The organism is Buttiauxella gaviniae ATCC 51604 (assembly GCF_001654835.1).
Lineage (GTDB): Bacteria > Pseudomonadota > Gammaproteobacteria > Enterobacterales > Enterobacteriaceae > Buttiauxella > Buttiauxella gaviniae.
Map to the genome: position 1 here is coordinate 1 of NZ_LXEP01000003.1, position 230686 is coordinate 230686.

General features: G+C 48.4%; 222 protein-coding genes, 3 tRNA genes, 8 pseudogenes and 1 other annotated feature (1 of these 234 cut by a window edge). Of the genes and pseudogenes, 105 read left to right on the forward strand and 128 right to left on the reverse strand.

Annotated features, from left to right (window positions below):
• Positions 1–123: 123 nt before the first annotated feature.
• A pseudogene (locus tag M977_RS24100) lies at positions 124–379 on the reverse strand (IS3 family transposase); the annotation flags it as partial.
• 234 nt (positions 380–613) lie between these two features.
• Between M977_RS24100 and M977_RS00405 the strand changes: the two are divergent.
• Positions 614–1465, forward strand: coding sequence for an aldo/keto reductase (locus tag M977_RS00405; protein ID WP_064511585.1), 852 nt, complete (start codon positions 614–616; stop codon positions 1463–1465).
• A gap of 26 nt (positions 1466–1491) precedes the next feature.
• Positions 1492–2481 (forward strand): aldo/keto reductase, encoded by a 990-nt coding sequence (locus M977_RS00410; protein WP_064511586.1) that lies wholly within the window; start codon positions 1492–1494, stop codon positions 2479–2481.
• Positions 2482–2515: 34 nt separating this feature from the next.
• Here M977_RS00410 and M977_RS00415 read toward each other — a convergent pair whose 3' ends face one another.
• A complete protein-coding gene (locus tag M977_RS00415) occupies positions 2516–3409 on the reverse strand; it encodes a LysR family transcriptional regulator (protein WP_064511587.1) in 894 nt (297 codons plus the stop codon).
• A 148-nt stretch (positions 3410–3557) separates the two neighbouring features.
• On the opposite strand from M977_RS00415, the gene M977_RS00420 reads away from it, so the two are divergent.
• Entirely contained in the window at positions 3558–4331 is a 774-nt protein-coding gene (locus M977_RS00420; RefSeq protein ID WP_064511588.1) for an SDR family oxidoreductase, read from the forward strand.
• A gap of 140 nt (positions 4332–4471) precedes the next feature.
• Positions 4472–4723 (forward strand): YdgH/BhsA/McbA family protein, encoded by a 252-nt coding sequence (locus tag M977_RS00425; protein ID WP_064511589.1) that lies wholly within the window; start codon positions 4472–4474, stop codon positions 4721–4723.
• Positions 4724–5112: 389 nt separating this feature from the next.
• Here M977_RS00425 and M977_RS00430 read toward each other — a convergent pair whose 3' ends face one another.
• Together M977_RS00430 and M977_RS00435 are read right to left on the reverse strand one after the other, a co-directional pair.
• The gene (locus tag M977_RS00430) at positions 5113–6306 is read right to left on the reverse strand and encodes a tyrosine-type recombinase/integrase (RefSeq protein ID WP_064511590.1); all 1194 of its coding nucleotides are present in this window, start codon (positions 6304–6306) and stop codon (positions 5113–5115) included.
• Positions 6307–6469: 163 nt separating this feature from the next.
• Positions 6470–6544, reverse strand: a tRNA-Gly gene (locus M977_RS00435).
• A gap of 302 nt (positions 6545–6846) precedes the next feature.
• Here M977_RS00435 and M977_RS26060 point away from each other — a divergent pair.
• A pseudogene (locus M977_RS26060) lies at positions 6847–7151 on the forward strand (site-specific integrase); the annotation flags it as partial.
• Between the two features lie 45 nt (positions 7152–7196).
• Positions 7197–8132, forward strand: coding sequence for a tRNA 2-thiocytidine(32) synthetase TtcA (gene ttcA / locus M977_RS00440; protein WP_064511591.1), 936 nt, complete (start codon positions 7197–7199; stop codon positions 8130–8132).
• Positions 8133–8176: 44 nt separating this feature from the next.
• Here ttcA and ynaL read toward each other — a convergent pair whose 3' ends face one another.
• Complete coding sequence (gene ynaL / locus M977_RS26200) at positions 8177–8329, reverse strand: proline-rich small protein YnaL (protein ID WP_461336306.1); 153 nt, start codon at positions 8327–8329, stop codon at positions 8177–8179.
• A 264-nt stretch (positions 8330–8593) separates the two neighbouring features.
• On the reverse strand, positions 8594–9577 hold the full coding sequence (zntB, locus tag M977_RS00445; RefSeq protein ID WP_064511592.1) for a zinc transporter ZntB: 984 nt from the start codon (positions 9575–9577) through the stop codon (positions 8594–8596).
• Between the two features lie 217 nt (positions 9578–9794).
• Between zntB and M977_RS00450 the strand changes: the two are divergent.
• Together M977_RS00450 and M977_RS25115 are read left to right on the forward strand one after the other, a co-directional pair.
• A pseudogene (locus tag M977_RS00450) lies at positions 9795–10883 on the forward strand (GGDEF domain-containing protein).
• Positions 10849–10995: a YoaK family small membrane protein gene (locus tag M977_RS25115; RefSeq protein ID WP_425339031.1), complete on the forward strand. Its 147-nt coding sequence runs from the start codon at positions 10849–10851 to the stop codon at positions 10993–10995. Before M977_RS00450 ends, M977_RS25115 begins: the two are co-directional and overlap by 35 nt.
• An 89-nt stretch (positions 10996–11084) precedes the next feature.
• On the opposite strand, the gene M977_RS00455 is transcribed toward M977_RS25115, so the two are convergent.
• Positions 11085–12704 (reverse strand): peptide ABC transporter substrate-binding protein, encoded by a 1620-nt coding sequence (locus tag M977_RS00455; RefSeq protein WP_064511593.1) that lies wholly within the window; start codon positions 12702–12704, stop codon positions 11085–11087.
• A 245-nt stretch (positions 12705–12949) separates the two neighbouring features.
• On the opposite strand from M977_RS00455, the gene M977_RS00460 reads away from it, so the two are divergent.
• Positions 12950–13420, forward strand: coding sequence for a hypothetical protein (locus M977_RS00460; RefSeq protein ID WP_064511594.1), 471 nt, complete (start codon positions 12950–12952; stop codon positions 13418–13420).
• A gap of 97 nt (positions 13421–13517) precedes the next feature.
• On the forward strand, positions 13518–14225 hold the full coding sequence (gene mpaA, locus M977_RS00465) for a murein tripeptide amidase MpaA (RefSeq protein ID WP_064511595.1): 708 nt from the start codon (positions 13518–13520) through the stop codon (positions 14223–14225).
• 7 nt (positions 14226–14232) lie between these two features.
• Here the strand turns inward: mpaA and ycjG are convergent, their stop codons facing one another.
• A complete protein-coding gene (gene ycjG, locus M977_RS00470; RefSeq protein WP_064511596.1) occupies positions 14233–15198 on the reverse strand; it encodes an L-Ala-D/L-Glu epimerase in 966 nt (321 codons plus the stop codon).
• Positions 15199–15473: 275 nt separating this feature from the next.
• Between ycjG and tpx the strand changes: the two genes are divergently transcribed.
• Complete coding sequence (gene tpx / locus M977_RS00475; protein ID WP_064511597.1) at positions 15474–15980, forward strand: thiol peroxidase; 507 nt, start codon at positions 15474–15476, stop codon at positions 15978–15980.
• 34 nt (positions 15981–16014) lie between these two features.
• Here tpx and tyrR read toward each other — a convergent pair whose 3' ends face one another.
• The 7 genes from tyrR to pspA form a co-directional block, all read right to left on the reverse strand.
• Positions 16015–17577, reverse strand: coding sequence for a transcriptional regulator TyrR (tyrR, locus tag M977_RS00480; protein WP_064511598.1), 1563 nt, complete (start codon positions 17575–17577; stop codon positions 16015–16017).
• 158 nt (positions 17578–17735) lie between these two features.
• The gene (locus tag M977_RS00485; RefSeq protein WP_064511599.1) at positions 17736–18800 is read right to left on the reverse strand and encodes a YcjF family protein; all 1065 of its coding nucleotides are present in this window, start codon (positions 18798–18800) and stop codon (positions 17736–17738) included.
• Positions 18797–20194 carry a YcjX family GTP-binding protein gene (locus tag M977_RS00490; RefSeq protein WP_064511600.1) on the reverse strand — a complete coding sequence of 466 codons (1398 nt, stop codon included), beginning with the start codon at positions 20192–20194 and terminating at the stop codon, positions 18797–18799. The genes M977_RS00485 and M977_RS00490 overlap by 4 nt, the downstream gene beginning before the upstream one ends.
• Before the next feature lie 123 nt (positions 20195–20317).
• Positions 20318–20548 (reverse strand): phage shock protein PspD, encoded by a 231-nt coding sequence (gene pspD, locus M977_RS00495; RefSeq protein WP_064511601.1) that lies wholly within the window; start codon positions 20546–20548, stop codon positions 20318–20320.
• 45 nt (positions 20549–20593) lie between these two features.
• A complete protein-coding gene (pspC, locus tag M977_RS00500) occupies positions 20594–20953 on the reverse strand; it encodes an envelope stress response membrane protein PspC (protein ID WP_064511602.1) in 360 nt (119 codons plus the stop codon).
• Positions 20953–21180: an envelope stress response membrane protein PspB gene (gene pspB, locus M977_RS00505; RefSeq protein WP_064511603.1), complete on the reverse strand. Its 228-nt coding sequence runs from the start codon at positions 21178–21180 to the stop codon at positions 20953–20955. Before pspB ends, pspC begins: the two co-directional genes overlap by 1 nt.
• Before the next feature lie 62 nt (positions 21181–21242).
• The gene (gene pspA / locus M977_RS00510; RefSeq protein ID WP_034455458.1) at positions 21243–21914 is read right to left on the reverse strand and encodes a phage shock protein PspA; all 672 of its coding nucleotides are present in this window, start codon (positions 21912–21914) and stop codon (positions 21243–21245) included.
• Between the two features lie 158 nt (positions 21915–22072).
• Between pspA and pspF the strand changes: the two genes are divergently transcribed.
• From pspF to sapF, 6 genes are all read left to right on the forward strand, one after another.
• Positions 22073–23068, forward strand: a complete 996-nt coding sequence (pspF, locus tag M977_RS00515; RefSeq protein WP_074391958.1) for a phage shock protein operon transcriptional activator — start codon at positions 22073–22075, stop codon at positions 23066–23068.
• Between the two features lie 176 nt (positions 23069–23244).
• Positions 23245–24885 carry an ABC transporter substrate-binding protein SapA gene (gene sapA, locus M977_RS00520; RefSeq protein WP_064511605.1) on the forward strand — a complete coding sequence of 547 codons (1641 nt, stop codon included), beginning with the start codon at positions 23245–23247 and terminating at the stop codon, positions 24883–24885.
• The gene (gene sapB / locus M977_RS00525) at positions 24882–25847 is read left to right on the forward strand and encodes a putrescine export ABC transporter permease SapB (RefSeq protein WP_064511606.1); all 966 of its coding nucleotides are present in this window, start codon (positions 24882–24884) and stop codon (positions 25845–25847) included. The genes sapA and sapB overlap by 4 nt, the downstream gene beginning before the upstream one ends.
• Positions 25834–26724, forward strand: coding sequence for a putrescine export ABC transporter permease SapC (gene sapC / locus M977_RS00530; protein ID WP_064511607.1), 891 nt, complete (start codon positions 25834–25836; stop codon positions 26722–26724). Before sapB ends, sapC begins: the two co-directional genes overlap by 14 nt.
• Positions 26724–27716, forward strand: coding sequence for a putrescine export ABC transporter ATP-binding protein SapD (sapD, locus tag M977_RS00535; protein WP_064511608.1), 993 nt, complete (start codon positions 26724–26726; stop codon positions 27714–27716). Before sapC ends, sapD begins: the two co-directional genes overlap by 1 nt.
• Positions 27716–28522: a putrescine export ABC transporter ATP-binding protein SapF gene (gene sapF, locus M977_RS00540; RefSeq protein WP_064511609.1), complete on the forward strand. Its 807-nt coding sequence runs from the start codon at positions 27716–27718 to the stop codon at positions 28520–28522. Before sapD ends, sapF begins: the two co-directional genes overlap by 1 nt.
• A gap of 51 nt (positions 28523–28573) precedes the next feature.
• Here the strand turns inward: sapF and M977_RS00545 are convergent, their stop codons facing one another.
• Positions 28574–28984, reverse strand: coding sequence for an SRPBCC family protein (locus M977_RS00545; RefSeq protein WP_064511610.1), 411 nt, complete (start codon positions 28982–28984; stop codon positions 28574–28576).
• Between the two features lie 283 nt (positions 28985–29267).
• Here M977_RS00545 and fabI point away from each other — a divergent pair, with 283 nt between their 5' ends.
• The 4 genes from fabI to pdeR all read left to right on the forward strand — a co-directional run bounded on the left by fabI (position 29268) and on the right by pdeR (position 35773).
• The gene (gene fabI, locus M977_RS00550) at positions 29268–30059 is read left to right on the forward strand and encodes an enoyl-ACP reductase FabI (protein WP_064511611.1); all 792 of its coding nucleotides are present in this window, start codon (positions 29268–29270) and stop codon (positions 30057–30059) included.
• Positions 30060–30286: 227 nt separating this feature from the next.
• Positions 30287–31447, forward strand: a complete 1161-nt coding sequence (locus M977_RS00555) for a CMD domain-containing protein (RefSeq protein WP_064511612.1) — start codon at positions 30287–30289, stop codon at positions 31445–31447.
• A 100-nt stretch (positions 31448–31547) separates the two neighbouring features.
• Positions 31548–33482 (forward strand): exoribonuclease II, encoded by a 1935-nt coding sequence (locus M977_RS00560; RefSeq protein WP_064511613.1) that lies wholly within the window; start codon positions 31548–31550, stop codon positions 33480–33482.
• 299 nt (positions 33483–33781) lie between these two features.
• Positions 33782–35773 carry a cyclic di-GMP phosphodiesterase gene (pdeR, locus tag M977_RS00565; RefSeq protein WP_064511614.1) on the forward strand — a complete coding sequence of 664 codons (1992 nt, stop codon included), beginning with the start codon at positions 33782–33784 and terminating at the stop codon, positions 35771–35773.
• Between the two features lie 32 nt (positions 35774–35805).
• On the opposite strand, the gene M977_RS00570 is transcribed toward pdeR, so the two are convergent.
• Complete coding sequence (locus M977_RS00570; RefSeq protein WP_064511615.1) at positions 35806–36180, reverse strand: carboxymuconolactone decarboxylase family protein; 375 nt, start codon at positions 36178–36180, stop codon at positions 35806–35808.
• An 88-nt stretch (positions 36181–36268) separates the two neighbouring features.
• Here M977_RS00570 and M977_RS00575 point away from each other — a divergent pair, with 88 nt between their 5' ends.
• Complete coding sequence (locus tag M977_RS00575; protein WP_064511616.1) at positions 36269–37159, forward strand: LysR family transcriptional regulator; 891 nt, start codon at positions 36269–36271, stop codon at positions 37157–37159.
• Positions 37160–37256: 97 nt separating this feature from the next.
• Here M977_RS00575 and M977_RS00580 read toward each other — a convergent pair whose 3' ends face one another.
• The gene (locus M977_RS00580) at positions 37257–38126 is read right to left on the reverse strand and encodes a crotonase/enoyl-CoA hydratase family protein (protein ID WP_064511617.1); all 870 of its coding nucleotides are present in this window, start codon (positions 38124–38126) and stop codon (positions 37257–37259) included.
• Between the two features lie 220 nt (positions 38127–38346).
• Here M977_RS00580 and yciZ point away from each other — a divergent pair, with 220 nt between their 5' ends.
• Positions 38347–38529, forward strand: a complete 183-nt coding sequence (yciZ, locus tag M977_RS00585) for a protein YciZ/DeoL (RefSeq protein ID WP_034455445.1) — start codon at positions 38347–38349, stop codon at positions 38527–38529.
• Positions 38530–38556: 27 nt separating this feature from the next.
• Here the strand turns inward: yciZ and fsa are convergent, their stop codons facing one another.
• On the reverse strand, positions 38557–39219 hold the full coding sequence (gene fsa, locus M977_RS00590; RefSeq protein ID WP_064511618.1) for a fructose-6-phosphate aldolase: 663 nt from the start codon (positions 39217–39219) through the stop codon (positions 38557–38559).
• 131 nt (positions 39220–39350) lie between these two features.
• Here fsa and M977_RS00595 point away from each other — a divergent pair, with 131 nt between their 5' ends.
• The 4 genes from M977_RS00595 to osmB all read left to right on the forward strand — a co-directional run bounded on the left by M977_RS00595 (position 39351) and on the right by osmB (position 43971).
• Positions 39351–40250 (forward strand): glycyl-radical enzyme activating protein, encoded by a 900-nt coding sequence (locus M977_RS00595; protein WP_064511619.1) that lies wholly within the window; start codon positions 39351–39353, stop codon positions 40248–40250.
• A gap of 4 nt (positions 40251–40254) precedes the next feature.
• Positions 40255–42687: a formate C-acetyltransferase/glycerol dehydratase family glycyl radical enzyme gene (locus M977_RS00600; protein WP_064511620.1), complete on the forward strand. Its 2433-nt coding sequence runs from the start codon at positions 40255–40257 to the stop codon at positions 42685–42687.
• A 42-nt stretch (positions 42688–42729) separates the two neighbouring features.
• The gene (yciT, locus tag M977_RS00605) at positions 42730–43488 is read left to right on the forward strand and encodes a DNA-binding transcriptional regulator YciT (protein ID WP_064511621.1); all 759 of its coding nucleotides are present in this window, start codon (positions 42730–42732) and stop codon (positions 43486–43488) included.
• 264 nt (positions 43489–43752) lie between these two features.
• Positions 43753–43971, forward strand: a complete 219-nt coding sequence (osmB, locus tag M977_RS00610) for an osmotically-inducible lipoprotein OsmB (RefSeq protein ID WP_064511622.1) — start codon at positions 43753–43755, stop codon at positions 43969–43971.
• A gap of 138 nt (positions 43972–44109) precedes the next feature.
• On the opposite strand, the gene yciH is transcribed toward osmB, so the two are convergent.
• The 5 genes from yciH to pgpB all read right to left on the reverse strand — a co-directional run bounded on the left by yciH (position 44110) and on the right by pgpB (position 47756).
• A complete protein-coding gene (yciH, locus tag M977_RS00615; RefSeq protein ID WP_064511623.1) occupies positions 44110–44436 on the reverse strand; it encodes a stress response translation initiation inhibitor YciH in 327 nt (108 codons plus the stop codon).
• Entirely contained in the window at positions 44436–45173 is a 738-nt protein-coding gene (pyrF, locus tag M977_RS00620) for an orotidine-5'-phosphate decarboxylase (RefSeq protein WP_064511624.1), read from the reverse strand. The genes yciH and pyrF overlap by 1 nt, the downstream gene beginning before the upstream one ends.
• 194 nt (positions 45174–45367) lie before the next feature.
• On the reverse strand, positions 45368–46537 hold the full coding sequence (lapB, locus tag M977_RS00625; RefSeq protein ID WP_064511625.1) for a lipopolysaccharide assembly protein LapB: 1170 nt from the start codon (positions 46535–46537) through the stop codon (positions 45368–45370).
• A 6-nt stretch (positions 46538–46543) separates the two neighbouring features.
• Positions 46544–46849 (reverse strand): LapA family protein, encoded by a 306-nt coding sequence (locus tag M977_RS00630; protein ID WP_034455436.1) that lies wholly within the window; start codon positions 46847–46849, stop codon positions 46544–46546.
• Positions 46850–46991: 142 nt separating this feature from the next.
• Positions 46992–47756, reverse strand: coding sequence for a phosphatidylglycerophosphatase B (gene pgpB / locus M977_RS00635; RefSeq protein WP_064511626.1), 765 nt, complete (start codon positions 47754–47756; stop codon positions 46992–46994).
• 208 nt (positions 47757–47964) lie between these two features.
• Here pgpB and ribA point away from each other — a divergent pair, with 208 nt between their 5' ends.
• On the forward strand, positions 47965–48558 hold the full coding sequence (gene ribA, locus M977_RS00640) for a GTP cyclohydrolase II (RefSeq protein WP_034455434.1): 594 nt from the start codon (positions 47965–47967) through the stop codon (positions 48556–48558).
• Between the two features lie 35 nt (positions 48559–48593).
• On the opposite strand, the gene acnA is transcribed toward ribA, so the two are convergent.
• The 6 genes from acnA to topA all read right to left on the reverse strand — a co-directional run bounded on the left by acnA (position 48594) and on the right by topA (position 56124).
• Positions 48594–51269, reverse strand: coding sequence for an aconitate hydratase AcnA (acnA, locus tag M977_RS00645; RefSeq protein WP_064511627.1), 2676 nt, complete (start codon positions 51267–51269; stop codon positions 48594–48596).
• 178 nt (positions 51270–51447) lie between these two features.
• Positions 51448–51546, reverse strand: a complete 99-nt coding sequence (ymiC, locus tag M977_RS25995; RefSeq protein ID WP_279586320.1) for a small membrane protein YmiC — start codon at positions 51544–51546, stop codon at positions 51448–51450.
• 162 nt (positions 51547–51708) lie between these two features.
• Positions 51709–51879, reverse strand: coding sequence for a hypothetical protein (locus M977_RS25120; RefSeq protein ID WP_157092015.1), 171 nt, complete (start codon positions 51877–51879; stop codon positions 51709–51711).
• A gap of 2 nt (positions 51880–51881) precedes the next feature.
• Positions 51882–52043, reverse strand: coding sequence for a YmiA family putative membrane protein (locus M977_RS24125; RefSeq protein WP_074388631.1), 162 nt, complete (start codon positions 52041–52043; stop codon positions 51882–51884).
• Positions 52044–52361: 318 nt separating this feature from the next.
• Positions 52362–53336 (reverse strand): HTH-type transcriptional regulator CysB, encoded by a 975-nt coding sequence (gene cysB, locus M977_RS00650; RefSeq protein WP_064511628.1) that lies wholly within the window; start codon positions 53334–53336, stop codon positions 52362–52364.
• A gap of 190 nt (positions 53337–53526) precedes the next feature.
• Positions 53527–56124, reverse strand: a complete 2598-nt coding sequence (gene topA / locus M977_RS00655) for a type I DNA topoisomerase (RefSeq protein ID WP_064511629.1) — start codon at positions 56122–56124, stop codon at positions 53527–53529.
• Between the two features lie 403 nt (positions 56125–56527).
• Between topA and M977_RS00660 the strand changes: the two genes are divergently transcribed.
• Positions 56528–56779: a YciN family protein gene (locus M977_RS00660; RefSeq protein ID WP_034455430.1), complete on the forward strand. Its 252-nt coding sequence runs from the start codon at positions 56528–56530 to the stop codon at positions 56777–56779.
• A gap of 51 nt (positions 56780–56830) precedes the next feature.
• Here the strand turns inward: M977_RS00660 and sohB are convergent, their stop codons facing one another.
• Positions 56831–57880 (reverse strand): protease SohB, encoded by a 1050-nt coding sequence (sohB, locus tag M977_RS00665; RefSeq protein WP_064511630.1) that lies wholly within the window; start codon positions 57878–57880, stop codon positions 56831–56833.
• A 260-nt stretch (positions 57881–58140) separates the two neighbouring features.
• On the opposite strand from sohB, the gene M977_RS00670 reads away from it, so the two are divergent.
• Complete coding sequence (locus M977_RS00670; protein WP_064511631.1) at positions 58141–58902, forward strand: YciK family oxidoreductase; 762 nt, start codon at positions 58141–58143, stop codon at positions 58900–58902.
• A complete protein-coding gene (gene cobO / locus M977_RS00675) occupies positions 58899–59489 on the forward strand; it encodes a cob(I)yrinic acid a,c-diamide adenosyltransferase (RefSeq protein ID WP_064511632.1) in 591 nt (196 codons plus the stop codon). The genes M977_RS00670 and cobO overlap by 4 nt, the downstream gene beginning before the upstream one ends.
• Positions 59490–59523: 34 nt before the next feature.
• Here cobO and rluB read toward each other — a convergent pair whose 3' ends face one another.
• The 3 genes from rluB to rnm form a co-directional block, all read right to left on the reverse strand.
• Positions 59524–60408 (reverse strand): 23S rRNA pseudouridine(2605) synthase RluB, encoded by an 885-nt coding sequence (gene rluB, locus M977_RS00680; protein ID WP_064511633.1) that lies wholly within the window; start codon positions 60406–60408, stop codon positions 59524–59526.
• 95 nt (positions 60409–60503) lie between these two features.
• Positions 60504–61124, reverse strand: coding sequence for an L-threonylcarbamoyladenylate synthase (locus tag M977_RS00685; protein WP_034455425.1), 621 nt, complete (start codon positions 61122–61124; stop codon positions 60504–60506).
• 11 nt (positions 61125–61135) lie between these two features.
• Complete coding sequence (gene rnm / locus M977_RS00690; protein ID WP_064511634.1) at positions 61136–62047, reverse strand: RNase RNM; 912 nt, start codon at positions 62045–62047, stop codon at positions 61136–61138.
• A 118-nt stretch (positions 62048–62165) separates the two neighbouring features.
• Positions 62166–62263, forward strand: a sequence feature (Trp leader region).
• A 22-nt stretch (positions 62264–62285) separates the two neighbouring features.
• Here rnm and M977_RS00695 point away from each other — a divergent pair.
• The 5 genes from M977_RS00695 to trpA are packed head-to-tail and all read left to right on the forward strand — an operon-like array spanning position 62286 to position 68815.
• Positions 62286–63848, forward strand: a complete 1563-nt coding sequence (locus M977_RS00695; protein WP_064511635.1) for an anthranilate synthase component 1 — start codon at positions 62286–62288, stop codon at positions 63846–63848.
• A complete protein-coding gene (trpD, locus tag M977_RS00700) occupies positions 63848–65443 on the forward strand; it encodes a bifunctional anthranilate synthase glutamate amidotransferase component TrpG/anthranilate phosphoribosyltransferase TrpD (RefSeq protein WP_064511636.1) in 1596 nt (531 codons plus the stop codon). The genes M977_RS00695 and trpD overlap by 1 nt, the downstream gene beginning before the upstream one ends.
• 3 nt (positions 65444–65446) lie before the next feature.
• Positions 65447–66808, forward strand: a complete 1362-nt coding sequence (gene trpCF / locus M977_RS00705) for a bifunctional indole-3-glycerol-phosphate synthase TrpC/phosphoribosylanthranilate isomerase TrpF (protein WP_064511637.1) — start codon at positions 65447–65449, stop codon at positions 66806–66808.
• Between the two features lie 7 nt (positions 66809–66815).
• The gene (gene trpB / locus M977_RS00710) at positions 66816–68009 is read left to right on the forward strand and encodes a tryptophan synthase subunit beta (RefSeq protein WP_034457050.1); all 1194 of its coding nucleotides are present in this window, start codon (positions 66816–66818) and stop codon (positions 68007–68009) included.
• The gene (gene trpA / locus M977_RS00715) at positions 68009–68815 is read left to right on the forward strand and encodes a tryptophan synthase subunit alpha (protein ID WP_064511638.1); all 807 of its coding nucleotides are present in this window, start codon (positions 68009–68011) and stop codon (positions 68813–68815) included. Before trpB ends, trpA begins: the two co-directional genes overlap by 1 nt.
• A gap of 94 nt (positions 68816–68909) precedes the next feature.
• Here the strand turns inward: trpA and ompW are convergent, their stop codons facing one another.
• The 3 genes from ompW to M977_RS00730 form a co-directional block, all read right to left on the reverse strand.
• Positions 68910–69542 (reverse strand): outer membrane protein OmpW, encoded by a 633-nt coding sequence (ompW, locus tag M977_RS00720; protein WP_064511639.1) that lies wholly within the window; start codon positions 69540–69542, stop codon positions 68910–68912.
• A 341-nt stretch (positions 69543–69883) separates the two neighbouring features.
• A complete protein-coding gene (locus tag M977_RS00725; protein ID WP_064511640.1) occupies positions 69884–70159 on the reverse strand; it encodes a YciI family protein in 276 nt (91 codons plus the stop codon).
• 14 nt (positions 70160–70173) lie between these two features.
• Entirely contained in the window at positions 70174–70749 is a 576-nt protein-coding gene (locus tag M977_RS00730) for an NAD(P)H-dependent oxidoreductase (protein ID WP_064511641.1), read from the reverse strand.
• A gap of 141 nt (positions 70750–70890) precedes the next feature.
• On the opposite strand from M977_RS00730, the gene M977_RS00735 reads away from it, so the two are divergent.
• Positions 70891–71790: a LysR family transcriptional regulator gene (locus M977_RS00735; protein WP_064511642.1), complete on the forward strand. Its 900-nt coding sequence runs from the start codon at positions 70891–70893 to the stop codon at positions 71788–71790.
• Positions 71791–71888: 98 nt separating this feature from the next.
• Here the strand turns inward: M977_RS00735 and M977_RS00740 are convergent, their stop codons facing one another.
• A complete protein-coding gene (locus M977_RS00740) occupies positions 71889–73298 on the reverse strand; it encodes an MFS transporter (RefSeq protein WP_064511643.1) in 1410 nt (469 codons plus the stop codon).
• A gap of 112 nt (positions 73299–73410) precedes the next feature.
• Here M977_RS00740 and M977_RS00745 point away from each other — a divergent pair, with 112 nt between their 5' ends.
• The gene (locus tag M977_RS00745) at positions 73411–74289 is read left to right on the forward strand and encodes a helix-turn-helix transcriptional regulator (RefSeq protein WP_245163467.1); all 879 of its coding nucleotides are present in this window, start codon (positions 73411–73413) and stop codon (positions 74287–74289) included.
• Between the two features lie 209 nt (positions 74290–74498).
• Here the strand turns inward: M977_RS00745 and M977_RS00750 are convergent, their stop codons facing one another.
• Together M977_RS00750 and asd are read right to left on the reverse strand one after the other, a co-directional pair.
• Positions 74499–75752, reverse strand: a complete 1254-nt coding sequence (locus M977_RS00750; protein WP_064511644.1) for an MFS transporter — start codon at positions 75750–75752, stop codon at positions 74499–74501.
• 98 nt (positions 75753–75850) lie between these two features.
• Positions 75851–76969, reverse strand: a complete 1119-nt coding sequence (gene asd, locus M977_RS00755; protein WP_064511645.1) for an aspartate-semialdehyde dehydrogenase — start codon at positions 76967–76969, stop codon at positions 75851–75853.
• Between the two features lie 415 nt (positions 76970–77384).
• Between asd and M977_RS00760 the strand changes: the two genes are divergently transcribed.
• Positions 77385–77933, forward strand: a complete 549-nt coding sequence (locus tag M977_RS00760) for an AAA family ATPase (protein ID WP_064511646.1) — start codon at positions 77385–77387, stop codon at positions 77931–77933.
• 274 nt (positions 77934–78207) lie between these two features.
• Here the strand turns inward: M977_RS00760 and M977_RS00765 are convergent, their stop codons facing one another.
• The 4 genes from M977_RS00765 to M977_RS00780 all read right to left on the reverse strand — a co-directional run bounded on the left by M977_RS00765 (position 78208) and on the right by M977_RS00780 (position 80963).
• The gene (locus tag M977_RS00765) at positions 78208–78678 is read right to left on the reverse strand and encodes a GNAT family N-acetyltransferase (RefSeq protein ID WP_064511647.1); all 471 of its coding nucleotides are present in this window, start codon (positions 78676–78678) and stop codon (positions 78208–78210) included.
• A 174-nt stretch (positions 78679–78852) separates the two neighbouring features.
• Positions 78853–79305, reverse strand: coding sequence for a GNAT family N-acetyltransferase (locus M977_RS00770; RefSeq protein WP_209438592.1), 453 nt, complete (start codon positions 79303–79305; stop codon positions 78853–78855).
• Positions 79306–79398: 93 nt separating this feature from the next.
• On the reverse strand, positions 79399–79989 hold the full coding sequence (locus M977_RS00775) for a GrpB family protein (RefSeq protein WP_167351077.1): 591 nt from the start codon (positions 79987–79989) through the stop codon (positions 79399–79401).
• A 146-nt stretch (positions 79990–80135) separates the two neighbouring features.
• The gene (locus M977_RS00780; protein ID WP_064511650.1) at positions 80136–80963 is read right to left on the reverse strand and encodes an aminoglycoside phosphotransferase family protein; all 828 of its coding nucleotides are present in this window, start codon (positions 80961–80963) and stop codon (positions 80136–80138) included.
• Between the two features lie 361 nt (positions 80964–81324).
• Here M977_RS00780 and ydfZ point away from each other — a divergent pair, with 361 nt between their 5' ends.
• A complete protein-coding gene (ydfZ, locus tag M977_RS00785) occupies positions 81325–81528 on the forward strand; it encodes a putative selenium delivery protein YdfZ (RefSeq protein ID WP_064511879.1) in 204 nt (67 codons plus the stop codon).
• Between the two features lie 354 nt (positions 81529–81882).
• A complete protein-coding gene (locus M977_RS00790) occupies positions 81883–82338 on the forward strand; it encodes a GNAT family N-acetyltransferase (protein WP_064511651.1) in 456 nt (151 codons plus the stop codon).
• Between the two features lie 242 nt (positions 82339–82580).
• Here the strand turns inward: M977_RS00790 and M977_RS00795 are convergent, their stop codons facing one another.
• Positions 82581–83105, reverse strand: coding sequence for a lipocalin family protein (locus M977_RS00795; RefSeq protein WP_064511652.1), 525 nt, complete (start codon positions 83103–83105; stop codon positions 82581–82583).
• 118 nt (positions 83106–83223) lie between these two features.
• Here M977_RS00795 and M977_RS00800 point away from each other — a divergent pair, with 118 nt between their 5' ends.
• The 10 genes and pseudogenes from M977_RS00800 to M977_RS00840 all read left to right on the forward strand — a co-directional run bounded on the left by M977_RS00800 (position 83224) and on the right by M977_RS00840 (position 90731).
• Complete coding sequence (locus tag M977_RS00800; RefSeq protein ID WP_064511653.1) at positions 83224–83952, forward strand: MerR family transcriptional regulator; 729 nt, start codon at positions 83224–83226, stop codon at positions 83950–83952.
• 230 nt (positions 83953–84182) lie between these two features.
• The gene (locus M977_RS00805) at positions 84183–84617 is read left to right on the forward strand and encodes a nuclear transport factor 2 family protein (protein ID WP_064511654.1); all 435 of its coding nucleotides are present in this window, start codon (positions 84183–84185) and stop codon (positions 84615–84617) included.
• Entirely contained in the window at positions 84614–85333 is a 720-nt protein-coding gene (locus tag M977_RS00810) for an SDR family NAD(P)-dependent oxidoreductase (protein WP_064511655.1), read from the forward strand. Before M977_RS00805 ends, M977_RS00810 begins: the two co-directional genes overlap by 4 nt.
• Positions 85330–86589: an NAD(P)/FAD-dependent oxidoreductase gene (locus M977_RS00815; RefSeq protein ID WP_064511656.1), complete on the forward strand. Its 1260-nt coding sequence runs from the start codon at positions 85330–85332 to the stop codon at positions 86587–86589. The genes M977_RS00810 and M977_RS00815 overlap by 4 nt, the downstream gene beginning before the upstream one ends.
• Before the next feature lies 1 nt (position 86590).
• Entirely contained in the window at positions 86591–87313 is a 723-nt protein-coding gene (locus tag M977_RS00820; RefSeq protein ID WP_064511657.1) for a DUF1365 domain-containing protein, read from the forward strand.
• Positions 87310–88530, forward strand: a complete 1221-nt coding sequence (locus M977_RS00825; protein ID WP_064511658.1) for an SAM-dependent methyltransferase — start codon at positions 87310–87312, stop codon at positions 88528–88530. Before M977_RS00820 ends, M977_RS00825 begins: the two co-directional genes overlap by 4 nt.
• Positions 88527–89012: a DUF2878 domain-containing protein gene (locus tag M977_RS00830; protein ID WP_064511659.1), complete on the forward strand. Its 486-nt coding sequence runs from the start codon at positions 88527–88529 to the stop codon at positions 89010–89012. Before M977_RS00825 ends, M977_RS00830 begins: the two co-directional genes overlap by 4 nt.
• Positions 89009–89128, forward strand: a pseudogene (locus tag M977_RS25760) (hypothetical protein); the annotation flags it as partial. The gene M977_RS00830 and the pseudogene M977_RS25760, both read left to right, overlap by 4 nt.
• 93 nt (positions 89129–89221) lie before the next feature.
• A pseudogene (locus tag M977_RS00835) lies at positions 89222–89759 on the forward strand (DUF3833 domain-containing protein).
• Positions 89760–89771: 12 nt separating this feature from the next.
• The gene (locus M977_RS00840; RefSeq protein WP_064511660.1) at positions 89772–90731 is read left to right on the forward strand and encodes a YbgA family protein; all 960 of its coding nucleotides are present in this window, start codon (positions 89772–89774) and stop codon (positions 90729–90731) included.
• 155 nt (positions 90732–90886) lie between these two features.
• Here the strand turns inward: M977_RS00840 and M977_RS00845 are convergent, their stop codons facing one another.
• Positions 90887–91771, reverse strand: coding sequence for a LysR family transcriptional regulator (locus M977_RS00845; protein ID WP_064511661.1), 885 nt, complete (start codon positions 91769–91771; stop codon positions 90887–90889).
• A gap of 204 nt (positions 91772–91975) precedes the next feature.
• Here M977_RS00845 and M977_RS00850 point away from each other — a divergent pair, with 204 nt between their 5' ends.
• Both M977_RS00850 and M977_RS00855 read left to right on the forward strand, forming a co-directional pair.
• Positions 91976–93112 (forward strand): alpha/beta hydrolase, encoded by a 1137-nt coding sequence (locus tag M977_RS00850; RefSeq protein WP_074391960.1) that lies wholly within the window; start codon positions 91976–91978, stop codon positions 93110–93112.
• 162 nt (positions 93113–93274) lie between these two features.
• Complete coding sequence (locus tag M977_RS00855; RefSeq protein ID WP_064511663.1) at positions 93275–94465, forward strand: MFS transporter; 1191 nt, start codon at positions 93275–93277, stop codon at positions 94463–94465.
• Positions 94466–94868: 403 nt separating this feature from the next.
• Here M977_RS00855 and M977_RS00860 read toward each other — a convergent pair whose 3' ends face one another.
• The 5 genes from M977_RS00860 to M977_RS00880 all read right to left on the reverse strand — a co-directional run bounded on the left by M977_RS00860 (position 94869) and on the right by M977_RS00880 (position 101240).
• Entirely contained in the window at positions 94869–96032 is a 1164-nt protein-coding gene (locus M977_RS00860; protein ID WP_167351078.1) for a DUF1120 domain-containing protein, read from the reverse strand.
• Positions 96033–96063: 31 nt separating this feature from the next.
• Positions 96064–98532 carry a fimbria/pilus outer membrane usher protein gene (locus tag M977_RS00865; protein WP_064511665.1) on the reverse strand — a complete coding sequence of 823 codons (2469 nt, stop codon included), beginning with the start codon at positions 98530–98532 and terminating at the stop codon, positions 96064–96066.
• A gap of 27 nt (positions 98533–98559) precedes the next feature.
• The gene (locus M977_RS00870; RefSeq protein WP_209438593.1) at positions 98560–99303 is read right to left on the reverse strand and encodes a fimbria/pilus chaperone family protein; all 744 of its coding nucleotides are present in this window, start codon (positions 99301–99303) and stop codon (positions 98560–98562) included.
• 531 nt (positions 99304–99834) lie between these two features.
• Positions 99835–100509: a fimbrial protein gene (locus M977_RS00875; RefSeq protein ID WP_064511666.1), complete on the reverse strand. Its 675-nt coding sequence runs from the start codon at positions 100507–100509 to the stop codon at positions 99835–99837.
• Positions 100510–100583: 74 nt separating this feature from the next.
• Complete coding sequence (locus M977_RS00880) at positions 100584–101240, reverse strand: DUF1120 domain-containing protein (protein WP_064511667.1); 657 nt, start codon at positions 101238–101240, stop codon at positions 100584–100586.
• A gap of 286 nt (positions 101241–101526) precedes the next feature.
• Between M977_RS00880 and M977_RS24830 the strand changes: the two are divergent.
• Positions 101527–101796 (forward strand): annotated as a pseudogene (locus M977_RS24830) (transposase); the annotation flags it as partial.
• 417 nt (positions 101797–102213) lie between these two features.
• Here M977_RS24830 and M977_RS00885 read toward each other — a convergent pair.
• From M977_RS00885 to M977_RS01020, 27 genes are all read right to left on the reverse strand, one after another.
• Positions 102214–103257: a YopJ family acetyltransferase gene (locus M977_RS00885; protein WP_064511668.1), complete on the reverse strand. Its 1044-nt coding sequence runs from the start codon at positions 103255–103257 to the stop codon at positions 102214–102216.
• A 77-nt stretch (positions 103258–103334) separates the two neighbouring features.
• On the reverse strand, positions 103335–103940 hold the full coding sequence (locus tag M977_RS00890) for a YopT-type cysteine protease domain-containing protein (RefSeq protein WP_064511669.1): 606 nt from the start codon (positions 103938–103940) through the stop codon (positions 103335–103337).
• A gap of 21 nt (positions 103941–103961) precedes the next feature.
• Positions 103962–104291, reverse strand: coding sequence for a VasL domain-containing protein (locus tag M977_RS00895; RefSeq protein ID WP_064511670.1), 330 nt, complete (start codon positions 104289–104291; stop codon positions 103962–103964).
• Between the two features lie 36 nt (positions 104292–104327).
• Positions 104328–104900, reverse strand: a complete 573-nt coding sequence (locus M977_RS00900) for a hypothetical protein (RefSeq protein ID WP_064511671.1) — start codon at positions 104898–104900, stop codon at positions 104328–104330.
• 108 nt (positions 104901–105008) lie between these two features.
• Positions 105009–105665 carry a hypothetical protein gene (locus tag M977_RS00905; protein WP_064511672.1) on the reverse strand — a complete coding sequence of 219 codons (657 nt, stop codon included), beginning with the start codon at positions 105663–105665 and terminating at the stop codon, positions 105009–105011.
• A gap of 193 nt (positions 105666–105858) precedes the next feature.
• Positions 105859–107178, reverse strand: a complete 1320-nt coding sequence (locus tag M977_RS00910) for a VasL domain-containing protein (protein WP_064511673.1) — start codon at positions 107176–107178, stop codon at positions 105859–105861.
• Entirely contained in the window at positions 107175–109724 is a 2550-nt protein-coding gene (gene tssH / locus M977_RS00915; protein WP_064511674.1) for a type VI secretion system ATPase TssH, read from the reverse strand. The genes M977_RS00910 and tssH overlap by 4 nt, the downstream gene beginning before the upstream one ends.
• A gap of 15 nt (positions 109725–109739) precedes the next feature.
• Complete coding sequence (locus M977_RS00920; RefSeq protein WP_167351079.1) at positions 109740–113042, reverse strand: type VI secretion protein IcmF/TssM N-terminal domain-containing protein; 3303 nt, start codon at positions 113040–113042, stop codon at positions 109740–109742.
• A gap of 139 nt (positions 113043–113181) precedes the next feature.
• Positions 113182–113805, reverse strand: coding sequence for a DotU family type IV/VI secretion system protein (locus M977_RS00930; protein ID WP_064511677.1), 624 nt, complete (start codon positions 113803–113805; stop codon positions 113182–113184).
• Positions 113802–115193, reverse strand: a complete 1392-nt coding sequence (tssK, locus tag M977_RS00935; RefSeq protein WP_064511678.1) for a type VI secretion system baseplate subunit TssK — start codon at positions 115191–115193, stop codon at positions 113802–113804. Before tssK ends, M977_RS00930 begins: the two co-directional genes overlap by 4 nt.
• 1 nt (position 115194) lies before the next feature.
• On the reverse strand, positions 115195–115788 hold the full coding sequence (gene tssJ, locus M977_RS00940; RefSeq protein ID WP_064511679.1) for a type VI secretion system lipoprotein TssJ: 594 nt from the start codon (positions 115786–115788) through the stop codon (positions 115195–115197).
• Positions 115785–116843, reverse strand: coding sequence for a type VI secretion system protein TssA (gene tssA, locus M977_RS00945; protein WP_064511680.1), 1059 nt, complete (start codon positions 116841–116843; stop codon positions 115785–115787). Before tssA ends, tssJ begins: the two co-directional genes overlap by 4 nt.
• Positions 116844–116851: 8 nt before the next feature.
• A complete protein-coding gene (locus tag M977_RS00950; RefSeq protein WP_064511681.1) occupies positions 116852–117151 on the reverse strand; it encodes a PAAR domain-containing protein in 300 nt (99 codons plus the stop codon).
• Between the two features lie 14 nt (positions 117152–117165).
• Positions 117166–119085 (reverse strand): type VI secretion system Vgr family protein, encoded by a 1920-nt coding sequence (locus M977_RS00955; RefSeq protein ID WP_064511682.1) that lies wholly within the window; start codon positions 119083–119085, stop codon positions 117166–117168.
• Positions 119073–120026 carry a type VI secretion system baseplate subunit TssG gene (tssG, locus tag M977_RS00960; protein ID WP_064511683.1) on the reverse strand — a complete coding sequence of 318 codons (954 nt, stop codon included), beginning with the start codon at positions 120024–120026 and terminating at the stop codon, positions 119073–119075. The genes M977_RS00955 and tssG overlap by 13 nt, the downstream gene beginning before the upstream one ends.
• Positions 120017–121816 (reverse strand): type VI secretion system baseplate subunit TssF, encoded by a 1800-nt coding sequence (tssF, locus tag M977_RS00965; RefSeq protein ID WP_245163468.1) that lies wholly within the window; start codon positions 121814–121816, stop codon positions 120017–120019. Before tssF ends, tssG begins: the two co-directional genes overlap by 10 nt.
• 8 nt (positions 121817–121824) lie before the next feature.
• Entirely contained in the window at positions 121825–122244 is a 420-nt protein-coding gene (locus M977_RS00970) for a GPW/gp25 family protein (protein ID WP_064511684.1), read from the reverse strand.
• A 50-nt stretch (positions 122245–122294) separates the two neighbouring features.
• Complete coding sequence (locus M977_RS00975; protein ID WP_064511685.1) at positions 122295–122786, reverse strand: type VI secretion system tube protein Hcp; 492 nt, start codon at positions 122784–122786, stop codon at positions 122295–122297.
• 27 nt (positions 122787–122813) lie between these two features.
• Positions 122814–124295 (reverse strand): type VI secretion system contractile sheath large subunit, encoded by a 1482-nt coding sequence (tssC, locus tag M977_RS00980; protein ID WP_064511686.1) that lies wholly within the window; start codon positions 124293–124295, stop codon positions 122814–122816.
• Positions 124292–124756, reverse strand: a complete 465-nt coding sequence (gene tssB, locus M977_RS00985; RefSeq protein WP_064511687.1) for a type VI secretion system contractile sheath small subunit — start codon at positions 124754–124756, stop codon at positions 124292–124294. The genes tssC and tssB overlap by 4 nt, the downstream gene beginning before the upstream one ends.
• A 296-nt stretch (positions 124757–125052) precedes the next feature.
• Entirely contained in the window at positions 125053–125544 is a 492-nt protein-coding gene (locus M977_RS00990) for a hypothetical protein (RefSeq protein ID WP_064511688.1), read from the reverse strand.
• Entirely contained in the window at positions 125545–126315 is a 771-nt protein-coding gene (locus tag M977_RS00995) for a winged helix-turn-helix domain-containing protein (protein WP_064511689.1), read from the reverse strand.
• Between the two features lie 102 nt (positions 126316–126417).
• The gene (locus M977_RS01000; RefSeq protein WP_064511690.1) at positions 126418–127518 is read right to left on the reverse strand and encodes a hypothetical protein; all 1101 of its coding nucleotides are present in this window, start codon (positions 127516–127518) and stop codon (positions 126418–126420) included.
• 42 nt (positions 127519–127560) lie between these two features.
• Positions 127561–130017 carry a TcfC E-set like domain-containing protein gene (locus M977_RS01005; RefSeq protein ID WP_064511691.1) on the reverse strand — a complete coding sequence of 819 codons (2457 nt, stop codon included), beginning with the start codon at positions 130015–130017 and terminating at the stop codon, positions 127561–127563.
• A gap of 81 nt (positions 130018–130098) precedes the next feature.
• Positions 130099–130587, reverse strand: coding sequence for a CS1 type fimbrial major subunit (locus M977_RS01010; RefSeq protein ID WP_064511692.1), 489 nt, complete (start codon positions 130585–130587; stop codon positions 130099–130101).
• Between the two features lie 40 nt (positions 130588–130627).
• Complete coding sequence (locus M977_RS01015) at positions 130628–131362, reverse strand: fimbrial biogenesis chaperone (RefSeq protein WP_064511693.1); 735 nt, start codon at positions 131360–131362, stop codon at positions 130628–130630.
• A 283-nt stretch (positions 131363–131645) separates the two neighbouring features.
• Positions 131646–132242 (reverse strand): helix-turn-helix transcriptional regulator, encoded by a 597-nt coding sequence (locus tag M977_RS01020; protein WP_064511694.1) that lies wholly within the window; start codon positions 132240–132242, stop codon positions 131646–131648.
• 332 nt (positions 132243–132574) lie between these two features.
• On the opposite strand from M977_RS01020, the gene M977_RS01025 reads away from it, so the two are divergent.
• Both M977_RS01025 and M977_RS01030 read left to right on the forward strand, forming a co-directional pair.
• On the forward strand, positions 132575–133456 hold the full coding sequence (locus M977_RS01025; protein WP_064511695.1) for a winged helix-turn-helix domain-containing protein: 882 nt from the start codon (positions 132575–132577) through the stop codon (positions 133454–133456).
• On the forward strand, positions 133453–133947 hold the full coding sequence (locus tag M977_RS01030; protein WP_064511696.1) for a hypothetical protein: 495 nt from the start codon (positions 133453–133455) through the stop codon (positions 133945–133947). The genes M977_RS01025 and M977_RS01030 overlap by 4 nt, the downstream gene beginning before the upstream one ends.
• A gap of 133 nt (positions 133948–134080) precedes the next feature.
• Here M977_RS01030 and M977_RS01035 read toward each other — a convergent pair whose 3' ends face one another.
• Positions 134081–134530: an autotransporter outer membrane beta-barrel domain-containing protein gene (locus tag M977_RS01035; protein WP_074391961.1), complete on the reverse strand. Its 450-nt coding sequence runs from the start codon at positions 134528–134530 to the stop codon at positions 134081–134083.
• 5 nt (positions 134531–134535) lie between these two features.
• Positions 134536–135647 (reverse strand): IS3 family transposase gene (locus M977_RS01040; RefSeq protein ID WP_157092016.1). Its coding sequence is split into 2 segments (ribosomal slippage): positions 134536–135386 and positions 135386–135647, totalling 1113 coding nucleotides; the frame shifts between segments, so codons are not numbered across the junction.
• A gap of 604 nt (positions 135648–136251) precedes the next feature.
• On the opposite strand from M977_RS01040, the gene M977_RS01055 reads away from it, so the two are divergent.
• A complete protein-coding gene (locus tag M977_RS01055; protein ID WP_064511701.1) occupies positions 136252–136995 on the forward strand; it encodes a YciC family protein in 744 nt (247 codons plus the stop codon).
• 59 nt (positions 136996–137054) lie between these two features.
• Positions 137055–137591, forward strand: a complete 537-nt coding sequence (locus tag M977_RS01060; RefSeq protein WP_064511702.1) for a septation protein A — start codon at positions 137055–137057, stop codon at positions 137589–137591.
• Between the two features lie 231 nt (positions 137592–137822).
• Here M977_RS01060 and M977_RS25765 read toward each other — a convergent pair whose 3' ends face one another.
• The 5 genes from M977_RS25765 to M977_RS01085 all read right to left on the reverse strand — a co-directional run bounded on the left by M977_RS25765 (position 137823) and on the right by M977_RS01085 (position 143605).
• Complete coding sequence (locus M977_RS25765; protein WP_064511703.1) at positions 137823–139721, reverse strand: tail fiber/spike domain-containing protein; 1899 nt, start codon at positions 139719–139721, stop codon at positions 137823–137825.
• Positions 139722–139782: 61 nt separating this feature from the next.
• The gene (locus M977_RS01070; protein ID WP_425339032.1) at positions 139783–142218 is read right to left on the reverse strand and encodes a host specificity factor TipJ family phage tail protein; all 2436 of its coding nucleotides are present in this window, start codon (positions 142216–142218) and stop codon (positions 139783–139785) included.
• Positions 142178–142696 (reverse strand): NlpC/P60 family protein, encoded by a 519-nt coding sequence (locus tag M977_RS01075; protein WP_342446872.1) that lies wholly within the window; start codon positions 142694–142696, stop codon positions 142178–142180. The genes M977_RS01070 and M977_RS01075 overlap by 41 nt, the downstream gene beginning before the upstream one ends.
• Positions 142638–143108, reverse strand: a complete 471-nt coding sequence (locus M977_RS01080) for a hypothetical protein (protein WP_064511706.1) — start codon at positions 143106–143108, stop codon at positions 142638–142640. The genes M977_RS01075 and M977_RS01080 overlap by 59 nt, the downstream gene beginning before the upstream one ends.
• Positions 143108–143605, reverse strand: a complete 498-nt coding sequence (locus M977_RS01085) for a hypothetical protein (RefSeq protein WP_064511707.1) — start codon at positions 143603–143605, stop codon at positions 143108–143110. Before M977_RS01085 ends, M977_RS01080 begins: the two co-directional genes overlap by 1 nt.
• Before the next feature lie 133 nt (positions 143606–143738).
• Between M977_RS01085 and M977_RS01090 the strand changes: the two genes are divergently transcribed.
• The gene (locus M977_RS01090; RefSeq protein ID WP_064511708.1) at positions 143739–143984 is read left to right on the forward strand and encodes an Arc family DNA-binding protein; all 246 of its coding nucleotides are present in this window, start codon (positions 143739–143741) and stop codon (positions 143982–143984) included.
• Positions 143985–144018: 34 nt separating this feature from the next.
• Here M977_RS01090 and M977_RS01095 read toward each other — a convergent pair whose 3' ends face one another.
• The 3 genes from M977_RS01095 to M977_RS25125 all read right to left on the reverse strand — a co-directional run bounded on the left by M977_RS01095 (position 144019) and on the right by M977_RS25125 (position 145683).
• Positions 144019–144765: a PH domain-containing protein gene (locus M977_RS01095; RefSeq protein WP_064511709.1), complete on the reverse strand. Its 747-nt coding sequence runs from the start codon at positions 144763–144765 to the stop codon at positions 144019–144021.
• An 83-nt stretch (positions 144766–144848) separates the two neighbouring features.
• Positions 144849–145433: a BRO-N domain-containing protein gene (locus M977_RS25770; RefSeq protein WP_245163469.1), complete on the reverse strand. Its 585-nt coding sequence runs from the start codon at positions 145431–145433 to the stop codon at positions 144849–144851.
• 73 nt (positions 145434–145506) lie between these two features.
• Positions 145507–145683: a hypothetical protein gene (locus tag M977_RS25125; RefSeq protein WP_157092017.1), complete on the reverse strand. Its 177-nt coding sequence runs from the start codon at positions 145681–145683 to the stop codon at positions 145507–145509.
• 97 nt (positions 145684–145780) lie between these two features.
• Between M977_RS25125 and M977_RS01105 the strand changes: the two genes are divergently transcribed.
• On the forward strand, positions 145781–146482 hold the full coding sequence (locus tag M977_RS01105; protein ID WP_064511710.1) for an XRE family transcriptional regulator: 702 nt from the start codon (positions 145781–145783) through the stop codon (positions 146480–146482).
• Positions 146483–146500: 18 nt separating this feature from the next.
• Here the strand turns inward: M977_RS01105 and M977_RS24835 are convergent, their stop codons facing one another.
• The 6 genes from M977_RS24835 to M977_RS01135 form a co-directional block, all read right to left on the reverse strand.
• Positions 146501–146752 carry a hypothetical protein gene (locus M977_RS24835; RefSeq protein WP_245163470.1) on the reverse strand — a complete coding sequence of 84 codons (252 nt, stop codon included), beginning with the start codon at positions 146750–146752 and terminating at the stop codon, positions 146501–146503.
• A gap of 73 nt (positions 146753–146825) precedes the next feature.
• Positions 146826–147185, reverse strand: a complete 360-nt coding sequence (locus M977_RS01115; protein ID WP_064511711.1) for a hypothetical protein — start codon at positions 147183–147185, stop codon at positions 146826–146828.
• 138 nt (positions 147186–147323) lie between these two features.
• Complete coding sequence (locus M977_RS01120) at positions 147324–147689, reverse strand: hypothetical protein (RefSeq protein ID WP_064511712.1); 366 nt, start codon at positions 147687–147689, stop codon at positions 147324–147326.
• Between the two features lie 67 nt (positions 147690–147756).
• Complete coding sequence (locus M977_RS01125) at positions 147757–148290, reverse strand: hypothetical protein (protein ID WP_064511713.1); 534 nt, start codon at positions 148288–148290, stop codon at positions 147757–147759.
• Positions 148291–148865: 575 nt separating this feature from the next.
• Positions 148866–150047, reverse strand: a complete 1182-nt coding sequence (locus tag M977_RS01130) for a tyrosine-type recombinase/integrase (protein WP_064511714.1) — start codon at positions 150045–150047, stop codon at positions 148866–148868.
• Positions 150048–150393: 346 nt separating this feature from the next.
• On the reverse strand, positions 150394–150678 hold the full coding sequence (locus M977_RS01135) for a hypothetical protein (RefSeq protein WP_064511715.1): 285 nt from the start codon (positions 150676–150678) through the stop codon (positions 150394–150396).
• 267 nt (positions 150679–150945) lie between these two features.
• Here M977_RS01135 and yciA point away from each other — a divergent pair, with 267 nt between their 5' ends.
• Positions 150946–151338, forward strand: coding sequence for an acyl-CoA thioester hydrolase YciA (gene yciA / locus M977_RS01140; RefSeq protein WP_064511883.1), 393 nt, complete (start codon positions 150946–150948; stop codon positions 151336–151338).
• Between the two features lie 36 nt (positions 151339–151374).
• On the opposite strand, the gene M977_RS01145 is transcribed toward yciA, so the two are convergent.
• The 6 genes from M977_RS01145 to M977_RS01170 all read right to left on the reverse strand — a co-directional run bounded on the left by M977_RS01145 (position 151375) and on the right by M977_RS01170 (position 157422).
• Complete coding sequence (locus tag M977_RS01145) at positions 151375–152013, reverse strand: helix-turn-helix transcriptional regulator (RefSeq protein ID WP_064511716.1); 639 nt, start codon at positions 152011–152013, stop codon at positions 151375–151377.
• A 35-nt stretch (positions 152014–152048) separates the two neighbouring features.
• Complete coding sequence (locus tag M977_RS01150) at positions 152049–152570, reverse strand: fimbrial protein (RefSeq protein WP_064511717.1); 522 nt, start codon at positions 152568–152570, stop codon at positions 152049–152051.
• A gap of 14 nt (positions 152571–152584) precedes the next feature.
• On the reverse strand, positions 152585–153529 hold the full coding sequence (locus M977_RS01155; protein ID WP_064511718.1) for a fimbrial protein: 945 nt from the start codon (positions 153527–153529) through the stop codon (positions 152585–152587).
• Positions 153530–153539: 10 nt separating this feature from the next.
• Positions 153540–156074, reverse strand: a complete 2535-nt coding sequence (locus M977_RS01160) for a fimbria/pilus outer membrane usher protein (RefSeq protein WP_064511719.1) — start codon at positions 156072–156074, stop codon at positions 153540–153542.
• An 81-nt stretch (positions 156075–156155) separates the two neighbouring features.
• Entirely contained in the window at positions 156156–156833 is a 678-nt protein-coding gene (locus M977_RS01165) for a fimbrial biogenesis chaperone (protein WP_064511720.1), read from the reverse strand.
• Positions 156834–156894: 61 nt separating this feature from the next.
• A complete protein-coding gene (locus M977_RS01170; protein ID WP_064511721.1) occupies positions 156895–157422 on the reverse strand; it encodes a fimbrial protein in 528 nt (175 codons plus the stop codon).
• Positions 157423–157826: 404 nt separating this feature from the next.
• Between M977_RS01170 and M977_RS01175 the strand changes: the two genes are divergently transcribed.
• Positions 157827–158492 (forward strand): winged helix-turn-helix transcriptional regulator, encoded by a 666-nt coding sequence (locus tag M977_RS01175; RefSeq protein WP_064511722.1) that lies wholly within the window; start codon positions 157827–157829, stop codon positions 158490–158492.
• A gap of 132 nt (positions 158493–158624) precedes the next feature.
• Positions 158625–159266, forward strand: a complete 642-nt coding sequence (locus M977_RS01180; protein ID WP_064511723.1) for a helix-turn-helix domain-containing protein — start codon at positions 158625–158627, stop codon at positions 159264–159266.
• 9 nt (positions 159267–159275) lie between these two features.
• Here the strand turns inward: M977_RS01180 and dcp are convergent, their stop codons facing one another.
• The 5 genes from dcp to guaD all read right to left on the reverse strand — a co-directional run bounded on the left by dcp (position 159276) and on the right by guaD (position 167302).
• Positions 159276–161321: a peptidyl-dipeptidase Dcp gene (gene dcp, locus M977_RS01185; RefSeq protein ID WP_064511724.1), complete on the reverse strand. Its 2046-nt coding sequence runs from the start codon at positions 161319–161321 to the stop codon at positions 159276–159278.
• A gap of 114 nt (positions 161322–161435) precedes the next feature.
• The gene (gene xdhC, locus M977_RS01190) at positions 161436–162206 is read right to left on the reverse strand and encodes a xanthine dehydrogenase accessory protein XdhC (RefSeq protein ID WP_064511725.1); all 771 of its coding nucleotides are present in this window, start codon (positions 162204–162206) and stop codon (positions 161436–161438) included.
• Entirely contained in the window at positions 162203–164548 is a 2346-nt protein-coding gene (gene xdhB / locus M977_RS01195) for a xanthine dehydrogenase molybdopterin binding subunit (protein WP_064511726.1), read from the reverse strand. Before xdhB ends, xdhC begins: the two co-directional genes overlap by 4 nt.
• The gene (gene xdhA, locus M977_RS01200) at positions 164538–165974 is read right to left on the reverse strand and encodes a xanthine dehydrogenase small subunit (protein WP_064511727.1); all 1437 of its coding nucleotides are present in this window, start codon (positions 165972–165974) and stop codon (positions 164538–164540) included. The genes xdhB and xdhA overlap by 11 nt, the downstream gene beginning before the upstream one ends.
• Entirely contained in the window at positions 165971–167302 is a 1332-nt protein-coding gene (gene guaD / locus M977_RS01205) for a guanine deaminase (RefSeq protein WP_064511728.1), read from the reverse strand. The genes xdhA and guaD overlap by 4 nt, the downstream gene beginning before the upstream one ends.
• Before the next feature lie 356 nt (positions 167303–167658).
• On the opposite strand from guaD, the gene ydfG reads away from it, so the two are divergent.
• On the forward strand, positions 167659–168408 hold the full coding sequence (gene ydfG, locus M977_RS01210) for a bifunctional NADP-dependent 3-hydroxy acid dehydrogenase/3-hydroxypropionate dehydrogenase YdfG (RefSeq protein ID WP_064511729.1): 750 nt from the start codon (positions 167659–167661) through the stop codon (positions 168406–168408).
• A 95-nt stretch (positions 168409–168503) separates the two neighbouring features.
• On the forward strand, positions 168504–169190 hold the full coding sequence (locus tag M977_RS01215) for a GntR family transcriptional regulator (protein ID WP_064511730.1): 687 nt from the start codon (positions 168504–168506) through the stop codon (positions 169188–169190).
• 38 nt (positions 169191–169228) lie between these two features.
• Here M977_RS01215 and M977_RS01220 read toward each other — a convergent pair whose 3' ends face one another.
• From M977_RS01220 to M977_RS01235, 4 genes and pseudogenes are all read right to left on the reverse strand, one after another.
• Positions 169229–170680: a mannitol dehydrogenase family protein gene (locus M977_RS01220; RefSeq protein ID WP_064511731.1), complete on the reverse strand. Its 1452-nt coding sequence runs from the start codon at positions 170678–170680 to the stop codon at positions 169229–169231.
• Between the two features lie 139 nt (positions 170681–170819).
• A pseudogene (locus M977_RS01225) lies at positions 170820–172133 on the reverse strand (MFS transporter); the annotation flags it as partial.
• 210 nt (positions 172134–172343) lie between these two features.
• Positions 172344–172721: a S24/S26 family peptidase gene (locus tag M977_RS01230; protein ID WP_064511733.1), complete on the reverse strand. Its 378-nt coding sequence runs from the start codon at positions 172719–172721 to the stop codon at positions 172344–172346.
• Positions 172721–172960, reverse strand: coding sequence for a hypothetical protein (locus M977_RS01235; protein ID WP_064511734.1), 240 nt, complete (start codon positions 172958–172960; stop codon positions 172721–172723). Before M977_RS01235 ends, M977_RS01230 begins: the two co-directional genes overlap by 1 nt.
• A gap of 110 nt (positions 172961–173070) precedes the next feature.
• On the opposite strand from M977_RS01235, the gene M977_RS01240 reads away from it, so the two are divergent.
• Positions 173071–174174 (forward strand): acyltransferase family protein, encoded by a 1104-nt coding sequence (locus tag M977_RS01240; protein ID WP_064511735.1) that lies wholly within the window; start codon positions 173071–173073, stop codon positions 174172–174174.
• Here the strand turns inward: M977_RS01240 and M977_RS01245 are convergent.
• From M977_RS01245 to M977_RS01255, 3 genes and pseudogenes are all read right to left on the reverse strand, one after another.
• On the reverse strand, positions 174163–175986 hold the full coding sequence (locus M977_RS01245) for a tail fiber/spike domain-containing protein (RefSeq protein ID WP_157092018.1): 1824 nt from the start codon (positions 175984–175986) through the stop codon (positions 174163–174165). The two genes, M977_RS01240 and M977_RS01245, sit on opposite strands and share 12 nt — an antisense overlap.
• Positions 175976–176974, reverse strand: a pseudogene (gene manD / locus M977_RS01250) (D-mannonate dehydratase ManD); the annotation flags it as partial. The gene M977_RS01245 and the pseudogene manD, both read right to left, overlap by 11 nt.
• 190 nt (positions 176975–177164) lie before the next feature.
• Positions 177165–177491 (reverse strand): YnfA family protein, encoded by a 327-nt coding sequence (locus M977_RS01255; RefSeq protein WP_064511737.1) that lies wholly within the window; start codon positions 177489–177491, stop codon positions 177165–177167.
• Between the two features lie 110 nt (positions 177492–177601).
• On the opposite strand from M977_RS01255, the gene M977_RS01260 reads away from it, so the two are divergent.
• Both M977_RS01260 and speG read left to right on the forward strand, forming a co-directional pair.
• Entirely contained in the window at positions 177602–177952 is a 351-nt protein-coding gene (locus M977_RS01260) for a DUF1283 family protein (protein WP_064511738.1), read from the forward strand.
• A 63-nt stretch (positions 177953–178015) separates the two neighbouring features.
• The gene (gene speG / locus M977_RS01265) at positions 178016–178573 is read left to right on the forward strand and encodes a spermidine N1-acetyltransferase (RefSeq protein ID WP_064511739.1); all 558 of its coding nucleotides are present in this window, start codon (positions 178016–178018) and stop codon (positions 178571–178573) included.
• A 47-nt stretch (positions 178574–178620) separates the two neighbouring features.
• Here the strand turns inward: speG and M977_RS01270 are convergent, their stop codons facing one another.
• Complete coding sequence (locus tag M977_RS01270) at positions 178621–179661, reverse strand: oxidoreductase (protein ID WP_064511740.1); 1041 nt, start codon at positions 179659–179661, stop codon at positions 178621–178623.
• 279 nt (positions 179662–179940) lie between these two features.
• On the opposite strand from M977_RS01270, the gene ydgT reads away from it, so the two are divergent.
• The 11 genes from ydgT (at position 179941) to gstA (ending at position 190078) form a co-directional block, all read left to right on the forward strand.
• Positions 179941–180156 carry a transcription modulator YdgT gene (gene ydgT, locus M977_RS01275; RefSeq protein ID WP_064511741.1) on the forward strand — a complete coding sequence of 72 codons (216 nt, stop codon included), beginning with the start codon at positions 179941–179943 and terminating at the stop codon, positions 180154–180156.
• A 93-nt stretch (positions 180157–180249) separates the two neighbouring features.
• Positions 180250–180702 carry a DUF2569 domain-containing protein gene (locus M977_RS01280; protein WP_064511742.1) on the forward strand — a complete coding sequence of 151 codons (453 nt, stop codon included), beginning with the start codon at positions 180250–180252 and terminating at the stop codon, positions 180700–180702.
• An 89-nt stretch (positions 180703–180791) separates the two neighbouring features.
• Positions 180792–181373 carry an electron transport complex subunit RsxA gene (gene rsxA / locus M977_RS01285; protein ID WP_034455395.1) on the forward strand — a complete coding sequence of 194 codons (582 nt, stop codon included), beginning with the start codon at positions 180792–180794 and terminating at the stop codon, positions 181371–181373.
• Entirely contained in the window at positions 181373–181951 is a 579-nt protein-coding gene (gene rsxB / locus M977_RS01290; protein WP_064511743.1) for an electron transport complex subunit RsxB, read from the forward strand. Before rsxA ends, rsxB begins: the two co-directional genes overlap by 1 nt.
• Entirely contained in the window at positions 181944–184235 is a 2292-nt protein-coding gene (rsxC, locus tag M977_RS01295) for an electron transport complex subunit RsxC (RefSeq protein WP_064511744.1), read from the forward strand. The genes rsxB and rsxC overlap by 8 nt, the downstream gene beginning before the upstream one ends.
• On the forward strand, positions 184236–185285 hold the full coding sequence (gene rsxD / locus M977_RS01300; RefSeq protein ID WP_064511745.1) for an electron transport complex subunit RsxD: 1050 nt from the start codon (positions 184236–184238) through the stop codon (positions 185283–185285). It abuts the gene before it with no gap.
• 9 nt (positions 185286–185294) lie between these two features.
• On the forward strand, positions 185295–185921 hold the full coding sequence (gene rsxG / locus M977_RS01305) for an electron transport complex subunit RsxG (protein ID WP_064511746.1): 627 nt from the start codon (positions 185295–185297) through the stop codon (positions 185919–185921).
• Entirely contained in the window at positions 185918–186607 is a 690-nt protein-coding gene (locus M977_RS01310) for an electron transport complex subunit E (RefSeq protein WP_064511747.1), read from the forward strand. Before rsxG ends, M977_RS01310 begins: the two co-directional genes overlap by 4 nt.
• The gene (nth, locus tag M977_RS01315; RefSeq protein WP_064511748.1) at positions 186604–187239 is read left to right on the forward strand and encodes an endonuclease III; all 636 of its coding nucleotides are present in this window, start codon (positions 186604–186606) and stop codon (positions 187237–187239) included. The genes M977_RS01310 and nth overlap by 4 nt, the downstream gene beginning before the upstream one ends.
• Before the next feature lie 616 nt (positions 187240–187855).
• A complete protein-coding gene (gene dtpA / locus M977_RS01320) occupies positions 187856–189364 on the forward strand; it encodes a dipeptide/tripeptide permease DtpA (RefSeq protein ID WP_064511884.1) in 1509 nt (502 codons plus the stop codon).
• Between the two features lie 111 nt (positions 189365–189475).
• A complete protein-coding gene (gene gstA / locus M977_RS01325) occupies positions 189476–190078 on the forward strand; it encodes a glutathione transferase GstA (RefSeq protein WP_064511749.1) in 603 nt (200 codons plus the stop codon).
• A 44-nt stretch (positions 190079–190122) separates the two neighbouring features.
• Here gstA and pdxY read toward each other — a convergent pair whose 3' ends face one another.
• From pdxY to anmK, 5 genes are all read right to left on the reverse strand, one after another.
• Positions 190123–190983, reverse strand: a complete 861-nt coding sequence (gene pdxY / locus M977_RS01330; RefSeq protein WP_064511750.1) for a pyridoxal kinase PdxY — start codon at positions 190981–190983, stop codon at positions 190123–190125.
• Positions 190984–191082: 99 nt separating this feature from the next.
• On the reverse strand, positions 191083–192357 hold the full coding sequence (tyrS, locus tag M977_RS01335; protein ID WP_064511751.1) for a tyrosine--tRNA ligase: 1275 nt from the start codon (positions 192355–192357) through the stop codon (positions 191083–191085).
• A gap of 142 nt (positions 192358–192499) precedes the next feature.
• Positions 192500–193156 (reverse strand): pyridoxamine 5'-phosphate oxidase, encoded by a 657-nt coding sequence (pdxH, locus tag M977_RS01340; RefSeq protein WP_064511752.1) that lies wholly within the window; start codon positions 193154–193156, stop codon positions 192500–192502.
• A 182-nt stretch (positions 193157–193338) separates the two neighbouring features.
• Positions 193339–193662, reverse strand: a complete 324-nt coding sequence (gene mliC, locus M977_RS01345; protein WP_064511753.1) for a C-type lysozyme inhibitor — start codon at positions 193660–193662, stop codon at positions 193339–193341.
• 162 nt (positions 193663–193824) lie between these two features.
• The gene (anmK, locus tag M977_RS01350; RefSeq protein ID WP_064511754.1) at positions 193825–194946 is read right to left on the reverse strand and encodes an anhydro-N-acetylmuramic acid kinase; all 1122 of its coding nucleotides are present in this window, start codon (positions 194944–194946) and stop codon (positions 193825–193827) included.
• Positions 194947–195228: 282 nt separating this feature from the next.
• Here anmK and slyB point away from each other — a divergent pair, with 282 nt between their 5' ends.
• A complete protein-coding gene (gene slyB / locus M977_RS01355) occupies positions 195229–195696 on the forward strand; it encodes an outer membrane lipoprotein SlyB (RefSeq protein ID WP_064511755.1) in 468 nt (155 codons plus the stop codon).
• Positions 195697–195800: 104 nt separating this feature from the next.
• Here the strand turns inward: slyB and slyA are convergent, their stop codons facing one another.
• Positions 195801–196241, reverse strand: coding sequence for a transcriptional regulator SlyA (slyA, locus tag M977_RS01360; RefSeq protein ID WP_034455381.1), 441 nt, complete (start codon positions 196239–196241; stop codon positions 195801–195803).
• Positions 196242–196415: 174 nt separating this feature from the next.
• On the opposite strand from slyA, the gene M977_RS01365 reads away from it, so the two are divergent.
• The 3 genes from M977_RS01365 to M977_RS01375 are packed head-to-tail and all read left to right on the forward strand — an operon-like array spanning position 196416 to position 199543.
• Positions 196416–196652 carry a DUF1656 domain-containing protein gene (locus M977_RS01365; RefSeq protein ID WP_064511756.1) on the forward strand — a complete coding sequence of 79 codons (237 nt, stop codon included), beginning with the start codon at positions 196416–196418 and terminating at the stop codon, positions 196650–196652.
• 3 nt (positions 196653–196655) lie between these two features.
• Positions 196656–197513, forward strand: coding sequence for an efflux RND transporter periplasmic adaptor subunit (locus tag M977_RS01370; RefSeq protein WP_064511757.1), 858 nt, complete (start codon positions 196656–196658; stop codon positions 197511–197513).
• An 8-nt stretch (positions 197514–197521) separates the two neighbouring features.
• Positions 197522–199543, forward strand: a complete 2022-nt coding sequence (locus M977_RS01375) for an FUSC family protein (protein WP_064511758.1) — start codon at positions 197522–197524, stop codon at positions 199541–199543.
• A 2-nt stretch (positions 199544–199545) separates the two neighbouring features.
• Here M977_RS01375 and sodC read toward each other — a convergent pair whose 3' ends face one another.
• The 3 genes from sodC to M977_RS01390 all read right to left on the reverse strand — a co-directional run bounded on the left by sodC (position 199546) and on the right by M977_RS01390 (position 201342).
• A complete protein-coding gene (gene sodC, locus M977_RS01380) occupies positions 199546–200067 on the reverse strand; it encodes a superoxide dismutase [Cu-Zn] SodC (RefSeq protein ID WP_064511759.1) in 522 nt (173 codons plus the stop codon).
• Between the two features lie 81 nt (positions 200068–200148).
• On the reverse strand, positions 200149–201045 hold the full coding sequence (locus M977_RS01385) for an aldo/keto reductase (protein ID WP_034455376.1): 897 nt from the start codon (positions 201043–201045) through the stop codon (positions 200149–200151).
• A 57-nt stretch (positions 201046–201102) separates the two neighbouring features.
• Positions 201103–201342 carry a DUF1289 domain-containing protein gene (locus M977_RS01390; RefSeq protein ID WP_064511760.1) on the reverse strand — a complete coding sequence of 80 codons (240 nt, stop codon included), beginning with the start codon at positions 201340–201342 and terminating at the stop codon, positions 201103–201105.
• Positions 201343–201526: 184 nt separating this feature from the next.
• On the opposite strand from M977_RS01390, the gene eptA reads away from it, so the two are divergent.
• The 5 genes from eptA (at position 201527) to rnt (ending at position 206295) form a co-directional block, all read left to right on the forward strand.
• The gene (gene eptA, locus M977_RS01395) at positions 201527–203155 is read left to right on the forward strand and encodes a phosphoethanolamine transferase EptA (RefSeq protein WP_064511885.1); all 1629 of its coding nucleotides are present in this window, start codon (positions 201527–201529) and stop codon (positions 203153–203155) included.
• 71 nt (positions 203156–203226) lie between these two features.
• Entirely contained in the window at positions 203227–203826 is a 600-nt protein-coding gene (locus M977_RS01400; protein WP_064511761.1) for a TetR/AcrR family transcriptional regulator, read from the forward strand.
• A 72-nt stretch (positions 203827–203898) separates the two neighbouring features.
• Entirely contained in the window at positions 203899–204996 is a 1098-nt protein-coding gene (gene nemA, locus M977_RS01405; protein ID WP_064511762.1) for an alkene reductase, read from the forward strand.
• Between the two features lie 138 nt (positions 204997–205134).
• Complete coding sequence (gene gloA / locus M977_RS01410) at positions 205135–205542, forward strand: lactoylglutathione lyase (RefSeq protein ID WP_064511763.1); 408 nt, start codon at positions 205135–205137, stop codon at positions 205540–205542.
• 93 nt (positions 205543–205635) lie between these two features.
• Positions 205636–206295, forward strand: a complete 660-nt coding sequence (gene rnt / locus M977_RS01415; RefSeq protein WP_064511764.1) for a ribonuclease T — start codon at positions 205636–205638, stop codon at positions 206293–206295.
• Between the two features lie 59 nt (positions 206296–206354).
• On the opposite strand, the gene M977_RS01420 is transcribed toward rnt, so the two are convergent.
• Entirely contained in the window at positions 206355–206699 is a 345-nt protein-coding gene (locus M977_RS01420) for a Grx4 family monothiol glutaredoxin (RefSeq protein WP_064511765.1), read from the reverse strand.
• Between the two features lie 362 nt (positions 206700–207061).
• On the opposite strand from M977_RS01420, the gene M977_RS01425 reads away from it, so the two are divergent.
• The gene (locus M977_RS01425) at positions 207062–207910 is read left to right on the forward strand and encodes a C40 family peptidase (RefSeq protein WP_064511766.1); all 849 of its coding nucleotides are present in this window, start codon (positions 207062–207064) and stop codon (positions 207908–207910) included.
• Positions 207911–208102: 192 nt separating this feature from the next.
• Positions 208103–208684 (forward strand): superoxide dismutase [Fe], encoded by a 582-nt coding sequence (gene sodB, locus M977_RS01430; RefSeq protein WP_064511767.1) that lies wholly within the window; start codon positions 208103–208105, stop codon positions 208682–208684.
• A 52-nt stretch (positions 208685–208736) separates the two neighbouring features.
• Here sodB and cydH read toward each other — a convergent pair whose 3' ends face one another.
• The gene (gene cydH, locus M977_RS25130; RefSeq protein ID WP_034455366.1) at positions 208737–208826 is read right to left on the reverse strand and encodes a cytochrome bd-I oxidase subunit CydH; all 90 of its coding nucleotides are present in this window, start codon (positions 208824–208826) and stop codon (positions 208737–208739) included.
• Between the two features lie 295 nt (positions 208827–209121).
• On the opposite strand from cydH, the gene purR reads away from it, so the two are divergent.
• Entirely contained in the window at positions 209122–210147 is a 1026-nt protein-coding gene (purR, locus tag M977_RS01435; protein WP_064511768.1) for an HTH-type transcriptional repressor PurR, read from the forward strand.
• A 20-nt stretch (positions 210148–210167) separates the two neighbouring features.
• Here the strand turns inward: purR and punR are convergent, their stop codons facing one another.
• Complete coding sequence (gene punR / locus M977_RS01440) at positions 210168–211079, reverse strand: DNA-binding transcriptional activator PunR (RefSeq protein WP_064511769.1); 912 nt, start codon at positions 211077–211079, stop codon at positions 210168–210170.
• A gap of 115 nt (positions 211080–211194) precedes the next feature.
• Between punR and punC the strand changes: the two genes are divergently transcribed.
• From punC to M977_RS01465, 5 genes are all read left to right on the forward strand, one after another.
• The gene (punC, locus tag M977_RS01445) at positions 211195–212388 is read left to right on the forward strand and encodes a purine nucleoside transporter PunC (RefSeq protein WP_064511770.1); all 1194 of its coding nucleotides are present in this window, start codon (positions 211195–211197) and stop codon (positions 212386–212388) included.
• A gap of 298 nt (positions 212389–212686) precedes the next feature.
• Entirely contained in the window at positions 212687–213835 is a 1149-nt protein-coding gene (cfa, locus tag M977_RS01450; RefSeq protein ID WP_064511771.1) for a cyclopropane fatty acyl phospholipid synthase, read from the forward strand.
• A gap of 207 nt (positions 213836–214042) precedes the next feature.
• Entirely contained in the window at positions 214043–215362 is a 1320-nt protein-coding gene (locus tag M977_RS01455) for a PTS sugar transporter subunit IIC (protein WP_064511772.1), read from the forward strand.
• 50 nt (positions 215363–215412) lie between these two features.
• Positions 215413–216804 (forward strand): glycoside hydrolase family 1 protein, encoded by a 1392-nt coding sequence (locus M977_RS01460; protein WP_064511773.1) that lies wholly within the window; start codon positions 215413–215415, stop codon positions 216802–216804.
• Positions 216805–216860: 56 nt separating this feature from the next.
• A complete protein-coding gene (locus M977_RS01465) occupies positions 216861–217784 on the forward strand; it encodes a LacI family DNA-binding transcriptional regulator (RefSeq protein ID WP_064511774.1) in 924 nt (307 codons plus the stop codon).
• Between the two features lie 87 nt (positions 217785–217871).
• On the opposite strand, the gene M977_RS01470 is transcribed toward M977_RS01465, so the two are convergent.
• The gene (locus M977_RS01470) at positions 217872–218513 is read right to left on the reverse strand and encodes a riboflavin synthase (RefSeq protein WP_064511775.1); all 642 of its coding nucleotides are present in this window, start codon (positions 218511–218513) and stop codon (positions 217872–217874) included.
• A 226-nt stretch (positions 218514–218739) separates the two neighbouring features.
• Between M977_RS01470 and mdtK the strand changes: the two genes are divergently transcribed.
• From mdtK to M977_RS01490, 4 genes are all read left to right on the forward strand, one after another.
• Positions 218740–220113 (forward strand): MdtK family multidrug efflux MATE transporter, encoded by a 1374-nt coding sequence (gene mdtK, locus M977_RS01475; protein WP_064511776.1) that lies wholly within the window; start codon positions 218740–218742, stop codon positions 220111–220113.
• A 153-nt stretch (positions 220114–220266) separates the two neighbouring features.
• A tRNA-Val gene (locus tag M977_RS01480) sits at positions 220267–220343 on the forward strand.
• 26 nt (positions 220344–220369) lie between these two features.
• Positions 220370–220446: transfer RNA gene (locus M977_RS01485), tRNA-Val, on the forward strand.
• Between the two features lie 300 nt (positions 220447–220746).
• Positions 220747–221076, forward strand: a complete 330-nt coding sequence (locus M977_RS01490; RefSeq protein ID WP_157092019.1) for a type 2 periplasmic-binding domain-containing protein — start codon at positions 220747–220749, stop codon at positions 221074–221076.
• A 254-nt stretch (positions 221077–221330) separates the two neighbouring features.
• Here M977_RS01490 and M977_RS01495 read toward each other — a convergent pair whose 3' ends face one another.
• Positions 221331–223295, reverse strand: coding sequence for a PhoX family protein (locus M977_RS01495; RefSeq protein WP_064511778.1), 1965 nt, complete (start codon positions 223293–223295; stop codon positions 221331–221333).
• 673 nt (positions 223296–223968) lie between these two features.
• Here M977_RS01495 and M977_RS01500 point away from each other — a divergent pair.
• From M977_RS01500 to M977_RS01515, 4 genes are read left to right on the forward strand one after another with little or no spacing between them, the layout of a single operon-like run.
• Positions 223969–224499 (forward strand): Csu type fimbrial protein, encoded by a 531-nt coding sequence (locus M977_RS01500; RefSeq protein WP_064511779.1) that lies wholly within the window; start codon positions 223969–223971, stop codon positions 224497–224499.
• A gap of 21 nt (positions 224500–224520) precedes the next feature.
• Positions 224521–225240: a fimbrial biogenesis chaperone gene (locus tag M977_RS01505; protein WP_064511780.1), complete on the forward strand. Its 720-nt coding sequence runs from the start codon at positions 224521–224523 to the stop codon at positions 225238–225240.
• Between the two features lie 16 nt (positions 225241–225256).
• Positions 225257–227578, forward strand: coding sequence for a fimbria/pilus outer membrane usher protein (locus tag M977_RS01510; RefSeq protein ID WP_064511781.1), 2322 nt, complete (start codon positions 225257–225259; stop codon positions 227576–227578).
• A gap of 41 nt (positions 227579–227619) precedes the next feature.
• The gene (locus M977_RS01515; protein ID WP_064511782.1) at positions 227620–228591 is read left to right on the forward strand and encodes a Csu type fimbrial protein; all 972 of its coding nucleotides are present in this window, start codon (positions 227620–227622) and stop codon (positions 228589–228591) included.
• A 25-nt stretch (positions 228592–228616) separates the two neighbouring features.
• Here M977_RS01515 and M977_RS01520 read toward each other — a convergent pair whose 3' ends face one another.
• Complete coding sequence (locus tag M977_RS01520; protein ID WP_064511783.1) at positions 228617–229552, reverse strand: LysR family transcriptional regulator; 936 nt, start codon at positions 229550–229552, stop codon at positions 228617–228619.
• A gap of 94 nt (positions 229553–229646) precedes the next feature.
• Here M977_RS01520 and M977_RS01525 point away from each other — a divergent pair, with 94 nt between their 5' ends.
• A protein-coding gene (locus tag M977_RS01525) for an MFS transporter (protein ID WP_064511784.1) crosses the window boundary here: on the forward strand, positions 229647–230686 show its 5' portion. The gene runs 169 nt beyond the window's last position; the window shows 1040 of its 1209 coding nt (coding positions 1–1040); its start codon is at positions 229647–229649; its stop codon lies beyond the right edge, outside the window.

A 230686-nucleotide genomic window follows, 5' to 3' on the forward strand; every position in this document is an offset into this window, starting at 1 on the left:
TTCTCATATCCGCTATAGATGAAGTGGCACCAAAGAGTGCAAGATTAAAATAAAAATTAGACATCATTCCTCTTCTTTAAAATCACAGGTTAGTGATCCTACCCACGTAATGTGTACACCGCTCTAAGCGCGATTCTGGTTTTCAAATTGTTCAGGGCTGAGACCACCACAAGCGCTGTGACGACGCCAGCGATTGTAATCACACGCGATATAATTAAACACCGATGTCCGCATTATTTCCCGATTGATAAAGCGCTCACCGTGGATACATTCGACTTTCAGTGAGTGGAGGAAGCTTTCCACACAAGCATTGTCATAACAGCAGCCATTCGCACTCATATTTGCCACGCGGGTTGTGTCGCTTCAATTTGGGTTTGAATTAACGAAAGAGTGGGAAGGCGATCAGCGGGGCAGTACCATCACTGAGCAGCAGTTCACCCGCAACATCATATAATTGGTGAGTTTTCAGCACTGTCCGCTTTTGGCACTAAGCCGACCTTCAGCCCCTCTAAATTAATGAACAAATCTAATAAACCCTAGCTAATTACCCCATCTAATCGAATAAATCAGTTTGCGTTATGCTTTTCCTACACAACAGCTGAAGGACAACGTCATGCAAACTGTAAAACTGAACAACGGTATTGAAATGCCCCTGCTGGGCTTTGGTGTCTTCCAGATGACGGATGCCGGAGAATGCGAAAGAGCCGTTATTGATGCCATAGATACAGGATACCGCCTGATCGATACCGCTGCGTCTTACCAGAATGAAACCCAGGTCGGGAACGCACTGAAACAGACCAGTATTGCCCGTAACGAACTCTTTGTAACGACCAAACTTTGGCTACAGGATACCAATTACGAAGGCGCTAAAGCACAGTTCGAACGCTCCCTGAATCGGCTGCAACTTGATTACGTCGACCTGTATCTGATTCACCAGCCTTATGGCGATGTCCATGGGGCATGGCGTGCTATGGAAGAACTGCAGCAGGCAGGCAAAATTCGCGCCATTGGTGTCAGCAATTTCCATCCTGACAGACTGGCCGACCTTATCGCCTTCAACAAAGTTGCCCCTGCGGTAAACCAGATTGAAGTTAACCCCTTCAACCAGCAGCTGCATGCTGTTCCATGGAATCAAAGCCGTGGCATTCAGCCGGAAGCCTGGGCACCGTTTGCTGAGGGTAAAAATGGCCTGTTCCAGCATCCCGTGTTAACGGCAATTGGTCAGAAGTACGGCAAAAGCGTGGGCCAGGTTGTACTGCGTGGGATCTTCCAGCGAGGCATCGTTTCACTGGCCAAATCGGTGCGAAAAGAACGAATGGAAGAGAATATTAACATCCTCGATTTTGAACTCAGCTCTGAAGATATGCTGCAAATTGCCGCCCTCGACACCGCAACCAGTGCCTTCTTCTCTCACCGCGACCCGGCGATGGTGGAATGGCTGACTGGCCGCAAACTTGATGTTTAAGACGCGATAAAAGAGGTATTTATTCAATGCAAAAACGTTATCTGGGTCAATCCGGGCTCGAAGTCTCAGCGCTTGGACTCGGCTGCATGGGCTTAAGCCACGGCTACGGCCCGGCGACCGATACCCGTCAGGCTATCGAGCTCATTCGCGCTGCGGTTGAACGTGGCGTCACCTTCTTCGATACCGCCGAAGTATATGGCCCCTTCCTTAATGAAGAGGTTGTCGGCGAAGCCTTAAAACCGTTTCGTGACCGCGTGGTCATCGCCACCAAGTTTGGTTTTACTTTTGGCGACGACAACAAGCAGCAGATTTTAAACAGCCGTCCGGAGCATATCCGTGAAGCTGTTGAAGGATCATTACGCCGCCTTAAGACTGATGTCATTGATCTGCTGTATCAACACCGTGTCGACCCGGATGTCCCCATTGAAGATGTTGCGGGTGCAGTGAAAGACCTGATCGCGGAAGGCAAAGTCAAACATTTCGGTCTGTCCGAAGCAGGTGCACAAACCATTCGTCGGGCGCATGCTGTACAACCAGTCACTGCACTGCAAAGCGAATATTCCATGTGGTGGCGCGAGCCTGAGCAGGAGATCCTGCCATTGCTGGAGGAACTGGGTATTGGTTTTGTGCCTTTCAGCCCATTAGGCAAGGGCTTCCTGACGGGTTCGATTATACCAGGAACGACGTTTGGCAAGGATGATTACAGAAGCCAAGTGCCGCGTTTCGCCGAGCAGGCGATTGAAGCCAATGAAAAGCTGGTCTCATTGCTGGGTGAACTGGCTGCAGAGAAAGGCGTGACGTCTGCGCAAATTGCGCTGGCATGGCTGCTGGCACAAAAGCCTTGGATTGCTCCTATTCCTGGCACCACCAAACTGCACCGGCTTGAGGAAAACCTGGGGGCTGCCGACATCATGCTTTCCCAGGATGACTCACGTCAGATAACCCAGGCGCTTGAAACAATTAAAGTCGTCGGCGAACGTTACTCTCCTGAGCACCAGGCCCGCGTAGGCCGTTAATATCCGGACGGGTCCGCTGAGATTGGCGGACCCGTTATTCCTGGTAGCGAAGCGCATCGATCATCAGCGCAAAAGCGGGCGGATGCTGCTTACGGCTCGGGTAGTAAAGATAATATCCGGGGAAAGACGGACACCAGTCCTGCAGAACCTGAATCAGCTCTCCTGACTTTATATAATCCTGCACCCTGTCTTCAGGTATACAGGCGATGCCAAAACCGGATAAAGCCGCATCAATTCTTTCCGCCTGCAGATTAAACGTTACCTGCCCTTCTACTCTGACCCGTAACGGTTTCCCATCCTTCTCAAACTCCCAGTGGTAAAGTCCGCCGGCTGTCGGCAGGCGCATATTGATGCACCGGTGATTTTGTAGCTCGTGCGGCGTTTCAGGTACAGGGTTTGCAGCGAAATAAGACGGTGCTCCCACTACAGCCATTCTCATGTCCGGCCCAATTCTTACCGCAATCATGTCCTTATCCACGCTTTCGCCCAAGCGAATCCCGGCATCAAAACGCCCTTCAACAATATCGACAAAACCGTTATCAACCACCAGTTCGAGATTGATTTCCGGATATTCCCTGAGGAAGGGTTTTAACTTCGGCCATACCAGACTTCGCGCGGAATGCTCCCCGGCAGATAAACGGATATTGCCGGAGGCAGTGCCGTTCAGTTGAACAAGCGATTCCAGCTCCTGCTCAAGATCGGCAATACGGGGTTCAAGGCAGGCGATAATTCTCTCACCGGCTTCTGTAGGGGCAACGCTTCGGGTCGTGCGGGTCAGAAGGCGGATATTCAGCCTTTCCTCCAGTGCCTTCATCGCGTGGCTGAGTGCAGATTGAGAAACGCCCAGTTTACCCGCTGCTTTGGTAAAACTTCGCTCCCTTGCTACCACAAGAAAGATTTGCAGTTCGTTGAAGTTTTCTTTGAGCATCGGCAATTTCCTTGTGGAGACATTCCCTTCAACGCGCACTCATGAAGGGTGTTCATAGACACAATCATTTTAGCCCTATTACTGACAATAATGATAATTGATATTCTGACCGTATCGAAAATAAGTCTGAATTATCAGAAGGTTTATCATGAAAATACTCGTTGCAGGAGCGACAGGAAGTATTGGTCTTCATGTCGTGAATACCGCTATTGAAATGGGCCATCAGCCCGTAGCGCTGGTCAGAAATAAACGTAAAGTAAAATTGCTTCCTCGTGGAACGGATGTTTTTTACGGCGATGTTTCAATGCCTGAAACACTCACCGATTTGCCGAAAAATATTGATGCCATCATCTTCACTCTCGGTTCCGATGGCCAGGGTCGTATTGGTGCCAGAGCGATAGATTACGGCGGTGTGCGTAACATTTTAAGGATATTCAAGGATACGCCTGTTCGCATCGGCTTAATGACTACGATTGGCGTGACTGAACGGCTCAGCACCTGGAATCAACGCACTGAGGTTCATGACTGGAAAAGACGTGCCGAGCGTCTGGTCAGGGCGAGTGGTCATCCCTATACCATAGTCAGGCCCGGCTGGTTTGATTACAACAATGATGATGAACATAGAATCGTTATGCTCCAAGGGGATCGACGTCATGCAGGAACACCGGATGATGGTGTGATATCCCGGGAGCAAGTAGCCCAAGTTCTGGTCAGTGCCCTGACCAACGATGCGGCAAAAAATAAAACGTTCGAGCTGGTGGCTAAACCAGGAGAAGCGCAGCAGGATCTTACCCCACTGTTTGCAGACCTGCAGACTGATGATCCACAAAAAAATGATGGAGTTTTAGACATAGACAATATGCCTCTACGTGAAGAACCTGAGTACATTATTAACGAGCTGAACCTGTATTCAAAAAATTAACCAATCTACAACCCTGACAATGTTGTCATATAGCGGTCAGCCTCATGACAGCTTAGAACTGTATATTTGAATATACAGACGGATGAAGTTACTCCTGATAAAACCCAGTTTCAAACATATTGTTAAATGAGGTGCTAGATATGAAAACACTACTTATTACTACTTTGGTCATGGGATTTATTTCAGTGAATACCGCCTCTGTTGCTCAGGAAATTAATCATGCAGATGGGAAACAAAAGATTGGTGTAGTCTCAGCCAGCAATGCCTATACGCTTGATGAGTTATCGGATGTCCTTTCTCGTAAGGCTGATGGGGAAGGAGCAACGTCGTTCAAAATTCTGTCAACCACTGGGAATAATCGGTTGCACGGGGTTGCTGAAATATATAAGTAAATCATTAGTAAATAGAAAAGGATGTGTAAGTATCTCACAATATCTCTCTGGAACAGAACAGTGTAAATATATATTTGAATTCTCATATATGAATGAAGATAGCGTCGGGAAAAAGTCAGCTGAAGCGCCTAAGCCAATCAGTATGTTGATGTTCTTGTTGTATATATCCAGTGGCTGAATCGCCCCAAACATACTTACCTCCCTTATTTTCTGTGTTGAAAATAACATCAGTGTATAGGCAGACCAAGTTTTGACTTAGGCAAAAATTTGTAGCAATAGTCACTACTACTCTGGTTTTTCAACTATTGCAGTTAGCAGCATATATTGAATTAAACCCGTCCAGACGTCTGGACGGGTTTAATTACTTTTCGAGACTGCATTTCAACATATCAGCTTGTAATAATCCCTTTTTTTCCTAAATTACTAGTAAAATCCCCGTACCACTGCATCATATCCCTTCTCCCTTCCAGATACTGAGCGTGGTTATATGTCCCACGAATAGAGTTCTTATCGACGTGAGCCAGTTGTAGCTCAATCCAGGCCGAGTTGAATCCCTGCTCATGCAAAATGGTACTCATCGTGTGACGGAATCCATGCCCCGTAACGAGTCCGGCATAGCCGATGCGCTTGACCAACACAGTCAATGCCATATCACTCATCGGTTTCTTGGGATTATTACGTCCAGGGAACAACAACGCTCCTGCTCCCGTCATGAGTTTAAGCTGATTAAGTAGGTCAATTGCCTGGCTTGACAATGGAACTAAATGGGGACGGCGCATTTTCATGCGTTCTGCGGGTACGTTCCAAACCTTTCGCTCAAAATCAAATTCCCGCCACTCTGCTTGTCTCAGTTCTCCGGGCCTTACTCCGGTCAAAATAAGCAGCTGCATGGATAACTTAACAAGCACACTACCAGTATAGGTGTGCAGGATACGAAGAAACTCTGGCAATTCGTCCTGGGTTAAAAAAGCATAATGCTTTTTCTCATGAGGAGTTACGGCACTGGCTAAATCAGGCGCTGGGTTGTACTCAGCCCTGCCAGTGACTATTGCATACTTCCAGACCTCTCCACACCTTTGACGAACTTTACGGACCTTCTCTGTTGCACCTCGAGCCTCGATCTTAGACAGAACGGCAAGCAACTCCATCGGCTTGATATCTTTGATTGGTCGGTGACCGATATATGGAAACACATCCGTCTCAAAGGTTCTCATCATCTCTTCACGATAGGAGACAGACCAGCGATCATAGCGACGCTGATACCACTCCCGAGTGATAGCTTCAAACGAGTTTTCTGCGTCCTGTTGACGACTAAGTTTCTCAATTTTGCGCTCAAGAGAAGGATCGTTGCCAGCCGCTAATGTCCTTTTAGCATCCTCACGCTTACTTCTGGCTTCAGCTAAAGAAACATCGGGGTAAACGCCAATCGCAAGCAGCTTCTCTTTGCGTAGCGAACGGTATTTGAGACGCCAGTATCTCTTACCGTTGGGATTAACCAGCAAGTAAAGACCACCATCATCGGCCAGTTTGTAGGGCTTCTCTTTGGGTTTTGCAGTTTCAACCTGACGAGCAGTTAACTTCATTGGGGGTACCTCTCAGCAGGGGTACAATTATACCCCCATCCATACCCCCACATTAGGGTTGACCCTGAGGGAGTACTATTGAGTTCAATTGACTAATAGAATGCTATAGCTGCTGATTTATCAAGGGAAAATTGAGTTAGGTAGACTTCAGGAGAGTTTAGTTTGGAGCGGTCAGCGGGAATCGAACCCGCATCATCAGCTTGGAAGGCTGAGGTAATAGCCATTATACGATGACCGCTTTGGTCCGCCACCGGAGCCTCGAACCCCGTACTACAACCTATGATTGCCGCTCTTCCCGATGAGCTAGTGGCGGTTTGGTAATTCTACCGACACATTCGATTTAATAATCACACACTCTGGAGAGGGTTAACGGCCGGCGCGGCATAATACATAAGTGAAATTACCCATGCAATCTATATGTATTTATTTAGGTGGTATTTTCACGCTACTGATTATTATAACAACAATTGCGCAAAAATAAGCCAACTAAGCAAGAGAGTCCGCATATTTCATCATTGTGAATACAGGAAGAGATAACCGCAGCAAATACGCTTCATTTTTGTTCCCGAAATCTGGCTGGATGAGCAAAAACTTTACTATTCACTATCGTCAATGGAGCCCGAATGGAACGCAGCTGTAAAACGTGCTGGCATTCGCGGTGGCAATCCGTACCATACACGCCACACTTACGCATGCTGGATACTTACAACGGGAAGAAACCCGTCATTTATCGCCTGCCAGATGGGCCATGAAATACCCAAATGGTTTATGACATTGATTCAACCTGGATACAGGATATGAACGGCGATCGATTCGGCATGCTAAACCAAAAACTCGCGCTATAGGCTGTGCCCCTGTGGTGCCCCTGAAACAACCGGCAAATCAATAAAATGCAAGATAAACAAGAAATTACAAAGAAAGATCAATACAACCTGAACAAATTACAGAAGCGCCTGCGTCGTAACGTGGGTGAAGCGATCGCCGATTACAATATGATTGAAGAAGGCGACCGTATTATGGTCTGCCTGTCAGGCGGCAAAGACAGCTACACCATGCTGGAAATTCTACGCAACTTACAGCAAAGCGCGCCGATTAATTTCAGCCTGGTGGCCGTTAACCTCGATCAAAAACAACCTGGCTTCCCTGAACATATCCTGCCTGCCTATCTGGAAAGCATCGGTGTTGAGTACAAAATTGTTGAAGAGAACACTTACGGCATCGTTAAAGATAAGATCCCGGAAGGCAAAACTACCTGTTCTCTGTGCTCTCGTTTACGCCGTGGCATCCTTTACCGTACAGCGACTGAGCTGGGTGCGACGAAAATCGCTCTTGGTCATCATCGTGACGACATCCTTCAGACGCTGTTCCTGAATATGTTCTACGGCGGGAAGATGAAGGGTATGCCACCAAAATTGATGAGTGATGACGGGAAACATATCGTCATTCGTCCGTTGGCTTATTGCCGTGAGAAAGACATTGAGCGTTTTGCAATTGCTCGTGAATATCCGATAATTCCTTGCAATCTGTGTGGTTCGCAGCCGAATCTACAGCGCCAGGTCATTGGTGAAATGCTGCGTGACTGGGATAGACGTTATCCAGGCCGTATCGAAACCATGTTCAGTGCCATGCAAAACGTTGTGCCTTCGCACATGTGTGACACGGAACTGTTCGATTTTAAAGGGCTGCAACACGGTGCTGAAGTCGTTAATGGCGGAGATTTAGCATTCGACCGCGAAGAGTTGCCGATGCAACCTGCTGGCTGGCAGCCAGAAGAAGATGACAGTGAAACGCCAATTCAACGCCTCGATATCCTCGAAATCAAATAGTTATACCTTCCCTCTCTCGCCTGAGAGAGAGGGAAACCTCAACGCTAACTATGCGGTGGTGGTTCGATAATCGGTCTTTGGTCGGGATCTAGTGGTGGGTCTGGTATCGGCTGAGGTCTGGGGATCGGATCAGGTACTGGGGTAGGTTCACTCGGAAACGACGGGTCACTCATCTCTAATCTTCGATAAACAGTCATCATTGCCTCCTTTAAATACTCCTTTTAAGCATAGACCACATATTGCAGACAAAAAAAAGCCGACTAATAGTCGGCTCGTACGAATCAATTGTGCTATGCAGTAATTCTAAAAAAGGAAGTAAGACAATATGGAGCGCAACGCCCATCGCTTGACGTTGCATTCACCTGCGAGAGAGATATTGCCTTGAACCGGCGTTCCATTTATTGACCTTGCTCAACTAACGCAGCCTTTTTTAACCTGCAGCATGTTAAAAATGTTAAATTTTACAGCCATTTACTACGATGTAACCACCAGGCAACACCGCCTATAAGAACCACCAACATGATACAAAATAGGCTGAAGCCAAAATGCCAGCCACCGCCAGGAATACCGCCCAAATTCACACCAAATAGCCCTGTCAAAAAAGTGCTGGGTAAAAAAACCATCGCCATTAGTGACATGGTGTAGGTTCTTCTTCCCATTGCTTCCTGCATAACCTGGGCAATTTCGTCAGTCATAACCGCAGTGCGCGCGATACAAGCATCAATTTCATCAAGCCCGCGCCCTAACCTGTCGGAAATATCCTGCATACGACGACGATGATCATCAGTCATCCAGGGTAAACGCTCACTCGAAAGGCGCGCATAAACATCTCGCTGAGGTGCCATGTAACGGCGCATGACGATTAACTGTTTACGCAGTAGAGCAAGGAAACCACGCGGCGGAATTTGCTGATCTAGCAAGTTATCTTCAAGGTCGATGATTTTGTCATGTAGTTGTTCAATAAACTCACTTGCGTGATCGGTCAGCGCATCACAAACATCCACCAGCCAGCTTCCACAATCGAGTGGGCCGGCGCCTTCCTTAAGATCATTCACTACATCGTCGAGCGCCAAAACTTGACGCTGACGCGTTGACACAATAAGCCGCTCATCAATATATAAACGCATGGCAACAAGTTGGTCCGGGCGTTCATCGGTACTGCCATTAATACAGCGCAACGTAATCAAAGTCCCCTCGCCTATGCGCGTAACTCGCGGACGAACGCTCACTCCCGCCAGGGCATCACGAGCATAATTTGGCAGCAACGGCGTCGTTGCCAGCCAATTTGCACTGGCACTATTGGTATAGTTCAAATGCAACCAACCAGGATGTTCGGCATCAATGGTATCGTTATCCTCGATGGTATCGACACCGCCTTTACCATCCAATTGCCAGGCAAACACGGCATCCGGCACATTTAACTGGTATCCCTTAATGGTTTCCACTGCATTATCTCCACGTGTTACCACAATATTGTTGTCAGTCTAGCTGTCTTCATTTGTTATGTAACTCGGAAAAATATGCAAACACGCTGAATTTGCTGAATAAAAAATGTTACATTTCCGCAGTTTTTTAGACCCAATCATGCCTCGCGGCATTCGGAGATGATGTTTGTCAGAAAGACGTAGGGCTTCACCCAATTTAGACCTTCGCCTAAAGACCATGCGCCAACGGGCAATCACTGTCAGTGGCCCGTGGTTTCTATGGATTAATTTGTTGTTCTGCTTATTTATTTTAGGCAGGCATTACTTCTCACCCTCGCTGCAAATCGCCAGCGTTACGGCATCAGTACCCATACTGGAAATTCTTATGGGGCTAATTCTCGCAGTCTCATCATCAGCCATTTTCATTTTGCGCATGGCGCACGATCAACATGCTGAGTGGTTAAGCAAATTTCTGTACGGAGCATTGCTTTGTATCAGCGCGTTATGGGTAGGATGTTTTTATGTATTTCTGGCGAGCGGCGATTCGCGGATTGTTTTCCCGTTCGCTGCCTTGCTGATTTTCACTGCGCTAATTTCACTTTATTTTGATGGCCGAGTGCTACTGAGTTTCACCCTGCCAATCTGGATCTCGATTCTGGTCTGTAATTTTATTTATCCATCTGATCTGACCGTACTGAACGCGCTGCTCTATCTACTTCTGGCGGGTCTATTTGAGTCGGGACGTCGAATCTTGCGCGGTTGGTTTGTGTTGGCGATTAGTCGTGAACAAGAAAATAGAGAATTGATTAAACGGCTACAAGACCTGGCGAATAACGATCCACTTACCGGTATTGCCAATCGTCGTTCTTTTCATCTGCTTCTAGAAAAAGCTATGCAGCGCCAACAACAGTGCGGTACGCCACTTTCATTGGTCATGCTGGATGTCGATTACTTCAAGAAGTACAACGATCATTATGGCCATCAGGCTGGTGATGAGTGTCTGGTGAAAATCGCTCAATGTCTGGTGGAGGCTACTCGTTCAACACATGACGCTGTTGCTCGCTTTGGCGGAGAGGAGTTTATTATTTTGCTGCCAGATGCAGTGGAGAAGCAGGCAATTGAAGTCGCTTAACGAATCAGGCTGAACCTACAGGCCCTCTCTATCCCACACGCAGCCTCACCCATAATGCCTTATGTTACTATCAGTCTCGGTATTGCCACTCTGATACCCGGAACCACCGCGACACGCCTTATCGCACAAGCAGATGCCGCGTTGTATAAAGCAAAAGAAAATGGCCGCAACCGGTGGCAAACGTACCAACACTAGCAAAGAGAGAAAAATGAAAATTGGCGTACTGTTTCCAATAGCAATCATTGTTGCAGCGATTGTATTCATCACCTGGTTTATTGCTGGTGGCTACGCGACATCCGCTTCTTGATAAAGCAAACCACAGAGATGGTAAAGAATATATGTTCAAAGAGCCGGTCAGTTGCGTAACTGGCCGGCATCACGAAGGATGGGCTAAATCTAGTGAGCCACGATATACATCGTGCGGCTATATGCGACATCTTCAGGGTTATTAATTGGATAACCTTTCAACCATGGCTTGATTAAACGGCCATTAGTGTACTGATAGATAGGCGCTATTGGCGCTTTTTCCTGGATGATTTTCTCAGCCTGGTTGTAGTCTTTATTACGCGCTTCATCCGTAGTTTCCTGGCTCGCTTGCTGCAGGATTTTGTCATATTCCGGCGAGTTGAAGCGTGAGATATTGCCGCTGTGGGATGAAGTTAACAATGACAGGAAGGTAGACGGTTCGTTGTAGTCACCTACCCATGAAGCGCGGATAACATCGAAGTTACCGGTGTTACGGCTATCGATATATGTCTTCCACTCTTGGTTTTGCAGCTTCACATCCACACCCAGATTTTTCTTCCACATTGAAGCCACTGCTATAGCAATCTTCTGGTGGTTTTCCGAGGTGTTGTACAAGAGGGTGAGTTTAAGCGGATTGGTCGGTCCGTAGCCTGCGGCCTGCAATAAAGTTTTCGCCTGTGCATTGGCCTCTTCCTGGCTCATTTGCTCAAATGGCGAAGTTTCCGGTTTAAATCCAGCGGTTACATCCGGAGTAAAACGCCATGCAGGTTTTTCGCCTGTCCCCAGCACTTTTTCAGCCATTATATGACGATCAATGGTCATACTCAGGGCAAGACGCACTCGTTGATCGGCAGTCGGGCCTTTTTGAGTATTGAAAGCGTAATAATACGTACCCAACTGCGGTGGGGTGTAAACCTGACCTGGAATATCTTTTAGCAATTTCTGGTAGAGGTTTTTCGGGAAAGATTCAGTAATATCAATATCCCCCGCCAGATAACGTTTTGTTGCCGAAGATTCTTGGTTGATCGGAATAAACGTCACTTGGGTAATAACTGTTTTACTATTATCCCAGTAATGAGGGTTCTGTACCGCCACCAGCTTTTCGTTAACGATGCGATCTTTAAGTGCGTATGCGCCGTTACCCACCAGGTTACCAGGCTTAGTCCAGTCGTTACCGAATTTCTCAACTACAGCTTTAGGAACCGGGTAGAGCGAGAAATTGGCCGTAAGATTTGGGAAATACGGTACTGGTTTATCCAACTGAATTCGTAGCGTTCTGGCATCAACTGCCGTCACCCCCAACTTATCCGCAGGCATTTTTCCATCAATGATGGCTTGCGCGTTGTTAATACCTGCAAGAGCTGCGAACCATGCAAATGGTGAGGTGTTTTTAGGGTCAACCAGACGCTGCCAGCTATATACAAAATCTTGCGCGGTTACAGGTGTTCCATCAGACCAACGCGCGTTATCACGCAGAGTAAAGGTCCAGGTGCGGTTATCATTACTTTGCCATTTCGTCGCAACACCAGGTTCGAGTTGCCCTTTCTCGTTTTGATTCACTAGCCCTTCAAAAAGATCACGGATTACCTGAATTTCCGGTAACCCTACTGCTTTGGCTGGATCAAGAGACGCAGGCTCATCTTTGATATGGCGCACCAGACTCTGGTCGGCGGCAAGTTTAGTACCTGCGGGAACATCCGCAGCCCAGGCTTGAGAAAACAGGCACGTAAGCGTTAATGCACAACTCGTTATACGAAAAGGTATTCTCATGAGTGACCCTGTAGTTGTTAATTTTTAGAGAGGGACGTATCACGCCCAGAACAGACCAGTAATGTATCGCAATTACTTGTATTGCCAATAAGAAAAATAGCATCCCTACATAAGCGAATAGATGAAAATAGCAATTGTCTGAATTTGTCATTTCAACTGTCTAAACGCATTTTTTATATCATCTTTTGTTTTGCCTTTCTCGTATGATTCGCACCAAAAACCACAATCAATAACAGGGAAAGAAAATGACACACAAACATCTCCTTTTTACAGTACTCATCAGTTGTATTACCACAGCATGGGCAGCAGAACCAACACCAGCAATGCTGGGTAATCTGAAAGCCTCTTTGCATCAGACATGTGGTAAAGAGATTGTTGTTCAGATTGCTGAAATGGAAGGTTACGACGAAGGGCGAATCATTCTTGGATTGAAAAACAATCAGACTGGCAATATCGATCTCTTCACTTCTCACAACACCAGTAACAAGCAATATGATAAATATCAGCTGGTTAATTATGATAGTTTGTCCAAAACTCTGGTCATTCTGGAAAATGATCGCCCAGCGGTTGTATGGGGCGGAGCCGTGGCCAACTTGAAAGGAATGGAATATAGCCTGGCACTAGGTTCACATGTCTATCCGTGCACTCAGCTTGTTCCGTTTGAGAATGAGATTGCCAATGACCTTTATGGTGAAAAAGACCTCCCTGCTCATTGATTAAGCACTATGGCCTGGCGGCTATTTGTTTCAGATGAGATTTTTGCTAAACACTGATATTAATAACGTATTGCAACTCATCACAGTAAGGACATTTATGTCAGGCCACCGCCCTCGTTCGCAACGAGGCCATTTGCCTCCGGGCAGCGAACGTTATGGTAAATCTGTTTTCGGCGCACCGCTTATTTGGTTCCCCGCAGCACCCAGCGAGCAGCGCAGTGGGTTAATTATTGCCGGTACACATGGCGATGAAAATGCAGCGATGGTTACGCTGTCTTGCGCATTACGCACTCTTGAGCCCGAATATCGTCGTCATCATGTGGTGCTGGCCGTCAATCCAGATGGTTGCCAACTTGGCTTACGCGCCAACGCCAATGGTGTAGACCTGAATCGTAATTTCCCCGCAGCCAACTGGAAATCAGGTGAAACGGTTTATCGCTGGAACAGTAGCGCGGATGAACGTGATGTGGTGCTCTCTACAGGCAAAAAACCGGGTTCTGAGCCAGAAACCGCAGCCTTATGCCAACTGATTCATACTTTACAACCTGCATGGGTTGTCTCTTTCCACGACCCTTTAGGTTGCATTGAAGATCCTGATAACTCAGTGTTCGGGGCTTGGCTTGCGAAGGAATTCAAACTGCCGTTGGTTACAAGTGTCGGTTATGAAACGCCCGGCTCTTTTGGTAGTTGGTGCGCAGATTTAGATTTGCCTTGTATTACCGCAGAGTTCCCGCCCATCTCGGCTGACGATGCGAGTGAGCGGTATCTGGATGCCATGATGGGCTTATTGCACTGGCAAAAATAATTATCCGTTACGGATAAAGCTTACCGGTTTCAAAATGCAAGCCAGGCTCAACATCCACAGCCAGCCAGGTTGGGCCATCGAGGTCGGCAAAGCGGACTTTAGCTGCCAGCGGTAACGCTGCGGCTATTGCTCGCGAGGTACACAACATACAGCCTAACATCACATCAAAACCGTGTTCGCGCGCGGCCTGAGTTAACGCCAGAGCTTCGGTTAAGCCGCCAGTTTTATCCAGCTTCACATTTACCATCTCGTAACGACCTTTCAGCTCTCGCAAACTTTCGCGGGTATGGCAACTTTCGTCAGCGCAAATAGGTAACGGATGAATGAAGTTAGACAGCGCACTGTCTTGTCCGGCCGGTAAAGGCTGCTCAAGCATCGCAACATTGAGATCGGCCAGTAGCTGGCAACGCGCCGCCAACCCATCGCTGTGCCATGCTTCGTTGGCATCAACAATTAAAACGGCTTCGGGAACCGCGGCACGAATCGCCACCATACGTTCAGTGATTAGTCGGTCATCAATTTTGACCTTCAAAAGACGCGCGCCCTTATCCCACAATAGTTTTGCCGCCGCCGCCATTTGCTCTGGTTCGGCAATGCTGACCGTCTGTGCTGTAGTAATTAATTCAGGAAGCTCAACGCCTGCAGTATATGACAGCGTACGCTTGTTCTTTCTGGCTTCTAAATCCCACAAAGCGCTATCGACAGCATTTCTCGCGGCACCAGCCGGCAAACCATCTTGCAGCTGCGCGCGCGTCATCCCTTTTTCCAGTTGAGGTATAACCGTGGTGATTTGCGCCAGCACCGATTCCACGCTTTCGCCATAACGCGGATACGGCGTGCACTCGCCCACTGCCTTGATACCGTCTTCTTCCAGCTCAACCACCACAACTACCGCTTCGCTGCGAGTTCCGCGTGAAATCACAAACGGTGTATGGAGAGGCCATGCTTCCTGGTAAACCTTGACTGTTCTCATTATTGTTTTGCCTGTGGTCGTTGTTTGTATCCTTCGCAGAGTATACCCAAAATAATTCAAGGTGCATCGAGGCGGCAAGGGAACGAATCCCGATGAGCTTACATAAGTAAGTGATTCGGGTGAGAGAGCGCAGCCAACAAAGAGGCAGCATGAAGTATGAAGGGTATATAGCCAGCGAACACTTTTACTTGCACTATCAGTTTTTTATATTCAGACGAGGAATACTGACATACACTGTTAGCGGCGTTAATTATATGTAAACAGGAAAATCAAACATGTCACAAATCGTTCATTTCCAGGGCAACCCTGTAGCGGTTGCAGGTCAGATCCCACAAGCTGGCAACAAAGCTGAAGCTTTCACTCTGGTAGCAAAAGATCTTTCTGATGTTGCACTGAGCCAGTTCGCCGGAAAACGTAAAGTACTGAACATTTTCCCAAGTATCGATACCGGCGTTTGCGCGGCATCTGTGCGTAAATTCAACCAACTGGCAACTGAGATGGATAACACTGTTGTACTGTGTGTTTCTGCCGATCTGCCATTTGCACAGTCTCGCTTCTGCGGTGCAGAAGGTCTGAGCAATGTGGTAACGCTGTCTACTCTGCGTAACCCTGAATTCCAGCAAGCTTATGGCGTTGGTATTTCTGAAGGCGCACTGAAAGGCCTGACTGCCCGTGCGGTTGTGGTTATCAATGAGAAAGATGAAGTGGTATTCAGCCAGTTAGTGAATGAAATCACTAACGAGCCAGATTATGCTGCGGCGCTGGAAGCTCTCCAGGCTTAAGTGTTAATGCCCCCGATAACCGGGGGCATTCTTACTACTCTTCTGTTTTACGCTGGCTCAAACCATATTCACGTAATTTGTTCGCAATCGCCGTATGTGAAACACCCAGGCGTTTTGCCAGCTTACGCGTACTTGGGTAAGTACGATAAAGCTGTGTCAGTACCGAGCGCTCAAAGCGGCTGGTAATATCATCCAACGACCCTTCCATCGCCTCTTCGCCAACAGCCAAACTGACGGTGTCAAAATCAGGCAGCAAAATATCTTGTGGACGCAATTCGTACCCTTCCAACTGCGTTAACGCGCGATAAATTGCATTTTTCAACTGACGCACATTACCCGGCCATCCGTAACGCGTAAGCACATTACTCAGGTCATTTGCCAATTTCGGGCGCGGAACCCCTTGTTCATCGGCAAATCGTGCCACAAACAATTCAGTCAGAGGCATGATGTCTTGCGGGCGATCACGCAAAGGCGGCAGATTCAGCGTCAGTACATTCAAGCGGTAATAGAGGTCCTCACGGAACTCCCCTTTTTGTACCATTTCAACCAGGTTCTTCTGAGTGGCGCAAATCACACGAACATCAACATGTACTTCGTGTTCTTCACCCACGCGGCGGAAAGTCCCATCGTTGAGGAAGCGCAGCAGTTTAGTTTGCATACGCGGCGACATCTCACCAATCTCATCCAACAGAACCGAGCCACCGTTAGCCTGCTCAAAGAAGCCTTTCTTACCTTCAACAGCGTTAGCGTATGCCCCTGGTGCGTGGCCAAACAGTTCGCTTTCAACGACGTCATCAGGCATTGAGCCACAATTGAGTGCCAGATAGGGTTTCTGCGCTCGCGGGCTACCAAGATGGCAAGCATGTGCAAGTAAATCTTTGCCCGTACCTGTATCACCAACTATCAGCAAAGGTGCATTCAGCAATGCCAGTTTATGTGCCTGATCAACGACATGGCGCATTTTCGGGCTGACAGCGACAATCTGACTAAAAGCGCTGACATCAGTGTTAGAGAGATTTTGTAGCTGGCGACCCATACGCACAGTGGAGCGCAGCATAACAACCGCCCCCACCAGTGAAGACTCTTCGTTTTCACTATCCAGATGAACCGGCGTAATCTCCATCAGGAAGTTCTGCCCGTTGATGACCACATGTTCGGTATGCGACTCAGCCGGAGAACTTTCAAGCCAACGCATAAAATTGAAACCATTCACCAGACTTGCGGCATTGTGGTTACGCAGCTTGTCTTCATTCTGTCCGAATAGCGCACAGCTCGCTGGGTTCGCCAGCTCTACTTTGCTTTTCATATCCAGCGAAAGTACAGGCTCAGGTAGCGCTTCAAGCAATGCACTAAGTGCACGATGCTCACGTTCGGAAGGCATCCACGGCACAGTACGAACATCCGTAACGCCTGGAATACGGCGAATTTCAGCCATCAGACTGCTGAACGAGTCAAATTCAAGTGTCGAGAAATTCAGGTAAATTCGCCCAATTGGATCAATTTCGATTCCTCGCAAATCGATACTACGCAGCACAAGTAAATCAAGTAATTCTCGAGTCAGACCAAGGCGGTCCTGGCAAAAAACTTCCAGACGCATGGAGGTGTCCTTCAATTGCAAAAAGCTGAGTCATTGGGTGGAGTGATGATACTCCAGATAAGTTACGGTCAGAAGAGATGTGTTAAGAAAAGTTGACAGATAAGTCTATGAATGGAGGTGATGCCGTAAACCTTAAGGCTCACGGCATCATTAAAGTGTCACTCGACAGGTTTATTTTTGCTCTTACTCATCGTCTCTTTGAGCTGAACCAACAACTGCTTACGGAAGTCACCCAGACGAGGCTTGTCACCATCAATCCATGGCAACGGACGGCAAAGCTCCATTGCTTTAATCCCAAGGCGAGCCGTCAGTAAACCTGCGCCAATCCCCTGCGCTGCACGAGTAGACAGTCGCGCTGCGAGATCCTGACCTAGCCAGTCCATCCCCACCTCACGCACAAGTTCACTCGCTCCAGCAAAGGCGATGTTCAGTAGCACCAGACGGAACAAACGAATACGGCTGTAGTATCCAAGTTCGATGCCGTAAAGCGTGGCGATTCGGTTAATCAGTCGTAAATTGCGCCATGCAATAAACGCCATATCCACCAACGCAAGCGGACTTACAGCAATCATCAATGTTGATTCAGCAGCGGAGCGACTTATTTCCCGACGCGCTTGATTATCAAGCACTGGCTGAACCAGACGTGCATACAACTCGACCACTTCCCGGTCATTTTGCGTTTCGTGAATTGCCGCATACCAGCGTTGCAGCGCAGGATGTCCGTGATCAAGCCCAGCCTGACGTGCCAGTTTTTCACAAAATGCCCGGCCTTTGCCCATGCCGTGACTGTTCATCAAATCACGTGCTTCATCGCGTTCTTCGGCTCGTTGGCGTAAACGCCATAAACGTCGCCATTCGGTAGCGACTGAACCAATCCCTGCGGCAATAATTAACCCACCGGCAATACCGCCGCCGAGCGCAATCCAGTCCTGGGTTATAAATGCGTTATGCGTCCATTGGATACCTTGCGCCACAACGCTGACACCGAATAACCCAAGCCCAACCTGAACCATGCGTCGCCAGAGGCTACGTTTAGGATGTAGCGCCGCTTCAATCACCGCTTCCGCCTGCCCATCGTCTTCCATTTCATCGAGTTGAGTTAGTGCTGGTGTGAATTTTTCTGCTTCAGGCTCGCTAAATGCGTGTGGTGCTTTATAAATGGGTTCTTGTTCCACTTCCAGTGGTTGCGCGAAATCTATACGCGGTTTTAATGGTTCATTCATCGCAATTTATCCCCGATTAAAAACTCCAGTGCCGCATCCATCCGAATATGTGGCATCGGTCTGTCTACATCCATGACTTGCGGGCGGAACTGTTCAAACTGAAAACCTTGTTTCTCCCAGAATGCACTGCCTGGCAAACGCGCCGGGACTTCGCCTGGGTAGACAGTCAGCGGTGCACCATCACCTAAACGGTTACCACGCAGTGCCGGGATTTGCTCGCCTTTCACGTCAACCAGTCCACTTTGTGTTGCCTGTACTGACGCAAGCCCCATGCAGTCCATGTCGATACCTTCAAATGCCGCATTCTGCCAGGCGTCCTGCACCAGTTGCTGAAGTAGTGCGACCATGTTGGCGTGTTGGTCTACCGTAACGTGATCGGCCTTAGTGGCGGCAAACAAAAGTTTGTCGATAACCGGCGAAAACAGGCGGCGGAATAGCGTGCGCTGGCCGTAATGGAAACTTTGCATCAGTTGCGTCAGCGCGAGGCGCATATCGTTGAATGCTTGCGGGCCACTGTTGAGCGGCTGAAGACAATCCACCAGTACAATTTGACGGTCAAATTTGAGGAAGTGGTTCTTGTAGAACCCTTTGACCACTTTTTCACAGTAGTATTCAAAACGTGTACGCAAGGTGCCGATATTGGTGGTTTTGTCTGCCTGAGCGAGTTTCGATTCGCCAATGCTATCCACATCTGGCCACGGGAAGAATTGCAACGCCGGAGCGCCAGCCATATCGCCAGGTAAAACAAAACGACCTGGTTGAATAAAATGCAGACCTTCTCGTTTGCAGTGCAGCAGATATTCAGTCCATGCCTCTGAAATGGCTGCAAGGCGGTTTTCATCGGCAGGAGCCAGCGGATCCAAACCTTCACATAATTTGCGCCACTGCGCAGACCATACGGCTCGATCGCCGGTAAGCAGACTGGTCATCTGGCGCGACCAGCTCAGGTAATTTTGCGCCAGCATCGGCAAGTCCAACAGCCACTCACCAGGATAATCGACAATTTCCAGATACAGCGTTGATGTGTCTTTGAAATGGCGCAGCAGTGAATCGTTAGAACGATAACGCAGCGCAAGGCGCATCTCGCTAACACCGCGAGTCGGAGTCGGCCAGTTCGGTGGCGAACCGTATAACTGCGACAGGCCTTCGTCATAGGTAAAACGTTGAATACCTAAATCACGCTGCGGCACACGTTTCACGCCAAGCAGGCGTTCTTCACGTACCGCATTAAGCAACGGCAAACGCGCGCCGTTATGCACGCTCAATAATTGGTTCACCATCGCGGTGATAAAAGCCGTCTTACCGCTGCGGCTTAAACCGGTTACGGCAAGACGTAAATGTCGGTCCACACCCCGGTTCATCAGGGCATTCAGTTCATTCTTGATTCTGTTCATATGCGTCCTGGTTGCGCCCGTTGTCTCTCAACTGAGGAGAATCTTCACTGATTGTAATAAATATGGATTGTTAATACCGAATCAATGGCAAATGAATTGAAAATCAAAAGTGTGGAGAAAAGATTACTTTGCGGTGCCGCCTTGAGTGCGAGCAGAAATTTTGCGCAGCACTCGTGCCAGCAGTGGCTCAAGGGTTAGCGCCAGTAGCATTTTCAATGGACGGCGCGCGACAGATTTAACCGCCCAACCCGCGACGCCTGCAGGGCCGTAGCGCAGGGCAGTCAGCAATACTAACTTACCGACAATTTTCAGGCCCGGCTTAGCCTTGTTCGCAGCCGTCTGGAATTTAGACATGGTTTCTCCCGATTACAACGGGGGCAATCGCCCCCATAGAGAACATTAAAGCTGACGGAAACGGCTACGTAACGTGAAGGTATCAGAGGTTATATAGCGTTCCATAGAACGTAAACGCTGCTCCCCTGCCGCAAGTTCAGCATCAACTTCGTCGAGCAAATCGCGCGTGGTCGGTTGAGGCGTTGCCTGGTCGGCACCCGCGGGCATTGGGTCAAGAATAAAAGTCAGTGCGATGTAGGCCACCATCACAAAGAAAAATAGGCCAAAAATCATCGCTAACACGGTAATCAGGCGTACCAATTTGACAGGCACATCAAGGTATTGCGCGATACCTGCACAAACCCCCTTCACCATCCCTTTTTCAGGGATACGCCACAATTTACGACCGGAAATTGAGTTCACCATTATTTGTCTCTCCAGTTCGGATGTTCTGCGTCAAGGATCTGCTCCAGCGTCTGAATTCGTTCACGCATACGGCGTGATTCTTCAGTTAGCTGAGCCAGCCGCTGTTGCTCGCCTTGAGAAAGCTGCCCGCCATTCGCGGCACGGTTGTTGTAGTGCAACCACAGCCAGATGGGGGCGACAAACAACACAAATATGGTTAACGGAATGGCAAGAAAAAGCGCGCTCATGTGTACTCCTTTTACAAGTCAGGCCAGCTGCGGCGCGCCATGCACGCCGCAGTTAAAGTGAATTACCCACGTTCCTGGTTATTCATTTTAGCTTTCAGCGCAGCCAGCTGTTCGCTGATCTCGTCGTCGGCTTTCAGTTCAGCAAACTGTGAGTCGAGATTTTTCTGTTTGCCAAAGCTGTGGCTTTCCGCTTCTGATTCCATCTGGTCAATACGGCGCTCAAAAGATTCAAAACGAGCCATTGCTTCATCGATTTTGCCACTATCCAACTGGCGACGAACATCGCGTGAAGAAGAGGCTGCTTGATGGCGTAGCGTTAACGCCTGCTGGCGCGCGCGGGTTTCGCTGAGTTTATTCTCAAGCTCACCAATCTCTTTTTTCATACGCGCCAGGGTTTCATCGACGTGCACCACTTCATCTTCCAGGGTGGCGATCAGGTCGGTCATTTTTTGTTTTTCGATCAATGCCGCACGTGCCAGATCTTCTTTATCTTTACGCAGTGCCAGTTCGGCTTTTTCCTGCCATTCGGCTTGCTGGGCGGTCGCTTGCTCTACACGACGGGAAAGCTGTTTCTTTTCAGCCAGCGCACGAGCCGAGGTGGAACGCACTTCAACGAGTGTGTCTTCCATTTCCTGAATCATCAGGCGCACCAACTTCTGTGGGTCTTCCGCTTTCTCAAGCAGTGAGTTGATGTTGGCATTCACGATGTCGGCAAAACGAGAAAAAATACCCATAATTCAATCCTCTTTAGTCATTATTTCAGGTGCCCGGCACCCAGCACGACAAGAATATTGCAAGCGGTGTGCCAACTTTTTATCGCATTGATTTTTAACTAAATTATTAAATTTGACTCATTATGCATAACGTTTATAGTGGTTATATTCACTAACTATTGGTTAATTTAATCATGGCAGACAGCAAAGATAACCTGATTGGCGAAGCAAACAGCTTTCTTGAAGTGCTGGAACAAGTCTCCCGCCTGGCACCGTTAGAGAAACCCGTATTAGTGATTGGAGAGCGCGGAACAGGTAAAGAGTTGATTGCCAATCGCCTACACTTCCTTTCGCGCCGTTGGCAAGGACCGTTTATTTCCCTTAACTGCGCGGCACTCAACGACAACTTGCTGGACTCAGAACTATTCGGGCATGAGGCTGGGGCTTTTACCGGCGCTCAGAAGCGCCATCCAGGCCGCTTTGAACGCGCCGACGGCGGTACGTTGTTTCTTGATGAACTGGCAACTGCACCCATGATGGTGCAGGAAAAACTTTTACGTGTCGTGGAATACGGTGAGCTTGAGCGTGTTGGCGGCAGCCAGCCGTTGCAGGTCAATGTGCGATTGGTTTGTGCGACCAACGCCGATCTGCCAAAACTTGCTGAAGAAGGGAAATTCCGCGCTGATTTGCTCGACCGTCTTGCTTTTGATGTAGTGAAACTGCCACCGCTGCGTGAGCGTCAAACCGATATCATGTTGATGGCTGAACATTTCGCGATCACCATGTGTCGCGAGTTGGGCTTGTCCTTCTTCCCGGGTTTTACCGAGCTAGCACAGTTAACACTGTTGAATTATGCCTGGCCGGGAAATATCCGCGAGCTAAAAAACGTGGTTGAGCGCTCTGTTTACCGCCATGGCAACAGCGAGGAGCAGGTCGATGAAGTGATCCTCGATCCCTTTGCGCGTAAGCCCGCGCCTGGTGTGAAACACGAAGCGTCACAACTCTCGTTGCCGATGGATCTGCGCAAATGGCAAAACGAGCAGGAAAAAACGCTGGTGGAACAGAGTCTGGTGCAGGCGAAGTATAACCAACGAAAGGCCGCCGATTTGCTCGGTCTCACCTACCATCAGCTACGGGCATTGCTTAAAAAGCATGATGTGGTTCAGCCCGATTGACTCTCTGTTTACGGTTTTCGCCATGCTACAAAAGCCGTAACTGACGCAAAAAACAGCATCCCCCTGCCTTTTTTGCAGGCTTTGTTTAATAAAAAAGCAAAATAGCCTGACATATTTTGGGAAGCCCTACAGAGTGCGATACACTTTGGCTATCACCCGAGAAAACTCAAAAACTTATGCGCGGAATTGTCTCCTCCCTGTTACTGGCGGTTAGCTGCCTGAGTGGCGCGGCATTTGCTGCAACACCTGTTGAAAAGCCAGCTGATATCCGTAGCAGCGGATTTGTTTATTGTGTCAACGGTCAGGTCAATACCTTTAACCCGCAGATGGCTAGCGGTGGTTTGACTGTGGACACCCTTGCCGCACAGCTATACGACCGGTTGCTGGATGTTGATCCTTACACTTATCGCCTGATGCCAGAATTGGCCGAGAGCTGGGAAGTATTGGATAACGGTGCGACTTATCGTTTCCATTTACGCCCGAACGTTCAGTTCCAGACCACACCATGGTTTAAACCCACTCGCGCACTGAATGCCGATGATGTGGTATTCAGCTTCCAACGAGTGTTTGATCGCAAACACCCATGGCATAACGTTAACGGCGGCAACTACCCTTACTTCGATAGCCTTCAGTTCCCTGATTCGGTAAAAAGCGTTCGCAAGCTTGATAGCAACACTGTTGAGTTCCGACTGGAAAAACCAGATGCCTCTTTCTTGTGGCATATGGCTACACATTACGCATCCGTGATGTCTGCAGAATATGCAGATCAACTGACTAAGGCCGACCGTCAGGAATTAATGGACCGTCAGCCGGTTGGCACAGGGCCATTCCAGATAAGTGAATATCGCGCGGGGCAATATATTCGCCTCGCACGCCATCCGAAATTCTGGCGCGGTGTTCCATTAATGCCACAAGTTGTTCTGGATTTGGGTTCAGGTGGTACAGGACGTTTATCGAAACTGATTACCGGCGAATGCGATGTGCTGGCCTATCCTGCAGCCAGTCAGCTGACAATTTTACGTGATGATCCGCGACTGCGTCTTACTTTGCGTCCGGGAATGAACATCGCTTATCTGGCGTTTAATACCAACAAAGCACCATTAAATAACCCAGCAGTACGTCATGCTCTGGCGCTGGCCATTAACAACCAACGCCTGATGCAGTCGATTTACTACGGTACAGCCGAAACAGCCGCTTCTATTTTGCCTCGTGCTTCCTGGGCTTATGACAGTGACTCCAAAATTACCGAATACAACCCGCAGAAAGCTCGCCAGCAATTAAAAGCGCTTGGACTTAACAACCTGGAGTTGCGTCTATGGGTACCGACTAGTTCTCAGGCATGGAACCCAAGCCCTCTGAAAACGGCAGAGCTTATCCAGGCTGACATGGCGCAAATTGGGGTGAAGGTGATTATTGTTCCTGTCGAAGGCCGCTTCCAGGAAGCTCGCTTAATGGATATGAACCACGACTTAACGCTTGCAGGTTGGGCAACAGACAGTAACGACCCTGATAGTTTCTTCCGCCCCATGCTTAGTTGCGCCGCTATCCGATCGCAGACCAACTATGCTCGTTGGTGTGACCCTAAATTTGATGAAGTGCTGCAAAAAGCGTTGTCGTCACAGCAACTGGCCTCACGCATCGAAGCTTACCGCGAGGCTCAGGACATTCTGGCCGAACAATTGCCCGTGCTACCACTGGCGTCATCACTGCGCTTGCAAGCCTATCGCTACGACATTAAAGGGCTGGTGCTAAGTCCGTTTGGTAATGCATCGTTTGCGGGTGTTTCCCGCGAGAATGTTGAGGTGAAAAAACCATGATTATTTACACTCTTCGCCGCATATTATTGCTGCTGGTGACGCTGTTTTTTCTGACCTTTATCGGCTTTAGCCTCAACTATTTTACCCCTCATGCCCCGCTGCAAGGTGCATCACTGTGGAATGCGTGGGTTTTCTGGTTTGAAAGTATTATGCACTGGGATTTCGGCGTATCGAGCATTAACGGTCAGTCGATTAATGAACAGCTGCGTATTGTTTTCCCTGCCACCATGGAACTATGTATCCTGGCATTTGGCCTGGCATTACTGATAGGTATTCCGGTAGGAATGCTGGCCGGTATTATGCGCAATAAGTGGCAAGACCGGCTGATAAGCGCTCTGGCACTGGTTGGTTTTTCTATTCCTGTATTCTGGTTAGCCCTGCTGCTAACAATGTTTTTCTCGCTCACATTAGGCTGGTTGCCAGTTTCCGGGCGCTTTGATTTGCTTTATGAAGTGAAATCAGTGACTGGCTTTGCGCTGGTTGATGCCTGGCTATCGGACTCCCCTTATCGTGAAGAGATGATCGTCAGCGCCATACGTCACATGGTGCTGCCAGTGGTGGCATTAGCCGTGGCGCCGACCACTGAAGTGGTGCGTCTGATGCGTATAAGCACCATTGAAGTGTTTGACCAAAACTACATTAAAGCAGCAGCAACCCGTGGTTTATCACGCCTGACAATTCTTCATCGTCATGTGCTACACAACGCGTTGCCTCCGGTCATTCCACGCCTCGGCCTGCAATTCTCAACCATGTTAACTCTGGCGATGATCACTGAAGTTGTGTTCAGTTGGCCGGGCCTTGGGCGCTGGCTTATCAACGCAATTCGCCAACAAGACTACACGGCCATTTCTGCTGGCGTGATGGTCATTGGCTCATTGGTAATCATCGTGAACGTTATCTCCGATATTTTGGGTGCCATGGCAAACCCTCTGACACATAAGGAATGGTATGCCTTACGATAGCGTCTATCGCGAGAAGCGCCCGCCGAGCACTCTGCGCCTGACATGGCGAAAATTTTACGGCGATACTACGGCAATGATCGGCCTATATGGTTGTGGCGCTTTGGTACTGCTGTGCATTTTTGGCGGTGTTTTTGCGCCCTACGGCATCGACCAACAGTTCCTGGGTTATCAACTGTTACCGCCTTCATGGTCACGCTATGGCGATGTCTCTTTCTTCCTGGGTACAGATGACCTGGGGCGTGATGTATTAAGCCGTCTGTTAAGCGGTGCCGCACCAACAGTTGGCGGAGCGTTTGTCGTTACGCTTGCGGCAGCAGTATTTGGCATTATTCTGGGCGTGTTTGCCGGTTCAACACATGGCCTTCGCTCTGCTGTGCTCAATCATATTCTCGATACGCTGCTGTCTATTCCGTCGCTGCTGCTGGCAATTATTGTCGTGGCATTTGTTGGGCCACATTTGTTGCACGCTATGTTTGCCGTGTGGCTCGCCCTGCTGCCGCGTATGGTGCGTTCTGTTTATAGCGCCGTACACGACGAACTGGAAAAAGATTACGTGGTTGCCGCACGCCTTGATGGTGCATCAACACTGAATATTCTGTGGTTTGCGGTAATGCCTAATACGGCGGCGATTCTGGTTACTGAGATTACCCGCGCACTCTCGATGGCGATTCTAGATATTGCTGCACTAGGGTTTTTGGACCTTGGGGCGCAACTCCCATCACCGGAATGGGGCTCGATGCTGGGTGACGCACTGGAGTTGATTTATGTCGCTCCGTGGACAGTAATGTTGCCCGGAGTGGCTATCATGATCAGTGTGTTGCTGGTCAACCTGCTGGGCGACGGTTTACGCCGCGCAATCAATGCGGGGGTGCAATAATGCCATTACTTGATATTCGTAACCTGACCATCGAGTTTATGACTTCCGAGGGTTGGGTAAAAGCCGTCGACCGCGTCAGTATGACTCTGAATGAAGGTGAAATTCGCGGTTTAGTGGGCGAGTCCGGTTCAGGAAAGAGTCTGATTGCAAAAGCGATTTGCGGCGTCACCAAAGACAACTGGCGCATCACCGCCGACCGTATGCGGTTTGATGATATCGATCTACTACGTCTGAGTTCACGCGAGCGTCGTCGCCTGGTCGGCCACAACGTTTCGATGATTTTCCAGGAACCGCAGTCGTGTCTGGACCCATCAGAACGAGTCGGTCGTCAGTTGATGCAAAATATTCCCAGCTGGACCTATAAAGGCCGCTGGTGGAAACGATTTGGCTGGCGCAAACGCCGGGCCATTGAGTTGTTACATCGCGTGGGGATTAAAGATCATAAAGATGCGATGCGTAGCTATCCCTACGAGCTAACTGACGGTGAATGTCAAAAGGTGATGATAGCCATTGCTTTGGCAAACCAACCGCGTTTGTTGATTGCGGATGAACCAACCAACGCGATGGAACCAACCACGCAACTGCAAATTTTCAAACTACTGACGCGGTTAAATCAGTACAACAACACCACCATTTTGCTTATTAGCCATGACTTGCAGATGCTGAGCAAATGGGCCGATAAAATTAACGTCATGTATTGTGGGCAAACCGTGGAAAGCGCAACCAGTGAAGAGCTGATTGCCACCCCGCACCACCCTTATACACAGGCGCTTATCCGCGCAATCCCTGATTTTGGCAGTCCGATGCCGCATAAAAGCCGACTCAATACCATGCCTGGTGCGATTCCTTTACTGGAACAGTTGCCGATGGGGTGCCGACTGGGGCCTCGCTGCCCTTACGCACAGCGTGAATGTATTGAAACACCTCGCTTGATGGGGGCAAAGACACATCTTTATGCCTGTCACTTCCCGCTGAATATGGAGAGTCAGTAATGGCTGAAACGCTGCTCGAAGTTCGTAATTTAAGTAAAACGTTTCGCTATCGAACTGGCTTGTTCCAGCGTCAGCATGTTGACGCCGTTAAACCACTGAGTTTCACTCTGCGTGAAAAACAGACACTGGCGGTTATCGGTGAGAATGGGTCAGGAAAGTCGACACTTGCAAAAATGCTTGCCGGGATGGTTGAGCCAACCACTGGCGAAGTGCTAATTAATGATCATTTGCTGCGGTACGGTGACTATACCTACCGAAGCCAGCATATCCGCATGATTTTCCAGGACCCGAGCACCTCGTTGAACCCGCGCCAGCGTATTTCGCAGATCCTCGATTTCCCGCTGCGCCTGAATACCGACCTTGAGCCGGAAGCACGTCACAAGCAAATTATTGAAACGCTGAGAATGGTCGGTTTGCTTCCCGATCACGCCAGCTACTACCCGCATATGCTGGCTCCAGGGCAGAAACAGCGTCTGGGTTTGGCGCGCGCGTTAATCCTGCGCCCGAAAGTGATTATTGCCGACGAAGCGCTGGCATCTCTTGATATGTCGATGCGTTCGCAATTGATTAACCTGATGCTTGAATTGCAGGAGAAACAGGGCATTGCCTATATCTATGTGACTCAGCATATCGGCATGATGAAACACATCAGCGATAAAGTGATTGTGATGCATCAGGGCGAAGTCGTTGAGCGTGGCAGCACCGCTGAAGTTCTTGCCTCCCCGCTTCATGACCTAACCAAACGCCTGATCGCCAGCCATTTCGGTGAAGCGTTAACAGCAGATGCGTGGCGAAAAGATCGATAAAGCCAACATATTAAGGGTGGATGCCGTTCGCGAAGAGCCACCCTTAACACGTTATTTTTTCGCTTCAACATAGCGAGCAAAATTATCCAGGATAGCCTGCCAGCCATTCTTCTGATGCTCGATGGGGTATTGAGTATCAGGGTCAAACTCTAGATATACCTTCACACCGCCCTCCTGCTCCGTAAATTCGACTTTCGCTTCGCGGTCACCAAAAGTGTATTCAATCAATTTATTCGGAATGATGTTCGTATAAACACCTGCAAAATCAAACCCCATACTGCCGTCCTTCGCTTCCATTCGTGACGAAAACTTACCTCCGGGCTTTAAATCCACCTCCGCATTGACGGTATGCCAGTCTGCCGAAGCAGTATTCCATTTTTCAATATCTTGGGGGTGATTGTAGGTATTCCAGACTTGCTCAATGGGTGCATGAACCTGTGTTTCAATAGTGATTTTCATCATTTATCTCCGGTGATTATGTTTCCAGGCAAGTGCGAATTAACACCCTAAAACATAGTATCCATCAGGCATGTCGGCAATGCGTCTACCACGACCGCCACACAACCATCTGTTCAGACCTCTGGTGACACGATAACCAGTCGTCCGGCGTAAGAAAAATAACCTGACACAACAGGCGTTGAGTGGGATATAATTTCACTTTCGTGTTGAAAAATTGTGACTAGTCATCGTCAACTTGATGATTATAAAGTCATAAAATTAGCAGAAACTATAAGGATTCAAAGCTATGGGTTTTCTTACCGGTAAACGCATTCTGATCACTGGCGTCGCCAGTAAACTCTCCATTGCCTACGGTATCGCACAGGCTATGCACCGCGAAGGTGCTGAACTGGCTTTCACTTACCAGAATGAAAAACTGAAAGGCCGTGTGGAAGGGTTTGCTGCAGATCTGGGTTCAAGCCTGGTTCTGCCGTGCGACGTTGCAGAAGATGCGAGCATCGAAGCGATGTTTGCTGAGCTTGCGAAAAGCTGGCCGAAATTTGACGGTTTTGTTCACTCTATCGGTTTCGCACCTGGCGACCAGTTAGATGGCGACTACGTGAATGCGGTTACCCGTGAAGGCTTCAAAATTGCTCACGACATCAGCTCCTACAGCTTTGTTGCGATGGCAAAAGTTTGCCGTGAAATGCTCAATTCAGGTTCAGCACTGCTGACTCTGTCTTACCTGGGTGCAGAACGCGCTATCCCTAACTACAACGTTATGGGTCTGGCTAAAGCATCTCTGGAAGCTAACGTGCGCTATATGGCAAACGCGATGGGTCCAGAAGGTGTGCGTGTGAACGGTATCTCTGCTGGCCCAATCCGTACTCTGGCGGCATCCGGCATCAAAGATTTCCGTAAAATGCTGGCACATTGCGAAGCGGTTACCCCGATTCGCCGCACTGTGACCATCGAAGATGTGGGTAACTCCGCAGCGTTCCTGTGTTCTGACCTCTCTGCTGGTATCTCTGGCGAAGTGGTACACGTTGACGGCGGTTTCAGCATCGCAGCAATGAACGAACTGGAACTGAAAGACTAATTCGGTTCATCACGTGGGCAGGCGTCTGTCTGCCCCGTTAACACCCTCGCCTCACCCACAATCTTGCCTGTTAATTCTGAAATTCCTCTCGTAGTTATACTTTTCCGATATTTATTATCACCGATCATTCTTTTGTCACCTCCCGCGCTTACGCCAGGATAAAGCAGCAAACCAGGCCGTCAGGTGTTTTCCCCCGGGCTTGTAAACTCTTTGACCAAGGAATGACCATGGAACAACGCCGAATCTCAGGCAAAGGCCACTGGTACCATGAAACCCAGTCCAGCCGTAACGATGCCGCCGTGCTTCCGTTAGTTCCCGAAGCCGCGTTTCTCGAAGATCGTTTTTTACTTGATTTGAACCTTAGCGCTGACCAGCTCACCTCTGAGTACGCATGGCTTTCGGCTGCACGTGATATCAGTGAATGTTTGTTGCCTGAAAACAGCCCTGTGACCCGCTTACATACGCTGAGTTGCTATGACCGCCTGAGTACAGCGCTCACTGTCGCACAGGTCTACGGTGTTCAGCGTCTTTGCAATCATTATGCGGCCCGACTGGCCCCCCAACCTGGGCCTGACTCATCGCGCGAAAGCAACCGTCGTCTGACGCAAATCACCCAATACGCCCGCCAGTTGGCCAGTCAACCGACGCTGATTGATGATGTCTCGCGTCAGCAACTTGATGAGGTTGCTCTTTCAGTAAATGACATGGTGACATTTAACCAATTGATTGGCTTTATCGGGTTTCAGGCTCGCGTAATTGCAATTTTCCAGGCACTACAAAGTTTACCTGTGCGCTGGCTACCCGGGCTTGATACGCAGCAGGATGCCCCTACCGAGTTATTCCTTGATGGCGACAAGCAGTGGCAACCGGGTTTACCTGAAGTTGAGCCACGCTACGCAAACACACTGCAATTGGATGTACACAACGACTGCCTACCGCAAAATATCTTGCAAGGGATGAGTTGGCTGCTGCTTCACGATGCCACGGCATTTTCCCTATTCGGCCAGATAACTCATTTAATGCTCCCTCCGAGTGCTCAAGCCTGTGATGATCAGATTTTGGTTGGTCTGTTGACCGCACGTATTAACGGAAGCGTCAGTTGCTTTACGGATTTTGCAAAAGCATGGCGTGGTGAAAGTGGTTTACCTGAAGCAATGCGCAACGGTGAAAGAGCGATACAAGCCTGGAGCCATAACCGTCCACGTGAACGCGCGATAATCCATGCTGTCCGCGTATTAACTCGCGCACCTGGAAGTTTTAGCGCAGCCCAGCTTCAACTTTTATTCGAACAGGGTTTTAGCGAAGGTGAAGCTTTGCAATTACTGGTGAGTTCAGGGTTGTACGGCTGGCTAAACCGATTGAAAATTGGACTTGGCAATAATCGCTAGACATTGATAGCACGTGCCTTTGCGGCAAACAGCGCTTGCCGCAAAGGGTGGTTTCGCGTAAAACTGTCAGCCGCTCTTTTGGCCACGAAAACTAAAAAATATGTTCCAGGATAACCCGCTGCTCGCGCAGCTTAAACAGCAACTGCATTCCCAAACTCCACGCGTTGAAGGCGTGGTAAAAGGCACGGAAAAAGGCTTTGGCTTCCTCGAAGTGGACTCCCAAAAAAGTTACTTTATTCCGCCACCGCAGATGAAAAAAGTGATGCACGGCGACCGCGTGAGCGCGGTGATTCATACCGACAAGGACCGCGAAACCGCTGAGCCAGAAGAGCTTATCGAACCGTTCCTCAGCCGGTTTGTTGGTCGTGTACAACGTAAAGACGACCGCCTGTCTATCGTTCCGGATCACCCATTATTGCGTGATGCGATTCAGTGTCGTGCCGACCGCAACGTCACGCATGATTTCCAGAATGGTGACTGGGCAGTCGCGGAGATGAAACGCCATCCGCTTAAAGGCGACCGCGCTTTCTACGCTGACCTAACACAATTCATTACCTGCGGTGACGATCATCTCGCACCATGGTGGGTGACACTGTCACGTCACAATCTTGAACGTGAAGCGCCAGATGGTGTAGCGACTGAGATGTTGGATGAAGGCCTGGTGCGTGAAGATTTGACCGCCCTTGATTTCGTCACCATCGATAGCGCCAGCACCGAAGACATGGATGATGCACTGTACGTTGAAGAGTTAGCTGACGGTAAATTGCAGCTGACCGTAGCCATTGCTGATCCAACCGCCTGGATTGCTGAAGGCAGTAAACTCGACAATATTGCTAAAGTCCGCGCCTTCACCAACTATCTGCCGGGCTTTAACATCCCGATGTTGCCTCGCGAGTTGTCTGACGATTTATGTTCACTGCGCCCTAATGTTACTCGTCCGGTTGTCGCGTGCCGCATGGTTATCGCTCAGGATGGCAGCATCGAAAAAGACATTAACTTCTTTGTTGCGACCATCGAATCCAAAGCCAAATTGGCCTATGACGCTGTCTCCGACTGGTTAGAAGAAAAAGGCGACTGGCAGCCACCGAGCGACGCTATCGCTAAGCAAATTCGTCTGCTGGAACGCGTCTGCCTGAGCCGTGCCGACTGGCGCCGTACCCACGCGCTGGTATTCAAAGACCGCCCTGATTACCGTTTCGTATTAGGTGAGAGAGGCGAAGTGCTGGATATCATTGCGGAATCACGTCGCATCGCTAACCGCATCGTTGAAGAATCAATGATTGCGGCAAACGTCTGTGCGGCCATTGTGTTGCGCGAGAAATTGGGATTCGGCGTTTATAACGTCCACACTGGTTTCGACCCGGCAAACATTGAACAGTTGGCGACTATGCTGCAAGGTCACGGCCTTGAAGTTGACGCGCAAGAAGTGCTGACACTAAACGGTTTCTGCAAATTACGCCGTGAACTTGATGCGCAGCCAACCTCCTTCCTTGACACTCGTATCCGTCGCTACCAGTCGTTTGCTGAAATCAGCATTGAGCCAGGCCCGCATTACGGTCTGGGTCTGGAGGCTTATGCGACCTGGACTTCACCGATTCGTAAATACGGCGATATGATCAACCATCGTCTGTTGAAAGCGATCATCAAAGGTGAAACCGCATCCCGTCCGCAAGACGAAATCACAGTACAGATGGCTGAGCGCCGTCGCCTGAACCGCATGGCTGAACGCGATGTCGGTGACTGGCTGTATGCTCGATTCTTGAGTGACAAAGCTGGAACGGATACTCGTTTTAGTGCTGAAATCATTGATGTGAGCCGTGGTGGTATGCGCGTACGTCTGATTGAAAATGGTGCTGTTGCCTTTATCCCTGCCCCGTTCATCCATACTGTCCGCGATGAGATGGTATGCAGCCAAGAGCTAGGAACCGTACAGATTAAAGGCGAAGTGGCTTACAAAGTGACAGACGTCATTGATGTGACAATCGCAGAGGTTCGTATGGAAACTCGTAGTGTGATCGCACGTCCAGCAATCTGACGGTTAGTTTGTCATTTAGATTTAAATGCTGAGCCTGGTGCTCAGCTTTTTTTTGATCTTTTTTTGTGGTGAATACTCTTAGGATCATAATCACAACGAGGTAATGATTAGCACCATAACTCGTTTTCTTCTTGTTATAAGGTAGGAAAAACTATCAACAAGGTGCCGAAGATTCAGATTTTTCACATCTTCAGCAAAAACAATGTCTTTAACTCACTGTTGTCGCTTTAAGATCGGTTTATATTGCTAATATGAATAACAGACTGACACGCTATGTCGGGCACTGTTCAGGAGAGAGCATGAAAGACGATTTGGAGCAAAATCTGCTCTACCGTTATTTAGGGACAACCAGCCCATACTGGCGTTTACCAAACGATAGCAACGCTCTGCAATTAGCAGCCAGCGAAAGCTCTGATATCAGCCAGGTGGTGGCTCTTGAGCCCGAGCAGGCGGAACAAATCCGCCAAATGACGGTAATAACATCAAGCGTCACTATGTCGATTTCATTATTTGGTAATGAAGTTTCCGTACATTTAGTGGGCCGTAAGGTATCCAAAAAAGAGTGGGCGGGTTCGGCATCGGCCTGGAATGACACCCCTTCTGTCGCCCGCGATTTGGTGCAAGGACTCTCATTCGCCGAACAAGTCGTCTCGGAGGCAAACTCTGTCATCGTTATTCTCGACAAATTAGGCAATATTCAACGCTTCAACCGTTTGAGCGAAGAGTATACCGGTCTTAAAGAACAAGAAGTTATTGGCCAAAACGTTTTTAAATTGTTTATGAGCCGTAGTGAGGCCGCCGCTTCCAAGCGCAATATTAGCGGGTTCTTTCGTAACGGAAATTCTTACGAAGTTGAACGTTGGATAAAAACACGAAAAGGCCAGCGGCTGTTTTTGTTTCGCAACAAATTCGTCCATAGCGGTAGCGGTAAGAATGAAATCTATTTGATTTGTTCTGGTACTGATATCACCGAAGAGCGCCGTGCGCAGGAGCGCCTGCGTGTATTGGCGAACACCGACACCATTACCGGCCTACCAAATCGTAACGCCATCAACGATTTAATCTCCTCCGCGATTGAAAACCGTGGTGAAACCCAGGTAGGGATCGTTTATCTCGACCTTGATAACTTTAAAAAAGTGAATGACGCTTACGGGCACATGTTCGGTGACCAGTTATTGCAGGCCGTGTCATTAGCGATTCTAAGTTGCCTTGATGAAGGGCAGATACTCGCGCGTTTGGGTGGAGATGAGTTTATTGTTCTCGCCACTGACACCTCTCAGGCTACACTCGAAGCCATGTCGTCGCGTATTCTTGCGCGACTAAAACAGCCCTTCCGCATTGGTTTGATTGAAGTCTACTCCGGCTGCTCGTTAGGTATATCGCTGGCTCCGCAACATGGTGAAGACCGTGAAAGTCTAATTCGAAATGCTGATACCGCGATGTATACCGCCAAAGAGAGTGGTCGTGGCAAGTTCTGCGTATTTGCTCCAGAAATGAATCAACGCGTGTTTGAGTACTTGTGGCTCGACACCAACTTACGTAAAGCGCTCGATAATGACCAACTTGTTATTCACTATCAGCCTAAAATGACCTGGAGAGGTGAAGTCAGAAGCCTGGAAGCACTGGTGCGTTGGCAATCGCCGGAGCGCGGGCTGATTCCGCCGTTGGATTTTATCTCTTATGCAGAAGAGTCCGGGTTAATTGTGCCTCTTGGGCGATGGGTAATGTTAAGTGTGGTTCAGCAGGTGGCGAAATGGCGTGATAAAGGCATTAATTTACGCGTTGCGGTCAACGTTTCTGCCCGCCAGTTAGCCGATCAAACAATCTTCACCGATCTGAAGCAAGCTCTGAAAGATCTTAATTTTGAATACTGCCCGATTGATGTTGAGCTTACAGAAAGCTGCCTGATTGAAAATGAAGACCTTGCGCTTTCGGTTATTCAGCAATTCAGCCGCTTGGGTGCCCAGGTGCATTTAGATGATTTTGGGACGGGCTATTCCTCACTTTCTCAGCTTGCCCGCTTCCCGATCGATGCGATAAAACTCGACCAAAGTTTTGTGCGCGATATTCATAAGCAGTCGGTTTCCCAATCCCTGGTGCGTGCAATCGTTGCAGTCGCCCAGGCGCTTAATTTACAGGTCATCGCTGAAGGGGTTGAGAACCAAAAGGAAGACGCCTTCCTGACTAAGAATGGCGTCAACGAACGGCAGGGGTATTTATTTGCGAAGCCCATGCCCGCAGCCGTATTCGAACGTTGGTTAAAGCGCTATCAGGCCAGAACGGCGCGATAAGCTCTGCGACCAAATTAGCCAGGGAAACCTGGCTATTTTATTTGCGCAAAAACTTCTTTCGCCGCAAATAGACCATTCAACGCGCAAGGAAACCCTGCATACACCGCCATTTGCATGATCACTTCAATAATTTCCTGTTCCGAACAGCCAACATTCAGCGCGCCCTGGATATGGACTTTGAGCTGTGGCGTCGCATTTCCAAGTGCGGTCAGTGCTGCAACAACAGCAATTTCTCTGGCCTTTAAATCGAGACCTGTTCTTGAGTAGATATCACCAAATGGAAATTCAATCAGCAGACGCGCAAAATCCGGTGCTATATCACTCAGACTCTTAATGACATTTTCACCAGCATGCCCGTCAACCTCTTTTAATTTTTCCAGACCTCGTAGATAACGTTCACTTTCCATTTTCGAATCCCCTTCTGTTATGTAGTGAACGAACTCTAAATTTTACTAAGCAACGCATCCAATACCCTTTTTGTGATACCTTTTTGGTATGAATGAATCCATCGATTTACGACAGTTTCGTTATTTTCTGGCTGTGAGTGAAGAGCTCAACTTCAGCCGTGCCGCGTTGCGTCTGCATATTTCTCAACCTCCTCTGAGCAGGCAAATTCGGCAATTAGAAGACCAACTCGGAGTGCAGTTATTTCTTCGTAGCAAGACGGGTGTCACCCTCACAGATGCGGGGGCCGCATTCTTACCAGAAGTGAAACGCACACTCCTTCAGGCAGAAAAAGCGATTGCCGTCGTAAAAGAGATGCAAAGTAACATTGGAGGGAAATTTGTTGTTGGTTACACAACAGTGTTCGAACGAAGTGCAATCCCTGATGTGACTGAGGTCTTGCACCAACGGTTTCCTGCCTGGCAAATCCACACACCAGGAGATCATTCAATAAATCTCATTCGTGAAGTGAAAAGAGGGACGATGGATGCGGCATTTATCGGCCTGCACACGGACGTTCAAGGTCTTGCTGTTGAACAACTTTTAGAAGATCCACTGGTGGTGGCTTTGCCCGCAGGACATAAACTTGCGCACAAACGCTTCATCAGTTTTGACTCACTACGTGACGAGCCGATGTTCTGGTTTGAGCGGAAGTTAAATCCCGGCTTTTATGATTACTGCCAGGCGTTTTTCCACAAGATTGATTTCAAGCCTCATATCATTCCGGAACCGCAAGATCATCACATCATGCTGGGGCTTATTGCGGAAGGAAAAGGTATTGCTCTGGTCCCTTCATCGTTGCAGTGCATCAAACGACAAGGGGTTATTTTCCGTAAACTGAAGGAAGAGACTTATCCTCTGACGATGGGTATTGGCGTTGCCTGGGATAAACAAAATCCTTCACCTGTTCTGCAGGCATTTCTTGAGTTGCTGAGGCGTTAACACCTGAAAGAAGACGCCTTTCTTTAGAAGAATGGCGTCAACAAACGGCAGGATTTAGACCAATGCCCACAGCCGTATTCGAGCGTTGGCTCACGTGTTAACTGGCTTTACGCAAAGCTGTGGCGCTGTGACGATTTTGCATTTGCACTAACCTTTCCATATAAGCGATATCCTTAGCTTCGAGGCAAAATGCTGCGTCAACCCAGTCTTCGGTGATATCCATCAACTCCGATCGAGGGAGTTGAAGTACACGCTGACGGGCACGCAACATAGCCCGTACACCATTCAGTTTAGGCTGCAATGTATCAATGAAAGTACGAGTAGCAAGATAACCCTGACCGGGTTCAAACAGTTCATCAACCAGTCCAAACTGCTGATGCCACTCAGCGGTGTGAGACTCTCCTTTATAAATCAGCTCTTCAGCAAGTTTCATGCCTGAGCGGCGTGCAACCAATGAATAGGCCCCCATTCCCGGGAAGAGGTTAAAAGCAATCTCCGGGAAACCAAGACGGGCATCTCGTTGTGCCAGCACAAAATGATGTGCTAGTGCTGCTTCAAATCCCCCGCCTAATGCACTGCCCTCAACCATCGCAAGGCTAATTGCACCGCTATCAAACCCTCGTGAGGCTGCATGGACACAGTCGACACAAGCCCTGGCATATGCGCGCAATGCCTCACGACGCCCCTGCTGTATTGATTCAACAAAAAAGCCCAAATCGCCGCCAGTGTTATACATTCCCTGCACCAGAGAGCCTGTCACCCAAAAATCAACCACAAAACCCTCCTGTTGAACCAGATACCGCAGGTTCATAATTTCTTCGATTAGCTTGTGGTTGAAGCAAGGACGGGGCTGTGCTCTTAACATCATCCACACAGTGCGACGTTCCGCCTCGTAGTAACCCGACAACTGGGTGAATCGAGTAGTGTCCGTGAACAATTTGCAGGTTGGCTGGTTAATTACTGTCATTATCTTATCCTCATGTTATGAAAGCGTGTTACACGCAGGATCAGACTAATCCACTACCGCACCAGGATGAATGTATCGGAGTGTTTAATAATTATTACTTATATGTTGTTCAATAATTGATTGATGTGTAAGGGTAAAAATTCGCAATTGAGCCTTCTCTTTCCAGACCTTTTTTTGCATTATGAAGGCAACACTTTTCCGCAACTGACCAGGACGCACTATGCCTTCAGTGGACCCTCTGCAACTCGCAAAACGTATTGATACCGTGCTGGATATTCTGGTGGGGGGCGATCATGCGTCTGCTATTAACAATCTTGAAATCCTGAAAACGGAATTGCTGAACATCGCTAATGGTGAAGAGATAAAAGAAGGCGACTTGAAAAAGTCGCCCTGGGAGATTTGAATCTAACGCCGGTGAAAACCGGCGTTTTTATAGGCTCAATGAGCCGAATGCACCTTGCCAGTCTTTCTCGAAAGTTGCAATCGCAGCATTCACGGCCGGTGTCGTTAACAGTTGTTCAGTGACATCAACAGGTAGCGTAATTGCTTCACATCCTGCCAGTAAACATGACATGGCCTGATGTGGTGTACGGAAACTAGCGGCCAGCACTTTAGATTGTGGGGCGTGCAGAGTCAGCAACTGCTGTAAATCCTGCACCATTTGAATACCATCACCACCCTGCGCATCCAGGCGGTTGACGTACGGCGCAACATACTCAGCCCCAGCTAATGCGGCAAGTAATCCTTGAGCTGCACCATATACCGCAGTGCCCAACGTCGGAATGCCTATTACCTTCAACTGCTTCATCGCCGCCAGGCCTTCTACCGTGGTAGGGACTTTCACAACAAGACCCGGGACACGCTTCACTAGTAATTCAGCCTCTTTCACCATTTCGTCAGCCTGCGCGGCAATGACCTGAGCAAATAGTTTGCCTTCACCACCTAATGCATCCTGCAAGGCCGGTAGTACTTCCCACAAAGAAATCCCCGCTTTGGCAACGATGGAGGGATTGGTTGTTACGCCCTGCAACGGCAAAACACGCGCCAGGCGCTTCACTGCGGCAACGTCAGCAGTATCTAAATACAGTTCCATAAACTCTCCGGATTGGTCATCTATCTGATTCCCGACATCATAACGCCACTGTCTGTTCTTTATCTGATCAAAATCAATAAAACTTTCATTCGAAAGTAATCTAATTTACGAAAGAAGATTAAGGTGGGCTTATGCTATTTAATATCCAACGTTACTCAACACATGATGGTCCAGGGATTCGCACAGTCGTATTCCTTAAAGGCTGCTCTCTGGGCTGCCGCTGGTGCCAGAACCCTGAAAGCCGTGCTCGTGGGCAGGATGTGCTGTTTGACGAGCGTCTATGCCTTGCTGGTTGCGATCTTTGTCCACAGACAGCACCACATGCAATCAGCCGTATTGATGACGTTTTGATTATCGCCCGTGAAAAGCTTACGACTGACGACATGACTACGTTGACGGATTGCTGCCCTACCCAAGCATTAAGCGTATGCGGTGAGACACAAAGTATTGATGCAATCATGCAGAAAGTGCTTCGCGACAGACCATTTTACGACCGCAGCGGTGGAGGAATTACACTTTCTGGCGGCGAACCATTCATGCAGCCTGAAATGGCTGAGCAACTGCTGCGTAAAAGCAAAGAGGCAGGAATTCATACCGCCGTTGAGTCTTGCCTCCATGTGCCGTGGAAATACATAGAACCGTCGATTAACCATCTGGATCTCCTGCTCGCCGACCTTAAGCATGTTGATGCGCAGCGCTTCAAACAATGGACCGACGGCAACGTCGAACGTGTAATGGACAACTTTCGCAAATTGGCTGCACGCAACGTAGAAATGACGATTCGCGTGCCGTTGATCCCAGATTTTAATGCCGACGAGCAATCAATTCGCGCAATCGCTGATTTTGCTGCCGATGAAATCGGTGCGAAAGCGATTCATTTTTTGCCTTACCACACCTTAGGTATCAACAAATACAAGCTCCTGAGTATCCCTTATCTGGCCGCGCACCAACCCCTTGATGCGCCAGAACTGCTGCAGTTTGCTGAGCAGTACGCAAGCCAAAAAGGGATGACCGCCTGGATAAGAGGATAAACCGATGACCCAACTGAACCTGAACACCTTAAGCCAACGTATCAAAGATCATAAAGAAGCATTGATTCATATTGTTAAGCCACCAGTTTGTACCGAGCGTGCGCAACATTACACAGCGATTTATCAACAGCACCAGGATAAACCATTACCCGTGCGCCGTGCTCTCGCACTCGCCCACCACCTTGCTGAGCGCACTATCTGGATTAAGCATGATGAATTGATCATTGGTAACCAGGCAAGCCACGTTCGCGGGGCACCATTCTTCCCTGAGTACACCGTGGGATGGATTGAAACTGAAATTGATGAGTTGGGCGACCGCCCTGGTGCTGGTTTCTCAATTTCAGATGCTGATAAAGCGGTGATGCATGAAATTTGCCCATGGTGGCGTGGGCAAACCGTGCAGGATCGCTGCTACGGAATGTTCACCGACGAGCAAAAGGAGTTACTGGCAAGTGGCATTATTAAAGCCGAAGGAAATATGACTTCAGGCGATGCGCATCTGGCGGTCAACTTCCCACTGTTGCTGGAATTAGGCATTGATGGTTTACGTGCAAAAGTAGCCGAACGTCGTTCACGTCTACACCTGACCGACTGGGAAGATCTGCACAAAGAGCAATTCCTGAAAGCGATTGATATTACTTTCGTTGCATTAAGCGAGCATATTCTACGCTACTCGGCGCTTGCCAAAGAAATGGCGAGCACAGAATCACGTGTTACACGCCGTGATGAACTGCTCGCCATTGCCGAAAACTGCCAACTCATTGCTCATCATAAACCAACCTCATTCTGGCAAGCTTTGCAGTTGAGCTACTTCATACAGCTGGTATTGCAGATAGAATCTAATGGCCACTCCGTATCTTTTGGCCGCCTCGATCAGTTCCTCTATCCGTGGTATCGCCGTGATGTCGAACTTGAGCAAAGTTTAGGTCGCGACCAGGCTATCGAACTCCTGCAAAGCTGTTGGTTGAAATTATTGGAAGTGAACAAAATCCGCTCTGGTTCTCACTCCAAAGCCTCTGCCGGCAGCCCGCTTTATCAAAACGTCACCATTGGTGGCCAGACACTGGTTAATGGTGAAGCTGTAGATGCGGTGAATCCACTTTCATACGCCATCCTTGAATCATGTGGGCAGTTACGCTCAACACAGCCGAACTTGAGTGTGCGTTACCATGCTGGAATGAGTAATGACTTCCTTGATGCTTGCGTTCAGGTGATTCGCTGTGGTTTCGGGATGCCTGCATTTAACAACGATGAAATCGTGATTGAGGAGTTTATTAAACTCGGTGTCAGTCGTGAAGATGCATACGACTACGCAGCGATTGGTTGTATTGAAACAGCTGTCGGCGGCAAATGGGGATACCGTTGCACAGGCATGAGTTTCATTAACTTTGCTCGTGTCATGCTGGCTGCACTCGAACATGGTCGTGATGCTACCAGCGGTAAAGTTTTCCTTGCGCAAGAACATGCGCTCTCAGCCGGAAACTTCACCCAGTTTGATCAGGTGATGAATGCGTGGGATGCTCAAATCCGCTATTACACCCAGAAATCCATAGAGATTGAGTGTGTTGTGGATACGGTTCTGGAAGAAAATGCTCACGACATTCTGTGCTCAGCCCTAGTGGATGACTGCATTGAGCGTGGTAAAAGTATTAAACAAGGCGGCGCAAAATATGACTGGGTTTCTGGCCTGCAAGTTGGTATTGCCAACCTTGGAAACAGCCTTGCAGCAGTGAAAAAATTGGTGTTCGAGCAAGGAGTGATTGGTCAACAACAGCTTGCTGAAGCACTGGCCAATGACTTTGAGGGTTTGACTGGTGAACAGCTACGCCAGCGCCTGATTAATGGCGCCCCAAAATATGGCAACGATGAAGATGAAGTCGATTTACTGTTAGCTCGAGCTTACCAAACCTATATTGACGAGCTGAAGCAGTATCACAATACTCGTTTTGGCCGTGGCCCTATCGGCGGAACTTACTACGCGGGTACTTCATCTATATCTGCGAACGTACCATTCGGTGCCGCAACAATGGCAACCCCGGATGGACGTAAAGCAACGACGCCACTGGCAGAAGGTGCAAGCCCGGCCTCAGGCACCGACCGTCTTGGCCCAACCGCAGTTATCAGCTCCGTTGGCAAATTGCCAACCAGTAAGATTTTGGGTGGCGTGTTGCTTAACCAGAAGCTGAATCCGGCAACATTAGATAACCCACGCGACCGTGAAAAATTGATGCTTATGTTGCGTACTTTCTTTGAAGCGCATAAAGGCTGGCATGTTCAATACAACATTGTTTCCCGTGAAACACTTATTGATGCCAAACAACATCCTGATAAGTATCGTGACCTGGTGGTGCGCGTAGCAGGTTATTCTGCTTTCTTTACTGCCTTATCTCCAGACGCGCAGGATGATATTATAGCCCGCACAGAACATACACTTTGATAATCCGGCGGTGCATTAAGCACCGCCTCAAAATTGGCTGACATGAACTCCAGACAACAAATTATTTTACAAATGGTGATAGATCAAGGCCGCATGAGTGTGGCGGATCTCGCTAAAAAAACCGGTGTCTCAGAAGTCACTATTCGCCAGGATCTCAATCTTCTGGAGAAGAAAAGTTATCTGAAACGTGCTCACGGTTATGCCGTTCCGCTAGATAGTGAAGATGTCGAAACCCGAATGATGAACAATTATTCGTTGAAGCGTCATCTTGCTGATTTTGCCGCAACATTGGTAAACGACGGTGAAACGATTTTTATCGAAAATGGCAGTTGCAATGCACTGCTGGCTCGCGCGTTAGCCGAGCAGAAAAAAATCACTCTGATTACCGTCAGTAGCTACATTGCGCATCTTTTGAAAGATACCGATTGTGAAGTTGTGTTGCTTGGTGGCATTTACCAGAAGAAGAGTGAAAGCATGGTTGGCCCTCTGACGCGCCAATTTATCCAGCAAGTCCATTTCAGCAAAGCATTTATCGGTATTGACGGTTTTTTACCAGAAACCGGATTTACCAGCCGCGACATGATGCGCGCTGATGTGGTTAATACTGTGCTGGAAAAAGGTAGTGAAACCATTGTACTGACTGACAGTTCTAAGTTTGGTGCGATACATCCCTACACTCTCGGCCCGCTCTCACACATTAACCGCGTCATTACAGACGATGCGCTTAGCGGAGTTGCTAGCCAACAATTGCAGGACACGGGGATACAGGTCAATATTGTTAAACAATTTCCGATCGCCTGAGAACCTTTTTAGCTGCCTGCGGCCCAGTAGGCAGCTCTCTTATCAGAATTATCCTGCCTATCCTTTAAGATTATTTACCTATTGTTATTTCCAATACAAATTAGAATATTTATCAGCGATATAACAGGAAGTGATAATCACCGTAGTTATCTTTTAGGTCTTATATCGTTATGCAGTTTCGCGGAACGCTCTATAAGTTGGTTTATTGCCACTATACTTAACTAGAGACTATTTCCGTGAATCAATAATTCAGGAGAAAGTATTATGACCTTAAATAACAAAAAAATTGCTGCCGTTGTGCTGGCTTTAACTGTTGCTACCTCTCTGAGCGCCTGCTCAAACTGGTCCAAACGTGACCGTAACACCGCGATTGGTGCAGGTGCCGGTGCTGTTGGTGGTGCTGTCTTAACTGACGGTAGTGCACTTGGCACATTAGGTGGTGCAGCTGTAGGTGGTATTATCGGTCATCAAGTAAGTAAATAAAGCTTGATACCAGCAAAAGCGTAAATGCTTTTACACATTATAAAGTTTTTAATATTCAGGTCTGACTTTCAGCAGTCATAATAAAAGGCCACGGTATATTTACCGTGGCCTGATTGTTTCTATTATATCTTAAACGAATCAACCACCTGCTAATTTTACTTTCATACCTTTTGCTTCAAGCAGAGATTTAATCAGGTCACGTTTATCACCCTGAATCTCAATAACGCCATCTTTTAGTGAACCACCACAACCACATTTTTTCTTCAATTCGGCGGCGAGCGTTGCTAATTGCGCGTCATCCGCATCGATACCGGTAATCAAACAAACACCTTTGCCTTTACGGCCACTGGTTTGTCGTTGAATCCGCACCACACCATCACCTTTTGGGCGAACGGGTGCCGACGCAGGCTCATCAATGCGACCTGTTTCAGTTGAGTAAACTAAACGGCTGTTATCGTCTTTCATCATTCACCTTGCAGCAATGAAGCGCGGATATCACGCAGCGTCTGAGAAGGATTTGCAGATTGGGTGATCGGACGCCCAATTACCATGAAGTCTACACCCGCCGTTTGTGCTTGCTGCGGAGTCATGATGCGGCGCTGATCGCCTGCATCGCTTCCAACCGGGCGAATGCCAGGTGTAACGAGCTTAAATGATTGGCCCAATTCGCTCTTGAAACGCACAGCTTCCTGAGCAGAACAAACTACACCATCTAAACCACAATTTTGTGTCAAACGAGCCAGGCGCTCAGCGTGTTCAGCTGGAGTGGCAGCAATGCCGAGATCGACCAGATCGCTTGCTTCCATGCTGGTAAGGACAGTAACGGCAATCAGTAATGGTGCATCGTTGCCAAATGGCAGCAAAGCTTCACGTGCAGCCGTCATCATACGAGCCCCACCGCTGGCATGAACGTTCACCATCCAGACACCAAGTTCTGCCGCAGCGGCAACTGCATGTGCCGTCGTATTCGGAATATCGTGAAATTTCAGATCAAGGAATACGTCAAAGCCACGTACCTGAATATCTCGCACCAATTGCGGTCCAAACAAAGTAAACATCTCTTTGCCCACTTTTAGACGGCAATCACGCGGGTCGATGCGATCGATGAATGCTAAGGCTTTATCACGATTATCGTAATCAAGTGCGACAACAATAGGAGAATCGGTGGCAACAAGGGAGGAGGATGATGCAGTTGAATTCATGACTAAACCTTCTGATGTTGGACAGCACTGCGCCGCATAGAGATAAACGGCAAGCATTCTACTCGTGGCACACGCAAAATTACAGTTGCCATTATACCCTGCCAGGCATAATTGACTCGATGCCGAGGTGTGTTTTACAGAAAAGATCATTAGTATGTTGTAACTAAAATATCTCTTTTTTTTATAAATATCTGTTATTGCCCATCCAGGCCTCGGATAGGTTTAATCGTCGACCATGCCCGGCAAGAAGGACAATGCCAATAGAGCGTAAAAGCCGTGAAGCCACATTTCTGACAACGATAGCGCGGTTTAGTGCGAACCTGTTCACCAACCATGTCACGAAGCACCATCAGGCTCTCTTTTGCACGCCCTTCTTCTGCTTCCTGCAAGTGGTAATCCATCAGACGATGGAACACACGCATAGTAGGATGACGCTGGAGCTGTCGGTTGATATAAACTTGCGCGACTTCAGACCCCTCTTTATGTTCGAGAATCTCAGCCAGCATCAACTCTGCACCTGCTCCGGTGTTTTCTTCAACACAGCGTTTTAAGAACGCTTCCCACTCTTGCGGTTTATTTAATTGCTGATAGCAGGTCTGTAGCATTTCCAGCGTTTCGCTGACTAATTCGCTATCTTGATCAATAACGCGCTGCAATGTCTCAACGGCTTTTGCATATTCGTTACGAGCCATGAAGATGCGACCCATCATGATAGATATGCGCGCGCAATTTTTATCGGCAGCAGCCCCTTTCTTAAGCAGAGACATGGCTCGATCAAGATCATCGCTCCCCATCAATTGCACCGCTTGCTCACAATAGAAGTGGGCAATTTCTGTACGCTGCTTATCTTTTCCGAGCTTGACCAAACGTTCTGCTACTTCAATGGCTTTTTGCCAGTCGCTGGTTGCCTGGTGAATCAGCAACAATTGTTGCAACGCGCCGATTCGGAAATCAGTTTCATCGATCAACTGGGCAAACATATCTTCAGCGCGGTCGTACAATCCCGCAGCCATATAATCACGGCCCAACTGCTGCACGGCCAGCAAGCGCTGTTCGTAGGTTAGTGAAGCACTTTCCATTAAAGACTGGTGGATACGGATAGCGCGGTCGACCTCACCACGAGAGCGGAACAGGTTACCAAGCGTGAGATGGGCTTCAACTGTATTCGTATCTTCCTTGAGCATATCGAGGAAAAGATCCACAGCTTTATCTTGCTGGTTTGACAGCAAAAAGTTAACCCCCGCCACGTAGTCACGCGACAGGCGATTAGCCTCTTGTTGTTTATCTTGTTGTGCGCTTCTTCGCCCCATATACCAGCCGTAGGCGGCAGCGATAGGGAGTAGCAGAAACAACAATTCCAGCATGGCAGGTTATTCCTTCACAGCCGGTACAACAGCCGCAGTAACATCAGAATCTGTAGTAATTTGCTGCTCCAGGCGTTTAATTTTACGATCGGCGCGCGCAAGTGATACCCGCAGGCGCAACCAGAACAGGCCACAAATCAGCCAGCCCAGTAAAAAACCAGCAGCAAAAAGAGTCGCCAACAAAGTGGAGACGCGGTATTCGCCTTGTGCCAACAGATAGTTGAAATTGACTACCTGATCGTTTTGCGCGCCCAGAGTGACAGAAATCACAAAAATCGCTAGCACCAGTAAGAAAATGAATAAGTATTTCACATTACTTCCCGTCATGTGGTCTTACGCGACTAAATTATGCCCGAATGCTTTTACCCAACGGTATAAACTACCATTTCCCGGGTGTTCGGGGAATCCATAGAGAGCGTCCAATTCATAAGAAATGGGGATTAAATCAATAATCTCAAGGCTCATCATCCCGTTCGGCTATTTCATCAGCTTCTTGCGGCGGCGGTGAAAGCGGGCCGCATAATTTTTGTGCAAGCCAGGTTGCCAATGTTATCAACGCCCAGGAGATGATTGTGGCTACCACTAAATCCCGTGGCCAATGCATCCCGAGAAGCAACCGGCTGCCCATTACACCTGTTGCCCAAACTAACAGCAAAGCAATTGTCAAAGTTCGCCTGCGAGGCCACAGCAGTCCAACACCCAATAAGGCCCAACTTGCCGCAAACATCGTGTGCCCTGACGGAAATGCAAAACCGGTCTCTTTTTGCCAGTGTTTACGTAACCAACCTGGTACTTCCTGTTGCGTTTCCAGCTGGCTTTTTACCAGTTCGCTACGCTGCTTACGCTTTAAATTGTAGAACTCATCAGTTGGAATATGTTGCGTCTTTTCCAGCCATACAACAAACGGACGCGGTTCCTGCACTTTATCTTTGATGACAGATTTTACGCCCTGCCCAATAAGGATAGCCGCACCGAGTATGGCAAATAGCATTAGAGCTGCTTTTAAGCGAAACCTCAGGCACCACAAAAACCAACCGCACAACACAACATGAGTAATAATGCCCCAGGGCTGGGTTACAGTTTCGGTCACCCAATACATCATTTTAAGCCAGACACTATTTCCTCCGGGAACCCACTGCCACCCCGAAATCCATACGGCTAAAGGCATGATTAACAGTATTCCAGCACCAATTGTCGTTCGCTTTGCTATTGCCCGCATCACTTATCCTTATGCAATTTGAACATTAAGAATACCTGAAAAAGCGCACCGATGGGAAAACGTAGCGTAACGCAAAGCGTAAAAATAGGAGCCGTGGCAGTCAATTAGGTGAAGTACCCGCCGTTGTGGCAAAATAGCCAGAAGTAATTAAACAAGCCAGACAGCTGGCAGGCACGATGAGTGCCAACATAAGTACCTGGAGAATCACATGCAGCTTAAACGTGTGGCAGAAGCCAAACTGCCAACCCCATGGGGCGATTTCCTGATGGTGGGCTTTGAAGAACTGGCAACTGGACAAGACCACGTTGCTCTGGTTTTTGGTGATATTAGCGGGAATGATTCTGTTCTGGCGCGAGTGCATTCTGAGTGTCTGACGGGGGATGCCCTATTCAGCCTGCGCTGTGATTGCGGTTTCCAGCTTGAAGCAGCTCTTTCCCAGATTGCAGAAGAAGGCCGCGGTATTTTGTTATATCACCGTCAAGAAGGTCGTAACATTGGTCTGCTTAATAAAATCCGCGCCTATGCATTGCAGGATAAAGGCTACGATACGGTCGAAGCCAACCACCAACTCGGCTTTGCCGCCGATGAACGTGACTTCACGCTGTGTGCTGACATGTTTAAGCTATTAAGTGTCGACGCGGTACGCTTGTTGACCAACAACCCACGTAAGGTAGAAATTCTCAGTGAAGCGGGGATTAATATCGTTGAACGTGTGCCACTGATCGTGGGCCGTAATCCGAAAAACGCGCATTACCTGGATACTAAGGCCGCTAAAATGGGCCATTTGCTGTCCGAAGATTAAGAGATTTCTCCCCCATCGCTGGGGGAGATTTTTGTCTAATTTAGCATGTTGCGAATAACGTAATGCAGGATGCCATCATTTTTGAAGTATGTCAGTTCATTGCCGGTATCAATACGGCAGCGGCACTCCACCACCTCTTGTCTACCATCGGCGAAGGTTAATTTCACCGGAACCGTAGCGCCTGGCGTCAGATCATTGAGCCCACTGATATCAATAAACTCCTCCCCCGTCAGACCTAACGTTTTACGCGTCACTCCCTGCGGGAACTCCAGTGGTAAAATACCCATGCCAATCAAGTTTGAACGGTGGATACGCTCAAATGACTCAGAGATAACCACTCGTACCCCAAGCAGACGCGGGCCTTTTGCCGCCCAGTCACGGCTGGAACCGGAGCCATACTCTTTACCGGCAAATACCGCGAGCGGAATGCCTTTGTCGCGATATTTCATTGCAGCGTCATAAATTGAGATGACTTCGTCGCCAGGTAGCAAACGCGTCATCCCCCCTTCAACACCCGGCACCATTTCGTTACGGATGCGAATGTTGGCGAAAGTCCCACGCATCATCACTTCGTGGTTACCCCTACGCGATCCATAGGAGTTAAAATCTTTGCGCTCAACACCATGGTTTTGTAGGTAACGCCCTGCCGGACTATCAGGCTTAATACTTCCGGCCGGTGAGATGTGATCAGTAGTTACTGAATCCCCCAGCATGGCCAGCACGCGGGCACCATGAATGTCCTGCAATGGTTTCGGCGTAGCTTCCATTTCATCAAAGAATGGCGACAGACGAATATAAGTAGAATCACTCTGCCAGCCATAGGTATCTGAATGGTCTACCTCGATACTTTGCCACTCAGGCGTTCCCTCAAAGACTTCAGCGTACTCTTTGTGGAACATTTCCGTTGATACCTGCGCGACTGCACGGGCGATTTCCTGGCTGCTCGGCCAAATATCTTTGAGGTAAACAGGATCACCTTTGCGGTCATGCCCAAGTGGATCGGTGGTCAAATTAACGTTCATATTCCCGGCAAGTGCATAAGCCACCACTAACGGTGGCGATGCCAGCCAGTTAGTTTTCACCAGCGGGTGAATACGCCCTTCGAAGTTACGGTTTCCTGACAACACGGCACCAACGGTCAGATCACCCTTCTTAATTGCCTGTTCGATGGGATCTGGCAACGGCCCGGAGTTACCAATACAGGTGGTGCAGCCATAACCTACCAGGTTAAAACCTAGCTCATCGAGATAAGGAGTAAGTTTTGCCTTCGCAAGATAATCCGAAACAACTTTAGAGCCTGGTGCCAGTGAAGCTTTTACCCACGGCTGGCGTTTTAAACCTAAAGTCACGGCTTTTTTAGCCAGCAAGCCCGCCGCCATCAGGACACTTGGGTTTGAAGTGTTAGTACAAGACGTAATGGCCGAAATAACCACCGCCCCATCTGGCAACTGATAGCTCTTCCCGCCCATGGTGTAATCCACGGGTGCGCGATCTTTATGGCTGCTATTTACTTCAAGCTCATTACTAGCGCTAAAGGCTTTTGGCACATCACCCAACGCTACACGATCCTGTGGGCGTTTCGGCCCGGCAAGGCTTGCTTCAACCTCATTCATATCCAGTGACAGTGTACTGGTAAATACAGGCTCATCACCCGTATTACGCCACATCCCCTGAACCTTCGCATAGGCTTCCACCAGTGCGATTTGTTCTTCGCTACGCCCGCTCAGGCGCATGTAATCCAGCGTGACGGTATCAATCGGGAAGAATCCGCAGGTTGCACCATATTCTGGTGCCATATTGGCGATGGTTGCGCGGTCGGCCAGTGGCAATGAGTCCAGGCCATCGCCATAGAATTCAACGAATTTACCAACCACACCGTGTTTACGTAGCATTTGCGTGACGGTAAGTACGAGGTCGGTCGCAGTAATGCCCTCCCGCAATTTGCCGTTAAGTTTAAAGCCTACAACATCCGGGATCAGCATCGAAACAGGTTGTCCAAGCATGGCCGCTTCGGCTTCTATACCGCCAACCCCCCAGCCCAGAACACCAAGGCCGTTGATCATCGTGGTGTGCGAATCGGTGCCCACCAGCGTGTCTGGATAAGCTACCAGCTCATCACCCTGCATTTCGCTCCATACTGCTTTGCCAAGATATTCCAGGTTGACCTGGTGGCAGATTCCAGTACCCGGCGGTACCACACTAAACCGACTAAATGCTTGTTGGCCCCAGCGCAGGAAAACATATCGCTCATGGTTACGTTCCATTTCCAGGCTAACGTTTTCTTCAAAAGCATCGTCATTACCGAAATGATCGACAGTCACGGAGTGGTCAATAACAAGGTCAACAGGGGAAAGTGGATTAACTTTGGCAACATCTCCGCCCAGACGTTTTACGGCTTCACGCATGGCGGCTAAATCAACCACTGCCGGTACGCCAGTAAAATCCTGCATCAAAACACGCGCCGGGCGATAAGCAATTTCACGATCGGCATGAGCATTCTTCAGCCAGGCGGCCAGGGCATGAATATCATCTTGAGTGACGGAGTTTCCATCCTGCCAGCGCAGCAGGTTTTCAAGCAGAACTTTCAATGACTTGGGTAAACGAGTGATATCCCCAAGTTCCTTTGCGGCCAGCGGCAGACTGTAATAGTGATAGGTTTTATTCAGCGCCTGTAAAGTATCCTTACTGGCCTCTCGTAGGGTTAACGACATAGCTCCTCCGTAAATTTCTTAGGATAGCGGTATCCCTGACTAAGATCAGGGACAGTATTAAAGATAACACAAAGATATCGTAACGATTTGATAACAACCCAAATTGATAAATCGGATTGTGTAAAGACAGAGGGGGAGATTTGATTACACCCCGGAGGTGACCGGGGTGCTGGAATAATTAGTGAGTCAGCATCCAGACCATGTGGGCCCAAAATGCAAACGAAACGGAAAATACGCTAAGCCATGACCAGTATTTGGCACTACAGTGAGTATCCATAATCCACTCTCTTTATTTTTGGTAAACACTATGACTGAATAATTAATCAGTCTGTTTGAATATTGCTGTGTGTAGTGATTACTTAAAGAGTGAGGTGTTAATCACATATAATAAAAAAGTGTGATTGACCGCAAGTTAAATAAAGGTAAATAAAAATAACTCTTATTGTTCTATATGTTCGTCTGTTGAAAACAGATCGATAAATTCTTTTTGTTCTTGAGTCAACTGCCACGACTCAGGAACCTGTACTTCTCCAGATTTTGCTTCTTGCTGAGGCTTGTCATCTTGCTGAAGTACACTTTTTTGCACTTGTGTTTGAGCAAGGGCTGTCATAATTACCCCCAAAAATGCCAGGCTGCCAACGCTACCACAAGCCAGAACAGACCTGATACGAGAAACACCGCCATCCAGGCTTTACGTTTAAGCCCTGTTTCCTTTTGCGGTTCTTCACTTCCTGAAGGCATTGCTAACCTCATACAATCGGCACCACTTATCATAAATCATTAAACAATCGGTATAATTAATCGCCAGCTGGGATTAATCCTAAAGAAACTCTAGTACAAAAGCCAGCGAAATTGCTTTCCAGATACAGGAAAATATTTAATCTTTTGACCTGAAATAAATAATTGAAACAGTAAATTTGCGCAGAGGTTATTTATTATCTACGTTTGTCTCTTAATTGAGACACATTAACCATTCATATGGTGTGGGAAATTAGCGATTTAAGAAGGGAATAAATACGGAGAGAGGTAAATCATATTCTTTATGCAAATGAGAAGAGGTATCTTTCGCGCATGGAAAGATACCTCGCGATATTATTTTGCTGGTAGTTTAATATCTTTAAACATCGCTTCAATATCTTCGTTAGATTTTAATGCTACAGCGGTATCAACCACATCACGAGTCAGATGCGGGGCAAAACGCTGAATGAAATCATACATGTAACTGCGCAAGAACGTGCTGCGGCGGAAACCAATTTTCGTCGTGCTGTGGCTGAACACGCCTTGTGCTTCAATACGCACCAAATCAGGGTCTGACACCGGGTCCACCGCCATGCTGGCAATAACCCCTACCCCTAATCCCAGGCGCACGTACGTTTTAATCACATCAGCATCAGTTGCTGTGAACACGATACGTGGTGTTAGTCCTGCACGATTAAATGCCGTATCTAATTCAGAACGCCCGGTGAAGCCAAAGGTGTAGGTAACCAGCGGATATTGCGCCAGCTCTTCGATAGAGACGGACTCTTTTGATGCTAGCGGGTGATCCGGCGTGACAACAATCGAACGGTTCCAGTGATAGCACGGAAGCATCACGAGATCGTCGTAAAGGTGCAGTGCTTCAGTCGCTATCGCAAAATCGGCATTGCCTTTAGAAACTGCTTCAGCAATTTGTGTTGGTGAACCCTGGTGCATATGCAGCGAGACACGAGGGTAGCGCTCAATAAACCCTTTAATCACATTTGGCAACGCGTAGCGAGCCTGTGTATGGGTTGTAGCGACATAGAGCGAACCTTTGTCCGGCCAGGTGTGCTCACCGGCGACGGACTTAATAGCATCCACTTTTGAGAGCACTTCGCGGGCAATTCGAATAATCTCTTGTCCAGCAGGAGTCACCTGAGTCAGGTGCTTGCCGCTACGTGCAAAGATCTGAATCCCCAGTTCGTCTTCCAACATACGAACTTGTTTACTGATCCCCGGCTGAGAAGTGTAAAGCCCTTCTGCCGTCGACGAGACGTTGAGGTTGTGATTTACCACCTCTACGATATAACGAAGTTGCTGTAGTTTCATGGCGTTCCATCCGCAGTAAAAGCAGCCCCGGTATGAACAACGGCGGGGATCAGACGAGGTGAAAATCTCTGAAACCACTATATCAGTTATACCATCTATGTATAGTTAGAAAGAAAAAATAATAATCAGGTTATATAAGAGGATATAAAAAAGCCGGAGCAATAGCCCCGGCTTTTCACATTAAAGGCGGTTACTTCTTGCCTTCAACCCATTTACCATCCACAAAGAATGCTGACCAACCCGTCGCTTTACCTTCTTTCTCGGAAGAGACGTACTGCTGTTTAGTCTTACGGCTAAAGCGAACAACCGCTTTGTTACCATCCGCATCTTGTTGCGGAGCATCAGCCAGATAACGCAGTTTTTCTGGCAGACGGTCACGGAAGCGATACAGTTCTTCCACTAATGGCGCACGTGTTTCACGCGATTTAGGGAAAGTGTTTGCCGCAAGGAAAACACCCGCCGCGCCATCACGCAGGACGAAATACGCATCTGACTTCTCGCAAGGAAGCTCAGGCAACGGAACAGGATCTTCCTTCGGAGGAGCCACTTCGCCGTTACGCAGGATCTTGCGGGTATTTTTACAATCGTCGTTAGTACAAGCCATGTACTTACCGAAACGGCCCATTTTCAGGTGCATTTCAGAACCACATTTCTCACACTCAACGATTGGGCCGTCATAACCCTTAATGCGGAACTCGCCCTCTTCGATTTCGTAACCATCACACGTTGGGTTATTACCACAAACGTGCAGTTTACGTTTTGGATCGATGAGGTAGCTGTCCATCGCCGTGCCACATTTGGTACAACGACGTTTCGCACGCAGTGCGTTAGTTTCCGCGTCATCGCCTTCGAGCACATTGAGGACTTCGTTTTCCGGCACCAGGTTAATGGTGGTTTTGCAGCGCTCTTTAACAGGCAAAGCGTAACCAGAACAACCGAGGAATACACCAGTACTTGCAGTACGAATTCCCATTTCACGGCCACAAGTTGGGCAATCGATGCTGGTCAGTACCATCTGGTTTGGACGCATACCGCCTTCTTCCGGATCCAGCTCAGCTTTACCAAGCTGCTCACTGAAATCGCTAAAGAAGTTGTCCAGCACCCCTTTCCACTCGGCCTGATTATTGGCCACCTGGTCAAGGCTGCTTTCCATTTGCGCGGTGAAATCGTAGTTCATCAGCTCACGGAAGTTTTCTTCCAGGCGATCAGTAACAATTTCGCCCATTTTTTCAGCATAGAAACGGCGGTTTTCTACACGCACATAACCACGATCCTGGATGGTGGAAATGATCGATGCGTACGTAGACGGGCGACCAATCCCACGTTTCTCCAACTCTTTAACCAACGAGGCTTCACTAAAGCGAGCCGGTGGTTTAGTAAAGTGCTGACCTGGAATGATTTCAACCAGAGCGAGTTCATCACCCTGCTCTACAGCTGGCAATGTACGGTCTTCATCACCCTTACGCAGCGCAGGCATCACTTTCGTCCAGCCATCAAAACGCAGCGTACGGCCACGCGTTTTCAGACGGAAATCACCGGCTTGTACCGTTAAGGTGGTGGAATCGTACTGCGCAGGTGTCATCTGACACGCGACAAACTGGCGCCAGATCAACTGGTAAAGTTTCTGCGCATCAGCTTCCATGTCTTTGAGCGACTCGGCAACAACACTCACATCAGAAGGACGAATCGCTTCGTGCGCTTCTTGAGAGTTTTCTTTGCTGGAGTAATGATTCGCGGCTTCTGGAAGATATTTCTTACCGAAACTCTCTTCGATATAACCACGTACCATGCTCACCGCATCCTGGCTCAAGTTAGTTGAGTCAGTACGCATGTAAGTAATATGGCCCGCTTCATAAAGACGCTGTGCCATCATCATGGTTTTCTTCACGCCAAAACCAAGACGGGTACTTGCAGCTTGCTGCAAAGTGGAGGTGATGAAAGGCGCACCAGGCTTGCTGCTGGTTGGCTTATCTTCACGCTCAAGCACCGAATAACTGGCTTTTTCCAGCTCGCTAACCGCAGACATGGTCTGCTCACGGTTAACCGGGCGGAATGGCTTGTCTTTATGGTGGCTGACCTGAACAGGTAGACTATCGCCTTTCGGCGTCGTCAGGTTCGCGTCAACTTCCCAATATTCTTCCGGCACAAACGCTTTAATTTCGCGTTCGCGGTCAACAACCAGACGCACAGCAACAGACTGTACACGACCGGCAGACAAACCACGGGCAATCTTCTTCCACAGCAGCGGAGACACCATGTAGCCCACAACGCGGTCCATAAAGCGACGCGCTTGCTGTGCGTTAACACGGTCAATATTCAATTCGCCCGGCTTTTCGAAGGCCTGTTGAATTGCATTTTTTGTGATCTCGTTAAATACAACGCGGCTGTAACGCGTTTCATCACCACCGATAACTTCCCGCAGGTGCCATGCAATGGCTTCCCCTTCGCGGTCAAGGTCGGTTGCGAGATAGATATGGTCTGCTTTCTCAGCCAGTGATTTCAGTTCCGAAACCACTTTTTCCTTACCAGGCAGCACTTCGTACTGTGCTTCCCAGTTGTGCCATGGATCGACACCCATACGATTTACGAGCGCGCCGCGTTCATCCTTTTTGACCTTTTTGGTCCCTTTGGTGGAGGCGGAGTCAGCGCTCTTCTTGGTGGTTGATCCACTGGTCGGCAAATCACGGATATGACCGACGCTGGACTTAACCACGTAGTCATTCCCGAGATATTTGTTGATCGTTTTGGCTTTTGCCGGGGACTCAACGATGACGAGAGCTTTACCCATATTCACCTTTACCTAATGTAATTCTTCCAGGAGACGTCGCACGCTAGTTGCACCTTCCACTGGCGACGCGCTTTTCTATATTGCGACAGCGTCAATGGATATCAACTCTTTTTTCATCACCGGCCAGATTAAGCGAACATTCGCAGGTGATTGAGATAACGAGTCTTTCGCATCGGTGACATAGCACGACGGAACTTTGGTTGAATGTCAAGCAATTCCGTTGCCAGATTTGCGAAAGCGTCACACTCTACCTGATAAAATGAGTTACGCAACTTTATTAGCATGCAGCTCCGATTCCTGCCAGCACACCAAACTGATTAAATCACCTTAGGTTTACTCAGGAGATATTGCCCTTTGCAGTATAGCGGAAGTACACTACTGCCAGTTTTTAAAGGAGGAAATCATGAAACCGACCACTCAACCTATCGATAAACAGTCGCTAATTATTGAAGCCAACAAAGTTATCCGTGCCCATGAAGATTTCATGCATGGAATGGAAGCAACTGACGTCGAACAAAAAAACGGGGTGCTGGTATTCAAAGGTGAATACTTCCTTGATGAGCAAGGCTTACCTACCGGCAAAAGCACCGCCGTATTTAATATGTTTAAACATCTTGCGCATGTATTTGCTGAAAAATATCACCTGCAAGACTAAACAAAAAAACGAGGCCAAAAGGCCTCGTTTTTAATTACGCGCTGAATTTAATTACAACAGCGGTTTTTCACCACGTTGCCACCAGCGCAGCAACAGATTATCAAGGCTGTTTGCCGCACTACCGGTAAAACGGTCCATCATTTTTTTACGGCGCGTATAGTGAACGTTGATCACTTCGCGGTCTTTCATCAGATTAATCAGCAAATCATCGCTGGTGCTCACTGCATCGACCAAACCTTTTTCTAAAGCTTGAGTGCCGTACCAATGTTCACCTGTCGCGACGGAATCAATATCTAATGATGGGCGCATATCATGGACAAACTGCTTAAACAGCTGATGGGTTTCGTTGAGGTCTTCACGGAATTTCTCACGCCCTTGCTCAGTGTTTTCACCAAACAGTGTCAACGTACGTTTGTACTGCCCGGCAGTATGCAACTCAACATCTATATCATTGCGTTTCAGTAAGCGATGGAAGTTTGGAACCTGAGCAACGACACCAATCGAGCCAATAATAGAAAACGGTGCAGCGACGATTTTGTCGGCCACACACGCCATCATATAACCACCGCTGGCAGCTACTTTGTCCACAGCAACCGTCAGACGTACTTTGCTGTCGCGCAGACGCTGTAATTGTGACGCAGCAAGCCCATAACCATGAACAACACCGCCAGGACTCTCCAGACGCAGCAGAACCTCATCTTCAGGCTTCACTACGGCCAATACTGCGGTTATCTCTTCGCGCAGGGAAGTAACCTCGTGAGCATCCATACTTCCTTTAAAATCCAACACATAAAGTGTTGGCTTGCCAGAAATAACCGTTTCACCTCGTTTAGCGCGAGCTTTTGCTTGTTTCGCTTCGAGTTTGTGTTTTTTCTTTTGAGCTTTATGCCAGAGTTTTTGCTGATGGTCATCAAGCCTTGCCACCTGCATTTCTTCCTGCATTTCCTGGTATTGTTCACTTAAATTGGTGAGACGCAGCTCACCTCGTTGATGTCTTTTGCGACCGGCAACATTCACAATAATCGTGACAAGAATGCCAATAGCCGCAACGACCGTGACAATTTTCGCCAAAAACAGCCCATAGTTTGCAATCAGATCCACGCTTTCCGCCTTCCATTCAGAGCATTAAATATCTATCGCCCAGTGTAACCGAGCCGTGATTCTACGTCTGTAAGCAACTATAAATGCTGCGAGCCCTCTTCCTGAATGCCTTTAGCAAAATGAAACTTTTGCAAAATGTTAATCAAAGGTATTGTCTCCTGTTGCCTGATTGAAATAAGCAGTCCTTTCAGGCATAAAGCCTAAAGGTTATAAATCCGAGAAATAAGACGTGAGCAAAAGCATCGCGCGAGGAGTTGAGAGTGCACTATCAACCGAAAACAGATTTACTGCAAAATCGCATCATTTTAGTCACAGGCGCCAGTGATGGTATCGGACGGGAAGCCGCCTTAACTTATGCACGTTATGGTGCAAACGTCATTCTGCTTGGCCGCAATGAAGATAAGCTCCGTAGAGTCGCCGATGAAATCAACACCCGTTATGGCAGCTTACCGCACTGGTTTACGTTGGATTTTTCCAACGCAACACCTGAAGACTGTCATGACCTAGCGCATAAACTTTCAGGGCTAATTCCGCGTTTAGATGGTGTACTGCACAATGCCGGCATCCTCGGCGATATTTGCCCAATGGATGAACAAGATCCGCAAATATGGCAGAACGTGATGCAGGTAAATGTTAACGTCACCTTCTTCCTGACTCAGGCATTGCTTCCTTTATTACTCAAATCTGATGCCGGTTCGCTAGTCTTCACAAGCTCAAGCGTAGGCCGCCAGGGTCGTGCGGGTTGGGGTGCCTATGCGGTATCAAAATTCGCCACCGAAGGTATGATGCAAGTGCTGGCGGAAGAATATAAACAACATAATTTGCGCGTCAATTGTATAAACCCCGGTGGCACACGTACTGCAATGCGCGCTAGTGCATTCCCCACAGAGGATCCTGATAAGCTGAAAACGCCACGGGACCTCATGCCGCTCTATTTATGGCTGATGGGCGATGATAGCCGTCGTAAAACAGGCATGAGCTTTGATGCTCAACCCAACCGTAAACCAGGAATTTCGGAATGAGTGAAGATCGTTACCAGCAGCGCCAACAGCGCCAAAAAGAGAAAGTCGATGCCCGCGTCGCCGCAGCACAAGATGAACGCGGTATTTTGATAGTCTTTACCGGAAACGGTAAGGGGAAAACAACAGCGGCTTTTGGCACTGCAACCCGTGCCGTTGGCCACGGTAAAAAAGTAGGTGTAATCCAGTTTATCAAAGGTCAGTGGCCAAACGGTGAACGTAATCTACTTGAACCACTGGGGGTTGAGTTTCAGGTTATGGCTACTGGTTTTACCTGGGATACTCAAAACCGTGAAACTGATACCGCAGCGTGCCTTGAAGTGTGGGAGCATGCAAAGCGAATGCTTGCAGATGAGTCACTGGATATGGTTCTCCTCGACGAAATCACCTATATGGTCGCCTACGATTACCTGGCCCTTGAAGAGGTGCTGAAGACGCTTACACAGCGTCCTGCAAACCAGACGGTTATCGTGACCGGGCGCGGATGTCATCGGGATATTCTTGAAGTGGCGGATACGGTGAGTGAGTTAAGACCGGTCAAACATGCCTTTGATGCAGGCATTAAGGCGCAAATCGGTATCGATTATTAATAAAAAAACCCCTCAATTTGAGGGGTTTAATGTTTTAGCTACTGCGCCCACCGCGACGGCCGCCGCCGCTACCAGTAGTTTGCGTATGGCGTTTCACCGCACGACGAATCTGGTTCGCTTTCATGCGGCGACGGTCTTTCTCTACCGCCACTTTGCTTTCTGTCTCTTCCTGCAACTCTACCAATTTACGCAGGTAGTTAGTTTGACCCAGGTCGAGCTCAGTGTAACCACCACGTGGCAGGCCTTTCGGCAACTGGATGTCACCGTAACGCACACGAATCAGACGGCTAACCTGCACACCTACTGCTTCCCAGAGGCGGCGCACTTCACGGTTGCGGCCTTCAGTAAGAGTAACGTTGTACCATTGGTTAATGCCTTCACCACCGGTAAATTTGATGGTTTTAAACGCGGCCGGGCCATCTTCAAGCTGCACACCACGACCCAGTTGTTTCACTTTGTCGTCGTCAACTTCGCCGAACACACGTACTGCGTATTCACGTTCTACTTCACGACTTGGGTGCATCAGGCGGTTTGCCAGCTCACCGTCAGTTGTGAAAAGTAATAAACCACAGGTATTCACATCCAGACGACCGACAGCAATCCAGCGCGCACCGCGCAGTTTTGGTAAACGGTCAAATACGGTTGGACGCCCTTCTGGGTCATTACGCGTACACAATTCGCCTTCTGGCTTGTAGTAAGCCAACACACGGCAAATCTGTTCTGCAGATTCTTTAATGGAAATCAGGTGACCATCAATACGGATTTTCAGGGCCTGTGTTACTTCAACACGATCACCTAATTTGGCAACTTTGCCATCCACACTGACACGGCCGGCAGAGATAATGGTTTCAATCTCACGACGGGAACCATGGCCTGCACGGGCCAAAACTTTTTGTAACTTTTCGCTCTTATCGCTCATTGAGCTTCCTCGGGTGTCGCCTTCACAGGCGTCGAATTGGGATAATGAAGCATGTCAGCCCCATTTTAGGCCGCACAGTATAGCCGCAGACGCACTTATAAGAAAGGCTTAGCGTCACCGGCACCTTCACGGATAACAACAGGTGCATCCTCAGTTAAATCAACAACCGTTGTTGGCTGCTGCCCAAGGTAACCACCATGGATAACTAAATCGACAACCTTTTCGAGACGGTCTTTAATTTCTTCTGGATCTGACTCGGTAAACTCACTGCCTGGAAGCATCAGCGATGTCGATAACATCGGTTGATCCAGCACTTCGAGCAACGCCAATGCTATCGGGTTGGATGGAACGCGTAAGCCAATCGTCTTACGCTTTTCCTGCAACAAACGGCGCGGAACTTCTTTGGTGCCTTTGAGAATAAAGGTGTAATTACCTGGCGTGTTATTTTTGATTAAGCGAAACGCCACGTTATCAACAAATGCATACGTTGAAAGCTCGGATAAATCCCGGCACATCAATGTAAAATTGTGCCCATCAGGCAAATGACGGATGCGGCAAATGCGCTCCATTGCCGTTTTATCTTCAAGTTTACAGCCCAATGCATAACCCGAGTCGGTTGGGTAAACAATAACGCCGCCCTTACGAACAATTTCAACTGCCTGGTTAATCAGACGCTGTTGTGGGTTATCCGGGTGAATATAGAAAAATTGACTCATACAACTGCCCTCTATTTTGCGATGTGGCCGACATCCCAATTCTGCCAAACAGGTACTACGCCTGCAGGCAGCCAGAGCTTGCGCCCAAGCTCGATCCACGCGCAAGGCATGTGGAAATCTGAGCCTTGCGACGCCAGCAAATTAAATTGCTGTGCGTAACTCGCAAGTTGGGTGCGCTCATTGGGAGCTTGCTGGCACTGCGCGACTTCCATGGCATCGCCACCATTTTCGGCAAACTGCGCCAGTAACCTTTTCAGCCATTTAGCACTAAGGTCATAACGGCCGGGATGCGCCAGAACCGCCTGCCCGCCAGAATGATGAATTACATCAATAGCTTGTTCTATTGTACACCACTGTGGCGGAACGTAACCGGTTTTCCCCTTTGCGAGATATTTCTTAAACACATCTGCCATTGTATTGGCCTTTCCACACTCCATCAAAAAGCGCGCGAAATGGCCACGAGTGACTTCGCCACCGTTGGCATGGCGCATCGCACCTTCCAGTGCACCGGGGATATGTGCTTTTTCCAGACGTTCAGCGATTAATGTTGCTCGCTGAACACGGCGCTCACTTTGCTGGGCAAGGAACTCAGCTAATTGCGGATTGTGCTCATCAACACCTAATCCAACAATATGTATTTCATGGTTTTCCCAGATGGTTGAGATCTCAACGCCGCTAATTAAACGCAATGGCAATTGCAGGCGTGATACCGCTTCCCTTGCTGCAGCAATTCCGGCTACTGTGTCATGGTCTGTTATTGCCAGAATGCCAACACGCATTTCAACGGCTCGTTGTACTAACGCCTCTGGCGTTAGTAGGCCATCAGACGCGGTGGTATGGCTATGTAAGTCGTGAATCACCGCTAGTGTTGGTTGGCTCAAAATAACTCCGGGTGTGTTAATAAAATGAAAAACGCCGCTCATGATAGCGATTTTCCTTCATAACTAAAAATCGCTATTGACTTTGATTCATCGAACTAGTTAACTAGTACGCAAGTTCACACGAGAAAGGTATCTGATAATGAAAGCGATAATCCGCATGCACAGCTGGTGGCGTACTTCCTGATAACGGGCAGTGTAATCGCTATGGCTGTATTTCAGCCCAGATACCAGGCCCGCCAATGAAGCGGGCCTTTTTTTGAACAAAATATGAGAGCAAAAAATGCAAACACAAAAACCAGCGCTCGAATTACTGATTAACGACGCGCCATATCGTGATAACCCGACAGCCGTTTTCCACCAGCTGTGCGGCGCACGTCCAGCAACCTTACTGCTCGAATCCGCCGATATCGACAGCAAGGATGACTTAAAAAGCCTGCTGTTAGTTGACAGTGCGCTGCGTATTACCGCCTTGGGTGACACCGTCACGATTCACGCCCTTTCAGAAAATGGCGCCTCACTGCTTCCATTGCTGGATGCGGCTTTACCTAGCGGCGTAGAAAATAAACATTCACCACAAGGCCGTGTGTTGCGCTTCCCGGTAATCAGTTCGCTGTTGGATGAAGATGCTCGTCTGTGTTCACTGTCGGTATTTGACGCCTTCCGTCTGATGCAGGAATTGGTGACGGTGCCGGAAAACGAGCGTGAAGCGATGTTCTTCGGCGGCTTGTTTGCATACGACCTGGTTGCAGGATTTGAAGACTTGCCCGATCTCAAGCAAGACAACAACTGCCCTGACTACTGTTTCTACCTGGCAGAAACGTTGCTGGTTATCGACCATCAGAAAAAAAATACACGCATTCAGTCAAGCTTGTTCACCCCATCAGCTTCGGAAAAACAGCGTTTGATTCAGCGCTCTGAACAACTGAGCAAGCAGATGCAGCAGGAACCTTCTGCGCTGCCGGTGCAAAAAGTGGAACGCATGACCTGCGAATGCAACCAAAGCGATGAAGAGTTTGGCGATGTGGTACGCAAAATGCAGAAAGCCATTCGCATCGGTGAGATTTTCCAGGTTGTCCCATCACGCCGTTTCTCACTGCCATGCCCTTCTCCACTTGCCGCTTACCAGACACTGAAAAAGAGCAACCCAAGCCCGTATATGTTCTTTATGCAGGATAACGATTTCACTCTGTTTGGCGCATCCCCTGAAAGCTCGCTGAAATACGATGCGAAATCACGCCAGATAGAAATTTACCCAATTGCCGGGACTCGTCCACGCGGTCGCCGCGCTGATGGCTCACTTGATCGTGACCTCGACAGCCGTATTGAGCTGGAGATGCGTACCGACCATAAAGAGATGTCCGAGCATCTGATGTTGGTTGACCTGGCGCGTAACGACCTGGCACGAATTTGCACACCAGGCAGCCGTTATGTTGCTGACCTGACTAAAGTTGACCGTTACTCCTTTGTGATGCACCTGGTATCACGTGTGGTGGGCGAACTGCATAAAGATCTCGACGTACTGCACGCTTACCGCGCCTGCATGAATATGGGCACCCTGAGCGGCGCACCAAAAGTACGCGCTATGCAGCTGATTGCCAAAGCTGAAGGTGTGCGCCGTGGCAGCTACGGCGGCGCCGTCGGCTACTTCACCGCTCATGGTGATTTAGACACCTGTATCGTTATCCGCTCCGCCTACGTTGAAAACGGCATTGCCACCGTACAGGCCGGGGCTGGCGTAGTACTAGATTCCGTACCGCAGTCCGAAGCTGACGAAACACGTAACAAAGCCCGCGCTGTACTGCGCGCTATCGCTACCGCGCATCACGCACAGGAGATTTTCTGATGGCTGACATTCTGCTGCTCGATAATATCGACTCGTTTACCTATAACCTGGCCGATCAGCTGCGTGCTAACGGACACAATGTCGTCATCTATCGTAACCATGTTCCAGCACAGACCTTAATTGAGCGTCTGGAAACGATGGACAACCCGGTTCTGATGCTCTCACCTGGTCCTGGTGCGCCGAGTGAAGCGGGCTGTATGCCTGAGCTGTTGACCCGTTTGCGTGGTAAGTTGCCGATTATCGGTATCTGTCTGGGCCACCAGGCTATTGTTGAAGCTTACGGCGGTTATGTCGGCCAGGCGGGTGAAATCCTGCATGGTAAAGCATCAATTATTTCCCATGACAGTGAAGCCATGTTTGCCGGTTTACCTAATCCATTGCCGGTTGCGCGCTACCACTCATTAGTCGGCAGCAATATTCCTGCGGGTTTAACCATTAACGCCCATTTTGATGGCATGGTGATGGCGGTTCGCCACGACGCTGACCGCGTATGTGGTTTCCAGTTCCACCCTGAATCCATTCTGACCACTCACGGCGCGCGCTTGCTTGAGCAGACTCTCGACTGGGCATTGCTGAAGTTAAAACAAGCCAACACGCTGCAACCGATCCTCGACAAACTGTATAAAGCTCAAACTCTGAGCCGCGAAGAAAGCCACCAGCTGTTTGCCGCCATCGTGCGCGGCGAGCTGAAACCAGAACAGTTGGCGGCAGCGCTGGTCAGTATGAAAGTACGTGGCGAGCATCCAAATGAAATCGCCGGCGCGGCGACCGCAATGCTTGAAGCCGCAGCGCCGTTTCCAAGCCCGGATTATCCTTTTGCCGACATCGTTGGCACCGGCGGTGATGGCAGCAACAGCATCAATATTTCCACCGCCAGTGCCTTTGTGGCCGCGGCAGTTGGCCTGAAAGTGGCGAAACACGGTAACCGTAGTGTTTCCAGTAAATCTGGCTCTTCCGACTTACTGGCCGCGTTTGGTATTAATCTGGAAATGAGTGCTGAAGCGTCCCGTCAAGCGCTAGATGATTTGGGCGTCTGTTTCCTGTTCGCACCGAAATACCACACTGGTTTCCGCCATGCGATGCCCGTGCGCCAGCAGTTAAAAACGCGCACCCTGTTTAACGTGCTTGGGCCATTGATTAACCCGGCACATCCACAAATGGCGTTGATTGGCGTTTATAGTGCGGAACTGGTGCTGCCGATTGCAGAAACACTGCGCGTGTTGGGTTATAAGCGCGCGGCAGTAGTGCATAGCGGCGGAATGGATGAAGTTTCTCTGCATGCCACTACACAAGTTGCAGAGCTACATGATGGCGAGATCAAAAGCTACCAACTGGAAGCAACTGACTTTGGCCTTCCTGCTTATCACCAGGACCAGCTTGCAGGCGGCACACCGGAAGAAAACCGTGACATTCTCAGCCGCCTGTTACAAGGTAAAGGAGAGACAGCTCATGAGTCCGCTGTAGCGGCAAACGTCGCAATGCTAATGCGCCTGCATGGGCAAGAAGATCTTAAAGCGAACGCACAACGAGTTCTGGAAGTACTGCGCAGCGGTGCTGCGTATGACCGGGTTACAGCGCTGGCAGGAAGAGGATAAGTCATGCAGGAAACAGTATTAAAGAAGATCGTCATTGATAAGGCGATTTGGGTTGAAGCACGCAAGCAACAACAACCCCTGGCAAGTTTCCAGAACAACATCGTACCGGCAACACGTAATTTTTATCACGCACTGCAAGGTGCCCGTACGGCCTTTATTCTGGAGTGTAAAAAAGCCTCTCCATCTAAAGGCGTAATTCGTGATGATTTCGACCCGGCGCGTATTGCTAATGTTTATAAACACTATGCTTCCGCTATTTCAGTACTGACTGACGAGAAATATTTCCAGGGCAGCTTCGATTTCCTGCCGATTGTCAGCAACATCGTCACGCAGCCAGTATTGTGCAAAGACTTTATTATCGACTCGTATCAGATTCACCTGGCCCGTTTTTATCAGGCCGATGCTTGTCTGTTGATGTTGTCCGTTCTTAACGACGAGCAGTACCGCCAGCTCGCAGCTGTAGCACATAGCCTGAATATGGGTGTGCTGACAGAAGTCAGCAATGAAGAAGAGCTTGAGCGCGCAATCGCCCTGGGTGCCAAAGTTGTCGGTATCAATAACCGTGACTTGCGCGACTTGTCCATCGACCTGAACCGTACGCGCCAATTAGCGCCTCGTTTAGGGCATGGTGTGACGGTTATCAGTGAGTCTGGCATCAGCAATTACGGCCAAATCCGCGAGCTCAGCCACTACGCTAACGGCTTCCTGATTGGTTCTGCCCTGATGGGTGAAGACGATTTAAATGCCGCAGTGCGTCGTGTAACGCTTGGCAATAACAAAGTATGTGGCCTCGCCCGCCCCCAGGATGCCCGCGCGGCATATGAAGCAGGTGCTATTTATGGTGGACTGATTTTTGTACCGACGTCACCGCGATTTGTTAGCGATGAAACCGCAGCATCGGTGATTGCCGCAGCCCCATTGAAATTTGCAGGCGTGTTCCGCAACACTCCGGTAAGTGAAGTGGTACAGAAAGCCGAAAAATTCACTTTGTCTGCTGTGCAACTGCATGGTGATGAAGACCAGAATTACATCGACGAGTTGCGTGCCATCCTGCCAGCGAATGTGCAAATCTGGAAAGCACTGAGCGTTAAAGAGAGTTTACCGGCGCGAGATTTAAACCACGTCGACAAATATCTCTTCGACAATGGCCAGGGCGGCAGCGGGCAAAGCTTCGATTGGTCCCTCCTGGCAGGCCAGAATCTGGAAAACGTCATTCTGGCTGGCGGACTGGGTGCAGATAACTGCGTCGAAGCGGCAAAAACAGGCTGCATAGGTTTAGATTTCAACTCGGGTGTCGAAAGCGCGCCGGGTATTAAAGATGCTAACAAGCTGGCTGCCGTCTTCCAGACGCTGCGGGCTTACTAAGGAAAATATCATGACTTTACTTAATCCCTATTTTGGTGAGTTTGGCGGCATGTACGTGCCGCAAATCCTGATGCCTGCACTGCGTCAGTTAGAAGAAGCTTTTGTTGCCGCGCAAAGCGATGCTGAGTTTCAGGCTGAATTTAACGACCTGCTGAAAAACTACGCAGGCCGCCCAACTGCACTGACCAAATGTCGTAACCTGACAGCTGGCACCAAAACCACCTTGTATTTAAAACGTGAAGATTTACTGCACGGCGGCGCACACAAAACCAACCAGGTTCTCGGCCAGGCTTTGCTTGCTAAGAAAATGGGCAAAACTGAAATCATCGCCGAAACTGGTGCCGGTCAACATGGTGTGGCATCAGCATTAGCCAGCGCCCTGCTTGGCTTGAAATGTCGCATTTATATGGGTGCAAAAGACGTAGAGCGCCAGTCGCCGAACGTGTTCCGTATGCGCCTGATGGGTGCGGAAGTGATTCCTGTACATAGCGGCTCTGCCACGCTGAAAGATGCCTGTAACGAAGCATTGCGCGACTGGTCTGGCAGCTACGACACCGCGCATTATATGCTCGGCACCGCAGCTGGTCCGCATCCATTCCCAACCATCGTGCGTGAATTCCAGCGCATGATCGGTGAAGAAACCAAAGCGCAGATCCTTGAAAAAGAAGGCCGCCTGCCAGATGCAGTTATCGCCTGTGTAGGCGGCGGTTCTAACGCAATCGGCATGTTTGCAGACTTTATTAACGATGCCAAAGTCGGCCTGATTGGTGTTGAACCAGCCGGGCACGGCATCGAAAGCGGTGAACACGGTGCGCCACTGAAACATGGTCGCGTAGGCATCTACTTCGGGATGAAATCCCCGATGATGCAAACTGACGAAGGCCAGATTGAAGAATCTTACTCTATCTCTGCGGGTCTGGATTTCCCGTCTGTCGGCCCACAGCATGCGCACCTGAACAGCATTGGCCGTGCCGATTATGTATCAATCACCGATGACGAAGCGCTGGAAGCATTCAAAACGCTGTGTCGCAGTGAAGGTATTATTCCGGCTCTGGAATCTTCTCATGCACTGGCTCACGCGCTGAAAATGATCAAAGAGAATCCAGAAAAAGAACAGCTGCTGGTAGTAAACCTCTCCGGCCGTGGTGACAAAGACATCTTCACCGTTCACGACATTCTGAAAGCGCGAGGGGAAATCTAATGGAACGTTATCAACACGCATTTGAACAGTTGCAAGCTCGTGGTGAAGGTGCTTTTGTTCCCTTCGTTACTCTGGGCGATCCATCGCCAGAGCAGTCACTGAAGATTATCGACACGCTGATTGAAGCCGGTGCCGATGCACTGGAGTTGGGGATTCCCTTCTCCGACCCGCTGGCAGATGGCCCGACCATTCAGAACGCCGCTCTGCGTGCATTTGCCGCAGGCGTTACACCAACGCAGTGTTTTGAAATGCTGGCCGTTATTCGCCAGAAGCACCCGACGATTCCGATTGGCTTGCTGATGTATGCCAACCTGGTGTTTAGCCGCGGTATTGACGAGTTTTACGCGTTATGTGCCAAAGTGGGTGTCGATTCGGTATTGATTGCTGATGTGCCAATTGAAGAGTCTGCGCCATTCCGCCAGGCCGCGATGCGCAATAACGTAGCACCAATCTTCATTTGTCCACCAAATGCTGATGATGCGCTGCTGCGTGAAATCGCCACTCATGGCCGCGGATATACCTATCTGCTGTCTCGTGCAGGCGTGACCGGTGCTGAAACCCGTGCGCAGTTACCGCTTCACCACCTGGTGGAAAAACTGACTGAGTTTGGTGCGGCACCTTCACTGCAAGGCTTTGGGATTTCCGAACCTTCGCAAGTTAAAGATGCAATTGATGCCGGCGCTGCCGGAGCGATTTCGGGTTCCGCGATTGTGAAAATCATCGAGAAGAATCTGGATAACCCTGATGTGATGTTAAGCGAGCTGAAAGCGTTTGTTCAGAGCTTGAAAGCCGCGACTCGTCGTTAATTTTCATTGTTGCCGGATGGCGCTAACGCTAATCCGGCCTACAACTGCTCGCGTAGGTCGGATTAGCGCAGCGACATCCGACATTACCGTTCTATCAGAAACGATAACCTGCCGAGAACATAAAGACCCACGGGTCAATCCGCGTCTTGATATTCTGCTCTTCACCACCAGCTTTAAACTTCACTTCAGTGTCGATATCCATGTACCACACCGACATGTTCAGCAACCAGTTATCATTAACCATATAATCCAGCCCAACTTGCCCTGCCGCTCCCCACGAATCTTTCACACTCAGATCGCTCAAGCCTGCATCTTTGCCAGTCTGATTAAAGTCGGCATCAAAGAAAGTGGTGTAGTTAATACCTGCGCCGATATATGGCCGTACTTTGCTTTTCGCATCTCCAAAGTACCACTGCGCCATCAGTGTTGGTGGTAGTTGACGAACGGTAGCCAGATCGCCTGTCGGACCTAAACCAACGCGATGGCGAAACGGTGTAGCCGCAAGCAGTTCGATACCGATGTTATCGGTCACCATATAGTCAAATGTCAGTCCCAGTTGGGTATTGTTGCTGACGCTAAAACCGCCCATCCCAAGCACATTGTCAGAACCTTCCGTTGGGCGCACGGTTGCTGAACCCGCACGCATGAAGAATTCACCTTGTTGATGTGCCAGTGCTTCACCAGATAAGCAGGTTAATGCAAGTAACGCCACAGACAATTTTTTCATAGCCCTCTCCTTGTTATGGTTTTAACAGCGGGCTGAATATACTCATTATTGAGTACAAAGTGATCCAGGCTCGATCACACTTTGCTGGCTAATTTAACATTTAATGATCTGGATTAATTTTTCGCATTTTTCTTAACGTCACAATTTTGGTGTCGTTTGATCCATAGCCCGACATAATCTGGCACGGGTAATATTATTCAGAACCAAAATACAAAATGGGCAGAACTGCTCAGTAACAGTGCTGCCCATTTGCCTAAGATGTGATGGACGAATCACGCCATCACCACCATCCATTTCGCCGCTCCAGACTCCTTGGTTGATTCGCAATAGCCGAGTTTTTATTACCAGCTTCCTACCATTTTGGGGGTAAATTCACGAATCTCATATTCAGCGAGATTGGGGTAATAGGCGTCTTCTTTCAGAATAGCTTCCAGCTCTTCCCGACTGTCGGTCTGAGCAATAATCACCCCTGCTCTTTCGCGATCCGAATAGGGGCCGATGAGAACAAAATTGCCTGTATTGAAATACTGCTGAAACCAGCTGACATGGCTTGTGAAAAGCGCTTCATGCTGTTCAGCCGTAATATCGTCATTCACCGTAATATTGATGAGATACATTTTTGCCTTCTCTTTTAGACAGCCATTTTTAAAGCAGGTATTGTTTCTTTAATAGCGGTAACCAGGCGATCGGCGTGATCTTTAGCCATTGCTTTCTGTTCCCGAACTTTAGCTTCATCACGCCCTGCATAGCTGATCCCAAAGGTGTAAACGGGTTCCTGCAATTGCAGATTGCACATCACTGCTGTGGTTTCAAACTGTGTCATGTACTGACCAATATCGTGACCAAACAAACCTTCAGGGGAATACAGGCTCTCTGGTGCGCCGGCGGTAAAGGAGATAATCAGCTTTTTGCCACCCAGTTTTGCGGTTGAACCATGGGCAAAACCGTGAACAAAGACCTGGTCAATCCATAACTTCATTAACCCCGGCACTGAATACCAGGAAAAAGGAAACTGCCAGACGATCACATCGGCATTAAGCAAGGCTTCCTGCTCCTGCGCCACGTTGATTTGGTAGTTCGGATAAAGCGCATCAAGAAAGCGAATTTCGGCCTCGGGCAGCGCTTTAGCGACTTCGCCCAGGATGGTGGCATTGCCAATGGACTCATTAAGATTCGGATGACCTGAAATAATCAGTACATTTTGCATTTTTGGCTTCCTTAACAGTGGTTTGTTTAACTGGAAGTGAGTATAAACAACCCTGATTCTGTTTTTTAGAGCATCAATAGCTCATACACTCTTAGCCAGTAGCTAATAATCTAACTTTTGTTTCTACTTCTGGATGACGCCATGAACAATGTCATTTACAACCAAATCCGTATTTTCCAGAGCATCGCCCGTGAAGGCAGCATTACTGCAGCGGCCAGGAAACTTGAGATCACACCACCTTCTGTTAGCAAAGCGCTAAAACTACTTGAGCAGCATATTGGCCACCCGCTTTTTGTTCGCACCACGCGGCGTATTGAACTGACGGATGCCGGGGAACAATTATTGCAACAAACGTCGCGGGCTGTGGAATCACTGGAAAGTGCAGTGGAAAGCATCAAAGAGCTGAATCAGGAACCATCCGGGCTGGTCAGAATTACTCTGTCACGATTTGCCTATCTGCTTATTCTGAAGCCCTTTATGGCTGAGTTTTGCCAGAGCTATCCGGGAATACAGCTTGAGATATCCGTTTATGACGGAACCGTGAATATGATTGATGAACGTTTTGATTTGGGCATTCGTTTTGGCGATATCCTGGAAGAGAGCGTGGTGGCCCGCCAGTTAATGAAACCGTTTCGTGAAGGTTTGTATGCATCACGAGCCTATCTCGCAGCACACGGTACCCCCGAACTGCCGACGGATTTGCATCAGCATCAACTCATCGGCTATCGCTTTATCACCAATAACCGCATCCTCCCTTTAATGCTGGAAGATAAAGGTGAGCAATTAACCGTTGAGATGTCAGGACAACTTATCAGCAGTGATATTGATGTTATGGCAGATGGAATACGCAGCGGTCTGGGAATAGGAAGAATGTTTGAGCCAGTGTACGAATTGCAGCCCGATAAAGAACAATTTATCCCAGTGATGATGCCTTACTGGAAAACCTATCCCCCGGTTTATCTCTACTATTTAAAAAGTACCGGCAAGGCAAAGCGAGTCAAAGCGCTGATTGATTTCTTAATGACGAAAACGAAAAAATAGCCATTAATATTATTTAAGTGATTTAAACAGCAAGCCAACATATTTCTTATCCCGGCTTGCTGTTTAAAATGAATACCATACGGTACGTGGAAATTATTTTAGGCGGCGATTGTTACTGATAAGGTCCGTCGTTTTGCTATTGTTGCCATGACAAGTACTAACATCATCAGGACTTCCATCCCGAGTACACCAATCATCGCTTGCGGATAGTTCCCATGATTTTGTTGTTGCATGTGAAGGAATAAACCGCCGAGTACCGCTGGCCCCAGGGCCAATGTAGATTGCTGTAGGGTGCTGAGAATTGCACTGGCTGCTCCAGCATCATTCGGTTTGATATCTTGCATCCCGACACGGTAAAACGTATTGACGATTAAAGCCTGACCATAACCAATGAAGACCGTTGCTGGCGCAATGATTAGCGCACCGGCAGCATCGCCATAATGATATAGGGTTGCCATAAGACCGATAAGGCCAAAAATTTGCAGTGAAATACCGGTTAACAAAATGGTGCTCATTGAGTAACGAGCAATAAGTTTTGGGGCATAACAGGCCGAGATAAAATAAGAAACGCCAAGCGCAATAAAACTATTACCCGATTGCCATGGCTCCATACCCATACCGGATTGTAAAGTCACTGCCAGGCAGAACATAAAACCTGACCAACAACTGAAAAATAATACTGCAATTAATAAGCCAAACCGAATGCTCGGGAGTTTAAGCAAATGAGGTGCCACAAGAGGTTGCAGGCCTCGCTTTTGTTGCATTAAAGCAGCAGCGCGCATTAAATAACCAAGAGGCAGTACCATTACCAGCATTGCCTGCATATACCATGGCCAATTTAATTCCGGGCCTAAGGTCATCGGAAACAGTAAACAGCACAACATGATTGCCAGAATAGATGTTCCTGGCCAGTCAATACGTGAAGGTGCTTCGCTACTTGTTTCTGGAATATATGAACGGCTCAATAGCAGGAATAACACGCAAATTGGCACATTAATAAAGAAGGCGTTACGCCAGCCAAGTCCCGCTATATCTGCTGAGACCAGCCACCCGCCCCCCATCTGCCCGATAATAAATGCAATACCACCAATTCCGCCATATAGACTTATGGCCCGTGCACGAGCGGGACCTTTTAACGTCACATGAAGCGTGGCAAGTATTTGCGGGACGATCAGTGCTGCGCCTGCACCCTGAAGCACTCGGGCAGCCAACAATTCATTTACAGAACCAGATATGCCGCATAATAAAGAGGCTAAACCGAAAATAAATACACCTAATTGCAAAATACGGCGACGACCATTGTTATCACCCAGTTTACTTCCCACGGCAAGACAGACGGCAAAAGCAACACCATAAAGCGCAACAATAAGTTCCAACTGAGTCGATGTCGTACCAAGCGAGTGAGTAATTGAATCGAGGGCAACATTAGTGATCGAAGTATCTATCATTGGCAACATCTGCGCTGTTAATAATAACAACAGGCCAGCGCGGCCAGGCGAAACATTCATCAAGTACTCCACTGCATAATTTAAAATTCGAATACAGTATTTCTGATGAATTAACACGGTACCAGTATTTGGTTATACTGGTATTATCACTGCTACGATATTGGAATTTTTAATGCCCCTCAAAATCTCGCAAGAGATGCCCGCCAACCTCCTGGATGATAGCAATAAAATATTGGCTCTGTTTCTGCGTACACGGCGCGAAAGCCTTGATCCCGCTCGTCTTGGTTTACCTCGTAGCGGCAGACGCCGCACGCCAGGTCTGCGTCGCGAAGAAGTCGCTATGCTCGCGAATATCGGGGTCACCTGGTATACCTGGCTTGAACAAGGGCGGAAAGTCAATCCGTCAACGGCTTCCATGGCTGCCATTGCTGATGCTCTGCAATGCACACCGGCTGAGACACGTTATTTGTTTATTCTTGCAGGCCTGCAACCTTCAGAAATGCCCGTAGCATCAAAGTATGAAGAGGTCAGCGCTGCATCGCGGCGGATACTGGATACGCTCATGCCGCTCCCTGCCAGTATCGTCATGCCTAACTTTGATATTCAGGGTTATAACGCTAATTACTGTCGTTTGATGGGCGTTGATCTCGATAATGTGCCACACGATGATCGCAACTCAATTTACCAATATCTCACAAATGACCACTGGCATAATTTACTGGGTGACGACGATATTGTTTTGCCCATTTTTATCGCTTATTTCCATGCTGGTATGACAGAACACCGCGGCGACCCTCGTTGGGAAAATCTTTTAGAGCGATTTTTCGAGGCATCTCCGGTATTCAAGCATTTCTGGGAACAGAGACACGAGGTTCGTTATATCGAAAATCACACTATGACTTACTACCATCATGAATTAGGGCCTTTCAAAATACAAAAGGTTAACTGGTTCTCAGCCCCCCGCGATGGGTCACGTCTGCTAGTTTATGTACCGGTAGATGAAAAAGGGGAACGGATTATTGCCATGCTCGAACATAAAGAGATGAACTAATAGCCCATGGTCCTACGAGTGATATTCACTCCTGGCCTGTGATGTAGGCTGGTCATGATATCACTCGTTGTAATGACGGGTTTATATAGCCACATTATATATTTCACGAGAATCATCCAGGCGAACAAGTTAATAATGTAGTGGTTATCATTTATTCAAAGGCGAACCGGTAAGTTACAGCTCAGTCCTGGTTCCTGCCGCCCTTATTATTATGAATCCTGTAACCGTACCAACATGTTGGTCCTGCAGGCGTAAATAATCACGCACAACAGCAGGCTGAGCAACGCAGTGCTGATAAATACTCCCGCTCCGGTCATCGCCAGCATCACACCACCGATTAACGGCCCGACAGCGAGCCCAAGCGTCGACAGCGTTGATGCACCAAGGTAGGCTCCGCGATGCTCAGCCGGGGCCAATTGATCGAGCAAAATGTTCAGGTTAGGCATCAGAATCGCTTCCCCCATACTGAATACGCCGGTAACAGTCAGCCATACCCAAATATCCGTCGAACGTATGGCAAAAAAGCATAGCTGCGAGAATGCAAAAATTGCTCCCCCCAGAAGAATGCGTTTTGGCAGATTGATCTGTGCCAGAAACCGCATAACAAACGTCTGAAACACCAAAACGGTACAGGCATTCGTAACCAGGATCAGAGTAATCAGTTTAACCGCCGCGTTGCTGTCCAGTAGCAGCAGGTACTGGGGCAGTACGGCTTCATAATGGATAAATACGATACTGCACAAAATGCTACACAGCAGCGCCGCTACGTAGATTCTGTCTCTGGCGATTATCCCCATCACCTGATGCAGCTTAATCGCGGGACCGCTGCAACTCTGCTTCTCGCCCAGCAATTTACCCGCAGGGATAAACAGCAGCACGTAGACGAAAAAAGGCAGATAGGTCAGCCCGGTTATCAGGAACGTCCCCTTCTGAGATGTCAGGCCAAAGACTATCCCCACCAGCGGGCCAAACACCGCTGCAACGTTGATCAGGTAGTAGCGCATTTGAAGGGCAAGAGCACGACGACGGCGGTCACCAAGTAAATCACTCATCAGCGCACGCACCGGGGGATCAACCCATGCAAAGCAAACGCCGATGATCATCAGGCCAGTAATAAACAACCCCATCCCAGTAGCCAGCGCCAGGGTCATGTATCCCACAGCAGAAAATCCACAGCCGAGCAGTAGAATAACCCGTCGCCCCAGCCTGTCCGAAAGCTGCCCGCCATACATACCGAGCACTACGGAGATCAACGCGCTGCTGGTCATCGCCACGCCAATGGCAATAGGCGACATGTGGTAACTCTGCGTCATGATCACTGCAATAAACGGCCATGCCATAAAATAGCTAAATCGTATAATGAGCGTAAAAAAGAGCAATGCATGGACTGTTGCCGGGAAGGTTTTTAGCGTCTGGAATAGACCCGGTGTCGCACAGATTTCAGCGGCGGGCTTAGTCGTCATACGTCATCCTGTTCAGTATTTTTATTAACATCTGGATTGCATGATCCTGAATATTAAAAGCACCTATCGAGCAGGTGCTTTTGCCTAAATAAAATAAATCAAACTCTGCCAAGCAGAATATTCAACATCCGGCGCAAGGGTTCCGCGGCTCCCCACAATAGCTGGTCGCCTACAGTCAGAACTGAATAGACTGGCTCATTGTTGAGCGCCATTTTCTTGTAGCGACCGATGCCCACCTGGAGAGAACCGCTAATGTATGCAGGGGTCAATTTACTGACACTCTCTTCCTTGTTATTTGCCACATAGTTAACCCAGGGGTGGGAATGCGTAACGAGCTCCGCAAATTCTGCTTCACTGACTTCACGTTTGAGCTTCAGAGTAATTGCAGCACTGTGGCATCGGATCACGCCGACGCGGATACACAAGCCGTTTACCGGGATCGTTCCGGGAGAAAGACCCAGAATTTTGTTCGTTTCTGCCTCACCTTTCCATTCTTCGCGACTATTCCCATCCCCTAAATCGCTGTCAATCCATGGAATGATGCTGCCCATTAAAGGCGCGCCGAAATTCTGAATTGGCATGTCAGCACTGTTAATTAGCTCACTGACTTTATTGACTAAAGGAAGCACTGAACCTGATGATGCCAGTTCATCGGAAGACAAATGTTGGCTTATATAAGCACTTTGAGCGATTAATTCCCGAACATATTTAGCACCCGCACCGGATGCAGACTGATAGGTCATCACACTCATCCATTCAATCAAGTCAGCCTTTATCAGCCCGGCCAGCCCCATAAGACTTAGCGTTATCGAACAGTTGCCACCGACAAAAAGTTTAATTCCATCTTTGACTGCACAGTCAATATTTGGGCGGTTGACGGGATCGAGAATAATGCAGGCTTTTTCATCCATCCGCAGCGCTGAAGCAGCGTCAATCCAGTAGCCTTCCCACCCATGGGCAATCAATGCAGGATAGACCGCTTTAGTATAATCCCCGCCCTGACAGGTTATGATGATGTCCATTTCGGCCAGGGCACTAATGGAGTTAGCATCTTTGAGTATATAGCTGACTCCACCAATGACCGGACCGGCGGCACCCGCACTGGAAGTGCTGTAAAAATGCGCAGAAATATCGTCAAAGTCGTTTTCTTCGACCATGCGCTGTAGCAAAACAGAACCGACCATTCCTCGCCAACCAACAATGCCAACTTGCTTCATTTGCTTAACCTTAACAACGTTATGAGAATGTTAATTATTTTCGAAGCACGTTATATCTCATCCCTAAATAAAGGTCATTACGAAGTGCATCAGATTCTGTCATTATTAAAATGTTTCATATGGATATCAGGAATTTTTATCCGTTTCGCAGAAAAACAACACGCCCATCTGAATGGGTTAAGGAATAATATTGAAGTGGGTATTACACGACAGAAACAATTATAGGAGAGAAAACGCGCAAATGGAGTTGGATGTTTCTCTCTCAGATTCGCGCTTCTGGCAAGTGGCAATTAGACTGAAACACTATTTTGTCAGGTATGAGCGTGAAGAGGATATGCGAGTCAGGATAAAACGTAGTTAGTCATGCCATCAATATTGCTGCTTTATCGCGTCTATAAATGTTTGGGAGGGTTCAATGTCTTCAGCTTTACAACATCGTTTCATTCTGACGGGTGGCCCGGGGTCAGGCAAAAGCAAGATAATTGATACGATCATAAAACGAGGGTATTGGTGTTCAAAAGAAGCTGGAAGAGGTGTTATACAGGACCAGATTAACATAGAGGGTGATGCATTGCCGTGGGCCAATCGAACAGCTTTTGCAGAGCTCATGCTATATTGGGAAATGCGTTCGTGGCACGAAGCGGAAGGGAAAACACGACCATGCTTCTTCGATCGTGGAGTTCCTGATGTTGCGGGTTATTTAAGCCTTGAAGAGCTTACCATACCGAGGCATCTGGATAACGCCATTGCGAAATTTCGTTATAACCGTACCGTATTTATTGCACCACCCTGGCGTGACATATATGTACAGGATACAGAGCGCAAGCAATCTTTCGATGTCGCCGTCGCGACATATCACGCGATGGTGAAAGCATACCGTATATATAACTATCAGTTGATTGAATTACCATGCGTTTCTGTAGAGGAACGTGTGGATTTCATCCTTTCCAGGATATTACGCTGATAGAACGGTAACTGCCCTTAATGATGAATCACCATGCCTGAACCTGCCATATTCTAGTGAATATAGAACTTCCGCTCCTGGCACAGACCTGCCTGTGAAAAAATCCAGGGACTGCGTTGAACGGGATGCCGACGTTATTCTCCCGTTGACTTAATTGACTGCGCCAATTCAGGACTCCGTTTGGGAAACGGAAAATATTGTACGTTATGATGGTTTTCTGTACTGACTGATTTCAATCAGGCGAAAAGGTCAATACTTTCCTTCAACCAGCTTTCTATTGTTTCGCCAAATATTTCCGCATCAATGCATTTTGTAGTGTCACGCCACGACGGACAGGAAAACCCCGTTCCACTACATGAAAGCCGTGCCGTAGAAAGAACTCTTCCGCAGCCTTACTCACATTTGAAGTAAGTTCAGCAATTCCAAGTTGTCTAGCTTCTTCATGAATGCAATTCATCAGTAGCGTCCCTACTCCCTGTCTCGGGTAGGTTCCTGAGACAAAGAAATGGTCAATGTACCCATTCGGCTGAACATCTGCATATCCAGCTATTTCCCCATCCATTTCAACAACAAAGGGGCGCAGCTCCTTCATGTAATTGGCCCATTGTTCCGGGTCGATATCTGGTGGAGCCCAGGCCTCTATTTGTTCATGTGTGTAGTAGTGTGATGCGATGGTATGTACAGAAGATAAAAAGACCCTGAATAACGCAATTTCATCCCCATTAGTGAAACTTCTGATTTTCATAAAACCTCGTTAGTCGTAACGCGTTCTGCCTGCCGGTAAAGGGTCTGGATGCTACATACTTGAGAGCAACTATAGCCTGTGGCATCTGCTGTTTCCCGGATATTCAGTTTTTTAACCTGTCGGTAGTACAGCACTTTCTGGTGCCTAATGGTTTTAACAGCAAGCGAGCTGTTTTTAGTCTGAGTATCTGCATACGTTCATCTCCTTACTCAGAAGGAGTACGGTTTTATCGTAGTTACTCAGGCACCACTCATGCTTTTTGATAACCGCCGGTGGGATTTTCTCTATATCTTTGACGGTACCAAATCCCATTGACCCGTAAAAACCTTCAAGCTCAGCAAAAGGTAAACAGTAAAGAACTGACAGACCTGAGTTCTTAATCAGGAAATCTACCACCTTACGGGCGATCCCCAGACCCTCATTGCCGGGAAAAACATAAATTCCCCCAAGCTCGCCGCTTTCTGTATCGATTGTTACAACTCTACCTTGACCAACAATATTATCGCCATCAGTCGCCAATACGATTAATTCCCCTGCAAGTGACGGTACAAAATCAATCTCAGCATAGCGCTCGTTAACGATGGCGAGCTCAGCGTTGGTGGCGATTCTTAAAGAAATTTGCATCATTCTTCCTACATCTCTTTATCTGTATTTTTCAGCTTTTGATTTTCAACCATAATATTTGGTGTAAATATCAAAAAATAACGGTCAAGAAACATATTAGATATAGCCTAAATGTTTGAATATTTTCTGATAGATTTCACGCACCACTTTGCTTTTATTTTCGTGATATTGTTGAATATCTAAGCTACAACCTTTAATTGCATCTAATTTAACGTCAGCATATAGCTGGCAGTCCTTCTTTGACTGTCGCAACCAGTCTCGAAAAAGCACATGTCGGATTGTTTCAGGAGTGTCTTGAGTGAAAATATGAAGGTTAACTCTGGGATTATCGTAATGAAAAAGACGATGTCCATGGAAGCGAGGCTCACGCACAATTAGTTTATACCCAAGACTCTCAAGTGCTAATACATAAGTTTTTTCATCTGTAGCATCAGCAACTGTCAAATCAATATCAATAACGGGTTTGGCAGCCAGACCTGGTACCGCCGTAGAACCTACATGATCAATTTTTAGTACATGCGAACCTAATTTATTCTTAATTTTAGATGCCAGTATTGAATATATATCCGGCCACAAAGGATCATACGCAACGACCACTACACTCTCAATCGGCGGTACGCCATTAACAAAATAACTATCCTGAGGATCAATGACATAATGCTGCATTATTTCTTTTGGGCTAACCATAAACCAACACCTATCGACCATACAAATTATGAACAATAGCGTACAGGAGATGGGTTTGGATGTCTCTCAAACGTCCGCTCCTGGCTCAGAGCACACTACCAGGACTTACAGTCCGCTCTGAGCGACAACATAACTAAACTGTCTAATCACTTATCCAATTCGCTAATTGCCAGCTTAGCAACATTTGATGCAATTGATGTTGCATCATTACTTTCGAGGGACCATGTTGTTGAAAGCCCGCACCATGCAATTATCCATTTGAGAAGGCGATCTCTGTCCAGTTCTGCCGTCTCGGCAACAACACTTAGACGCTGTTTAAATATCTCCGGCAGCGTCGCGACACGAGGCACTGGATTACCAAGATCCGGATTAGTAAAAATATTGGCAAAGTCGAATCCCCGTTCACATATTAGTCCTTTTGGGTCAATGGCCAACCAGCCAGATGTTTCAAAATCAAGCACGTTACCGTGATGTAAGTCACCATGTAATGCAACCACATCCCGTGGAGAAGAAAGCAATTCTTCTGAGATTTCTGCGCAACGTGTCAGGATACTGCCATATTTCAAGGCTGCAGGTTTTAGAGGATAAAACCACTCATGTAGAGGCGTAAGCTGGGGTAATGGTTTTTTTGGGAATGTATGAAGCCTGTTCGCAGTAGTACACATAATACGACAAGCTACATCATCCTGACCTTCTCGTGACATAGCTGACAATGACGCGGAACCAGAGGCTCTTGAGAGAAGAATTGCTTCATTTTCATGTGCAATAACCTGCGCCGCACCATTCCCTTCCCACCATGCCATTAGTGCATTACCGGCTTGTTCATCTGTATTATCCGTAACTTTTAACATGGCTTTAATACCATGTGTTGCTGTTTTAACCGGATATAACTGTGATGTATGAGTTATAAATGGGGTGCCATCAGGAATGAGATCCCAGCGATTTAGCCAATGTTTTAACTTGAACGTTTCCATAAAATTTTCTTTAATATCCTTATATTAAAAGTGGGGAAACAGAGATGCATTCAAGTATTTTAACCCATAGGTGATGAGCTTTCCTGCATGCTGTTTTCTAGTAAGGTATGGGGGAATTAATTATGAGTGTCTCTCATGAACGAGGCATAGCTGCTCAGCCCCAAATACTAATTAGTCTTAAGTTGTAAATATGGCCGGGTTGTGATTAAAACACTTTGTTTAGCTTATGGACTGAGGTCTTTTCCTGAGCATCTAAAATTTACAAAATTTTGACTTGGCTCAAAACATTTTTACCAATGAAGAGCTATTTATTTGCCGTTAAATCATCTCGTATCAATACAACAAAAAAGGAGGAATGATGATGTTGACCTATGATTGCTACCGTAACGCTATCACAACTGGCAGCCGCGTTATGGTGTTCAATAAAGGTCTGACTGGTGTCATTAAGACCATTCACGGCGAAGGTAAAACAGCCGAACAAATTCGTCGTTCTGAATGTGTTGAAATCGAAGGTTGTGAAGGTGTTTTCTGCCCGATGGAGTTAGTTCGACTTGAACTTCACTGATAGGGCTTATCGAGTCAGCACATTATTTTACATATAAGATAAACCCGAAAATATATTGCTTAAGGCCACCAAATTGGTGGCCTTAATTGATGAATTACTTAGCAAGGCTGACCTGCATCTCGAAAATCTCCATCAGCTTTGAGCGAAGAATGGACAATACTCTTTCTAACCTTGCGCCCACCAAAGAAAGGTCGGGGTGATACCCGCCGCTGGAGTTACATGAACGGTGGGTACAGCGTGTACATTATTGTAAATACTGATATTACTTGAGCTGAATTTTCATTGATGGAGATGCATAAGGCATTTACCATTATCATCTTCTATCCTGACTAAGAACTTTATAAAGGGTATCGCATGATAACAGTAGAGAAATCAGATCCACTTTCACCAGATTCTTATTCTTTAATTGAAAAATTGTCAGCAGAGCTTGCCGCTATAACTGGTGATAGTGGAAAAAGTAATTTCGCAATTGACTCAATGGATGGTGACAGGTCGCTTTGGGTACTGGCAAGAAACAAAAAAGGCGATGCAATAGGATGCGGTGCTATCCGACCGTTAACAGAAAATATTGCCGAACTTAAAAGAATGTTTTCAGACCGAAGCATCCCGGGAGTGGGAAAAGCTTTACTCAATTTTCTTGAGAAATCTGCGAAAAACATGGGATATGCAGAGCTCTGGCTTGAAACTCGAAATGTTAACCATAAGGCTGTGAATTTTTATAAGAATAATGGATACGTTTCCATTGAGAATTACGGCCCCTATATCGGCCGAGAAGAAGCGGTGTGTTTCTCGAAAGTATTGCGGGACTGATACACAGCCTGTTTAGCATAAGCGTTTTCTACTCATACCTTTATTTGCGCAGCGTCCCTGCGGGCGATTTGGCCTTCCCCAGGCTATAGATGCAGATGTATGAGCGCGCTGATCGAAAAATGTTAAATGTCCATTTAATCAAAATCTTAAATTTGACAAGATTTACACCTGAGATTCAACAGCATCAACCAAGGCGTATGAGCCCTGGCCTTTTAAATATTACTCTCTAATCCGGGTGTAATTTATTGCTTCACCCAAACCAACTGATCGACCTGGAAGCCGAGAGTGCGCGCAGTGTTTAGGTAATCCTGCTTCACCGCATCCGGAATGGTTGGTGTACGCGACAAAATCCACAAGTAGTCACGGTTTGGGCCACTCACCAGTGCGTACTGGTAATCATCATCGAGCCTTATCACGTTATAGCCGCCGTAGAACGGACCAAAGAATGAAACCTTCAGCGCGGCGGTTGTAGGCGCACCGGTAAATGAGGCTTTCCCTTCGCTCTCATTCCACTTGTTCTTAATCGGATCATAGCCACGATTGAGCACGCTAATAGCGCCATCGCTGCGCGTGCCATAGGTAGCAGTCACCTTCTCAAGGCCGCGTTCGAATCGGTTTTCAAGGCGAGCGACTTCATACCATTTGCCAAGATAGCGGTTGGCATCAAAGTTAGTTATCGGTTGAACGCCTTTCGGTTGCGTGGGAGATTTACAAGCAACCAGTGTCAGTGCGATAGCAACACCAGTTACAACGGGCCATATCTTCATAAGACCTCCTTTTATCTGAGCGGTTGGAAGTAAAGTGTAGTGCAAACACCCTGCTCTTCATTCAGGCTGCAAATATTCGTAGTATATTGAGAATATTCTTTGTCATCAGGTGTACCTCATGCCCTATTCCATCGGTGAATTTGCCCGGCTTTGCGGGATAAACGCGACCACACTACGCGCCTGGCAGCGTCGTTACGGTTTAATCAAACCGTTGCGCACCGATGGCGGACACCGCCTGTACAGTGATGACGATGTCCAGCAGGCACTTAAAATTCTCGACTGGGTGAAAAAGGGAGTCCCCGTCAGCCAGGTGAAGCCCTTGCTGGCCCGTCCAGAAACTCGCCGTACAAACAACTGGCTCACCCTTCAGGAGAGCATGTTGCAGAAGTTGAAAGAGGGAAAAATCGAATCTCTGCGCCAGCAGATTTACGATTCGGGCCGCGAGTATCCGCGCCCGGAGATGGTCAGCGAAGTTCTACGCCCACTGCGCAGTAAAGTCTCAGCCAATATTCCCGCGATCATGACACTGCGTGAAGTCCTCGATGGCATCATCATTTCCTACACCTCGTTTTGCCTCGAAGGTGATAAAAAAGCGCCGGGGGATAATTACCTTATCACCGGCTGGCACCTTAGCGACCCATGTGAAATCTGGCTCGAAGCACTCAAACGTACGGGGCAAGGGCATCGCATTGATGTGCTCCCTGTGCCGCCTGCCATGCTGGCACCCGAGATCTTCCCTGAGCGAAAATGGCTGCTGGTCACTACCGGTAAAGTTACCGCAGCCCGTAAAAAACAGATTGAACTCTGGCAGCAACAGGTCGTTTCACTCGATGTGATCCCACTCTAAAACCGTACCCCCGCCCCTTTTTCCTCTCGATGATAAGCAACCGTAAAAAGTTGCGTATCTGGCATGTTTTTATAAAAACCCAATCAAAACCAGCAAAATAACACCTACATAATGCATTGAATATATAGAACAATAAAAACACATTCACTTTAAACTTGTACAAATATTAGTAATTGTCTAAGTTTTAATTATACGATTACTTCACGTTTTCTACAGCCAGGGTGAGACTCATGAGCACAATGCCATCCGTCATCGAGCGTTTTTTTGACTATTACACCACCCTGGATAACCAGTCTCCGCTGGCGCTGGCGGCGCTATATCACCCGGATGCCGAACTGGTCGACCCCTTTGGCACACATCAGGGGCTGTATGCGCTACAGCGTTACTTTACCCATCTGCTGGCTAATGCGGAGCACTGCCGTTTTTCCATCGATTCACCGCTCAGCGAAGGCCAGCGTTTTGCCGTGAGCTGGACAATGCACTGGTCGCATCCACAGATTTCTAAAGGAGACACGCTCGCTTTGCCAGGGTGTTCAATCGTGGATGTACACGGCAACCTGATTATTCGTCAGCGCGATTACTACGATGCGGGAGAGATGGTTTACGAACATCTTCCCCTGCTGGGCTGGCTGGTACGCAGAGTAAAAAGGAGGGTGCGCTCATGATGACTGTCCTCATCACTGGCGCATCCTCCGGCATTGGGGCGGGGCTTGCAAAATCCTGGGCTGATGACGGCTGGCACGTCATCGCCTGCGGTCGCGATCCTGCCCGGCTTGAGGCCCTTCACGAGCACAACCCGAACATCACGCTACGCCTGTTTGATATGACGGACAGGGAAGCCTGTCGCCAGGCGCTGGAAGGATGTTACGCCGATCTGGTCGTTCTTTGTGCGGGAACCTGCGAGTATCTCGATGGCGGCATAGTCGATGCCGCGCTGGTAGAACGGGTTATCAACACCAACTTCCTCGGGCCGGTAAACTGCCTTGCGGCACTTCAGCCACAGCTGGTTTCGGGCAATCGCGTGGTATTAGTTAGCTCAATGGCACACTGGCTACCCTTCCCAAGAGCGGAGGCGTATGGCGCGTCCAAGGCCGCGCTCACCTGGTTTGCCAACAGCTTGCGCCTGGACTGGGAACCTAAAGGTATCGCGGTAACGGTGGTGTCGCCGGGCTTTGTCGATACGCCACTTACCCGTAAGAATGATTTTTCCATGCCCGGCCGGGTCAGCGTCGACAGCGCAGTGGAGGCCATTCGCAAGGGCCTGGCAAATGGAAAAAACCATATCGCCTTTCCCACTCGTTTGAGCCTTACCCTGCATCTGCTGGCAGCCCTACCGTCCTTTCTACAGCGAGCATTGCTGCGCAAGATGGTGCGATCATGAAAATCGCTATTATCGGCAGTGGTATCGCTGGTTTGACCTGCGCATGGCGGCTGGCAGGGCATCACCAGGTTACCATTTTTGAAGCGGAATCCACTCCGGGTGGGCACACCGCCACGGTTGATGTAACCACCCCGCAGGGTATATATGCCATTGATACCGGGTTCATCGTCTATAACGACCGCACCTACCCACGTTTTATGGGCCTGCTGAGCGAGCTTGGGCTCAGCGGGCAAAAAACGCAGATGAGCTTCTCGGTGCATAATCCACGCAGCGGCCTGGAGTACAACGGGCATACCCTCAGCTCGTTGTTTGCCCAGCGCCGGAACCTGTTCAACCCCGTGTTCTGGAAGTTGCTAAAAGATATCGCGCGCTTTAATCGCCTGGCGAAAGCTACGCTTGCGGGCGAAGTTGAACCAAACGCCACGCTGCATAACTTTCTTGAGCAACACCGCTTCAGCCCGTTTTTCGCACGCCATTACATTTTACCGATGGGCGCCGCCATCTGGTCATCATCGCTGCAAGAGATGCGCTGTTTTCCCCTGCCCTTGTTCTTACGTTTCTTTGAACACCACGGCCTGCTGGATATCACCCATCGCCCGCAGTGGTACGTGGTGCCAGGCGGCTCTCGAGAGTATATCCGCGCCATGCTTTCACAGCTGGGCGACCGCCTGACTCTGCACCTCAACTCGCCAGTACAACAGGTCATCCGCAATGCACAGGGCGTTAAGATCCAGCTTGAAACCGCAAGCCACACCTTCGACCAAGTGATCTTCGCCTGCCACTCTGCGCAGGCTCTGGCGATGCTTGACGAACCGACAACCAGCGAGCGCGAAGTGCTGGGTGATATCGGCTGGCAGCGTAACGAGGTGGTTTTACACAACGATCGACGCTGGCTTCCGGTACGTGAACGCGCCTGGGCAAGCTGGAACTATCGTCTGAGCGAACGGGATGAAGCCCGCGCCTGCGTGACCTACAACATGAATATTCTGCAAGGGTTGCCTGCGGGGAGTCCGCTGTTTTGCGTGACTCTGAATCCTGAAACGCCGGTGGATGAACGCTTTGTCCTGAAACGTTTTGTTTATGAGCACCCGCTGTTTAACCCACAAAGCTGGCGTGCTCAGGCGCGTCGCAGTGAGATTAATGGTCATCAGCAAAGTTGGTTCTGTGGCGCTTACTGGTACAACGGTTTTCATGAAGACGGGGTACGCAGTGCGCTCGACGTGGTAAAGGGAATTGCCGCCGGGAGGGGTTATTAAGATGAACAGTTGCCTGTATCAGGGTGTGTTACGTCATCGCCGCCTCCAGCCAAAAGTGCATCATTTCCGCTATCGCGTATTTATGGGCTGGCTGGATTTGGATGAGCTGGATGCGCTTTCGTTGGTGGGGATCCGGCGCAATAAGTTTGCCGCAGCCGCCTTCTACGACGCGGATTACCCGCTCGGCATGCCGCTTAAAGAGAACGTTCTCAACCGGCTGGAAAGCCTGACCAGAGAGCGCCCTGGTGGCCGCGTCATGCTGCTGACCCAATTGCGTTACTTCGGGTTCCATTTTAATCCGATTAACTTCTACTACTGCTACGACCGGACGGACACGCTGCTATGGATTCTGGCAGAAGTGCGCAATACGCCGTGGAACGAGCGCCATTACTACGCGGTGGACGGCCAGGTGGCGCATCCAATTGAGAAAGCTTTCCACGTCTCGCCCTTTAACCCGATGGACATGGTTTATCACTGGCGCTTCAACAAACCCGGCAAAACGCTATATATGCACATCGAAAATCACCAGCAATCGAAAGTGTTCGACGCAACACTGGCGCTGAGCCGCACACCGCTGACGCGTACCAACCTGGCCTCGGTGCTGCGGCGTATACCGTTGATGACGCTTAAAACGGTGTTCGCCATTTACTGGCAGGCGCTACGGCTGTGGATTAAGCGCGTGCCTTTGTATAGCCACCCCGTTAACAGGAGTGATCGCTCATGACCGATCCTGTCTTTGCGTTTGAAGCGAGCACCCCACGCAACGTACGTCTCGCCCGCTGGATGCTGTTTCGTGTGTTGAGCGGTATTCGCGGAGGTTCGCTTACCGTGCGTGACGGGACACATGCCTGGCATTTTGGTGATGCCTGCGCCCCGTTAAGTGCCGAAGTGCAAATCCTCTCGCCAGCCGTTTACTGGCGTTTGCTGACCGGTGGAAGCCTCGCCGCAGCTGAATCCTGGATAGACGGCGAGTGGGAAACGCACCAGTTAACACCACTTTTGCAGATACTTGCGCTCAATGGCCCGGTTTTGGGCCAGCTGGAAAGAGGTTTCCGCCTGCTTGGCAAACCTATAGAGCGGCTTCACCACTGGACACGGCGCAACCATCGCCAGCAGGCACGTGAAAACATCGCCGCACATTACGACCTGGGCAACGAATTCTACGCCCTGTTTCTTGACGAAGAACTGCTCTACTCCAGTGCCCTTTTTAGCGCCGATGAGCTGGATCTCACCCGCGCTCAGCAGGCCAAAATGGCACGCCTGTGCGAACAGCTGGCGCTGACCTCCAGCGACCATCTTCTCGAAATCGGCACTGGCTGGGGGGCGATGGCCGAATATGCCGCTCGCCACTACGGCTGTCGCGTGACCACCACCACGCTTTCTCAGGAGCAGTACCTTTGGGCGACACAGAGGATTGCTCGTGCAGGATTGCAGGATCGGGTGCAGGTACTGTTGTGCGACTATCGCGACCTGACCGGAGAGTTCGACAAGCTGGTGTCCGTCGAGATGATCGAAGCTGTGGGCCAACGCTACCTCCCCGGTTTTTTCCGTACCTGTCAGGCGCGTCTGCGTCCAGGCGGAAAAATGGTGATTCAGGCCATCACCATTCAGGACCAGCGCTATCACGCATACAGCAAAAGCGTCGACTTTATCCAGCGCTACATTTTCCCCGGTGGCTTTCTACCGAGCATCACGGCAATGAGCGAGTTGATGACGCACCACACGGATTTTGTGGTGCGCAATCTCTTCGATATGGGGCCAGACTACGCCCGCACGCTGGCGCACTGGCGGCAGCGTTTTGTACACGCCTGGCAAGATATTGAAAAACTAGGTTTTGATGACCAGTTCCGCCGTATGTGGCTCTACTACTTCGGTTACTGCGAAGCCGGATTTAACGCACGCACTATTAGCGTCGTCCAACTCACGGCGGAGCGCGTATGAAACGCAATCTGCAGGTTTTTGTCATGGCCATCGCGTTCGATCTCTACTGGACGTTGGTGGTGCTGTTTCGCGAGCACGGCCTGTTTCTTTGGCTCGTGCTCGCCATCCTGGCCTGCCTGATGCTATCGCCTGCTCATCGTTTTTACGCTCTCTTGCTTGCAGCTGGGGGCAGCGGGCTGGATGCACTATGGGCGCTAACCGGGCTAATCGATTTTAATGGCGATGCGCTACTTCCCCTTTGGATGATGGCGCTATGGCTGATGTTTGCCGTCGTCTGGACCAGGTTGACCTGCATAACGACGTTGCCGGGGTGGTTGCTGACTTCAATGGCGACTATAGGTGCACCAGTGGCGTACCTGATAGGTGAACGCCTCGACGCGATTACCTTCCTTGAGCCGACGTTTATCGTCATCAGTTGGATGGCGACGGGCTGGCTGGTTCTGATGCTGTTTTTCCACATTCTGATAGGGCGGCGTGCATGAAACTCTCTCAATTATTGTTGCTCTGGCTGGCAGCAGTTTCGCCCTTCGCCCCTGCCGCCGATTGGTTAAACTGGCGAAAAGTGGGTGATGCGACCCTCACATGGGGGCCGTTTAGCTGGGGCCCCGCCAATCTGAAGCTTTGTGGGCATCTGGCTCGATCCTGGTACTCAATATCCCGCACTGAGCCAGCAGTTAATTGGAGGTGACGAATGAAACGTATTCTGGCACTCGGTATAGCACTGATTCTGTTGCTGGCGGGATGTAGCGCAAACATTAACGACTACCGTCAACAGACGCCGCCACTTGATATCTTTCAATACTTCCAGGGCAAAACCGAGGCATGGGGCATGGGGCATGGTACAGGACCGCAGCGGTAAACAGTTGCGCCGCTTCCATGTTGACATCAGCGGCGTCGTCGTCGGCGAGACCCTGACGCTCAATGAACACTTCGTCTATGACGATGGCGAGAAACAGCAGCGAGTTTGGCATATCAGGCGCATCAGTTCTGACCGTTACGAAGGAACCGCGGGCGATATTGAGGGCGTGGCAAAGGGTGTGACTTCAGGGAACGCCTTTAACTGGCACTACAGCATGAAGGTGAAAGCCAACGGCAGTACCTGGCTGCTGAACTTTGACGACTGGATGTACCTGCAAGACGGCATCCATCTTTTTAACAAAACCGAGATGAAGAAATTCGGGGTCACCGTGGGTACGGTCACGCTTTTCTTTACCCGCAAAGAGCAGTAAGAGGATTACACCATGAATACTAAACCTATCATTGGGATCAGCGGATGTTTAACCGGCTCAACAGTGAGGTTTGACGGCGGTCATAAGCGTATGGGTTTTGTCATGGACGAGCTGTCTCAGTGGGTGACCTTCAAACCCATCTGCCCAGAGATGGCCATCGGCCTGCCCGTTCCGCGCCCGGCGCTGCGCCTGGTTCAGACTACCGAAGGCGATATCCGGATGCGCTTTAGCCATGCCCCTCACGATGACGTAACGCAGAAAATGGCCACATTCGCTGACGCCTGGTTACCACAGCAGGCTAATTTGTCAGGCTTTATCGTCTGCGCGAAATCACCGAGCTGCGGCATGGAGCGCGTAAGGCTGTATGATGAAAAAGGTAATCGTGGACGCAAAGAGGGTGTGGGTCTATTTACCGGTGCGCTGCTGGAAAAATTCCCGTGGTTGCCCGTAGAGGAAGATGGCCGCCTTCACGACCCGGTGCTGCGTGAAAACTTTGTCGAACGGGTTTTCGCCTTACACGAACTCAACACCCTGCGGGCAAACGGCCTGACTCGCCGCGCACTTATGGATTTCCACAGCCGCTACAAACTCCAGCTGCTGGCGCACCACCAGCCAGGCTACCGGGAAATTGGGCCTTTCGTCGCCTCGTTGCACGAATGGGAAGACCTTGATGCTTTCTTCGTCGAGTATCGCGAAAAGCTCATGACGATCCTGAAAAACCCTGCGTCACGTAAAAATCACACTAACGTGCTCATGCATATTCAGGGCTACTTCCGCAAACAACTGAATACTCGCCAGCGCGGGGAGCTGCGCGACGTGATCCTTCATTACCGCGATGGGCTGTTACCGCTCCTCGCCCCACTCACCCTATTGAACCATTATCTGGGCGAATACCCTGACAGCTACCTACTGACGCAAAACTACTTTTCCCCCTACCCCGAAAATTTATGCCTGCGTCTGTCGGTTAACTGAGCACGCAATGCATTCAGACCTGACGGAAAATAGTGACCCTTAAGTCAATACTTGAGGGTCAGCCAGCTTTTGACGCAGTGAATGGATGCAGCCAGCAAAGATGCAACTTGAAGTGTGACGGATATATCAAATAAACGACGATCCATGATCTCTTATTAAATTCGCAATGTATCAATGACGAGTCTCAGAGCGGGTGACACATTGCGATGAGGACAATAAAGGAATGATCCCTCCAGGCGCTGACTGTGAGGTTGTAAGACTCTGATGAGTCTACCCCGCTCTAAATCATGAGCGACCAGTTCCTCAGGGACATAAGCCAGTCCCAGGCCAAGCCTTGCGGCTTCCGCCTCCATATAGCTGTCAGAAAAGACCCACTGGCCCTGTGGTCGGTGGGTTATTTTTTTCTCGTTATGATGGAGTTCCCACTGGTACAAACTGCCGTCGGCAAACTGATAGGCAATACAGGGATGAACCACTAAATCAGCCGGTGATTGTGGAAAACCGTAGCGCCGAAAATGTTCGGGCGTTGCAACAACGGCCATCTCCATATCGGGCGTAATACGCACTGCAACCATGCCACTGCCAACCTCTGGCCCAAGTCGAATGCCCGCATCAAATCTCTCCGCGATAATATCGACAAACCGGCTTTCACTAATCAGCTCCAGCCTAATGTCAGGGTAGCGCTGCTTAAATATCGCCAGTTTTGGCAAAAGGACTTTATCAATGGCGTGAAGACTGGCATTAATACGCACCGTGCCAGACGGGGTCTGACGGTAATGAGCCAAGGTGGCAAACCCCATATCTATAGCATCAAACCCTGATTCTGCTGTCTGGTAGAGCTGCTCACCGGCCTGTGTTAACGATAGCCTGCGCGTGGTACGGACCAGAAGCTGTACACCCAACCTTTCCTCTAGTTCGCGCACAGAGCGGCTAATACCCGACTGAGCAAGCCCAAGCCGCTGTGCCGCTGCAGTGAAACTGCCTTCCCTCACGACCTGCATAAACAGGTAGAGCTCATTATAGTTTTCCCGTTTTGCCATCAAATCACCCTCCGGACTGATATCAGCGGATAGCACTTATGCCCGCAGCATAACTTTCATTTATAACAATATGATATTAATCCTAGCATTTATCACCCTCTAATCAGAACGATACTTGCTAACTATAATGAACGCATTGAAAAAAGCGCAGCAGTGTTGTCCGTATGAAACCTGTACCTTCATCTTGATTTTCAGGGATTATTTATGAGCACTTTCACCAGGAAACTAAAAGCCTCCGTACCTGCAATGCTGCTATGCGCATCATTAAGTGGAGTTTCAACAATGAGTCATGCCGATGCAATAAACCCAAATGCGCCCATTTCGGTGGTAGAAAAATGGGACAAAACTTTCGCCGAAAGCAATAAAGTGGACCATCGCAAGGTGACATTCCAGAACCGCTACGGGATTACTTTAGTCGGGGATTTGTACCTTCCAAAAGAACGTGGCGACCGCAAACTTGCAGCAATTGCTATAAGTGGCCCGTTTGGAGCGGTCAAAGAACAATCCAGCGGTTTGTATGCACAGACTCTGGCTGAAAACGGTTTTGTTACGCTGGCTTTTGACCCGTCTTATACAGGCGAAAGCGGTGGCTATCCACGCAACGTCGCTTCTCCTGATATCAATACCGAGGACTTTAGTGCGGCGGTCGATTTCCTTGGATTACAAAAAGAGGTTGATCGTGCGCGTATCGGTTTACTCGGCATCTGCGGTTGGGGTGGTATGGCGCTAAATGCAGCGGCCATGGATACCCGAGTGAAAGCAGTCGCGACTAGTGTGATGTATGACATGAGCCGCGCCATGGGTCACGGCGTTGGGGATGGAAAAGACCGTTATTCAACGGCCGATCGCCGTGCCGTGTTGCAATATCTGAATGAGCAGCGATGGAAGGATGCGCAAAGCGGAACTATAGCCCACGCAGGTCATGATATTTATGTCGACGATAAGGGAAAAGTCAGCACTTCTGAGCGCATTTTGCCGGAAACATTGCCTGCGAATCCAAACCCGGTACTGAAAGAATTCTTCGATTATTACCGGATGCCACGCGGTTTCCATGCCCGTTCAGTTAACTCTACAGGCGCGTGGACTGCCACAACGCCATTATCGTTTATGAATATGCCACTTCTGAGCTATGCAAATGAAATTGCCATCCCTACGTTGATCGTTACGGGTGAAAATGCGCACTCACGCTATTTTGCTGAAGATGCCTTTAAAGCGATTGGAAGCAAAGAGAAAGAACTGGTTATTGTACCGGGAGCCAATCATGTTGATTTATACGACAATGTCGCCGGCAAGATACCTTTCACTAAATTTGAACAATTTTTTGAAACTAATTTAGAGTAAGCATCTCAGTCAGAGTAATTTCAAATACCACCTGTTATAGGCAGGTGGTATTAATTTAACCCCACACTTTCTTAATCAGAAATTTTACCGCCATAAATTACCTACGAGCCTTAGTCGATTATCATTTAATAATGATTGGGGTAATATTCAGAGAAAAAGATAATGCCCACACTGAGCTATAAAACATCCTGTTATAAAGATCGCGCGTACTGGGGCGGCGTTTTTTCAATGACATTATGCATATTTGTATTGATTGCATCGGAATTTATGCCTGTCAGTCTGCTGACGCCTATTGCCACGGATTTGGGGGTTACCGAAGGGCTGGCAGGCCAGGGAATTGCCATTTCAGGAATATTTGCGGTGTTGACCAGCCTGACTATATCTACCATTTCCGGGAACCTGAATCGTAAATATCTACTGCTGGGGATGACAATTCTGATGGCGATGTCCGGGACCGTTATCGCACTGGCTTCCAGCTATCTGGTTTATATGGTGGGGCGGGCCTTAATTGGTATTGCTATTGGAGGTTTCTGGTCAATGTCTGCTGCGACGGCCATTCGCCTGGTGCCCCTGCATCAAGTCCCCCGCGCATTGGCGATTTTTAATGGGGGAAATGCGTTGGCGACTGTCGTTGCTGCACCGCTTGGCAGCTATCTTGGTGCAACTATTGGCTGGCGCGGGGCCTTTTTGTTTCTGGTACCTGTTGCGATAGTGGCCTTCATCTGGCAGTGCTTCAGCCTACCAAATATGGCAGCAGATAAAAGCCGCCAGTCGCATAGCGCGATATTTCAACTATTGCGCCGCCCAATAGTTTCAATTGGCCTTCTGGCCTGCGGATTATTTTTTATAGGGCAATTCGCACTATTTACTTATGTTCGTCCGTTTCTTGAAACCGTACCCCAAGTGGATATCACCACCCTATCGCTCATTCTGTTCACCATCGGCATGGCAGGTTTTACGGGTACCCTGGTCATCGGTACATTTTTGAAAGCAGGGTTTTACCAGACACTGGTAGCCATCCCGTTAATCATGGCCTGTATTACTGGGATGTTGATGTTGACCGGATACAATGTCGGAGTTGTCACTTTACTGCTGGGTTTATGGGGACTTGTTGCTACAGCCGCACCCACTGGATGGTGGACATGGCTGGCACGCACGTTGCCCAATGATGCTGAAGCAGGCGGAGGACTGATGGTCGCAGTTGTCCAGCTCTCTATTGCGCTTGGTTCAACGGTAGGCGGCATTGTATTTGACAACAGTGGCTGGCAAAGCACTTTTAGTTTGAGCGGTGTATTTCTGTTATGCGCAGGGGCACTAACATTGTTCATATCCCGGTTAGAAGGCGTTAAATAAAAACGACAGTCTGCGCGCAGCGGAATATTCGCTATGGTGCAATTTTGTGCCCACGGATGGGTTAAACGACAATTTCCATGTCGTTTTACCCATAAGCTGACATAAGCCTGATCGAATAATCAAATAGTTACGTTTGGCTTAATACCCATAAGGTGACAATAAAATTACCCATAAGCTGGCATAGACTAACTAATAGTCCAGATGCTGATTTTATATGTAGTAAAATTACACCATTAATCTATGAAAAGTTCTTCCCTATAGCGTTCAACCGTGCTCCATAAAACGATTTACGGTTAAGTCTCTGCATAATAATGAAGAGACTTAACTTTAAAAATTAATCAACGGTACCCGGCGGAGAAATACCAACTTAACAATTTCAGCCTACTAACTGCTTAAAAATGGGTTAAATGTAGAACACTTCAATGGTCGCGGAACCTTTTATCTCAATCTCGTCACTGACGTTTAAAGCTCTTGTCGGTGCAATTTCAACATCGACCGTTAACAGGGTGTTAAGTTGTTCAATTGGGCTCGGACCGGTGTTGCTGCCCGCACGTGTAGTAAAGCCTGAAAGTGAATCTTTACTCAGTGCCATACGCCCACTGACCGCCTCCGACCAGCTACTTGCAGACAACGGAGCCTGGGTCAAATATAAGTCGGCATGGCTATCCGCCTGGCTGCTGGCACTATCAATGCTCAGTGTATATGAACCTATCGGATTGGCACTGCTATCGTTGCCAAGTCCGAATTGTTCATTCCCACTTCGCGCCGCAGTACCTAGTTGGTTATCAATAGTTTTTAATGCGAAGCTGACAGGCGCTTCGCAAGCAACGCTAAGTTGAATGTTGCGCGATTGTAGCTTCTTTGATTCGTTCACACTCAGATCGCGATGTGATATTTTGCCCAACTTAACCGTGCCACCATGGCTCAGCATTGGCACACAAGAAACAGGTAACGTCCTCGCTCTGAGATTGAGATAACGGCTTTCACCGCCGGGTGCCAGCTCCAGCCTTCCACTCCCCTGCCATTCAGTCGCATTGCGTAACTTTAGTTGTGATTCTTGTGCACTGGCACTCACATCTATCGTGGCGTGTAAATGAGATCCATTCATAGGCTTACCATCACGAATCATAGTTATCCCTTGATCGCCTTCCCATGCCAGAGAAGACTCGCTATTTGCGGGTAGCTGACCCGATGCAGACACATGACCAAGTGTCACCTGCTGGCCGTCCAGGGTCACGTCACGTAAATTAAGCTGATAATGACCACCTGCACCAAAAATGTAACCGGGCTGATTAATGTTAGCGGCCGCGCGATAAAACAACGTCATATCAGTAGGCGTATCGCATTTGACGCTCAGATTAAGAGTCCGTTGGCCTAATGAAACGCGCTGCTGCGTTCGGGTTAAGAGGTTACGATTAAGCTGACCAAAATCAATGTCGCTATTATTTAGCGTCATCGTACACTCCGGGGTCTGGGCTACTGCAAGGTTTGCCTGGGTGAAACCCGCCACCAGCAGCGAACCCAGCATGCTGGTGCGCAGCATCCATGATGATAACTGGGGATTCAAACAAACGAATTTCTTTATCATATTACCTGTTTCACATTGCCCGACAGATGGCCGGAATTGTTTCATAATAGTTAAGTTCATCGGCCTGTTGCGGTAGGTTAATGTCTACCCGGCAACGTGGCATATCAGCTCCGGTAATCCACAACGTTTTGAGATGTGTGGCATCCTCCAGGAACACTTCACCCGGCCGTTCGACCATACTTAACGGTTGATTATTATCGTCAGTTATTAAGGCCCCACTCGGTAAAGGCTGACCGGAAGGTATCGTAATTTTCATTAATACCCGGCGGGTTGTTGTCGCTTTAAAATCGACACGCTGGACCGCGCCTCGCCCTGCCCGCACTTGCGCAACACCTTCATGAATATCAACATTCCGCGGCAGACTCTTATTATTTATTTCCACCGTATTGCGCCCGTATCCGCTGAGCTGCGAGATAACTGCATAGCCTTTACTGTCTGTCCAGACCGGGCCACTGGGTGTATTAACTTTTACTCCGGATACATCCCCAACGCTGACCAAACCAAAGGTTTCTTTAACGGCGTAAGGCGTGGCGGTGAGACCTTTACTGTGCGCAACCAAGCCGCCGCGCATCCCGCCACTGAAGCTATTTTGCTTGTTTCCGTCGCCGCTGTAGTCAATATCTACCGAGCTGTAGCGTGGAATGAAGGAGGCACCCGCATTGAATGAGGTCGTCTTATCTCGGAGATTCTGCTCCCCTCCGACCCGATAACTGAAAGCATCGTTCACAGAATCACTGGCAGAAACTCCGAAACGGCGTGCCCCACCACTTTCACGCATCGTAGTTGTAATGCGCGGCCGGTCGCCAAACGGAATATTCAGGCTGACGTAATAGCTATTAGTGTCTTTTGACATACCTTCGGGAAGTGTCGAACTGCCTAAATCGCGTTCTGCGGAAAGGCTAACGGCCACATATCCAAAAGTGAGCCCCCAGGTTGCCGTCGCGCGACGTGTGGTGCTGCCATCAGAAAGTGAACCCTGTGAATAACCACCGCTTAGACTCCCCAACCATGGGTGGCTCCAGCTTAGGCGGGCGTCCAATTGCTGATGATGACGAACCCGTGTTTCATCTTCGGCAGGCGTATAGCTGACATCCAGCAAATCGCGGAAACCCGGACTTTGCCAGCTACCGGCCACTTCAGCACTCCAGCGCGAACCGACGTTTTGTGTTAACGCCAGGCGCATAAGCCCGCCCTGCACACCTTCACGACTGGCCCACGAGCCGAGCAAATCCCACTGCACCATCGCCCCTTCCCACGGCCTATGACCAATTCCACTTCCCGCAGACAGGTAGTTAGTTGCCAGCATCGCGCCGTTAGCATTCGAAGTATCAGGCCCAAGAGCACCGGTCCAGCCCGCGCTTGCCACCAGTGGTTTTTCCGTTGCCCCTGCCACATTACGAACCTGACCTATCGCATAGGCATACCCACTTTCCGGCGATGCAACACCTGCAGCCGCAGGAGAAACGGTGAAGCTGTGCTGACTGCCGTCGGATTCAATGACCTTAACGTCAAGATCAAATCGCTGGCTGATACGCGGAACATCCGTCAAGACAAACGGTCCTGCTGGAACCACGGTGGTGTAAATCAGGGACCCCATTTGCGACACTTCAACTCGAGCCTGACTTTGAGCAATACCCTCAACACGGCCGAGCATATTCTGCTGGGAAAGTGCCTGTTCATTCAGCCACTGCATACCGTTAATTTGAGCCCCGCTTAATACCGGGTTCGCCAATCTTATTTGCCCCGCCTGAAAGACAGCCCCAAGCCCGGCAAAACTGCGCTGAGCATAGGCTTCCATATGCTGAAACTGCTTCTCGCCATTGTTACTGCTATAAATCTGGCGGCTACGCACAATCCAGTCGGCGGCATTGAAACCCAGTTCCGTACTAGCTGAATAACTTCGGCTGGATCCACCATCATATTCACTGTTAATACCCAACAGTTCATAGTTAAGCAGTGCCGCCGTACCGCCAGAGGCATACCCACTTGCATCCCGTGTGACACGCAAAGCTTCAGAGGGCACAACCAGTTCAATTTCGTTGTCACCCACGCGTAATTCCACCAGCGTCAGTGGGTATGCTACAAGAAATGCCTGGCAAGACTCGCTGGTTGCGTCGCTATCTGCTGTATCCGGGTCTCGATTTAAAGGGTCGTTTAATCCCACATCTGCCAGTAGCGACGGAGCGAAACACAGTTCTCCCTGCTGATTAAAGCTTGCATTAATTTTGCCTTTATCACTGCCATTGACGATAAATCGGACATTATGTTTACCGGGGGAAAAACGCGCGCTGTCACGAAAATAATCAGCCAGTTCCGGGTCGATGCCACGCTGTTTGAGAATTTCGACAGAAAACTCTTCCTCTTCTTTTCCCATCGTTTCGTTTTCATTAGCCAGCGCAGTGGGCATGACTACACTTACAGGAATAAGCATACCAGCCGTCAGCAGTCGTCTGGTTTTGGGTGTCAAAAATGCAGTCATAGCGAGAAGCGTGTTCCTGAAAGAAAATTATTGAGATACGTTTTTGCCATTAAGAGGCGCGTCATAATGGTTAACGGCATAGCCATAAACCGTTGCAGGCGCAATACGTACCCCACTGGCAGAGGAAGCTGCACTAGTGACAGAAACGTCCAGTTTTTCACCTGGCAGGATGTAGCTTTTAGCGATCTGCGCGCGCGTCTGAGAAGGGAGCAATGTCACCTCAGGAGAAAGACGCACGACATAGGCGCTAGGGTTACTGACTGTCAGCTTTCCGTTGGACAATGACCATTGCAGGCCGATCCATGGTGAATCATTACGTGCAAGCCCACGCGGATGAATAATCACCGGCAGGTTCTGTCGCACGCTAACCCCCACTCGTGACTCATTTTGTGTGGCTTCACGTTTCTGGGAAGGAATACCTTCAAAACTGGCTCTTTTCAGTCGCTGAGTTTTTAACGGTGTATTGCCAGTACGTAAAATAAAACGAACCTGTTGTGCTTTCCCTGCTTCCACTCGCGTCACAGAAGGAGTCACCAGCAGCAAAGGTTCTTTATCTTCAGGGATATCGAGCACTTTGACATGCAGCAGTGAGGCAGTAGAGTCACTATTGGTCACCTTCATGGTCGCTTCACCGTCGGCTTCGTTAACGATAACCACCGATGTTTCTGGCACCATGCCATCAGCTATTACGGGTTTCGCCACAGTTAAAACGAGCGCACCAAACAACGTCGCAGTCAAAACGGAAGGGTTATTTTTAAGCATAAATTTCATTATCTGAACTCTTTCATGATGTGAGTGAGGCTTCAGGCGTAAGCCACTCCCTGCCGCGCCAAAGCAATATCCGCGTTAAACATCACCTTGATGTTAACGAATCAGAACGCCGAACAAATGTTGCCCGATATCCTGATGTGGCGGCATCCTACGTATCAGGCATAGTAAGGAACACGGAATAAAGCTGAAAAGTTCTTACCTGAATTACTATCTAAAAATCAATAAACTACAGGGGTTCAGCTCCGATCTTGCTGGACCTTCCCGTTGCATTGCGTTTGAAGTATCAGGTTCGTTGCGGGGATTAAAACTCTTGGGCAGCTATCGGGGAATATGTATTGTTTTTACCGAAACATGGCCTGGATACCTGCCATCCTCAATACCATTTGATTTACCCGACAGCCTGCAAACACGGAATTGACCGGGCAGCGGGCCGAGACAGAGTTATTGACCGTGCCCCCTTTCCTTTCTACAACGATATTCCAACAAGATTTTCAGGGGGGCATTCTCATTTCCGTCCATTACCCGGGTCTATTACAGGTATCTCACCACCACGCTCGCCGAGCCTTCCAACCGAATGACGCCTGACGTATCCAGCTCGTCACGCGGATTAATGCTCATCCGTAAATGCCGGGGAATATGCATTTCTTTTACGGTTGGGTGGTAGATGTAATAACCATCTTCCGCACCATTATAGAGACCCCCGCCCTCATATGAGCTGCCAGCAGGACAAGATAGAGGGATCTGGCGGCCTCTCTGTATTCTGATGAACGATAGAATTGCAATTAGATTGCCGTCCCCCGCATCTACCTTTATTAGTTCATTGTCCTGTAAACCAACACCGCAACCAGCAGCCACCGCCTTGTTCGCTGAGGGCAGCCACCATGCCAGCACGCCAGTATCCTTCCCACTTGCGTGGGGCGCTAACTGGCCGCCATTATCAAAGGGGAAGGCCACTAACAACTTTGTTGGTGCCGGGCAGACTATCCTGATGGTTTTTGCACGTAGTAGATGGGTGGAGTCATTACTGTTCAATTCATCAGAATGGATTGAACCGAACTTAAACGCGGCACCATCGGGCACGACAACGCTGCATGTACTGGGCGCAATAGAGCCCACCACATTAATATTGGCTTCACTTGCAGCGAACACAGGCGATGTAAGTGTTGCGAGCAGTGCTGTCGCAATCAGAGTTTTTAGGGTTTTCATAGTAATTCCTACAAGCGAATCGACCCCGGAGACGAGATCTATGGCCGGTCACGATGGACCGGCACACCCTCTGATTAGAGGTATTCCACAACGAGAGTAGCGGAACCTGAGAAGTCAAAGTTGGCAGTGGTATCAAGCGTATTGAGCGGGCCAATTTCTGGGCGAACCTGCAACGTACCGCTTAAGGTAGATAGTGGTTTCACTGCGGTAGCTGCAGCCGTGTCTGCAAACCCGAGCAAGGTACCATCGTACTTTATTGCAGGGCCACGATCGCCGGAAACTGGAGCTGCGGCCCATGTGGTACCATCAGTTGAGATAAGACCAACCACCGCTGCGCCATCACCCTGCACATCGTTCGCGAGGTTCAACGTGTATTGCCCAATGCTGGCTGTTCCTTGTCGACCCAGACCGAAATTTGCACCTGTGGCAGAATCCAGTGCCGTTCCAATGGCATTATCTACCGCTTTAATGGCAAATGGAGCGCTTGCCCCGGCACAATCAACATTGAAAGACACGGTTTTCATATCTAACGAAGTTCTGGCTGTCTCGGAAAGATCGGCCACAGAGATATTGCCATAGTTAATCCCGCTCGTACCCAGTGTCGGAGTACAAGCGACTGGGGTGATAGTGCCCGTAACATTCAGCGTAACATCGCTGGCCGCAAATGCCTGGGTCGAAGCCAGCATGCCAAAAGCCAATGTAGACAATGCAAATTTGTTATTTTTGAACATATTTAAATTCCAGTAAATGGAGGTTAGTTAAATAAGCAGCTAGAGCCGCTCCACTCACCGCCTCATAAAAGCACGTGAAAGTACATGAACTGCGGTAATGGCGAAAAAAGTATCACGCAGAATATGGTGCAAGAACTGAAAAAACCTTATTTAAAATACTGATATTTATCAAAGCATTAAGGTTGCAATTTCAGGTTTAGTAAGGCGGTTCCTGGTGTTATCCGGGTATCTCATGGCAAAACAAAAGTTCAAAATCACCAATTAGACATACTACAACAAGGCACTTATCAGTCGCGGTTCACCCACAGCACTATTCCGATATGGCCATCACCACCGTTTTGATGTTTAAACGTGTGTTTCACCTCACGTTGCGGGCTGTACAGAGCTTTATCAATTCGTTTAATAAACTGAAAAGTGCCGATTCGCTGTCCGGATTATTTCTGCGTAAGTAAGCGGGCTAACTCCATCAATCTCTATTTCAAAACCCCGACATGCGGCGAAATTGCAATCTGATTATCGATTCCACCTGGCTGAAATGTTCGGGGAAGGCGAGTGGTAAGTGAAAAAACACGGGCAGGAATAGCGCTGCATCTGGTCGTTGACGCCGCTATCGCCTCCGGCTTATTCAGCGCATATCAGAACGGACCCTGTTGCAACGCGAAACCGCCAGACTGATTGGTGTCAGCGTGCGGCATTTCTGAAAGAGAAAGCATTTTAAATTAATTTAGTCTGCAAAAAATCTATGAAACAGGCCTATTGTGACCTCCGCACACCCATTATTCCAATTAAAAACAACAGACACAAAATCACATGATTGTATAGTTTCCATCTTCATTGATGGCATAATAAAAACAATCATTTTAATTTCAAATACAATTATAAAAATGCACATGCCTATGCTATACAGCACATGCACTTTTAATTAAATTAACACCTGCTAGTAGCAATAATTTACACTTTTATAAATCATAAACTAGCTAGATTCCCCACCAAGCACATGCTTGCGGAAGAAATACCCCCTTTTCTCTTCAATAGAGTTTGAGTAGCTTGCTCCATCACGAGATACACGGTGACGTTCCGCACGTTGTAAAAGTGTTTCACCTTTCTTATTTACAACTCTTGTTGTATCGAGAGACTTGAGAATACTAATTGAGTTAGAGTGTTTCAGGTAAGACTCAGGAAATAGCAATGCCGTTTTCCTTGAAGTGAATTTCACTCTTGCACCTACACTTTTCTGATAAAAATTTATGATTTTAAAAGGCTCCATACTTTTTATCATATGGTTCCTGGCGACGGGTCTTTTAGCAATGGTATTAGCCAGTGAAAGTGAAAACATTCCACAATCTGCAGGTGATGATTGGATCCCCATTTCACTAAATGAAACGCGCATTTTATCATAATGCTTCTTTCTATATTGTTCACACAAATATTTTAACTGATCATAACCATAGTCAGCGCCAGCATCAGGATTACCAGACAAAGTAGCAGGTTCGAAAAACATAAAGTAATGAATTCCCTGTTCATTAACATAATCAGGCGCGGCATAGTGTATTTGCGACTTATCACCTTTCCGTTTCATACGTACCACGGCCTGAGCACACGCCCCTAAACCACGATTAAATGCAGTATTGAATAAGCTATTTAAATCATCAAAGTAACGTAAATTAAAGCCTGCACGTTTGGCATTAATACTTTCAATGATTTGAGGCAGATACATTTCATCTATAAAGTTGATTTCAGTATCATGTTGTAAATTATTTGCGAGCCCATCACTTATTGTACGTTGTGAAGGTTCCCGCAATGCATTATGAAATGTACTCAAAATTTTATCCCGAGTCACTTCATGCTTTATCAATTTTGTGTTGGTGTATGCATCCCATTGTTGGCGCTGAGATGCATTTTTTATTTTTTCTGTCAGTTTCGTGACGGTTTTAATTGAAATATCACTTTGTAACTCTTTCTTTGCTAATGCTTGAGTCAGTGTATCACTTTTAGATATTTTACTAAAAAAGCCCATTATTCACCTCGTGAATTAGTTTAAATTTCCGCGCAGTAAAATCATTACATAGAGAACCATGATATAAATATAGTCAATTAGCACATTGGCATCAAATCCCTCCGACTGCGGACAAACAATATTGCACTAAGTTGGGTGTGGCTGGAAAAATCTTTGGAGATTTTTTCCTTGATGTCATCGTAAATGCTATTTTTAAACCCACACCATTTGTAGACCCCATCATTAGGATCGTAAAAATAAATATTTTTATCATTTTTATTTTTAAATATAACAACGGCATGTCCTCCACCGCAGTCTAACCTCCAACCAAGCAAGCAAAGAATACTGTTTTCACTTTCACCAGGGATACGGGAAACTCTATTTTTAAGTTGGGTATCATTTCCAAATATGCTGAAAGATGGCATGTACACGCTATAGGTTACCCCTTCTATAGATGAAACCTGTTTTCCAAGTGTTTCAAATATCATTCTGTCAGAGTTAATTTGCTGCTCTACAATTTCATAAACACCCTGAAATTCAAATGCGGTACTATTTAGATGGCTTACCGGGGTTAAATCTTTCTTGCATCCACTGGCTATATCAAGAATCCAATAGGATGCCAGGCCGAAACAAATTCCTTTGGATTTTTTAAACTGCATATATTGTTTATAGCCAAATGCCTTGTGTTTCAAAAAAAACGCCATTCATATACTCCATATAAAAAATCACCAGTCAGTTAAGATGACTTCTCGTGTTAATTTTTTAAGTTGATTATCGATAGTGTTGTTTAATGCTTTATTTTCTATGTCAGGAGAATGCGGTTTTTGTAAAAGTAGCACGCTGACCGGTGTCTCCATACTTTGCAGAGCCTGTTTCATTGCGTAAACTTCGGTTTTCAACTCCGAAATTGTGATATAGCTGCGCTGCTTTCTTTCTGACTGCTGATGCAGCATTTTCTTCCAGTTATCTGGCGCAGCTTTTTCCAGACGTTGCGCGAAGTTATTCCCCTGGCCAGGGGCCATATTAAATAAGCGCACAACTATAAAGTTATGCACTTATTCATTAGCGCTGAAAGAATGAAATTAAATACTCTAGGACTCAGCAGTATAACGTGAGCCTTTGAAATTTGTTACAGTATTTCCTTTCACTATGTGGTATTTCCCTTTATGCATTTTCTGCATAAATGATTTAGCCCCTGGACGACTTGCCCAGCGATAAAATGGCCCATAGACATAATAACCAATGGCTCCACTCACCCAACCAAAACGAACCCCTATAGCCATCAATTGTATAGCGAAGTCATCAAGCCATGTATTTTTACCTAACTCACATGAATGGAACTTAATAACTCCAACATTTCTTAAACCATATTGCATCAACCTCTGCACCAATTTGGTTAGCTCAATTTGTCCCAACCCATCAGGATTAGCATGAGAAACGATGATCAGTTTATCGGACATTGTCAAATCACTCAGTAATGTTTTCATCTCTGGTGAGTTTGGTTTATTCAGGATACACACTGGGTTTTTATAAGCCGAGTCCAAATATTTCTTCTCATATCCTGAATAGTCGTAAGCATAAACCACTCGCGTTCGCCCGTACTTCCAGTTCGCATTAGGATGCAAATATCCGGCCATTTTACAAAATTTATTAACAAACAACATAACACCTCTTTAAAGTAGTTAATTTAAATATAAAATACAAGGCACCCCAGTCAACAAACAGATTGAGCCACGCCCACTTCACTATCAAACGAGTCACACCACTTTTGTTTAGCGTGTAACTTTTCTTTGTAGAGCCTTCAGTTCAAGTGATGTTCTAAAACGTTCCACATTCGGATTTTTCATGGCAAGCGAATTAAAAACTTGATTGCTGGCAAGTTTATTACTCGATGCAAAATTAAAAACGCCAATAACTTTAATTTTACTTGTTGCAGGAAGGCCAGCGTAAACATTGACGAATGGGCGACCTGCGATCAATATCTCGTTATATTTCGCCCCACATGCCATTTGCCCATTAATCAAATCACCAGGCATTAACAACTGCCTAAAGTTGCCTATATTTATTCCTTTTTTGTTTATTCCACTATGTAATGATTTAACTAAGCTTCCATTCCTTTCTGTTTTAGAAGCATATCTTGCATTAGCTTCCTTCCCTTTATGATTGGGGAACCAGATATCATGCTTATGTGTTCCCAGAATGTTCTGCTTGGGTACTTTTAGAATAAACCCTGTTGCATCTATTGATTGCAAACATAAAGTTGCATCAATTAGAGAACAAGATATAATGTCCCATGTTGCGAAAACCTCCTCAGCAGGTCGCTGAAATAACTCCCCCGTATTATACCTGACAGCATGAATGATAAAACCATACTCTGAAAGATTTTCATAGTTCCAACGTTTTAGCACATTAATTTCTTTACTGCTCATAATACAACCCTCATAACTTATAAAAAGTAAACAATTCGCTCTCGGCATTAATCACAAAAAATGTAGATGGTATGATTTTTAATACTGCATAAATGAAAAAACCAAGAAATTAGAACCCTAATCATTAATATAAAAACCCACTCCATTACTTACTAATAGCAATCGAGATAATTAAATGCACCCCACCAGAACTTCATTTTTTAGTATCATCTCTTGACTGCACGTATTGTTTAACCAATCGATTAATTCCTTCCTCAATAAGAATATTTAATCCTTCTTCGCCACCTCCTTCTTCACGCCCCCCTTCACGCTTCAACAATAAAACACTGATCGGTGTTTCCATATTACGCATCGCCTGCTTCATTTCATAAACATCGGTTTTCAGCTCTGAGATGGTTATATGGCTGCGCTGTTTTTTTTCTGACTCAAGCAGGCGTTGTTCCAAATTATTCAAACGCCGTTCAATTTCAAACCACCCTTCCGCTCGCTCCAGACTTGCGGTATTTTGCGCCAGCGATTTTTTCCAGTTAGCGGTCGCAGAATTTCCCGGTGCCACTTCTCCTAGTCGTTTAGCCAGTTGATTTCCCTGTTGTAACAACCAGGTTGAAGGTTGCTGCACCAACTCCTGTAGTTTGTTGTCGAGCTCGTCCAACTGCTGGGCAGTGAGTTTCTGGTGGCTGAGTTCAGGCGAGTTGAAGAGCTTTTCCACCCGTTCCAGAGCTGTAAACGGGGCAAGTGCCGCAGGTTCAGCCGCTAAACGCTGGAATAACCACAGTCCGCCAGCAGGAAGTGTTATCAGCAAGGTTGCCGCTAGCGCGCCAGCCGCCAACCAGTGCCAGCGGCGATCAGGAATATCATGGACCAACACCGGAGTAGGCTCTTCTACTGGCGAAGGTTCAGCAACAGGGTCTGCCGCTACCACCACGGTGGGAGCTTTGCACACCAGCTGAATTTGCTGTGCCGGATCGACATTCAGAACAATATTTTGCGAGGTGCGTGCTCGCACCTGCAAAAAGTAACAAAGGTTGTTAAGTGTATCGGCACCTCGCACCTGAAGTTTTTGCGCCTGGCGACCAATGATCTCCAGAGCCGACTCTGCACGTGAAAGAGACTGCGCATCATCCATCGACTGTGCCTGGGTATACATCGGTGTGATCACGTGAGCGGTGAACCACTCCAGCGCATAGCGCCGCAGCCCGAGGTCGGCGACCTCACTGCCATGGCGTTCTCCAAAACTCAATGCCGAAGCCAACAGCTCCATCGATTTCGCGGCCCCTGCCCACCCGGCAATTCGCAACTGGATAAGGCAGAACCATGCGCCGGTATGCAGATCGTACCCATGCCGCAAAAAGATGCGTTGGCAGAGCTTGTCGAGTTCATTCCAGTTGAGCGCGGCGTTGGGCGTACGGCTAAGTTTGCTCAGTTCACTGCTAAGCAGTAAAAAGGCTTTGCTGTGTTTTGGCACCCCAGGGTTAAATTTTACTTCGCTCAGCGTCGTCGATTTCTGGTTCATGCCGCATCCTTCCGGGCTTTTTTCACCAGTACCATTCGACCTTTTACTACCGACAGCAACAGCGGCTGCCCACTGCCATTATTGAGTAACGCATCTGCCAGTAATGGCATCACCAGCTTATTGATGACCGCATCAATATCACGAGCACCGCTTTGCGCCACCAGACACTGTTCAGCGATCGTTGCCACGACCTTAGGTTGATATTTCAGCTCGCATTCACCATTTATCCCTGCCAGGCGTTTACCCAGTTTATCGAGCTTCAGTCGAATGATTTGTTGTAGGCTTTCCCCACGTATTGGCAGGTAAGGGATCAGTTGTACGCGCCCCATGAGCGCCGGACGAAACACACGGTCAAATTCCGGGCGAATTAATGCACACAGCGCTTCGCTTGTGACGTCAGCCTGCTCACTGGCCGCCATAATCTGCTCAGAGGCTAGATTGCTGGTGAGGATAATCAACGTGTTGCGGAAGTTAACCTGCTGGCCCTCGGCATCTTCCATCCAGCCTTTATCAAAGACCTGATAAAACAGCTCCATAACATCAGGATGCGCTTTTTCCACTTCATCGAGCAGTACCACACTGTAGGGATTACGGCGAACGGCTTCGGTCAGCACACCGCCCTGGCCATAACCCACATATCCCGGAGGTGAGCCTTTTAAACCGGAAACAGAATGTGCCTCCTGGTACTCCGACATATTAATCGTGATCAACCCGCGCTCCCCGCCATACATCAGTTCAGCGAGAGTCAGCGCCGTTTCGGTTTTCCCGACACCGCTTGGCCCAGCCAGCATAAACACGCCTGTCGGTTTTACCGGATCGTTAATGCCAGCCTGGGCGATACGAATCTGTTGGGCGATTGCATTTAAGGCACTGTCCTGGCCGATGACCCGCTGCTGAAGGCGCATTGGCAACTCATTAATACGTTCTGACGATTTTTCCAGCATGCGTCCCAATGGAATCCCGGTCCAACCGGCCACCACATCCGCCACACAAACATCATCAACACAATCAAATACCAGGGCATAACTTTGCTGCGAGGCTTTTAACTGCTCACGCAATTGCACGAGCCGTAACTCATCACTGCAATGACGAATATCTTTCACCAACGCACTTTGCAACTGCCAGACCGGCAGCAATGCATTCAGGTTGTCGGTTAGCTCGGCTTCACGCTGGTCAATCCATGCCAGGCGGGATTGATGCCCCCCTTCGGCCAGCAAACACTCGCGCTCGCTCTTGAGGTTGTTAAGTAAAGCGTGAAGATCTTCAATCTCTTTAGGGTGATGGCATTGTGATACCGCAACCCGTGCGCAGGCGGTGTCCAGTAATGACACAGACTTGTCCGGCAACTGGCGGCCAACGATATAGCGTGACGAAAGCTGAACGGCTGCCGTCAGTGCGCTGTTCATGATCTGCACATTGTGATGGCGAGCCATGACAGGGGCGATGGAACGCAGCATGGCGGTGGCCATTTCCTCATCGGGTTCCGGGACTTTCACCACCTGGAAACGACGCGCGAGTGCAGCATCTTTCTCGAAATATTTTTTGTACTCAGCCCAGGTCGTGGCGGCAATCACACGGACTTCTCCCCGAGCCAATGCGGGTTTTAACAGGTTAGCGGCATCGTTTTGGCCCGCAGTACCGCCTGCACCAATCAAGGTATGGGCTTCATCAATAAATAAGATGATTGGCTGCGGGTGCTGTTTAACCTCTTTGAGCAGCATCTGTAGGCGATTTTCAAATTCACCTTTTACGCTGGCACCTGCCTGCAACAAGCCCATGTCAAGTGTGAGTACTTCCAGCGCTTTGAGCGCATCAGGCACGCTGCCGGCCACAATACGCTGCGCCAGCCCTTCTGCCAGTGCGGTTTTGCCCACACCCGGTTCACCGGTTAACACCGGATTGTTCTGGCGACGACGCAGCAAGATATCGATGGTCTGACGAATTTCGGCCTCACGGCCTAACACCGGATCAAGACGGCCAGTACGCGCCTGCTCACTTAAATTGTGGGTATATTTAGCCAGCGCGCTGTTTTCGTTGAACTGCACTCCCGCTTCAGCGTTTTTTACCGCCGGAGCACTCTCTTGAGCGACACTTTTTAGCAGGGATTCAGCCTCATTAACATCGCATTCCAGCGCACGCTGAACCTGGGCTGACAACTGCTGTTGCAGACCTTTCTCATCAGAGAACACGCAGGCAAACAGTGCAGCACTGGCAATAGAATCCTGGTGCCAGTTAACGCTGGCGTGCAGCCAGGCAGCCTCAATAAACTGGGTCAGTGTTTGCGAAAGAACCGGCCCACGCGTGTTACCGCTGCGCAATCCATCAAGTGATTGTTGCAAGGCACTCACCAGACGGTCTCCTTGCAATCCTGTGTTCAGGCACAAGCTTTCAACCCACTCGCTGTGATTACTGACTAACGCCAGCATCAAGTGTTCAACGTCTACTTCGTGATGAGTGCGGGCGACAGCCAGTTCAATAGCTTTATCCAGCGAACGTCTGGCATCGGCGCGTAGAAGATGGACAATGTTCTTTAAATAGTTGCTCATGATTTCACGTATTCCTTAGTTAACGCACATCGCGACAGAGGTCGGTAATGCGGTGAGTTTTCCCTGGAAGTAACCGGGCTGCTGGCGGCTCCGCTGGTGTTCAAGCTGTTCTTCGCGCAGCGCCCTGAGTGTCTCAATTTCTACATTGAGATCTTTCCACTGTTGCCACTGCGCCTGCACCGCCTGCTGACCGCGTAAACTGAAGCGCACCAGCACCTTTTCAATCGCCAAATCCTTTAACGGCCCAACGCCCGCAGGTAAAAATTCATCCAGCGTATAAGCGTGTTCCCCGCCGTCGAAATCCGCCAGGAAATCACTCCATGCGCTATCACCGAGATAACGGTGCTTGATATCCGCTCCGGGGAACTTCACCGTCACAGTGACTGCGCTGCATTGATTCGGCGACCAGTTAAAACGGGCTTCCTCACGTAAATTGCTGCTATCAAGTTGTGAAGCGCCCTTCGCGCAGTGCAGTTCCAGTCGGGTTCCCGTTGGCATCAGCCGCGCTCCGCCGGGAATCGTGGCGGGTAAACTTGCGATATCAACCGTCAGTACCTTCTTTTCCAGCGCCGTGATTTGTTTTTCACGCTGCGCTATTTGCTCTTCAAGACGGCTGATTTCATCGTGGCTGCGCGTCTGCCCACGCTCTGGCATCAGCGCCAAATCATCTGGCTCGACCACATGATTGATGACCTGCATAAAATCAGCGGTAAACGGGATAACGTGTCCGTTAAAGCCAGCAGCCCGTAACCCCATAGCCGTGGGCTGCATCATGTTGATTGCTGACTCCTGAATAAAATCAGAAAGATAACGCCAGGCTTTTTCCTGCTGCTGTTGTGGGTCCCGGTGTTCCGCACGGTTGCCCAACGGCTGTAGCACCTTGCTTTGCCAGTTCTGCTCTATCCAGCAAGCTGACGTGGCCATCGCATGGCTTGTCAGGGTATTAAGCTGGCTTTCTAGTAGCGCCCACACAGCACCTGTCCCAATTTTGTTTCCCGTCAGTTCCATCTGCTTACGCAATTGGGTAAAAGTGAGCCAGAGCGAGGTTAAAGGGTTGGTTTTACCCACCACACCCTGGTTAAACAGGCCCTCGGTCAGGGCGGGTGAATTGCCATTTGTCGCTATCGCCTGATTGATGGCCTCGTTTAACGCGTTGTTCCATTGCTGCCAACTTACTGTTTCGCTACTGCTGACCACCGCCATACTGGTGTCTTTGCGGAGTAAACGTCGCACTGCCACACGCAGATATTTCTCTTTATCATCCCAGGCCCGGACCCATGAAAATGCAGCGGGCGGGCGTTTAAAAAAAGTGACTCGCCGTAATTCCACCAGCCAGAGATGGGCGTCACGATCGCGAATATCGGCAAGTTCACGGTGTGCCTGGCGTATAAATTCGCTGACGGGATCCTGTTCTCTCGCCAGTGCCATCAGTTGAGATGAGCTGGCTTTTTGCCCTGGAACCAGCGGCTTCTGGCGTGACATCTCAAGCACAAATTCAAGCCAGGCATCCTGCTTTAATCCGGCCCAGTTCTGCCAGAATGCAGTGAAAATCGGCAAGGGTTGCTTTTCGCCACTGGCGCGTTGGATAAGCTCAATATATTGAACAAGGGCGCGGGAGCCTTCTTCCAGCCAGATACCTGATAACACAACGTGACTGTTTGACTGTTTCCAGAATTGTGTTATCCGCAGTGCTGTGAGTTGACTGTCATCAGCCACTAACCAACGCCACTGAGCGTCACTGTTAACCAGTTCTTTAAGGATCAACTGCATCGCCGCAATGCCACTGGTCTGTTTGCCGAAACGTAACATTGCGCGTTCAAGCGTCAGATGCTCGTTGTCGCCTGCGTTATGCATAGCGGATATAAGCTGCAAAGACTCTGGCGTCTTGGGTAGATGCGCCAGTGTTGTCAGCGCCTCTCCTTTAAGCATGGCCTGACGGGTCAGAATGCCTTGCGCCAATTCAAGGATCATCCGGCGCTGTTGTTGCGGCGGGGCCGCATAAAAATCACGCCGATAGATTCTCAACTGGCTATAAATATCATTCACAGGTACGTCGTTGGCCTCGACCAGCGCCATTTCCAGCGACTGGTGACGCTTGCGCAATAAAGGCAGAAACGGCGTGTAATGTAAGGGTTCCGCCATCCACTTTTCGTGTTGCGCAATGTGCTGAGTCAGCGTCGACACATCATTATTAGCGACAGGCACCATCAATTTTCGGGTTTGCCAGGCACTCAATAACAACGCCACCGCCAGTACTGTTACCAGCAGCGGAACTGCCCACTTATCCAACCACTGCTGACGTTTGCCAAAGGACTCCGCTACACGATTTCTGCTGTTAGCTGGCAGGACCTGCGAAATTAAGTTTTGAACAAACAGCGCCTCACGCGCCTGGTGATGCTGCGGATGTTCGACACTTGCGGTGAGCCATACTGCTGCCAGTGAACCACTGGAGAAATAGGCATCAGGTTCGCAAAGTGCTGCAACGTAGTGATGTAATGGACCTTGCAGTTGCGATATGTTTTGCGGGAAATTCAGCAATTCACCAAAATCCGTCCCCGGCAAAGCCCCATTCATCATGCTAATGCGACTCAGATCGATGCCCCGTTTTAGTGAAACGAAAAGCGGGTCCAGTAGCGTATTATCCTGACGGTCAATGACGGGCGTTTGCCTCCAGCAATAGCCCAGAGCTTGCTGTCTTTGTTCTGGGGACAGCTTGCTGGCCCATAATGTAAAGCCATCAAGATGGTCACATTCCGTCAGCACCACATAGATGGGTAGCCTGCGGCGAACGGATTTCATCATCGGTTCAAGCTGGGTGCGCAACTGGCGGGCCTGCTGATGCAACTCCAGCATCGATTGCGTTTGCAGGTCGCGGCAGGAAACGCAAACCACCACTCCAGCGGGGGCTGTTAATCGCCCGCACCAGTTTGCAAGCTTTAGCCAACCAGCTTTTGCTGCAGGTTTACCGTGCAGAAAATAGCTCGAGGTATCGAGGAAACCCGCCGTTTTGAAGAACCACCAGCGCAGGGTTCGGGTAGGGGTTACCTGCTCGCTTTCCGGCTGGTGAGACATGATAGGCAGCTTCGCGGTTGCCATTAATGTGGTTTTACCGCAGCGTTCGCCCATTAATAAAAACCACGGCACATTGCCCCGTTTACGGCTAATACGCTTAATTACGGCCGCACCACTTCGCCAGTGTTCAAATAACACCTGTTCCAGGCGCGAGAATCGCAAAGGCGCATAAAGACGGCTCAGGTTACGCTTTTTCCATAACGCAGAAATACCCGCCCATAGCGCGCGAAATATTAATACAGCCAAGAGCTGCACCAACCATATAGCCATAGCCAAATAAAGGCTGCCATCGAGCCATATTGCTATAGCCACGGATATTAATAATAGAATGCAGAGCAGCGTTGCCCACCCCGCAAAGCAGAGTAATTTCTTTAACATAATTCACTCAGAATAAGGTGAGCAGCATACCGCTCAATAAGCCATACTCAACAACCAGAAAAAATACCATTGAGTACTTTCTCTTTATGACACGCGATAGTATTCCGTTCTCTTTTTTATCTTCTGAAAGATAGACCTGGGTCATCACCGCATTGTTAGGCCATTCATGCCAGGGAGCAGGTAAGTTAAGGCGTTCGACTGCAATCCTTTTCAGTAACTCACTGCTATCCCTATGATGATATTTGCCATGAAAACCCAGCAGCAAACAATTGAGATAGACCATCCGCAACGCAATATTTTCATCGTCAATATTATCAAGGCGTGAAAAGAACTCTTCACCGCCAATAACCGTATTAAAAAAGTGCGTCTGTAATAACTGATTACGCCAATAGTGTTTAAATGGCAGTTCAGAACGCAATACCATTTCATCAAACCATACCGTCATCGCAAATAGGGCATCATCAGACTCAGTTGCTGATATTGCTAATTGCTGAGAGGCAACAATGGACTGTTGAAATATTTCCAGCGTCTGTTCTCGGAAATCGTCATATTCTTGATTCTGCCGCTCTGGCTGCGAAAACTCGCATACCAACCGTAATACTGGATGGTAACAATCGATTAAATACATCATGACGCCACCATATAGAGCAGTTGTACCTGTAAATCATCGGGTGCCTGAGGCCAGAAAAAGCCCGCTTTTTGGTCACTCTCAAGTTTTTTCCACAACTCACTGCTCCGGTCAATCTGCAGGTAGCGAGAATCGCTGCGTTTAGGTACCCCGCGTGGCGCGTGGCTGCAAAGCGTGAGGGGTACGCCCGGCAGCGCGTGCGAAATAAGGGCATCCAGCGTATGGCGAGACGCCAGCTTCATACTCTGCACACTACTTTGCTGCGTTTTTAACTGACTAAACTGAGCAGAACGCACCAGCAGATATACCGCTCCCGCCTGCTCACTTTGTTGCCTGTCCACGGCGGTGCAGTAAATATCATGCTGATCACGCTGCAAGGTAATGTAGGTATTTTCCTCCAGAACCAGGCTGTTGAGCAGCGCCATTAATACTCGCCGCGCACTCTCAAAACAGGCAATCAGATTGTGATGATCGTACGGCAATAGGGCATCGTCACCGTGGCTCCACTCGCCACTGAAATTGCAATCGTCATTAAACGAAGACAGCTCGCCTATCAGTTGGCTTAGCTGGGCATACATCATCCACGGATGCAAATTCGGCGCGCTACGATACAAAGTCAGTAGTGGCAGCGCACGGTTCAGGGAACGCATTGCCAGCAATTGAATCACCGACTCGCTATTTTCATCACTGTTCACCAGACGCTCGGAACGTTTGTACTCTTCGAGCAGACGTGCGCGGCTGCTTAGCTCGTAGTAAATATTATCCAGTAACTGAGCCAGACTGGCAGAGCCTTGCAGGCCAATCGCTGGCGGAGAGAAACTGCGGTCAGCAACCACGTTCTGCCCATCAAAGCGAAAGCGTGCCAGCGGGAAGCAGGCATAATCAACGGCTTCGGCCTGCTCCTCGTCCCACATTAAACGCACGTTGTAGGTCACTCGCGGCACGGAGGTTTCCGGGCCCAGATGATAGACATCCTTCATCATGTGTTCGTCGCTATTATTTATCCAGCGCGTCACCGCCTGCTGCTCTGCCCCAATCATGCTGACGTTTTGGCGCTGCGGGTCAAATTTGCGCAATGCCAGCCACAGGGTGAAGGGGCGATCGCGATATTTCCATGCATGGCGGAAATTACGCTTTTCGACCTGGCAATTACCCGGATACTCGAGGTACAGCCCTTCAGGCAACAGCAGGCGTAACTGGCTAACTTCAGCGGTAAAATCAATCAGCGCTTCATTGTTGAGTTGATAATCCAGCACGCCATAATTCCACGGTTGTGCCAACTGATGATGGCGACTGTGGATCCAGCTCTGATGCAGATCGACCGACTGAAAATGCTGGGGCTGGAGATAAAGCCCTGAATACCAATAGATAGCTTGTTGTTCGGGCAGCATATCAATTCACCTCCTGAGGTTGGGAGGAATGTAAATTGTCTGCGCCATTGATACGCACAATGCTGCTATTGCCCAGCGTGAGTGCCACCTGCAACGGAGCCAGTTGGGCATCGACTTTCGCACTCCACCAATGTTTTTTGGTGACAGCGACAGGAATGGCAAAACGTGCAATATGCTGGCTCTCAGGGAACGGGTAATACCCCGCCACCACCGCGACCTGACGGACGTTTTCTGCGCGATCGATATGTAACGTATGCTGCTGCCCCGGCATTAACATGTAACGATCCACTTTCAGAATCGATTCTGGCATCGCCGCGCCATTAAATAAGGCGCGCAGCTCAGATTGATTATTCAGCACATTTTCCAGCTGTAATTTATTTGCGCCCTGAACCACGATAACGGCCAGACTATTGGGCATCTCTTTCCAGGCATTTAAGCCAGGCTCAGCGGTGAGTTGAATATGGACCGCACCTTCGGCGTAGCTGGCAGGGACATTTTCAGTCGCTGCACGGCGCTTTTCGCTGTCCAGACTACAACTGGCCAGAAAAGGCATGAACAGCATCAGCAATACATAAAAACGACTACTCTTGTTCATCGCGAAGGTCCATTCAGTACAAAGTTAATCTCAGCCAGGCTGCGTTCGTCACCCACCATCTCGACCAGCCATTCCGCAAGCGGCATATTGGCCCAGCGAGCGGCTCGTTCCATCAGCATCGGCACGGGGCTTGAAGGTTCTGTCTGACGAAAATAGTGCGCAATCGTTAGCATCTGGGTGATAGCCAGATCGCGTGACATCACCTGTTGTGGCTGTGAGCCACGGTTTGCTGCGCGCGCGTCAGCCTGCGGGGATTCAGGATCGAGCACATTGAGCATCATGATCTCTTCTTGTTGCGCACTGCTGTGCTGGCTGATTCTGAGACAGAAATCATGCATCTCGCCCAGGATCTCGTGGGTTTGATGCAGGATTCGTCCTTCTGCCAGGGGATTTAGCGCGGCATAATTGTGCTCAAGCTGGCTGATAAGTTGCTGGCAGTGGTCAATTTGCCCGACCACCGTCGCGACGCGTTCAGGGGCAAGTTTGCTTGCCCACAGCGTAAAGCTGGCCATGCTGTAATCTTCACCCGGCTCATCGTCACTGTGCTTTTGCCCCTGATGCTCAAAGCTGAGCACTTTTTGCCAGTAGGCAAGCGAGCTTTGCATATCGCCGAACAGGGGTTTTAAGACCCATTGCTGGCTAACGTCTCGGTCCAGGCGGTTAAGCATCCCGTGGCGATAACTGGCACCATCGTCGTCCAGTACAGGCCAGCTTGTATCCCACCAGCCTTCTATATAACGGGTCAACAGCTTTAAGCCCGCCTGTAAACCTGCACTGTGGTACAACTGCGTCCAGGCTTCTACCAGCCAGCAGACGCATTGCATATCTTTGCTGTGCGTCATCAGCACTTCTTCACTGAGCTTTGCTACCAGCATCCAGTCCGCTTTGCGCGGCGTGGTTGACCACTCGTCCTGTGGTAAATAATCAGGATCGCTTTCACGCGCCTGGCGAATACGTTCAAAAATCTGTTCGTACTCGATGTTACTGCCCGCCGGTTCCGCTGTGGAAACAGGTTGCAGCAGCGCATCAAGGTTAAATATTTTTTCCGTTGTCATCTGTTTATCTATCCAATTAATACTTTCGGGCAACCTGCAACAATCGTCCCGCCGTGAGCACACAAATCCCCCATGCGGGCAGCAGGTTTTCCGCCAATCATCACTTTGCTACTGCCTTTGGCGATGGTATCCGGAGGCCCGCTACAAACGGCCATGTCGCCAACCGTTGCGGCTGGCATACCGCCAATCAATACTTTTGCAATTCCCGGCCCGCTAATGGGGCCACCGACGTGAGGCACCGGCGGGACACCAGGAATCATCATCGGACATACGTGCATATCACCAACTCGCGCGGCGGGTTGACTCATGGTTTCTCTCCTCGTTAACCCAGCTTGATAAGGCCGCCGTCAATGGTCACCATGGCGCTGCCCTTCAAATCGACTTTCGCCCCTTTAACGGCAACATCCGCCTGCCCTTCAATCGTGATCTTCGTGCCTTTAAGCGTGATGCCCGATGAAGTTATGGCGATTTCATTGCCTCCGACCTTAAAAACAATCTCCTTGCTGGACTCTATGACGCAGGCCTTATCGGCTTTTAACAGGCTGCCACCGCCGGAAATCGTGGTTTTCTGCTCCCCGCCATCAACCTTAATGGTCTGATTGCCTTTGAGCGTCAGACCGTAATCCCCGTCATCAAGCGTGACGCTGTAAGCTCCCTTTTTCAGGTTCTGCGCGAAGTTGCCCTGCTCAAGCGTGAGTTCACTGTTGCCTTTTTTGAGTGTCAGCAGATCGTTACCTTCGGTTAATTCGCTGGTGCGGTTAGCAGCGATGGTGATTTGCGCATCGTTATTCACCGTTAGCAGCAGATCTTTTTGCGAACCGACAATCAGCTTCTCTTCATCTTTTTTGTCATCAAAGACAATACGATGGCCATCGGTTACCTCACCGTCTAAGGTGCTGCGCGAGACAAAACCCGTATGATTTTTGTCATCCGGTAAGGTCATCGGCGAAGGGTTCTCATTGCTGTAGACCGAACCGGTCACCACCGGGTGATCAGGATGCCCCTGAATAAAACTCACCAGTACTTCGCTGCCGATACGCGGTAAAAACAGTGCGCCAAATTTGTTGCCAGCCCAGGGTTGCGCGACGCGGATCCAGCAAGAACTACTGTCATCTTTTTTGTTTTCTTCATCCCACGGGAACTGGATTTTGATGCGACCAAATTCGTCGGTATGAATCTCTTCGGAATCAGGCCCGACTACGGTCGCAGTCAACATGCCGGCAATGCTCGGAACAGGTGTCACACGTTCAGGTCGGAAGGGCTGAGCCAGAGGCCAGCACGCCACCGTACAGGAATAGCCGTTCGCCGATTCGAGGTTACTTTGCACGCTTAAAGACAGTTTGCTGATGGCATATTTGGCATTGGCAGACGGATGCGCCGTCAATTCAAAACTTTCACCCGCACTTAACCAAAAAGCATTCATCTGCGCGCGATAACGCTGACTACCCAGCTCACTGCGCTGCTGACGTATTTCGCTACAGGCCGATTGACGCTCGCCATCTTTCTCCCCGTTAGCCTCAAGGTGGTGCAGTTGCGCTACGTTTGCGCAGCCGAAGTCATTCAGATTGTCGGCTGTACTGGCGATGAGCTGGTTATTGACCATCCAGCTCAGGACGCCAACATGGTCCTGGGTGCCGCTGGTTGGGTGAAACGGTAATGAAGCAATTTTCGATGCGGTCCATGCCTTATCGTGGTCAGCCAATACCATTTCATGCTTATCTTCACGGTGGGTGAAGAAATAGCTGATCCCGGCGTTTTCCAGCAGACGTGAAATAAAATCAAAATCACTCTCGCAATACTGAATAAAGTATTCCTGCTCCTGATAATCACCGCTCAGGCTAAGCTTAACGTCGGTGACGTCATGCTCTTTGAGTAAAGCCAGAACCAGATCCGGCACCGTAGTGCGCTGGAATACTCGCAGATTTTTACGTAACCGTGTCAAAACCAGGCGCGGCTCGATGACTGCATGGTAGTAATCCAGACCATCCCGGTGATGATCCTGTTCAAGCTGCATCACCACACCATGCACCCAACGTTGCTGTTCACCCTCACCAATACGGCAGGCGACTTCCTTGCCCAGCCACGATGTTGCATCAGCGCCGTTGGCGGTAGTAAAACGCGCGAGCCAGCGATATGGCGATGAGACCGCCTCTTCACCTTCAAGTGATAACAGCACCCACGCTTTCGCACAGTCACCTGTCCAGCCGATAAACCGGCTTTCCTGATTCATTAATACCGACATTCAGTTAACTCCTTAGATAAACGCAGACTGCGCGCGGGACGTGTCAAATCGCTGCCCAGGCAGGCATCCCGGCCTAGCTGGCTTTCAGCCAGAGGTTTCGCGGCTGAAGAGTGGTTATCGATTTGCAGTTCAATATCAAAATCCAGCCCCGGCCCGAGGTATTCGCGAAGCCTGCGGCACAAATGCGCAAAGTCATTTTCACCAGGAAAAAAACGCAGCGCCTGCAATTGAGGCAATGGGCCAATCGTGAGCAGAAAACGGCTCTGATGCTCCCAGCGGACTCGCCCCAGCATGGGTGCATTACTCAACGGCTGGGCGGATGCACCCAGTTGGCAACACCAGACGGCATCGGTTTGCTGCCAATGGCGACTAAATGGCGTAATGCTCATTGGGGCGGCAAAAGCGTGGCCCAACAACGTTTCCAGATTCACCATCGAGCGCACTGCCGGTGCAAGCAACGAAGCATAGCGACCGTCAGAAAATGCCGAAGATTCGTGCAGCACTCCGCACAGTGCTTGTGTTGCCTGGGCAAGCGGCATCTCGTCGCGTAGTTCGGCACGGGCGTAATAGTGATATTTTTCCCAGGCCAGATAACGCAGACACTGCAGGCGATGGGTGAAAATATCGAAAAAGGCTTTTCCTGCGCGATCGCCATAACGGTAATAACGTTCAATCAACCATTCGGTATACACCGCAGGTAAGGCACCCAGCGCACCGGTTAACCCTTGTGCCCACACTTCCACCTGCCAGCGCCCATCATCAGTACGGGAAATTTCCCCGACATCTCCCTTCGGGGCGTCCAGCGATAAAGGCGAAACAAAACGGATGGCTTCATCCAATAGCTGCTCTTTATCACCGGAGTGCTGGCACGACACAGCCTGGAGCAACAAACGCACCTGCTGGTAAAAATTGAGACGATTTCCGCCGCGACTTAAATCCATGACAACCTCCCGGCGCGAATGGGCCACAGATTTCGCGTCTGGGCATCACGGTCAATTTGCGTCACAAGGCGAGAGAAGCTGTTAACCGGCGCATACAATCCGAGAAAGCGGTCGAGGAAACGGCACAGTAAAAAATATTCGCTTTCGTGCTGCGCATCCGGGGAAAAAGTCAGGGTGATTTCCACCCCACGCGCCAGCGAATGTGGGTCGCCTGAGACCAGCCGCGTGTTAACAGGCGTCACGTGCAGTTCCTGAATCATCGCCACCAGGCGGCTGAATGCGTTGTTGTTCGTGAAGTTGTACAGCGCCAACGTCTCTTTCAGCACCTGGCAGCCCTGCGGACCGCTGAGCAACACGTGGTTGAGCGTTAACTGCGAAATAAGGCGCCAGCGTGACGGGCTATTTCCCGGCGGTGATTGCGGTTCGGTTGGGCGGGTGATGGCGTTAATAATGATCCCAGCCAACGGTAGATCTGCTTCAAAATCACCTTGTGGATCGCCATTAAGCATGCGTGTCGGCAGAGATCCGTTATGACAGGTTACATCCAGTTGAACCACATCACCTTCCGGAAGCAGGCTCTCGCCTTGCCTGTCGGCAAACGCAATCACGCTTTGATGGCGCACCTGGTTGTCCGCAACCTCTTCGCGCTGTAGTTGCTGCCAGAACAGGCCGTTTTGTTCATCAATGCCCGCCTCGTCCAGCCCCAGCAATGAATAGACATTCAACGATTGGGTTTGATTCTCACGGGTACGCTGGATCCTAACCCGATTGATTGACCAGACTTCCACATTCTGTTGCGCACGCACGTCCGCCACCACCGGATACTCGGCAATTTGCGCGTTCAGGTTGATAGGTTCCGCACGTCGCGTGTAGAGGTTGATCGCGGGCGTACAATTAAGCCGGAAGAAACCAGGGTCGAGCATCAATGCCAGGTTATCGAGTTGGCGCGCAAGCGAGCAACGGTTAAACACAATACGGTAACTAAACTGGCTGCCGCCAGATGCAGAAAAGCCTTCCGGTAATGGCAGATCAATAAAATGGAACTTCTGCGAGAACAGTAAATAGTCATGCATCAGGCTGTGGGTAGCCGCAACCCGTGCATCACGGTTGTAAAGCTCCTCCCCGGCGGCAAACCCGACTTCGCCAATCATTTTAACCGGCAGATCATGCGCCTGTTCATCCTGCACCAGGGTGAGCTGTTTCACTTGCGAGCCGATTAACGCATACAACGTATTGACCTGGTTTGCACTACCGTGCAGGTGAAGGCGCAATCGCTGGTCTTCGACCTTTGCTCCAGACCAGACTGAGAAATGCAGTTGCAAGCACCAGTACATCTGGTCTGCGTCGAGCGCGAGACTAAAATTGTCCAGCGATGCAGGCCACAATGTGAGCGGATACAGGGTTTCGAAACGGCACGGCTGGCCGTCAATGGGTTTTGTGGTCAACCCGAGACCGGCCGCCAGTTGCTTTTTGGCCGTCATCCCACTGGCTTTACGCTGTGGCGTTAGCTGAACAATGCAGGCTGAGGGAAAGGTGCGCAGCAGTTGCGGGGCCAGGGTTTGCATTAACCCGCTGGTCACCTGCTGCATATCGTCATCCAGCCGTTGATGGATTTGTGCCGTCAGCAGCGCGAACGATTCAATCATCCGCTCGATATGCGGATCTTCAGTACGCCCTTCAGAGAAACCTAAGCGACGAGCAACTTTAGGAAACAGGTGTGCGAAAGCTTTACCATGCTGATGCAGAGTGCTTAATTCTTTCTGATAATAGGAAAGCAATTTTTTCATCATAATAATAGCTACACTTGCTCGTTTAAATAAAAGGTACTCATCGCATCATCCCAGATTAATTTGTAGCTGAGTGATTGCGTATTCCACTGCGCCTGAATAACAAACTCCACGCGCGGTAAATTCGGTTGATATAAATTCACGCTCACATCGGTGAGACGGGGTTCAAAACGTTGCAGTAAATTAGTAATCCGTTCGCGCATTATTTCTGCTCGCGAAATTAACGGATCTTGCTGATAAAACCCTTCTTCAAGACCATAATTAATAACCGTATAATTAACATTGTTATTAGTTTCTAATCCTGGGATTCTTGGACGTGAATCAAAAAGCATCCGCAGCTCATCAAAAATCCAGCCACTTTTTAATTCCCATTCTGCATCAGGGTTATCTGGCGTATCATCAGCCAGTCGCTGTAGTAATGAACTTTTCATCATTTGCCTGGAAGAATGGCGCACCAAGATGCGCCATCCCACACCAGTAATTAAAGCTTGGTGTTCTCGATATTACTCCAGGACATCTCACCTTCTTTATTGGTTTTCGGGTCAACCGGCACAGCAACTTTATAGTTAACCGTATCGTAGGCCATATTTAACTCTTCGATTGGCACACCACCATTATTAGAGGCAGTGATTGCCTGAGCCACGAACAGACACTTGGTGAACGTCCAGCGAACCAGTTCTTTGTCATCGCTACCCAGTTTCGTCATCAGCTTAATAACGACTTCTTCCACTTCCGTTGCTTCAGCAACTTTAGTGGTGAGCTTAGGCGTACGCTCGTCAAGGTGCTTTCTCATTGGAATGTTTTCAAAATGAGGTGCGCCATCGTTGCTGATTTTGCCGCTGCTTCCATCAATTTTTGCAGAGCTGAAAACCTGCATTGACGTCTCTTCCAGTGGGATCCACTCTTTAATATCCGTAGGTGGTTTATCGCCAGTAAAACCTTTGATGTGAAGGAAAAGGGTGTTCGTTGACATATTTTAAAACTCCATGTTTTAACTTAATTAAGCACCAGTTGATGCAGGAAGTTCTGCGACCAGGCGCAGAGAAAGGGTTAACCCTTCCAGTTGGAAATGCGGTTTTAAATAGGCGACAGCGCGGTAATTCCCCGGAGCCCCTGGGACTTCAAAAACGTCCACACGCGCTTCACGTAATGGCTTTTTAGCTTTGGTGGCCGGGCCCACATCATCAGAGGCGGTGACATACTGGCTAATCCACTTTTGCAGATAGCGTTGGCACTCATCTTTGGACATAAAGCTGCCCACCTTGTCGCGCACAATCGCCTTCAGATAATGGGCGAACCGCGAAGTCGTCATGATGTATTGCAGCTGGCTGGAAAGACGCGCATTAGCGTTAGCCAAATCTGAATCGTATTTACGCGGCTTGTTCACCGACTGCACGGCAAAGAACGCGGCATAGTCGGTCCCATTGCAATACACCAGCGGAATGAAGCCCAGATCGGCCAGTTCTTTTTCGCGACGGTCAGAGATCGCCACTTCGGTTGGGCACTGCAACACGTTTTCGCCACTGCTGGCGGCATAGCTATGAGCAGGCAGAGATTTCACTAAACCACCACCTTCTACGCCGCGGATGGCAGCACACCAGCCGAACTCTTCAAAGGCTTCCACCATGCGGCCTGCAAGCTCGTAGGCCGCATTCACCCAAAGATAACTTTCGTTAACATCCTGCTCGTTATGGCTTTCTTCAAAGTTGAAGCTTTCGACAGAAATCGTCTTCGCACCGTATGGCAGGCGACCAATGACTCGCGGCAAAGTCAGGCCCACATAGCGAGCATCGTCTGTCGCACGGAATGACTTCCAGCGTGCATAGTCGGAGGTATCAAAAAGTTTGCCCAAATCACGTGGACGCGGCATTTCACCAAAACTATTCATGGCGAACATGCCCGGGTTTGCAGCACTCAGGAATGGTGCGTGCGCAGCGGCGGCAACGTGAGAAATTTGCTCGAGCAGCATGATGTCTTCAGCGGTGTTATCAAATTCGAAATCACCGACAAAGGCAGAGTAAGGTAGGCCACCAAAGGTGCCGTACTCGCTTTCATAGATGGCTTTAAACAGTACAGACTGGTCGAAATCAGAGGCTGATTTAAAGTCCTTGAGCAGCTCTTTTTTGGTGCAATTAAACATGCGGACATGGGTGTTTTCAGTCACGCTGCTTTGCACCAGCTTATGCAGGCCACGCCAGGAGGACTCCATTTTCTGGAACTCCGCCGCGTGCATAATGTGGCTAACCTGCTTTGACAGTAGTTCATCAATAGCGGCAATACGCTGTTCAATGCTGCCTACCAAATCGTGTGAAATGACGACAGCACCGGTAGCAACCTGCGCAAGGAAGCTGTCCAGTTGGCTTTTCACCTTAGGACGGTCTGCTTCTTTACGAATCGCCTGGGTGTTATTGATAATATCGTCCAGGTAATCCAGTTCAGTATCGGATTGCGCCGCGGCTGGCGTCACGGTCATATCGCTCATTCCGTGGCTCCTTTGGCATTCTGCTGACTGAGCATTTCGATAAGTTGCTCTTTCAGGCGATCGTTACTGGCCGTTCGATTGCGCAAATCACTCAATTGCTCTCGCAGTTCAAGTAATTTACGCAGCGGTTCAACCTGCGCGACAATATTGTCTGGAGTAAAATCATCCAGGGAATTAAATTTCAGCTCAACAGCCAGCTTGCCTTCATTTTCTGGCAAGGCACTGTCAACTAACAATTCAACTTTCGGTGCCATGCCTTCCATAACTTCATTAAAATTGTCTTTATCAATTTTAATGAACTGGCGGTCGCGAAGTTCATCTTCACTTTGGGTGAATTCACCCATCACACCAATTACCAGTGGCAACTCTTTACTTTCCTGCGAACCGCCAGTTTCGACGTCGTAGCTTATTTGCACCCGTGGTGGACGCGTCTTTGATAATTTACTCTGCGTGTTACTCATTAATCTTCACCAATACTGATATGAGGCTATGGATTATCCCTTCTCGCCTGATTGAGTACTTTCAACTGAGTTGAGGCGGTGAATATCCGAAGCCACAATAGTGCGTTCCAGCTTTCCCCTCTCGTTTGAAAGTGTGAGAAATTTACCTATCGTCCAGGAAAATTCCCACGCAAATAACCTGATTTAACCTTACTGCATATAATCCGTTTATTATCAATGTATTACTTTGCAGTCTTAAGTGCTTTATGAAGGAGTAAGAACCATTCAGGTCAGGTAGAAATTAGGGGGCGGGTAGATTACTGGCTATGACAATAAAGGCGAGGCATACCTGCCATGCTGACGATGACATCATTGTTGTCCAGTCGAGCCAACTGGTAATAGTCACGGTGCTGTTTTTTATAGGTAGGGAATAAATATGTTTCAGCTAATGGCTGAGGGAGATTGTCGCCAAACGCAGGGTGTACTTGCTGGGTCAACGAATGCAAATATCCTTCAGCCAGATGATAGTTTAGTTCGGCACGTCGGTTAATTCGCCAGTGTTTTTCTCCACTAAGTTGTGTTGCAGTCTGTACTAAACCCCCACTAATAAAACTGATCGCTGTTCGGTCGGGATAATAGTGAGTTTTAATCGTTCCTTGTAAGGTAATGGATTGCTGCTTTACAATTTTTATTTCAAAGGGCACCGAGCAATAGAGTTCCAGCCCGGTTTTAGCTGGATATGAAAAGAGCGCCAACCAGGGCGCAACATTTAATGTGACGAATACGCTCGCCAGTATTTTTTTGTTCATTTAACCACTCGAATCACCAACCATAATTGATGTAATGCAGCCATTATCCTGCTCTTTTATTTCCCGCCGACATAAAAAATAACTCTTCAGAGTTTGTTCAGCACTGTGGTTGATGTAAACATATTTTGCTGGGGTGCCGTCGGGCATAAGAGTGATAACACGTTGGTTGATATCATGCGCCGAGGAGTCCGGGTTTTGCACATAGATTGCTGTGTCCTGTGCCTGATGGGAAAAATGCCAGCCAGATTGCATTGCCGGTAACGGGACTGGGCCACTCTGATTCCGATAAATTAGCGCCAATAATAAAAGATTAAGTAACAGTAATGGCAGCCATACTGTTAACCAGCGGGCAGGTAAACGCGCCACCGGGGCCAGGGAGTGTAAAGTTAACAACTCTGTAGCGGCCGGTAACGTTATTACCTGCCTCAGTTTTTCTTCAGGTTCAATAACCAGTGCCGTGGAAAGTTTATAGCCAACACGTGGCATGGTAATAATTAGCCCACCATCAAGATTAAAATGCTCAAAGGCCTTACGCAGTTGAGAAATCATCTGCCATAAACTGCCTTCCGACACCACCGTACCAAACTTCCCCCAGCCATCATGCAGCAGATTTTTTTTACAGAGCACCTCACCCTGATGTGCAATAAACAGGGCGAGGCAGCGACTGGTGGTCGCACCTAATATAATGAAATTATTTCCATCATTTACCTGAGATAAGCAGTGTAGATCCTCATCAAAAAGGATCGTGCTGTTTAAAACTACTTTAACCATAGATAACCTGAGGCATGAATTATCCCACACACACTCACCAACCATACCTTATAATAGATAACACTACTCATTATTTCATAACGCCAGGTTTAAAAAACGCTTCTATATCATTGTTTCAAATACCACAGTAATATTCCCGGACCATTCAGAACCAGGCAATGCCATCATTTTATTTAACTCTGCGCCCGAAACTTCAACCGTTAATTTTCCTCTGGAGGTGGCTGGTGACAATCCTGAGAAAAAACGAGTTAACGATATATATGAGGGACTAGACATATAAATAATATTAGCATTATCTACTCCTTTCCACGGTTCGGGTAATGTCATTTTTACATTTAGTCTAGCCAATCCCCCGCTACCATCAGAAATTTGACAAGTTCTTCCTGTATAGTAGGTGCACTCCTCCAACCTTACGCTGACCCACCCCTGAGCACTGACTTTAAAAGGGATGTCGCGGTAAATGCGTGATGGAGTTAAACCACGGCCAACCCAGCTACTCCAGCCATCCTGAGGCGCTAATACTGCATGTTGTGCGCCTGGTGGAAATGTCACTTTTAGTGGCAGGTTAGAAACATGTACCTCGATGGGTATTTCTATTCTGTCGGTGTTATAAATGGCCTCCGGCCCCATATCAAAATTTTTGCCAGGCCCCAAATTATACGCAACACTCCCTCGATAAATACCTGGGGAGGTAATCGGTGACACAACATCCCAATGTTTTAATACTGGATCACTTGCCGTGCTAATTTTATTGTATGAAATTCTATCAGCACCACGAGTATTGTAATAGTAGCATGTTCCATTAAATTCAAACTGCAGTGAAAAACTAGTTATGCTATATTGACCACCTTTATTATGGCAGGTTCCACTACTAAAAGGGTATTGTGTTCCGAGATTTGAATAAGTAGCGTCCAACGTCCATAATACATCAGATCTTGTTGATAATGATATGATATCCCCACTTTCATTGGTTAATATTACTGTCGTACGTGGAACTTGTGTTCTAAACAACACCTGCCCCTCATCGCCTGCTGTGAAATCTTTTTTAACATCAATATTAACTTCATACTCCCCTTCGACCATCACACTGGAACTCTGACCAATAATATAATACCCTTTTAAACCGGAAGCATGTGTTTTAATTGACAGAAAAACATTGAAAATAATAAAAACAACAACATTGCATTTAAGGTAAAAATTCATAATCCCAACCATAAGTCATTAAAAATAGCATCAGGCAAACATTTAACTTTTCGCGCACTGAATATCACCCACCATCAACGCATTGTTTTCCTGCGGATGGGCGTTAATATCCAGCGTTAATTCACACAGTTGTTTATCATTATGGTGAATAGCCAGCGTAGGTGATGAGGCATTCATTTCAACGGCGAAAAAACCACCGTGTTCGGTCACGCTGCGGCTGGCGTGGTTAACTACCTGACCACCGCGTATCGGCTCACCGCTGGCATCCAGTACACGACCAATCACCGTGACAGTTTTCATCACCTGGATTTTACGGTACTCCACACCACCACGGTTAAGCTGGTAGCTGGTGCTTTGCGGCTTAATGGTGACCGCATGATCGTCTTTTTCTAAATCGAACTGCAGATGCCCGGTTTTATACGGCTCAACCGGGATAAAGTTACGCCCCGGGCGCAGAGGCGTACTACCACCGTTTAATTCTTCTGCACGCAAATGCACTCCCGGCACATCAGATTCAACATCTATAATCATACCCGCACCGCTATAGTGCGACTCACCGCTGGCCGCAAGCTTACTGCGCCCCATTGCAACGGTGCTTTCAAGGTTAATCCCACCACTAATCCCTGAGCTGTAACTGGATTTCTGGGCATAGGTATCGCCGCGCAGTAAGCTGTTCTGGAAACCTGCACCTACGTCGAGACCCATGCCATAACGGTCTGCGGTTAGCGTAGTGTTCAGGTTACGCACAAAGCCTTCGTCATAATCCTGCTGCCAGCCCAGAGAGGCGTTATTGTCGCGGCCACCATCACGTGCGGTTCGGCTACCAAGGCGCGCATTGACACTGCCCGATTTGGAACTGAGGCTCCAGCTAAGGTTAATATCAATGCCACGGTTGCGGCTGTTACCACTACTGTAACTCCCTGGACGGTCAAACAGCGACACGCGCCATAAGGCGTTGTTGCTAAACAATTCGCCATTATGCTGCCAGCCAATATCCACCCCGGTACCATTACTGTTACCGCTGCTGTTGCTGACACGGCTGGTCAGACTATTTTTCTGCGACAAGCGGTGTTGCAGGTTTGCTGAACTGGTGCGGGTCTCCCCTTTGTAGCTTCCGTAACGGGTGCGGGTATCCAGCCAGGACTGGTTATGACTGAGGACCAGGCTGCCGCTCCCATAATTATAAATTCCCTGCACATCGACCCCTTGCCCGTAATTTTGCGCCCAGGAGAGGTTGTTATAGATACTGACACTGTCGCTGATACGCCAGTCAAGGGTGGTGCCATATTGCATATTGCCCTGAACCTGCTGCACAGAAAGGCCGCTAACCAGACGCGGATTAAGCAAATAGTTAAGCATCACGCCAGCATTGAGCTTGCCTTCATCCTGCTTTTCCCAGTTGCTAATCAGCTGAGTTGATTTCCCGGCATACAGGTTATAGCGCCAGCGGTTGGTCGGGTCGGTCCAGTTCTCTGGCTTATAGATGGTTTCATCGCCGCGATAAGTCACATCCCCATCTTCCACCAACCGGACTTCAACCGGGTAAATCCCCCCCGGTAGAGTGCGCGTATCAATAGTCTGCAGCCCCGGCTGAACAGGCTGGCTGTTGATTAGCTGCTGGTTACGGTAAATTTCGACGATTCCCGGGCGGTTTACCGTCACGTAAATCGGTGTTGAACTCGGGCGGTCGTTACTGATAGCCAGCGTATCGGAACTGCCAAACATCACGCCAATGGTGGTGTCCGGGCGTCCACCCATGGTAATCGGCTGCAAGCTGATGTTGTTGCTGTCGGGGGTAAAATAGCCAAGGCGTAAAAAATGCCCTTCATATTCGCGCTGGGCGTACAAATGCTGCATGCTGTAATGCATTTCATCGTAGTAGCCATTGCTTTTCGCCATTTGCCAGCCACTTTGTGCGCTCCATGTCCCGAGGCTTGCGATGGTATCCAGCCAGTAATTACCAGAAGTGCCCCCTTCACCGTCGTTCACCAGGTTAAGCTGGTTGCGCATAATCAGGCCCAGCCCGCTTTCTTCTGGCAGCAGGTAATATTTCGCTTCTCCACTAATGGTTTCAGCATCTGCGGTGACTATCGAAAGCTGTGAGTTTTCGATGCTGTACTGAATTGCCAGCAGTTTTTCTGGACAGTCAGCGCTGCAATCCCCCAGCTTGCGTTCTGTTTGCAGGATTTGAGCCCACTGCTGCTGGCGCTGCAACATATGACCCTGTACATCCATGTTGTGGGTAAATTCCAACAACCGGACCCGCTCATCACGTGAGAGCGTGATCATCGCTTCCCCAAGCAACTGCCCGTTGAGCTCGACTCGCACAGCCAGAGGCACGTCGAAAAAGTGCTCGGCAAACCCAGTGGGCAGTTGTTCAGTTTGTTGCAATAAACTAGTGGTAGTCACTGGTGTTGCATGGGCAGAACCGACACTTAAAAGCGCTAAAGCGATACTGCCTGCCAACACGTTTTGCGGAAAATAACATCGGATATTCATAATCAGCCATTTAATGCGGGGGTATCTCTTGTGCCCACGCGACGGCAGGCACAAGAGATAAAAAGAGATACTGCTAATTAATTACGGGGTAGTCTCAAACAGCATACCAACCAGGCCGGTGTAGCTACCCGGTGCATAACCACCCGCAGGTGCATCGGCAGCACGGACCTGGAATGGCACTGTCTGACCAGTGGCCGAAAGCGTTGCACTCAGAACTTCAGCACTCGTCGTGGACAACGCTACGTTATTTACCAGTACGCTCAGACCGATATTTTCCGCTGGAGTACCATTGCTGATTTCAACCGGGGATGTCAGTTTTGCAGTAATCGGCCCAGTGGTGCTCTTCATATCCAGTTGACGGACGAAGGTTGCCAGCGTTTTGGTCTGCGCGTTGTAATCCAGGTTCTGAGGGTCGTTCATCCAGTTACCACCGCCTGCTGGCGTAACGTAGAAATCATCAGTCGGAACAGTAGCGGTCACGGTCATTTGGTGAGCAATTGGGTCCGCAGCCAGTGCACTTGCAGAAGCCAAAACCAACGCCAGTGGTGCCAGCGCAATAAACTTTTTCATAAATTTAAATCCAATTAATAAAGTTGAGGTTAATAAAAAGTTAATATCTCTTGGTTTTGTCACCTTCAATCAACTGAAAATGAAAAACCTGTCCTGCTTTTTTCGTAAAGTCACGACTGGCTCCCGGTAATATGTGGTGCTTTGCCGTGACATCACAATTCTTTCCGTTGCTATCACAAGTTTTGAAGTGGTCTAAAAAGATCACACTGTTTCCGTTATTACGCACCGTCATGCCACTTTCATTCTGCGTAATATCAGTATTAAAACTAACTTTACCTGGGCGTACATAAACAATAGTGCCGTAACCTGCGAGTATATTGACGCCAGCACTCAGCGTTGCGCCGTAATCACTGACTTCTTTTTGCGAAACATTAAAACCACCTTTACTGTCTGGCATTACCGGAATATATCTCACCCGGTAATAGCGTTCTTGCTGTCGATCACCCATCACAAGTAAACGCACGGTTTGCATACTTTTCGCCGGAATAATCAAACGTGCTGGGCTGGCTATGAGCGTATGCCCACCCGATGATTTCACCTGGTTAATATCCATCGCTGGCTTTTCGTTGCTTTCGCTTTTGTTTCCTGGAACGATCTCGCTGACATCAACCTTAACAAAAGCCGTGGCATCACCATCGTTGCGAATACGTTTTACAAAACTACTTTTGTCCGCATCGATGTAATCCTGCATCATGCCCACACTAATTTCTGGTGCTGCCGTGTAACCAATGACAGGCAATATAACCCCGGTTAGTAGCAAAGCGATTTTTTTCATTAAGTTCAATTCCCTTCAACATGGCGATTATTTACAGCGTTAACCAACCAATATAAATAATTTCTAATCTTGTTAGCGCGTTATTCGCACACCTCATTGAATAGCTCGCTCAATCGACGAGGTTCATAATAGTGTTTAACGGAAAAAAACAACACTCACTTTCACTGAATAAACCACACCATAATAATTTTTTAATTATATAAAACAACAGGTTAGCCAGTAAGGTAAAGTAAGGCAACTTTTAACCATGGTGCAACCCAATGCAATGGGTGTGTTAACCGTTTTAAATTTGATGATAACCAAAGCGCCCCAATAGATTACTGAACAGTTCTGTTTTATGAACATTGAGCTTTTTTAGTGCATATGATTTCTGCGAGTAGATAGTTTTAATACTACGCTGTGAGTTAGCTGCGATGGTTTTAATCGTCTCTCCCAGGGATAAAGCCATCAGAACATTCTTTTCCTGAGGCGTCAGGGAAAAATGCTGCCCATCTCGTTTACAGAACCTGACTTCTTGTTTTATACAATCGAGCAGTGCTTTTTCTTCCAGACACTTGTGATAATATCTGACACCCATAATCCCACTGTTATCAGTGCCGGAGGTGAAAATCATAAAAATCGCACTGGGAAATAAGTTGCTTATCCATTTAATGGCAAAATCACCGTAGATTTCCGAAAGATAATAACTATCTATATCGAGACAAATAACACCACTGAAATGTGAAGCAATGGATTTATGAAAAATGGCCAACTCTCCCAAACGAAAACTTATGACCTCATTGCACCTGGTGGCACAATTCTTCAGAACCTCGCTAAACTTGACGTCATCCGAAATAACGACCAGGTTATGCCTACTAAATAGTGATGATGTTCCCGTCATTTGTTGTCTCTCCTTAACACAACCAGTAATAAAATCGCCTTCCCGGTACATATAACTTAATGAATAAATGCAGAGACTATTATCATAGCCTTTTTATAATTAATCACAGTACTCTGATACATTCCAAATCAACACTTAAAAACCCTCAAAAAACCTGATTGAGGCGATTCAGAATACTCTCAACAGGAAAATTAGATAATTTCAGCTTGTTGGGTATGAAACCCCTTTATTATATTTAACTAAAAACATTTAATTACCCCCAAAGCTCTTCATTTGCCTGTATAAATCAGTTAAAATGTTAAGAAGTTGTTTCGTGTTTAGGATTAATCTTAATGGCACAATATCGTCTCAATGAAAGCTTACTTTTCGATGATGAGACATTTCAGCTCGGATCTTTAGCTTCGCCCCAATCACCTATAAAGCTCAGCGCTACGGCGTCGCGTTGCCTGAAGCTTTTTATTGAACGGCAAGGAGAAACTGTTGATAAGGAAACCCTTATGCATGAATGCTGGGGTAAATATGGATCACTAGTGACCGAAGGCAGTATGTGGAAGAATATTTCCCAGCTACGGCAAGCCTTCCAGAACCTGAATATTCCTTTCGACGTCATCGTGACTGTTCCGCGCCTGGGTTATACCTTTAGTTCGCAAATACAGGTCGAGTTGCTTGCTCCCTCAGTAAGGGTAACTGTAGATGAGCCACTCCCCGATTTAGCTGGGGTTTCGGAAGTAACGCCTTTAGACTCCCCCGTTAACGATACCCAGCCAGAGAGTATCCCCCAACAAACTTCGCTCCCGCATACTTCCGCAACAATCCCACGGCGCGGTATACCTAAAGTGGCGTTAGTGATTTGCACTATATTGGTGTTACTCAACGCTATCGCAGCAGCAGGTTATTATCTCTACCAGAGCGACGCCAAAAAGCTCGGGTCTTTTGATACCCGTGAGCAATATCGGCCAATGGCGTCAGATGGAGACACGAAAGTCTTTCTACAGTCTCCACTCACTGAAGAATCAAGTTATGCAAAAGTCGCTCTTAAGCGTTTTTATGACGAGAAACCGCAAACTCTGGCTGGCAAGAGTGTGAACTACCTTTATATCAACAAAGTTTCCAGCCATGTGGTCAGTAGCTACTTTCTTTGTGACCGGCCAATATCTGAAAACGATAATGGTTGCAGCGCGTATTTCAGCCTGAAAAGTGAGTCGACCAAATGAAAAGAATTCTTTCTGTCTTTATACTGGCGGTTTTACTGCTTTCTCCCTGGTTAGTCGCTCTAAAACTTGATAAGCGTAACGGTGTAGAACTTTATTGTCAGGTTCCTTATGTACTTAATTCAGACAAAGAAAACAGCATGCAGCTCAAGGGAACCATAAAAACACATTACTATCCTGATGGCAGCGGCATTGGCATTCTCAGTGGTAACATGCGCTACCTGGCGCAAGGCAGTTCCAAGCCCGTCAATTACACTATTCACCGGAATACCCGCTTTAGTTATCAGCTTGATCACTCTTACATTACGACCCATACCAAAAGCATGCATCCCGCCTACGGTGAGAACATTCCTGACGCAGTGGCCAACGAATACATATTCCCAAGTTTTAAAGACCATTTTAAAGATTACTACCAGATTCAAAGGACAAGTAATGGCGATATGATCGTTAGCGTTGCCAATATGCCGAGGTTGTATTGTCATACTGCTGGCTGAACGTGGTGATGATAAGACGTGTTTCAAATTCACAATGTGAACTATAGAGATACTCAGATAGAAAGGATGGTTTTTACTGAAGTGAGTGATGCCCATCCTGGGCATCGTTTATTTTAAATGGCGTTAAAAAGGATCAGAACTGCCACCTGACGCCGCCAGTGTAGCCCCAGCCTTTCGCCCCGTTGCTGTTGATCTCTTTGCGGTAATCCACTTCGACATACAGTGACAAATCATTTTTCCAGGTGATTGTCCCGCCGCCACCTAGCTCGCCCATCTGCCCAAATTTACCGCTGGTGAAGGTCTGGCTGATATCCATGTTTTGAGAACCAATGGTGGTTTTCGCTTCTCCGCCCCAGCCGCGATAATAGTTGGCGCGAAGATAAGGCGTGTACTGACGCCCTTTATCATCAAGCCAGGTGCGATCGGCGCGCACGCCTAAGCGCCCAATGGTCTGGCTATAATCCTGATACTGCACAGTCGTCGCATCCTGGTCGGTGAAGTTATCCATATTAATGCGGGTGTACATCAACTGAGCCTGCGGCTCGAGCTTAATGTCGTTGTCGAAGCGATATTGTAAGCACACCCGTTTTAGTTCCACGCACTTTTTGAGATTTCCGGTTTCTCAGCCATCAGCCGGTACTCTTCCGGTGTCAGGTTATTCAGGGATTCATGGGGCCGCTCACTGTTGTATTCGTTCAGCCAGCGTTCCGTTATTTCCCGTGCTTCGTTCAGCGTTCTGAACAGATAAAAATCCAGTATTTCGGTCCGGTATGTTCGGTTAAATCGTTCGATAAACGCGTTCTGCGTCGGCTTACCCGGCTTGATAAATTCCAGCATCACACCATACTCTTCAGCCCATTGCGCCAGAGTCAGTGAGATCAGTTCCGGCCCATTATCCATCCGCATCTTTAGCGGATATCCACGGTTTGCCACTATCCTGTCCAGCACACGGACGACGCGCTGCGCCGGGATATTCAGGTCAATTTCGATAGCCAGAGCCTCGCGGTTAAAATCATCCACGACGTTGAAAGTCCGAAAACGTCGGCCACATGTCAGTGCGTCGTGCATAAAATCGATGGACCAGCTCTGGTTCAGCGCCTCCGGCGTGGCCAGCGGAGCCGGATTGCGTACCGGCAGACGTTGTTTGACCTTGCGACGAAAATTCAGTTTCAGCAGACAGTAAATACGGTGCACGCGTTTGTGGTTCCAGATGAGCCCTTGTCTACGAAGCACCTGAAAAAGCTTCTTAAATCCGTATCGCGGATAGCGTTCTGCCAGTTCAGTCAACGCCAGGAGCACCGGTTCATCACGCCGGGTATCGGGTTGATAAAAATACACCGTCCTGCTCAGCGAAACTGTCCTGCATACCTGGCGGATGCTCATGGAAAATTGTGCAGTCAGATAGCTGACAAGCTCCCGCTTTATCGCTGGTTTTAAAGCTTTTTTTCGATAACGTCCTTCAGCGCCCGGCATTCCAGACTCAGATCGGCAAACATCTGTTTTAGACGACGATTGTCGTCCTCAAGATCTTTGATTTTTTTAATATCAGCGGGTTCCATCCCGCCATATTTCGCCTTCCAGTTGTAGTAGCTGGCTTCGGAAATAGCGGCCTCGCGACACACATCTTTGACGGTGCGCCCGGCTTCGACAGACTTCAGAACGGCGATGATCTGGTGCTCGGTGAATCGGATCTTACGCATAGCGATCTCCACAGGTGACATAATCAGTATGTCGGAAGATCTGTAAAAGTGAATGGCACGGATTACAGGGATACTTACAGAAAGTCAGGGTCTACAATAAGGTCGGAAGGTTTAACCTCTAAAAAATATGACCTATTATTACGGTCAGAAACACGGAAATCAGGGGTGTAGGGTAATTTTTGTCCCTCATAAAGATAATAGAAACCTTCAGGCTGTGCCTCAAAAGTTTTGATTAGTGGGGAAAACTCCAGATGAAAGCATGTATCGAACTCGAGTGATGATTCAACTATAAAGACACTATTCATCTTTGCACTGGCAAATTTGAAGAGGTTTTTTACTCGTGAGTGTTTAAGATGCCGACGGTACATAGTACCCCCAACGAGTTGTTGCTTTACTACAAATTTAGGTCATGTATACCTCTACTACAATGTATGTCAGCTTATGGGTCCAGTTTGTCAACTTATGGGTAAAACGACATTCCACTCCAGATCAATTTTCACATTGACAGTAACTTACTTACTGCGCGCATCTTGTCGGTGCCAGCGCCCTTCATCCAGGGTACAATTCCCGCTGTTTTTTAACCGAGCAACATCAAGGAGAGTGCATGTCTATCACGGCGGGTTCTGTGTACCGTGACACGGGGAATTTTCTACGCAATCAGTTTGTTACTGTTTTACTGATTGCTTTACTTTGTGCCTTTATTTCGGTTGTGATCGGTCACGCCTTTTCACCCAGCGACGAGCAAATGTCTATCCTTAGTGAGGGAGATAATTTATCGAATAGCATGGGGCTGTTTGATCTTGTGCAAAACATGACACCTGAGCAGCAGCAAATGTTACTTAAAGCCTCTGCGGCATCAACATTTGCGGGTCTGATTGGCAATGCAATCCTTGCGGGTAGTGTGCTGGTTTTAATTCAGATGGTGAGTGCCGGGCAACGCGTAAGCGCACTGCGTGCGATTGGTACATCTGCGCCTGTATTGCCTAAAATCTTTATTTTGATGTTCCTGACAACCTTCCTGGTGCAAATCGGCATCATGCTGATTGTGGTACCAGGCGTGCTGTTAGCGATTCTGCTTTCATTCGCGCCAGTTATGGTAGTGCAGGATAAAATAGGGATTTTCCAGTCGATGCGCGGCAGTATGCGTCTTGCCTGGGGAAATATGCGCCTTGTTGCACCTGCGGTGATTAGCTGGTTACTGGCAAAAACTGCACTCCTGATGCTCGCATCTTCATTTGCAGCACTGTCACCTGCGGTTGGCGGGGTGGTAGCAAATACGATAAGCAACCTGATTTCTGCGGTGTTGCTCATCTATGTATTCCGTTTGTATATGCTGGTACGCCAATAACACTCACTTACTCCTGAACCTCTAACTGAAGGTTCAGGAGTCATTTTACGGAACAGATTATGAAGCAGTTTCTCGACTTCCTGCCCCTGATTGTTTTCTTTGCATTCTATAAAATGTACGACATTTATGTGGCCTCTGGTGCGCTGATCGTCGCCACCGGTTTTGCACTGATCTATAGCTGGTATAAATTCCGCAAGATAGAAAAAATGGCGCTGATCACCTTCCTGATGGTGGCCGTTTTCGGCGGCCTGACGCTGTTCTTCCATAATGATGAATTTATCAAATGGAAAGTCACCGTGATCTACGGCCTGTTTGCTGCCGCACTACTGATTAGCCAGTTGGTGATGGGAAAACCGTTGATTCAACGTATGTTGGGCAAAGAGATCTCTTTACCACAAGGCGTATGGTCACGCTTGAACGTCGCATGGGCGTTGTTTTTCATCGTCTGCGGCGCACTGAATATTTACGTTGCGTTCTGGCTACCACAAAGCGTGTGGGTCAACTTTAAAGTGTTCGGCCTGACTGCTGCAACGCTGGTGTTTACGCTGTTGAGCGGTGTTTATATCTATAAACACATGCCTCAAGAAGAGAAATGATTCACCATGTATTTTTATCATTAAATTCATATAGATAGATAAAAGCATAAAGACAAAATCAACTAAAAGACACGCTATCGTGTACACATTGCAGATAGTGTGTCTTTTTTAAGCAGAGCATTAGCGCAAGACATGGCTAGTCATGTAGCGCTAATTTTTTGCCCCTTATATGCCCCATCACATAACCGGCACATCGTCGAACTCACCACTCCACATAATGCTTCTGATAAACTATATAAACCTAACCATTCCCTCTAGTATGTAGTCATTATTTAACAACCAAGAAGTGTCCCCCGCTCCCGCTGGGTCATTAATATATAAGACTGTCAGATCTCCGACCTTCGCATATGTTACTTTCTGTCCTGATATGTCTTGCACCCAACCATTCATAAGAATTGCTGTGCTGCTAAAGGATATTAATGGGTCTGATTTTTTATGCCACTTTAGTGCTACGAGTATTAAATTGGCTTCGCTATAAAATATGTCAGTGGATATATTAAGAGCGTTGGGGCCGGGAGCAAACACTGATCCAGTAACACCAATCGCTTTTCCGGTAACGACAGGTATCTGGCCAGACAACATTACAGGATGTGATATTAGATTTAAAGAGTCCTCCTTGACTAATACATGGTCGCTAGTCAACGTATCGCGCAAAAGCTGAACGTATGAATTTTCGTCATAAACAATCCCAGTATCTGCACTAGCTGTCGTTTTGTATTCTGTCAAATGGCTAGCAAGCCTAACATCTGCAATGCTTGATCCGAATTGGATGGACGACCGTTTTGCAGGGGAGTAGTTATACTGAGCAGCTTGCCATATTTCACTGCGCCCCTTTAGATTATTGAAGTGACCCTGTTTTTCCACTCCGTACGCCCATGAAGGCTTACCTATGAATAAATCAAAATGATCTGTTGTTGTAAACTCAAAAAGATTATCTGTTACTAGTTCTGCATACCACCCAGTATTTTGATACCCATAAGTTATGATTTTAGCCTGCACACCTTTTGTTACCCCTTCATAAGTACACTCAGTGTGCGATATGTTCTGACAATTTGGCACCGCCCCAGCATCAGTTGGTATTATGTCGTCGTCAATTAGTTCGCCGTACTTACGCCCGGCAACAGTAACTTTTTCGAATCGAACCTGATTGCATTGATGGCGCATCTGGTATGCGCTTACCTCTTCGAAACCAGATTTCACCCCCCTAATAAGTATATTCTTAAAGAACGGATAAAAAGACAGTCTTGCATCCCATGCAATCCCACAATCCTTAAATGTCAGGTCTTCCATTCCGCAACGTTCAGTAAAACAATTTAAATGGAATACTTTTGATACCCCTGAAAACATAATTCCCTTTATTAAAACACCGCGTAATGGTGCCTGCCCGATGGCAACCGCATCATCCAGTCCGTGATTAGTTACAATATTACCATCGCTGTCTTTATAAGCTGATTCAAAAATCCAATCTGGTGATGAAGACGTAATAGTGGCCCAGTTACCGATCAGGCGGGTATCAGTAGTAAGTAATATTTTTCCCTCAATCTTGTAATGCCCATCTACTATTATATTTGAACTAGTACCCCAGCCAAGCGCGGAACGGTTTGCTATTGCTGCATTAATTGCTGCGGTTGCATCCTGCCCCGGTGTGGCCCCCCACCCGCGTATATCACCCGTATCTCTCCATCTAGCCATCTGCAGTTCAGGATATTTAGTGGCTCCATCTGGATCTGAAATTTGTTTACGAAGCACATCACTTACATCTACCAGCTGCCATTTTCCATCACCAGTACCGCCAGCGGTTCCCGGCGTCGAACCAGCCGGTATTACTTTTGGCAGTGTTGCTAAATTATCCCAGCGATACCATGCGTCATCTGTGGTGTCCTGAACAATATCACCTGGGTTAGCTACGGTTGCGCCGCCCTGGAAAGTTCCGACAGGATTCAAGCCGAGATTGTAGATCTGCTGTAGCACAAGTTGCTTCAAGCCTTCAATAGTGTAGTGTTTGCCACCAAAGCGATCGATATATTGCTGTGCCAATGACGTTACGAATTCATCAATTTTCCCTGCGTTGAATTTCAGGTCTTGTGGCTTTTCGCTTGGAACTGGAAGTTGCGTAGGTGTGGTAGTCATAATTTTTCCATTAAAAAACCCAGCGCATTGGCCGGGTTCGGAGTTGGATTTAAGGGTTTAGTTAGGGGTAAATCAGGTCGCTGTATTCGCGAACTGTTAGAGCTGTGGTACCGTCAGCACCTGGGGTCTTGTCTGTTATCTCCCATTGCGTCGCATCCAGTTCTTCAGATGAGGCAATAAAGTAGCGAGACGGAGATTGCACATTCATGCCGTCATAGATGTTGAGTTCGATATTCGGAATTGCAGCGCTGAAGCCAAAAGACGTGTCAGGCAAAGGCTGCGCCGGATAGCGCGCTGTCGGTGTTCCGAGATAATCGGTAACCACAACGAACATTGAGCCAGCAAAGTTAATCCGCTCGCTGGTTTCGAAGGCGTTACCGATACGAGAAACGACATAGCCTGACTGCTGATTTGTGTCGTAGGTATCAACAATCTGAACCATGTCGCCAACCCCCACCCACTCCCCGTCTGCCAGTGCTGTTATGCTCATAGCCATTCGTGAGTAGATGAGGCGCTTGCACTCTCTTAACGCCCTCTCGTTAGACTGGAACGCGTCACGCACATACATCATCTCGAACTTCTTCGCTTTCACTGGCGCGCCGGATACGATTGCTCCGTTGCTTATGCGGTAGCGAATGAAGTCCTGCTTATTGGTTGACGGATTACGGTACTGCACCTCGACACCATCAAACCCACCGGGCAGCGTCATGTCGTAGCTGAGTGAGTAACCAGCCTCGACCGTGTTATTGCGGTTAAATACCGTAGCGGGGGCGGTTTGCTTCTTGTCTCGAGTAAATGACATCACATCATCATCCCATGACACAGTTACACTGGCCGCGTCGCAGATGGTTTGCAGTCGAGCCCCCAGTGACACATCTTCATCATCGAAGGTGTAATCGAAACGACCAAGGCGCGGGTCTATCGCATCAATTTCAGCCTGAATCTGATACAGGCCGTAAAGGTCGATATTGCTTTCTGGCTGCCCGCCCATCACTAACCAGGTATGAGCCACTGCATCAGCGAATCTACGCGACGGACGAAGCGTGTAATCAACCGACTGCGTGCTGAGTGAGTAGCTGATCGCGTATCGGTTGATCATCGCGTTGTATTTCAGCTCGCGCCCGGTTGAGTTCTCCGTTGCGCGAACCTTGATGATGACCGTTGTGTCATTAGGGTGGCTGACATTGTTCCTGACGTTAACCGCATGCACCTCCTCCACTTCCAGCTTGCTTGCATCGCTGGAGTTATCCGTTCGGTGGAATGAAAGCGAATAGCGCCCTCGTCCGGCTGCAGGCGTTATCTTGTCAGTGCGGAAAAACGTCTCGCTGGTAGAGTCATGAGGCGTGGTCTGCCGGTATGTGAATGTTTGAGTGGTACCAGGTATCTGATTGTTCTCAGCATCAACTTTCCATATCTGCAGTTGCCAGTTTGTTTCGCTATTCCCACCAAGGCCAGAACTGGTATGTACCCAGAGCTGATCGGAATCGATTGGTGAGAAGAACGGGCCCACAATTAGCGCGGCGTTGTCATTCAGAATGAACTTCGTCGTGTTAATGGTTGCTGTGGTGATGTACGAGGCACTGGAACCATTGATGCTGTCGAAGGTGAAGGTGTAATAAAACGTAGGTGAAACAACTGCGCCATCATCAGTCTGCACAGCACTGATCAGGTTAGCAAACAGCGTCACATCTTCCGTCTTGGTGCCACCCGGCACTGGATAGGTAATGTTGAGAGCGAATGAAACAGCATGCGGTAATGCCAGCCCCATGAAGTAGTCAAATTCAGCCTGCTTCACGATTTTCACTGCTATCTGACCGCCAGCGTAATTCCCACTAATCATTGTTGTTGCGGTGGCCGTCGCAATCGGGGTTCCGGTATCCTCGTTCGTTCCTGGCACTTCCTGCCCGTCTACATCGTCGAACTCATACCCTTCGTAAACTGTCGCTATCACATCACCTGGCTGGTAAATCGTGTACGACGCGCCTGCCATTGAGCCCACATTCGTCTCTGAATAGCGCACCTGACTGATGTCATATTTGCCCAGGCCGAAGTTCATGAACTGCGTGACTTCTTTCTTGTTGTTCACGTACTCGAAGATTGCCTGCTGAATCAGGTCTGGATAGGCGCGGATCAGGCCGTAGTTATCAGGTCGAGCCTCGCCGTTACGGGCAATGTTCGTCTGCCCCTTGAGGCTGTTATTCGGTGATGTCTTGCTTTGCCCCGCAGCGCCGCCAGCGTTAGGCTGCTTAATGAAAGAGCCCATCACCTTTTGCGTGAATTTTATCGGGTTGAAATGTTCGAGAGGATTGAGAAGGGTTTTGGCAAGGCCGCCGTTCTTGGGCTGATCAAAGATGATAATTCGGTCATCAACGTTAATGGTAAAATCGACATTGTCATCATCCTGCAGCTCTCGACCATTAATGATGGCCCGCACATCAGAATGCACACCTGCCTTTTCAAGCCACTCGCTGAACCTCGTCCCCGCTAACACTTCCATCCGTTGCTTCGGCAGCCCCGGCACTCTCTGTATTTCGATTACCGGCATACGAATACCACTCCACTCTGGTAAATAATTTCTGGATAGTTCTAATCTGGTCAGAGCGGACACAGCCATTCTCGCCGCGACTATGTAGCGCCCTGCCATCGACAATCAGCCCTACGTGCACCGGCTGCGCGCCGTAGTAAGCAATGAAGATATCGCCGTCGCTGAAGTATTCAGCCCGCCGCCAGTAAACAACCTCATTCTCAAAGCACGTCATGAAGTCCTCGCCCGCTTCGTAGTCAGGCGAGTGGTGCAGCTCAATGCCGAGAACGTGCCGGTAATAGAGAATGACCAGGCCCCAGCAGTCTGCTGCATCGAAAGCGCAGGCACGGTTATGCCAGGGTATGCCAATCACCCTTTCAAGGAATTCAGCTTTAAGCATTTTGCAGCCCTGGAAACTCTTCGACGTTATAGAGCAGGCCAATGTTGGCATTAAGCGGATTCTTGATAGTTAGTGACACCGTCACATCATTAGCATCCAGGCTGATATCGCTCACGAACAGCGTCCAGGACTTTAGCGGTGTGTTCATATCATCCGCATCGAAGCGCTGGCGCGTGAACTGAATTGGCTCAATGCGTCCGTATGCCTTCCACTGCTTGAGTTGCTGCTTGAAGTCAGAAGCCATGCGACTGAATTTTACTGTTGAGGCGATAACTGGCGTGGAACTCTGCTGGCTCTCTGCGATTTCCATCCGGCATGGCTGATAGACTTGCCCGGCGAAAGTCTTGGGGAATACCTGGTCGGCAACGAAACGAATGTAGCCAAATGTCGTGCTGTAAATGGTGATGGTGTCGTAGAGGATTCGGTTCGGTCTGCGGCTTTTAATTTCTCTGAACGTTGGCATTATGGCGCCCTCGGCAACGATTCTTTATCTCGGTCATCCGGATATCCGGTCACGACAATGTCCAGCCATCTATCCCACGGTGGCGGCAGTTCAACAATAATGTCGGCGTAATCATCATCGGAGTTTTTCAGCTGCCGGCAGATAACATCGCCTGACCAGGTGAACACGGAGCCGGATTGTGACCATGTGGGTCGCGCCACAAAATGCAGCTCCTGCATTTCAGGCTCACCGTACGCACCAGAGCCGATTCCAACTGGCATCAGGAACCACTGGTTAGACTTATCAAGATAGTTAGGGCTGCTCTCCCACTGCAGGAATGCCCGGTGCTGGTCGCGAGTGAATATCCATGTTAGTGAGAAGCCCGTTTTCAGGTCGTCGGTTAGCTTCTGGAATATCGGCGCGCCAACTTGAGGTAAATCGGTGCGAAAGCCGGTATCTGGCTTTGGTGTTTTCGACTTCTGGGCCAGCGGGAGCCAGTCCGGGTAATTAACGGCCATTTACCTTCCTCCGGGTGCATTCCCCCACCGCAGGCAGGCGGCGGCAAGATAGATTAGTAACGTTTCAAAATGGTACTATTGTGGTTATTTACAGTTGTTCATAAGATTCACGCACTTAAATGCGAGGTTTCTTATGAAGGATTATGACGAGGTTCAGTTCCACTTGAGACTACCACCGGACGTTCACGAAAAAGTTAAGCAGCGAGCCAAGGCTAATGGCCGTTCTATTAACCTTGAGATTATTCGAACGCTTGAGCAATCATTCTTCCGCAGCGGCATTGCGCAGGAAGACAGTGACGAACGTGTTGCTACCTTAATCTCTGACCGGGTGCGAGAGATTGCTTTCGAGATAATCAAGAAGGAAAAAACCCGCAGTTAAGCGGGTTTGAATGTCTCTCGTTTTAGCCAAGACATTAAGCCGCATCAGCACCGTGTATAAGATGGCGGAGCGATTTCACACCTTCTGAGTTATAGCGGAACGCCTCAACCTGCTTGCTCGAATGTGCGGATTTATCAAGGAAGAACTTTCCATGCTGCTCAGTTTTCAGGTTATTAGCATTGGCGACACGGCCAATTTTTTGAGCTGACACACCAAGCATACCCCCTACCTCACCAGCCGTATGGTAATGCTCCTCAATTTGAGGAAGCGGCACTATTTCACCACCAATCAACGGATTAACCAGGGTTGCAACAATCACCTGATTAGCCATTGGATCGAGCCTCGGAAGTAAGGACATTAGCTCACGAGCGGATGCAATGTTCTTCTCCAGTGCCTGAGCATTCAATTGCGCAGCTTTAGCGAGGCGATATTCAGGCAGCCCTGAGTTACTTTGCTTTGGTGCCTGGATAATCTGCATATCTTCCAGCTTGTCTACTAGCGAACGTCGAACTGCTTTCGATTCCCTAGCAGCCACACGCAAAGCTTGCTTGATGGACATGACTACTTTTTCAGACACTGTCTTGTTCGCTTTTTGAACTACGAAAATTTCGTAGTGCTCACCATCCAACTCATCCTTAATGCGATCAATGAAGTCGTTATTGCGCACAGCACTTTCACCGCATTCCTTGCGTGCCTTGTTAACCATCTCCAGTAGGTACTGGCTATCAATGGCTTTCTCGGTGACAACAGATCCGTTTACTGCTAAATTCATCTTAGTCATATACGTTCCTATACGTTGCTAGACTTCAGTAGGCCGCCAGCTCCACACTGGCGGTTTTTCTTTTTGCGCCATCCCATGCGCCCTCAGTGATACTGCAATCCCTTCAAACCAGAAGCTCTTTCCATTCCACCGCGAACACCATTCACCTGAGCACATGAATCTTTCAAACGATCAACCATCTTTGTTGCGATTGGTGAGCCAAGCGCTCTCAGTGCCGGGTTAAGCTCATTGCTCCAGATATCCCACATGGCGTCTAAGTGGATGCATGCCACATTGATGTTATGGACGTGCATTTTAAAATCGAATGCTGGATTGACGTTCCCCTGCGCAACTTCGCGATCAAGAATGTCCAGCACCCAGCGGCGAAACTCCTTGGCTTTGTCCGTGGTGGCGAACATGGCTATCAAGTGGCATCCGCGAAGAGAGAAAACACGCACAGGGATATCAACCGCACCCGTTTTTCTAACGACACTCATTTTGAGGGTCGTTGACATTTTCTCGCTAAATTCATCGTGATAGCGGCTATAGATTTGCGTAACAGCATCAGACTTCTTATACCCTAGCGCCGCGGCCAGTTCGGATGATGTGAGCCATGTTTCGCCTGCATGGGAAACCGGATGGAATGCTGTTTGCTGGAAAGTTAATTCGTTGTTCTGTACACTGCTCATGTTGGTTTTCTCGCAAGGATTACTGACATTAGAAACCCCGTTAGTGTTAGCGCACTGCGGGGTTTCGTCGTTTTTACTGAATAGTAACAACACCTTTCTCCTCTAATTCGCGCAGCAGTTTCAAGCGATACACAATCTCACTATGCATAGTGCGAAGTGTTTTCTCCGCAGAGCTAGCGATCCAAGACTTATCCTCGGCAGGAAGCCGTAATTGAATTGGGTTGATAGTTTTAACTTCTTTATTCATCATATAAGCACCTAGTAATTAAACCTCAACTGCATAATACTGCATCAAACAGCATTTGCAATATGCTTTGAGAGTTTTTTAGAGTTTAATGGATGTTCATATGCAGTTTGACGACACCTTCCCACATAGAGTTGCATCTTGCCGCGCGCGGCTAGGTCTGACGCAATCAGAGCTAGCATCAAAGATCGGGGTAGTTCAAAGGATGATCGCCGCATATGAAATTGGTGAATCAAAGCCCAGAATGAAGGTTCTCATCAAATTAGCTGAGGCGTTGAATGTCAGTGAAGAGTGGCTAGCCTCGGGAGATGGGCAAGAGCCAGACATACGTAGAAAACCTTCTTCGGCACCTGCCCGGCAAATACCTATTATCTCTTCTGAAAATGTTAGCGCATGGCTTTACGACTCTGGAGAGAAAAAGAATCTCATAGAAAAACTTCATACAACTTCATTACCGTTAAGTAATCTTGGGTTTGCCTTAGTCATTGATGATGCGGCGATGGCCTCCTCAGATCAGTTTGGCTATGGATTTCCTAGGAAATGCTTGGTTTTCTTCGACCCATGCATGGAAGCTGAAGATCAGGATTATGTCTTGGTGCTAATGCTCGACGGGAAAACGATGTTTAGGCAGCTATTTGCTGGGTATTCGGGAACAATTCTACAGCCAATTGATAGCAGATACCCTCCTGAAAACCTAACTAGCTATGAAGATGAAGAAGGGAACACTCCTATGCTAATACCTGCAGTTTCTTATGAAGTTCAGCTTCCATCAGCGGAACGACTCCAGGATTCAGCATTAGGTTAAAAAGCCCACCTGAGTGGGCTATTTGGTAACTAGAGCCATAAATAGCGGAACAAGGATGGCAGACACAAGAAGAGCAACTAGCCACTTCTGATTTTCATCAGCCTTGTCCCTGAATCGCGTGTCCATAGCGCCTAATTTATCCACCAAGCGCGTCTCCATATTATCCATTTTTTGGCTAATGTTTTTGAGCTCGCTTTCAACGCCACGCATATTGCGCTCTCGTAGCTCGTCAGTTGCCTCAAGTCGAGCTATGCGTTCACGTGTATACATATCACCCCCATCACCGCCGCCTCCGCCATTTTTGAATCGCGGAAATGGTACCAGGTTTGTGCCATCATCCCTGTCAGCCTGCATTTTCTTTCCCCTCTTCGACCCATTTAAGCACTGGCCATACGGCTATATGGTGTGTAAATCCACAGTTCCGACAAATTACCCGGTACTGATATTGCATTATCGATGAGGGAGGGCCATCGGCTTCAAGTTTAATGTAATCGACGAATGTTTTTCTTTCACTACCATCTGGCCCGGTTTGAATCACGCCACATTCAGGTATCCCGATATCCTCACTCCCACAGAGTAAGCAAGTGAAAACAGGGATACCTCGCTTGTACAAAAACTCTGAAAGCAGTGCTGGAGTAACCTGCTCAAGTCGCCGCTGAAGCGTTAAACTATTTTTTCTTTGGCGATCATCTTCATCTTGCATGCTCATTCACCGAAAGCAATATTTTGGCAAATTTAACATGTGCTTATGAAGCTCATGAACTGATCATTTATCCATGCACCTGAGTGGGCTATTGTCGCTAGTCATCTTGGACGTGAAATCTTCCAGGAGGATTTTTAACTACTTGCATCGCTTGCTCAAATCATCTCTAGCAAGGTCTGCTTGATGCCCCATGTCGTATAGGCTTACTGGTTTATCAACCATCAAGACGTTTGATTTCTCAGTCACGTGGGCAATGAACACTATGTTGGCGTTTTCATTGCCGTTAGTGACAATCACCTTTCCACACACATTACCGATCCGAGCATAGCTAGAATCCTCGTATTCCGGGAAAAACTTCACGTCTGAAATGGATGAAACTTTTACAGCCTCAGGGAAAAACTTTGTTTTAGCGTCACTTGTTACTTGCTGAACAATTTCAGAGTTAGAAATCGCCATAGCTTGCAATGGTAACAAACACAGAAATCCTACTAATATCTTCTTCACATCCACACCCCAGTAAGTAACATTTTGTCACATGGTATCAGAGGGATGAAGCAAGGCAATGCAACAATTACCCTCGCGCTTTTCTCGGTGCCTGGTGATACTGCTCAATAGCCTGACTCGCTGGGCCGCCGTTGCTGATGTCATAAACGAACGCATCAACAGTCCACCCGCCTTTACCATCTGGTGTCGCCTGCGCGTCCACGGTGGAACTGGTGTAGTTATTGATGTTCACAACAACGCCACCACCTCCACCGCTTCCGCTCTGCATATCCTTGTTGCTGATGACCTTGCCGTTATCGCCGGGGATCATGAATTGCTTACCGCTGCTGGCCTGGTAGATTTCAGGCATACCGCCCTCACCTACCTGATACATTGAGCCAGCTGATACCGGGCCACCATTCTTGCGCTTGCCAGCCAATGAGCTTGAGAGCGCCATCGCAGCTATAACCGCGCCAATACCAATTGCAGCTGCGCCACCGAACGAACCGATACCGGAAGGCGAGCAAGGAGCCGGTTGCTGATGTTGTGGCGTGGAACAAGCCAGGCGAAGAAAGAAAGTGTGATATTCGCTGGCGTCGATTCGATGTAGCTCCGGGCCCATTGTTTGCAGCGCCTCCACTCCAGGCAGTGCCTACTGGATGGAAACTGGTACCGATCGAGCCAACAGAGAATATGGTAGTTGAAGGGTTTGAATCTGAACCGGACTCATTCTTTAGTAATTCGGATGAATGGGAGGCATACAAAGCTATGAGCGGATGCCAGCAGGCGGCGCATAAAGCCAGGTTATGCTGGGCTGCCATGATTGAAGCTGCGCCAAGTGTCACAAATGAACCATAACCACCAGATTACACACAAATAAGCTCATATGTGAGCCATTACACCCGTAACGGTTTATACATGAGCCATTTCGATTAAATTTCACGATAAAAGACCATATATGACCTGCATATGAGCAGGTTTTTTTACGCCTGGAGAAAGCTATGGACGATAAGATTTTACTGACAAACGACATCCTGCAGAGATACCAGATTTCACGGAGCACCCTTTACTTCTGGAGCACCCCCAACAGAATGCCATCTACTTTCATTTGCCCATTCCCAAAGCCAACGGTTCAGGGAAACCCTAAGCGCTGGCGTGAGTCAGAAATTATTAAGTGGGAAGATGCGGTTCATCGGCCTACAGATTGTATCCAATGACCTTCTCAAGATGCTGATGCCAGATATCCAGCCATTCATGCTGATCGCTCATGTAGTCATGCAGGTTGTATCTGGCCATCACCCCAGCCATCTGGTGACCAAGAAGCTTTTCTATTACATGCGGAGGAGCCCCAAGTTCAGAAAGCCTTGTCGCCACCGTTCTTCTTATGTCATGAAGGCTCCATGCCGCCATGCCTGCCTTCCTGATGACTTGAGCGGAGTATGTAGAGACGAGCGCCTGCGTTGGTGGTTTTTCATCACCACTACGGAACCGAGCTGGAGTCATAACATACTGAGTTACCGATCCCCTTCTATGCTCTGTCAGCATCTTTATAAGGTGATCTGGCAGAGCCCTTCTTATGCTCTTCCCCGTCTTGTAGTCTTCTGCTGGTACCGTCCATGTTTTTTCTTCAAAATTAAACCATTCCCATTTTGCTTTTCTTATCTCAGCAGCCCGGCAGCCTGTAAGAAGCATAAACCTGACAACGAGTTGCTGTGATGGCGGCATCGAATACAGCGTATCCCATACCGTTTTAATCTCTGCATCCGTAAGGCGTCGGTCGGCCATTTTAGCCGCTACACCAACATCAGACTTTCTCAACGCTTCGAGCGGATTGCTCTTAATGACATCTCTATTGCTGCAGAACCGGAATGCCCTCTTCATTAACGAAAGCATTTCCCCGGTGATAACCATCCGCCCCATCCCATCGAACAGATCAAGCCAATGCCGCTTTGTGGTCTGGTCAACAATTGCTTTTCCGATCACCGGCTTTATATGCTTCTCGAAGCTTTTCTGGTTTTCGTAAACCTTGATTATCCCTTCCGGGACGCAGTAATGCTTCACCCAATAATCATATGCTTCTTCAACCGTCAGCGCGGTAACCTTCTCGTTCATTTCCAGCATGGCTTTCTGTCGCGGATCATATCCATCGGAGAGCCAGGAGCGAAATTGCTGCCTTCTGTCGCGAGCCTGAACCAGTGATATGATAGGATACTCACCAATGGTCAGCTGAACTGGCTTACCCAGCCATCGATAGCGGTAGAAGAATGTTATTGCCCCAGCTACAGACAGGCGCGCATTTAATCCGTGGGAATCAGAGAGGACTTCGACCTTCTCTCTTCGCTTACCAAGAGATTTTCGAAGCTTTGTGTCGGTGAGCATTGTGTACACTCCTTTGCGATATACGCATTAGTGTACACAAGTGATATAAATTGAAGTAAACATTTATCAATCATAGTCATTCACAATAAAACATCTAATGACAAAGAATGGCTTGGGTGATGGGCTGGCGTAAATCACAGTAAAACAAAGTTAAACGCATTAAATGCCGGTAACATGCCTCAAGAAGAGAAATAAACATTCGCGAACCCGTTTAAACATTTTCTGTTCTCGAACACACGTTGATAAATCCAAAATCAACGTGTGCTTTTTTCTTTTAAATCCCCCAGATGCAAAAATGCCCCGGCAATAATAGCCGAGGCATTTTCATCAGACTTAAATTCTAAAATTAATGATGGTCATCATACTGGTGCTCAATCACCATACCTTCTGCAACACTGGCAACATGCCGAGCACGTGGATGATAAGCGGCTACGGGGGCTGGAGCAGGCGTTGGTGCAACATAAACTGCCTGCGGAGCCGGGCTTGCTACAGTGATAGCCTGCGAAACAGTAACGGAAGAAGGCACTACCACCACTTTATAGCCACTTGGCACATCAACAGTGACATTTTGCGCCATGGCTGAGCTCATCCCACCTGCCATAACAACCGCCAAAAGAATGATTTTTTTCATATAAACATTAACCTACCAGATAGTCAGAATACGTAGTTCGCTAAAAGAAGCGTCAGTAAATACCAGGTCATGCTTTTTTTGTGGTGCGACAGTGATGCGGATAGTAGACAGTTTATCAATGTGATTATTAGCTTTGGGTGCTTAGGTTTACCCCCTTCAAAAACGACTTCGCAAGCCATACCGGCGCAGGGTCATGTTCATAACTATGATAAAATATGCAGTGACTTTAATAATACTGAAATTTATGACTACTTTTTGGAAAGCAAAATGACTCCACAAGACGCCCCCGCAGGGGAACTGGTACTGCGCACACTCGCGATGCCTGCTGACACTAATGCCAACGGCGATATTTTTGGCGGCTGGTTGATGGCGCAAATGGATATGGGCGGTGCAATCATGGCCAAAGAGATTGCCCAGGGGCGCGTGGTCACCGTTCGTGTCGATGGTATGACCTTCCTTAAACCCGTCGCGGTAGGCGATGTGGTGTGTTGTTATGCGAACTGCGTAAAACGTGGCAATAGCTCCATCACCATAAATGTCGAAGTGTGGGTGAAAAAGGTTTCATCAGAGCCGATTGGCCAGCGATATAAAGCGACAGAAGCCATTTTTATTTATGTTGCTGTCGATACTGATGGTAAACCGCGCCCTATTCCGCGCTAACACTATTCACAAAAAATGCGCCCTTTGGCGCATTTTTTAACTATAAATATTTTTCATAAATAAGCTTACCGGCAGGTTATGCTTTTTCAGGTTATTAAGGAACTGCAACAATTCACAATCAGAGTTAAGGTTGAATTTACTCATCATTAAACGCTTATGGGCACTTACCGTTTTGACACTAAGTTCTAATGATTTTGCTATATCAACAATGTCCTTACCACGCAGTAGGTATTCAGCGATAGTCAACTGCTGCGGTGATAAGGCCCGAAATTTGCATTGCAAACATTTGTTGCAATGTAAAATAACAGGGTTTTCAATGCTATATATCCACGCTCTCACAACCTGTTCACGCACCCTATTTAATGACTCAGCGCGATTTATAAATACAATATTTTTAATACACAACGGTAATTCATGATGATAAGGAGACTTATTTCCATCGTAGATACCAATAATCAACCCTGGTTTGCTGCGATACTTTAACATGGGCTGGCAAATATATTCATCTCCAGCCGAAAAGCTTTTTACAATAACATCAACATGGGTTGCATTTGACTTGTTCAAGGAATCAAACTGCACGGGGCATTTTTGTTCTTTAAGAAACAACTTCTCAAGAAAGATTTCAAATCCGTTCCGATACAGCGAATCAGAATCATCAATAGCGATATTTAACATCTTTACCTTCACAGAGTTTTATCTGGGATAACATTTTACTGATAAGTAAATACAATGCTTACCGCAGCACTAAATGTTCCACCTGTCGCTTTCTCAGCAGGGCTGAATATTCTCGCAGAAAGCGGGAATATTGCCTGCCGCGTTGAATTATCAACTGCCACTGTCATTTGGCTGTTTTTACCGTAAATAACCGAGTGGTCTGTATTAGTCATCTGCAAGGCGCTATTTACTGCCGTTCCCAGATTTTTAAATGCGGTCGGGTCGGTATTATGAACCGCGCCGGTAAACGTTGCCGTTGCTGATTGAATGGCTGCCGGACACTGGGTTAATAGCAGCTGGAAATCCTTCCATATGGGGTTCCCACCGGGTTGATTAAGGTTGTTTGCAATAGCTTGCCCTAAATCAACTTGTTTCGAGACGGTATCAGTATCCACCACACACGGTGTAGCCACTACTCGCCCTGTGACGTTGATATTAACCCGGTCAGCGGCGCTGGCTATACCGGCATAACACAATGCTGCCCCCGAGAATATCAAAGCAGTAATGGTCTTATTCATGTTAATGACCCCCCTTATTGATAGGTTAATTGTAGCGTGGCATTGGTACTCGCATCACCAGCCGTTACTGTTGTTTGAGTCTGAATAAAACGTGCCTTCAGAGGGAATGTTTCGACACCACCCGGCGAGTTCTTCAACACGATGTTATTATTTAATGATAAAGGTACATCGTTATAAAGAAGCTGAATACCTACACCTCTGGCGACATCACTTCCGCCCTGGTTATTCAGTTCTAATACGCTGGCATCTGAACTGTCCGGATTTTGCGTCCCATTTAGCGAGACATTAATATTCGCACCCGCATCACAGTCCAGCCCCAGGTTTTGGGTGGTACTCACGTCAGGTATAAAACCGATGGTGCTGCCAAAACTTGAAATAGGCACATCACCCAACGGGAACACTAAATTAGGCGTTTTTATTGAGCAAGCAACCTGAGTCACACTTCCTCCAGCCAAATCAATTTCCCGCATTGTTCCACCATCATCAGCAACGACTTGATGTGATATCATTCCTGGCTGTAAAAAACCTGACACAATACTTCCTGTTTTAATAAAAACTATATTACTATCCGCGCCAGGCCAGATATTAATAATACCATTAAAGCCTGGAGTCCCCATCGTAGATGTAGACGATGTACTTATATAACTTCTTGCATGAGTATCAGCATTCTCCTGGTAAATACCCACTCCCGGGATGTTTGTTTGATACAAGCCCGGAGAAATAGCCACCGCCCCCATATAATCAAAATATGCATACCGGGTTCCAGAGGGACTACAAGAAACCATTATCGCCTGTACTTGCATCGTTCTGAATGACCCTATAATGGTTCCTACAGGTGCATCGCGCTGAACAATCATATTGCCCGGAGAAATGGTGGATATATCATTTGTTCCCGTTACACAAGCAGCACTTGCATAGCCAGAAAATAGCACTGTGATAAAAACCAATATGTATTTCATTAATAAATTCTCAACGACACACGGCATCAAACTGCGTAACGGATGCATCATTTTTAGGTTCAGGCAATACAGTTTTAACCTGGCAGATTTGCGTGGTGTCATCACCCCATTTCACAGTGGAATCGAGGTTATTACTCAGGCCAGTTAAATAAACCTGCCCGTTATCACCCAGAATAAAGCCATGGTTATCGGCATCTTTATTATTCATTGATAAAATGGCACCAAATGGAACAGGTTCGCCATTGCTGCGTTTCAGATTCAATAACAACCTTTGCCCAACGCTCGCCTGATAAACTGCACGTACTACCGCACCACGAGTCGGTACCACGGTTTTGGTGGTTAATTCCAGCTCAACGTTATCCGGCATACTGGAGGTATCGAAACTGATGTCATTATTACGGAATGGCATCATGCCGCTCACCACGGTGTAGCCGCGATAATCCGTTTTCACCCCATTCTGGTTCAACACCCCAACACTGGCAGCACCCGGTGCTTTGACAAGGGCGATAGTTTCACCGAAAGGTTGCGCCAGCGTAATGCCGTCACCATGAGCAAGAACACCACCGGACAGGCCATAATTCACGCGCTGTGAATGCTGATCGTAGCTGTAGCCCGCGAGCACTTCACCGTAGGTTCCGCGATAATCAGCATTCATATTCCCGGTGTAGCCAACATCGTTTGTGCCGTAGCCCTGCTGCACATTCCAACTCAAAGCATTACCAGGTAACGCGATACCACTGACACCGATATTATTGGTGGTACTGCCCTGTTTACTGGTATTCATGCTGTAGTTAGCCCAGGTATTTGGCAGGAAGCTTGACAGCGGTACGCTAATATTGAGCGACACAAGCTGATCATTAGTGTAAATCTTCCCGCCATTGGTACCATTTGCTGTCGAGTTTTTACTCCATGTGTAACCCAGGCTGTAACTGACGCTATTCCAGGAGTTGTTATAGCTCGCGCCATAAGACTCCAGGGTCTTATTGATGTTCCAGTAGTTCTCGCGAATGGCCGACAGCGTTAAAGACCCCATTCTTTTCCCAAGCACTTGGCTAATCGTCATTTCTGCACGATTGCGGCGACGATCGTCGGTGAAGTCCGAGTCACTATAGGTATCGAGCACTTCCTGCATGCTATAAAAGCCCGAAGTGGAATAGCGATAACCCGCGATCGCAAAGTTGGTGCCGCTATCAGCGAAGTTCTTGCTATAGCGGATACGCCAGGACTGGCCGTCTGTTTTTAAGCCGTTTTTAGGCGTTGACCAGCCTTGTGTTACGTCTGTAGATATCGCACCAATATCGCCGAGGTTTTTCCCCAGGCCCAGGGCCAGCGACTGGTATTTACTCGATTCCTGCAAGCCACCATAAATAGTAAAGCCGTGTGGCAGGCCGTAAATTGCCGTGCCTTGCGCCAGCGGCGTTTTTTCCACGCTGCTGCTGTATGAGCGATATTCTCCCCCCGTCAGGCTGTATTTAAACCGCCCTTCACGCTGCAAGACAGGCACCGATGCGAAAGGCACCACCAGGTATTGTTCGCTGCCATCGGCTTCTTTTATGGTGACATACAGATCACCGGAGCCGCCGGTCGGGTACATATCGGTAATTTCAAACGCACCCGGTGCCACATAGCTTTGATAAATAACGTAACCGCTCTGGCGAATAATCACCTGCGCATTGGTACGCGCAATTCCGCGCACCACAGGGGCGTAGCCTTTCAGGCTGTCCGGTAACATATCGTCATCAGAGGCAAGCTGGCCGCCACGGAACGGAATACTGTCGAATACATCGGAAGGTGTTGAGCTATCACCCAGCGTCATCTGGCTTTTCAAAGCGACCACATCACGCTGCGCGTAGGTGTAAACCGTGTCCCATTTGTCTTTACCGTTACTGTCACGATTCCATGTGGTGTAGTTGCGCAGGCGCCATGCACCGTAGTTGATGCCCGGCCGCAGGTTGGCATACTGGCTGTTCGAGTTCTGGCCATTACGCACAAAAGTGTTATTACCGTTTACGCTGTAGTTAAACAGCAACGCGTTAATACCTTCATCCCAGAGTTCGGGCGCGACATAGCCGCGCGCCTGCGCGGTAAGTGCTGCCTGAGGAATACTCAACAACAATTGTTGGGAAGAAAATATAAACTCCGTTGACGCGAGGGGAATAGCGGCAAGATTGACACATTCCGCGTCAGCTTTAATTTCCGGGAACAGCGCTGTTTTCACACCGTAACTTTGTAAAACACCTGCGGAAAAACAAGGTTGAAGTTTTGCCTCTCCACTACCTTCTTTGACTAATTTGAAAGCAATATCCCTGGTGTCGACAATTTGATTATTAAGAACAATGTCAACACGATAAATACCGGGAGCTTGTTCTCCCTCTTCAAAGGCAGCAAGATCGGCACCTTGTGAAGAGGGGTTATTCAGCTCGAGCAAAGCCGGGTTAAAATAATCGCGTGACTGCGCGATTTCGCTCATTCCTGAACAGGCCAGAGCAATACACCAGGCGAGATGAGTCGATCGTAATTGAAGACGATTGTTTGCTTTCATCATTAACTTCCTGCCTGTATATATCAGGCTATATAATTCTGGTCCGTACTGCCCTGTACGATCGGGAAGTATTTATTCTTGTTACTAAATTGACGCGTTATGAACTTCGCCGATGCCACCAAAATCACCGATAATTTTAAAACTCAGCGGCCCAGATGAAACACCTGCTGGTAAGTTAAAGCGTGCTGTACCGCCCGGAGCCACAAAGGTCACCTCCGGCACAGCTTTACCGCCCACCGTAATCTGGTTGAAATTCATGTAATAATTGGTTGGGTTAGTCACCTGCACCTGGTTACCGACTTTCTGCCAGGTCAATTGTCCGGCTAATTGTTCTGGTACCTCTTTCTTTAACGCTTCCGGGCGATAAATCAATTTAATGCGTGTTTTCACCGCCACCTGGAGTGAATTTTCCGCTTTAGGCGCTGAAGGGATCGATTTTATACTTAACCAGAACATTGATTCTTTATTATCTGGCAAATTTCCCGCACGCACGACGCGCAATATATTCTGTTGGCCGTGATCTAAACGAAACAGCGGCGGTGTGATAATAAAGGGAACTTTCTCAGCGCCACCTGATTGGGTGTCAATCCATGACTGAATAAGATATGGCACAGAATCTGGATTATTGACGCTCAGTGAAGCTTCCTTTTTTCCGCCGTCATATATTACCCGGGTTCCACCAATCACAACGCCGGCATTGGCTGCAGAAATAGCCGTACTGGCTATAACCAGGGCAATTAACGTTTTACTCACAAAATTCATTTGATACCTCTGTAAAAAAGGGCCGGGAAATCCGGCCCCCCTTGTCATGTCCGTGCGGATATTAGTTATAAACAACAGAGAAGGTGGTTGAAGCGTTAGCTGGACCAGCCGTCACTGTAAGTGCAGTTGATTTATACTGAGCGTAGAAATCCAGAGTGTTGTCAACAGTACTAGACAATGCGTAGCTATAGCCGTTTTCGCCATGCATTGGCAGCTGAAGTTTGTCAGCAGACATCAGGTTGATTGCAACACCCGTTGCTGAACCACTAACATTGTCAATTGCTAACAGTGTAGAGTCAGTCAGGTCTGGCTGGCCGTCAAAACGTACGTGAGCCTGGGTTAAAGCTTCCGGGCAGTTCTTAAGAACGATAGAGAATTGCTTAGCCGCTGTCACAGCACCCTGGGCAGTGAATTCGGACTTATTGTATGAACCCAATGGAACTGTCTGGTTCTGGGAAGCCACGTCAACAGTACACGCTGCATCCAGAATAATACCGGTGAAATTCACGGTGCCCGCAGTTGCCATTGCATTTGAAGCAGATACAGCGGAGATAGCAGCGACTACAACAGCGATTAAATTCTTTTTCATTACATTTTCCTTTATTTAATTATTTGGTGGCATTTTGAATAAAAGCATCCCCGCTTATTATTGAGAAATAATAAGTTAGAGTGCCCACCAAGTTTCCATGCATCATCATGTTATATGTGCAGCGAACTGTTATATGTAGTACGAAATTGATTTACTTCATTAAGAAGCAAGCCTTTCTTTAGCGGCATACCACTAAAAAGGTGCTTATATTAAAAAATCATTTTTGGAACTTCACATCAATTCCCTGCTTGAATCAATTCTCAATAAATACGGGATCAAACTCAAGATATTTTTCGGTGTAATTTTACACCGTAACATTTATTCACTTAATAAAACTTCTTAACCATAATGCAGGCGCATATAGCCCACCAGGAATGTTCCTGGTCTTTACAGAGAGAATGTAAATGTCTGTATTTGAACAGCAAAATCCTTTTTTTACAGATAATATAACCATCTTAAATAAAAAACCCATTGCCGAAATTGAGCAGTTAATCGCAAAGTTAAATATCAAAGCTAACAAATTTGAAACAAAACCTCGTCAAATTATTAACTATATGGATAGCAATGAAAGGAAGTGTTATCTATTACATAAAGGTAGCGTTTCGCTTTACCGAACCATTGATGGAATGGTTTTAAATACGGAGTCAGCGCCTTATGTATTTGGTATGAGTACACAACTCACTGATCCTGACTATATTCATATCAGGACTCATGATGAATCTGAAGTAAGCTGGATGCCATTAGAAGTAGCAAACGAGATTATTGCGCTAGAAAATTTATGGCAAAGTTTATCGGCTTTATTGATATACACCGTCACTCGTGTTTACGACCATTGCACAAAGATCTCATCATTATCTTCATATGATATTATTCGTTATCAACTCTACGAATTAATGAGCGAGACACAAGAAATCAGAAACAGTCTTAGCATTGCTAACTATATACAAAGTCGTACGTTCTTATCCCGCAGTAGCATTATGAAAATACTTGCTCAGTTGAAAACCGGTGGCTATATCACGACGGAGCGAGGGTGTTTAATCGGTATCAATAACATTCCATTGAGATATTAAGTGCATAAATGAAGGTACGAACTTCACATATCCGATTGTTAATTAAACAGTATTTGTTACAAAAACAAGATTCACTTCATCTGGCTCTATGCTAGGTTTAATTGAACAGCTTTTGATATGAAATGTGCTGATATGAAAGATTCTCCCGAACAGATTTTCACCAAAACGATTCAAGTTCAGGCAACATTCGATCTTATCGATGTACTCAGTCCGTATGTCACATTTGAAAAGAAGCCCCCGCATCAACGGCTTTACTATACGGTTGATGGCGTAAAGATGTGCTACATCATTCGCTCAGGCGTTATTAAAGTGCGCCGTGATACAGATGAGTTTGTGATGGCAACCCTACCCACTCCTAATATCGCTGGAGTCACCGATATGATTCCAGATACCAGCGGGGTGTATCTGGAGCTACAAGATGAAGCGGAAGTCGCCACTATCACAACCGCCCAGGCACAACAGCTGATTGCTGAAACAAACTCGTGGGAGCTACTCGCGAAACATGTGACGAAGGTGACAACCAACCTGTTTAATAACAATATTATTATGACAGCCCCCACCACCTATGAAGTGGTCAAGTTCCATTTAGTTATGTTAATGAGTGAGTCTGTTAGCGTGCGCGAGTCCACATCCGCAGCTAAATACATTCTTGAAAGAACACGGCTATCACGCAGTACGGTGATGAAAATGCTCGCGCAGTTAAAACAAGGCGGGTACATACAACTTGATGATGGCATTCTCATCGCATTGAATGATTTACCCGCCAGGTATTAACGTGCGTTTTTAGTCTGCCAGACCACGGTTTTCCAGCATCGGCTCACTGTAAGGCGCATGTCCACGCCAGTCGTTGTATAGCGCTTTGAGCTCGCGACTGTTCCCTCTAGACAAAATCGCTTCACGGAAGCGCTGACCGTTTTGTGCATTCAACCCTCCCTGTTCCACAAACCATTGATAGCCATCATCGGCCAACATTTGCGTCCAGATATACGCGTAATAGCCCGCCGCATAACCTCCACCAAAGATATGCGCGAAGTAACTGCTGCGATAACGCGGAGGAACAGTTGAAAGATTAATATTTTCACTTTCCAGTGCATCCGCTTCAAATTGCGCCACATCATCGACAGTACTTCCGGCCGGTAGACTGTGCCAATTCATATCCAGTAGTGCTGCGGCAAGCAGCTCTGTCATGTCATAGCCTTTGTTAAAGCGGGCCGCACGGAATAGCCTATCTTTCAACGCATCAGGCATCGCCTCGCCAGTTTGATAATGGCGTGCGTAGTTAGCAAACACTTGGGGTTGGCTCGCCCAGTGTTCATTGATTTGCGAAGGGAACTCCACAAAGTCGCGCGGCGTATTAGTCCCAGAAAGTGTTGCATAGCGCTGAGTAGCAAACAGCCCATGTAACGTATGACCAAATTCGTGGAATAACGTCACCACATCGTCCCAGGAAATGAGTGCCGCTTCGCCAGCTGCTGGCTTGCTGTAGTTGCAGACGTTGTAAATTACCGGCGCGTTTTCCAGTAACGTAGATTGCTCAACGAAATTGCCCATCCACGCCCCGCCGCCTTTGCTGTCGCGGGCAAAGAAGTCGCCATAGAACAGCGCCGTTCCACGACCGTCTTTATCGAAGATTTCCCATACGCGGACATCATCGTGGTAGACCGGAATATCGAAGCGTTCAACAAATTTTAGCCCGAAGAGCTGGCTTGCCGCCCAAAAGACACCATCGGTCAGCACTCGATTTAATTCGAAGTACGGTTTGATTTGCGCTTCATCGAGGTCGTATTTCGCCAGACGCACTTGCTCGGCATAAAACGCCCAATCCCATGCCTCGGCTTTAAACCCGCCCTGTTGCTCGTCAATCACTTGCTGGATATCAGCCAGCTCGCGTTTGGCACGTGCTGTGGCGGCAGGCACGATATCACGCATAAATTGAAACGCGGCCTGCGGCGTTTCTGCCATTTGATCGGCAATTTTCCAGGCGGCATAGTTCTCAAACCCAAGCAGTTGCGCTTGTTCCGCACGCAGTGTTGCAAGGCGCGCCACTATCGCTCTGGTATCGTTGCTGTCGTTGTGTTGAGTGCGTTCCCAACCCGCTTTGAACAGTTTTTCACGCGTCTGGCGGTTTTGTAGCGATTGCAACGCGGGCTGCTGGGTGAAGTTAAGCAGCGGAATGATATATTTCCCGTCCTGCCCTTTGCTATTTGCCTGTTGCGCCGCGGCTGCAATTTCACCCGGCGTTAATCCAGCCAGGTGAGTAATGTCGTCAACCACCAGCGCGGCGGCTTTATCTGCTGCATGCAGGCGATTATTAAACTGGCTACTAAGCTGCGCAGCTTCTTTGTTCAGCACTTTCAGGCGCGTTTTTTTATCTTCGCTTAATGTTGCACCCGAAAACCTAAAACTCTGCCAAACGACTTCAACTAAACGCCGCGATTCTTCATCAAGACTCAGCGTGTGGCGGTGTTGATAAACGCTATCCAGACGCTCAAACAGTACCGTATTAAGGCGCATTTCATCGGCAAGCTCTGCTAGTTCAGCGGCAAACTCTTCGTCCAAGTGTTGCAGATAATCGTTGGTGTGCGCAGATGTCATAGCAAAGAAGACATTAGTTACTCGCCCTAACATCTGTCCGGTTTTTTCTAGCGCAAGAAAGGTATTTTCAAACGTGGGTACCGCAGTGTCATTGGCAATCGCCGCTATTTCTGCGCGCTTGATGCGTTTAGCTTCATCAAATGCCGGACGATAGTGGCTGTCCTGAATGTCATCAAAATGAGGGGCTTGGTAAGGCAATAAACTGATGTGATAAAACGGGTTATCTAACAACATCCTGAGCTCCCGGAGCAATGTCGACAGGTAGGTGGAAGGCGCTACGCTTTTCCACCCTACGAAAGAAGATAAAATGATTGTAGGGTGGATATGCGCGAGCGTCATCCGCCAAAATCAAGTCGTTACCTGATACACCGCTATAATCTCGGCGGCAATCGCCACAGCAATTTCCGCAGGCAGTTTTCCTTTAACATCTGGCAGGCCCAGCGGGCAACGCAAAGTGCTCAGTTGTTGCTCAGTAATTCCTTTTCCTGAAAGCCGATATTCAAAGCGTTGTCGTTTGGTTTGCGAACCAATCAAGCCCAGATAGCGGTAATCACCGCGTTTAAGTATCGCTTCGGTCAGTTCAAGATCGCGCGGATGGTGGTGAGTCATCACAATAAAATAGCTTTGCGCAGCCGCCGATTTCACCGCATCCAATGGGTCTTCAGCCTGCCAGGTTGTTACCCCTTTTGGGGCCGCTGAAAACATATCAGGCCGTTCATCCACCCAGGTAATGTGACAGGGTAATGTTGATAATAATGCCACCAGCGCTTGCCCTACATGGCCTGCGCCGAAAACCATGATTTGTGGCTGCTGTTGAATTAGTGGTTCAAATAAAACGGTGGTCATGCCGCCACAGCACTGCCCTAGCCGCGCCCCAAGATTAAAATGCTCGGTATGCGGAGCTGTAGCCTGCTTTTCCAGCATCTCACGCGCCATCGCAATGCACTGGAATTCAAGATGCCCGCCTCCGATAGTCAGGAAGCTCTGCTGTCGCCCGACAATCATCTTCGTGCCGCAATTTCTCGGCACGGAGCCTTTGTCCGCCAGCAGCGTGAGTAATACGCACGGTTCGCGGCGCTCGCGAAGCTGCATCAGAAAGCTGATCCATTCATCATTCATGGCACCTCCTGACAGCCCCAGAAAACACGTTCTGGTGTTGCGGGTGCATCAAGGCGCGGGTGTTTCTGGTAATCCGTGACACTTGCCACAGCATCTTGCAAAGCGCACCACACTGAAATTCCTAACATAAATGGCGGTTCACCCACGGCTTTGGAGCGATAAACCGTGTGCTGCGGGTTGGCATGATTCTCCAGCAACTGGACTCTGAAGTCGGCTGGCGCATCGCTGATAGCCGGGATTTTGTAGCTCATCGGGCTGTCAGTCAGCAGTCGCCCTTTTTCATCCCATACCAGCTCTTCGCAAGTCAGCCAGCCAGCACCCTGCACAAACCCGCCTTCTATTTGGCCAATATCCAGCGCCGGGTTCAGAGAGTTGCCAACATCATGCAGAATGTCGGTGCGTAATAGACGATATTCGCCAGTTAGTGTGTCAATAACTACTTCAGAACACGCCGCACCATATGAGAAGTAATAGAACGGTTGCCCACGCCCGGCGGCGCGATCGTAGTGGATACCCGGTACTTTGTAAAAGCCCGTGGCTGAAAGCGGCACCTGGTTTAGCCACGCAAGATTCGCGATTTCAGTAAAGGTAAAATGGTGGCCAGGCACTTTTACCACGCCATTGCGGAATTCCACCAGGTCAGCGGTGCATTTGTGCAAGCCGCATAGCATTTCCACCAGCCGTTCTTTAATTATCAGCGCCGCAATTTCGGCGGCTTTGCCATTGAGATCAGCACCCGACGATGCCGCCGTTGGCGAGGTATTTGGCACTTTCCCAGTGTTAGTTGCCGTAACCTGAATCTGTTCCACAGGAATTTGCAGCACTTCGGCAACCACCTGCGCCACCTTGGTATTTAATCCCTGTCCCATCTCCGTGCCACCGTGGTTAAGTTGCGCAGTGCCATCAGTATAAATCAGCAACAGAGCACCAGCCTGGTTGAGAAAACTGGAGGTAAAAGAGATGCCAAATTTGACCGGCGTAAGAGCCAGGCCACGTTTTAACACTGGACTTAGGCGGTTGAATTCGCTGATTTGTTCGCGCCTGGAATGGTAATCGGCACTCGCTTCAAGCTGGCGGGTGATTTCCGGCATGATGTTGTGTTCAACAGTCTGGTGATAGTGCGTGACGTTACGCTCAGTATCGCCGTAGTAATTACGTTTACGCACTTCAAGCGGGTCAAGACCGAGTTCACGCGCAATGTGATCCATAATCTGCTCAATGGCGACCATACCCTGTGGCCCGCCAAACCCTCGATATGCCGTATTGGATGCCAGATTCGTACGACAGCGATACCCCGTTATTCTTGCATCACCCAGATAGTAGGCATTATCGGCATGGAACATTGCGCGATCGCAGATCGATCCTGAAAGATCCAGCGAGTAACCGCAATTGGCCGCCAGATCGATGACTACCCCATTGAGCATCCCTTCATCCGTAAAACCAACATCGTATCGGACAAAAAATGGATGCCGTTTACCGGTGATACGCATATCGTCACGACGTGAAAGGCGCATTTTGGCTGGTCGGCCGGTTAATGCCGCAGCCAGTGCCGCATGGCAGGCAATGCCCGCTGCTTGCGTCTCTTTGCCACCAAAACCACCGCCCATACGGCGCATATCAACAGTGACTTTATTCATCGTTACGCCTAGTACTGACGCCACTAATTTTTGTACTTCAGTGGGGTGCTGAGTCGACGACCAGACCGTAACGCAGCCATCCTCCCCCGGTTGCACCACGGCAATTTGCCCTTCGAGATAAAAGTGCTCCTGCCCACCGATATGAAATTGCCCCTGAATACGATGCCCCGCACCGGCCAACGCTCGGTCTGCGTCACCACGCTGATGAATATGCGGTTCTTGCACATATTGCTCGCGCTGCAATGCTTCTTCGACATCCAGTACCGGCTCAAGAACTTCATATTCAATCACCGCTTTGAGCGCCGCAGCACGCGCCGCCTCGGACGTTTCCGCAGCCACAGTCAGTACAACCTGGCCATGGTATTCAACCAAATCTCGCGCAAATAGCGGGTCGCCAGGTGCCAGCGGGCCAATATCCAGCTCGCCGGGTACATCCTGCCAGCTAAAGACTCGCACCACGCCAGCAATGGAGTAACACTCGGTAGTGTCGATTTTGGTAATTCTTGCATGAGCATGCTGGCTAAGAACCGGGCAGAGATACAACATGCCCGGCAATGTCAGCTTGTCGTCAATGTATTCAGCTTTGCCGCTCACATGCCTATCGGCGCTTTCATGTTTACGGCTCTTACCCGCTCCACCACTCATTTCACGTGAAAATTGCTCGATTAATGCCTGCTCTGAAAGGCGCACCGGGTTAGTTGACATAGTTTTGTACCTCCAGCACATTACCGGGTTCGGTTTGTTGCAACAGCAAACGCCTCAGCAGATTTTGCGCAACAGTCAAACGGTAGCGCCCAGAACCGCGGAAATCAGTTAACGGCTGGAAGTCTGCGGCCAGTGCATGACATGCCAGGTCTAATGTTTGCTGGGTGAATGGCAAACCAGAAAGAGTTTGCTCAGCACTTTTAGCCCGCGCGGGGACCGTAGCCATGCCGCCAAATGCCAGTTTCACACTTGTCACAACACCATCACTGAAATGCAGGTTAAACGCGCCAAATACCGTCGAAATATCATCATCCATACGCTTTGATATTTTCCACGCGGCAAATGTCGGGGAGATAGCAGCGCGCTCAATCAGCACCGCGCTGATAAATTCGCCTGGTTGCAAGGCGGTTTTGCGATAGCTCAGGAAGAACTCATCCAGCGGCACTATGCGCACGGTTTGGCCGCAACGCAGCTCGAGTTGAGCACCCAGAGCCAGTAACATCGGTGCACCATCGCCGATGGGCGAGGCATTCGCCAAATTTCCTACCAGGGTGCCGTGGTTGCGAATTTGCGGAGAGGCAAAACGATCCAGCACTTGTGCAAAAGCCGGAATCAAAGGTTGTAAGGCGTCCTGACACGCCTGTAACGTTGCCATCGCACCAATACGAATCTGGCTCTCCGTCACCGTAATCGTCTTAAGTTCGTCAATCTGGTTAAGCCCGATAATCAATGGCAGTGTCTGATACTGCTGGGTAATCGTCAGCGCCAGATCGGTGCCCCCTGCCAGTAATCGTGCCTGAGGGTTTTGTTGATAAAGTACTGCCAATTGGGAAACTGTTTTAGGTAACAGGCAACGGTTGGATTTTGTAAGTTCTCCCACGCCCGTTGATTGCAGCGCTTTTAATCGCGATACAGTTTGCGGCTCAGTGCGAGTGAACTGATCGTGCGTGGTTGTGCAGCTTTGCTGCATGGCGTCAATAATTGGGCGATAGCCAGTACAGCGGCAAAGATTTCCCGCAAGGCTCTTTTCAATCTCATGGCGCTGTGCGGCTGTGTTCGATTTTTGCAGTGCAAATCCCGACATAACAAAACCTGGAGTACAAAAGCCGCACTGTGATGCATGGCAATCGGCCATCGCTTGCTGCACCGGGTGCAATTCATTGCCTTGCGATAGATCTTCCACCGTCAGCAACTGTTTACCAGCAAGTTGGCTGATGAGCGTGATACAGCCATTTGCCGTCTGGTAGCGCATGTTCTCGCCGTCTACTTGACCGAGAACTACCGTACAAGCACCACAATCACCAGATGCACATCCTTCTTTACTGCCGCAGCGCTGTTCACTGCCGCGCAACCAGTTCAGCACCGTGGTATTCGGGTCCACATCATCGAGGGTTTTTAACGTTTGATTTAGCAAAAATTGAATCATGCCGCGACCTCCAGGGTATCTCGCTGCCACACGCATTTTCCGTTGACCCAGGTGTGCCAGATGTTGCGATCATCACCAAGAGTCATCAGCACGAACAGTTTTTCGTAAATGTCGCGGCTATTTGCGTGGCGCATCTTCTGTAGCGGAGATACAGCCAGGTCGAGAACCACGAAGTCTGCCTCTTTGCCGGGTAAGAAATTGCCAATTTTATCATCGAGATCCAACGCGTGAGCTCCGCCAAGAGTTGCGTGATAAAACGCTTCACTGGCACACAAACGGTAGCCTTGAAGTTGCGCGACTTTGTACGCCTCAGCCAGTGTTTGCAGCATATTAAAAGTTGTGCCTGCGCCAACATCGGTACCAATACCCATGCGGATCCCTCGGTCATGGCACTGCTTTAAGTTAAACAAACCACTACCGAGAAACAGGTTAGAGGTTGGGCAAAAGGCGATTGCCGATTCGGTTCGATGCAGACAATCCCACTCGCAATCCTGCAAGTGGATGGCATGCGCAAAGACGCTGCGTTTGCCCGTCAATTGGTACTGGTGATAGACGCCCAAATAGCTTTCGGATTCCGGCCACAGACTTTTTACCCAAGCGACTTCATCGCTGTTCTCACTAAGATGAGTGTGCAGCCAGGTATCGGGAAACTCTTCACGTAACGTTTGTACCGCTTCGAGTAATTCAGGTGATGAGGTTGGAGCAAAACGAGGCGTCAGCGCATAGTTCAGCCGCCCTTTTTTGTGCCAGCGTTGAATAAGCTCACGGGTTTGCAGGTAGCTTTGTTCGGGTGTTTCCGTGAGATAGTCCGGCGCGTTACGATCCATCATTACTTTACCGGCAATAAGCCGCATCGAGAGATGTTCCGCCGCGCTAAAAAGTGCATCGACTGATTGTGGATGTACTGTGCCAAATACCAGAGCCGTGGTTGTGCCATTACTCAGTAACTGGCTAAGAAAGAAGGCTGACATTTTTGCCGCGTGCGAACTATCCTGATATTGGCTTTCAACCGGGAAGGTATATGTCTGTAGCCATTCCAATAGCTGTTCACCATAGGCACCAATCATTTCAGTTTGCGGATAATGCAGATGGGTATCAACGAAGCCCGGAATAATCAGCTTACCGCGATAATCAATGTAATCATTTTCAGCCAGCAGATGGCTGCGCCCTTCTTCCCACGGTAACAACGCGACGACAGTGCCTTCCTTAAGGAACAGCACTGCATCTTCGTGATGACGAGCATTAGCCAGTAATTCCTCGGGATTCGTCCCAGTTTGAGTAATATCGAAAAACTGACCGCGTAGCGCTTGCGTGTAATTAACTGTCATCGCCGTACCTGTAATTGGTTTGTGAAGAATGAGTTAATAGCTGCAATGTTGATGCCATGTTGGAATTTAGATTTAATCATTTTTATAACAGTAGCTTAGGTTACATACTCTCTTGTTGCGCAACAATTATGCAACTTTTTAGCATGCAAACGATTGCTCCCTCCTGCAAACGGTTGCCTTTTGGTATCATGAGCTGGATTGTTAAAATTTAAGCAATAGCCTGCACCAACAAGTTGCACAGACATGGCCTTGTTGCACCAGTAATGCACAGGTGCTGCCATACTAAAGTTCAATTATCACTAACAGCCTTAGCGTGCTAAGGTATTGCGACATAAAAAGCGTTGAGGAACAGTGAGATGATTATTCTGGTAACCGGCGCCACTGCCGGATTTGGTGAGAGTATTACCCGTCGTTTCGTGCAACAGGGCCATAAAGTAATTGCCACTGGTCGCCGTCATGAACGTCTACAAGAACTTAAAGAAGAATTGGGCGATAGCATCATTACGCTGCAACTTGATGTTCGCAATCGCGCGGCTATCGAACAAGCGATGGAGCAATTGCCAGCCGAATGGCGCAATATCGATATTCTGGTCAACAATGCAGGTCTGGCGCTGGGCATGGAGCCTGCACATAAAGCCGACCCGGATGACTGGGAAACGATGATCGATACCAACAATAAAGGTTTGGTCTATATGACTCGCGCCGTGCTGCCTGGCATGGTTGAGCGTAACCGTGGTCATATCATCAATATTGGCTCTACCGCAGGTAGCTGGCCATATGCCGGTGGCAACGTCTATGGCGCGACTAAAGCGTTCGTACGCCAGTTCAGTCTGAACCTGCGTGCAGATCTGCATAAAACCGCTATCCGTGTGACGGATATTGAGCCAGGTCTGGTGGGTGGTACTGAGTTTTCTAACGTGCGTTTTAAAGGCGATGACGGCAAGGTTGAAAAAACCTACGAAAATGCCAATGCGCTGACCGCAGAAGATGTCACTGAAGCTGTCTGGTGGGTTGCCACTCTACCGAAGCACGTCAACATCAACACGCTTGAGATGATGCCTGTTAGCCAGTCGTTTGCAGGACTTAGTGTTCACCGCGAAGGTTAATCACCTGGCCCATACCCACAACGCGCTTCTGGGTATGGGCGATCGTACAAATAAATGTTAAATTTGCACGGCTCATCAACGATAAGAAAAAATTCATGTCACCGTCAAACTTGCTCAACCCCACACAACCTGTAAACCAACAAATCTACCGCATTTTGCGTCGTGATATTGTTCGTTGCTTAATACCGCCTGGAACGCCCCTTTCTGAAAAAGAAGTGTCGATACGTTTTGAAGTATCACGCCAACCGGTGCGCGAAGCATTTATTAAACTGGCTGAAACCGGGCTGGTACAAATTCGCCCCCAGCGTGGCACTTACGTTAATAAAATTTCTGTAAACCAGGTAAAGAATGGTTGTTTCGTCCGTGAAGCAATTGAACGTGCCGTGGTGAAACGTGCAGCGAGTATGGCAACAGATGAACATCTGTATATGCTTGAGCAGTTATTAAACCAGCAACGAACCGCCATTGACCGCAACCAGATGGATGATTTTTTCCAGTTAGACGATGAGTTCCACCAGCAGTTAGCTCTGGTCGCCGATTGTAGCCTGGCGTGGGACACCGTCGAAAATATCAAAGCGACCATGGACCGTGTGCGTTATATGAGCCTAGATCACGTCACACCACCGGAAATGTTGCTTTCACAGCATCACGATATTTTTGAGGCGCTTAAACGCAAAGATGAAGAGAGTGTGGATCAGGCGATGCATCGCCATCTGCATGAGATAAGTCAGTCAATATTGTTGATTCGCAAAGAAAAGCGCGACTGGTTTAGTGAAGAGTAATATCTCGCCCGTTTCCGGGCGAGTTTAGAACTTTATATTTAGAACTTAGCAACCGTCGCTTTCGCGCCGTTTTCACGCAGTGCCAGATAAGATTCAGTAACCTGGGCTACGAATTTGTCGGTAGCAGGTAAATCTTCACCAAAGATTGTTTTCAGCCCCAGCAGAGCTTTAACACGGGTTTCCCCTTCTTGACTTGCGCTAACCGCTTGCTCGATTGCAGACAGCAGCGGGTCACTTACTTCGATTGGATTGCCCTGCTCGTCAACACCGCCAACGTAACGCATCCAACCTGCAACACCCAGTGCCAGCAGATCAAATTTGCTGCCGTTTGCCAGATGCCAGCGAATGGAGTCTAACCAGCGTTGTGGCAGTTTCTGGCTACCATCCATGGCGATTTGCCAGGTACGGTGGCGTAGAGCCGGATTGGTATAACGTGCAATCAATGAATCGGCATATTTCGCCAGATCAACGCCCTGCACTTTCAGAGTTGGCGCTTGTTCTTGCAGCATTAATGCGTGCGCAGTACGACGATAGTTCTCATCCAGCATGCATTCAGAAATGTGCTGATAACCCGCCAGGTAGCCGAGGTATGCCAGGAATGAGTGGCTGCCGTTCAACATGCGCAGTTTCATCTCTTCGTATGGCAGAACATCTTTAACCAGTTCAGCACCCGCTTTTTCCCACTCAGGACGGCCAGCAACGAAGTTATCTTCGATGACCCACTGGCGGAATGGTTCGCATGCGATAGCCACAGGGTCAGCTACACCTGTCGCTTTTGCAACTTGCTCCAGTGTTTCTGCGGTCGCGGCTGGGACGATACGGTCAACCATAGTGGATGGGAATGTAACGTGAGTTTCAATCCATGCAGCCAGTTCTGGGTCAATCGCCTGCGCATATGCGGTGATAACGTTACGGGTGACGTGGCCATTTTCAGGCATGTTGTCGCAAGACATGACGCTAAACGCAGGCAGACCTGCCGCTTTGCGGCGAGCCAGTGCTTCAACAATTACACCCGGTGCAGATTTCGGCTGCTGTGGATTGGCCAGGTCGTGAGCAATTAATGGATGATCCAGCAAGATAGTGCCGGTTGCCGGAGTATGGCAGTAGCCTTTTTCAGTCACGGTTAATGAGACAATCGCAACTTCAGGTTGAGTCATTGCGGTAAATACCGCTTCCAGGCCATCAACCTGTGCGTGGATAGCCTCTTTCACCACACCGACAACGCGGCAATGCCATGCGTCGGCAGACATTTCAGCCACGCTATAAAGGTTGTCTTGCTTTTTCAAATCAGCAATTTGCTGTTCGCCACCAATCAGGTTGACTTCGCAGTAACCCCAGTCGCTACCATGTTCATTTGCCAGGATATCGGCGTAAACCGCTTGATGAGCGCGATGGAATGCACCGAATCCCAAATGAACGATACGGGATACCAGTTTGCTACGGTCGTATTGTGGGAGAATAGCTTTTGCAGATAAGAGCTTGTTTTCCATTTTAAAACTCGCTGAGTAGTGAACTTGGGGACTGCCACAGACTACCTGACATGGTAGTCTGCATATTGATTTGCATTAAACTTTAGTGCTTTTGGTATGACACAACAAAAAAGGTGTATAACAACTCACGCTTTAGTGTTTAAACATGCAATCCCTTTACCACGTGCTTAACAGGTGCGGGTTCGGCAGCATCTTCCAACAAGCTCAAATCACGGTCTTTCACCTCCGGCATGAGTACTGCCGAAATCAATCCAATTACAGAATAAGAAATCATCATTACTACAATTGGCCACCAGGAATCAGTCAGATTGACAAATATCCCCGCCAGCACCGGGCCAAAGCCGACAGCCACCAACCCCCCCGCCTCTTTAGATATGGCCATCCGTGTAAAGCGATTACGCGAACCGAACATTTCCGCCATGGTAATGTTTTCCAGAGCAAACAGCCCCAGAACAGCCACGTTATGAATAATAATGATCGAGGCCATAATCACATTCACGCTATTACTCTTGTCCATAATCATCGACAGCATCGGATAGGCGAGAATAATCGACGATATACTGACGATAATATAAGGAACACGGCGGCCTATTTTGTCGGACAGCCAGCCGAGGAATGGAATGGTAAAGAAGCCAATCACGGAGCTTATCATCAGGGCATCAGTTGGCACGCTTTTCTCAAACAGTAGTGTTTGCACGAGGTAACCGGCGAGGAAGGTTTGAATTAACCCAGAGTTACCCGCCTGACAAAAGCGCAAGCCTGTAGCCAACCAGAAGGATTTGCTGGTGAACATTGCTCCCAGAGAATGGGTATTATCAGTTGCTTGTTTTGCCGCAGCCGCAGTTCCGGTTTCTTCGTTTACTTTTTCAAATACCGGGCTTTCTTTCAGATTCATACGCAACCAAATGGCAAAAATCATCACCACTACGCTTGCGAGGAATGGCACACGCCAGCCCCAGGCCAATAACTCTTCTTTCGACAGGAAGAAGAACATGATAGCCCAAATGGCGGTTGCCGATAATGTGCCGCAGTTAGTCCCCATGGCCACCAGTGACGAAATAATGCCGCGTTTACCTGTTGGCGCATATTCAGCGAGCATGGTTCCGGCACCGGATATTTCAGCACCTGCGCCCAGGCCCTGAATAATACGCAGTAGAACCAGTAATAACGGGGCAAAAATACCTATTTGAGCGTACGTCGGTAATACGCCAATTAATGTGGTGCAAATTCCCATCATTGTGATGGTAATAAACAACACTCTCTTACGGCCGATGGTGTCACCCATGCGGCCAAAGAAAAAGGCACCGGCGATGCGCGCGATATAACCTGCGCCGTAAGTTCCCATCGCCAGAATCAGCGCCATGGCAGCGGATTGTTCAGGGAAAAAGATTTCATGGAAGACCAGTGCTGCCCCGAGGGAATATAACTGGAAATCCATAAATTCACGGGCTGTTTCGTTACACCACGGAATAGCCCGTATTTATCGGGAAGTAATCAGATGGTTAGCCTGCCAGCATATCCACACCATGGAATAGCATCATCTTAGCAAGGCGCTACCATGCCCCATCCATGCCCCATCACATCACCGGCACATCGTCGAACTCACCACCTCACCCATTCGCACCTACCTATACTTATATGTGAGGGAAATTGTCTCAATCAATTAGACGCAGGGGTTGCCGTCATCGTCATAAAAACGGCGATAACGATGAATGACCGTTTTCACAAGCCTAAGCACTATCACCTCTGAGTCATCATCGAACGGCGTGAAGTTACTGCCATCAAAATTGGTCATGCCGCGTCTGCGACCCAATACAAGTTTCCGTATTACCTTGTCGCCGCACACCTCAACAAGAACAACATCGCCGTGGGCAGCACGGAAATCACGCTCACATACCAGCGGCGCTCCTGCCTGCAGCTCCGGACCTACCGTTTCCTCAGCTTCGAAGATGAAACAACTTGGCCCGGTGAACTGGAATACCTCAGTGCGATAATTTATACCGCCATCCATGTAGTCAGCTGCCGGTGATGGAAAGCCCATTATCGCACACCGCCCATGTTCATCATGAAGTAAACTTTGTTCTCGCCCTCATGGTCTGTGTAGTCGCGGAACGAACGCTGATAGAACTTTATCCATTCGTTGGCTTGTCTAAGTGACCAGTGGTGATTGACCTTCTCAAGCTCGCGCACAAAGTCGGCAGCAGATACTACCTGACCCCGTACCGGGTCTTGCTTGATGGCACTGACGAACGCACTTCTGATGTCATACTCGCGCGGCATGATGAACTCCTTTATCAAAATACTGTATGTATACACAGTATTTAAAAACTGGTAGTTGATCAAGTGCTGATCAGTTGTTTGTTAGATGGTATGATCTAAGAAATTTTAATATGGCCTTTGCAAGTAAATTTAATATGCTTAAAAATGAATTGAAATCTATACAGGTTCTTCGTGCTCTTGCAGTAATTCTTGTTGTTATGTTCCATTTTAGATTTGATGCAGATGCAATAATTACAAATTCGCAGGTGGTATTTGCAAATGGCTCGATAGGAGTTGATCTATTCTTTGTGATTAGTGGTTTTATAATTTATTATGTGACAGACAATAACAAGCATGGTGTTCATGAATCTATTGTTTTCATAATAAAGCGGATATCTAGAGTGGCCCCACCTTACTATATTATATCAGTTTTGTTTGCTTATTTTTATACCGGGGATTACTCAGATTTATTTAATTCATTCCTTTTCTTGCCAAAAACTATATATGAAGCTCCTTTTTTTGGCTATCCTTCTTTGGTTGTCGGCTGGTCTCTAAATTATGAAATGTATTTCTATATTGCCACAGCCGTTGGAATTTCGATTCTTAGTAAAATAAGATGGCCAATAATATTATCATTAATGATGGCTCCAATTATATGCATGGCTTTATACTATGGAAATATATCGTTATCAAGTGCATTTATCTACACTACAAAATACCCATACCTGTCAATGATTTCAAATCCTATAATCATAGATTTTGCTCTTGGCGTTTTTTGTGGATGGATGACAAAGAAAGATTATTGTCTTAGTGATAAGTTTGTTGTTACAATGTCTATTCTTATATTCATGATTGTATATATCGGCATTTCCAGGTCGGAGCACGGCCCCATTGTGTGGGGGGCCGCCTCATTACTTATTACTTTTTCTTTTGTTGAATTAGAAAAAAGAAAGCTTATCTACTTACCGAAAACAATGATATATATTGGTAATATATCATTTTCAATTTACTTGATCCATATACCGGCACTTAAAATAATATTATATATATTCAATACATACACTCCAACGTTCAATATGACATTAAGACCTGAATGCTTATTCTTAAGTGCGTTGTTGCTAACAGCAATAATGTCTTTGGGATATCATTATATTGTAGAGAAAACATTGTGTGATACACTAAGAAAGATAATGCTATTTATCATTTATAAAACAAAAAGGGAATCAATTCCGTAGATATATATATATTTTGGCTGTCGACATCCACGGATAGGATGTCGACGTAATATTTTTGAAATGCAATATTGTTTCCCCACTTGATCCTACTGATAAGTAGGCATTATCTTCACCGAAAGAAATAGCATTAAATCGTGTCATCCTACCTTGCTTTAATATTGAATTAGCACCATCTGATGAAATCGCCCTCAACTCGTAAGAGCAATCACAATCAAAGTAAATTGGAGTAATTACGTATATCTCACCTCCTGTATATATAGCATCATTTAACATATAGTTAAATGTGTATTTAACATTGTCATTAACCGGTATGACAGCAGTGGGATATGCAAATGTTTTTTGTGTATTTAGATTTATTTGCAGTGAGTTTATTAATGATGGGGTATTAACAAGTTCTACTTTTGGCAATTCAGTGCCATAGTCATTTAAATTTACTTCTGAATTTAAAAGGCCGCTCATTTTAAATAAATATTTAACATCATACATCCATCCGCCATCCCCAATCTTTAGAGCATGGCTAACAAAAACTCCGTCTTCTTTTCCTAGCACTGTGTCTACATTTTCACAATAAATGCCATTTAGGTTTGTAGTGTAATTTTCACCAGCCAGTGTTACTGCGCGTATCATCTGTTCAAAGGAACTTCCTGAAAAATTGACATTCTGAGTATTATTTTGTAAATACAATGCATTTAGTGGTTCAGATAAACGTATACCATAACTTCTAGATGAAATCCTTGATACGCAACTAACTAGATTTGTTGCCCTTCCTAGCGAAATAGCATAGGATCCTTTTTTTGCTTCATAATCACCAACTACATCTATTTCATAGTTTGCATAAAACCCTTGAACAGAATAAATGCATACACCACAACCATGGAATGATACATCCGTTATGAAGCATCCTTGAGTAAAGCATCTTAAGTTAAATACATTTTTAATATCCACGAATTGAATTCCTCGAAAAGAGGAATTTCTTACTATTGCAGTACCAATACATTCCTCATCTGACAAACCCGAGGTATTACTAACTAATTCACCAGATTTAAAATAACCAGTCTCAAAAATAGAAGTCCCGTTGTCAATTTCTGAAACTATTGTTGTCCCACTACCTACAAAATCAACATTAGAAGGGAATATTACTTTCTTATTTAATGTATACACATAGTTACCAATTTCGACTCGTCTCCTTTGCCCATATCCATCCATTCCGGCAGCTTTAGATGCCTTCTGGAATGCATCAGATGAGTCAAAAGAGGTTTTATTTCTACCTGGATAAGCACCGAATCTGTCAACGTGCAAATGCAATGTCGTCACCCATTTTACCCCGTTTGCATCGATAATCCAGGAACCACCATCTGTATCGCCTGGATTACCTGTTTCATTAGTTCTTCGCATGACATTTGTCGCATGAGACAAATTAAATACTCCAGCAGAATCAGCATGATATTTGACAATAGTCATTGTTTGTATTGATGAAGGAAATTTTGATAGCAATGCTGATGAGAAATCACTCACGTATATAGAATTGGCTAGATCTAATAATGTAGCATCACCATAACCAATATTTCCAGCACCCGATGGCCCTGCGATCTGGCTTCGAAGTGCGGCATCACCAACATTCAGCCACTTGCCAGGACCAACTCCGCCGCTTGTTTCTGGCGCAGAATTCGCAGGCACAACTTTTGGACCGGTAGCAAATGATCCTGTCCATTTGTAATATGAATTATCATCAGGGTTAAACAACACTTCATTTGGCTTGGAAATGGTCGCTCCTGTGTCGAAGTCAACGCCGTTTAAAGTGATATAAATCAAAGTGCAGTGCGGCGGCCATGCAGACAGGTGAAAGGTCAGATGGCCCGTGTGAACCGGTGCGCACCTGGTAGAGCGAAGCAAAGTCAGCAATGCGGCGCATGCCCGTAATGCCGCCGGCATGGGTAATGGTTGTGCGGATATAATCGATGAGCTGCTCTTCAATAAGCTGTTTGCAGTCCCAGATACTGTTGAACACTTCACCCACCGCAATTGGCGTGACGGTGTGCTGCCGAATCAGACGGAAACACTCCTGGTTTTCGGCTGGAGTTGGGTCTTCCATCCAGAACAGACGATGTTCTTCAATACTTTTACCAAAGCGTGCGGCTTCAATTGGCGTCAGGCGGTGATGCATGTCGTGGAGTAAATGTTCGTTGAAACCAAATTTGCTGCGTACGGCTTCGAACAGCTTTGGCGTGAAGTCGAGATACTTTTCCGTCGACCATAACTGTTCTTCTGGCCAGTCACCTTTGGTTGCCGGTTCGTAAGACAGCCCTTTGCCTTTTGCCATGCCGTAGGTGGTTTTCATACCCGGAACGCCACACTGCACGCGTATTGCTTTGAAGCCCATTTCTTTATGGCGCGCGTAATCTTCCAGCACATCATCGATAGAATGGCCAGTGGTGTGGCAATAGACCATAACGCCTTCACGCGATGCCCCACCGAGCAACTGATATAACGGCATGCCAGCGGCTTTAGCTTTGATATCCCACAGCGCCACGTCGACCGCTGAAATCGCGGACATAGTTACTGGCCCGCGGCGCCAGTAAGCGCCTTTATAGAAGAATTGCCAGATATCTTCGATACGATGCGCATCACGGCCAATTAGCTGTGGGCAAACGTGATCTTTTAGATACGAGGCAACCGGTAGTTCACGGCCGTTTAAGGTGGCATCACCCAAGCCTGTTAAACCATTGTCCGTGGTGATTTTTAGCGTGACAAAGTTTCGCCCTGGGCAAGTGACAAATACTTCTGCTTTTACAATTTTCATTCAGGTTCCCTTACTACGCATCAGATAATTGGTATTCAATGCGTGTGAAATTAGCCTTTGAAATACTACCATACAAGTATGTAGATCGAATTTTGGCGGAGTGAGTCACAATTATTTTGTGACTCTTGCAAGGAGTTACATCAGAGATGTGGGGGGAATTGAGTGATTTTTAGAGAAAAAGAGGATCTAATCAGCCCCGGCTCCAGCCAGCAACAATGATCAACATGCCGCAGAATGCCACTGTGGCACCTATCCAGTCATAAGTACTTAATTTGACGCCATCCACCCAACGTAACCACAGCAAAGCGGTCACAACGTACACCCCGCCGTATGCGGCATAAACGCGCCCACTGGCAGTGGGGTGTAGGGTTAACAACCAGACAAATATCGCAAGAGAGAAGGCGGCGGGAATCAACAATAGTGGAGAACCTTCACGCTTTAGCCACAGCCACGGTAAAAAGCAACCAATGATTTCAGCAAGAGCGGTGGCAAAAAAAAGCAAGGTTGTTTTGATCATATTGAACAATCTCTGGGATAATGAGGTCAATAATGGGTCGTCTGGTACGTACCCCACTTCATAATTTATTTACTTTAATAAGTCGGGCTTCACCCTAAAAGGAAACAGCAATGAACACAATCCTTCGCAAACGTCTCACCATGGCAATTCTGCCATTGGCGTTGCTGCTGAGTGCATTTGCGTTTGTTCAACCACTCCATGCTCAGACCAATAAGCTGATCATTGAATCTGGTGACAATGCGCAGACTCGCCAGGATGCGGCGATGGACAAAGAGCAATGGAATGACACACGCTCTCTGCGCCAAAAAGTGAACAAACGCGCCGAAAAAGAGTGGGACAAAACCGACACGGCTTTTGATGCCCGCGATAATTGCCAGAAAAGTGCTAACGTTAACGCTTACTGGGAACCTAACACCCTACGTTGCCTGGACCGCCGCACTGGTCGAACTGTTGCACCCTAATTTTGTACTGTTACCCAATAAGGCTTCTTAACGGGAGCCTTATTCACTTTGAAAGGAATTCAAATGAGCCACGAGCTACAAATCAAGCTTCGCCCACTGGAGCGCGAGGATCTCCGCTTCGTCCATCAACTGGACAACAACGCAAGCGTGATGCGCTATTGGTTTGAAGAGCCCTATGAAGCGTTTGTCGAGCTGTCGGACCTTTATGACAAACATATTCACGATCAAAGTGAGCGTCGTTTTGTTATCGAGTGTAACGGCGAAAAAGCAGGTCTGGTCGAACTGGTTGAAATTAACCATGTTCACCGCCGCGCTGAATTTCAGATAATTATCTCACCGGATTATCAGGGCAAAGGGCTGGCGACTCGCGCCGCTAAACTCGCCATGGATTACGGCTTTATGGTGTTGAATCTGTACAAGCTGTATTTGATTGTTGATAAAGAAAATGAAAAAGCCGTGCACATCTATAAGAAGCTGGGCTTTATGGTAGAAGGTGAATTAATCCATGAATTCTTTATCAATGGCGAATACCGCAACACCATTCGTATGTGTATTTTCCAGCATCAATATCTGGCCGAACACAAAAGTAGTGGCACTATTTTAAAACCGACTGCGCAGTAATCAATGTGGTGGATGTCGCTTACGCTAATCCACCCTACAAATCCCTGTTACGCCAGATTCAACGTTGCGCGGTGTTTCGCAGATTCCATACCCAGCTCGATCATTTCCATGACCTGAATCGCCTGCGCCGCAGGAACCGGGTTCTCTCCGTGTCCGGTCAGTGCATCACGAATCCCCGCATAGTAAGCCGGATAATTACCCGGAACCGTCAGCAATGTTTGCTCGGTCATCACCTCACCTTGCGCTAACGTTAATACGCCATCACGCATATCATACCCCCAATCCTCTTGCGGCAAACGTTCGCCAGATTTAAGGCGATCTTCCTGCGGATCCAAACCATATTTGATATAGCTGCCGCGCGTACCATGGACGATATAGCGAGCAGTTTCTGCCGCAGCAAGCAAAGTGCCATGCAGCACGACACGACGCTGTGGATAGGCCAGCACAGCATGGAAGTAGTCCGTTGCTTGCGCGCCTGGACGCAACTGACCCAAATCCACGGTCAGACTAACCGGTAGCCCGAAAAGATTCAGCGCCTGATCGATAAGATGTGGCCCTAAATCGTACCAAATCCCGCTCCCAACACCCGCCTGTTCACGCCAGCGATTACGTACCTGTGGGCGGAAGCGGTCAAAATGCGACTCAAAGTACGCGACCTCACCTAGCGTCCCATCTGCCAGTAACGTTTTCAGCGTTAAGAAATCGCTGTCCCAACGGCGATTGTGGAACACTGAAAGCAATAAGCCGCAGCTTTTAGCCAGCGCATCAAGTTCACGTGCTTGTGACAACGTCACGGTAAAGGGTTTATCGACAACGACATGCTTACCGGCTTCCAGCGCTGCTTTAGCCAGTGGGAAGTGCGTATCGTTTGGGGTCGGAATAACAATTAAATCGATATTTGGGTCATTAAACAGATGATGAGGATCAGAGACTACCGGCATATTTGGCCAGTCAGCATGAACTTTCGTGGCATCGCTGCTGGAAACCCCGGCCAGAACCATACCCGGCGTGCCCACAATTAAGGGGGCATGAAACGTCTTGCTGGCGTAACCGTAACCGATTAATCCAACACGAATGTTATCACTCATTTTCTTTCCTCAAATTTTTGGACAACCTATTGGATACTATCCTGGAGATTGTAACAACAGGTAATTATATTGTTGCGTTCTGGTTGCGTGTTCATCAGCCGACCGTCTTATTGCCAGCGTTCCTGGGCTCAGTTATGCCATTAACCTGCTCATGAAAACTCCTAAAAAATCAATCAGGAGCATTAGGTTATATATATGAATGAGCATTTCCGTTTACTATTCACGCACACCCTACGCACAGCGTGCCCTGTTCATTTACTGCATGGATAACTACACCTCATGACTGCTCTCGATTATTTAATGAAATTTCGTAAAATCAGCTCGCCTGAAAGCCTTGAAAAACTCTTCGACCATCTTAATTACACCCTGACTGATAATACTGACCTGATGAATATGTATCGCGCGGCCGATCACCGTCGTGCTGAATTAGTTTCTGGGGGGCGGTTGTTTGATTTAGGTTGTGTGCCAAAATCCGTCTGGCGATATGTTGTCTAGTGCCGCGACGGTAGCAAAGTGTTGAAAAAACCTTATAATCCCCCCGCCTTATGAATCGCATAAGGAAAGTCTTATTATTTATCGGGAGGAAACATGGCGACTACCCAAGTCTCTACGCAGGCACCACGTATTGCAGGCTGGCTCCTGGCCCCTCTCGCATGGCTATTAATGACCTTACTCAGCAGCAGTATTGCTCTGGCCATTTATCTTATGATGCTTATCTCCCCAGAAAGCCATCGACTTATGAGCGCACAAGGCCCCAAAATGGTCGTGCTCTGGTACACCTCTATCGCCTGTGCGATTGCCATGTGGGGTTATACCGTGTGGTTGACTATCGCCTTCTTCAAACGCCGTAAGAATGTGGTACGTCATTATATTCTTTGGTTATTGCTGTCGGTGTTGTTGGCGATTAAAACCTTCGCGTTTTCCCCAGTGAGTGACGATCTGGCATTACGTCAGCTAATGTTCCCTCTGTTGGCTGCAGCCTTGCTGGTTCCTTACCTCAAGCGCTCGCAACGCGTGAAGCAAACATTTATTAAGCCTTAATTACGCGGTAATAACCCTATAAACGCCCAGTTGTCGTCATCTTGCGGTTAGACGATAATAGGCGGCTTTTTTTGTTTCAGGTCTCATTCATGACAGATTATCTGCTGCTCTTTGTTGGTACGGTTCTGGTCAATAACTTCGTATTAGTGAAGTTTCTTGGCCTGTGTCCGTTTATGGGCGTTTCCAAAAAACTGGAGACGGCTATTGGCATGGGGCTGGCGACCACTTTTGTACTGACTCTGGCGTCAATTTGCGCCTGGCTGGTCAATGAGTTGATCCTTATTCCTCTTGATCTGGTCTATCTGCGCACCCTGGCGTTTATTCTGGTGATTGCAGTAGTCGTGCAATTTACCGAAATGGTAGTCCGTAAAACCAGCCCGGCGCTCTATCGCCTGTTGGGTATCTTTTTGCCGCTAATCACCACTAACTGCGCGGTACTTGGTGTTGCGTTGCTAAATATCAATCTCGGTCATAACTTCCTGCAATCGGCACTTTACGGTTTTTCAGCAGCGGTAGGTTTCTCACTGGTAATGGTGCTGTTTGCTGCGATTCGCGAACGCCTTGCGGTAGCCGATGTTCCTGCACCTTTTCGCGGTAATGCCATCGCGCTTATCACCGCAGGCTTAATGTCTTTGGCGTTTATGGGCTTTAGCGGGTTGGTGAAGTTCTGATGAGTACTATTTGGATTGCTGTGGTTGCTCTGGGCCTGTTAGGCCTGATATTCGGGCTTATCCTGGGTTATGCCTCGCGCCGCTTTCAGGTCCAGGAAGACCCTATCGTTGATAAAATCGATGAATTGCTGCCACAAAGCCAGTGTGGGCAATGCGGCTACCCGGGTTGCCGTCCTTATGCGGAAGCCGTCGGCAATCAAGGTTCGAAGATCAATCTGTGCGCCCCTGGCGGTGAAGCCGTGATGCTAAAGATCGCCACGTTGCTTAACGTCGACCCGCAGCCGATTGAAGGCGATGCAGTAGCCCAGGAGCCTGTGCGCATGTTGGCGGTTATCGACGAACCCAACTGTATTGGCTGCACAAAATGTATTCAGGCCTGCCCGGTTGATGCCATTGTTGGCGCGACCCGCGCCATGCATACCGTTATTAGTGACCTTTGCACCGGATGCAATTTATGTGTCGACCCATGTCCTACGCGCTGTATTGAGCTACGACCGGTCGAAACCACCACAGAAAGCTGGAAGTGGGATCTGCAAACAATCCCGGTTCGTATCATTCCGGTGGAGCAACATGCTTAAGCTATTTACCCGTTTTAAAAAAGATAAAATCTGGGATTTCGATGGTGGTATTCATCCACCAGAAATGAAAACTCAGTCCAACGGCACGCCACTGCGCCAGGTTCCGTTACCGCAAAAACTGGTTATTCCTTTGAAGCAGCACATCGGTGCTGAAGGCGAACTGTGCGTAAAACCTGGCAATTATGTGTTACGAGGGCAACCTTTGACTCGTGGGCGTGGCCGTATGCTACCTGTTCACGCCCCGACATCCGGAACCGTAACCGCCATTGCCCCCCACTCCACTGCCCATCCTTCTGCGCTGGCTGAACTCAGCGTAATTATTGAAGCCGATGGTGAAGATAAGTGGATTGAGCGTGATGGCTGGCAGGACTACACATCCCGCAGCCGCGATGAGTTGATTACCCGCATTCACCAGTTTGGTGTTGCAGGCTTAGGTGGTGCTGGTTTCCCGACCGGGAATAAATTACAAGGCGGTGGCGATAAAATCGACACGCTGATTATCAATGCTGCCGAGTGCGAACCGTACATCACTGCCGATGACCGTCTGATGCAGGATTGCGCCGCGCAAATCATCGATGGTGTGCGAATTCTTGCGCATATTTTGCAACCGCAGCGCGTGCTAATTGGCATCGAAGATAATAAACCGCAGGCGATTTCTATGCTGCGTGCGGTGCTCTGCAACACACAGGGTATTGAACTGCGGGTGATCCCGACCAAATACCCGTCCGGTGGGGCAAAGCAGCTGACGCAAATTCTGACGGGTAAGCAGGTTCCACAAGGTGGCCGTTCCTCAGATATCGGTGTGCTGATGCAAAACGTCGGTACTGCGTTTGCGGTAAAGCGCGCCATTATCGACGGCGAGCCGTTAACCGAGCGCGTGGTCACGTTGACGGGCGGTGCAGTTCAACAGCCAGGTAATGTCTGGGCACGATTGGGGACCCCTGTTCGTCATCTGCTCGATTTTGCCGGATTCCGTCCAGGGCACGATCAGCAAGTGATTATGGGTGGCCCACTGATGGGCTTTAGCCTGCCTTGGCTGGATGTGCCAGTCGTCAAAATCACCAACTGTTTGCTGGCACCTAACGCCAATGAAATGGGTGAACCGCAAGAAGAACAGAGTTGCATTCGTTGCAGCGCCTGTGCCGACTCCTGTCCAGCAGATTTGCTACCCCAACAACTTTACTGGTTCAGCCGAGGCCAACAGCACGATAAAGCTCAGGCTCATAATCTTAAAGACTGCATCGAATGTGGTGCTTGTGCCTACGTCTGCCCCAGCAATATTCCGCTAGTGCAGTATTTTCGTCAGGAAAAGGCTGAGATCCGCGAAATCGAGTTGGAAGCCAAACGAACAGCTGAAGCGAAAGTACGCTTTGAAGCACGCCAGGCTCGTCTTGAGCGTGAAAAGGCTGCTCGTCTTGAACGCCATAAGCAGGCAGCTGTTCAACCGACAGCGAAAGACAACGATGCTATCCAGGCGGCCCTTGCCCGAGTGAAAAACAAAAAAGCTCAGGGTAGCGAGCCAATTGTTATTCAGCCAGGGAGCCTGCCTGATAACCAGCAGGTGATCGCGGCGCGTGAAGCGCGCAAAGCGCAAGCTCGGGCGCGTCAGGCAGAAAAGGAAGCGCAAGACAGTGCGACTGAGACTGCCAGCCCGGACCCACGCAAAGCGGCTGTTGAAGCAGCTATAGCGCGTGCCAAAGCCCGTAAAGCGGCACAATCGCATGAAACGGCAGCAGAAGCTGAAGCGGCTGAGGTCGAAACCATCGACCCTCGCAAAGCGGCCGTTGAAGCAGCTATAGCCCGAGCCAAAGCTCGTAAAGCGGCACAATCGCCTGAAACAACAGCAGATGCTGAAGCCGCTGAGGTCGAAACCATCGACCCACGCAAAGCGGCTGTTGAAGCAGCTATAGCTCGTGCCAAAGCCCGTAAAGCGGCACAATCGAATGAAACAACAGCAGATGCTGAAGCCGCTGAGGTCGAAACCATCGACCCTCGCAAAGCGGCCGTTGAAGCAGCTATTGCCCGTGCCAAAGCCCGTAAAGCGGCGCAATCACATGAAAAAACAGCAGATCCTGAAGCCGCTGAGGTAGAAACCATCGACCCTCGCAAAGCGGCCGTTGAAGCTGCTATTGCCCGGGCCAAAGCCCGTAAAGCGGCCCAGGCTGAACAACAATCTGTAGAAACACCTGCCGAAGAACAAGATCCGCGCAAAGCCGCGGTGGCTGCCGCTATTGCCCGTGTTCAGGCACGTAAAGCTGCGCTTCAAATGGCATCAGAGGAATAGATGGTTTTCAAGATAGCAAGCTCCCCTTATACCCATAACCAGCGCAGCACCTCACGGATTATGCTGCTGGTGACTTGGGCCACGTTGCCTGGCATGGCAATGCTTTGGTATTGGTTCGGCTGGGGTAGTCTGGTGCAAATAGCATTAGGCGTTCTGACTGCAGTTGCTGCAGAGCTGTTGGTACTTAAACTTCGCAAACAACCGCTGAGAATCCTCGGTGACAATTCTGCGGCGTTAACCGGTCTGCTGCTAGGGATGAGCATTCCACCATTTGCCCCGTGGTGGATGGTGGTACTAGGAACCGTTTTTGCGGTGATAATCGCAAAACAATTGTATGGCGGACTTGGTCACAACCCATTTAACCCGGCAATGGTCGGTTATGTGGTGTTGCTGATTGCCTTCCCGGTACAAATGACATCGTGGTTACCGCCACACACACTGGCTGCTACGGTTCCAGGCTTTGCTGATTCGCTGCACGTTATTTTCTCCGGCTCTACTCTGGCTGGCGACACTATGACGCAATTGCGCATGGGTATTGATGGGATAAGTCAGGCAACACCACTGGATACCTTTAAAACAGGCATGCGCGCCGGGCATTCCGCCAACGATCTGTTACAAGAGCCAATTTATAGTGGTGTACTGGCTGGTATCGGCTGGCAATGGGTTAACCTCGCGTTCCTGGCGGGCGGCCTGTTCATGCTTATCAAAGGTGCCATTCGTTGGCATATTCCAGTTAGTTTCCTGCTCACACTTGCGGTGTGCTCCACGCTCGGCTGGATGTTTGCTCCGGAAAAATGTGCATCTCCGCTGATTCATCTGTTTTCGGGTGCAACTATGCTGGGTGCATTTTTCATTCTCACCGACCCGGTAACGGCCTCGACCACCAATCGTGGGCGCTTGATTTTCGGTGCGTTGGCCGGATTACTGGTCTGGTTGATTCGTACCTTTGGTGGTTATCCGGATGGTATTGCTTTCGCCGTTTTGCTGGCAAACATCACTGTACCTTTGATTGATTATTACACCCGCCCACGTGCTTACGGGCATCGCTAAGGAACCGTCATGCTAAAAACGATGCAAAAACATGGCGTTACTTTGGCTCTGTTTGCGATATTGGCAACCGGACTAACTGCGGTCGTCAATGCCTTAACGAAAAACACTATCGAACAACAAGCTGTTGCCCAGCAGAAGCTATTGTTTGATCAGGTGATTTCGACCGATATCTATGACAACAATATTCAGGCCAGTTGTGTCGTCGTCAATGATTCACCGTTAGGCAAAAGCGAACGCCATATTTATGTGGCGCGTAAAAGTGAACAACCGGTTGCGGTTGTCATGGAAACCACCGCCCCTGATGGTTATTCTGGCGCCATTCAATTGCTGGTCGCGGCTGATTTTAACGGCAAAGTGTTGGGCTCACGTGTCACTGAACATCATGAAACCCCCGGCCTTGGCGATAAAATCGAAACACGTCTGAGTGACTGGATCACGCATTTTGCCGGCAAGACAATTCAAGGCAATGACGATTCAAGCTGGGCGGTAAAAAAAGATGGCGGTCAGTTTGATCAGTTTACCGGCGCGACCATTACCCCTCGCGCAGTTGTCAATGCGGTAAAACGAGCGGGATTATTCGCCAAAACACTGCCATCGCAAGTTGATAATCTTCCAGCCTGTGGAGCTCAACCATGAGCGAAGTAAAAGATATTGTCGTTCAGGGATTATGGAAAAATAACTCGGCTCTGGTGCAGTTATTAGGCCTTTGCCCACTGTTGGCGGTCACCTCTACTGCCACCAACGCTCTTGGCCTTGGACTTGCGACTACGCTGGTATTAGTGTTAACCAACAGTGCCGTATCTGCCCTACGTCGTTGGGTGCCGACAGAAATTCGTATTCCAATTTATGTCATGATCATCGCCTCGGTAGTTAGTACCGTTCAGATGCTGATCAATGCCTACGCTTACGGTTTGTATCAATCGTTGGGGATTTTCATTCCATTGATTGTTACAAACTGCATCGTTATTGGTCGAGCCGAGGCGTTTGCTGCAAAAAATAGTGTGCCGCTTGCCGCTTTGGATGGTTTAGCCATTGGCATGGGTGCCACCAGCGCAATGTTTGTTTTAGGCTCGTTGCGTGAAATCATTGGTAATGGGACGTTGTTCGATGGTGCCGATGCGCTGCTGGGGAGTTGGGCAAAAGTCCTGCGCATTGAAGTTTTCCACACTGATACCCCTTTCCTGTTGGCAATGTTGCCACCCGGCGCATTTATCGGACTGGGTTTAATGCTGGCAGTTAAGTATCTTATTGATGAAAAAATGAAAACGCGCCGCGCAGCGCAAGCTGCCGCAATGGAAGGTAATCCAGAGAAAGCGTTATGAATAAGAGTAAACGGTTAGAGATCCTCACGCGCCTGCGTGACAACAATCCTCACCCTACCACTGAGTTACAATTCAGTTCCCCCTTCGAATTACTGATAGCCGTGTTGCTATCAGCCCAGGCGACGGATGTCAGCGTCAATAAGGCAACGGCGAAGCTCTATCCTGTGGCTAATACACCACAGGCTATGTTGGATCTGGGTGTTGACGGTATTAAGTCATACATCAGAACCATTGGCCTTTTTAACAGTAAGGCCGAGAACATCATCAAGACATGCCGGATGTTGATTGAGCTGCATAACGGTGAGGTCCCCGAAGACAGAGCGGCACTCGAAGCATTGCCGGGCGTTGGTCGCAAAACAGCGAACGTGGTGCTTAACACTGCCTTTGGATGGCCCACTATCGCCGTAGATACTCATATCTTCCGTGTATGTAACCGCACCAACTTTGCTCCGGGCAAGAACGTTGAGCAGGTCGAGGAAAAACTACTGAAAGTGGTTCCGGCAGAATTTAAAGTCGATTGCCATCACTGGCTCATTTTGCACGGCCGTTATACCTGTATAGCTCGCAAGCCGCGCTGTGGTTCGTGCATCATTGAAGATCTGTGTGAATTCAAAGAGAAAGTCGATATCTAATCCCCTTCCCACCTGCTGCGTAAGTGGCAGGTTAGTTTCTTGTTCATTCCCACATCGCTGTCTGCCGCATCTAATGTATTGTTTTATTCTACGAATCATTACCGTTTCGGTTTAATCATGTGGTGAATAATCACCCCAACAGGTTAATCGTTTTTTTACGATAAGAATTTTCCATAACTATGTGACGCAGATCACACTGATAACTCAATGTTAAATTTAGGTCATAAAAATGAAACAAATAACCTCGCATTCCTCAGTGATTAGCTAACTTAAGCAGTACAATAGGCTGCACAAATCTTTACACCCCGCCCATATCACTACACATTCGACCATAAAGCAGAATATATAACTAAAATGAATTTTTTTTAGCATTACCAAAGAGAATAAATCGGCAAAGCGCATTTTGATAAAATTTAACGCTGAATAACAATTTGCTTTTTGGAGCTTTATTCCGCGAGAGATATATGTAACAGAGTATTACAAACCCCTTGCCTGAAGCCGCAGGATAGTGAACATTACCCGCCGTTTCCCCTTTCTTATAACTAAAAAAGCGAATGCCGCTGGCATGACGCTTAGAAAACTCCTGTTAAATTGGGATGTAAAAAAAGAGGTATATGTGTCGACTGCAAACAAGAAACCAGCAGAAAGCATTAGTCTGAATGCTTTCAAACAACCTAAATCGTTCTATCTGATTTTCTCTATCGAATTGTGGGAGCGTTTTGGCTACTACGGTCTGCAAGGTATTATGGCCGTTTACCTGGTCAAAATGCTGGGTATGTCCGAAGCTGACTCCATCACCCTTTTCTCCTCCTTCAGCGCACTGGTCTACGGAATGGTCGCTATCGGTGGTTGGTTAGGCGATAAAGTTCTCGGCACCAAGCGCGTCATTGTGCTCGGTACTATCGTACTGGCTATCGGTTACGCGCTGGTAGCTTACTCCGGTCACGATGTGGCTGTGGTGTATATGGGTATGGCGACTATCGCTGTGGGTAACGGTCTGTTTAAGGCTAACCCATCCTCCCTGCTTTCTACTTGCTACGATAAAGATGATCCGCGTTTGGACGGTGCATTTACTATGTACTACATGTCCATCAACATCGGTTCATTCTTCTCTATGCTTGCCACTCCATGGCTTGCAGCGAAGTATGGCTGGAGCGTTGCGTTCTCCCTGAGCTTCGTGGGTATGCTGATCACTCTCGTGAACTTTATGTTCTGTAAGAAGTGGGTCAAAAACCACGGTTCTAAACCTGACTTCCAGCCGGTGAATTTTGGCAAACTGGGCGCCACTATTGTGGGTGTTCTGGTGCTGGTTACTGCGGCAACCTGGCTGCTGCACAACCAAGGCATCGCACGTATGGTTCTGGGCGTAGTCGCTCTGGGCATCGTGATTATCTTTGCTAAAGAAGCTTTCGCAATGCAGGGCGCGGCTCGTCGTAAGATGATTGTTGCCTTCATTCTGATGGTTGAAGCAATTGTGTTCTTCGTGCTGTATAGCCAAATGCCAACCTCTCTGAACTTCTTTGCGATTCGTAACGTTGAGCACTCCATTCTGGGTGTGATGTTCGAACCTGAGCAGTTCCAGGCACTGAACCCATTCTGGATCATGATTGGTAGCCCGATTTTGGCTGCTATCTACAACAAAATGGGCGACCGCATGCCGATGCCGCACAAATTTGCGTTCGGTATGATCCTGTGTTCCCTGGCCTTCCTGGTGCTGCCACTGGGTGCGAAATTCGCATCTGATGCAGGTATCGTGTCTGTAAGCTGGTTGATTCTGAGCTATGCGCTGCAGAGTATCGGTGAGCTGATGATTTCCGGTCTGGGCCTGGCTATGGTTGCACAGCTGGTTCCACAGCGCCTGATGGGCTTCATCATGGGTAGCTGGTTCCTGACTACTGCTGGTGCTGCAATCATTGCAGGTAAAGTTGCGAACCTGATGGCTGTTCCAGAAAACGTAACCGACCCACTGCAATCACTGGCTGTATATGGTCACGTGTTCATGCAGATTGGTATTGCTACCGCTGTTATCGCGGTTCTGATGATGCTCACTGCGCCTAAGCTGAACCGTATGGCACAGCAGGTTGACGAAAAAGCTGAGACCTCTAAGGAAACAGCTACCGCGTAATGTAGCGGGGAACATGTTATTTTCAGCCGTTAGCTTTTATCGCTAACGGCTTTTTTTTTGCCCATATGCGCACTAACATAGGGTATCTTAGCGCCCCATAGGAGTTCAGTAATGAAACTGTATTATAAAGCTGGTGCCTGTTCCCTCTCCCCACACATTATCCTGCGCGAAACCGGTGTTGATTTCTCACTGGTGAAAGTCGATTTAGCCGCAAAGACAACCGAAGCTGGTGATGATTACCTTGAAATTAATGCCAAGGGCCAAGTCCCGGCACTGCTGCTAGACGATGGTTCACTGCTGACCGAAGGCGTGGCAATTGTGCAATACCTGGCAGATAAAGTGCCTGACCGCCAGTTACTTGCCCCTTCAGGTAGCATGACGCGCTACCACACGCTGGAATGGTTGAACTACATCGCCACCGAACTGCATAAAGGTTTCTCGCCATTGTTTAACCCGGCAACGCCTGAAGAGTTCAAAACCATTACTCGAGCAGCGCTTGAGAAGAAATTTAAATACGTTAACGAAGAGTTGAACGATAAACAGTGGCTGATGGGGCTGCGCTTTAGCGTGGCAGATGCGTATCTGTTTACTGTGTTGCGCTGGGCAGGCGCGGTCAAGTTAGACCTGGAAGGCTTGACCAATATCGATGCGTTTATGGAACGAATGAAAGCGCGTCCGGCTGTTGCGGCGGCTCTAACGGCTGAAGGGATTTAACGAGTCGGTAATTGAAAACGCCCTCTGTTAAGGGCGTTTATGTTTTATAGCTTCACCGCGGTGAAATAATGCTCTGGTTTCGCAATGCCTTCCTGGGCCGCAACCAGTTGCAGTTCGTACTCTTCCATTTTCTTCGTCACGACCATAATGTCATAAACCGCAGCAGTGACATGTTCCAGAGCCTCACGAAGCGTTGCACCCTGCAACAATTTAACCAACAGCAGACCACTGGTCACATCGCCAACGCCGACGGGCTGACGTTCGCCAAAATCCACCAGCGGACGGTGAATATGCCAGGCTTCGTCCGCAGTCACCAACAACATCTCAAAGCGATCCTGCTGATATGCCGCACGCGCAAGGTGTTTCACCAACACGATTTCCGGGCCTTTCGCGATGAGTTCTCTCGCAGTCGAAACCGCTTCATCAACAGAGTTAACCGCATGACCGCTCAGGATCTCAAGCTCAATCAGGTTTGGGGCAATAATATCACTGGCTGGCAACGCATAGCGCGTATGGAATTCGGCAACACCAGGGGCGACGATGCAGCCTTTTTCAGGATGGCCCATTACCGGGTCGCAAAAATACTTCGCCTGCGGATTGGCCTCTTTCGTTTTACGAACAATAGAAAGAATATGTTCGCCCTGCTCAGCAGAGCCAAGGTAACCACTCAACACCGCGTCACAACGTTTAAGCTGCCCGATGTCCGCAATTCCTTGCACAATGTCGCTTAGGTGGCTGGCAGGCATCACGCTACCAGTCCATTTTCCGTATTGGGTATGGTTGGAGAACTGAACAGTGTTCAATGACCATACATTGGCGCCCAGACGGCGCATCGGGAATTCGGCGGCACTATTGCCTGCGTGACCGAAAACCACATGGGACTGGATGGCAAGGATGTTTTTCATTTTTCTACTCGGATGGAACGATATTGGTTCTGGTTGTGTGTAAACAAATCGACTAAAAATAAAGGGCGTGGTTTCCCACGCCCTTCTGATCTTTCTTAATTACTTCCAGCAAACGAGGCAGTAATTTTTCTTACCCCGGCGCAGTAAGGTGTAGCGATTGAACAGAATATCGCTATCAGCAAAGGTATATTCCGGGTCAGACTGCTTCTCACCGTTGATGGTAATAGCATTTTGCGCGATGGTTTTACGCGCCTGACCACGAGATGGTTGCAGTTCGGAATCAACCAGAGCTTGTTGCAGATCAGCCCCACGATCCATTTCAACCATCGGTACACCATCCTGAGCCAGTTGCTCAAGGTCGGCTTCAGTCAAATCGCTTAGGTTGCCGTTAAACAGGCTGGCGGTAATACGTTTAGCCGCTTCAAGACCTTCTTCGCCGTGAACCAGGCGAGTCACCTGCTCTGCCAGTACGTACTGTGCACGTGGTGCAGTGCCGCTATTTTTATCTTCTTCTTCCAGCGCGTCGATTTCTTCGAGGCTCATGAAGGTGAAGAATTTCAGGAAGCGATATACATCAGAGTCAGCGGTGTTGATCCAGAACTGGTAGAACTTGTACGGGCTGGTTTTCTTCGGATCAAGCCATACTGCGCCGCCTTCGGTTTTACCGAATTTGGTGCCATCTGATTTAGTAATCAACGGCACAGTCAGACCAAACGCTTGTTGCTGATGCAGACGGCGAGTTAAGTCGATACCGGAGGTGATGTTACCCCACTGGTCGGAACCGCCAATTTGCAGCACAACGCCGTGCAGTTTGTTCAGGCATGCAAAGTCATAACCTTGCAGCAGATTGTAGGAAAACTCGGTAAAGGAGATACCTACATCGTCACGGTTCAGACGCTGCTTCACGGCTTCTTTGTTAATCATCTGGTTAACAGAGAAGTGTTTGCCGATATCACGCAGGAAGGTCAGCACGCTCATGCCGCCAAACCAGTCGTAGTTATTCGCCGCAACGGCTGAGTTTTCGCCACAATCGAAATCGAGGAACGGTGCAACCTGGCGGCGGATTTTTTCCACCCACTCTTGCACGGTATCTTCAGTGTTGAGTTTACGCTCAACGGCTTTAAAACTTGGGTCGCCAATCAGACCTGTCGCACCACCCACCAGTGCAACCGGTTTGTGGCCTGCTTCCTGGAAGCGTTTCAGGCACAGCAGTGGAACCAGATGGCCCAAATGCAAGCTGTCAGCGGTAGGATCGAAGCCGCAATACAGCGCAATTGGCCCTTGCGCCAGTCGCTGTGCTAACGCTTCTTCATCCGTTACCTGGGCGACTAAGCCCCGCTCTTGCAATTGTTTTATCAAATTGATGCCTGCCATCAAATTCTCCATCTATATACGACTGCACCTTTACCGGTACACGGTTTTTCGCCTGGTGGCGAAAGGAGTTAATTTCTTAGGGGACATATAATAGAGAGCTGGCACGTGGAGTACCAGCGCTTAACACAACAAATTCCCGATGCTACGGAGCCAGGCGGTCTATTTTCCAGGCTTCGCCTTCGCGCTGGTATAAAAAACGATCGTGCAGACGGTGTTCGCCACCCTGCCAGAATTCCATTTGCTCAATTGTTACGCGATAACCGCCCCAGAAGCTCGGCAGTGGAATTTCGCCTTGCTGGAATTTCTGTTTCAGCTCGAGGAATTTACTTTCCAGAATACCGCGCGCGGAAATACGGCTGGACTGTTTTGAAACCCAGGCGCCAATCTGGCTATCGCGCGGGCGACTGTGGAAATACTTCATCACTTCAAGAGTCGATAAACGCTCCGCTGTACCTAGTACCATCACCTGGCGATCCAGCATATGCCACGGGAAATGCAGGCTGATGCGCGGATTAGTTTCCAGATGATGTGCTTTGCGGGAACCGAGGTTGGTGTAAAACACCAAACCCCGGTCATCGAAATGTTTGAGCAACACAATGCGCTGATACGGCTGGCCGCTTTCATCAACGGTTGCCACGACCATCGCGGTAGGGTCGGCAAGTTTAGCATCACATGCCTGAGCTAACCATCGTTCAAACAAAGGCAGAGGTTGTTCGGTAAGATCATTGCGGCGCAAACCACCTTTGGTGTATTCGCGGCGCAAATGCGCAATTTGTTGCAAAGAGTCGTTATCAGACATGGCGTTACGTCAGGCAATTGTCAGGTGGAGCTATTGTGCGCTCCACCCTCAAAAATCTCTACTCAAAATAATTCAGGTTGCAGGCAGGCGGTAAACGAACGAGGCCCCAGGAGCTTACTTGAGTAAGTGGCTGGGGTGAGTAAGCGCAGCCAACGCCCCTGCAACTTGAAGTATGAAGAGTATCAATGTTTCGGATTTTGAAGCTGGCAATCATCCAGCACGACCGTGTCTTTGCGGTACACCGTTGCGGTATCACCCTTCGACCAGAATACATAAACACCATCGGTATAGCGCGCACCTGATGCGGACAAACCTTGTGTCAGCGACAAATATTCGTTGTCATAAACAAAGTTCACCATCTGCTTTTGGTTATTTAATTTAACGGTAAGCGGTTTTTCATCACACTGATATTGCAGAGTATCCGTCTGCATCTTCTCAACAAAGGTGTTGTAGTAGCTACATCCTGAAAGCATGAAGGGAATGGCGGCAATAAGTAGTTTTTTCATCTGCATGTCCTGAAGTTCTTTTTTTTATAGCGGGGGATAGTACCGTCCCCCATTACCTTCAGTTTAGAGATTTAGTGCGGTAGTGAATTTCAGTTAACTCTGATTATGCTCATCATAATTCAAGTTACCTTTTTATTGGCGACGTTCAGCCGCGCGAACTAATTAGGGTAAGTACAGCGGGTTGGCTGGGAAAATTGCGCCAATCACGCTTGCTGCAGACGCCCCAGTGACCGAAGGCAAGTTTCCTGGCAGACCTGACATAGTACGATAAGCAAGCCAGGCGAATGCCAGCGCCTCCATATCGTCACCGCTAATTCCGGCCTCATCTGTCGCCGTGACTTCGATACCTGGCAGCAACCCACTCAAACGGGCCATCAACAATGGATTACGGCTTCCACCACCGCATACCATCAGCCGCTCACAACCGCCGCTTAGCAATACTTGCTCTGAAATAGTAACAGCTGTCAGTTCCGTGAGCGTTGCCTGAATATCTTCACCAGCAAGCCCCGGGAATGCGGCTAACTGGCGCTCAAGCCATCCATAATTGAAATACTCACGGCCAGTGCTCTTTGGCGCAGGCATGGCAAAGTATGGATCGCTAAGCATCTGCTGCAATAATGGGAGAATGACTTTGCCGCTGCTCGCCCATTGGGCGTCTTTATCATACGCTTTACCGCGTTGACGCCAGATCCACGCATCAATAAGCATGTTTCCCGGGCCAGTATCAAACCCTCGAACTGGCTGTTCAGGGATAAGCAGAGAGAGATTAGCGATCCCGCCAATATTTAACACCATGCGATGTTCCGAGGGATGCGCCAGCAAAGCATGATGGAACGCAGGCACCAGCGGAGCACCCTGCCCACCCAAAGCCATATCCCGACGGCGGAAATCACCAACCACAGTCACGCCTGTACGCGCAACGATTTGATTGTTATCCCCAATTTGCATGGTATGCGCCGCTTCACCTTGTGGCTCGTGCCAGACGGTTTGCCCGTGGCAGCCAATTGCGGTGATATCTGTATAGGTAAGGCCCTGGTTGTTCATCAATGTCTGAACAGCTTCAGCAAATAATTTACCAAGGCGATTATCAAGTTGGCCGAGCTGAGAAAGGGTTAATGCCTGCCCCTGGCAAATCGCCAGAATGGCATTTTTTATCTCTAAAGGAATGGGATGGCTGTAACTTGCCTGTTGTGCAACAAGATGTTCATCAATCGCGGCCAGAACGACATCAATCCCGTCCAGGCTGGTGCCTGACATCACACCGATATAACGCCCTGATTTCATCTGTTACTCCTTTCGACTTACCAAATTGGGGATAAACTCAACCATAAACTAGCATTCTATGCGATGGTTACTTAATAATTTTTAACAAAAATACTCTATAAATAGGTATTGATGGCGCTATTACATTTATTTATGAATGGTTGATACTCGGTTAAGTGAGGCTTTTCTAATATGAATGCTATTAATAGTCTGAACTTATTTTAAATTCAGCACCTAAATACCATATAATTTAGCCATGAAGGATGCTCAGTTGAGCGTTTCAAGTGTTCAGGAGAGTCACAAATGATTTCACGTATACTGGTAGTCTCGTTAGTTGGGTTAACTCTGGCTGGTTGCGCTAACACCAGCTCACTTTCAGGCGACGTATATAGCGCTTCTGATGCTAAACAAGTACAAAGCGTCACTTATGGTACTTTGGTATCTGCACGCCCGGTTCAGATTCAGGCCGGTAATGATTCAAATGTGATGGGCGCAATTGGTGGCGCTGTGCTGGGTGGTTTCCTGGGTAACACTGTTGGTGGTGGTACAGGTCGTTCACTGGCTACCGCTGCGGGCGCAGTGGCAGGTGGTGTAGCGGGTCAGAGCGTTCAGGGTGCGATGAACAAAACTCAGGGCGTTGAACTGGAAATCCGTAAGGACGATGGCAACACCATTCTGGTCGTTCAGAAACAGGGTGATACCAAATTTACTGTGGGCCAACGTGTAAGACTTGCCAGCAACGGCAGCCAGGTTACCGTTTCGCCAAATTAATTATGAAGGGTGACTTGTTTACAGGTCACCCCTCTTCGCATCTTTGCTAGCCAAATAATCAAAACAGAAAACCTCACCGAATGATGAGGCTTACAATAAAAAACTTATTCTTTCGTCTGCAAATCAACGATATTTTTTTCCAGCCGATTTATCAAATTAAGCAACAGCGTCTGTTCTTCAGCGTTGATACCTAACAAAATTTCCTCGCGCGTTTTCTTGATAACCGTCTCCATCTCATTGATGATAGGCTCAGCACGCTCAGTGAGTTTGATGCGTTTTGCCCTACGATCATTCGCGCAGGTTTGACGAGAAATCAGCCCTTTCTCTTCGAGTTGATCAAGCGTTCTGACCAGTGATGGTTGCTCTATGCCGATCGCTTTGGCCAACTGAATCTGCGACTGCTCGGGCGGCAACTGATGAATATTATGCAGCGTAACCCAATGTGTCTGTGTCAATTCCAGAGGTTTCAGGCGATGGTCAATCAGAGCACGCCAAATGCGCACCAACCGTGCCAGATCTGATCCTAATGGCGATTCCAATTTCATCTCCTTATAATTAGCTTGCTAACTTATTATACTGATTTTAAACTATTGTGCAGGCTTTACTTGAAAAAACAAAATCCTTATTTTTGCTGATGTTATGCAACCAGCTATACTTTTAGTTTACATCTAAGTCTGGGGAAACGGCAGTCTTCCCGCTATTTTAAAGGATTATCTGACGTGAGCTTCAATTTTTTAACATCAGGGCTACCTCTTCAGGACCTGGTGTTTGGCGCTTCTATCTATTTCCCTCCTCTTTTTAAAGCGGTTATCGTCGGCTTTTTTACCTGGTTAATTTTGCATCACCTGCTGCGTGACTGGATGTATTCCGGCGAGATCTGGCATCCAACGTTGATGGATTTGTCATTATTCTCGCTGTCTGTTAGTGCAGCCCTTGTAATTCTGGTGGTGTGGTAAAGCATGAATATGAAAACAATAAAGTACTTTTCCACGCTAGTGATTTTCGCAGCAGCCATAATTGTTGGCTGGCTGTTATGGAATTATTACATGCAATCCCCCTGGACGCGAGACGGGAAAGTCCGGGCGGAGCAAGTCAGCATCACACCGCAAGTGTCCGGAACGATAACTCAGCTGAATATTGAAGATAACCAGTTCGTCAAAGCGGGAACGGTTCTATTCACCATTGATGCAACGCCTTATCACATCGCGCAGCTTAATGCCGAGGCGCAACTCGCTCAGTCTCAGTCCGAACTGTCAAAAGCCAGCAATGAAGCGAATCGCCGCAAAAACCTGCCACGCAACTACATTTCCGCCGAGGATATGGACACGGCAAATATTAATGTCAAAGCCGCGCAAGCTGCCGTAAAAGCCGCTGAAGCTACCGTTGAACAGGCGAAATGGCAGATTTCTCAAACAACAGTTACCGCTCCTGTTGATGGCTGGGTAACCAATCTTTCAACGCGTACCGGTAATTATGCGACCTCAGGACAGCCCGTATTTGCGCTGGTCGACAGCCATTCTTTCTATGTCGTGGGGTATTTTGAAGAAACCAAACTGCGCCATATTCATCCCGGTGATCTAGCAGAAATTGTGCTCTATAGCGGGAATGTGCCGTTATCAGGCAAGGTGCAAAGTATTGGCCGCGCCATTTATGACCAAAGTGTTGAAAGCGACAGTGATTTGGTGGCGGATATCAAACCCAATGTGCCCTGGGTGCGCCTTGCTCAGCGCGTGCCTGTGCGCATTCAGCTAAACCAAATCCCACAAGGTATTACGCTGGTTTCCGGTACCACCTGCACCGTTTCAATTAAACACTGAATCAAGCGATGAAACTCTCGTCACTGGCATGGAAAAACACGCCCTGGGGGAAAGCAAACGCCGGGCAATGGCGTTATGCCCTGCGTAATGCCATTGCGATGTGCCTCGCATTAACCATCGCTTACTACCTGGATTTAGATGAACCTTATTGGGCGATGACCTCAGCAGCGGTCGTCAGTTTCCCCACTGTTGGTGGCGTGGTCAGTAAAAGTCTCGGACGAGTCGCCGGTAGCCTGATTGGCGCGATGGCATCTTTGATTATTGCGGGAAACACACTTAACGACCCCTGGTTGTTTACCTTTGCGATGGCATCCTGGCTCGCACTCTGCACCTGGAGCTCCAGCCATTTCCAGAACAACGTAGCCTATGCTTTTATGCTGGCGGGCTACACCGCTGCGATCATCGCTTTCCCGATGGTCAATACCGTCGAAACAACCCAGCTTTGGGATATCACTCAGGCACGAGTTTGCGAGGTAATAGTCGGGATTTTGTGCGGTGGATTTATGATGATGGTGCTGCCCAGTACTTCAGATGGCACCACCCTTCTTAGTGCGTTGCGAAATATGCATGCACGGTTGTTAGAGCACGCATCAATGTTGTGGAAACCAGAAACCACAGATGCCATTCGAACTGCGCACGAAGGTGTCATTGGGCAGATTCTAACCATGAATCTATTGAGAATTCAGGCGTTCTGGAGCCATTACCGCTTCCGCCGTCAGAATAATTTGCTCAATTATTTAATCCATCAACAATTACGTCTGACCAGCGTAATCTCAAGCCTTCGACGTATGCTAATGAACTGGCCAAATCCTCCGGAAAACCTGTGGCCGGTTCTTGAAGCATTGATTAATGAGCTGGCGCGGGAAGGCACCCATAAATATACCGTTGCCCGACTGTTGCAACAGATTGCCCCTGGGCCCGAAGCTGATTACCGTCATCAGGCATTCTGGCGGCGCCTGCGTTATTTCTGCTGGTTGTATCTGAACAGTAGCCGCTGGTTGCGTGAACTGGAAAATGCCTCCCCGGTTTCACAACTCACCCCGCCAAAAACGCCGCCGCTGGCACGACATACCGATAATACCGAAGCATTGTGGAGCGCGTTACGTACCTTTTGCGTGATAACCGTAACCGGAGCATGGTGTATTAACACTCAATGGGACGCCGGGAGTGGCGCATTGTTGTTGGCGGCGATCAGCTGCGTGCTCTATTCGTCGGTCGCCTCACCGCTTAACTCACTTACGCTACTGATGCGCACCCTGTTATGGCTGTCGTTATTCAGCTTCCTGGTCAAATTTGGCCTGATGGTACAGATCACCGATCTCTGGCAATTCCTGATTTTCTTGTTGCCGCTGCTGGCGACAATGCAACTGCTGAAACTGCAACAACCCAAGTTTGCAGGGCTGTGGGGGCAATTAATTGTTTTCATGGGGTCATTTATCGCCGTCACTAATCCACCGGTTTATGACTTAGCTGATTTCCTCAATGACAATCTGGCAAAAATCATTGGTGTCGGTCTTTCTTGGGTTGCGTTTTCAGTTCTTCGCCCAGGCTCCGACACACGTAAAGGCCGCCGTCATATTCGTGCCTTGCGGCGCGGTTTTGTCGATCAGTTAAGCCGTAAGCCGCAGCACTCTGAGAACCAGTTCGAATCGCTGGTTTATCACCACATCAGCCAATTAAGTAACAGTAAAGATGAAGTGGCGCGTCGCTGGTTGCTGCGCTGGGGAGTGGTTTTACTCAATTGTTCTCATGTGGTGTGGCAATTACGAGTATGGGAAACACGCTCCGACCCGCTCTCACAAGTGCGCGATGTGTGTATTCATACCTTGAGGGATGTCATGAGTGAGCGCGGAGTACAACAACGCTCGTTAGCAACCACGTTACAGGAATTGCAGCGAATGTCTGAGACACTCGCACATCATCACAATCCGGCAGCACGCGAGCTTGCGGGAATTATCTGGCGGCTCTACTGCTCACTTTCACAGCTTGAACAAGCGCCACCTGCCGGAACTCTGGCAGGCGGCCACTGATTTTATTGAATGACACCGCAAGCGTAACGTGCTCCACCACCACCAAGTGGTTTGGGTTGATCGGACATATTATCGCCGTCAACATGCACCATCAGTGCTTTGCCTTTTACTTCATCGAGCGTTTTCAGGCGCGGCGCTGTGACCGGTTCGGTAGCACTTCCATCGTTATCGACCACAAGTACAGGCAAATCACCCAGGTGTCCAACACCCATCGGCCCCATGTGTTTTCCAGTATGATCAGGATCCAAATGGCCACCAGCGGCCTCTGCAGCTGAAGGTTTGCCAGCTTTCATTGCAGGTTCACAGCTGCCATTGGTGTGAACATGAAAACCATGTTCGCCTGGAGGTAGAGTTCGGAGATCGGGCGCAAAGACCAGCCCTTTATCGGTTTCGGTGATTTTCACGGTACCAAGAGAGTGGCCAATCCCTTTTGGCGTGACGAGATTCATTTGAACTTCGGTACTCGCAGCCTGAACAGCCGCACAGCTAAACAGCGTTAAAAAAGCCAGACTTATTCGCTTCATATTAACTCCCGGATTCACGTTCAACCTGTTAAGCATAGGTCAGACAGGTTGAATCCTCCGGGAGATAACTGTTTTTGCGGGTTAAGGCACGTCGTAACCCAATGCAGCTTTACGGATACGGAACCACTGCTGGCGGCTCATATCCAGGCTTAAGGAATGAATTGCTGAACGCACGCGTTCGATTTTACCGGAACCGATGATTGGCAACGGTTTAGACGGCAGTCGCATCACCCACGCGTATACCACCTGTTCGATAGTTTCCGCGCCGATTTCATTTGCGACGGCTTGCAGCTCATCACGCAGCGGCTGGAACGCTTCGTCGTTAAACAGGCTACCGCCACCCAGGCATGACCATGCCATCGGATGTATGCGCAACTGTTGGCATTGGTCCAGCGTACCGTCGAGAATAGTAGGCTGATGAACCGGCGAGATTTCTACCTGATTGGTCGCAAGCGTGAATGGCAAACGCGATTGCAACAAAGCAAACTGCGCAGGGGTAAAGTTTGACACGCCAAAGTGACGCACTTTTCCACTCTGATGCAGCGAAGTGAAGGCTTCTGCAACTTCATCAGCATCCATCAAAGGATCAGGGCGGTGGATCAACAGAAGATCGAGATAATCGGTTGCCAGGTTCTCGAGCGATTTTTCAGTCTGGCTGATAATGTGTGATTTATCGGTAATGTAGTGACCCAGTGCGTGTCCTGGGTTTGCCGTAGTGGCAATACCGCACTTGGTGACAATTTCCATTTTGGACCGCAGGTGCGGTGCCAGGCGCATCGCTTCGCCAAATGCAGCTTCACACTGGTAACCGCCATAAATATCGGCGTGATCAGCGGTAGTAATCCCTAAGTCGACATGCTCTTCAATAAAGCTGGCTAGCTGTGGCGCGGACATGTTCCACTCCATCAAACGCCAATACCCCATGACCAGGCGTGAAAATTCCGGGCCCTGCGGGGAAATCGTAATGCGCTGTACCATAAAGCCTGTCCTCAGTAGTAAACGAATTCTGCGACTGAGTATAACGGCATCAAGGAATTAAAAAAGTGAGGGTTGTTGGGGTTCTTCAGGGGGAATGGTCTTGTTTGCTCGCAATTTACGCACTAACCGCTGGCGGCATAACCGCAGCACTTCTTGTTTTTGCCCATCGCTTAATTGCTGCCACTGAAATCGTTCATCACGGCTACGCATGCAGCCGCGGCAAAAACCGCGTTCATCTGACTGGCAGATCCCACGGCACGGGCTTTGAATTGGGAAAAATTCTAACTGTTCAGACACCCTCACACCTCTTTCGTCGCATTGCTTCAATTGAAGCCCGACAAATAAAATGTTGCAAGCGGTGCGGTAAATATTCTTAATGCTTGTCCCGCAAACAAAGATATGAATGAATTTTTGAAACTAAGGTTCACCTAATCTTTATTCATTAGTCTGTGCGCATTCTTTATGATCTTTTATGGCTGTTATGGAATCCCTGAAAAAGTTACAGTGTAACGATTCTAAATTTAATATTTGCTGTGCACTCTTCTTCACATTAATCAATTTCTTGTTCATAAAACGCACCTGGGAAATCATTGCTCCAGTTTCATTCCATAGCTGGCTCTTCGCAATTTCTGTACCGGTGGTGCTGTTCAGCGCCTGGTTAACTATTTTCAGCATGATAAACCTGCCGTGGTTGCGTAAACCTGTGCTGGTAATACTGATAATTGGCTGTGCTGCCAGTAACTATTTTATGTACACCTACGGAGCCGTCATCGACAAAAACATGATGACGAACGTTTTTGAAACCGACTCCCAGGAAGCCGTATCACTGATTACTCCGCAGTTGCTTATTTGGCTCAGCATTGCGGGAATCGTGCCTGCACTCATCCTGGCATCAATCAAAATCAAACCTTCACGTTGGTGGTATACCCTCCTGACTCGGTTGGTAGGCGTTTTGGCTGGGTTGTTGATTATTATTCTTGTCGCATCCGTATTTTATAAAGACTACGCCTCACTGTTCCGTAACAACAAAGGGGTGGTAAAAATGGTGACTCCTGCCAACTACATTAGTGCGATAAGCCGCTACAGCTTGACCCGCTGGTTTGCCGGCGATCAAACGCTGGTAAAAATTGGTGAAGATGCGAAAAAAGGCACGTTGATTAGCCAACAGAAAAAGAAAACTGTAGTTGTCTTTGTTGTTGGAGAAGCCTCGCGCGCTGAAAACTATTCACTGAATGGTTACACCCGTGATACCAATCCTGAACTGAAAAAACGCGACGTTATTTATTTCCCTAACGCATCATCTTGCGGTACTGAAACGGCTATATCCGTTCCATGTATGTTCTCTAATATGCCACGCAAAAATTACGATGCATCGTTGGCTCGTCACCAGGAAGGGTTGCTTGATGTCATGGCACATGCAGGTATCAATCTGCTATGGCGTGATAATGATGGCGGCTGTAAAGGAGCTTGTGACCGTATCCCGCATACCGATATGACACAGTGGAATTTAGACGCGTTGTGCAAAGACAAATCCTGTTGGGATGACGCGATTCTACATCGCTTTGGTAACGTGCTGGATGGTTTGCAGCAAGACTCCGTCATTGTATTGCATCTGATGGGTAGCCATGGTCCGGCCTACTATCGCCGCTATCCGGATAAATTCCGCAAGTTCATACCAACGTGTGACAGTAACCAGATTCAGGATTGCGATCGCCAGTCGCTCATCAATACCTATGACAACACCATTTTGTACACCGATGATATTGTTAGCCGCACCATCGATGAACTGAACGCACATGGCGACAAATTCAATACCGCACTGGTCTATCTTTCTGACCACGGTGAATCGCTGGGTGAAAACGGTATTTATCTGCACGGCACGCCCTATATGCTGGCACCTTCGCAGCAAACGCACATTCCGTTCCTATTCTGGCTATCGAAAGATTACCAACGAAATTTTGCCGTCAATGCTGATTGCCTGGCAAAGAAAGCGGTTGCTGTACAAGTTTCTCAGGATAATATTTTCTCAACGCTGCTGGGAATGATGGATATTAAAACCTCAGAATATCAATCTAATATGGATATTCTTGCCACATGCCGTAAAGCCTGACTCTTCATGCGGCAGGAAAATCTGCCGCATGAGCCTTGCCTTAGACCGACTGGTCTATTACAGTCTTCCCCATGAACAGACATCCTGAACATGACACTCGTGAACACCTCCTTGCTACCGGCGAGCAGCTTTGTCTGCAACGCGGGTTTACTGGCATGGGATTGAGCGAGCTGTTAAGCACAGCTGAAGTACCGAAAGGCTCGTTTTATCATTACTTTCGGTCAAAAGAAGCGTTTGGCGTGGCGATGCTTGAGCGTTACTACACTGCTTATAACCTGCGTTTACAGCAGCACTTTTCCCACGATAGCGGTAATTATCGAGAAAAGTTGCTGGCCTGGTACCAGGAAACGGTGACATGGTTTTGCCAGCACGGCAGCTTGATCAGTTGTTTAACGGTAAAGCTTTCGGCTGAAGTGTGTGATCTTTCAGAAGATATGCGAGCGGCTTTGAACAAAGGTGCCGCAAAAATTGTCTCCCAGATTGCAGATGCACTGGAAAAAGGTGATGCCGAATCAAGCCTGAAATTAACCGGTTCAGCGTTAAGCCAGGCCCAGGTAATTTATGCTCTGTGGCTAGGAGCAAGTCTTCAGGCGAAGATTTCACGTAGCGCGGTACCGCTAGAATGCGCCCTCGCCCACGTAACTCAATTATTAGCGGAGCCTGTCTCCTGATAGGCTTTTATTTAATTCAGTACTTTTTATTTAATCAAACACTAGACGACCGGTCTATTAGAGGTGTTTTATATGTCAGCAGATAAATTATTCACTCCACTGAAAGTCGGCGCGATTACCACGCCTAACCGTATCTTTATGGCGCCATTAACCCGCCTGCGTAGCATTGTACCTGGCGATATTCCAACGCCATTGATGGGTGAGTATTACCGTCAGCGTGCAAGTTCTGGGTTAATTATCAGCGAAGCAACGCAAATTTCGGCGCAAGCTAAAGGTTATGAAGGCGCTCCAGGTTTGCATAGCGATCAGCAAATCGCAGCATGGAAGAAAATTACCGCAGGCGTTCACGCCGTGGACGGTCGTATAGCGGTACAACTGTGGCATACCGGCCGTATTTCTCACACCAGTATTCAGCCAGGCCAGCAGGCACCGGTTGCGCCATCTGCAATTTCTGCCGGAACGCGCACCTCATTACGTGATGAAAATGGCCATGCCATTCGCGTCGACACCTCAATGCCACGTGCTCTTGAGCTTAATGAAATCCCTGGTATTGTGAATGACTTCCGCCAGGCTGTAGGTAATGCACGCGATGCTGGCTTTGATATGGTCGAATTACACTCTGCACACGGTTACCTGCTGCACCAGTTCCTGTCACCAACATCCAACCATCGTACTGATGAATACGGTGGCAGCCGCGAAAACCGCGCACGTCTGGTATTAGAAGTGGTTGATGCTGCAAGTAAAGAGTGGAGTGCCGATCGCATTGGCATTCGTGTCTCGCCAATTGGCTCTTTCCAGAATGTCGATAACGGCCCGGATGAAGAAGCCGATGCACTGTATCTGATTGAAGAATTGAACAAGCGTGGCATTGCCTATCTGCACATGTCTGAACCAGACTGGGCTGGCGGTCAACCTTATACCGAAGAATTCCGTCAGAAAGTACGTGAGCGCTTTAACGGTGTGATCATCGGTGCCGGTGCTTACACGCCAGAAAAAGCCGAAACATTAATCGAGAAAGGCCTAATCGACGCAGTAGCCTTTGGCCGTGACTATATCGCTAACCCGGATTTGGTTGAACGCCTGCATCACAATGCAGAACTCAACGCCCAGCGCCCTGAAACCTTCTATGGTGGTGGCGCAGAAGGTTATACCGATTACCCGACTTTATAGACCCCTCTCATTGATAGCGGCGCTAGTTCGCCGCTATACTTACCTTACATTTAGAAATTAACCCTTTAATTTTAGCCAAATAATTCGGGTTGTAGGTAGGTTGTACAACTTGAAGAATGATGAGGAAAAGAGGATTTTATGCGCTTACTTCACACCATGCTACGTGTCGGCGATCTGCAACGCTCCATCGAATTTTACACTAACGTGCTGGGCATGACTCTGCTGCGTACCAGTGAAAACCCTGAATACAAATACTCTCTGGCGTTCGTTGGTTATGGCCCGGAAACCGAAGAAGCGGTTATCGAACTGACCTATAACTGGGGCACCGATAGCTACGATTTAGGCAATGCTTATGGTCACATCGCGCTGAGCGTTGATGATGCGGCTGAAGCCTGTGAACGTATTCGTAAAAACGGCGGCAATGTCACCCGTGAAGCTGGCCCGGTAAAAGGCGGCTCCACCGTTATCGCTTTTGTTGAAGATCCTGACGGCTACAAAATTGAGCTGATCGAAAGCAAAGACGCAGGTAAAGGCTTGGGTAATTAATATCCTGTTACGGGTGCTCTCTGCGCCCGTTAGCTTCCCTTGTTAAAATTTGCCATAATACGCGCTGCTTTTTCCCCGTATTAAGAGATCCTGATGTCTGACAACACGCAACTGCATAGCCTGTGCGACCGTTTTCGTGGTTTTTATCCGGTAGTAATTGATGTTGAAACCGCCGGGTTTAATGCTAAAACCGATGCTTTACTTGAAGTCGCAGCCATCACGTTAAAGATGGATCAAGACGGCTGGTTATCGATTGACGAAACCCTGCATTTCCATGTTGAACCTTTTGAAGGCGCAATTCTTCAACCTGAAGCGCTGGCCTTTAATGGTATCGACCCGCATAACCCGTTGCGTGGTGCAGTGAGTGAATATGACGCGCTGCACGCCATTTTTAAAATGGTGCGCAAAGGCATTAAAGACAGCGGTTGTAACCGCGCGATCATGGTCGCGCATAATGCGACATTCGATCACAGCTTTATGATGGCAGCGGCAGAACGTGCTTCTTTAAAACGTAACCCGTTCCATCCATTTGTGACCTTTGACACTGCTGCACTTAGCGGGTTGGCTCTCGGCCAGACGGTACTCGCTAAAGCGTGTATTGCCGCTGGTATGCCATTTGACAGCAGCCAGGCGCACTCGGCTCTATATGATACTGAGCAAACCGCCGAGCTTTTTTGCGAAATCGTTAACCGTTGGAAACGACTCGGTGGCTGGCCTCTCCCCTTACCGGCTGAGCCAGAATCCGAAGCATAAAAAAAGCGACCTTAACAGGTCGCTTTTTATTTCACTCCAGGTCTGACTCCAGTTGCAAATTACTCTGCGTCTGGCTCTTCAGATTTATGCTTGGCAGCAGATTCTTTAATCAGTGCCTGCAACTCGCCACGCTGATACATCTCAATAATGATGTCGCAGCCGCCAACCAATTCACCATCAACCCACAGCTGCGGGAAAGTAGGCCAGTTAGCGTATTTTGGCAGCTCAGCACGGATGTCTGGATTCTGTAAAATATCAACGTACGCGAAACGCTCACCACAAGCGGATAGCGCCTGCACAGCCTGGGCGGAGAAGCCACAGCTAGGCAGTTTCGGAGAACCTTTCATATAAAGAAGAATTGGGTTCTCAGTAATCTGTTGTTGGATTTTTTCAATAGTGCTCATTGCTTGCTTCCTCAAACCAAGTGCTGGCATTAGTCTGCCATTGTAGCGATTGACGCCCTCTCCAGAAAACACCATTTTTTATAGGGCTTTTCTGTCATACGCGATGGAGGGACAACATGTATCAAGAATAACACTTTTCCCGCCACTGAAAATCAGCAAATGACCCTAAGCCTGATCAATAAATAGCCTTGCAACCATTAGTTTGGTTAATTTTTTTGCGTCCGGTAACGAAACAGCAAGACGAATAGTAAAAGGTTATTAACTTTATCGTGCTTAATAGATTAGAATCGGCGGGTTTCGCAAAATCATACACGGGCATGATGGTTTTTCTCATGCATTCATTTTCACCAGGGGATTGTCGAGTGGCGCGGATAACAAAAATTTCTATCACGCTCTGTGCTCTGCTATTTACCTTGCCGTATACACCATTGACGCATGCGTCTGAGCACGCTCGTCCCGTGGCTGCGCAAAAAGCGCACGTTGTTAAAAGCACAACGAAGAGCACAGAAAAAAGCAGTAAGAGTAAAACCACTACCACCAGCAAAAAAAGCACCACCTCAGTCAAAACAGCCAGCAAGAAAAAAGAAACAACTGCCGCAAAAAGTAAAACCGCCCAAAATGCCAGCAGCGCTAAAACAAAGAATCTTGCAAAAAACTCCCGCAATAAAACCTCTAAGCTCGCAAAAGTCCAGCCTGTTACTTTCACCGAAAAATGCAGCAAGCCGCGTAAAGGCCATAAAGCGCATTGTGTAAAAGTTAAATCAGAGCAGCCAACGACGATTGCTGCGGCGCATAAAGTCCGTGTGCAAAAAGCACAAAAAACGGCAATGAACAAATTGATGGGCCAGATAGGCAAACCGTATCGTTGGGGTGGCACCTCGCCGGTTACCGGTTTCGATTGCAGCGGTCTGGTTTACTACGCATACAAAGATTTAGTGAAGTTCCGTATTCCTCGTACCGCTAACGAGATGTATCACCTGCGTGATGCCTCATCTGTAGATCGTGGGGAGCTTGAAACTGGTGATTTGGTCTTCTTCCGCACCCAAGGTCGGGGCACCGCTGACCATGTTGGCGTGTACGTGGGCAACGGTAAATTTATTCAGTCACCGCGTACCGGACAAGATATCCAGATAACCTCACTAAGCGAAGACTACTGGCAGCGCCACTATGTCGGTGCCAAACGGGTTATGACCCCTAAAACAATTCGTTAAACTCTATTTATCGAAAACCTGCGCCTGCCCTTCCCTGGGCAGGTGAGTTCCCTCTTTTGCTTATCCTTTCAATTTGTTACCCTAAACCCGCACTAAAAGTGATGTTTAACAATAGATACCCAAAATAATTCGAGTTGCATCGCAGCCAACAAAGATGCAGCTCGAAGTATGAAGGGTAATAAGGAGTCAGCAATGTCGTTCGAACTACCTGCACTACCATATGCAAAAGATGCTTTAGCACCGCATATCTCCGCCGAAACTCTGGAATACCATTACGGTAAACACCATCAAACCTATGTCACTAACCTGAACAATCTGGTTAAGGGCACTGCGTTTGAAGGTAAAAATCTCGAAGAGATCGTTCGTACTTCCGAAGGCGGCGTGTTTAACAACGCAGCACAGGTTTGGAACCACACCTTCTACTGGAATTGCCTGGCACCAAATGCTGGCGGTGAACCAACTGGAGAGCTTCTGGAAGCCATTAATAAGTCGTTTGGTAGCTTTGCTGAGTTTAAACAGCAGTTCACTGATGCAGCTATTAAAAACTTTGGCGCTGGCTGGACCTGGCTTGTCAAACAAGAAGATGGCGCTCTGGCGATTGTCTCTACCTCAAACGCGGGTACCCCACTAACAACAGCGGCAACACCGTTATTGACTGTGGATGTGTGGGAACATGCGTACTACATCGACTACCGCAATGCTCGTGCTGGCTATCTTGAGCATTTCTGGGCGTTGGTGAACTGGGAGTTTGTTGCTAAGAATCTGGCAGCATAAAACCTAAAAGATATGGGCCGCGATTGCGGCCCATTTTAATCAGAGCGATGTATCAGTGCAGTACGGCGGTTAACGCGCCACACACAATCAGTGCCAAAACAACAACCGTGGTCATGATTGAAAATTTCAGATCGGTACTCATTAGCAAACTCCTTTTATTACCCTACAATCGGTGTGTCGGCTTGATTTTCCCACAATCAGACATAAAAATCCCCCTGGTTTTAACCTGATATCGCTTTTCCCTCTTTCACTTTTCTCCTGGATAGGCCAAAATCCCACGCTAATTTATTGCGTACCATCTACTCAACGCCCTCCTCCCGTTTTATGTCGCAATCCCGGCATACCTGCAACCTTAACGTTGCCTCAGGAGTTGGCGTACGCAAACGTTTAACACATTGGTTATCAGGGGTTTACGATATGGCCCGGAGTGAAATTTAATGGCGACAATCAAGGACGTAGCGAAGCTCGCAAACGTTTCCACCACAACCGTATCACATGTGATTAACAAGACCCGTTTTGTGGCGGAAGAAACACGTAACGCGGTCTGGGCGGCAATCAAACAATTGCACTATTCGCCGAGCGCCGTCGCGCGTAGCTTGAAAGTTAATCACACCAAAACGATTGGTTTGCTAGCCACTTCTAGCGAAGCACCCTATTTTGCCGAGATAATCGAAGCTGTCGAAAATAGCTGCTTTGAAAAAGGCTACACCCTGATTTTGGGTAATGCGCACAATAATTTCGAAAAACAGCGCGCCTATTTATCCATGATGGCGCAAAAGCGCGTCGATGGGCTGCTGGTGATGTGCTCTGAATATCCGGAATCATTACTGACTATGCTTGAAGAGTATCGTCACATCCCAATGGTTGTGATGGACTGGGGCGAAGCCCGCGCAGATTTCACCGACTCCGTTGTCGATAATGCCTTCCACGGTGGCTATCTGGCTGGACGTTATTTGATTGAACGTGGTCACCGCGAAATTGGTGCAATCCCTGGCCAAATGGAGCGTAATACCGGTGGCGGCCGCCATGCTGGTTTTATGAAGGCGCTGGAAGAAGCTGGGATCGCTATTCCTGAGAACTGGATTGTGCAAGGTGACTTTGAACCTGAGTCAGGCTACCGCGCCATGCAGCAGATTATCGGTCAGTCTCAGCGCCCTACCGCAGTATTCTGCGGCGGCGACATTATGGCGATGGGCGCAATTTGTGCTGCTGATGAAATGGGTTTACGCGTACCGCAGGATATTTCCATTATCGGCTATGACAACGTGCGTAACGCTCGTTATTTCACACCGGCATTGACCACCATTCACCAGCCGAAGGACTCGCTGGGTGAAACAGCTTTCAATATGCTGCTGGATAGAATCGTCAATAAACGCGAAGAGTCGCAATCAATTGAAGTACATCCGCGCCTGATTGAACGCCGTTCAGTGGCAGATGGCCCATTCCGCGATTACCGCCGCTAAAAACAGTCAAAGGAGCCTGCCTAAGCAGGCTCCTGCAACCACTCCTGATTCATCGTCTCACTATCCCCTAAATACTCCAGCAGCCAGGCCAAAGCTGGCGAAGCATCATTTTGCCGCCATGTCAGGCAACATGCCGCGTCCGGGAACGGGTTATCGAGCGTCAGCTCACTCCACTGCCCTGAAGCCAACCACGGCTTTGCTATATGCAATGGCACCATACCAATACATAAACCCGCGCTAAGACAATCAGAGCCAGATTCCCAGTCTGGAACCACAACTCGACGCTGGTTATCCAAAAGCCAGGTAATACGCTTCGGTAGCGAACGGGAGGTATCTTCCAGTACTAACGACGGCCAGGCTCGCAGATCATCATCACTTAAGGTTCCGCCCTGCTGTGCCAGTGGGTGATTTGATGACACCACACAGCGCCAACTCAACGTCCCCATATCGCGGAACGCATAACGCCCCCCGACAGGAATAGCTTGTGTCGCACCAATCGCGACTTCAACTCGCCCATCAGCCAGCGCATCCCACACGCCGTTAAACACTTCCTGGAATATACGCAGTTCGATATCCGGAAAATGACGATAAAAATCCAACACCAACTGACGCGTTCGTTCAGGTTTAACGATGTTATCAACTGCGATAGCCAGGTGCCCGCGCCATCCATTTGCGATCTGTTGACACTGCTGCCGTGTCGTCATCATTTTTTTGATAACAGAGCGGCCTTCTTTCAGGAAAAAGACACCAGCGGGGGTTAATTCAACATCCCGATGGCGACGTTCGAATAACGGAACCGCTAACCAATCTTCAAGTTGCCGTACCGTATAGCTGATAGCTGACGGAACGCGGTGCAGCTCTTGTGCTGCACCACTGAAGCTGCCATTGCGCGCTACCGCATCTATCACTTCCAGCGAATATTCTGACCACATTTCTCTGCTCACAAAATTTTTGAACGCAACCTACAAATATTAGCGTTTCACAAGCCTATTTGCACTCCGTACACTCTCGCGGCGATCAACCTGCAAGATAAAACAAGAGAAAATTATGCAACCATCAAAAGGATTTCTTATCTGGCTGGCTGGATTAAGTGTTCTGGGCTTCCTTGCCACAGACATGTATCTGCCTGCTTTCGCTGCCATTCAGCAAGATTTACAGACCGATGCCTCCGCCGTCAGTGCGAGCCTGAGCCTGTTCCTTGCGGGCTTTGCGTTTGCCCAGTTAATGTGGGGGCCGCTGTCAGACCATTTCGGACGTAAACCAGTTTTGCTGGCCGGTCTGAGTCTGTTCGCCGTCGGTTGTATTGGAATGTTGTGGGTAGAAAGTGCCACCGCTCTGCTGGTGTTGCGCTTCGTTCAGGCCGTTGGTGTTTGTTCTGCCGCGGTAAGCTGGCAGGCACTGGTGACCGATTACTACCCGGCAAACCGCGCAAATCGTATTTTTGCAACGATTATGCCGCTGGTTGGTCTGTCTCCTGCACTGGCTCCACTTTTGGGTAGCTGGATTTTGACCCACTTTGACTGGCAGGCGATTTTCGCCACACTGTTTGCCATCACGCTGGTGCTGATGATCCCAACTCTGCGTCTGAAACCACGTACCCAGCATCACCCGCAAACAGAAGACAATAAAGTCAGCTTTATGTCGTTGCTGCGCTCTCGTGTTTATAGCGGCAACGTGTTGATTTACGCAGCTTGCTCTGCCAGCTTCTTTGCCTGGCTGACCGGTTCTCCGTTTATTCTGAACGATATGGGTTACAGCCCGGCGGCAATTGGCCTGAGCTATGTGCCGCAAACTATCGCCTTCCTGATTGGTGGTTATAGCTGCCGTAGCGCACTGCAAAAATGGCAAGGCAAGCAAATGCTGCCGTGGTTGCTGGCGTTATATACGTTGAGTGTGTTCGGCACCTGGGCGGTATCGATAAGTGGACACGCGAACCTGACTATGCTGCTCATCCCATTCTGTATCATGGCGATTGCCAACGGTGCGATTTACCCAATCGTGGTCGCTTCCGCACTGTTGCCGTTCCCGCAAGCCACGGGTAAAGCCGCTGCGCTGCAAAACACGCTGCAATTGGGCCTGTGCTTCCTGGCAAGTTTGATGGTGTCGTGGTTGGTCGCTACACCACTGCTGACAACCACCAGTGTCATGCTGGTAACAATTGCTCTGGCCATGCTGGGTTATTTGCTTCAGCGCCGTAAAAATGCCGAAGTCTGGCAACCGGCTGAATCGGATGCACATTAAGATTAAAATTGCTCGGCTCAAATATAGTTAGCTTGCTAATAACATGTGATTGAATCACCGCTTAAGCGAGCCTATACTCATAAACGGCTCAACAAATTACACCATAATAATCACATAAAAACGGGAGCCTCTTGGCTCCCGTTTTTGTTTTACAGCTGTTTTTTTGGGGCCCCCGGCCCCCCTTTCTCTGTTCTACGTCGGATATCAGGCACACGGAATTTTCCGTGACATTTCTCACATGCCCAAAATAGCGTCTACGCTGTTTTAAGGTTCCTCTCACATTGGTGATGGAGAAGCTATGAGTTCATCGTGTATAGAAGAAGTCAGAATAAGAAATAACCCGTGGTATCGGATTGTGAACGATATGCTCACGCGGGCAGGGGTAGAAATTAATGGCCCACGCCCCTTCGATATACAGGTTAAGCATCCCGATTTTTTTAAGCGTGTTCTGCAAGAGGGTACACTGGGTCTTGGTGAAAGCTATATGGACGGCTGGTGGGACTGCGAACGACTGGATATTTTTTTCCATAACGCCATTCGCGCCGGACTTGAGCGGCAACTCCCTCACCATTTAAAAGACACGCTACGTGTAGCCGCTGCGCGCTTAGTTAATCTGCAATCCAAAAAACGCGCGTGGATAGTTGGTAAAGAGCATTATGATCTGGGCAATGACTTATTTAGCCGCATGCTTGATGAACATATGCAATATTCCTGCGGTTATTGGAAAGACGCTACCACGCTAAGTGATGCACAAAACGCCAAGCTTAAAATGATCTGCGATAAGCTACATCTTGAGCCAGGAATGACGCTACTTGATATCGGTTGCGGCTGGGGCGGGCTGGCAGAATTTGCTGCCCGGAATTACGGCGTGGCCGTTCATGGTGTAACCATCTCCGCCGAACAACAAAAAATGGCGCAAGAGCGTTGTAGCGGGCTTAACGTTAATATTGCGCTGCAAGATTATCGCGAACTGGATATGCAATTTGACCGCATTGTTTCTGTCGGCATGTTCGAACATGTTGGGCCGAAAAACTATGCCACCTATTTTGATGTTGCCGACCGCAACCTAAAACCTGACGGTATTTTCCTGCTGCATACCATTGGCTCGAATAAAACCTTTAACGGTGTTGACCCATGGATAGACAAGTACATTTTCCCTAATGGCTGCCTGCCATCGGTGCGCCAGATTGCCGATGCCAGCGAAGGTCATTTTGTGATGGAAGATTGGCACAATTTTGGCGCCGACTATGACAAAACATTGATGGCCTGGCATGAACGCTTCAATAACTTTTGGCCGGAAATTGCAGATAACTATTCAGAACGATTCAAACGCATGTTTAGTTATTATCTGAATGCTTGTGCCGGTGCCTTCCGTGCACGTGATATCCAGCTCTGGCAAGTCGTCTTCACTCGTGGCGTCGAAAACGGTTTACGGGTTCCACACTGATTTCCACCCCGGCTCCGCCGGGGTAAATTCAATCCTTGCAAACATGTAGCATTTTCTTAACAAAATGTGAGTCCCTTCACGTTTCCTGCGCTCCTTTGTTCACGAGTTTGATCCCGTTAACACTTATCTCTTTATTCATTGGAAACCGGTTTCCATGTTGTTTCACAATCAGTCCACTTTCCAAAAAAAAATAGCAAGGATACCGCCATGAGCATGTACCAAAAAATGGTCAATGTGATTGAGCAAAAAGTCACGCCAATGGCAGGAGCAATGGGCTCTCAGCGCCATGTCATCGCCATTCGCGACGGTTTTATCTCCGCCCTTCCGTTTATGATCATCGGTTCTTTCTTGTTAGTGTTTATCTTCCCGCCATTCTCGCCAGACAGCAGTTGGACTTTTGCGCGATCATGGCTGAATTTCTCTCTCACCTACCGTGAACAGTTAATGCTGCCGTTTAACCTCAGCATGGGCGTGATGACGTTCTTTATTTCCGTCGGCATTGGCGCAAGCCTCGGGAAGCACTATAAGCTCGACCCGATAATGACCGGCTTACTGGCGTTTATGGCCTTTTTACTGGTCGCCGCACCGTATAAAGACGGGCAGATTTCAACGCAGTACTTCTCTGGCCAGGGCATTTTCACCGCGCTGATCACAGCGATTTACGCCAGCGAAATGTACGCGTTATTAAAACGCCACAACATCACCATCCGTTTGCCGAAAGAAGTGCCGACAGGCGTTGCGCGCTCATTTGAAATTCTGATTCCGGTTGTGGTGATTGTTGCCACCCTGCACCCGCTGAATTTATTTATTGAGTCCACCACAGGGATGATTATTCCCGAAGCGATTATGCATCTGCTGGCGCCGTTAGTATCCGCATCCGACTCGCTGCCTGCGATTTTGATTTCCGTCTTTATTTGCCAGATTTTGTGGTTTGCCGGTATTCATGGTGCGCTTATCGTCACCGGGATCATGAACCCGTTCTGGATGGCTAACCTTTCCGCTAACCAGACGGCACTTGCGGCGGGAAATGTTCTGCCACATATCTATCTGCAAGGTTTCTGGGACCACTATTTGCTGATTGGCGGTGTTGGGTCAACGCTGCCACTAGCATTCTTGCTGTTACGTAGCCGTGCGATTCACCTGCGCACCATCGGCAAAATGGGCGTGGTGCCTAGCTTCTTTAACATCAACGAACCAATTTTGTTCGGCACACCAATCATCATGAACCCGATGTTCTTCTTACCGTTTACTTTGGTACCAATGATTAACGCAACGCTTGCATATATCGCCACAAAATTAGGTTGGGTTGCACAGGTTGTCTCGCTGACGCCGTGGACCACGCCGGCACCTATTGGCGCTTCATGGGCTGCAAACTGGGCGGTAAGTCCCGTAATCATGTGCCTGATTTGTATGGTCATGTCGGCTGTGATGTATTACCCATTCCTGAAGGCTTACGAACGCACCCTGCTGAAACAGGATGAAGAACGTAATACGCAGGAAAATGACAGTCCGATTACAGCAAACTGATATTTTTTATTGCCTGCCCGGATGGCAGGCACGTCAAACGAGGAACGAAAATGAAATACGTATTCCCTGATAATTTTTGGTGGGGCAGCGCCAGTTCAGCGCCGCAAACTGAAGGTGAAACGCTCTCTTTTGGCAAGTCTGCCACCATTTGGGATCAGTGGTTTAAAGAACAACCGACCCGTTTTCATAACGGCGTAGGCCCGGCAGACACCTCCACGTTCTACAAGAACTGGAAGCAAGATATCGCCCTGCTGAAAGAGCTGAATCACAATACTTTCCGTACCTCAATTTCCTGGGCACGCCTGATCCCTGAAGGGCGCGGCTCGGTAAATCAGGAAGCGGTGACCTTCTATAATCAGGTTATTGACGAACTGTTGGCGCAGGGAATTAAGCCATTTATCAACCTGTTCCACTTTGATATGCCGATGGTAATGCAGCAGCAAGGCGGCTGGGAAAACCGTGACGTTGTCACGGCCTATGCAGAATTTGCTAATGTTTGCTTTGAGCTGTTTGGCGACCGCGTGAAGCACTGGTTTACTTTCAATGAGCCAGTTGTACCCGTCGAAGGCGGCTATCTGTACGACTTCCATTACCCGAACGTGGTGGATTTCAAACGTGCAGCTACCGTTGCCTACCACACCATGATCGCCCACTCTCTGGCGGTAAAGGCTTATCACGAGCGTAATGACGGCGGCGAAATCGGTATTATCCTCAACCTCACCCCTTCTTACCCACGTTCGCAAAACCCTGCGGATGTGAAAGCGGCAAACATCGCTGACTTGATGTTTAACCGCAGCTTCCTTGACCCTGCTTTGCGTGGTGAATATCCGCAAGAGTTGGTGGCCTTGTTGAAAGAGCATGGCCAGTTGCCTGCGTGCCAGCCTGGTGACAAAGAGTTGTTGGCGGCAGGTGTCGTCGATTTACTCGGTATCAACTACTACCAGCCGCGCCGCATCAAATGCCGCGATTCACTGGTAAACCCTGACAGCCCGTTCATGCCGGAATGGTTCTTTGAAGCCTACGAAATGCCAGGCCGCAAAATGAACCCGTATCGCGGCTGGGAAATCTACGAGCAAGGGATTTACGACATTCTCACTAACCTGCGTGAAAATTACGGCAACCCAAATTGCTATATTTCCGAGAATGGCATGGGCGTTGAAAACGAACAGCGCTTCGACGAGAACGGCCAGATTCAGGATGATTACCGCATTGATTTCGTGCGCGACCACCTGAAATGGCTGCATAAAGGCATCAGCGAAGGCAGCAATTGCCTCGGCTATCACATGTGGACGTTTATTGATAACTGGTCCTGGTGCAACGCCTATAAAAACCGTTACGGTTTTGTCTCGTTAAATCTAGAGACACAGCAACGCACCATCAAGAAAAGTGGCGAATGGTACAAAGCAACCGCCGCAGAAAATGGTTTTAACGATCGTACGTAATCTCCGCATACGGGCCGCGAGGCCCGTTTCTGGCTGAGAAGCGGGAAACTCACACCATGTCGAATATTAATGATGTAGCACGCCTGGCGCAGGTTTCTAAAGCAACCGTTTCGCGTGTTTTAAGCGGCAGTCGCGGCGTGAAAGAAGAGAGTCGTCAGGCCGTTTTACGTGCGGCAGAAATACTTAACTACAAGCCGAATGCTATCGCTCAATCTTTGAGTTCCCAGTCAACCAATTGCATTGGCGTTATCTGCGCAACCGAACATATTCAGCAGTCAACGGGTTATCTGCAGGCACTTGAGAAACAGCTTAATCAGCATCAGAAACATTTGTTGTTACGCTTTGCCAATGACCATGACAGTGTGGCCCAGGCAGCTCAGGAGCTTTCAAATGGGTTATGTGATGCATTAGTGGTGGTGGGCGCTCGTTTTCCGTTACCGGAACTTGATGACGAAATCATGTTGATTGATTGCCTGAGCGGTTCACATAACCTCAGTATCCAGTGTGACCATATTTTTGCTGCCGAAACGGCAGTGCATTATTTATGTAATCAAAAGCGGCGACAAATCGCTTTGATTAACTTTGCCAGTGGTGAAGCGGCAGCGCTCACACTTGAAGGTTATCATCAGGCGCTTCACAACCATGTGGTGCCCTTCAACCGCCAACTGGTGATTGACGATGAATCATCGGTGCGCATTGCGTTACAACGCTTGATAAACCGTGGAGTGAAGTTTTCTGCGCTGCTGGTCACCGATGATACGCAGGCGCAAGAAGCAGTGATGATGCTCAATCAATACCAGTTAAAAGTACCTGAGCAGGTGATGGTGTTCAGTCTTGACGGCTCAACCCGAATGCCTGGTTCGAATGCTATTCCCGCAATTAAATATCCGCTGGAGAGTATTGCCCGTCGGGCGGTAGAGTTGTTGCTTGGTGAACGGCATACCAGTGATTTGGTGCGCGGAAGTTTGTTGATTGCTTAACACAGTCGGATGTCGCTTACGCTAACCCGACCTAACGCTCGAAACTGTAGGGTGGATAAGCCGTAGGCGTAATCCACCGTTTCAACCTCACGCCTTCGGTAGTAACGCATCCAAAGTCGCTTCACGCTGTGCCAGCACGCGCTCAACGGTATCTACAATTGCCTGGGTTTGCGGGTCAATTTCGATATTAATACGATTGCCAAGTTTCTTGCTGCCAAGCGTGGTGCGTTCAAGCGTTTCAGGAATTAAATGCACGCAGAAACGCGATGCTGTCACTTCACCCACCGTCAGGCTAATACCATCAATGCCGATATATCCTTTATGCAGGATATATTTCATCAACGTTTTATCGCGCATTTTAAACCAGATTTGGCGGTTATTTTCTGAAGTTAAAATTTTCGCCACTTCAGCGGTGGTCATAATATGACCGGACATAAGATGCCCGCCGATTTCATCATTAAATTTGGCAGCGCGCTCAACGTTGACACTGTCGCCCACCACTAGCTCGCCGAGATTGGTGATGCGCAGCGTCTCTTTCATAAGATCAAAGCTGACGTGGTTGCCATTGATTTCTGTGACCGTCAAACAACAGCCGTTGTGCGCAACCGACGCCCCTGTTTCAAGGCCAGGTAACATCGCGTCGGGCATTTCAATGACGTGCGTACGGAAGTTAGGTTTCTCATCAATGGAGACCAGGGTTGCAGTGCCCTGCACAATACCTGTAAACATCGTAAAGCTCCTGGTAATAATTTGGCGGCTGATAATGTGTAATACATCACTTTAACAGTTGGAAAAAATGCTTACCAGCTATCCGCACTACCCCACCATTATTTGGCTGGCGTATTCGTTTTCTGCCGCTACAATAGTCAGGCTAATTCCCCTGCGATTCCTATTTTTCTGCCATTTCTGGCGGTCTTGCTGTCTTTCTAATAACTAAAAATATTCAGGTGTTCAAATGCAGAAGTACATAGTTGAAGCCCGCCAGTTACTCGCACTGGCGATACCCGTGATCCTCGCGCAGATTGCACAAACCTCAATGGGTTTTGTCGATACCGTGATGGCCGGTGGCTACAGCGCAACCGATATGGCCGCTGTGGCAATCGGTACATCCATCTGGCTACCCGCCATTCTCTTTGGTCATGGCTTGTTAATGGCGCTGACGCCTACCGTCGCGCAACTCAACGGTTCAGGCCGTCGTGAGCGTATTGCTCACCAGATTCGCCAGGGCTTCTGGTTGGCGGGATTTGTCTCGGCGCTGATCATGATTGTCCTGTGGAATGCGGGCCATATCATTCATGCGATGAAAAATATCGACCCAGAACTTGCCGATAAAGCCGTGGGTTATTTACGCGCGCTGCTGTGGGGCGTCCCTGGTTATTTGTTCTTCCAGGTTGCCCGTAACCAATGTGAAGGGCTGGCAAAAACCAAACCCGGTATGGTGATGGGCTTTATTGGTCTGTTGGTCAATATTCCGGTCAACTACATCTTTATTTACGGCCACTTTGGCATGCCAGAACTCGGCGGTGTAGGTTGCGGTGTAGCAACAGCTGCGGTGTATTGGGTGATGTTTTTCTTCATGATTTCTTATGTGCGAAAAGCGCGCTCAATGCGCGATTTGAAATTGCCTAAAGGCTTTATCAAGCCCGACTGGAAAGTAATATATCGCCTGACCCAACTGGGCCTGCCGATTGCCCTGGCTCTGTTCTTTGAAGTGACACTGTTTGCGGTTGTCGCACTGCTGGTCGCACCGTTGGGGATTGTTGACGTTGCAGGTCACCAGATAGCTCTGAACTTCAGCTCGCTGATGTTCGTTTTGCCGATGTCACTTTCAGCGGCAGTCACTATCCGCGTGGGCTTCCGTCTGGGCCAAGGTTCAACACTCGATGCGCAAACCGCCGCCTGGACAGGTATTGGTGTTGGTATGTGCATGGCAACCCTCACGGCTATCTTCACCATCGTGATGCGTGAACACATCGCCCTGCTCTACAACAGCAATCCGGAAGTTGTCGCGCTGGCTGCGCACCTGATGTTACTGGCGGCGGTTTACCAGCTTTCCGATTCCGTGCAGGTTATCGGCAGCGGTGTGCTACGTGGTTATAAAGATACACGCTCCATTTTCTTTATAACGTTTATCGCCTACTGGGTGCTGGGATTGCCAAGCGGCTATATTCTTGCACTCACTGATTGGGTTGTTGAACCGATGGGGCCAGCAGGATTCTGGACCGGCTTTATCATCGGTCTAACGTCTGCTGCGATTATGATGATGCTGCGGATGCGTTGGTTGCAACGTCAGCCTTCAATCACTATTTTGCAGCGCGCCGCACGATAAACCCGAATAGCCGCCGTTTTGGCGGCTATTTTTCCAGCGGGTTGCACAGATGCGCAGCAAACGAGTGAAATATGGAAGAAAATTGTGGTTTAAAGCTTGCAAGGCTCAGGGGCTGCCGCTAATATTCGTCCCCGTTGTCACAGACAACACAGTGCGTCCGTAGCTCAGTTGGTTAGAGCACTACCTTGACATGGTAGGGGTCGGTGGTTCGAGTCCACTCGGACGCACCATTCTAAGTTTTACCGCAACAAACAGTGCGTCCGTAGCTCAGTTGGTTAGAGCACCACCTTGACATGGTGGGGGTCGGTGGTTCGAGTCCACTCGGACGCACCATTCATAAAGAAACATTCAAAGCTTTATCTCTCCAGTCATAAAATCCTAACTAATCCAGCTATATTTCGACTGCTCTACTCAATTCCTATTAAAAGTCTTTTCTTTGTATCTATGATTTTTGTTGCTTACCAGGGCAATGAAGACAATGTGTTACTAATGCTCCAGGCAACATTCACAAGATGACTAAATGAGGCTGGAGCCAAAAGACAGCCTGATTGGGCTACCCTTTTTGTTTAATCAACACGTAGCGGTTGAGTAGTTGATTCAGATGCATATCAGTCTGAGTGGTCAATGCCTGTGATGGAGTCTCATCAAGCATTCGTCACCGGGCCGGAAGGTCAGACTGCAATGGCCAAACTGACAGGTTATATGCCAGGAAACAAAATTGCCGTTGAGAAAGCTGAACTGCTCGGTAGCTTTTACGCATCCCACCCGAATCATAGTACCAGCCTGAAACAGGTGCCAGTATTAGGCGAGTGGACGTCGTTTCCGGGCGAAAATGCACTAAAAATTATTGAAGTGATTAAAGACCACACCGAAGCGTTAGTGACTGCGCGCTACGGTGCCACTGAGACAATGCCAAAACTGGTTCAGGATGTTAATAACTTGATGCCTGCCCAATGTAAGTAGCTGTTTAATTCCGCCAGGCACCCCTGGCGGAATTAATTGTGTATGGGCGTACTGATGGATTCAACGCCCCGGGCCATGCGCACAACCAAGATAAGCCTAACTACCTTATAGAGAAGTGGTTTTAACAAAACAACTTATAAAAGCACTGATGGTCAGCCCTGAAAACCATCACTGTATATCTTGTTATCCCCTCACCTTTTCTTCAGGCTTTGAGCAAAACATCCCTGTTCCGCTCAACTGTAGAGGCTATTTTGTTAGCTACCGATAATTCCACCATCAGCTTTAACAATAACCACCGAGGAAGATCGTGGGCGACTGTTTTTATCACCATCAGGCCAAGTGGAGACGGCAGTCGGGTTTGCCGGATCGCTGATATCGTCACCAGGTTCACCGGGGTGTTGAATATTAATAAACAGCGTGCGGTTATCTGGAGTAAAGGCGATGCCAGTTATCTCACAGCCACACGGCCCGGTGAGGAAACGACGATATTCGTTGGTACCTGGAACAGTGGCGAGCATCTGGTTGTTGCCCATTCCCTCATAGGCTTTTTTGTTGATGGTGCTGGAGGAGACATCAGTCTGAATCCACAGAACGCCGCGATGGTCGAAAGATAACCCATCTGCACTACCAAACTCTGCCCCCTTCATTGAGCCTTTGGTTTTCTCATCTGCGCTATCCGGCTTGCCGCCTAGCACCAGGATATCCCACTTGAAGGCGGTTGATGCAGAGTCACCGTTCTCTTCCGTCCAGTGCATGATGTGGCCGTAGACATTATTGGCGCGCGGGTTGGCGGCATCGACAGGTGCTTTGCCCTCCTTGCCTCGGTCACTATTGTTGGTCAAGGTGCAATAAACACTGCCCGTTGCGTGCGAGTCGACCGCAATCCACTCAGGGCGGTCCATTTTTGTGGCACCAACGGCATCAGCAGCGAGACGCGTTTTAATCAGCAACTCACCCTGACTGGCAAATCCCTTGGTTTCATCAAGGCCCGATTGCCCGTATACCAGCGGCAGCCAGGTGCCACTACCATCGTCATTGAATTGCGCCACATACAGCGTCCCTTCAGAGAGCAGGTCCATGGCGGCATCTCGCAGGCTCGCATCATATTGATTTTTGGAAATGAACTTATAGATGTATTCGAATTTCTGATCATCACCCATGTAAGCAACTACACGGTTATCCGCCGCCAGGGTAATCGCAGCGCCTTCATGCTTAAAGCGCCCTAATGCCGTGTGTTTACGTGGAGTCGATGACGGATTATAAGGGTCGATTTCTACCACCCAGCCGAAACGGTTAGGCTCATTAGGCGTTGCATCTACGCTAAAGCGCGGATCGACTTCGTTCCAGCGGTAGGATTCATCGCTGTCGCTAATGCCATAACGCTTTTCAAGGGCATTTGGCGCCGCTTTTTTAACGAATATATCTGACCAGTTTTCTTCGCAAGTCAGGTAAGTGCCCCAAGGTGTATGGCCGTTGGCACAATTTTGCATAGTACCAAGCACTTTTTGCCCCTGCGGATCGTCCGCAGTTTTCATTAATTCATGATTTTTGGCAGGCCCAGTGAGGGTCATCGGTGTATTGACAGTAATACGACGCGCAAACTCAGAAGGACGAACCACGCTCCAGTTATCGCCCTCTTTTTTCACTTCAATAACCGAAATGCCCATTGCATTTTGGCCCTTGCGCACTTTATCCAGATTCCAGTTCGCCACACCGTCTTTAAACAGCAAACCGTTGTCGATGTATTCGTGGTTCATCGCCAGTAAACCGTGATTCGGCTCGGTTCCTCCCTGCGGCAAACTAAACCATGCCATACCATCGTGGTGCATTCCCGCCTGAGCGGCCTGTTCATCAGTAGTGTTACTGCCATCGGTTTTAAATTCCGGCAGGTTACCCTTTAAACCTACGGCGTCTCCCCAGCGGTAAAATGGTCGCGCGATGTAGCCTTCCGGCACCCGCACGGTATCATCCGTTGAAACTTCAATACTGGTAAAACCAAGGGAAGAAGGACGTGCCAGAGCCGTTTCTACGGCCCATGCAGCTTGGGATTTTAGCAACGTCGGGAAGGCTACTACGGCGCCCGCGACTGCCCCCATTTGCAGGAATCGGCGCCGGCTCAAATACGCACTGGCAACATCTGAAAAAACGGGGTTGGTGCTGCGGTTGCTGATTTCGTCGTTGTGTTCCTGTTTAAACAACGGCTTAAGAGGTCTGCTCATCATGGCTTCCTTTCGATATTGTTATCAGAAGTGAGCAGTGTAAGAAGGTTTTGTTACACATTTATAACAGCATGAGAAGGTCCTGGTTGTTTGATTACCTATGAACAAACATCCAGTAGTCATGTCACCACCCTGTAACAGGCTTAATGTTTTTCGATTACTGTTTGATTATTTTTAATAGTGAAATTTAATGTCTGGGCCGAAGTTTTAGCTTTATTTCTTTTTCAAACAACCGAATAATTTCGGTCGCATCACCATATATTAACCTCAATCATGTGAGCAGTTTGCCACCATAAATACCTCATGCATTCCCATTTCAATAATCCTGATCTTGAGCTATTGTTTTATCAAAATAAAAAATATCCTTCTGAATTAGAAAGTTAACAAACCACATATCATTTACCTTTGTGATTGTTTGCACCTGAAATTATTCTATTATTGCTAATTTTTATATCCCGCATCTCAGGTCGAAATGACTTATAGCAGACTTTCCTGCATGTAATTATCAAACTCGCCTAATAAAACTTAAAGTGCGTATCTGATCATATTAAAAAACTTAATGCATCCCGAAATTGGCATAAAAATGCACCTGATCCTATGGTTTTAATAGACATGCGACATTCATCCGTATGCATTATTGACAAACCGCAGGTATCTGAATAGGTGCAAAGATATGAAATCAATCATTAAAATGCGCATATTTTTTCCTTTCATGATTTTTGCTTTTGTTCCATCTGCAAATGCCGTCGTGGCAACCAACACATTTCAGGTACAAATTACTATTACTGCTTCGTGCGTTGTGACTACTGGCAGCGGGGCAAATATTAATCTGGGCTCTGTCGGTAGTACTGCAACTAACACAACCGGGAATAGCTCCTTTACTGTCCAGTGCTCAAGAACCACTCCTTATTTCATCGGCCTTGCACCATCCACCGTCAATGGTGGCAATACCACAGGTGCTGGATCTATGTCATCGGTCGATAACAGTGGAACAAACAGCGATAAAGTCCCTTATCAGTTACATCAAACATCAGGCACAGGTCCCGTCTGGGGTAATACTGCCACCACCTCCGCAGTAGGCAACGGTGTTGGTGGAACTGGTTCAGGAGTGGCGCAAACCTATACTGTATATGCAGTTGCCACCAGCGCAAACTTCGCACCTGATAGCTATGCAGACACTGTAACCGTTAACGTAAACTATTAATATAAAGGACTATTTATAAAAATGAAGCCACAGACGCGAACGGTTATTGGGGTTATGTGCCTGTTATCGGCGGCAGTATTTGCACAAAATACGGTGGCAAGCGGCCTACAAGTTTCGCCTGTGACACTGACCCTACAAAGTATACAAAATGCTGATGGCATCTGGTTAATGAACCAGGGTGAAGAGGCCATAAATGCGCAAGTTCGTGTTTATAGTTGGAACCAGCAAAGTTATGAAGACCAGCTCAACTCTTCTCAGAATCTGGTTATTAGCCCGCCAATGCTCAAACTGGCACCCGGTGAGAAACAGTTGATTCGAGTGATTCACATGGGGCCTGCCTCAAATACTGTGGAGGAAGCTTATAGGCTGTCAATCAATGAACTGCCTCCAGCCGAACTACAAAAAAATAAAATTCAGTTCGTTTTGCATTATTCAATTCCCGTTTTTATTCAACCTAAAGGTGCCAGCGAGCATTCAGCAAAATTGCAGTGGGGAATCCAACGTATTGGTAGTGAAGCATTTCTTGAAGTGAGCAATAAGGGGGATAGCCATGCTCAGTTGTCTGGTGCTTCATATATCAACACGCAAGGTAGAAGAAAAGAAATAACACAGGGGCTATTGGGATACGTACTTCCCGGCGCAACCATGCGCTGGAAATTGCCTTTCCCTGCCTCGGATACTGCCCCTGGAAGCAAATTAGAAGTTACTATAAATGGACAAAAAAAGGTGCAGGAACTTTAAGGTAATCATTAGAATAATGATAGTTCTTCTGCTCGGTGGAATATTAGCGCCAGGAATTACCTTGGCCAATGATAATAATTCCATCACACCAGTGATTAGTAACGATAACGAACATTCTAATGCAATAGATTTGTATCTTGACGTCACTTTGAATGGAAACCATATTGGCATCGAACATTTTAGTGAGCTTGCTGGTAAATTATATAGCAACAAAGAAACACTACAAAAAATAGGGTTTAAATTGCCTGATGAACCGGCCCAATCGATTCGTCTTGATAGTTTAAGTCAATTACAATTTGATTATGATGTTTCATCACAAACACTGAAATTGACTGCCCCTCTTAGCACCTTGAATTTAAATACCACCAAACTCAATCAAGTTGATATTCCTCCGCCGGTCGTCTCCACATCACGGGGCATGTTACTCAATTATGATGTTTACGCAGCGCAAGGCGACGGAAGTAACGTCAGCAGCTTTACTGAATTACGCGCATTTAATTCAGCAGGGGTGCTGAGCTCAACTCAATTAACTCAATACTCCACGCAAACTGATGGAGTTACGGCCGATAACAATTTCAGTCGCCTTGATACGCAGTGGCGGTCGTCGTTTCCTGACCGTCTCCTTAGCTTAACCCTCGGTGACACACTCACCAGCAGCCTCACATGGTCGCGCCCGACACGCATCGCGGGTATTCAAATAGGCACTGATTTCAACCTGCAACCTAATATGCCGACCACACCGCTACCCTCTTTTTTAGGTTCGGCAACGGTACCGTCAAATGTGGAATTATTTATAAATGGCATGAAATATTATAACGGAGAAGTGCCTGCGGGGAATTTTGAAATCAACACCCAGCCTAATATCAGCGGTGCGGGCTACGCACAGGTGAATATGACTGATGCATTGGGTCGAACGACGACACAGAGCTTTTCCTTTTACCAGGATCAGCAGCTATTACGCGAAGGGCTGACACAATGGTCAGCTGAACTGGGGGTGGTACGCGAAAATTACGGGATCTCTTCATTTGATTACGCCAGCACACCTTCCTTTAGTGGAACCTGGCGGCGGGGTATCAGTAACAGTTTTACAGGTGGCGTTCATTCTGAAGTAAGCAAACAGTTGCTCAATTCTGGATTCAGTATGGACTGGATACCTGGCGGTCGTGTTGGCACCCTATCAACGTCTCTGGCTATGAGCACCGACGCGGGTGACAACGGAATGTTGTATAGCCTGGGTTATCGCTGGATTGGCAGCAATTTTAACTTCAGCACCTCGACGATTGCCACCGCAGGTGATTACCGTGATATCGCCAGCCGCTATGGTTCAGCACCGCCATCACTTAATAGCAATGTTGTCGTTGGGTACAACATGCCCTCATATGGCAATGTCAGTCTGAGCTACCTGCAATATCGCTACCCACAGGAAACCTCAGTACGTTACGCGGGTGCAAACTGGTATGCGGCGGTAGCAAATAATATTTACCTCACTGCTGGCGTGAATCAAAACGTAGACGACAGCCGGGATCGGAACCTCTACCTGACTGCCACATTTATCCTTAGTAATAACCTTAGCGCCAGCAGCACAGTACAACGCACGAATGATGAAAACGGTTATATGCTTAATGCCAGCCGTACCCAACCTTCAGATGGGGGTTGGGGCTGGAATCTTGCAGCAAGCCAACAATCTTCCCAACAAAACGGCCAGGGAGAATTGGGTTACCTGGGTCGCTATGGCAAAGTTTACAGCGGTTTTAACCGCACTTCCGATACGCAGTATGCCTATGCTGGTGGTAGCGGCTCCCTGGTGATGATGGGGGGCGGTTTGTTTGCCGCGCGCACAATTGATGATGGCTTTGCCGTTGTCTCCACCGACGGTATTCCTGATTTGCCAATCAAACTGCAAAACAATCTCATCGGCACCAGCAACAGCCAGGGCTTGCTACTAGTGACGCCAATTAAAAGCTATGAAAATAATCTGTTAAGCATCGACCCGATGAACTTACCCGCCAATACGCGTATCGACCAGGTTAATGCTTACGCAACACCTGCCGACCGTTCTGGTTCGCTAGTCAAATTTGGTATTACACCGGTTCGCGCCGCGCAAATAATCGTGGTTGATACACAAGGAAAACCGATTGAGGAAGGGACACAGGTAGAGCTGAATGCTAAGCAAAACCAGCAAACCATCGTGGGTTTTGATGGTCTGGTTTATTTCGATACGCTGGAACTGCATAACACATTAAAAGTGATGGCCGCCAAAGGCACTTGCTCAGTGCAGTTCGATTACCCGCAGAAGGCTGCCAGCATTGCGCAACTTGGCCCACTCGTTTGTCGTTAAGGACGAGATGAATTGCTCTTGTTAAGAGAAAGGAAACCTATATGCGTTTAAGAGCGTTATTTTTCTTCGCAGTCTTAAGTTTGTTTCCTGGTGTTAGCCACGCGCTAAGTTGCTCAATCAGTGGCGTGCAGCCCATTAATTTTGGGAATGTAAGTCCACTGTCCAGCACAGGTGCTGAAACGTCGATGACGTTCAGCTATTCGTGCAGCAAAGTCCTTACAGATGTGCTTAGCGCGATCACTCTTTGCTTTAATATTGGCGCGTCGAGTAATGGCCAGACTAACCCTCACGGCATGTCTTTTGCTGGCCCACCAGCCAGCACATTGAACTATCAACTCTATCAAAACCAAGCTCATACTGTAATTTGGGGAAATCAGAACCAGGCTGGAACCCCTCCTCCCATGGCCCAAATAGCGCTCCTCAATCTCACGCCCGTAACGGGTAGTCTGACAGTTTACGCAAAGCTTACGACACCCCAAATCACCGCGGCTCCCGGTAGCTATTTAGATGTTTTTAATTCTGCCACCGCAAGTGTTACCACGAATACAGGCCTGGCTCTCCCCCCAGCTGACTGCGGCAATGGAACCGGCCCGAGTTTCCCGTTTAACGTGACCGCAGTCGTGACCAAGCAATGCAACATTAGCTTCGTCAATAATATAAGTATTGGCCCGGTAACAATGAATCAATCCAATATCGGATCGAGTAATACTCTTGGTGTCGCCTGCTCGAATAATACCCCTTATTCGATAGGGCTTAGTCCATCGAACGGCAGTACCACAGGCAGCGGACAAATGAAAACCAGCGGGAGCGGGAGCAATACAGATTTAGTCCCGTATCAACTGCGTTCAACGTCGGGCCAGTCCGGGACTCCATGGGGAAGTATTACAGCAAACAGTGTCAATGGCACCGGTACTGGATCGACCACTGCATATACCGTTTACGCAACCGTACCCAATGCAAATTACGCCCCGGATAATTACGCCGATACCGTCACCATTAATGTGACGTACTGAAAAAGGTAAATGGCTCGCGGCCTGATTAACGCGCAGATCGGGTGCCGGTTAGACTTGGCATCACCTCTTTCATTAGCTCAATAAATTTGCGCAGACGTGCCGGGTAGTAACTCGCGTAAGGATAGAGCAGATAGATGGGTAAAGGTGCAGCCTGCCAGTTAGGGAGAACATGCTGCAACGTGCCCTCCGCCAAATCCTCTTTCACAACCCATGATGAAACCATCCCTACACCCAATCCGTTTAAAGCTGCCTTACGCACCGCGTACAGGCTATCCGTGCTCAGTCTCGGGGTAATATCGAAGCGGAAAGGGTCGCCGCTGGTTCCCTCGTTTAACGTCACTTCATTGCGATAAAAACTACTCAGCGCCACCCACGGGAATTTCACCAAATCCGCGGCTTCATTAACCGGCCCATGGCTTGCAAGTAGTGAAGGAGCAGCCACCACGATACGCGGCACTTCCGCCAGTAAAATGGCGACCACAGAAGGATCGGTGATTGCCCCAACATGAATCGCACAATCAATTCCTTCAGGGATAAAGTCCGGCGAACGATCGTTAAGAATCCACTCAATATTGATTTGCGGATAGCGCGCCAGGTAATCGCCAAGCGGCCCAATCAGTTGATCCTGCCCGAATGCGTGTGGCGCACGTACGCGCAGCACCCCGGCCGGTTCGTCCCTTGCACCACTAACTTCATCTTCCAGAAGGTGCCAGTTTTCAATCAACCTGCGGGCATGCTGATAGCAGCGTTCGCCGTCATCTGTCAGCTTCATGGTGTGGGTAGTACGCTGGATTAACTTAACGCCAAGCATTTGTTCGAGGCTTTGCAAGCGTCGGCTTATTGTTGGCTGGGTAGTATCCATTTGTGCGGCTGCGGCTGAAAGGCTGCCGCTCTCAACGATTCGCACAAAGGTTTGCAAAATGGCTATACGGTCGCCAGCGGGATTAAAGTTTTTATTCATACGTTACGTGTATAACAGTTTTACCCCTGCGGGGGCTACAGCCGAAAGCAAAAAACGACAAGAATGGCCGCACATTAACCCACTGGAGCGAGCCATGAGCCAGCTTTCCACAATGACCACATCAACGTCCAACACCATGCTGTCTGGCAAAATCGTTTTTCTCCTCGCCCTTGGCGCGGGCCTGAGTGTTGCCTCAATTTATTATAGCCAGCCAATGTTGGGGATTATCGGCAGCACGTTCCATGCCCGTGTCGGTGATGTCGGCCTGGTACCCACACTGACGCAAATTGGTTATGCGCTCGGCATTTTGTTGCTCGCCCCACTTGGGGATCGCTTTGACCGCCGTCGTATCATTCTGATTAAAGGCACCCTGCTTTCGTTGACGTTACTGCTGTGTGGATCCTCCTCTTCCTGGCATGTGCTATTACTCAGCAGTCTGGCAATTGGCCTGGTTGCGACCGTTGCGCAAGATATTATCCCTGCCGCCGCCACACTGGCCTCTGACAGCAATCGGGGTAAGACCGTGGGAATGGTAATGACTGGGCTTCTGGCGGGCATTCTGCTTTCACGTGTATTTAGTGGCATCGTGGCAGAACTATGGGGCTGGCGTAGTGTTTATACTATTGCGGCGGTAGGTGTTTGGGTCGTCACGCTGACACTCTGGTACGTACTACCCTCTTTCAAGCCGCAAACCACACTACGCTATCCCGCACTACTGCGCTCATTAGGCAAACTGTGGATGGAGTATTCGGCTTTACGTCGTGCCGCTCTGGCACAAGGGTTGTTGTCGATTGCGTTCAGCGCTTTTTGGTCAACGCTTGCGATTATGCTGGCAGAGCGCTTCCATATGGGCTCTGCCGTAGCCGGTACTTTTGGCCTGGCAGGTGCAGCAGGAGCGCTCGCCGCACCGCTGGCAGGTTCACTTGCTGACCGTCGTGGCCCTGATTTCGTCACGAAAATTGCAGCCGCGTTGGTTGTTATCTCCTTTGCCCTGATGTTTGTGATGCCGTTTGTTCCCGTCCCTGTGCAACTGGCTATTATCGCCATTAGTGCGGTCGGGTTTGACCTGGGTATTCAGGCCTCACTGGTGGCACATCAAACCATCATCTATGCGTTAAATCCGGCTGCCCGTAG

Excerpts from the sequence above, each read along its gene's own strand:
- M977_RS00750 (WP_064511644.1), bottom strand. The coding sequence starts at position 75,752 with ATGACGACTAAGCCCGCCGCTGAAATCTGTGCGACACCGGGTCTATTC.
- M977_RS00930 (WP_064511677.1), bottom strand. The coding sequence starts at position 113,805 with ATGATGTATTTAATCGATTGTTACCATCCAGTATTACGGTTGGTATGC.
- ribA (WP_034455434.1), top strand. The coding sequence starts at position 47,965 with ATGCAGCTTAAACGTGTGGCAGAAGCCAAACTGCCAACCCCATGGGGC.
- M977_RS00580 (WP_064511617.1), bottom strand. The coding sequence starts at position 38,126 with ATGACAGTAATTAACCAGCCAACCTGCAAATTGTTCACGGACACTACT.
- M977_RS00780 (WP_064511650.1), bottom strand. The coding sequence starts at position 80,963 with ATGGAAACGTTCAAGTTAAAACATTGGCTAAATCGCTGGGATCTCATT.
- M977_RS00485 (WP_064511599.1), bottom strand. The coding sequence starts at position 18,800 with ATGAATGAACCATTAAAACCGCGTATAGATTTCGCGCAACCACTGGAA.
- cysB (WP_064511628.1), bottom strand. The coding sequence starts at position 53,336 with ATGAAACTACAGCAACTTCGTTATATCGTAGAGGTGGTAAATCACAAC.
- M977_RS00740 (WP_064511643.1), bottom strand. The coding sequence starts at position 73,298 with ATGAATGTTTCGCCTGGCCGCGCTGGCCTGTTGTTATTATTAACAGCG.
- sapA (WP_064511605.1), top strand. The coding sequence starts at position 23,245 with ATGCGCGGAATTGTCTCCTCCCTGTTACTGGCGGTTAGCTGCCTGAGT.
- M977_RS01280 (WP_064511742.1), top strand. The coding sequence starts at position 180,250 with ATGGCGACTACCCAAGTCTCTACGCAGGCACCACGTATTGCAGGCTGG.
- M977_RS01000 (WP_064511690.1), bottom strand. The coding sequence starts at position 127,518 with ATGAATTTTTACCTTAAATGCAATGTTGTTGTTTTTATTATTTTCAAT.
- guaD (WP_064511728.1), bottom strand. The coding sequence starts at position 167,302 with ATGACAGTTAATTACACGCAAGCGCTACGCGGTCAGTTTTTCGATATT.
- M977_RS00795 (WP_064511652.1), bottom strand. The coding sequence starts at position 83,105 with ATGAAGATATGGCCCGTTGTAACTGGTGTTGCTATCGCACTGACACTG.
- M977_RS01455 (WP_064511772.1), top strand. The coding sequence starts at position 214,043 with ATGAGCATGTACCAAAAAATGGTCAATGTGATTGAGCAAAAAGTCACG.
- sodB (WP_064511767.1), top strand. The coding sequence starts at position 208,103 with ATGTCGTTCGAACTACCTGCACTACCATATGCAAAAGATGCTTTAGCA.
- mpaA (WP_064511595.1), top strand. The coding sequence starts at position 13,518 with ATGTCAGGCCACCGCCCTCGTTCGCAACGAGGCCATTTGCCTCCGGGC.
- M977_RS00855 (WP_064511663.1), top strand. The coding sequence starts at position 93,275 with ATGCCCACACTGAGCTATAAAACATCCTGTTATAAAGATCGCGCGTAC.
- yciA (WP_064511883.1), top strand. The coding sequence starts at position 150,946 with ATGACTCCACAAGACGCCCCCGCAGGGGAACTGGTACTGCGCACACTC.
- osmB (WP_064511622.1), top strand. The coding sequence starts at position 43,753 with ATGACCTTAAATAACAAAAAAATTGCTGCCGTTGTGCTGGCTTTAACT.
- M977_RS00760 (WP_064511646.1), top strand. The coding sequence starts at position 77,385 with ATGTCTTCAGCTTTACAACATCGTTTCATTCTGACGGGTGGCCCGGGG.
- M977_RS00415 (WP_064511587.1), bottom strand. The coding sequence starts at position 3,409 with ATGCTCAAAGAAAACTTCAACGAACTGCAAATCTTTCTTGTGGTAGCA.
- xdhB (WP_064511726.1), bottom strand. The coding sequence starts at position 164,548 with ATGTCAACTAACCCGGTGCGCCTTTCAGAGCAGGCATTAATCGAGCAA.
- sapF (WP_064511609.1), top strand. The coding sequence starts at position 27,716 with ATGGCTGAAACGCTGCTCGAAGTTCGTAATTTAAGTAAAACGTTTCGC.
- M977_RS25125 (WP_157092017.1), bottom strand. The coding sequence starts at position 145,683 with ATGATGAATAAAGAAGTTAAAACTATCAACCCAATTCAATTACGGCTT.
- gloA (WP_064511763.1), top strand. The coding sequence starts at position 205,135 with ATGCGCTTACTTCACACCATGCTACGTGTCGGCGATCTGCAACGCTCC.
- trpCF (WP_064511637.1), top strand. The coding sequence starts at position 65,447 with ATGCAGGAAACAGTATTAAAGAAGATCGTCATTGATAAGGCGATTTGG.
- M977_RS00410 (WP_064511586.1), top strand. The coding sequence starts at position 1,492 with ATGCAAAAACGTTATCTGGGTCAATCCGGGCTCGAAGTCTCAGCGCTT.
- M977_RS00995 (WP_064511689.1), bottom strand. The coding sequence starts at position 126,315 with ATGGTTAAAGTAGTTTTAAACAGCACGATCCTTTTTGATGAGGATCTA.
- pspC (WP_064511602.1), bottom strand. The coding sequence starts at position 20,953 with ATGGTGAACTCAATTTCCGGTCGTAAATTGTGGCGTATCCCTGAAAAA.
- rsxC (WP_064511744.1), top strand. The coding sequence starts at position 181,944 with ATGCTTAAGCTATTTACCCGTTTTAAAAAAGATAAAATCTGGGATTTC.
- ydfZ (WP_064511879.1), top strand. The coding sequence starts at position 81,325 with ATGTTGACCTATGATTGCTACCGTAACGCTATCACAACTGGCAGCCGC.
- M977_RS01090 (WP_064511708.1), top strand. The coding sequence starts at position 143,739 with ATGAAGGATTATGACGAGGTTCAGTTCCACTTGAGACTACCACCGGAC.
- pspD (WP_064511601.1), bottom strand. The coding sequence starts at position 20,548 with ATGTCTAAATTCCAGACGGCTGCGAACAAGGCTAAGCCGGGCCTGAAA.
- rsxD (WP_064511745.1), top strand. The coding sequence starts at position 184,236 with ATGGTTTTCAAGATAGCAAGCTCCCCTTATACCCATAACCAGCGCAGC.
- M977_RS24125 (WP_074388631.1), bottom strand. The coding sequence starts at position 52,043 with ATGATAAGTGGTGCCGATTGTATGAGGTTAGCAATGCCTTCAGGAAGT.
- M977_RS01460 (WP_064511773.1), top strand. The coding sequence starts at position 215,413 with ATGAAATACGTATTCCCTGATAATTTTTGGTGGGGCAGCGCCAGTTCA.
- M977_RS00820 (WP_064511657.1), top strand. The coding sequence starts at position 86,591 with ATGAACAGTTGCCTGTATCAGGGTGTGTTACGTCATCGCCGCCTCCAG.
- M977_RS01075 (WP_342446872.1), bottom strand. The coding sequence starts at position 142,696 with ATGCCAACATTGGCCTGCTCTATAACGTCGAAGAGTTTCCAGGGCTGC.
- M977_RS00815 (WP_064511656.1), top strand. The coding sequence starts at position 85,330 with ATGAAAATCGCTATTATCGGCAGTGGTATCGCTGGTTTGACCTGCGCA.
- rluB (WP_064511633.1), bottom strand. The coding sequence starts at position 60,408 with ATGAGCGATAAGAGCGAAAAGTTACAAAAAGTTTTGGCCCGTGCAGGC.
- M977_RS01215 (WP_064511730.1), top strand. The coding sequence starts at position 168,504 with ATGTCACCGTCAAACTTGCTCAACCCCACACAACCTGTAAACCAACAA.
- M977_RS01235 (WP_064511734.1), bottom strand. The coding sequence starts at position 172,960 with ATGCCGCGCGAGTATGACATCAGAAGTGCGTTCGTCAGTGCCATCAAG.
- rsxG (WP_064511746.1), top strand. The coding sequence starts at position 185,295 with ATGCTAAAAACGATGCAAAAACATGGCGTTACTTTGGCTCTGTTTGCG.
- sapB (WP_064511606.1), top strand. The coding sequence starts at position 24,882 with ATGATTATTTACACTCTTCGCCGCATATTATTGCTGCTGGTGACGCTG.
- M977_RS01515 (WP_064511782.1), top strand. The coding sequence starts at position 227,620 with ATGCGTTTAAGAGCGTTATTTTTCTTCGCAGTCTTAAGTTTGTTTCCT.
- pspA (WP_034455458.1), bottom strand. The coding sequence starts at position 21,914 with ATGGGTATTTTTTCTCGTTTTGCCGACATCGTGAATGCCAACATCAAC.
- M977_RS00745 (WP_245163467.1), top strand. The coding sequence starts at position 73,411 with ATGCCCCTCAAAATCTCGCAAGAGATGCCCGCCAACCTCCTGGATGAT.
- M977_RS01025 (WP_064511695.1), top strand. The coding sequence starts at position 132,575 with ATGGCACAATATCGTCTCAATGAAAGCTTACTTTTCGATGATGAGACA.
- topA (WP_064511629.1), bottom strand. The coding sequence starts at position 56,124 with ATGGGTAAAGCTCTCGTCATCGTTGAGTCCCCGGCAAAAGCCAAAACG.
- tyrS (WP_064511751.1), bottom strand. The coding sequence starts at position 192,357 with ATGGCAGGCATCAATTTGATAAAACAATTGCAAGAGCGGGGCTTAGTC.
- M977_RS01015 (WP_064511693.1), bottom strand. The coding sequence starts at position 131,362 with ATGAAAAAAATCGCTTTGCTACTAACCGGGGTTATATTGCCTGTCATT.
- sodC (WP_064511759.1), bottom strand. The coding sequence starts at position 200,067 with ATGAAGCGAATAAGTCTGGCTTTTTTAACGCTGTTTAGCTGTGCGGCT.
- M977_RS00950 (WP_064511681.1), bottom strand. The coding sequence starts at position 117,151 with ATGAGTCAACCCGCCGCGCGAGTTGGTGATATGCACGTATGTCCGATG.
- slyA (WP_034455381.1), bottom strand. The coding sequence starts at position 196,241 with ATGAAATTGGAATCGCCATTAGGATCAGATCTGGCACGGTTGGTGCGC.
- punR (WP_064511769.1), bottom strand. The coding sequence starts at position 211,079 with ATGTGGTCAGAATATTCGCTGGAAGTGATAGATGCGGTAGCGCGCAAT.
- M977_RS00575 (WP_064511616.1), top strand. The coding sequence starts at position 36,269 with ATGAATGAATCCATCGATTTACGACAGTTTCGTTATTTTCTGGCTGTG.
- cobO (WP_064511632.1), top strand. The coding sequence starts at position 58,899 with ATGAGTGAAGATCGTTACCAGCAGCGCCAACAGCGCCAAAAAGAGAAA.
- mliC (WP_064511753.1), bottom strand. The coding sequence starts at position 193,662 with ATGAAAAAACTACTTATTGCCGCCATTCCCTTCATGCTTTCAGGATGT.
- M977_RS00830 (WP_064511659.1), top strand. The coding sequence starts at position 88,527 with ATGAAACGCAATCTGCAGGTTTTTGTCATGGCCATCGCGTTCGATCTC.
- nth (WP_064511748.1), top strand. The coding sequence starts at position 186,604 with ATGAATAAGAGTAAACGGTTAGAGATCCTCACGCGCCTGCGTGACAAC.
- M977_RS01500 (WP_064511779.1), top strand. The coding sequence starts at position 223,969 with ATGAAATCAATCATTAAAATGCGCATATTTTTTCCTTTCATGATTTTT.
- M977_RS00430 (WP_064511590.1), bottom strand. The coding sequence starts at position 6,306 with ATGAAGTTAACTGCTCGTCAGGTTGAAACTGCAAAACCCAAAGAGAAG.
- M977_RS01020 (WP_064511694.1), bottom strand. The coding sequence starts at position 132,242 with ATGACGGGAACATCATCACTATTTAGTAGGCATAACCTGGTCGTTATT.
- M977_RS01010 (WP_064511692.1), bottom strand. The coding sequence starts at position 130,587 with ATGAAAAAGTTTATTGCGCTGGCACCACTGGCGTTGGTTTTGGCTTCT.
- M977_RS00735 (WP_064511642.1), top strand. The coding sequence starts at position 70,891 with ATGAACAATGTCATTTACAACCAAATCCGTATTTTCCAGAGCATCGCC.
- ttcA (WP_064511591.1), top strand. The coding sequence starts at position 7,197 with ATGCAAGATAAACAAGAAATTACAAAGAAAGATCAATACAACCTGAAC.
- M977_RS01230 (WP_064511733.1), bottom strand. The coding sequence starts at position 172,721 with ATGGGCTTTCCATCACCGGCAGCTGACTACATGGATGGCGGTATAAAT.
- eptA (WP_064511885.1), top strand. The coding sequence starts at position 201,527 with ATGGAATCCCTGAAAAAGTTACAGTGTAACGATTCTAAATTTAATATT.
- M977_RS00425 (WP_064511589.1), top strand. The coding sequence starts at position 4,472 with ATGAAAACACTACTTATTACTACTTTGGTCATGGGATTTATTTCAGTG.
- M977_RS00695 (WP_064511635.1), top strand. The coding sequence starts at position 62,286 with ATGCAAACACAAAAACCAGCGCTCGAATTACTGATTAACGACGCGCCA.
- M977_RS01180 (WP_064511723.1), top strand. The coding sequence starts at position 158,625 with ATGAAAGATTCTCCCGAACAGATTTTCACCAAAACGATTCAAGTTCAG.
- M977_RS01520 (WP_064511783.1), bottom strand. The coding sequence starts at position 229,552 with ATGAATAAAAACTTTAATCCCGCTGGCGACCGTATAGCCATTTTGCAA.
- M977_RS01510 (WP_064511781.1), top strand. The coding sequence starts at position 225,257 with ATGATAGTTCTTCTGCTCGGTGGAATATTAGCGCCAGGAATTACCTTG.
- fabI (WP_064511611.1), top strand. The coding sequence starts at position 29,268 with ATGGGTTTTCTTACCGGTAAACGCATTCTGATCACTGGCGTCGCCAGT.
- rsxB (WP_064511743.1), top strand. The coding sequence starts at position 181,373 with ATGAGTACTATTTGGATTGCTGTGGTTGCTCTGGGCCTGTTAGGCCTG.
- M977_RS00600 (WP_064511620.1), top strand. The coding sequence starts at position 40,255 with ATGACCCAACTGAACCTGAACACCTTAAGCCAACGTATCAAAGATCAT.
- M977_RS25765 (WP_064511703.1), bottom strand. The coding sequence starts at position 139,721 with ATGACTACCACACCTACGCAACTTCCAGTTCCAAGCGAAAAGCCACAA.
- M977_RS00595 (WP_064511619.1), top strand. The coding sequence starts at position 39,351 with ATGCTATTTAATATCCAACGTTACTCAACACATGATGGTCCAGGGATT.
- lapB (WP_064511625.1), bottom strand. The coding sequence starts at position 46,537 with ATGCTGGAATTGTTGTTTCTGCTACTCCCTATCGCTGCCGCCTACGGC.
- trpA (WP_064511638.1), top strand. The coding sequence starts at position 68,009 with ATGGAACGTTATCAACACGCATTTGAACAGTTGCAAGCTCGTGGTGAA.
- trpD (WP_064511636.1), top strand. The coding sequence starts at position 63,848 with ATGGCTGACATTCTGCTGCTCGATAATATCGACTCGTTTACCTATAAC.
- pgpB (WP_064511626.1), bottom strand. The coding sequence starts at position 47,756 with ATGCGGGCAATAGCAAAGCGAACGACAATTGGTGCTGGAATACTGTTA.
- M977_RS00765 (WP_064511647.1), bottom strand. The coding sequence starts at position 78,678 with ATGAAAATCAGAAGTTTCACTAATGGGGATGAAATTGCGTTATTCAGG.
- M977_RS00875 (WP_064511666.1), bottom strand. The coding sequence starts at position 100,509 with ATGAAAACCCTAAAAACTCTGATTGCGACAGCACTGCTCGCAACACTT.
- M977_RS00870 (WP_209438593.1), bottom strand. The coding sequence starts at position 99,303 with ATGAAATTTATGCTTAAAAATAACCCTTCCGTTTTGACTGCGACGTTG.
- M977_RS00905 (WP_064511672.1), bottom strand. The coding sequence starts at position 105,665 with ATGAGCAGTAAAGAAATTAATGTGCTAAAACGTTGGAACTATGAAAAT.
- M977_RS01505 (WP_064511780.1), top strand. The coding sequence starts at position 224,521 with ATGAAGCCACAGACGCGAACGGTTATTGGGGTTATGTGCCTGTTATCG.
- M977_RS01490 (WP_157092019.1), top strand. The coding sequence starts at position 220,747 with ATGGAGTCTCATCAAGCATTCGTCACCGGGCCGGAAGGTCAGACTGCA.
- M977_RS00455 (WP_064511593.1), bottom strand. The coding sequence starts at position 12,704 with ATGAGAATACCTTTTCGTATAACGAGTTGTGCATTAACGCTTACGTGC.
- tyrR (WP_064511598.1), bottom strand. The coding sequence starts at position 17,577 with ATGCGTCTGGAAGTTTTTTGCCAGGACCGCCTTGGTCTGACTCGAGAA.
- ymiC (WP_279586320.1), bottom strand. The coding sequence starts at position 51,546 with ATGGATACTCACTGTAGTGCCAAATACTGGTCATGGCTTAGCGTATTT.
- M977_RS01135 (WP_064511715.1), bottom strand. The coding sequence starts at position 150,678 with ATGAAAAAAATCATTCTTTTGGCGGTTGTTATGGCAGGTGGGATGAGC.
- M977_RS01150 (WP_064511717.1), bottom strand. The coding sequence starts at position 152,570 with ATGAATAAGACCATTACTGCTTTGATATTCTCGGGGGCAGCATTGTGT.
- pdxY (WP_064511750.1), bottom strand. The coding sequence starts at position 190,983 with ATGAAAAACATCCTTGCCATCCAGTCCCATGTGGTTTTCGGTCACGCA.
- M977_RS00420 (WP_064511588.1), top strand. The coding sequence starts at position 3,558 with ATGAAAATACTCGTTGCAGGAGCGACAGGAAGTATTGGTCTTCATGTC.
- M977_RS00990 (WP_064511688.1), bottom strand. The coding sequence starts at position 125,544 with ATGAACAAAAAAATACTGGCGAGCGTATTCGTCACATTAAATGTTGCG.
- M977_RS00975 (WP_064511685.1), bottom strand. The coding sequence starts at position 122,786 with ATGTCAACGAACACCCTTTTCCTTCACATCAAAGGTTTTACTGGCGAT.
- pyrF (WP_064511624.1), bottom strand. The coding sequence starts at position 45,173 with ATGAATTCAACTGCATCATCCTCCTCCCTTGTTGCCACCGATTCTCCT.
- M977_RS01030 (WP_064511696.1), top strand. The coding sequence starts at position 133,453 with ATGAAAAGAATTCTTTCTGTCTTTATACTGGCGGTTTTACTGCTTTCT.
- M977_RS00730 (WP_064511641.1), bottom strand. The coding sequence starts at position 70,749 with ATGCAAAATGTACTGATTATTTCAGGTCATCCGAATCTTAATGAGTCC.
- M977_RS01385 (WP_034455376.1), bottom strand. The coding sequence starts at position 201,045 with ATGGTACAGCGCATTACGATTTCCCCGCAGGGCCCGGAATTTTCACGC.
- tssH (WP_064511674.1), bottom strand. The coding sequence starts at position 109,724 with ATGAGCAACTATTTAAAGAACATTGTCCATCTTCTACGCGCCGATGCC.
- pspB (WP_064511603.1), bottom strand. The coding sequence starts at position 21,180 with ATGAGCGCGCTTTTTCTTGCCATTCCGTTAACCATATTTGTGTTGTTT.
- gstA (WP_064511749.1), top strand. The coding sequence starts at position 189,476 with ATGAAACTGTATTATAAAGCTGGTGCCTGTTCCCTCTCCCCACACATT.
- ydgT (WP_064511741.1), top strand. The coding sequence starts at position 179,941 with ATGACTGCTCTCGATTATTTAATGAAATTTCGTAAAATCAGCTCGCCT.
- M977_RS01240 (WP_064511735.1), top strand. The coding sequence starts at position 173,071 with ATGGCCTTTGCAAGTAAATTTAATATGCTTAAAAATGAATTGAAATCT.
- M977_RS01310 (WP_064511747.1), top strand. The coding sequence starts at position 185,918 with ATGAGCGAAGTAAAAGATATTGTCGTTCAGGGATTATGGAAAAATAAC.
- M977_RS01155 (WP_064511718.1), bottom strand. The coding sequence starts at position 153,529 with ATGAAATACATATTGGTTTTTATCACAGTGCTATTTTCTGGCTATGCA.
- xdhC (WP_064511725.1), bottom strand. The coding sequence starts at position 162,206 with ATGAATGATGAATGGATCAGCTTTCTGATGCAGCTTCGCGAGCGCCGC.
- M977_RS01260 (WP_064511738.1), top strand. The coding sequence starts at position 177,602 with ATGAACACAATCCTTCGCAAACGTCTCACCATGGCAATTCTGCCATTG.
- acnA (WP_064511627.1), bottom strand. The coding sequence starts at position 51,269 with ATGTCGTTAACCCTACGAGAGGCCAGTAAGGATACTTTACAGGCGCTG.
- M977_RS01130 (WP_064511714.1), bottom strand. The coding sequence starts at position 150,047 with ATGCTCACCGACACAAAGCTTCGAAAATCTCTTGGTAAGCGAAGAGAG.
- M977_RS01270 (WP_064511740.1), bottom strand. The coding sequence starts at position 179,661 with ATGAGTGATAACATTCGTGTTGGATTAATCGGTTACGGTTACGCCAGC.
- M977_RS00955 (WP_064511682.1), bottom strand. The coding sequence starts at position 119,085 with ATGTCGGTATTAATGAATCAGGAAAGCCGGTTTATCGGCTGGACAGGT.
- M977_RS00840 (WP_064511660.1), top strand. The coding sequence starts at position 89,772 with ATGAATACTAAACCTATCATTGGGATCAGCGGATGTTTAACCGGCTCA.
- M977_RS01370 (WP_064511757.1), top strand. The coding sequence starts at position 196,656 with ATGAATATGAAAACAATAAAGTACTTTTCCACGCTAGTGATTTTCGCA.
- asd (WP_064511645.1), bottom strand. The coding sequence starts at position 76,969 with ATGAAGCAAGTTGGCATTGTTGGTTGGCGAGGAATGGTCGGTTCTGTT.
- rnt (WP_064511764.1), top strand. The coding sequence starts at position 205,636 with ATGTCTGACAACACGCAACTGCATAGCCTGTGCGACCGTTTTCGTGGT.
- M977_RS00405 (WP_064511585.1), top strand. The coding sequence starts at position 614 with ATGCAAACTGTAAAACTGAACAACGGTATTGAAATGCCCCTGCTGGGC.
- M977_RS25115 (WP_425339031.1), top strand. The coding sequence starts at position 10,849 with ATGGCCGCAACCGGTGGCAAACGTACCAACACTAGCAAAGAGAGAAAA.
- M977_RS01080 (WP_064511706.1), bottom strand. The coding sequence starts at position 143,108 with ATGCCAACGTTCAGAGAAATTAAAAGCCGCAGACCGAACCGAATCCTC.
- M977_RS00885 (WP_064511668.1), bottom strand. The coding sequence starts at position 103,257 with ATGGGCTTTTTTAGTAAAATATCTAAAAGTGATACACTGACTCAAGCA.
- M977_RS01170 (WP_064511721.1), bottom strand. The coding sequence starts at position 157,422 with ATGAAAAAGAATTTAATCGCTGTTGTAGTCGCTGCTATCTCCGCTGTA.
- yciZ (WP_034455445.1), top strand. The coding sequence starts at position 38,347 with ATGCCTTCAGTGGACCCTCTGCAACTCGCAAAACGTATTGATACCGTG.
- M977_RS00880 (WP_064511667.1), bottom strand. The coding sequence starts at position 101,240 with ATGTTCAAAAATAACAAATTTGCATTGTCTACATTGGCTTTTGGCATG.
- dcp (WP_064511724.1), bottom strand. The coding sequence starts at position 161,321 with ATGTTGTTAGATAACCCGTTTTATCACATCAGTTTATTGCCTTACCAA.
- M977_RS01495 (WP_064511778.1), bottom strand. The coding sequence starts at position 223,295 with ATGAGCAGACCTCTTAAGCCGTTGTTTAAACAGGAACACAACGACGAA.
- ydfG (WP_064511729.1), top strand. The coding sequence starts at position 167,659 with ATGATTATTCTGGTAACCGGCGCCACTGCCGGATTTGGTGAGAGTATT.
- M977_RS01255 (WP_064511737.1), bottom strand. The coding sequence starts at position 177,491 with ATGATCAAAACAACCTTGCTTTTTTTTGCCACCGCTCTTGCTGAAATC.
- rnm (WP_064511634.1), bottom strand. The coding sequence starts at position 62,047 with ATGAGCGGCGTTTTTCATTTTATTAACACACCCGGAGTTATTTTGAGC.
- M977_RS00850 (WP_074391960.1), top strand. The coding sequence starts at position 91,976 with ATGAGCACTTTCACCAGGAAACTAAAAGCCTCCGTACCTGCAATGCTG.
- ycjG (WP_064511596.1), bottom strand. The coding sequence starts at position 15,198 with ATGAGAACAGTCAAGGTTTACCAGGAAGCATGGCCTCTCCATACACCG.
- M977_RS00865 (WP_064511665.1), bottom strand. The coding sequence starts at position 98,532 with ATGACTGCATTTTTGACACCCAAAACCAGACGACTGCTGACGGCTGGT.
- M977_RS00660 (WP_034455430.1), top strand. The coding sequence starts at position 56,528 with ATGAAACCGACCACTCAACCTATCGATAAACAGTCGCTAATTATTGAA.
- M977_RS01470 (WP_064511775.1), bottom strand. The coding sequence starts at position 218,513 with ATGTTTACAGGTATTGTGCAGGGCACTGCAACCCTGGTCTCCATTGAT.
- M977_RS00825 (WP_064511658.1), top strand. The coding sequence starts at position 87,310 with ATGACCGATCCTGTCTTTGCGTTTGAAGCGAGCACCCCACGCAACGTA.
- tssC (WP_064511686.1), bottom strand. The coding sequence starts at position 124,295 with ATGAGCGATATGACCGTGACGCCAGCCGCGGCGCAATCCGATACTGAA.
- anmK (WP_064511754.1), bottom strand. The coding sequence starts at position 194,946 with ATGAAATCAGGGCGTTATATCGGTGTGATGTCAGGCACCAGCCTGGAC.
- M977_RS01095 (WP_064511709.1), bottom strand. The coding sequence starts at position 144,765 with ATGACTAAGATGAATTTAGCAGTAAACGGATCTGTTGTCACCGAGAAA.
- pdxH (WP_064511752.1), bottom strand. The coding sequence starts at position 193,156 with ATGTCTGATAACGACTCTTTGCAACAAATTGCGCATTTGCGCCGCGAA.
- fsa (WP_064511618.1), bottom strand. The coding sequence starts at position 39,219 with ATGGAACTGTATTTAGATACTGCTGACGTTGCCGCAGTGAAGCGCCTG.
- mdtK (WP_064511776.1), top strand. The coding sequence starts at position 218,740 with ATGCAGAAGTACATAGTTGAAGCCCGCCAGTTACTCGCACTGGCGATA.
- M977_RS00685 (WP_034455425.1), bottom strand. The coding sequence starts at position 61,124 with ATGAGTCAATTTTTCTATATTCACCCGGATAACCCACAACAGCGTCTG.
- M977_RS01165 (WP_064511720.1), bottom strand. The coding sequence starts at position 156,833 with ATGAATTTTGTGAGTAAAACGTTAATTGCCCTGGTTATAGCCAGTACG.
- M977_RS25770 (WP_245163469.1), bottom strand. The coding sequence starts at position 145,433 with ATGAGCAGTGTACAGAACAACGAATTAACTTTCCAGCAAACAGCATTC.
- M977_RS00890 (WP_064511669.1), bottom strand. The coding sequence starts at position 103,940 with ATGGCGTTTTTTTTGAAACACAAGGCATTTGGCTATAAACAATATATG.
- tssF (WP_245163468.1), bottom strand. The coding sequence starts at position 121,816 with ATGATGAAAAAATTGCTTTCCTATTATCAGAAAGAATTAAGCACTCTG.
- ompW (WP_064511639.1), bottom strand. The coding sequence starts at position 69,542 with ATGAAAAAATTGTCTGTGGCGTTACTTGCATTAACCTGCTTATCTGGT.
- tssG (WP_064511683.1), bottom strand. The coding sequence starts at position 120,026 with ATGGATTTAAGTCGCGGCGGAAATCGTCTCAATTTTTACCAGCAGGTG.
- yciH (WP_064511623.1), bottom strand. The coding sequence starts at position 44,436 with ATGAAAGACGATAACAGCCGTTTAGTTTACTCAACTGAAACAGGTCGC.
- pdeR (WP_064511614.1), top strand. The coding sequence starts at position 33,782 with ATGAAAGACGATTTGGAGCAAAATCTGCTCTACCGTTATTTAGGGACA.
- M977_RS01125 (WP_064511713.1), bottom strand. The coding sequence starts at position 148,290 with ATGGGCCCGGAGCTACATCGAATCGACGCCAGCGAATATCACACTTTC.
- M977_RS01400 (WP_064511761.1), top strand. The coding sequence starts at position 203,227 with ATGAACAGACATCCTGAACATGACACTCGTGAACACCTCCTTGCTACC.
- M977_RS01420 (WP_064511765.1), bottom strand. The coding sequence starts at position 206,699 with ATGAGCACTATTGAAAAAATCCAACAACAGATTACTGAGAACCCAATT.
- M977_RS01220 (WP_064511731.1), bottom strand. The coding sequence starts at position 170,680 with ATGGAAAACAAGCTCTTATCTGCAAAAGCTATTCTCCCACAATACGAC.
- purR (WP_064511768.1), top strand. The coding sequence starts at position 209,122 with ATGGCGACAATCAAGGACGTAGCGAAGCTCGCAAACGTTTCCACCACA.
- M977_RS00910 (WP_064511673.1), bottom strand. The coding sequence starts at position 107,178 with ATGAACCAGAAATCGACGACGCTGAGCGAAGTAAAATTTAACCCTGGG.
- M977_RS00845 (WP_064511661.1), bottom strand. The coding sequence starts at position 91,771 with ATGGCAAAACGGGAAAACTATAATGAGCTCTACCTGTTTATGCAGGTC.
- M977_RS01465 (WP_064511774.1), top strand. The coding sequence starts at position 216,861 with ATGTCGAATATTAATGATGTAGCACGCCTGGCGCAGGTTTCTAAAGCA.
- speG (WP_064511739.1), top strand. The coding sequence starts at position 178,016 with ATGAGCCACGAGCTACAAATCAAGCTTCGCCCACTGGAGCGCGAGGAT.
- cfa (WP_064511771.1), top strand. The coding sequence starts at position 212,687 with ATGAGTTCATCGTGTATAGAAGAAGTCAGAATAAGAAATAACCCGTGG.
- M977_RS00460 (WP_064511594.1), top strand. The coding sequence starts at position 12,950 with ATGACACACAAACATCTCCTTTTTACAGTACTCATCAGTTGTATTACC.
- M977_RS00970 (WP_064511684.1), bottom strand. The coding sequence starts at position 122,244 with ATGAAAAGTTCATTACTACAGCGACTGGCTGATGATACGCCAGATAAC.
- cydH (WP_034455366.1), bottom strand. The coding sequence starts at position 208,826 with ATGAGTACCGATCTGAAATTTTCAATCATGACCACGGTTGTTGTTTTG.
- M977_RS00900 (WP_064511671.1), bottom strand. The coding sequence starts at position 104,900 with ATGTTGTTTGTTAATAAATTTTGTAAAATGGCCGGATATTTGCATCCT.
- M977_RS00570 (WP_064511615.1), bottom strand. The coding sequence starts at position 36,180 with ATGGAAAGTGAACGTTATCTACGAGGTCTGGAAAAATTAAAAGAGGTT.
- ynaL (WP_461336306.1), bottom strand. The coding sequence starts at position 8,329 with ATGACTGTTTATCGAAGATTAGAGATGAGTGACCCGTCGTTTCCGAGT.
- M977_RS00800 (WP_064511653.1), top strand. The coding sequence starts at position 83,224 with ATGCCCTATTCCATCGGTGAATTTGCCCGGCTTTGCGGGATAAACGCG.
- rsxA (WP_034455395.1), top strand. The coding sequence starts at position 180,792 with ATGACAGATTATCTGCTGCTCTTTGTTGGTACGGTTCTGGTCAATAAC.
- sapD (WP_064511608.1), top strand. The coding sequence starts at position 26,724 with ATGCCATTACTTGATATTCGTAACCTGACCATCGAGTTTATGACTTCC.
- M977_RS01085 (WP_064511707.1), bottom strand. The coding sequence starts at position 143,605 with ATGGCCGTTAATTACCCGGACTGGCTCCCGCTGGCCCAGAAGTCGAAA.
- M977_RS00805 (WP_064511654.1), top strand. The coding sequence starts at position 84,183 with ATGAGCACAATGCCATCCGTCATCGAGCGTTTTTTTGACTATTACACC.
- M977_RS00560 (WP_064511613.1), top strand. The coding sequence starts at position 31,548 with ATGTTCCAGGATAACCCGCTGCTCGCGCAGCTTAAACAGCAACTGCAT.
- M977_RS01375 (WP_064511758.1), top strand. The coding sequence starts at position 197,522 with ATGAAACTCTCGTCACTGGCATGGAAAAACACGCCCTGGGGGAAAGCA.
- nemA (WP_064511762.1), top strand. The coding sequence starts at position 203,899 with ATGTCAGCAGATAAATTATTCACTCCACTGAAAGTCGGCGCGATTACC.
- tpx (WP_064511597.1), top strand. The coding sequence starts at position 15,474 with ATGTCACAAATCGTTCATTTCCAGGGCAACCCTGTAGCGGTTGCAGGT.
- M977_RS01060 (WP_064511702.1), top strand. The coding sequence starts at position 137,055 with ATGAAGCAGTTTCTCGACTTCCTGCCCCTGATTGTTTTCTTTGCATTC.
- M977_RS01145 (WP_064511716.1), bottom strand. The coding sequence starts at position 152,013 with ATGTTAAATATCGCTATTGATGATTCTGATTCGCTGTATCGGAACGGA.
- M977_RS00770 (WP_209438592.1), bottom strand. The coding sequence starts at position 79,305 with ATGATGCAAATTTCTTTAAGAATCGCCACCAACGCTGAGCTCGCCATC.
- M977_RS24835 (WP_245163470.1), bottom strand. The coding sequence starts at position 146,752 with ATGTATACACGTGAACGCATAGCTCGACTTGAGGCAACTGACGAGCTA.
- M977_RS00555 (WP_064511612.1), top strand. The coding sequence starts at position 30,287 with ATGGAACAACGCCGAATCTCAGGCAAAGGCCACTGGTACCATGAAACC.
- M977_RS25120 (WP_157092015.1), bottom strand. The coding sequence starts at position 51,879 with ATGACAGCCCTTGCTCAAACACAAGTGCAAAAAAGTGTACTTCAGCAA.
- M977_RS01005 (WP_064511691.1), bottom strand. The coding sequence starts at position 130,017 with ATGAATATCCGATGTTATTTTCCGCAAAACGTGTTGGCAGGCAGTATC.
- M977_RS01105 (WP_064511710.1), top strand. The coding sequence starts at position 145,781 with ATGCAGTTTGACGACACCTTCCCACATAGAGTTGCATCTTGCCGCGCG.
- xdhA (WP_064511727.1), bottom strand. The coding sequence starts at position 165,974 with ATGATTCAATTTTTGCTAAATCAAACGTTAAAAACCCTCGATGATGTG.
- M977_RS01115 (WP_064511711.1), bottom strand. The coding sequence starts at position 147,185 with ATGCAAGATGAAGATGATCGCCAAAGAAAAAATAGTTTAACGCTTCAG.
- M977_RS00790 (WP_064511651.1), top strand. The coding sequence starts at position 81,883 with ATGATAACAGTAGAGAAATCAGATCCACTTTCACCAGATTCTTATTCT.
- M977_RS01160 (WP_064511719.1), bottom strand. The coding sequence starts at position 156,074 with ATGATGAAAGCAAACAATCGTCTTCAATTACGATCGACTCATCTCGCC.
- M977_RS01175 (WP_064511722.1), top strand. The coding sequence starts at position 157,827 with ATGTCTGTATTTGAACAGCAAAATCCTTTTTTTACAGATAATATAACC.
- tssB (WP_064511687.1), bottom strand. The coding sequence starts at position 124,756 with ATGAGTAACACGCAGAGTAAATTATCAAAGACGCGTCCACCACGGGTG.
- M977_RS00725 (WP_064511640.1), bottom strand. The coding sequence starts at position 70,159 with ATGTATCTCATCAATATTACGGTGAATGACGATATTACGGCTGAACAG.
- M977_RS00810 (WP_064511655.1), top strand. The coding sequence starts at position 84,614 with ATGATGACTGTCCTCATCACTGGCGCATCCTCCGGCATTGGGGCGGGG.
- M977_RS01055 (WP_064511701.1), top strand. The coding sequence starts at position 136,252 with ATGTCTATCACGGCGGGTTCTGTGTACCGTGACACGGGGAATTTTCTA.
- yciT (WP_064511621.1), top strand. The coding sequence starts at position 42,730 with ATGAACTCCAGACAACAAATTATTTTACAAATGGTGATAGATCAAGGC.
- punC (WP_064511770.1), top strand. The coding sequence starts at position 211,195 with ATGCAACCATCAAAAGGATTTCTTATCTGGCTGGCTGGATTAAGTGTT.
- M977_RS00545 (WP_064511610.1), bottom strand. The coding sequence starts at position 28,984 with ATGATGAAAATCACTATTGAAACACAGGTTCATGCACCCATTGAGCAA.
- tssJ (WP_064511679.1), bottom strand. The coding sequence starts at position 115,788 with ATGAACAAGAGTAGTCGTTTTTATGTATTGCTGATGCTGTTCATGCCT.
- sapC (WP_064511607.1), top strand. The coding sequence starts at position 25,834 with ATGCCTTACGATAGCGTCTATCGCGAGAAGCGCCCGCCGAGCACTCTG.
- M977_RS00775 (WP_167351077.1), bottom strand. The coding sequence starts at position 79,989 with ATGGTTAGCCCAAAAGAAATAATGCAGCATTATGTCATTGATCCTCAG.
- tssK (WP_064511678.1), bottom strand. The coding sequence starts at position 115,193 with ATGCTGCCCGAACAACAAGCTATCTATTGGTATTCAGGGCTTTATCTC.
- tssA (WP_064511680.1), bottom strand. The coding sequence starts at position 116,843 with ATGACAACGGAAAAAATATTTAACCTTGATGCGCTGCTGCAACCTGTT.
- slyB (WP_064511755.1), top strand. The coding sequence starts at position 195,229 with ATGATTTCACGTATACTGGTAGTCTCGTTAGTTGGGTTAACTCTGGCT.
- M977_RS01070 (WP_425339032.1), bottom strand. The coding sequence starts at position 142,218 with ATGGAAGTGTTAGCGGGGACGAGGTTCAGCGAGTGGCTTGAAAAGGCA.
- M977_RS00490 (WP_064511600.1), bottom strand. The coding sequence starts at position 20,194 with ATGAACAGAATCAAGAATGAACTGAATGCCCTGATGAACCGGGGTGTG.